This window comes from Burkholderia sp. NLJ2 (genome assembly GCF_049487195.1).
In the GTDB taxonomy this organism is placed as follows: Bacteria; Pseudomonadota; Gammaproteobacteria; order Burkholderiales; family Burkholderiaceae; genus Burkholderia; species Burkholderia pyrrocinia.
Genome location: NZ_CP137808.1, coordinates 2,501,102 through 2,727,405, shown reverse-complemented (window position 1 = coordinate 2,727,405; position 226,304 = coordinate 2,501,102). Strand labels below are relative to the sequence as shown.

At 66.2% G+C, this 226,304-nt stretch carries 202 protein-coding genes, 5 tRNA genes, 3 rRNA genes and 6 pseudogenes (2 of these 216 running past the window's edge); 122 read left to right on the top strand and 94 right to left on the bottom strand.

The annotated features are described in order from the left end of the window. A protein-coding gene (locus R9B84_RS12550; RefSeq protein WP_011352846.1) for a hypothetical protein crosses the window boundary here: on the bottom strand, positions 1 to 81 show its start. It extends 183 nt beyond the left edge of the window; the window shows 81 of its 264 coding nt (coding positions 1-81); it begins with the start codon at positions 79 to 81; its stop codon lies beyond the left edge, outside the window. 529 nt (positions 82 to 610) lie between these two features. Between R9B84_RS12550 and R9B84_RS12545 the strand changes: the two genes are divergently transcribed. From R9B84_RS12545 to R9B84_RS12510, 8 genes are all read left to right on the top strand, one after another. Continuing rightward, positions 611 to 2,368: an ABC transporter permease gene (locus tag R9B84_RS12545; RefSeq protein ID WP_423758182.1), complete on the top strand. Its 1,758-nt coding sequence runs from the start codon at positions 611 to 613 to the stop codon at positions 2,366 to 2,368. Between the two features lie 22 nt (positions 2,369 to 2,390). Beyond that, positions 2,391 to 3,728: an AAA-associated domain-containing protein gene (locus R9B84_RS12540; protein WP_047898729.1), complete on the top strand. Its 1,338-nt coding sequence runs from the start codon at positions 2,391 to 2,393 to the stop codon at positions 3,726 to 3,728. Between the two features lie 579 nt (positions 3,729 to 4,307). Next, on the top strand, positions 4,308 to 7,307 hold the full coding sequence (tssI, locus tag R9B84_RS12535) for a type VI secretion system tip protein TssI/VgrG (RefSeq protein ID WP_423758181.1): 3,000 nt from the start codon (positions 4,308 to 4,310) through the stop codon (positions 7,305 to 7,307). 50 nt (positions 7,308 to 7,357) lie between these two features. Further along, positions 7,358 to 8,089: an ankyrin repeat domain-containing protein gene (locus R9B84_RS12530; RefSeq protein WP_423758180.1), complete on the top strand. Its 732-nt coding sequence runs from the start codon at positions 7,358 to 7,360 to the stop codon at positions 8,087 to 8,089. Positions 8,090 to 8,186: 97 nt separating this feature from the next. Beyond that, the gene (locus R9B84_RS12525; protein ID WP_423758179.1) at positions 8,187 to 9,002 is read left to right on the top strand and encodes a DcrB-related protein; all 816 of its coding nucleotides are present in this window, start codon (positions 8,187 to 8,189) and stop codon (positions 9,000 to 9,002) included. Positions 9,003 to 9,012: 10 nt separating this feature from the next. Next, positions 9,013 to 10,296 carry a PAAR domain-containing protein gene (locus R9B84_RS12520; RefSeq protein ID WP_423758178.1) on the top strand — a complete coding sequence of 428 codons (1,284 nt, stop codon included), beginning with the start codon at positions 9,013 to 9,015 and terminating at the stop codon, positions 10,294 to 10,296. Next, the gene (locus R9B84_RS12515; RefSeq protein ID WP_423758177.1) at positions 10,293 to 10,724 is read left to right on the top strand and encodes a hypothetical protein; all 432 of its coding nucleotides are present in this window, start codon (positions 10,293 to 10,295) and stop codon (positions 10,722 to 10,724) included. The genes R9B84_RS12520 and R9B84_RS12515 overlap by 4 nt, the downstream gene beginning before the upstream one ends. Positions 10,725 to 10,824: 100 nt before the next feature. Next, complete coding sequence (locus R9B84_RS12510; protein WP_423759997.1) at positions 10,825 to 11,022, top strand: tetratricopeptide repeat protein; 198 nt, start codon at positions 10,825 to 10,827, stop codon at positions 11,020 to 11,022. Positions 11,023 to 11,088: 66 nt separating this feature from the next. Here R9B84_RS12510 and R9B84_RS12505 read toward each other — a convergent pair whose 3' ends face one another. Further along, positions 11,089 to 11,583 carry a hypothetical protein gene (locus tag R9B84_RS12505; RefSeq protein WP_423758176.1) on the bottom strand — a complete coding sequence of 165 codons (495 nt, stop codon included), beginning with the start codon at positions 11,581 to 11,583 and terminating at the stop codon, positions 11,089 to 11,091. Next, positions 11,580 to 12,131, bottom strand: coding sequence for a hypothetical protein (locus tag R9B84_RS12500; protein ID WP_423758175.1), 552 nt, complete (start codon positions 12,129 to 12,131; stop codon positions 11,580 to 11,582). The genes R9B84_RS12505 and R9B84_RS12500 overlap by 4 nt, the downstream gene beginning before the upstream one ends. A 285-nt stretch (positions 12,132 to 12,416) precedes the next feature. Here R9B84_RS12500 and R9B84_RS12495 point away from each other — a divergent pair, with 285 nt between their 5' ends. From R9B84_RS12495 to R9B84_RS12485, 3 genes are all read left to right on the top strand, one after another. Continuing rightward, positions 12,417 to 12,614, top strand: a complete 198-nt coding sequence (locus tag R9B84_RS12495; RefSeq protein WP_047898721.1) for a hypothetical protein — start codon at positions 12,417 to 12,419, stop codon at positions 12,612 to 12,614. Between the two features lie 139 nt (positions 12,615 to 12,753). After that, positions 12,754 to 14,175 (top strand): alpha,alpha-trehalose-phosphate synthase (UDP-forming), encoded by a 1,422-nt coding sequence (gene otsA, locus R9B84_RS12490; RefSeq protein WP_096471483.1) that lies wholly within the window; start codon positions 12,754 to 12,756, stop codon positions 14,173 to 14,175. After that, positions 14,168 to 14,758 carry an AAA family ATPase gene (locus R9B84_RS12485; protein ID WP_423758174.1) on the top strand — a complete coding sequence of 197 codons (591 nt, stop codon included), beginning with the start codon at positions 14,168 to 14,170 and terminating at the stop codon, positions 14,756 to 14,758. The genes otsA and R9B84_RS12485 overlap by 8 nt, the downstream gene beginning before the upstream one ends. A 37-nt stretch (positions 14,759 to 14,795) precedes the next feature. Here R9B84_RS12485 and R9B84_RS12480 read toward each other — a convergent pair whose 3' ends face one another. Beyond that, positions 14,796 to 16,163 carry an MFS transporter gene (locus R9B84_RS12480; RefSeq protein WP_423758173.1) on the bottom strand — a complete coding sequence of 456 codons (1,368 nt, stop codon included), beginning with the start codon at positions 16,161 to 16,163 and terminating at the stop codon, positions 14,796 to 14,798. A 166-nt stretch (positions 16,164 to 16,329) separates the two neighbouring features. Continuing rightward, positions 16,330 to 16,710, bottom strand: a complete 381-nt coding sequence (locus R9B84_RS12475) for a DUF5594 family protein (protein WP_047898717.1) — start codon at positions 16,708 to 16,710, stop codon at positions 16,330 to 16,332. 117 nt (positions 16,711 to 16,827) lie between these two features. On the opposite strand from R9B84_RS12475, the gene R9B84_RS12470 reads away from it, so the two are divergent. Further along, positions 16,828 to 17,229, top strand: coding sequence for a hypothetical protein (locus R9B84_RS12470; RefSeq protein WP_423758172.1), 402 nt, complete (start codon positions 16,828 to 16,830; stop codon positions 17,227 to 17,229). Positions 17,230 to 17,425: 196 nt separating this feature from the next. Here R9B84_RS12470 and R9B84_RS12465 read toward each other — a convergent pair whose 3' ends face one another. Further along, positions 17,426 to 17,773: a hypothetical protein gene (locus R9B84_RS12465; protein WP_423758171.1), complete on the bottom strand. Its 348-nt coding sequence runs from the start codon at positions 17,771 to 17,773 to the stop codon at positions 17,426 to 17,428. 143 nt (positions 17,774 to 17,916) lie between these two features. Between R9B84_RS12465 and eco the strand changes: the two genes are divergently transcribed. Further along, entirely contained in the window at positions 17,917 to 18,417 is a 501-nt protein-coding gene (gene eco, locus R9B84_RS12460) for a serine protease inhibitor ecotin (RefSeq protein WP_096471477.1), read from the top strand. A 39-nt stretch (positions 18,418 to 18,456) separates the two neighbouring features. On the opposite strand, the gene R9B84_RS12455 is transcribed toward eco, so the two are convergent. Continuing rightward, on the bottom strand, positions 18,457 to 19,071 hold the full coding sequence (locus tag R9B84_RS12455; RefSeq protein WP_423758170.1) for a TetR/AcrR family transcriptional regulator: 615 nt from the start codon (positions 19,069 to 19,071) through the stop codon (positions 18,457 to 18,459). A 115-nt stretch (positions 19,072 to 19,186) separates the two neighbouring features. Here R9B84_RS12455 and R9B84_RS12450 point away from each other — a divergent pair, with 115 nt between their 5' ends. Next, positions 19,187 to 19,927, top strand: a complete 741-nt coding sequence (locus R9B84_RS12450; RefSeq protein ID WP_423758169.1) for an SDR family NAD(P)-dependent oxidoreductase — start codon at positions 19,187 to 19,189, stop codon at positions 19,925 to 19,927. 43 nt (positions 19,928 to 19,970) lie between these two features. Here the strand turns inward: R9B84_RS12450 and R9B84_RS12445 are convergent, their stop codons facing one another. Then, entirely contained in the window at positions 19,971 to 20,333 is a 363-nt protein-coding gene (locus R9B84_RS12445; RefSeq protein ID WP_423758168.1) for a hypothetical protein, read from the bottom strand. Between the two features lie 213 nt (positions 20,334 to 20,546). Here R9B84_RS12445 and R9B84_RS12440 point away from each other — a divergent pair, with 213 nt between their 5' ends. Then, positions 20,547 to 21,932, top strand: coding sequence for a right-handed parallel beta-helix repeat-containing protein (locus R9B84_RS12440; RefSeq protein WP_423758167.1), 1,386 nt, complete (start codon positions 20,547 to 20,549; stop codon positions 21,930 to 21,932). A gap of 116 nt (positions 21,933 to 22,048) precedes the next feature. Here the strand turns inward: R9B84_RS12440 and R9B84_RS12435 are convergent. Continuing rightward, a tRNA-Arg gene (locus tag R9B84_RS12435) sits at positions 22,049 to 22,123 on the bottom strand. Between the two features lie 132 nt (positions 22,124 to 22,255). Next, the gene (locus tag R9B84_RS12430) at positions 22,256 to 22,438 is read right to left on the bottom strand and encodes a rubredoxin (protein ID WP_034190709.1); all 183 of its coding nucleotides are present in this window, start codon (positions 22,436 to 22,438) and stop codon (positions 22,256 to 22,258) included. A 199-nt stretch (positions 22,439 to 22,637) separates the two neighbouring features. Here R9B84_RS12430 and R9B84_RS12425 point away from each other — a divergent pair, with 199 nt between their 5' ends. The 5 genes and pseudogenes from R9B84_RS12425 to R9B84_RS12405 all read left to right on the top strand — a co-directional run bounded on the left by R9B84_RS12425 (position 22,638) and on the right by R9B84_RS12405 (position 30,863). Beyond that, positions 22,638 to 23,042 carry a DUF4399 domain-containing protein gene (locus R9B84_RS12425; RefSeq protein ID WP_423758166.1) on the top strand — a complete coding sequence of 135 codons (405 nt, stop codon included), beginning with the start codon at positions 22,638 to 22,640 and terminating at the stop codon, positions 23,040 to 23,042. A 372-nt stretch (positions 23,043 to 23,414) separates the two neighbouring features. Continuing rightward, positions 23,415 to 25,363: pseudogene (locus R9B84_RS12420) on the top strand (ATP-binding cassette domain-containing protein). A gap of 243 nt (positions 25,364 to 25,606) precedes the next feature. After that, a complete protein-coding gene (locus tag R9B84_RS12415; RefSeq protein WP_423758165.1) occupies positions 25,607 to 27,589 on the top strand; it encodes a DNA topoisomerase IV subunit B in 1,983 nt (660 codons plus the stop codon). Between the two features lie 227 nt (positions 27,590 to 27,816). Further along, positions 27,817 to 30,147, top strand: a pseudogene (gene parC, locus R9B84_RS12410) (DNA topoisomerase IV subunit A). Between the two features lie 254 nt (positions 30,148 to 30,401). Continuing rightward, positions 30,402 to 30,863 (top strand): annotated as a pseudogene (locus R9B84_RS12405) (CopD family protein). Positions 30,864 to 30,911: 48 nt separating this feature from the next. Here R9B84_RS12405 and R9B84_RS12400 read toward each other — a convergent pair. Beyond that, positions 30,912 to 31,799, bottom strand: a pseudogene (locus R9B84_RS12400) (LysR family transcriptional regulator). Between the two features lie 110 nt (positions 31,800 to 31,909). Between R9B84_RS12400 and R9B84_RS12395 the strand changes: the two are divergent. Next, positions 31,910 to 32,359: pseudogene (locus R9B84_RS12395) on the top strand (multidrug/biocide efflux PACE transporter). A 57-nt stretch (positions 32,360 to 32,416) separates the two neighbouring features. Here the strand turns inward: R9B84_RS12395 and R9B84_RS12390 are convergent. The 7 genes and pseudogenes from R9B84_RS12390 to R9B84_RS12360 all read right to left on the bottom strand — a co-directional run bounded on the left by R9B84_RS12390 (position 32,417) and on the right by R9B84_RS12360 (position 40,768). After that, positions 32,417 to 33,629 (bottom strand): annotated as a pseudogene (locus tag R9B84_RS12390) (chromate transporter). Between the two features lie 204 nt (positions 33,630 to 33,833). Then, the gene (locus R9B84_RS12385; protein WP_423758164.1) at positions 33,834 to 36,173 is read right to left on the bottom strand and encodes a bifunctional diguanylate cyclase/phosphodiesterase; all 2,340 of its coding nucleotides are present in this window, start codon (positions 36,171 to 36,173) and stop codon (positions 33,834 to 33,836) included. Positions 36,174 to 36,390: 217 nt separating this feature from the next. Then, positions 36,391 to 37,272 carry a PhzF family phenazine biosynthesis protein gene (locus R9B84_RS12380; protein WP_423758163.1) on the bottom strand — a complete coding sequence of 294 codons (882 nt, stop codon included), beginning with the start codon at positions 37,270 to 37,272 and terminating at the stop codon, positions 36,391 to 36,393. A 13-nt stretch (positions 37,273 to 37,285) separates the two neighbouring features. Next, positions 37,286 to 37,744: a RidA family protein gene (locus R9B84_RS12375; RefSeq protein ID WP_006478174.1), complete on the bottom strand. Its 459-nt coding sequence runs from the start codon at positions 37,742 to 37,744 to the stop codon at positions 37,286 to 37,288. 42 nt (positions 37,745 to 37,786) lie between these two features. After that, the gene (locus R9B84_RS12370; RefSeq protein WP_423758162.1) at positions 37,787 to 38,968 is read right to left on the bottom strand and encodes a PLP-dependent aminotransferase family protein; all 1,182 of its coding nucleotides are present in this window, start codon (positions 38,966 to 38,968) and stop codon (positions 37,787 to 37,789) included. Between the two features lie 152 nt (positions 38,969 to 39,120). Then, positions 39,121 to 40,029 carry a DMT family transporter gene (locus tag R9B84_RS12365; RefSeq protein WP_423758161.1) on the bottom strand — a complete coding sequence of 303 codons (909 nt, stop codon included), beginning with the start codon at positions 40,027 to 40,029 and terminating at the stop codon, positions 39,121 to 39,123. A 46-nt stretch (positions 40,030 to 40,075) separates the two neighbouring features. Then, positions 40,076 to 40,768, bottom strand: coding sequence for a VOC family protein (locus tag R9B84_RS12360; RefSeq protein WP_423758160.1), 693 nt, complete (start codon positions 40,766 to 40,768; stop codon positions 40,076 to 40,078). Positions 40,769 to 40,998: 230 nt separating this feature from the next. Here R9B84_RS12360 and R9B84_RS12355 point away from each other — a divergent pair, with 230 nt between their 5' ends. From R9B84_RS12355 to R9B84_RS12340, 4 genes are all read left to right on the top strand, one after another. Beyond that, positions 40,999 to 42,456 (top strand): PLP-dependent aminotransferase family protein, encoded by a 1,458-nt coding sequence (locus R9B84_RS12355; RefSeq protein WP_423758159.1) that lies wholly within the window; start codon positions 40,999 to 41,001, stop codon positions 42,454 to 42,456. Positions 42,457 to 42,612: 156 nt separating this feature from the next. Further along, positions 42,613 to 44,511, top strand: coding sequence for a molecular chaperone HtpG (gene htpG / locus R9B84_RS12350; RefSeq protein ID WP_423758158.1), 1,899 nt, complete (start codon positions 42,613 to 42,615; stop codon positions 44,509 to 44,511). A gap of 8 nt (positions 44,512 to 44,519) precedes the next feature. Continuing rightward, the gene (locus R9B84_RS12345) at positions 44,520 to 45,119 is read left to right on the top strand and encodes a chorismate--pyruvate lyase family protein (protein WP_423758157.1); all 600 of its coding nucleotides are present in this window, start codon (positions 44,520 to 44,522) and stop codon (positions 45,117 to 45,119) included. Continuing rightward, positions 45,119 to 45,595 carry a DNA-deoxyinosine glycosylase gene (locus tag R9B84_RS12340; RefSeq protein WP_423758156.1) on the top strand — a complete coding sequence of 159 codons (477 nt, stop codon included), beginning with the start codon at positions 45,119 to 45,121 and terminating at the stop codon, positions 45,593 to 45,595. The genes R9B84_RS12345 and R9B84_RS12340 overlap by 1 nt, the downstream gene beginning before the upstream one ends. Before the next feature lie 42 nt (positions 45,596 to 45,637). Here the strand turns inward: R9B84_RS12340 and R9B84_RS12335 are convergent, their stop codons facing one another. Continuing rightward, positions 45,638 to 45,889: a hypothetical protein gene (locus tag R9B84_RS12335; RefSeq protein WP_423758155.1), complete on the bottom strand. Its 252-nt coding sequence runs from the start codon at positions 45,887 to 45,889 to the stop codon at positions 45,638 to 45,640. Between the two features lie 167 nt (positions 45,890 to 46,056). Between R9B84_RS12335 and R9B84_RS12330 the strand changes: the two genes are divergently transcribed. From R9B84_RS12330 to mctP, 3 genes are all read left to right on the top strand, one after another. Then, positions 46,057 to 46,974 carry a spermidine synthase gene (locus R9B84_RS12330; protein ID WP_423758154.1) on the top strand — a complete coding sequence of 306 codons (918 nt, stop codon included), beginning with the start codon at positions 46,057 to 46,059 and terminating at the stop codon, positions 46,972 to 46,974. 199 nt (positions 46,975 to 47,173) lie between these two features. Then, entirely contained in the window at positions 47,174 to 47,416 is a 243-nt protein-coding gene (locus tag R9B84_RS12325) for a DUF3311 domain-containing protein (RefSeq protein WP_423758153.1), read from the top strand. Continuing rightward, positions 47,413 to 48,963: a monocarboxylate uptake permease MctP gene (gene mctP / locus R9B84_RS12320; RefSeq protein WP_423758152.1), complete on the top strand. Its 1,551-nt coding sequence runs from the start codon at positions 47,413 to 47,415 to the stop codon at positions 48,961 to 48,963. The genes R9B84_RS12325 and mctP overlap by 4 nt, the downstream gene beginning before the upstream one ends. A 61-nt stretch (positions 48,964 to 49,024) precedes the next feature. On the opposite strand, the gene R9B84_RS12315 is transcribed toward mctP, so the two are convergent. From R9B84_RS12315 to R9B84_RS12295, 5 genes are all read right to left on the bottom strand, one after another. Continuing rightward, positions 49,025 to 49,477: a VOC family protein gene (locus R9B84_RS12315; protein ID WP_423758151.1), complete on the bottom strand. Its 453-nt coding sequence runs from the start codon at positions 49,475 to 49,477 to the stop codon at positions 49,025 to 49,027. Positions 49,478 to 49,718: 241 nt separating this feature from the next. Beyond that, positions 49,719 to 50,672 carry a transaldolase gene (gene tal, locus R9B84_RS12310; protein WP_423758150.1) on the bottom strand — a complete coding sequence of 318 codons (954 nt, stop codon included), beginning with the start codon at positions 50,670 to 50,672 and terminating at the stop codon, positions 49,719 to 49,721. A gap of 180 nt (positions 50,673 to 50,852) precedes the next feature. Then, complete coding sequence (locus R9B84_RS12305) at positions 50,853 to 52,064, bottom strand: benzoate/H(+) symporter BenE family transporter (RefSeq protein ID WP_423758149.1); 1,212 nt, start codon at positions 52,062 to 52,064, stop codon at positions 50,853 to 50,855. A 57-nt stretch (positions 52,065 to 52,121) separates the two neighbouring features. Beyond that, on the bottom strand, positions 52,122 to 53,297 hold the full coding sequence (locus tag R9B84_RS12300) for a vWA domain-containing protein (protein ID WP_027786803.1): 1,176 nt from the start codon (positions 53,295 to 53,297) through the stop codon (positions 52,122 to 52,124). 24 nt (positions 53,298 to 53,321) lie between these two features. Continuing rightward, positions 53,322 to 54,164, bottom strand: coding sequence for an AAA family ATPase (locus tag R9B84_RS12295; protein WP_047901028.1), 843 nt, complete (start codon positions 54,162 to 54,164; stop codon positions 53,322 to 53,324). Between the two features lie 245 nt (positions 54,165 to 54,409). Between R9B84_RS12295 and R9B84_RS12290 the strand changes: the two genes are divergently transcribed. Further along, on the top strand, positions 54,410 to 54,769 hold the full coding sequence (locus R9B84_RS12290) for a c-type cytochrome (RefSeq protein ID WP_423758148.1): 360 nt from the start codon (positions 54,410 to 54,412) through the stop codon (positions 54,767 to 54,769). A 40-nt stretch (positions 54,770 to 54,809) separates the two neighbouring features. Further along, positions 54,810 to 55,169, top strand: a complete 360-nt coding sequence (locus tag R9B84_RS12285) for a c-type cytochrome (RefSeq protein ID WP_047898680.1) — start codon at positions 54,810 to 54,812, stop codon at positions 55,167 to 55,169. An 85-nt stretch (positions 55,170 to 55,254) separates the two neighbouring features. On the opposite strand, the gene R9B84_RS12280 is transcribed toward R9B84_RS12285, so the two are convergent. Further along, positions 55,255 to 55,722, bottom strand: a complete 468-nt coding sequence (locus R9B84_RS12280; RefSeq protein ID WP_400158225.1) for a DUF1841 family protein — start codon at positions 55,720 to 55,722, stop codon at positions 55,255 to 55,257. 252 nt (positions 55,723 to 55,974) lie between these two features. Here R9B84_RS12280 and R9B84_RS12275 point away from each other — a divergent pair, with 252 nt between their 5' ends. Continuing rightward, on the top strand, positions 55,975 to 56,904 hold the full coding sequence (locus R9B84_RS12275) for a DMT family transporter (protein ID WP_034184814.1): 930 nt from the start codon (positions 55,975 to 55,977) through the stop codon (positions 56,902 to 56,904). A gap of 86 nt (positions 56,905 to 56,990) precedes the next feature. On the opposite strand, the gene nth is transcribed toward R9B84_RS12275, so the two are convergent. Both nth and rsxB read right to left on the bottom strand, forming a co-directional pair. Further along, positions 56,991 to 57,635, bottom strand: coding sequence for an endonuclease III (nth, locus tag R9B84_RS12270; RefSeq protein WP_423758147.1), 645 nt, complete (start codon positions 57,633 to 57,635; stop codon positions 56,991 to 56,993). Then, positions 57,632 to 58,660, bottom strand: coding sequence for an electron transport complex subunit RsxB (gene rsxB, locus R9B84_RS12265; RefSeq protein ID WP_423758146.1), 1,029 nt, complete (start codon positions 58,658 to 58,660; stop codon positions 57,632 to 57,634). Before rsxB ends, nth begins: the two co-directional genes overlap by 4 nt. A 156-nt stretch (positions 58,661 to 58,816) precedes the next feature. Here rsxB and R9B84_RS12260 point away from each other — a divergent pair, with 156 nt between their 5' ends. After that, positions 58,817 to 59,449 (top strand): TetR family transcriptional regulator, encoded by a 633-nt coding sequence (locus tag R9B84_RS12260; RefSeq protein ID WP_047898676.1) that lies wholly within the window; start codon positions 58,817 to 58,819, stop codon positions 59,447 to 59,449. Positions 59,450 to 59,530: 81 nt separating this feature from the next. Here the strand turns inward: R9B84_RS12260 and R9B84_RS12255 are convergent, their stop codons facing one another. Next, positions 59,531 to 61,003, bottom strand: a complete 1,473-nt coding sequence (locus R9B84_RS12255) for a polyhydroxyalkanoate depolymerase (protein ID WP_423758145.1) — start codon at positions 61,001 to 61,003, stop codon at positions 59,531 to 59,533. Between the two features lie 291 nt (positions 61,004 to 61,294). Beyond that, the gene (locus R9B84_RS12250; protein WP_065499502.1) at positions 61,295 to 63,124 is read right to left on the bottom strand and encodes a glycoside hydrolase family 15 protein; all 1,830 of its coding nucleotides are present in this window, start codon (positions 63,122 to 63,124) and stop codon (positions 61,295 to 61,297) included. Positions 63,125 to 63,287: 163 nt separating this feature from the next. On the opposite strand from R9B84_RS12250, the gene R9B84_RS12245 reads away from it, so the two are divergent. Beyond that, entirely contained in the window at positions 63,288 to 64,532 is a 1,245-nt protein-coding gene (locus R9B84_RS12245) for a lactonase family protein (protein WP_423758144.1), read from the top strand. A 100-nt stretch (positions 64,533 to 64,632) separates the two neighbouring features. Here the strand turns inward: R9B84_RS12245 and R9B84_RS12240 are convergent, their stop codons facing one another. Then, positions 64,633 to 69,048 carry a DNA translocase FtsK gene (locus R9B84_RS12240; RefSeq protein WP_423759996.1) on the bottom strand — a complete coding sequence of 1,472 codons (4,416 nt, stop codon included), beginning with the start codon at positions 69,046 to 69,048 and terminating at the stop codon, positions 64,633 to 64,635. 648 nt (positions 69,049 to 69,696) lie between these two features. After that, positions 69,697 to 70,242, bottom strand: coding sequence for an META domain-containing protein (locus tag R9B84_RS12235; RefSeq protein ID WP_423758143.1), 546 nt, complete (start codon positions 70,240 to 70,242; stop codon positions 69,697 to 69,699). 213 nt (positions 70,243 to 70,455) lie between these two features. Here R9B84_RS12235 and purT point away from each other — a divergent pair, with 213 nt between their 5' ends. From purT to R9B84_RS12215, 4 genes are all read left to right on the top strand, one after another. After that, positions 70,456 to 71,670, top strand: a complete 1,215-nt coding sequence (gene purT / locus R9B84_RS12230) for a formate-dependent phosphoribosylglycinamide formyltransferase (protein WP_175944934.1) — start codon at positions 70,456 to 70,458, stop codon at positions 71,668 to 71,670. A gap of 18 nt (positions 71,671 to 71,688) precedes the next feature. Beyond that, positions 71,689 to 71,874 carry a DUF6726 family protein gene (locus tag R9B84_RS12225; RefSeq protein ID WP_423758142.1) on the top strand — a complete coding sequence of 62 codons (186 nt, stop codon included), beginning with the start codon at positions 71,689 to 71,691 and terminating at the stop codon, positions 71,872 to 71,874. Between the two features lie 80 nt (positions 71,875 to 71,954). Continuing rightward, on the top strand, positions 71,955 to 72,335 hold the full coding sequence (locus tag R9B84_RS12220) for an MliC family protein (protein ID WP_423758141.1): 381 nt from the start codon (positions 71,955 to 71,957) through the stop codon (positions 72,333 to 72,335). 388 nt (positions 72,336 to 72,723) lie between these two features. Further along, positions 72,724 to 74,295 (top strand): DEAD/DEAH box helicase, encoded by a 1,572-nt coding sequence (locus tag R9B84_RS12215; RefSeq protein ID WP_423758140.1) that lies wholly within the window; start codon positions 72,724 to 72,726, stop codon positions 74,293 to 74,295. Between the two features lie 184 nt (positions 74,296 to 74,479). Here the strand turns inward: R9B84_RS12215 and gluQRS are convergent, their stop codons facing one another. Then, positions 74,480 to 75,373 (bottom strand): tRNA glutamyl-Q(34) synthetase GluQRS, encoded by an 894-nt coding sequence (gluQRS, locus tag R9B84_RS12210; RefSeq protein ID WP_423758139.1) that lies wholly within the window; start codon positions 75,371 to 75,373, stop codon positions 74,480 to 74,482. Between the two features lie 19 nt (positions 75,374 to 75,392). Next, complete coding sequence (locus R9B84_RS12205) at positions 75,393 to 76,247, bottom strand: sulfurtransferase (protein WP_047898665.1); 855 nt, start codon at positions 76,245 to 76,247, stop codon at positions 75,393 to 75,395. Between the two features lie 216 nt (positions 76,248 to 76,463). Between R9B84_RS12205 and dnaE the strand changes: the two genes are divergently transcribed. From dnaE to R9B84_RS12190, 3 genes are all read left to right on the top strand, one after another. Continuing rightward, positions 76,464 to 79,997 (top strand): DNA polymerase III subunit alpha, encoded by a 3,534-nt coding sequence (gene dnaE, locus R9B84_RS12200; RefSeq protein WP_423758138.1) that lies wholly within the window; start codon positions 76,464 to 76,466, stop codon positions 79,995 to 79,997. Positions 79,998 to 80,264: 267 nt separating this feature from the next. Further along, complete coding sequence (locus R9B84_RS12195; RefSeq protein ID WP_423759995.1) at positions 80,265 to 81,353, top strand: glycosyltransferase family 9 protein; 1,089 nt, start codon at positions 80,265 to 80,267, stop codon at positions 81,351 to 81,353. A gap of 186 nt (positions 81,354 to 81,539) precedes the next feature. Next, on the top strand, positions 81,540 to 82,718 hold the full coding sequence (locus R9B84_RS12190; RefSeq protein ID WP_423758137.1) for a glycosyltransferase family 9 protein: 1,179 nt from the start codon (positions 81,540 to 81,542) through the stop codon (positions 82,716 to 82,718). Positions 82,719 to 82,873: 155 nt separating this feature from the next. On the opposite strand, the gene R9B84_RS12185 is transcribed toward R9B84_RS12190, so the two are convergent. From R9B84_RS12185 to R9B84_RS12175, 3 genes are all read right to left on the bottom strand, one after another. Beyond that, positions 82,874 to 84,154, bottom strand: coding sequence for an O-antigen ligase family protein (locus R9B84_RS12185; RefSeq protein WP_423758136.1), 1,281 nt, complete (start codon positions 84,152 to 84,154; stop codon positions 82,874 to 82,876). Between the two features lie 132 nt (positions 84,155 to 84,286). Continuing rightward, on the bottom strand, positions 84,287 to 85,129 hold the full coding sequence (locus tag R9B84_RS12180) for a glycosyltransferase family 2 protein (protein ID WP_423758135.1): 843 nt from the start codon (positions 85,127 to 85,129) through the stop codon (positions 84,287 to 84,289). 127 nt (positions 85,130 to 85,256) lie between these two features. After that, positions 85,257 to 86,009, bottom strand: coding sequence for a glycosyltransferase family 2 protein (locus R9B84_RS12175; protein ID WP_423758134.1), 753 nt, complete (start codon positions 86,007 to 86,009; stop codon positions 85,257 to 85,259). A 239-nt stretch (positions 86,010 to 86,248) separates the two neighbouring features. On the opposite strand from R9B84_RS12175, the gene msbA reads away from it, so the two are divergent. Together msbA and R9B84_RS12165 are read left to right on the top strand one after the other, a co-directional pair. Further along, a complete protein-coding gene (gene msbA, locus R9B84_RS12170; protein ID WP_423759994.1) occupies positions 86,249 to 88,000 on the top strand; it encodes a lipid A export permease/ATP-binding protein MsbA in 1,752 nt (583 codons plus the stop codon). A 92-nt stretch (positions 88,001 to 88,092) separates the two neighbouring features. After that, on the top strand, positions 88,093 to 88,485 hold the full coding sequence (locus R9B84_RS12165; RefSeq protein WP_423758133.1) for an RcnB family protein: 393 nt from the start codon (positions 88,093 to 88,095) through the stop codon (positions 88,483 to 88,485). Positions 88,486 to 88,533: 48 nt separating this feature from the next. Here the strand turns inward: R9B84_RS12165 and R9B84_RS12160 are convergent, their stop codons facing one another. From R9B84_RS12160 to upp, 13 genes are all read right to left on the bottom strand, one after another. After that, positions 88,534 to 89,100: an FUSC family protein gene (locus R9B84_RS12160; protein WP_096471423.1), complete on the bottom strand. Its 567-nt coding sequence runs from the start codon at positions 89,098 to 89,100 to the stop codon at positions 88,534 to 88,536. Between the two features lie 41 nt (positions 89,101 to 89,141). Then, positions 89,142 to 90,410 carry an MFS transporter gene (locus tag R9B84_RS12155; protein WP_423758132.1) on the bottom strand — a complete coding sequence of 423 codons (1,269 nt, stop codon included), beginning with the start codon at positions 90,408 to 90,410 and terminating at the stop codon, positions 89,142 to 89,144. Further along, positions 90,407 to 91,375 (bottom strand): PRC-barrel domain-containing protein, encoded by a 969-nt coding sequence (locus R9B84_RS12150; protein ID WP_423758131.1) that lies wholly within the window; start codon positions 91,373 to 91,375, stop codon positions 90,407 to 90,409. The genes R9B84_RS12155 and R9B84_RS12150 overlap by 4 nt, the downstream gene beginning before the upstream one ends. Before the next feature lie 391 nt (positions 91,376 to 91,766). After that, positions 91,767 to 92,102 carry a YggL family protein gene (locus R9B84_RS12145; RefSeq protein ID WP_423758130.1) on the bottom strand — a complete coding sequence of 112 codons (336 nt, stop codon included), beginning with the start codon at positions 92,100 to 92,102 and terminating at the stop codon, positions 91,767 to 91,769. A gap of 126 nt (positions 92,103 to 92,228) precedes the next feature. Further along, complete coding sequence (rng, locus tag R9B84_RS12140) at positions 92,229 to 93,698, bottom strand: ribonuclease G (RefSeq protein WP_423758129.1); 1,470 nt, start codon at positions 93,696 to 93,698, stop codon at positions 92,229 to 92,231. Between the two features lie 7 nt (positions 93,699 to 93,705). Beyond that, complete coding sequence (locus R9B84_RS12135) at positions 93,706 to 94,338, bottom strand: Maf family protein (RefSeq protein WP_047898650.1); 633 nt, start codon at positions 94,336 to 94,338, stop codon at positions 93,706 to 93,708. A 51-nt stretch (positions 94,339 to 94,389) separates the two neighbouring features. Continuing rightward, positions 94,390 to 94,860 (bottom strand): 23S rRNA (pseudouridine(1915)-N(3))-methyltransferase RlmH, encoded by a 471-nt coding sequence (gene rlmH, locus R9B84_RS12130; protein ID WP_006484265.1) that lies wholly within the window; start codon positions 94,858 to 94,860, stop codon positions 94,390 to 94,392. 19 nt (positions 94,861 to 94,879) lie between these two features. Continuing rightward, a complete protein-coding gene (gene rsfS / locus R9B84_RS12125; RefSeq protein WP_047898649.1) occupies positions 94,880 to 95,326 on the bottom strand; it encodes a ribosome silencing factor in 447 nt (148 codons plus the stop codon). A gap of 4 nt (positions 95,327 to 95,330) precedes the next feature. Then, positions 95,331 to 96,056 (bottom strand): nicotinate-nucleotide adenylyltransferase, encoded by a 726-nt coding sequence (locus R9B84_RS12120; RefSeq protein WP_423759993.1) that lies wholly within the window; start codon positions 96,054 to 96,056, stop codon positions 95,331 to 95,333. Between the two features lie 14 nt (positions 96,057 to 96,070). Then, the gene (gene hemF / locus R9B84_RS12115; protein WP_423758128.1) at positions 96,071 to 96,994 is read right to left on the bottom strand and encodes an oxygen-dependent coproporphyrinogen oxidase; all 924 of its coding nucleotides are present in this window, start codon (positions 96,992 to 96,994) and stop codon (positions 96,071 to 96,073) included. A gap of 406 nt (positions 96,995 to 97,400) precedes the next feature. Continuing rightward, the gene (gene purD / locus R9B84_RS12110) at positions 97,401 to 98,681 is read right to left on the bottom strand and encodes a phosphoribosylamine--glycine ligase (RefSeq protein ID WP_034184846.1); all 1,281 of its coding nucleotides are present in this window, start codon (positions 98,679 to 98,681) and stop codon (positions 97,401 to 97,403) included. A 104-nt stretch (positions 98,682 to 98,785) separates the two neighbouring features. Further along, complete coding sequence (locus R9B84_RS12105) at positions 98,786 to 99,514, bottom strand: YebC/PmpR family DNA-binding transcriptional regulator (protein ID WP_423758127.1); 729 nt, start codon at positions 99,512 to 99,514, stop codon at positions 98,786 to 98,788. A gap of 221 nt (positions 99,515 to 99,735) precedes the next feature. Continuing rightward, positions 99,736 to 100,386: a uracil phosphoribosyltransferase gene (upp, locus tag R9B84_RS12100; RefSeq protein WP_423758126.1), complete on the bottom strand. Its 651-nt coding sequence runs from the start codon at positions 100,384 to 100,386 to the stop codon at positions 99,736 to 99,738. A 221-nt stretch (positions 100,387 to 100,607) separates the two neighbouring features. Here upp and R9B84_RS12095 point away from each other — a divergent pair, with 221 nt between their 5' ends. After that, positions 100,608 to 101,387, top strand: a complete 780-nt coding sequence (locus R9B84_RS12095; protein ID WP_072440755.1) for an SDR family oxidoreductase — start codon at positions 100,608 to 100,610, stop codon at positions 101,385 to 101,387. A 52-nt stretch (positions 101,388 to 101,439) separates the two neighbouring features. Further along, a complete protein-coding gene (locus R9B84_RS12090) occupies positions 101,440 to 101,832 on the top strand; it encodes a methylglyoxal synthase (RefSeq protein ID WP_423758125.1) in 393 nt (130 codons plus the stop codon). A gap of 82 nt (positions 101,833 to 101,914) precedes the next feature. Here the strand turns inward: R9B84_RS12090 and R9B84_RS12085 are convergent, their stop codons facing one another. Next, positions 101,915 to 102,322 (bottom strand): hypothetical protein, encoded by a 408-nt coding sequence (locus tag R9B84_RS12085; protein WP_423758124.1) that lies wholly within the window; start codon positions 102,320 to 102,322, stop codon positions 101,915 to 101,917. 370 nt (positions 102,323 to 102,692) lie between these two features. Here R9B84_RS12085 and R9B84_RS12080 point away from each other — a divergent pair, with 370 nt between their 5' ends. From R9B84_RS12080 to R9B84_RS12015, 14 genes are all read left to right on the top strand, one after another. Next, the gene (locus tag R9B84_RS12080; protein ID WP_423758123.1) at positions 102,693 to 103,667 is read left to right on the top strand and encodes a quinone oxidoreductase family protein; all 975 of its coding nucleotides are present in this window, start codon (positions 102,693 to 102,695) and stop codon (positions 103,665 to 103,667) included. 299 nt (positions 103,668 to 103,966) lie between these two features. Further along, on the top strand, positions 103,967 to 104,059 hold the full coding sequence (gene kdpF, locus R9B84_RS12075) for a K(+)-transporting ATPase subunit F (RefSeq protein ID WP_006752209.1): 93 nt from the start codon (positions 103,967 to 103,969) through the stop codon (positions 104,057 to 104,059). Further along, entirely contained in the window at positions 104,056 to 105,861 is a 1,806-nt protein-coding gene (gene kdpA, locus R9B84_RS12070) for a potassium-transporting ATPase subunit KdpA (protein WP_423758122.1), read from the top strand. The genes kdpF and kdpA overlap by 4 nt, the downstream gene beginning before the upstream one ends. A gap of 54 nt (positions 105,862 to 105,915) precedes the next feature. Next, positions 105,916 to 108,000: a potassium-transporting ATPase subunit KdpB gene (gene kdpB / locus R9B84_RS12065; protein WP_423758121.1), complete on the top strand. Its 2,085-nt coding sequence runs from the start codon at positions 105,916 to 105,918 to the stop codon at positions 107,998 to 108,000. A gap of 18 nt (positions 108,001 to 108,018) precedes the next feature. Continuing rightward, the gene (gene kdpC / locus R9B84_RS12060; protein ID WP_423758120.1) at positions 108,019 to 108,600 is read left to right on the top strand and encodes a potassium-transporting ATPase subunit KdpC; all 582 of its coding nucleotides are present in this window, start codon (positions 108,019 to 108,021) and stop codon (positions 108,598 to 108,600) included. Positions 108,601 to 108,764: 164 nt separating this feature from the next. Continuing rightward, positions 108,765 to 111,620 (top strand): DUF4118 domain-containing protein, encoded by a 2,856-nt coding sequence (locus R9B84_RS12055; protein ID WP_423758119.1) that lies wholly within the window; start codon positions 108,765 to 108,767, stop codon positions 111,618 to 111,620. After that, complete coding sequence (kdpE, locus tag R9B84_RS12050) at positions 111,613 to 112,311, top strand: two-component system response regulator KdpE (RefSeq protein ID WP_423758118.1); 699 nt, start codon at positions 111,613 to 111,615, stop codon at positions 112,309 to 112,311. Before R9B84_RS12055 ends, kdpE begins: the two co-directional genes overlap by 8 nt. A 158-nt stretch (positions 112,312 to 112,469) precedes the next feature. Beyond that, positions 112,470 to 112,751 (top strand): DUF333 domain-containing protein, encoded by a 282-nt coding sequence (locus R9B84_RS12045; protein WP_096471407.1) that lies wholly within the window; start codon positions 112,470 to 112,472, stop codon positions 112,749 to 112,751. A 165-nt stretch (positions 112,752 to 112,916) separates the two neighbouring features. After that, positions 112,917 to 113,237, top strand: coding sequence for a quaternary ammonium compound efflux SMR transporter SugE (gene sugE, locus R9B84_RS12040; protein ID WP_031401940.1), 321 nt, complete (start codon positions 112,917 to 112,919; stop codon positions 113,235 to 113,237). A gap of 410 nt (positions 113,238 to 113,647) precedes the next feature. Beyond that, a complete protein-coding gene (locus R9B84_RS12035; protein ID WP_034190778.1) occupies positions 113,648 to 114,265 on the top strand; it encodes a DUF4126 domain-containing protein in 618 nt (205 codons plus the stop codon). A 50-nt stretch (positions 114,266 to 114,315) separates the two neighbouring features. Continuing rightward, entirely contained in the window at positions 114,316 to 116,877 is a 2,562-nt protein-coding gene (locus R9B84_RS12030) for an ABC transporter permease (RefSeq protein WP_423758117.1), read from the top strand. Positions 116,878 to 116,920: 43 nt separating this feature from the next. After that, the gene (locus R9B84_RS12025; RefSeq protein ID WP_017331548.1) at positions 116,921 to 117,331 is read left to right on the top strand and encodes a group II truncated hemoglobin; all 411 of its coding nucleotides are present in this window, start codon (positions 116,921 to 116,923) and stop codon (positions 117,329 to 117,331) included. A gap of 105 nt (positions 117,332 to 117,436) precedes the next feature. Next, a complete protein-coding gene (locus R9B84_RS12020) occupies positions 117,437 to 118,168 on the top strand; it encodes an alanyl-tRNA editing protein (RefSeq protein ID WP_423758116.1) in 732 nt (243 codons plus the stop codon). Then, complete coding sequence (locus R9B84_RS12015) at positions 118,165 to 118,782, top strand: DUF924 family protein (RefSeq protein ID WP_423758115.1); 618 nt, start codon at positions 118,165 to 118,167, stop codon at positions 118,780 to 118,782. Before R9B84_RS12020 ends, R9B84_RS12015 begins: the two co-directional genes overlap by 4 nt. 182 nt (positions 118,783 to 118,964) lie before the next feature. Here R9B84_RS12015 and R9B84_RS12010 read toward each other — a convergent pair whose 3' ends face one another. The 11 genes from R9B84_RS12010 to R9B84_RS11960 form a co-directional block, all read right to left on the bottom strand. Beyond that, complete coding sequence (locus R9B84_RS12010; protein ID WP_423758114.1) at positions 118,965 to 120,857, bottom strand: ArnT family glycosyltransferase; 1,893 nt, start codon at positions 120,855 to 120,857, stop codon at positions 118,965 to 118,967. 228 nt (positions 120,858 to 121,085) lie between these two features. Beyond that, entirely contained in the window at positions 121,086 to 121,847 is a 762-nt protein-coding gene (locus R9B84_RS12005; protein ID WP_423758113.1) for an SDR family oxidoreductase, read from the bottom strand. 22 nt (positions 121,848 to 121,869) lie between these two features. Next, the gene (locus R9B84_RS12000; RefSeq protein ID WP_423758112.1) at positions 121,870 to 122,451 is read right to left on the bottom strand and encodes a TIGR00730 family Rossman fold protein; all 582 of its coding nucleotides are present in this window, start codon (positions 122,449 to 122,451) and stop codon (positions 121,870 to 121,872) included. After that, complete coding sequence (locus R9B84_RS11995; RefSeq protein ID WP_096471400.1) at positions 122,448 to 123,206, bottom strand: TetR/AcrR family transcriptional regulator; 759 nt, start codon at positions 123,204 to 123,206, stop codon at positions 122,448 to 122,450. The genes R9B84_RS12000 and R9B84_RS11995 overlap by 4 nt, the downstream gene beginning before the upstream one ends. Positions 123,207 to 123,419: 213 nt before the next feature. Beyond that, positions 123,420 to 123,956 carry a diacylglycerol kinase gene (locus R9B84_RS11990; protein ID WP_262535167.1) on the bottom strand — a complete coding sequence of 179 codons (537 nt, stop codon included), beginning with the start codon at positions 123,954 to 123,956 and terminating at the stop codon, positions 123,420 to 123,422. Beyond that, on the bottom strand, positions 123,953 to 124,987 hold the full coding sequence (locus tag R9B84_RS11985) for a glycosyltransferase family 4 protein (protein ID WP_423758111.1): 1,035 nt from the start codon (positions 124,985 to 124,987) through the stop codon (positions 123,953 to 123,955). Before R9B84_RS11985 ends, R9B84_RS11990 begins: the two co-directional genes overlap by 4 nt. 29 nt (positions 124,988 to 125,016) lie before the next feature. Beyond that, complete coding sequence (locus R9B84_RS11980; RefSeq protein WP_423758110.1) at positions 125,017 to 125,955, bottom strand: UDP-2,3-diacylglucosamine diphosphatase; 939 nt, start codon at positions 125,953 to 125,955, stop codon at positions 125,017 to 125,019. A gap of 223 nt (positions 125,956 to 126,178) precedes the next feature. After that, on the bottom strand, positions 126,179 to 126,685 hold the full coding sequence (locus R9B84_RS11975; protein ID WP_423758109.1) for an RDD family protein: 507 nt from the start codon (positions 126,683 to 126,685) through the stop codon (positions 126,179 to 126,181). A 6-nt stretch (positions 126,686 to 126,691) separates the two neighbouring features. Continuing rightward, complete coding sequence (locus tag R9B84_RS11970) at positions 126,692 to 127,447, bottom strand: DUF3106 domain-containing protein (protein ID WP_423758108.1); 756 nt, start codon at positions 127,445 to 127,447, stop codon at positions 126,692 to 126,694. Positions 127,448 to 127,473: 26 nt separating this feature from the next. Beyond that, positions 127,474 to 127,914, bottom strand: coding sequence for a DUF3619 family protein (locus tag R9B84_RS11965; protein WP_423758107.1), 441 nt, complete (start codon positions 127,912 to 127,914; stop codon positions 127,474 to 127,476). After that, complete coding sequence (locus R9B84_RS11960) at positions 127,911 to 128,474, bottom strand: RNA polymerase sigma factor (RefSeq protein ID WP_047898622.1); 564 nt, start codon at positions 128,472 to 128,474, stop codon at positions 127,911 to 127,913. Before R9B84_RS11960 ends, R9B84_RS11965 begins: the two co-directional genes overlap by 4 nt. Before the next feature lie 356 nt (positions 128,475 to 128,830). On the opposite strand from R9B84_RS11960, the gene R9B84_RS11955 reads away from it, so the two are divergent. The 6 genes from R9B84_RS11955 to R9B84_RS11930 all read left to right on the top strand — a co-directional run bounded on the left by R9B84_RS11955 (position 128,831) and on the right by R9B84_RS11930 (position 135,841). Next, on the top strand, positions 128,831 to 130,594 hold the full coding sequence (locus R9B84_RS11955) for an acetolactate synthase 3 catalytic subunit (RefSeq protein WP_047898621.1): 1,764 nt from the start codon (positions 128,831 to 128,833) through the stop codon (positions 130,592 to 130,594). A 111-nt stretch (positions 130,595 to 130,705) separates the two neighbouring features. Continuing rightward, positions 130,706 to 131,197 (top strand): acetolactate synthase small subunit, encoded by a 492-nt coding sequence (gene ilvN / locus R9B84_RS11950; RefSeq protein WP_006750445.1) that lies wholly within the window; start codon positions 130,706 to 130,708, stop codon positions 131,195 to 131,197. 104 nt (positions 131,198 to 131,301) lie between these two features. After that, positions 131,302 to 132,318, top strand: coding sequence for a ketol-acid reductoisomerase (ilvC, locus tag R9B84_RS11945; protein WP_047898620.1), 1,017 nt, complete (start codon positions 131,302 to 131,304; stop codon positions 132,316 to 132,318). Between the two features lie 127 nt (positions 132,319 to 132,445). Further along, the gene (locus R9B84_RS11940; RefSeq protein ID WP_423758106.1) at positions 132,446 to 133,090 is read left to right on the top strand and encodes a phosphatidylserine decarboxylase; all 645 of its coding nucleotides are present in this window, start codon (positions 132,446 to 132,448) and stop codon (positions 133,088 to 133,090) included. A 15-nt stretch (positions 133,091 to 133,105) separates the two neighbouring features. Further along, positions 133,106 to 133,978: a CDP-diacylglycerol--serine O-phosphatidyltransferase gene (gene pssA, locus R9B84_RS11935; RefSeq protein ID WP_069747452.1), complete on the top strand. Its 873-nt coding sequence runs from the start codon at positions 133,106 to 133,108 to the stop codon at positions 133,976 to 133,978. 318 nt (positions 133,979 to 134,296) lie between these two features. Next, positions 134,297 to 135,841 carry a 2-isopropylmalate synthase gene (locus tag R9B84_RS11930; RefSeq protein ID WP_423758105.1) on the top strand — a complete coding sequence of 515 codons (1,545 nt, stop codon included), beginning with the start codon at positions 134,297 to 134,299 and terminating at the stop codon, positions 135,839 to 135,841. A 72-nt stretch (positions 135,842 to 135,913) separates the two neighbouring features. Here R9B84_RS11930 and R9B84_RS11925 read toward each other — a convergent pair whose 3' ends face one another. From R9B84_RS11925 to R9B84_RS11915, 3 genes are all read right to left on the bottom strand, one after another. Beyond that, a complete protein-coding gene (locus R9B84_RS11925) occupies positions 135,914 to 137,464 on the bottom strand; it encodes a SulP family inorganic anion transporter (RefSeq protein WP_423758104.1) in 1,551 nt (516 codons plus the stop codon). 33 nt (positions 137,465 to 137,497) lie between these two features. Continuing rightward, a complete protein-coding gene (locus R9B84_RS11920; RefSeq protein ID WP_338638325.1) occupies positions 137,498 to 138,139 on the bottom strand; it encodes a carbonic anhydrase in 642 nt (213 codons plus the stop codon). Positions 138,140 to 138,521: 382 nt separating this feature from the next. Then, positions 138,522 to 139,034, bottom strand: coding sequence for a hypothetical protein (locus tag R9B84_RS11915; protein WP_423758103.1), 513 nt, complete (start codon positions 139,032 to 139,034; stop codon positions 138,522 to 138,524). Between the two features lie 169 nt (positions 139,035 to 139,203). Between R9B84_RS11915 and R9B84_RS11910 the strand changes: the two genes are divergently transcribed. The 28 genes from R9B84_RS11910 to R9B84_RS11775 all read left to right on the top strand — a co-directional run bounded on the left by R9B84_RS11910 (position 139,204) and on the right by R9B84_RS11775 (position 166,001). Beyond that, complete coding sequence (locus R9B84_RS11910) at positions 139,204 to 140,463, top strand: branched-chain amino acid ABC transporter substrate-binding protein (protein ID WP_423758102.1); 1,260 nt, start codon at positions 139,204 to 139,206, stop codon at positions 140,461 to 140,463. Between the two features lie 106 nt (positions 140,464 to 140,569). After that, on the top strand, positions 140,570 to 140,839 hold the full coding sequence (gene rpsO, locus R9B84_RS11905; protein WP_006398792.1) for a 30S ribosomal protein S15: 270 nt from the start codon (positions 140,570 to 140,572) through the stop codon (positions 140,837 to 140,839). A gap of 291 nt (positions 140,840 to 141,130) precedes the next feature. Continuing rightward, a complete protein-coding gene (gene pnp, locus R9B84_RS11900) occupies positions 141,131 to 143,278 on the top strand; it encodes a polyribonucleotide nucleotidyltransferase (protein WP_047901025.1) in 2,148 nt (715 codons plus the stop codon). A 148-nt stretch (positions 143,279 to 143,426) separates the two neighbouring features. Continuing rightward, positions 143,427 to 144,446: an NAD(P)H-quinone oxidoreductase gene (locus R9B84_RS11895; protein ID WP_423758101.1), complete on the top strand. Its 1,020-nt coding sequence runs from the start codon at positions 143,427 to 143,429 to the stop codon at positions 144,444 to 144,446. A 141-nt stretch (positions 144,447 to 144,587) separates the two neighbouring features. Further along, positions 144,588 to 145,343, top strand: a complete 756-nt coding sequence (tpiA, locus tag R9B84_RS11890; protein WP_423758100.1) for a triose-phosphate isomerase — start codon at positions 144,588 to 144,590, stop codon at positions 145,341 to 145,343. A 72-nt stretch (positions 145,344 to 145,415) separates the two neighbouring features. Further along, the gene (secG, locus tag R9B84_RS11885; RefSeq protein WP_047898610.1) at positions 145,416 to 145,793 is read left to right on the top strand and encodes a preprotein translocase subunit SecG; all 378 of its coding nucleotides are present in this window, start codon (positions 145,416 to 145,418) and stop codon (positions 145,791 to 145,793) included. A gap of 111 nt (positions 145,794 to 145,904) precedes the next feature. Then, positions 145,905 to 145,989 (top strand) — tRNA-Leu (locus R9B84_RS11880). A gap of 153 nt (positions 145,990 to 146,142) precedes the next feature. After that, on the top strand, positions 146,143 to 146,502 hold the full coding sequence (locus R9B84_RS11875; RefSeq protein ID WP_006398798.1) for an NADH-quinone oxidoreductase subunit A: 360 nt from the start codon (positions 146,143 to 146,145) through the stop codon (positions 146,500 to 146,502). Between the two features lie 62 nt (positions 146,503 to 146,564). Next, complete coding sequence (locus tag R9B84_RS11870; RefSeq protein WP_006398799.1) at positions 146,565 to 147,044, top strand: NuoB/complex I 20 kDa subunit family protein; 480 nt, start codon at positions 146,565 to 146,567, stop codon at positions 147,042 to 147,044. A 21-nt stretch (positions 147,045 to 147,065) separates the two neighbouring features. After that, positions 147,066 to 147,668: an NADH-quinone oxidoreductase subunit C gene (locus tag R9B84_RS11865; RefSeq protein ID WP_006478264.1), complete on the top strand. Its 603-nt coding sequence runs from the start codon at positions 147,066 to 147,068 to the stop codon at positions 147,666 to 147,668. Between the two features lie 9 nt (positions 147,669 to 147,677). Further along, positions 147,678 to 148,931: an NADH-quinone oxidoreductase subunit D gene (locus R9B84_RS11860; RefSeq protein ID WP_096471388.1), complete on the top strand. Its 1,254-nt coding sequence runs from the start codon at positions 147,678 to 147,680 to the stop codon at positions 148,929 to 148,931. Between the two features lie 173 nt (positions 148,932 to 149,104). Then, positions 149,105 to 149,590 carry an NADH-quinone oxidoreductase subunit NuoE gene (gene nuoE, locus R9B84_RS11855; protein ID WP_423758099.1) on the top strand — a complete coding sequence of 162 codons (486 nt, stop codon included), beginning with the start codon at positions 149,105 to 149,107 and terminating at the stop codon, positions 149,588 to 149,590. Continuing rightward, on the top strand, positions 149,587 to 150,897 hold the full coding sequence (nuoF, locus tag R9B84_RS11850) for an NADH-quinone oxidoreductase subunit NuoF (RefSeq protein WP_034184889.1): 1,311 nt from the start codon (positions 149,587 to 149,589) through the stop codon (positions 150,895 to 150,897). Before nuoE ends, nuoF begins: the two co-directional genes overlap by 4 nt. Positions 150,898 to 150,979: 82 nt before the next feature. After that, positions 150,980 to 153,310, top strand: a complete 2,331-nt coding sequence (gene nuoG, locus R9B84_RS11845; RefSeq protein WP_423758098.1) for an NADH-quinone oxidoreductase subunit NuoG — start codon at positions 150,980 to 150,982, stop codon at positions 153,308 to 153,310. Then, positions 153,311 to 154,378: an NADH-quinone oxidoreductase subunit NuoH gene (gene nuoH, locus R9B84_RS11840; RefSeq protein ID WP_423758097.1), complete on the top strand. Its 1,068-nt coding sequence runs from the start codon at positions 153,311 to 153,313 to the stop codon at positions 154,376 to 154,378. A gap of 12 nt (positions 154,379 to 154,390) precedes the next feature. Next, positions 154,391 to 154,879, top strand: a complete 489-nt coding sequence (gene nuoI, locus R9B84_RS11835) for an NADH-quinone oxidoreductase subunit NuoI (protein WP_009691265.1) — start codon at positions 154,391 to 154,393, stop codon at positions 154,877 to 154,879. Between the two features lie 103 nt (positions 154,880 to 154,982). Further along, the gene (locus R9B84_RS11830; RefSeq protein ID WP_085042062.1) at positions 154,983 to 155,633 is read left to right on the top strand and encodes an NADH-quinone oxidoreductase subunit J; all 651 of its coding nucleotides are present in this window, start codon (positions 154,983 to 154,985) and stop codon (positions 155,631 to 155,633) included. Between the two features lie 17 nt (positions 155,634 to 155,650). Continuing rightward, entirely contained in the window at positions 155,651 to 155,956 is a 306-nt protein-coding gene (gene nuoK, locus R9B84_RS11825; RefSeq protein WP_004185739.1) for an NADH-quinone oxidoreductase subunit NuoK, read from the top strand. Positions 155,957 to 155,973: 17 nt separating this feature from the next. Beyond that, complete coding sequence (gene nuoL / locus R9B84_RS11820) at positions 155,974 to 158,037, top strand: NADH-quinone oxidoreductase subunit L (protein WP_047898605.1); 2,064 nt, start codon at positions 155,974 to 155,976, stop codon at positions 158,035 to 158,037. Positions 158,038 to 158,055: 18 nt separating this feature from the next. Next, positions 158,056 to 159,546, top strand: a complete 1,491-nt coding sequence (locus R9B84_RS11815; protein ID WP_423758096.1) for an NADH-quinone oxidoreductase subunit M — start codon at positions 158,056 to 158,058, stop codon at positions 159,544 to 159,546. A gap of 39 nt (positions 159,547 to 159,585) precedes the next feature. Then, positions 159,586 to 161,040 (top strand): NADH-quinone oxidoreductase subunit NuoN, encoded by a 1,455-nt coding sequence (gene nuoN, locus R9B84_RS11810; RefSeq protein ID WP_262542864.1) that lies wholly within the window; start codon positions 159,586 to 159,588, stop codon positions 161,038 to 161,040. Beyond that, positions 161,040 to 161,336 (top strand): DUF2818 family protein, encoded by a 297-nt coding sequence (locus R9B84_RS11805; protein WP_096471383.1) that lies wholly within the window; start codon positions 161,040 to 161,042, stop codon positions 161,334 to 161,336. The genes nuoN and R9B84_RS11805 overlap by 1 nt, the downstream gene beginning before the upstream one ends. A gap of 36 nt (positions 161,337 to 161,372) precedes the next feature. Further along, positions 161,373 to 161,963 carry an NUDIX domain-containing protein gene (locus R9B84_RS11800; RefSeq protein WP_423758095.1) on the top strand — a complete coding sequence of 197 codons (591 nt, stop codon included), beginning with the start codon at positions 161,373 to 161,375 and terminating at the stop codon, positions 161,961 to 161,963. A 136-nt stretch (positions 161,964 to 162,099) separates the two neighbouring features. Continuing rightward, positions 162,100 to 162,522 carry a DUF1178 family protein gene (locus tag R9B84_RS11795; RefSeq protein ID WP_006478278.1) on the top strand — a complete coding sequence of 141 codons (423 nt, stop codon included), beginning with the start codon at positions 162,100 to 162,102 and terminating at the stop codon, positions 162,520 to 162,522. A 152-nt stretch (positions 162,523 to 162,674) separates the two neighbouring features. After that, the gene (locus R9B84_RS11790; protein WP_423758094.1) at positions 162,675 to 163,871 is read left to right on the top strand and encodes an acyl-CoA dehydrogenase family protein; all 1,197 of its coding nucleotides are present in this window, start codon (positions 162,675 to 162,677) and stop codon (positions 163,869 to 163,871) included. A gap of 25 nt (positions 163,872 to 163,896) precedes the next feature. After that, the gene (locus tag R9B84_RS11785; protein ID WP_423758093.1) at positions 163,897 to 165,030 is read left to right on the top strand and encodes an acyl-CoA dehydrogenase family protein; all 1,134 of its coding nucleotides are present in this window, start codon (positions 163,897 to 163,899) and stop codon (positions 165,028 to 165,030) included. Positions 165,031 to 165,066: 36 nt separating this feature from the next. Beyond that, entirely contained in the window at positions 165,067 to 165,528 is a 462-nt protein-coding gene (locus tag R9B84_RS11780; protein ID WP_423758092.1) for a MaoC family dehydratase, read from the top strand. Continuing rightward, positions 165,525 to 166,001, top strand: a complete 477-nt coding sequence (locus R9B84_RS11775; RefSeq protein WP_423758091.1) for a MaoC family dehydratase — start codon at positions 165,525 to 165,527, stop codon at positions 165,999 to 166,001. The genes R9B84_RS11780 and R9B84_RS11775 overlap by 4 nt, the downstream gene beginning before the upstream one ends. 47 nt (positions 166,002 to 166,048) lie before the next feature. Here R9B84_RS11775 and R9B84_RS11770 read toward each other — a convergent pair whose 3' ends face one another. Together R9B84_RS11770 and R9B84_RS11765 are read right to left on the bottom strand one after the other, a co-directional pair. After that, positions 166,049 to 166,741, bottom strand: a complete 693-nt coding sequence (locus R9B84_RS11770) for a glutathione binding-like protein (RefSeq protein ID WP_423758090.1) — start codon at positions 166,739 to 166,741, stop codon at positions 166,049 to 166,051. A gap of 278 nt (positions 166,742 to 167,019) precedes the next feature. Continuing rightward, positions 167,020 to 167,811, bottom strand: coding sequence for an oxepin-CoA hydrolase, alternative type (locus tag R9B84_RS11765; protein WP_047898595.1), 792 nt, complete (start codon positions 167,809 to 167,811; stop codon positions 167,020 to 167,022). A gap of 202 nt (positions 167,812 to 168,013) precedes the next feature. On the opposite strand from R9B84_RS11765, the gene R9B84_RS11760 reads away from it, so the two are divergent. Further along, positions 168,014 to 168,670 (top strand): glutathione S-transferase, encoded by a 657-nt coding sequence (locus R9B84_RS11760; protein ID WP_047898594.1) that lies wholly within the window; start codon positions 168,014 to 168,016, stop codon positions 168,668 to 168,670. 44 nt (positions 168,671 to 168,714) lie between these two features. Here the strand turns inward: R9B84_RS11760 and R9B84_RS11755 are convergent, their stop codons facing one another. Further along, on the bottom strand, positions 168,715 to 169,887 hold the full coding sequence (locus tag R9B84_RS11755) for a pyridoxal phosphate-dependent aminotransferase (protein WP_423758089.1): 1,173 nt from the start codon (positions 169,885 to 169,887) through the stop codon (positions 168,715 to 168,717). 33 nt (positions 169,888 to 169,920) lie between these two features. Further along, positions 169,921 to 170,418, bottom strand: a complete 498-nt coding sequence (locus tag R9B84_RS11750; RefSeq protein WP_423758088.1) for a putative toxin-antitoxin system toxin component, PIN family — start codon at positions 170,416 to 170,418, stop codon at positions 169,921 to 169,923. 57 nt (positions 170,419 to 170,475) lie between these two features. Here R9B84_RS11750 and yaaA point away from each other — a divergent pair, with 57 nt between their 5' ends. Beyond that, entirely contained in the window at positions 170,476 to 171,258 is a 783-nt protein-coding gene (gene yaaA, locus R9B84_RS11745; RefSeq protein WP_152856360.1) for a peroxide stress protein YaaA, read from the top strand. A 137-nt stretch (positions 171,259 to 171,395) separates the two neighbouring features. Next, positions 171,396 to 172,550 (top strand): M14 family metallopeptidase, encoded by a 1,155-nt coding sequence (locus R9B84_RS11740; RefSeq protein WP_423758087.1) that lies wholly within the window; start codon positions 171,396 to 171,398, stop codon positions 172,548 to 172,550. 82 nt (positions 172,551 to 172,632) lie between these two features. Here the strand turns inward: R9B84_RS11740 and R9B84_RS11735 are convergent, their stop codons facing one another. The 4 genes from R9B84_RS11735 to R9B84_RS11720 form a co-directional block, all read right to left on the bottom strand. Next, positions 172,633 to 173,286 (bottom strand): BspC domain-containing protein, encoded by a 654-nt coding sequence (locus R9B84_RS11735; protein WP_423758086.1) that lies wholly within the window; start codon positions 173,284 to 173,286, stop codon positions 172,633 to 172,635. Between the two features lie 139 nt (positions 173,287 to 173,425). Continuing rightward, positions 173,426 to 174,100: an energy-coupling factor ABC transporter permease gene (locus R9B84_RS11730; protein WP_423758085.1), complete on the bottom strand. Its 675-nt coding sequence runs from the start codon at positions 174,098 to 174,100 to the stop codon at positions 173,426 to 173,428. Positions 174,101 to 174,174: 74 nt separating this feature from the next. Next, a complete protein-coding gene (locus tag R9B84_RS11725; protein WP_423758084.1) occupies positions 174,175 to 175,008 on the bottom strand; it encodes a LuxR C-terminal-related transcriptional regulator in 834 nt (277 codons plus the stop codon). Positions 175,009 to 175,220: 212 nt separating this feature from the next. Next, positions 175,221 to 176,438 (bottom strand): DUF2863 family protein, encoded by a 1,218-nt coding sequence (locus tag R9B84_RS11720; RefSeq protein WP_096471368.1) that lies wholly within the window; start codon positions 176,436 to 176,438, stop codon positions 175,221 to 175,223. Positions 176,439 to 177,007: 569 nt separating this feature from the next. Here R9B84_RS11720 and R9B84_RS11715 point away from each other — a divergent pair. The 8 genes from R9B84_RS11715 (at position 177,008) to R9B84_RS11680 (ending at position 183,810) form a co-directional block, all read left to right on the top strand. After that, positions 177,008 to 178,540 (top strand): 16S ribosomal RNA (locus tag R9B84_RS11715). 63 nt (positions 178,541 to 178,603) lie between these two features. Then, positions 178,604 to 178,680, top strand: a tRNA-Ile gene (locus R9B84_RS11710). Between the two features lie 87 nt (positions 178,681 to 178,767). Further along, positions 178,768 to 178,843, top strand: a tRNA-Ala gene (locus tag R9B84_RS11705). 290 nt (positions 178,844 to 179,133) lie between these two features. Then, a 23S ribosomal RNA gene (locus R9B84_RS11700) occupies positions 179,134 to 182,015 on the top strand. A gap of 182 nt (positions 182,016 to 182,197) precedes the next feature. Next, positions 182,198 to 182,310: ribosomal RNA gene (rrf, locus tag R9B84_RS11695) — 5S ribosomal RNA — on the top strand. Together the 16S, 23S and 5S rRNA genes with 2 tRNA genes alongside form the textbook arrangement of a ribosomal RNA operon. Before the next feature lie 250 nt (positions 182,311 to 182,560). After that, positions 182,561 to 182,965, top strand: coding sequence for a Cu(I)-responsive transcriptional regulator (cueR, locus tag R9B84_RS11690; RefSeq protein WP_114177558.1), 405 nt, complete (start codon positions 182,561 to 182,563; stop codon positions 182,963 to 182,965). A 216-nt stretch (positions 182,966 to 183,181) separates the two neighbouring features. Continuing rightward, positions 183,182 to 183,328, top strand: a complete 147-nt coding sequence (locus R9B84_RS11685) for a DUF3563 family protein (protein ID WP_080970925.1) — start codon at positions 183,182 to 183,184, stop codon at positions 183,326 to 183,328. 113 nt (positions 183,329 to 183,441) lie between these two features. Continuing rightward, positions 183,442 to 183,810 carry a hypothetical protein gene (locus R9B84_RS11680; RefSeq protein WP_096471366.1) on the top strand — a complete coding sequence of 123 codons (369 nt, stop codon included), beginning with the start codon at positions 183,442 to 183,444 and terminating at the stop codon, positions 183,808 to 183,810. A gap of 15 nt (positions 183,811 to 183,825) precedes the next feature. Here R9B84_RS11680 and R9B84_RS11675 read toward each other — a convergent pair whose 3' ends face one another. Then, on the bottom strand, positions 183,826 to 184,671 hold the full coding sequence (locus R9B84_RS11675) for a 23S rRNA (adenine(2030)-N(6))-methyltransferase RlmJ (RefSeq protein WP_047898583.1): 846 nt from the start codon (positions 184,669 to 184,671) through the stop codon (positions 183,826 to 183,828). 111 nt (positions 184,672 to 184,782) lie between these two features. Continuing rightward, the gene (locus R9B84_RS11670; protein WP_423758083.1) at positions 184,783 to 185,754 is read right to left on the bottom strand and encodes a potassium channel beta subunit family protein; all 972 of its coding nucleotides are present in this window, start codon (positions 185,752 to 185,754) and stop codon (positions 184,783 to 184,785) included. Positions 185,755 to 185,918: 164 nt separating this feature from the next. Between R9B84_RS11670 and R9B84_RS11665 the strand changes: the two genes are divergently transcribed. Beyond that, complete coding sequence (locus tag R9B84_RS11665) at positions 185,919 to 186,707, top strand: 3-hydroxybutyrate dehydrogenase (RefSeq protein WP_423758082.1); 789 nt, start codon at positions 185,919 to 185,921, stop codon at positions 186,705 to 186,707. A gap of 120 nt (positions 186,708 to 186,827) precedes the next feature. Here R9B84_RS11665 and R9B84_RS11660 read toward each other — a convergent pair whose 3' ends face one another. Then, positions 186,828 to 188,027, bottom strand: a complete 1,200-nt coding sequence (locus R9B84_RS11660) for an amino acid aminotransferase (RefSeq protein ID WP_423758081.1) — start codon at positions 188,025 to 188,027, stop codon at positions 186,828 to 186,830. A 251-nt stretch (positions 188,028 to 188,278) separates the two neighbouring features. Between R9B84_RS11660 and uvrB the strand changes: the two genes are divergently transcribed. The 5 genes from uvrB to R9B84_RS11635 all read left to right on the top strand — a co-directional run bounded on the left by uvrB (position 188,279) and on the right by R9B84_RS11635 (position 193,831). Continuing rightward, on the top strand, positions 188,279 to 190,369 hold the full coding sequence (gene uvrB / locus R9B84_RS11655) for an excinuclease ABC subunit UvrB (RefSeq protein WP_423758080.1): 2,091 nt from the start codon (positions 188,279 to 188,281) through the stop codon (positions 190,367 to 190,369). Between the two features lie 227 nt (positions 190,370 to 190,596). Then, positions 190,597 to 191,148, top strand: a complete 552-nt coding sequence (locus tag R9B84_RS11650) for an iron transporter (protein ID WP_072445376.1) — start codon at positions 190,597 to 190,599, stop codon at positions 191,146 to 191,148. A gap of 55 nt (positions 191,149 to 191,203) precedes the next feature. Next, positions 191,204 to 191,536 (top strand): cupredoxin domain-containing protein, encoded by a 333-nt coding sequence (locus R9B84_RS11645; RefSeq protein ID WP_423758079.1) that lies wholly within the window; start codon positions 191,204 to 191,206, stop codon positions 191,534 to 191,536. Positions 191,537 to 191,594: 58 nt separating this feature from the next. Then, positions 191,595 to 192,437 carry an FTR1 family iron permease gene (locus R9B84_RS11640; RefSeq protein ID WP_423758078.1) on the top strand — a complete coding sequence of 281 codons (843 nt, stop codon included), beginning with the start codon at positions 191,595 to 191,597 and terminating at the stop codon, positions 192,435 to 192,437. Next, a complete protein-coding gene (locus R9B84_RS11635) occupies positions 192,434 to 193,831 on the top strand; it encodes a 4Fe-4S binding protein (RefSeq protein WP_423758077.1) in 1,398 nt (465 codons plus the stop codon). The genes R9B84_RS11640 and R9B84_RS11635 overlap by 4 nt, the downstream gene beginning before the upstream one ends. Before the next feature lie 313 nt (positions 193,832 to 194,144). Here the strand turns inward: R9B84_RS11635 and hemP are convergent, their stop codons facing one another. The 3 genes from hemP to R9B84_RS11620 all read right to left on the bottom strand — a co-directional run bounded on the left by hemP (position 194,145) and on the right by R9B84_RS11620 (position 195,986). Then, positions 194,145 to 194,390 (bottom strand): hemin uptake protein HemP, encoded by a 246-nt coding sequence (hemP, locus tag R9B84_RS11630; protein WP_423758076.1) that lies wholly within the window; start codon positions 194,388 to 194,390, stop codon positions 194,145 to 194,147. 138 nt (positions 194,391 to 194,528) lie between these two features. Continuing rightward, positions 194,529 to 195,014: an SRPBCC family protein gene (locus tag R9B84_RS11625; protein WP_152865274.1), complete on the bottom strand. Its 486-nt coding sequence runs from the start codon at positions 195,012 to 195,014 to the stop codon at positions 194,529 to 194,531. Between the two features lie 99 nt (positions 195,015 to 195,113). After that, a complete protein-coding gene (locus R9B84_RS11620) occupies positions 195,114 to 195,986 on the bottom strand; it encodes a pirin family protein (RefSeq protein WP_423758075.1) in 873 nt (290 codons plus the stop codon). Positions 195,987 to 196,108: 122 nt separating this feature from the next. Here R9B84_RS11620 and R9B84_RS11615 point away from each other — a divergent pair, with 122 nt between their 5' ends. Next, the gene (locus tag R9B84_RS11615; protein ID WP_423758074.1) at positions 196,109 to 197,083 is read left to right on the top strand and encodes a LysR family transcriptional regulator; all 975 of its coding nucleotides are present in this window, start codon (positions 196,109 to 196,111) and stop codon (positions 197,081 to 197,083) included. Positions 197,084 to 197,551: 468 nt separating this feature from the next. On the opposite strand, the gene R9B84_RS11610 is transcribed toward R9B84_RS11615, so the two are convergent. The 9 genes from R9B84_RS11610 to R9B84_RS11570 form a co-directional block, all read right to left on the bottom strand. Beyond that, a complete protein-coding gene (locus tag R9B84_RS11610; protein WP_006478310.1) occupies positions 197,552 to 197,980 on the bottom strand; it encodes an ExbD/TolR family protein in 429 nt (142 codons plus the stop codon). A 13-nt stretch (positions 197,981 to 197,993) separates the two neighbouring features. Further along, on the bottom strand, positions 197,994 to 198,725 hold the full coding sequence (locus R9B84_RS11605) for a MotA/TolQ/ExbB proton channel family protein (protein ID WP_423758073.1): 732 nt from the start codon (positions 198,723 to 198,725) through the stop codon (positions 197,994 to 197,996). A gap of 36 nt (positions 198,726 to 198,761) precedes the next feature. Further along, complete coding sequence (locus R9B84_RS11600; protein ID WP_047898569.1) at positions 198,762 to 199,496, bottom strand: energy transducer TonB; 735 nt, start codon at positions 199,494 to 199,496, stop codon at positions 198,762 to 198,764. Positions 199,497 to 199,714: 218 nt separating this feature from the next. Continuing rightward, positions 199,715 to 199,951 carry a (2Fe-2S)-binding protein gene (locus tag R9B84_RS11595; protein WP_039370093.1) on the bottom strand — a complete coding sequence of 79 codons (237 nt, stop codon included), beginning with the start codon at positions 199,949 to 199,951 and terminating at the stop codon, positions 199,715 to 199,717. A 150-nt stretch (positions 199,952 to 200,101) separates the two neighbouring features. Then, positions 200,102 to 200,962, bottom strand: a complete 861-nt coding sequence (gene murI / locus R9B84_RS11590; protein WP_423758072.1) for a glutamate racemase — start codon at positions 200,960 to 200,962, stop codon at positions 200,102 to 200,104. Between the two features lie 40 nt (positions 200,963 to 201,002). Next, positions 201,003 to 201,479 (bottom strand): bacterioferritin, encoded by a 477-nt coding sequence (gene bfr / locus R9B84_RS11585; RefSeq protein ID WP_014896551.1) that lies wholly within the window; start codon positions 201,477 to 201,479, stop codon positions 201,003 to 201,005. 193 nt (positions 201,480 to 201,672) lie between these two features. Beyond that, positions 201,673 to 203,196, bottom strand: a complete 1,524-nt coding sequence (locus tag R9B84_RS11580) for a fumarate hydratase (protein ID WP_423758071.1) — start codon at positions 203,194 to 203,196, stop codon at positions 201,673 to 201,675. Positions 203,197 to 203,230: 34 nt separating this feature from the next. After that, the gene (locus R9B84_RS11575) at positions 203,231 to 203,839 is read right to left on the bottom strand and encodes a TIGR00645 family protein (protein WP_423758070.1); all 609 of its coding nucleotides are present in this window, start codon (positions 203,837 to 203,839) and stop codon (positions 203,231 to 203,233) included. A 113-nt stretch (positions 203,840 to 203,952) separates the two neighbouring features. Beyond that, a complete protein-coding gene (locus R9B84_RS11570; RefSeq protein ID WP_423758069.1) occupies positions 203,953 to 204,852 on the bottom strand; it encodes a DMT family transporter in 900 nt (299 codons plus the stop codon). A 303-nt stretch (positions 204,853 to 205,155) separates the two neighbouring features. On the opposite strand from R9B84_RS11570, the gene acs reads away from it, so the two are divergent. The 3 genes from acs (at position 205,156) to R9B84_RS11555 (ending at position 209,587) form a co-directional block, all read left to right on the top strand. After that, positions 205,156 to 207,138 (top strand): acetate--CoA ligase, encoded by a 1,983-nt coding sequence (gene acs, locus R9B84_RS11565; RefSeq protein WP_423758068.1) that lies wholly within the window; start codon positions 205,156 to 205,158, stop codon positions 207,136 to 207,138. 85 nt (positions 207,139 to 207,223) lie between these two features. Further along, entirely contained in the window at positions 207,224 to 207,568 is a 345-nt protein-coding gene (locus tag R9B84_RS11560) for a DUF4212 domain-containing protein (RefSeq protein ID WP_423758067.1), read from the top strand. A 3-nt stretch (positions 207,569 to 207,571) separates the two neighbouring features. Next, on the top strand, positions 207,572 to 209,587 hold the full coding sequence (locus tag R9B84_RS11555; protein ID WP_065499556.1) for a sodium:solute symporter family protein: 2,016 nt from the start codon (positions 207,572 to 207,574) through the stop codon (positions 209,585 to 209,587). 87 nt (positions 209,588 to 209,674) lie between these two features. On the opposite strand, the gene R9B84_RS11550 is transcribed toward R9B84_RS11555, so the two are convergent. Both R9B84_RS11550 and R9B84_RS11545 read right to left on the bottom strand, forming a co-directional pair. Further along, positions 209,675 to 209,765 (bottom strand) — tRNA-Ser (locus tag R9B84_RS11550). A gap of 57 nt (positions 209,766 to 209,822) precedes the next feature. Next, entirely contained in the window at positions 209,823 to 212,003 is a 2,181-nt protein-coding gene (locus tag R9B84_RS11545; protein WP_423758066.1) for a TonB-dependent receptor, read from the bottom strand. 486 nt (positions 212,004 to 212,489) lie between these two features. Here R9B84_RS11545 and R9B84_RS11540 point away from each other — a divergent pair, with 486 nt between their 5' ends. From R9B84_RS11540 to R9B84_RS11505, 8 genes are all read left to right on the top strand, one after another. After that, on the top strand, positions 212,490 to 213,119 hold the full coding sequence (locus R9B84_RS11540) for a LysE family translocator (RefSeq protein ID WP_423758065.1): 630 nt from the start codon (positions 212,490 to 212,492) through the stop codon (positions 213,117 to 213,119). Positions 213,120 to 213,242: 123 nt separating this feature from the next. Further along, on the top strand, positions 213,243 to 213,581 hold the full coding sequence (locus R9B84_RS11535; RefSeq protein ID WP_423758064.1) for a hypothetical protein: 339 nt from the start codon (positions 213,243 to 213,245) through the stop codon (positions 213,579 to 213,581). Between the two features lie 356 nt (positions 213,582 to 213,937). Further along, positions 213,938 to 215,035 carry a toxic anion resistance protein gene (locus R9B84_RS11530; protein ID WP_423758063.1) on the top strand — a complete coding sequence of 366 codons (1,098 nt, stop codon included), beginning with the start codon at positions 213,938 to 213,940 and terminating at the stop codon, positions 215,033 to 215,035. Positions 215,036 to 215,045: 10 nt separating this feature from the next. Further along, entirely contained in the window at positions 215,046 to 215,786 is a 741-nt protein-coding gene (locus R9B84_RS11525) for a VWA domain-containing protein (protein WP_423758062.1), read from the top strand. A 44-nt stretch (positions 215,787 to 215,830) separates the two neighbouring features. Continuing rightward, positions 215,831 to 216,847: a DUF475 domain-containing protein gene (locus R9B84_RS11520; RefSeq protein ID WP_423758061.1), complete on the top strand. Its 1,017-nt coding sequence runs from the start codon at positions 215,831 to 215,833 to the stop codon at positions 216,845 to 216,847. A gap of 92 nt (positions 216,848 to 216,939) precedes the next feature. Next, entirely contained in the window at positions 216,940 to 217,596 is a 657-nt protein-coding gene (locus tag R9B84_RS11515) for a TerD family protein (RefSeq protein WP_423758060.1), read from the top strand. Positions 217,597 to 217,647: 51 nt separating this feature from the next. Then, positions 217,648 to 218,514, top strand: coding sequence for a hypothetical protein (locus R9B84_RS11510; protein WP_423758059.1), 867 nt, complete (start codon positions 217,648 to 217,650; stop codon positions 218,512 to 218,514). A gap of 136 nt (positions 218,515 to 218,650) precedes the next feature. Next, a complete protein-coding gene (locus tag R9B84_RS11505; protein WP_423758058.1) occupies positions 218,651 to 219,271 on the top strand; it encodes an HAD family hydrolase in 621 nt (206 codons plus the stop codon). Between the two features lie 24 nt (positions 219,272 to 219,295). On the opposite strand, the gene R9B84_RS11500 is transcribed toward R9B84_RS11505, so the two are convergent. Then, a complete protein-coding gene (locus R9B84_RS11500; protein ID WP_423758057.1) occupies positions 219,296 to 220,405 on the bottom strand; it encodes a fatty acid desaturase in 1,110 nt (369 codons plus the stop codon). 226 nt (positions 220,406 to 220,631) lie between these two features. Between R9B84_RS11500 and R9B84_RS11495 the strand changes: the two genes are divergently transcribed. Then, positions 220,632 to 221,669, top strand: a complete 1,038-nt coding sequence (locus tag R9B84_RS11495) for an AraC family transcriptional regulator (RefSeq protein WP_423758056.1) — start codon at positions 220,632 to 220,634, stop codon at positions 221,667 to 221,669. A gap of 64 nt (positions 221,670 to 221,733) precedes the next feature. On the opposite strand, the gene R9B84_RS11490 is transcribed toward R9B84_RS11495, so the two are convergent. The 4 genes from R9B84_RS11490 to cysN all read right to left on the bottom strand — a co-directional run. Continuing rightward, entirely contained in the window at positions 221,734 to 222,783 is a 1,050-nt protein-coding gene (locus tag R9B84_RS11490; protein ID WP_423758055.1) for a lactonase family protein, read from the bottom strand. After that, positions 222,770 to 224,137, bottom strand: a complete 1,368-nt coding sequence (locus R9B84_RS11485; RefSeq protein WP_423758054.1) for an MFS transporter — start codon at positions 224,135 to 224,137, stop codon at positions 222,770 to 222,772. Before R9B84_RS11485 ends, R9B84_RS11490 begins: the two co-directional genes overlap by 14 nt. A gap of 292 nt (positions 224,138 to 224,429) precedes the next feature. After that, positions 224,430 to 225,617 (bottom strand): helix-turn-helix transcriptional regulator, encoded by a 1,188-nt coding sequence (locus R9B84_RS11480; protein WP_423758053.1) that lies wholly within the window; start codon positions 225,615 to 225,617, stop codon positions 224,430 to 224,432. Between the two features lie 130 nt (positions 225,618 to 225,747). Continuing rightward, a protein-coding gene (gene cysN / locus R9B84_RS11475) for a sulfate adenylyltransferase subunit CysN (protein ID WP_423758052.1) crosses the window boundary here: on the bottom strand, positions 225,748 to 226,304 show its 3' end. Its footprint extends 1,372 nt past the window's final position; the window shows 557 of its 1,929 coding nt (coding positions 1,373-1,929); its start codon lies beyond the right edge, outside the window; the stop codon is at positions 225,748 to 225,750.

Here is a 226,304-nt window from a genome sequence, read left to right as displayed (position 1 = left end):
GAACGACCCGTACTCCTGCATCAGTTCGTAGAACGCGTCGGCATCCTGATCGCGGCAGACGATCACCAAGTTTCCTGCCATTCCCTTCCTCCCGCTCGTCGATCGATCCCCAGGGTCTGTTTGCAGATGGGGCGTGCATGCGTAGCCACGAGAACGGCCGCAACAGACCCCGGGGGCTAGCCCCGATCATACCCGCTTCGCCGCATCCGGCTCCTGACGCCCGATATGGTTTCCACCTGCGTGCGGCTGGCGGGTTCACGGCCGGCCCGGATCACGGCATAATTCGGGCCTGCATGCCGGCCGAACGACTGCGGCCGGGCTGCCCCGTACCGTGCACCTGCCGTCCGCCCGCGCGCCGGGCACGATCCGTGCGCCGCCCGTGGCGGGCGCCGTCGCGCCGCCCCCGGACGGTTGTACCTGAAATACAGGTTGGTGTAGTGTCGTGCCGTCGCGAGCCGACTCGACCGGGCCGCACGGGGGCGCAGCTTGCACGCGCTGCGCATCGCGCCTGCGCGAGATCGTCAGTCAATCGAATTACCGCGCCCGTGCGCTTTGCCATGAATCAACATCGACTGCCGGCTTCGTTCGGCCTTACCGGGGAGGGCGCCTGATGGACGTCGGATTCTTCAATCCGAACCGGACCGCCAACGCGTCCGCGTGGCGCGTTCTGCCGAACCGGTGGGACTTCATCGCGTTTCCGCTGATCATCTGCCTGCTGGCGATGGCGATCGTCGGCTTCCACGAAACGATGGCACCGATCGGGACCCTGCAGACGCAGAAGATCTCGCTCGACCCGTCGAACCTGCCCGAATACGCGTTGCGCACCACGTTGCGGATGCTCGCGGCGATGGTTGCGTCGCTCGTGTTCACGCTCGTCTACGGCACGCTCGCGGCCAAGAGCCGTCGCGCGGGCATGGTGCTGATCCCGATCCTCGACATCCTGCAGTCGGTGCCGGTGCTCGGCTTTATCTCGTTTACGGTCACGTTCTTCCTCGCGCTGTTCCCGAGCCGCGTGCTCGGCGCCGAGCTCGCGGCGATCTTCGCGATCTTCACGAGCCAGGCGTGGAACATGACGTTCAGCTTCTACCAGTCGCTGCGCACGGTGCCGCGCGATCTCGACGAGGTGTCGCGGAGCTTCCACCTGACCTCCTGGCAGCGCTTCTGGAAGCTCGAGGTGCCGTTCTCGATGCCGGGGCTGATCTGGAACATGATGATGTCGATGTCGGGCGGCTGGTTCTTCGTCGTCGCGTCGGAGGCCATCACCGTCGGCAACCAGACCATCACGCTGCCGGGGATCGGTGCGTATCTCGCGCAGGCGATCTCGGACAAGAACCTCGGCGCGATCGGCTGGGTGATCGTCACGATGACGGTCGTGATCCTCGCGTACGACCAGTTCCTGTTCCGCCCGCTCGTCGCGTGGGCCGACAAGTTCCGGATGGAGAACACGAGCTCGGGCAACGCGCCGGAGTCGTGGCTGCTCGACCTCGTGCGCCGCACACGCCTGATCCATCAGCTGCTCGTGCCGGCCGGCTGGTTCTTCGCCAAGGCCGCGCGGATTCCGCTGCGCCTGCCGCTGTCGGGTGCGATGCGCTTCGCGCTGCCGCGCGTCGAGAAGAAGGCGTCGCGCACGGTCGACATCGCATGGGCGGCCCTCGTGCTGATCGGCACGGCGTATATCGTGTGGCGCGTCGTCAGTTTCGTGTCGACCGGCGTGACGATGGCCGAGGTCGGCCACGTGCTGGTGCTCGGGCTCATCACGCTGCTGCGCGTGGTCGTGCTGATCGCGATCGCATCGGTGATCTGGGTGCCGATCGGCGTGTGGGTCGGGCTGCGCCCGAGGCTGGCCGAGAAGCTGCAGCCGCTCGCGCAGTTCCTCGCCGCGTTCCCGGCGAACCTGCTGTTCCCGGTGTTCGTGATCGTGATCGCGCGCTTCCACCTGAACCCCGACATCTGGCTGTCGCCGCTGATCGTGCTCGGCACGCAGTGGTATATCCTGTTCAACGTGATCGCCGGCGCAACGTCCTACCCGAACGACTATCGCGAAGCGGCGACAAACTTCCGCATCCGTGGCTGGCAGTGGTGGCGGCAGGCGATCCTGCCCGGCATTTTCCCGTACTACGTGACCGGCGCAATCACCGCGTCGGGCGGCGCGTGGAACGCGAGCATCGTGTCGGAAGCCGTGCAGTGGGGCACCACCAAGATCGAGGCGCACGGCCTCGGCGCGTACATCGCGCAGACCACCGCCGCCGGCGACTTCCCGAAGATCATCATGGGCATCGCCGTGATGTCCCTGTTCGTCACCCTGTTCAACCGCCTGCTGTGGCGCCCGCTGTATGCCTATGCCGAAGCGAAGCTGCGGCTCGACTGAGACCGATTGAGAGCGAAACGCGATGCACAATCCGAATGCTGTAAACGCCCCCGTCCAGACGTCCCAGCCGCCGCGTCTCGGCGAGGAAATCCTGCGCGTCGACCACGTCTGCCGCGGCTTCAACAAGACACAGGGCGAGCTGCTCGTGCTCGACGACGCGAACCTGTCGCTGCGCGAAGGCGAGATCGTCGGGCTGCTCGGCCGCTCCGGCTCGGGCAAGTCCACGTTGCTGCGGATCATCGCCGGCCTGATCGAGCCGACCGGCGGTGAAGTGACCTACCTCGGCCAGCCGCTGCGCGGCCCGGCTGAAGGCGTCGCGATGGTGTTCCAGACCTTCGCGCTGTTCCCGTGGCTCACCGTGCTGCAGAACGTGGAGGCCGGCCTCGAAGCGCTCGGCGTCGGCGCGCGTGAGCGGCGCGAGCGTGCACTGGCCGCGATCGACCTGATCGGTCTCGACGGTTTCGAGAACGCGTATCCGCGCGAGCTGTCGGGCGGCATGCGCCAGCGCGTGGGCTTTGCGCGCGCGCTCGTCGTCGACCCGACGATCCTGCTGATGGACGAGCCGTTCTCGGCGCTCGACGTGCTGACGGCCGAGACGCTGCGTACCGACCTGCTCGACCTGTGGACGCAAGGGCGGATGCCGATCAAGTCGGTGCTGATCGTTACGCACAACATCGAGGAAGCCGTGTTCATGTGCGACCGGATCCTCGTGCTGTCGTCGAATCCGGGCCGCGTGATCGCCGAGATCAAGGTGCCGTTCAAGCATCCTCGCAACCGGCTCGACCCGGCGTTCCGCAAGCTCGTCGACGATATCTACGCGAAGATGACGGCCCGCCAGACCGGCGAGGCGACGAAGAAGGGGCTCGAGGTCGGCAGCTGGCTGCCCCAGGTGTCGACCAACCTGATGGCCGGCCTGATCGAAACGCTCGCGATGGCGCCGTACCATGGCCGTGCCGACATGCCGGAAATCGCGCGCACGCTGCATCTGGAAGTCGACGATCTGTTCCCGATCGCAGAAGTGCTGCAGTACCTCGGTTTCGCGGACGTGCGGGAAGGCGACGTGTTCCTGACGCCGCCGGGGCGTGTGTTCGCGGAATTCGGTACGCAGGAGCGCAAGCTGATGTTCGCGGATCACCTGCTAAAGCACGTGCCGCTGGCTGCGCGGATCAAGAAGGTGCTGAACGAGCGTCCGGGCCATCGTGCGCCGCGCGTGCGCTTCGAGCAGGAGCTCGAGGATTCCCTGTCGGACGGCGCGGCCGAGGAAACGCTCGACGCGGTGATCGACTGGGGTCGTTACGGCGAGATCTTCTCGTACAACGACCAGACCGAGATCTTCAGCCTCGAGGACGTCGAGTCCTGAAAATAGTGGGGCGATTCAGGCGCATCCGACGGACATAACCCGGATGCCAGTTTCGCGGTTTGATTCGACCGCTGCGAGTACAGGGCAGCGCGGCCTATCCCTGGCGTCCGCAACGGGCGCCGGGCAATCGCCATTTCAATGTTGGAACGTGCCCCTCCCGGGGCCCGGAGAATTGCGCTCCGCGCGGATGCCTCGTTCGGCTCGACCTTCGACGGCAATGCTTCGTTCACGTTCGGCTGCGGCATCAACTCTGCCATTCGTTGTATTTCTACCGTATCGGCTTGCTCATTTTCCCGTGTACGCCACGACCTGATCGTTCATCGTCGACTGATCGGGTGAGCGATGCACGTGTTGGTTCGAGCGTGCGATTGCAATTGGCGGGCGGTGAAAAATATCGGAAATCGATCCGGTGATCTGCCAGGCCCGGTGCCGTCCCCCAATATCAAATGCTGACAAGTGGTTATGAAGTTCCCTGCGTTTTGATATATTTGGCGCCTCCAAGGCGGCTGAGAGCGCCTTGCTGGTGCGATAGCGTCCAGATTGCGGCGGGTCCGCCCGACAAAAAGAACGAGGTTAATGATGAGTTTCGCAGCAAACGGAAACCCCGACGGGATGGGAGGGGGCGGCGCGGCCTTGGCAGGCGGTTTGGGCAACCTGGGTTCGCTTGCCGGCATGGCGGGACAACTGGGCGCGCTCACCGGTATGCCGGGCGCGGGGCTGCTTGGCGGTGCCGCGAGCGCGGTTCAACTGGCTCAAACCGGTTTGTCCTTGATCGGTAAGGCGCCGGAGTCGATTGCCGAAGCCATCAACAGTCTGACTGGCGCTGTTCCGCGCCTGACCCAGGACAATCGCTTCATCACGATCGAAACGCCGCTCGGTCCGGACGTGCTGCTGGTCAGTACGGCAGTCATAGACGAACACGTCAATCAGCTCACCGAAGCGCACCTCGATCTGCTTTCCCATCGCAACAATATCGAGCCTCAGGAAATTGTCGGACAGCGAGTCAAAATCACGCTGGAGCCGCAGAGCCGCAATTTCAGTCTGACGCGGGTCGTGACGTCGTCCGCGGATACCGAGACGCAGCGATATTTCGACGGCTACGTTGCGTCGTTCGGGCGCGTCGGAAACTCGGGTTCGGTGACCCGCTACGAAATGTCGGTCGTTCCGTGGTTCTGGTTTCTGACACGTTCGACAGATTGCCGGATCTTCCAGAATCAGACGCCGCAGGACATTCTCGGCGATATTTTCCGCGAGATGGGCTTTTCGGATTTCGAGTTCGCCATTCAGGGCGATCGCCCAAAGCTCGAATACATCGTGATGTACGACGAGTCGTACTACAGTTTCTGCTCGCGCCTGATGGAGCAGGAAGGGCTGATCTGGACATTCCGCTACGAAAAGGACAAGCACGTCCTCGTGATCGGCGACACCAACTCGGTGTTTCAGCCGATTCCGACGCTGAAGACCATTGCGTATGAAGCCAACAGTGCCGCCAGCGAGCAGAACGGCATCGATCGGTGGGATGAGGCGTTCAGTTTCCGCGTGGGCAAGATCACGTACCGGGATTTCAACTACAACCAGCCGTCGTCGCAGCTGATGCATGTCGAGGTGCCGACCGTCAACCTGAAGCACCCGAATATCCAGACGACGGAGCGTTACCAGTTCCATTCGCTGTATGACCACGGTAACGACGGGCAGCGTTACGCGTGTTATGCGATGGAGGCGGAAGAAGCGCTTGCGCATCGTTTCAACGGCGCGGGTTATGCGCACGGCATGACGACGAGCGGGCGATTCACGCTGGTCAATCACGGCACATCCGCCTACAACGACAAGGACTTCGTGATCCTCCACGTTCGTCATCAGGTGGCGAACGACTATACCCAGCAGACGTCGAAACTGCCGTACCACAACACGTTCACGTGCCTGCCGATCGACATTCCGTTCCGGCCGGAGCGGCGTACGCCCAAGCCGCACATGCAGGGCACGCAGTCCGCGATCGTGGTCGGGCCGAAGGGCGAGGAAATTCACACCGACGGCAGCCGGGTCAAGCTGCACTTCCTGTGGGACCGGCGCGGCAAGCTCGACGGTTCGGATTCGATGTGGGTGCGCGTGTCGCAACCATGGGCAGGCAAGGGATGGGGCGGCTCGGCGATCCCGCGGATCGGCCAGGAAGTGCTCGTCTCGTTCAATCAGGGCGATCCGGACAACCCGATCGTCGTCGGGCGCGTGTTCAACGGCGATTCGGGCAACCCGTATCACGGAAGCGGCGGCCAGACGATGGGGATGCGCAGCCAGACGCACAAGGGCGAGGGCTTCAACGAACTGCGGTTCTCGGACGTGAACGGCGCTCAGGAGGTCTTTCTGCATGCGCAGAAGGACATGAAAACGATCGTCAAGGACAGCGAGACGCACACGGTCGAAGCCGGCGCGCGGAGCGTGTCGGTGCTGAAAGGCGACGAGAGCAAGCATGTCGCGGAAGGCAGCCTGTCGGAAAAGATCGCGAAAGCGCGCTTCACCACCGCCAACAGCGTCGGCGTGCAGGCGCTGGCCGGCGATGCCGGGCCGGGGAAGCAGAGCTATCAGGCGACGGACGAGATCGAGCATCGTGTCGGCGCGAGCATCGTGACGCTGAAGCCGGACAGCATCAAGCTGTCCCATGGCGCATCGAGCATCCTGATCAATCAGAGCGGGATCTTTCTCGATGGCCCGGTGATCCACCTGAATCAAGGGCTCTTCGTGACGCCCGAGCAGGCGATGGCGATTGAGTGGGCCAATCAGCAAGCGATCATCGCGGCTGGCCTTGCGTCGGCCGATCCGAAAGTGCAGGCAGCGGCACGCAAGCTTCAGGCGACGGTCAAGGCGCAGCAATTGGCCAAGCTCGCCGAAGCGGTGTACACGCCGGGTACCGCGCCGCCGGGATGGAAAAACGTGTCGAACGATCCGGAAGCGCTCAAGAAGTTCGGCCTGAGGCCGAAGGACTTGCAGATTCCCGGCAGCAATTTCGGTACACAGGTCTATGCACCCGATCCCGCGGTGTTTGGCGACAGCATGAAGCCGACCCTGGCCTTCAAGGGAACGCAGCCCACGGTCAAGGAGGATTGGTCGAACAACCTCAGTCAGGGGTTGGGAGACAATTCCCCGTACTACGATCGCGCGGTGACCCTCGGCAAGAAAATCTATGGCTCCGGAAATGCCGGCGACCTCGATCTCACCGGTCATTCGCTCGGCGGCGGGTTGGCTTCGGCGGCATCGCAGGCCAGCGGCGCCGGTGCGACGACCTTCAACGCGGCGGGCCTCAACCCTGAAACGCTGCCGCTGTATGGCGCAACGCCCCGGACGTCGTCCGTCACGAACTATCGGGTCGATGGCGACATCCTGACGGGCGCGCAGGAAGGCGGGTTGGGCCCGATCAGCGATGTGACGTCGCAACTGATGCCCAAGGCCGTCGGAGAGCAGATCACCATTCCCGGCACCAGCGTGACGACTGTCCAGCGACACATGATGGGTCAGGTGACGAGCGGGCTGAACACGACCGTCGCCGAGCAGCAATCGTCGCTGCTGAGTCAACTTCAGGGACATTGATGAAATACAACAAGGTCATCGCCGCGGGCGCGGTTGTCGCGGTAATCGGTTTGTCGTCGCCGTTCTGGTGGCCGACTCATGCACAGGAAACAAAAATGGCTGACTTCAAACGTTACCCGCCCGAAGACTTTTTCTCGGGACAGCAACTCGAGCTGGCGCGCGCCATTCGCGACGGGAATCTCGAGCAGGTCAAGGCGCTCGCGACGCACACCGATCTCGCGGCGCTGGGCAACAAGAAGGCCAGCCTGTTGTCGTTCGCGGTGCAGGAGGCCGTTCCGGTGAAGACGGACGCCACGAACGTGCGCCTTCAGATCGTCAGCGAACTGGTGCGGGACGGTGCGAAACCCGAACAGTCGTTCGGGGAGAACGACGCGAACGTCGCGTATCTGGCCGCGCGGGCCGACACGCCCAACCTGTTGAGAGCATTGCTGACCGGCGGCATGAGCCCGGATCTCAAGTACGACGGCGATACGCCGCTGATCTTCGCGACCTGCAAGGACTCGCTGTTGCCGCAAATGCGTTTGCTGGTCGAGCACAAGGCGAACGTCAATCTGCGGGACTCGATGAAGGAGACCGCGCTCTATGAAGCGACGCGCCTGCGACAGTGGGACGTCGTCGACTATCTGCTCGCGCATGGGGCCGATCCGTCGGTGAAGAACGACAACGGCCTCGCGTATGCGAAAGTCCTCGGCGATGAACTGCAACAGACACCGAAAGGCTCGCCGCAGCTGGACCGCATCGAAGCCATTCGCAAGCGTCTGGCCACGGCTGGCGTGCAATGACGTTGCCACCTGACGGATGCGCCGACTGTGCCCGTACCGTCGGCGAACAGTTTCAATCCGGCGCGTGCCCCGACGGGCAGGCCGAACCGAGAAGAGCATGTCCGAATATCAGATGAACGATGCCGTCATTCAGTTGCCGGCACACTTCAAAGACAAGACGATTCACCTGTTCACGGTCGATGAGGCGGGTAGCAGCGGATTCACGTTTGTGGTTTCGCGTGCGCCGATGGAGCCGGACGACACGGTCGATACGTTCGTGACGCGGCTCGTATCGGAGATGCGCAAGTCGCTTCCGCGCTTCGAACTGAAGCAACTGGAAAACCGGGAAATCGATGGCGAAACCGCGCGCGAAATCGATTACCAGTGGGTGTCGGAAGGCACGACGCTGCATCAGCGCCAGACGGTGGTGATGTCGCCGAAGGCAGGGCGTGAGCGCATGGCGATCAGTTTCATCGGCACCTGTCCGAAGTCGTTCACGGAGGACAAGAGCAAGGAATACAAGAGTTTGCTCGCGAGTGTCGTGCTGGCCCGGCCCGATCGTGCGGCCTTCGTGTCGACCCCGCTCGGCCAGGACGAGACCGGCATCGTCTTCGTGCTGCACGAGCCGAGCGCGACGTTGTACGCGCTCACCGGCATGGCCGAACTGTTCCGGCACGATGTCACGGAAATGTTCGACGACACCGCATTCTTCGGCCCGGGCGGCGCACCGCTGGCGTTGCAACCCGCTCCGAATGGGCAACAGGCCTGGAGAGCATTGGATGGCCGTCAATTCGCACTCTGGACGGTGGATTTGCGCGAGCACGCGTCGCTGGGAGACCGGCTTGGCGATGTGACGTCGGTGAAAGGCATGACCGGCATGCAGAGCGTCGAGGCTGTGCGTGCTTATCTGAGCGCGGTTGCGAACGCGGGCTGACGGGGAGCACATGGATACATTGCTTGCTGCTGCGCGGTTCGGCGATCCGGTTGCGCATACGGCGTCCAAGGGATGGATGATCGCCGGGTTGATCGCGGGCGCGGTGATCGGGGCCGCGGTGGTGGTTGCGACGGGCGGCGCGGCCTTGACGGTGATTGCCGCTGTTGCTGCCGGCGCTGCGGCGGGCGGGGGGCTGGGCGAGGTGCTCGGCACGATGTCGTGGGCGCCTCGGCATGTCACGGGAAGCCTGATAAAGGGCTCGCCGAACGTCTTCATCAACAGTCGCGCGGCGATGCGGGCCATCCTGAGCCTGGGTCTGTGCAGCGACCACGCTGGTCCGCCGCAGGTGGTCGCGCAGGGTTCGTCGACGGTCTTCATCAACAGCCGGCCGGCGAGCCGCAAGGAAGACCGGATGATGTGCGGCGCGTTGATCGACGCCGGATCGCCGAACGTGTTCATTGGCGGCCCGGCGGTGGGGGAGTTCAATCCCGAGATTCCGGCGTGGGTCAACTGGACGATGTTAGCGGTCGGTGTTGCGGCTACTGCCGTGCTCGCCGGGCCGGCGATTGCGATTTTGGGCGCCGCCGGAGGTTTCGTTGGTGGCGAAGTGGGTTCGTGGATCGGCGGCAAGATTTTTGGTGAAGGATCGGACGGGCAGAAGTGGTCGATGCTTGGGGGAAGCCTGCTTGGTGGGGCGGGTGCGGCAAAGGGGGCTGGGCTCGTCGGCGGAGCGAGAGGCGCTACGTCCGTTGCAGGCGAGATGTCTGCCGGGGAGGCGGCCGCTGATGCGCTGGCGGGCAAGCTGCCAAAGGCGGGTGACACGAGTCCCTTCGATTATGTGGTCGATTCGATGCCTGCGGACCTCGTTGGCGATCCAAAGGGCGTCTACGGGTACGTGCCGGTAGAAGGATCCGAGTTCGCTGCACCCAAGTGGCCGGTAGACTGGACGAATCCGGAGCAAGTTGCCAATGCTCGGAACGTGCGACTGGAATACCATCAAGGTCTGGCTGACGAGAGTGCATGGGTGTCCGATTTGCGTGCCAGTGGCGCCAGCGAAGAAAGTATTGGGCGGCAGATTGTCGACATGCGAAATCAAACCCGAATGTCGAAATACTCCGAGGACAAGCTGCCGGTGTTGTATGAGCGCAATATGGCCAAATACGGAAACAAGTATGGGCCGACCTACGAAGCGCTGCTTCAGAAATATGGTAGCCCGGAGGGTGTAATCGCCGCGGGAACAAGAAGCAATCCTACAATGGATATTCTTACGGGTATCGCGAAGGTTGGGGAATGATGAAGAATGTGCAACTCGGGGTGATTAATCATCCGTCCAGGTTTGTGGAGCTGAATGTCGACGCAGGGGTGTTTTCTGCTTTGGCAGGAGATGCATATGTGGCGCGCGGAAATTACATGGCTGTCGAAGGCCAGGAGGTTGCTGTTTTTACGGCAGATCAGCAGCTTTATCTTCAGTGGAATAAAAGACGCTGGAATTTCGAGGATCTTGGTCGTAACGTCAAGTACGAACACGATTTTCAACGAGGGATGACGACTTTTTCCATTGATGGCCATGCCATTCAATATCCTGCATGGTGGGTTGGCGATGAAACATTTGATCCGAATTTGCCAGAGCTTGATGAAGACGAGGATCATTTTGCATATATCGCGAGCTTGACTAAAAACAAGGGATTGCAGCGATCCTTGATCGATGTCTGGAGCCGCTAGATGTGAGGCTGCCCGAATTAAATCCTGCTCTTGATTGGAAAATTCCGACTTTTCGGCGTAGTCTGAGTCGACTCCCGAAGGTGCATTTGCGAGCAAATCGCTGGATTATTTCGACAAGGCGCTGAAGCTCAATCCCGATCAGCCTTTCGTTTATTTCAACCGCGCAAGGGCCTACGAGACGCTGGGCGATCTCAAGGCGGCCATCGCCGATCTGGAGCGGTGCCTGTCCTACAACCCGGACGATGCGTTGTCCGCGAAGATCAAGGAAAGGGTGACGCAGCTTCGCGCGCGTTCGTAACGACTGCCGGTGACGTGTGCGCAGAACGGTGAGGGCGCCGCGCATCATGCGCAGCGCATCGCCCCGTCACTGCAAATTCCCCCACCGATCGACAGCCGGTTCGGCCGATGCCCATTTCCAGTGCGTGCCTTGCTGGCACGCATTCGCGAAATACCAGTCGGCCTTGTCGCCGTCCTTCACCGAGAACGCGAATTCCTTGCACAGCGCGAGCGCCGACGAGTACGCGCGCGTGACGCGCACTTCGCCTTCGCCGTTTTCCAGCGGCAGCGTGTTCTTCACCTTCCACGGTTTCACTTCGCCGACGGCCAGGCTGCCGGCCGCCTTCGCGATCGCGTCCTGCTGGTTCTGATGGAGCTGTTTCATCGTGCGGTTGACGGCCTCGTCGGTCGCGGCCTGCACGGCAATCCCGACGCCGACGCCGACCGCCGGGTTCGCCGTGACGAGGCCTGTCGCCGCGCCGGCGAGCGCGCCGCTCGCCGCGCCGACCGACCCGCAGCCCGACAGCGCGGCCGCCGCCGCGCAAAGCGCGCCGATCGCCGCGATACGGATCGCGACGCTCATTGCAGCGCGCCCCAGCGTTCGGTCGCCGGTTCTGCCGACGCCCATTTCCACACGGGGCCGTCGCGGCAGAGGGTGGCGACGTAGAACGCCGATTGCGCGGCCTTGTCGGGCTTCGCGGGCGTGTCGACTGCGAACACGATTTCCTTGCAGTCGAGCGGGCCGACGCTGATCATCCGGCTGACCGTTACGCGGCCCTGCTCGTCGTCCTCGATCGGGAACGAGTGGTGCGTCGACCACGGCGCGACGCCGCCCACGTCGAGCGGGCCGGCCGCCTTCGCGATCTGTTCCTGCGTGTAGCGGTGCGCGACGCGCTGCGAGTACTGGACGCCCGCACGCGCGCCGGCGACGGCGCCGAGGCCGATGCCCGTCGCGACGGCGGCGTTGTTGGTGACCTTGGAAGCGATCGCGGCGCCCGCGATACCGGCGCCGGCTGTTGCGCCTTCGCTGTACAGCGAGTTGCAGCCGGACAGCAGTGCGGCCGTGGCGAGTGCAGCCAGCACGACGCGCGCCGGCATGGCCCGGCGCGACGATTCGAAACGGATGTTCATCCCTGAGTGCAAGTCCTGTCTGGGTGAGCGGCGACGCTTGCGCGCCCCATGCCGCGTCATTGTTTCGCAATTGTCATAGGAAAAATGCAAAGCTTTGACAAATCGCAGGACGGCATGTCGCGCGTGCACGCGGCGCTATTCTCGGACAGATGGCTAACGCGGGGTCGAAACGTTACAAATTGAGGGTAATTGTTACCTTCGCGTGCGAGGAACCGACCTAGACTGTTTTGTTATGGAATGTTTCTACGACGGCTTCGAGCCGCGCCTCCTATGAGACACCCAGCCATGCGTCGTCCGAAACGGTTTTCGCATCGGCCACCCGACGCGGGGGCGGACCAACCGCGCCCGCAGACCGACGCACCCTCCGCACCGCCTGCCGGTGCGCCCGGCGAGACGCCGTCCGACGGCGATCACAACCAGGGTGGCGCCCGCCCGGAAGGGCTCGACTATCAACGCGACCTCGGCCAGGAGCAGGACGCTTGATTCCGTCGTCGTCGCATTCCGCTGCCGCATTTCATTGCATTTCTCGGAACTGAATCGCCACGCGGGCCGCCTTCGGGCCGCCGCGTCCGCCTTGGCGCGCGCCGCGCGCCAGCCAATCGAATCGAGGAGGGGAAGCTGCATGAGCAGATTGATCGTGGTATCGAACCGTGTCGCCGCCGGCGAGGACACGCGCCCGAGCGCGGGCGGTCTCGCCGTCGGCGTGATGGACGCGCTGAAGGAAACCGGCGGCGTCTGGTTCGGCTGGAACGGCGAGATCGTCGGTGCACCGGACGCCGAACCCGCGATCCAGCGGGACGGCAACGTCACGTATGCGACGGTCGGGTTGACCCGGCGCGACTACGACCAGTACTACCGCGGCTTCTCGAACGCGACGCTGTGGCCGGTGTTCCATTACCGCGGCGATCTCGCGCGCTTCGACCGGCAGGAGTACGCGGGCTATCTGCGCGTGAACGCGATGCTCGCGAAGCAGCTCGCCGCGCTGCTGCGGCCCGACGACCTGATCTGGGTACACGACTACCATCTGCTGCCGTTCGCTCATTTCCTGCGCGAGCTCGGCGTGAAGAACCCGATCGGCTTCTTCCTGCACATCCCGTTTCCGTCGCCCGACATGCTGCGCCTCGTGCCGCCGCACGAGGAACTCGTGAAGTTCATGTGCGCGTACGACGTCGCGGGCTTCCAGACCGATGCCGACAAGCAGGCGTTCACCGACTACATCGAGCGGCGCGGGATCGGCGCGGCGAGCGACGACGGGATGCTGCACGCGCACGGCCGCGTCGTGAAGGTCGCCGCCTATCCAATCGGCGTGCATCCGGACGCGATTGCGCAGGCGGCCGTCCAGTACGGCACGCGCAAGCCGGTGAAGATGCTGCGCGAGGCGCTCGACGGCCGCAAGCTGGTGATGAGCGTCGACCGCCTCGATTACTCGAAGGGGCTCGTCGAGCGTTTCCAGTCGTTCGAGCGGATGCTCACGAACGCACCGGGCTGGCAGGGGCGCGTGTCGCTCGTGCAGATCGCGCCGCCGACGCGCTCCGACGTGCAGACCTACCAGGACATCCGCGAAACGCTCGAAGGCGAGGCCGGCCGCATCAACGGCCGCTTTTCGCAGCTCGACTGGACGCCGATCCAGTACCTGAACCGCAAGTACGAGCGCAACCTGCTGATGGCGTTCTTCCGGATGTCGCAGGTCGGCTACGTGACGCCGCTGCGCGACGGGATGAACCTCGTCGCGAAGGAATATGTCGCGTCGCAGGACCCGGCCGATCCGGGCGTGCTCGTGTTGTCGGAGTTCGCGGGCGCGGCTGCCGAACTGACCGGTGCGCTCCTCGTGAATCCGTACGACCTGTCGCAGATGGCCGAGGCGCTCGAGCGCGCGCTGTCGATGCCGCTCGCGGAGCGGCAGGCGCGTCACGAGGAGAACCTCGCGCGGCTGCGCGAGAACGACCTGTCGGTCTGGCGCGATACGTTCGTCGCCGACTTGCGCAGTGTCGCGGCGGCCGCGTCGGTCACGCAGCGCGCGGGCCGGCGGGTTGCGCATGCGTGAATACGCGCACGGAGCCGGGGACGACGACGCGACCGACGACGCCACCGGCCGTTTCTTCGTCGTGACGGGCGGCCCGGGCTCGGGCAAAAGCACATTGCTCGACGCGCTCGAGCGCGCCGGTTTCGCGCGCTCGCAGGAGGCCGGGCGAGGCGTGATCCGCGATCAGGTGGCCGTCGACGGCCACGCGCTGCCGTGGCGCGACCCGGCTGCGTTCGCCGAACTGATGCTGAGCTGGGAGATGCGCTCGTACCATCTCGCGCGGCACGCGCGCGGCCCCGTGTTTTTCGACCGCGGCGTGCCGGACGTGGTCGGCTACCTGCGGCTGACGGGGCTGGCCGTGCCCGCGCATGCGGAAGCCGCGGCGCGCCGTTTCCGCTATCACCGGCGCGTATTCATCGCGCCGCCGTGGCCCGACATCTACACGAAGGACACCGAGCGCCGGCAGGATTTCGCGGAAGCCGTGCGCACCTACGATGCGATGGTCGATTGCTACACGTCGTACGGGTACCGGCTGATCGAGTTGCCGCGCGTGAGCGTGAAGGCGCGCGTGCGCTTCGTGATGGACGCGCTCGACGCCGCGTGACGCGCGTGTGCGTCTGCGTGTGCGGCGCGCCTCGGTGTCAGGCCACCGAGTCCGGCCGTGGCGACGCGATGCGCAGCATGCTCACGACCGCGGCCACCGCCGCGAAGGCCGTGGCGACATACAGCGCGATCGTCGGCCCGCGATCGGGCGCGAGCCCGAAAATCAGCGCAACGAGTGCGGCACCGAGCGTCTGGCCCGTCAGCCGCGCGGTGCTCAGCATGCCGCCGGCGCCGCCGCTGCGCTCGCGCGGCGCCGACGACAGCATCGCGCGGTTGTTCGGTGACTGGAACAGCCCGAAGCCCGCGCCGCACAGTGCCATCCGCCACACGATGTCGACGGTGCCCGGGTGCGTGCCGATCGTCGCGAGCGACAGCAGGCCGGCCGCGAACAGCGCGAGCCCGATCCCGCCGAGGATGCCGGCCGAGTAGCGGTCCGACAGCACGCCCGCGAGCGGCGCGGCGAACACGATCACGAGCGGCCAGGGTGTCATGTACAGGCCGGTCTCGACCTGCGAGAAGCCGAGCGAATTCTGCAGCCAGAACGGCAGCGCGACGAACGCGAGCATTTGCGACGTGAACGACGCCGTCGACGTATAGACCGACAGCGCGAACATCGGGATGCGCATCAGGTCGACGGGCAGGAGCGGCGCCGGCTGCGACAACTGGCGTTTCACGAAGAAGTAGCCGACGACGAACGCGACGGCCAGCTCGGCCGCGACGTACGCATGGCGTTCGCCGTGGCCGAGCCCGTCGACGGCCGTGATCAGCAGGCCGAACACGCACGCGTTCATCAGCGCGCTCGGGAAATCGTACGGCGCGTCGTGCAGCGGGTTGGCCGGCAGCGCGCGCACGCTGCCGAGTACCGCGGCGATGCCGATCGGCACGTTGACCGCGAACAACCACGGCCATGACGCGAACGACAGGATCGCGGACGCGATCGTCGGCCCGATCGCCGACGACAGCGCGACCACCATCGCGTTGATCGACAGCCCGCGCCCGAGCATCGACGACGGGTAGATCATCCGCACGAGCGCCGCGTTGACGCTCATGATGCCGGCCGCGCCGAAGCCCTGGATCACGCGCATCACGGCGAGCATCGGCAGCGAGCCGGCGAGCGCGCAGCCGAGCGACGCCGCGGTGAAGAGGGCGAGCCCGGCGATGTAGATACGGCGATAGCCGATGCGCTCGCCGAGCGATGCGAGGGGCAGCAGCGTGATCGTGACCGCGAGCTGGTAGGCGTTGACGATCCAGATCGACGCGGCGTCGGACGCGTGCAGGTCGCGCGCGATGGTCGGCAGTGCGACGTTCGCGATGGCACCGTCGAGCACGGCGAGCGTGATGCCCAATGCGACGCAGACGATCGCCCAGTAGCGTTGCGGAAGCGGCAGACCGGTATCGGCGTTCATGACGGGAGCGAAAGCGAGGTTGTCCGCGCGCCCGGTTGCCGGTTGCGTGCGCAACCATGCGAAAAGGGTGGAGGCGGCGATGAACGGCCCGGCCGGCGCGGCTGCGCCGGACCGGGGCCGGTCGAGTGTATCACCGGGCCGCATTGCGCGACGCCGGCGCGCGCGCTCAGCCTTCGAAGTCGAGGCCGCCGAGCCGCACGAGCGGGTCGGCCTGCGTGCGCGACGCGAGATCGATGTCGCGCGCGCCCTGCCACGCGCCCAGCTTTTTCGGCAGCGCGGCCAGGTAGTGCTCGAAGCGCTGCGGGCCGTCCGGTTCCATCAGCCGCTCGATTTCGTCGGTGTCCCAGGTCAGCTCGAGATTCAGCGGATGCACGAAGCCGCTCACGTGCTCGTGCGGCGCGCTGCGGATCTGCACGCGCGTCGGGTGCCCGTGCCCGCCGTACGGGACGACGTCGGTCAGCACGTGATCGGCGAAGAAGGCGGCGATTGCCTGCGCGATGCGCGGCGCGAATTCGGTATCGAAACGGCGGGCGGTTTCGGGCTGCATGAAGGCGTCTCCTGTGTGCCGAAAATCGTAGCACGGCGGCGCTGCGTTTCGGCGTGCGCGACACGCGTAATGGCGCGTTACCACTTGCTGCATCTATTACGGCCGCGCGCCGCCACAATGCATCGCATCCAGTACCACTTCGCGTGGGAGTCCATCATGAAAAAGATTGCCGCAGTGTGTGTCCTCGCCGGTTCGCTCGCCGTGGCGGGCCCGGCGTCCGCGCATGGCCGCGACGGCGGCGGCATCATCGGCGCGTTGATCGGCGGCGCGGTGCTGGGCGCAATCGTGACGTCCGCGATGAATCCGCCCGTCGTGTATCAGGCGCCCGCGTACCAGGCACCGGCCTATCAGCCGCCGACGTACTACCAGGCACCTGCGTACCAGCAACCTGACTATCCGACCTATCAGCAGGCGCAGTATCAGGACGACGGCCCGAACTATTGCTACGACCGCTACCAGCGCGCGTACGTGTGCGGTGCGCCGGTGTCGCGCGGCTACGCGCAACCTGCCGGCTGGTAAGCCGGCAGGTGCGCGACGCATGACCGGGTTCGGTGCCGGCTGGCCGGCGCCCGCCGACATTCGCTTCGCCGGACCGGACGACAAAAGGCCCTCGCTTCATGCGAGGGCCTTTGTTTTTCTGTGGCCGTCCGTTCGTCCACGTGACGCGCCGGCCATCGGCGGGCGGTGCGCGGATACAAACGGTTGCAAATGTGCGTCAGTGGCGATGGCCGCCGCCGTTGTCGCCGCGACCGCCGCCATCGTTCCAGTCGGCGCGGCGTCCGTCGCCGCGGCCCCAGCCGCCGTGATGGGCGCGCTCGCCGCGGTCGCGATCCCAGCCGCCGCGATCGCGATCCCAGCCGCGACGGTCGCGATCCCAGTCGCGCCCGCCGCCACCGCCCCAGATGTTGACCGTGCCGTACACGGGCGACGGCGCGTAGGCCGGGCCATACGCGTAGCCCGGATCGGAATAGTAGGTCGATCCGTAGCCGTATCCGGCGTCGGGAGCGACGACGCAGCCGGCCAGCAGGGTCGCGACGCCGGCGGCAGCAATGAGCTTCAGCATGATGTTCTCCGTTGGTTCCCCTATAAGTACCGCGCGCGAGGATTGCCGGCTGTTCGGAATTGTGTCGTGAAATTACAGCGCCGTAAGGTCTCGCGACGAAGGTGTTAGCATCCGGGGCTCATTTGTTTTTCAGGAGCACATCGATGAAATTCGCGATCCGGGCCGCCCTGGCCGCTTTCTGCGTCACGACTGCCGCCGCGTGCGTGGCGGGCCCCGCATCGGCGCCCGCCGTGCCGGCCGAGTCGATCAAGATGTTTCCGCAGGCAGCGGCCGGCCAGCAGCGCGCCGTGATCGCGCTGCCCGCGCTCGAGAACGAGGGCGATGCGCGCGTCGAGCTGATGATCGGCAAGACGCTGCAGACCGACTGCAACCAGCAGTGGTTCGGTGGCGAGCTGACCGCCGAGGACGTGAAGGGCTGGGGTTATACGTACTACCGGCTCACCGACGTGAAGGGGCCGGCGTCGACGCTGATGGCGTGTCCGGGCCAGGCGCCGCAGCAACGGTTCGTGCAGGTGCGCGGCGACGGTCAACTGCTGCGTTACAACAGCCGCCTGCCGCTCGTCGTTTATGTACCCGACGGCTTCGAGGTGCGCTATCGCGTGTGGCATGCGTCGAAGGACGTGCAGCACGCGGCGAAGCAGTAACGTGCCGGCGCGGCCGCGCGCGGCTGCGGCGTCCTGCCGCTACGCGCCGCTCGCACCGACGAGCGCCGGCCATGCGGCCAGCGCGGCTTGCGCGACCGCCTCCAGATCGCGACGGCTCGCGCCGTCGCGCGCCTGGATCGACATCCCCTGTTGAACCGTCACGTAGTACCGCGCGATCGCGTCGAGGTTCGCGTGCGCTGCGATCTCGCCGGTCGCGACACCTTGACTGAGGCGCTCGCGCAGCGCTTCGACCGTGCGTTCGCGCATCGCGATCAGCGTTTGCCGGACGGTGTCGGAACGCTCGGCCGGGTGCAGTGCCGACAGCACGATCAGGCAGCCGGCCGGCTTCGACCGCCGCGTGAACACACGCGCGGTATCCATCAGGTAGTTCCGCATGGCGTCGTACGCGCTGCCGGCCTGTTCGACGCCATCCCAGATTTCCCGTCCCTCCGTTGCGCGGTAGTGCTCGAGAGCCTGCCGGAACAACGCTTCCTTGCTGCCGAACGCCGCATACAGGCTCGGTGACGCAATGCCCATCGCGGCCGTCAGGTCCGCCATCGACGCACCCTCGTAGCCGAGGCGCCAGAACACCTCCATCGCGCGATCCAGCGCCGCTTCCTTGTCGAAGCTTCTCGGTCGGCCACGTTCAGCCATTGCTTTCCTTCCTTCGTCGATATCTGTATCGATCGATAAAATAATTCAATTGACAGTGCCGCGCAACTTGCCACATTCTGTGTCGACCGTTACATAAATAAGGAAAGGAACGAACATGGATCGACTTCAGGGCAAGCGTGCACTTGTCACGGGCGGCAGCCGCGGCATCGGCGCGGCCATCGCGAAACGGCTGGCGGCCGATGGCGCGGACGTTGCGATTACCTACGAAAAATCGGCCGGGCGGGCGCAGGCCGTCGTCGCCGGCATCGAGGCGCTGGGCCGTCGTGCCATCGCGATCCAGGCTGACAGCGCCGATCCGGTTGCCGTCCGCAACGCGGTCGATCGTGCCGCGGAAGCGTTCTGTGGTCTCGACATCCTCGTGAACAACGCGGGGATCTTCCGCGCAGGCACGCTGGACGACCTCACGCTCGACGATATCGACGCGACGCTGAACGTGAACGTGCGCGCGGTGATCGTCGCGTCGCAGGCGGCGGCGCGGCATCTCGGGGAGGGCGGGCGCATCGTGTCGACCGGCAGTTGCCTCGCGACGCGCGTGCCCGATGCGGGGATGAGCCTCTATGCGGCGAGCAAGGCCGCGCTGATCGGCTGGACGCAGGGGCTCGCGCGCGATCTCGGGCCGCGCGGCATCACCGTCAATATCGTGCATCCGGGGTCGACGGATACCGACATGAATCCGGCCGACGGCGAACATGCCGGTGCGCAGCGTTCGCGGATGGCGATTCCGCAGTACGGCAAGGCCGATGACGTGGCGGCGCTCGTTGCGTTCGTCGTCGGGCCGGAAGGGCGGTCGATCAACGGGACAGGATTGACGATCGATGGCGGTGCGAACGCGTAAATGGCGATGCCCGGCGTGATTTGACCGGGCGGCGTTGCGTTCGTTATCGGCAGCCGAGCCGTCGATGCTCGGTTTCCAGGTTGGCCCGCTTGTCGTAAGCCTGCAGTTCGTTGCGCGGCTTGCCGTCCGGGCCGATTCCGCGCACGACCTTGTGGCCGCGGTCGGGCGCATGCGTCACGGCGTCGATGCCCGCGGCCAGTTCCCTGCAGCGCGCGTCGGAGGACGCGTTTTCCGGGCGCGGTGCTGCCGCGCCTGTGACGTTGGCGAGGCCCGGGCTGACATAGCGCTGTTTCGCGTGCACCGTGCCGGATGCGGTGCCGGTATCGGTGGCGTACGCCGTGCAGGTCAGGGCCGAAAGTGCGGCCACTGCCGCAATCGTTCGAATCATGGTCGGGTTCGTGTACATGCGAAGGTTCGGGATTCTACGCAATCCCCGGTGCATGTCCGTGGCGATTGGATGGAGTGCGATCACGTGTCGCATGTCATGGAGATGAATCGGAGAGGATCGCCAACGGTTTGTGTGTCAGGTGCGCCGCACGGCCGGTCGGGCGAAGGAGTTCATTTACAAAAACGCCAGGCGTACTTACGATGAGGCCACCTCGGGCTCGCAAGAAATCGTATGCGTACAGTCGATCGGGCGATGCTTGCCGCGTTCTGCCTTGGCCTCGCCGCGTGTGGCGGCGGCGACAACCATGCTGCGCCGGCAACGCAGACCGTTGCGAACACACCTACATCCCCCGCCGAGCCTGCCAGCGCGGCATCCGGCACGACACCTTCGTCGGCGAATCCCGCCAGCCCGGTGCCGGCGCCGGCGGCCAGTCCGGCCGGTACGACGCCCGGCGCAGCGCTCCCGCCCACCCAGGACACCAATGCCGTTCTCGTTGCTGACGTGACGGTCTTTCCGGCCGCCGACGGCAGCGACCAGGCCGACGCATTGCAGAAGGCATTCGACAGCCTGAAGGCCGGCCAGCGCCTGGTCATCGCGCCGGGCCGCTACGTTGTCGGGCATTCGCTTGCGGTGACCGTGCCCCAGGTGGTGATCTCCGGATACGGCGCGACGCTGGCCGCCACGAATCCGGCCGACCAGACCATCGTGATGAGCGGCGCCGGTTCGACGCTCGTGGGCGTGACGCTGGCCGGCACCGGCACGACGCGGCTCACGACGCCGGCTTCGACCAAGGTCGAGGTGACGGGCGCGGGCGTCCAGGTGCTTCGCGTGACGATCGATGGCGGCGCCAGTGGCGGGATCTTCGTGTTCGGCGGCAGCGGCGTCGCGATCGTCGGCAATACCGTCCGGGCGACGCTGGCCGACGGCATCCATACGACCTACGGTTCGACCAATGTGCTCGTGCAGAACAACACGGTGACGGGCGCCGGTGACGACCTGATCGCCGTCGTCAGCTATGTCGGCGACGGCCGCGTCAACAGCAATGTGCTGATCGACCACAACGCGGTGTCCGGCAATGCGTGGGGGCGCGGCATTTCGGTGGTCGGCGGCCAGGGCGTGACGATCTCGAACAATACGGTCGACGGCGTGCAGAAGGCGGCGGGCATCCTGGTTGCGCAGGAGGACAGTTGGAAGACCTACGGCGTGTCGAACGTGGTGATCAATGGCAATGTCGTGACCAACATCCAGAATTCGAATGTGAACAACGGGTTGCAGCCGACGCAGCAGGCGGCGATCGAACTCGACACGTGGACGGGGACGGTCACGGACGTCGCGGTGACCGGCAACCGTGTGTCGGGTTCCGGTTATGCGGGTTTCCGGGCGTATGGAAACGTGTGCTCGTTCAGCGTGACGGGCAATACGTTCTCGTCGATCGCCGGCTCGCCGGTGTCGTTGTTGTCGAGCGGTTGCGCGGCGAGCCAGATCGTCGCCGATGCGAACCGGTTTGGGGATGGCAGCTTGTTGGCGCGGCCGTCAGGGGCGTCGGCGTCAGGTGCGTTTACCGTGACGGGTGCGGATGCGAGCCTGATGCCGCAGGTGCGGACGGGGGTGATGTGAGGAGCGGGGGACGGGGGGGCGGCGAGGGGCGGTCGCCTGACGGCGTTCTGCGTGCGCGGTTCCGGCAGGTCGAGTCCGACGGTGAGTCGTGAACAAGGGAGCGTGCGGGAAATTTCTGGTCCCCCCGACAGGAATCGAACCTGTATCTAGCGCTTAGGAGGCGCTTGTTCTATCCATTGAACTACGGGGAGAGCCATGTCCGGGCGATCGCGCGAAAAACGCGAACCGGACGGCGGTGTGGACAGCGCGCAGAGTATAGCAAACGCGCGGCGCATCAGCGGGCGGATTGCACGCCGACGCGCGTATCGCGCGATCGGCCGCGATCAGAAATCGACGACGACGAAATCTTCCTTGCCCACGTCGCACAGCGGGCACCGCCAGTCGGCGGGAATGTCGGCAAAACGGGTGCCGGCTGCGATGCCCTCGTCGGGCAGCCCTTCCGCTTCGTTGTAGACCCACCCGCAAATCAGGCAGACCCAGCTCTGGTATTCGGTTACTTCGCTCATATGGTGCTCGGGATAATGGAAACTCGGTGATGCCGTCCGCAGCCTCGCCGGCGGACGAAAGGCGCAATGTTACCGGAATTTCGCCGAACGACTGCGCAACGTCGTTTTAAACGTACGCATCGCGAACAACGCAACCGAAACACGCACGCCGTGTGTGCGGTGTATGCTTCCCGGGCTGTTTAATCATAAGGAGAAAGCGATGCTCAACAGAAAGTGGATCGCGGGTGCGGTTTGTGTCGCGGCGCTGGCCGTATCGACGCTCGCGCGCGCCGAAGCGCGCGTGTTCTTTGCCGAGCCGAAGGACGGTGCGACGGTGTCGAGCCCCGTGCACGTGAAGTTCGGTCTCGAAGGCATGGAGCTCAAGCCGGCCGGCGACATGACGCCGGATACGGGCCACCATCACCTGCTGATCGACGGCAAGCCGGTGTCGAAGGGCGACGTGATCCCGGCGACCGACCATTCGCTGCATTTCGGCAAGGGCCAGACCGAAACCGATCTGAAGCTGCCGCCCGGCCAGCACACGCTGACGCTGCAGCTCGGTGAAGGTGCACACCGTTCGTACGGTCCCGAAATGAGTTCGACGATCACGGTCAACGTGAAGTAACCGCGCATCCCGCGCCGGCGCCCGATGCGCCAGGCGCGGAATGGCAGATCGACCGGCCGCGGGCATCCGGTCGGCATTCGCCCATTCATCCGGTCGTGCGCAACCCGCAACCCGCAACCCGCAACCCGCAACCCGCAACCCGCAACCCGCAACCCGCAACCCGCAACCCGCAACCCGCAACCCGCAACCCGCAACCCGCGGCCGGCATCCGGCGCAGGAAACCGGCCGCAAGCCGTACATGACACCGCTCCATCGCACCGCGCCGATGCGGTTCGAGCGCCGCTCGCAGGCCTAGTCCATCCGGCCATACCGGTGGCGGCGTCCGCGACCGGTACAATGGGCGCTTCCGATTCCTCTCTCCGCCGTCTCCCCATGTCGCTTTATTCCATTACCGGCGCGCAGCTCGCGTTCGGTCACGTCGCGTTGCTCGATCACGCGGATTTCTCGCTGGAAGCCGGCGAGCGCGTCGGCCTGATCGGCCGCAACGGCGCGGGCAAGTCGTCGCTGCTGAAGATCGTCGCCGACCTCGCGAAGCCCGACGACGGGCTCGTCACGCGCCAGCAGGAACTCGTGACCGTCTACGTGCCGCAGGAGCCCGAATTCGAGCCGGGCGCGACGGTATTCGACGCGGTCGCGTCGGGGCTCACGCACACGCGCGTACTGCTCGAAGAATACGATTCGATCGTGCACCGCCTCGCGGATATACCGGAAGGCGCCGAGCACGATGCGCTGCTCGCGCGGATGAACGCGCTGCAGTCGTCGCTCGACGCGCACGACGCGTGGCGTGTGAACTGGCGCACGCGCGTGTCGATGACGCTCGCGCAGATCGGCCTGTCGGATGTCGACGCGAGGGTCGAAGCGCTGTCGGGCGGGATGCAGAAGCGCGTCGCGCTGGCGCGCGCACTGGTGCTGCAGCCCGACGTGCTGCTGCTCGACGAACCGACCAACCATCTCGACTTCGACGGCATCCGCTGGCTCGAAGATCTGCTCGTCGCGCAGCGCGCGGGCCTGCTGTTCATCACGCACGATCGCGCGTTCCTCGACCGCGTCGCAACGCGCATCGTCGAGCTCGATCGCGGCCGGCTGCTGTCGTACCGGGCAATTTCTCCGCGTACCAGACGCGCAAGGCGCAGCAGCTCGAAGTCGAGCGCGTGGAAAACGACAAGTTCGACAAGCTGCTCGCGCAGGAAGAAGTGTGGATCCGCAAGGGCGTCGAGGCGCGCCGCACGCGCAGCGTCGGCCGCATCGCGCGGCTCGAGCAGATGCGTCACGAGCGCGCGGAGCGCCGCAATTCGCAGGGCAACGTGAAGCTCGACGTCGCGCAGGGCGAGAAGTCCGGCAAGATCGTCGCGGAGCTGACCGACGTGACGAAGCGCTACGGCGGCCGCACGGTCGTCGACCGCATCACGACGACGGTCATGCGCGGCGACAAGATCGGCTTCGTCGGCCCGAACGGCGCAGGCAAGACCACGCTGCTCAAGCTGATCCTCGGCGAACTGAAGCCCGACGAAGGCACGGTGCGCACCGGCACGAACCTGCAGGTCGCGTACTTCGACCAGATGCGCGCGCAGCTCGACCAGGAGAAGAGCCTCGCGGATACCATCAGCCCCGGCAGCGAATGGGTCGAGATCGGCGGCGTGCGCAAGCACGTGATGAGCTATCTCGGCGACTTCCTGTTCGCGCCGGAGCGCGCGCGTTCGCCGGTGAAGTCGCTGTCGGGCGGCGAGCGCAACGGCTGCTGCTCGCGCGCCTGTTCGCGCGTCCGGCCAACGTGCTGGTGCTCGACGAACCGACCAACGACCTCGACATCCCGACGCTCGAACTGCTCGAAGAACTGCTGCCGACTACGACGGCACGGTGCTGCTCGTCAGCCACGATCGCGCGTTCCTCGACAACGTCGTGACGTCGGTGATCGCGGCGGAGGCGACGGCAAGTGGCGCGAATATGTCGGCGGCTTCACCGACTGGCAGATCCAGAGCGAGCGCTCGGAGCAGCTCGCGCAGGAAGCCGCGAAGCGCGCGGTGAAGGAAGCGGTGCCGGTCAAGGAAGAGCCGGCAAAGAGCGCCGCGGGCCGCAATGCGCAGCGCACGGTGAAGCTGTCGTTCAACGAGCAGCGCGAACTCGATTCGCTGCCGGAGAAGATTGCATCGCTCGAAGAGGAGCAGAAGACGATCAACGCGCAACTCGAGGACGGCTCGATTTTCGCGAAGGATCCGCAGGAAGGCACGCGCCTGACCGAGCGGTTCGCGGCCATCGACGACGAATTGCTCGCCGCGCTCGAGCGGTGGGAAACGCTCGAGGCGAAGCGCAAGCCGGCATAACGCGCGTCACGCGCCGCGCGGCCGGTGGCGGCCGCGCGCCAATCTCGCGATTGGCGTGACACGCGGAACCAGTAAAATACCGCGCGTCCCGGGCAGCGCAGCGCACGCCGCGCGCCCGCTTTCGGAGCAGTCCAAGCACACCGTTGTTTCGATTCGCTTTTTTACGGAACTCAACGTTTTGTCCACGACGTTATCCACACCAGGTGTGGACAACGTCCCGATGAATGACGAAATTCAGCGCCTATGTCAACGAAGAAACCCAGCGCGGCCTATAGCGAAGCATCGATCAAGGTGCTCAAGGGTCTCGAGCCGGTCAAGCAGCGGCCCGGCATGTACACCCGTACCGAGAATCCGCTGCACATCATCCAGGAAGTCATCGACAACGCGTCCGACGAAGCGCTCGGCGGCTACGGCAAGCAGATCACGGTCACGCTGCATGCCGACCAGTCGGTATCGGTCGAGGACGACGGCCGCGGCATCCCGTTCGGCATGCACCCCGAGGAAGGCGTGCCGGTCGTCGAGATCGTGTTCACGCGCCTGCATGCGGGCGGCAAGTTCGACAAGGCCGCGGGCGGCGCCTATACGTTCTCGGGCGGCCTGCACGGCGTCGGCGTGTCGGTGACGAACGCGCTCGCGACGCGCCTCGACGTAACGGTCTGGCGCGATGGCAAGATCGCCGAGCTCGGCTTCGCCGATGGCGATGTCGTGAGGCCGCTCACGACGCAAGGCGCGGGCCGCGGCGAGAAGAAATCCGGCACGCGCGTGCAGGTGTCGCCGAATCCGAAGTACTTCGATTCGCCGAACCTGCCGCTCGGCGAACTGCAGCGCCTGCTGCGCTCGAAGGCCGTGTTGCTGCCGGGCGTCGAGGTCGTGCTCGTCAACGAGAAAACCGGCGAGCGCCAGACGTGGAAATACGAGGACGGCCTGCGCGGCTACCTGCTCGACGAAATGAACGGCAGCGAGCTGCTGATCCCGCTGTTCGAAGGCGAGCGTTTCGCCGATTCGCGTTCGGGCGACGATACGTTCGCCGAAGGCGAGGGCGCATCGTGGGTCGTCGCCTGGAGCGAGGAAGGCTCGCTCGTGCGCGAATCGTACGTGAACCTGATCCCGACGCCGGCCGGCGGCACGCATGAATCGGGCTTGCGCGACGGCCTGTATCAGGCCGTGAAGAGTTTCGTCGAGCTGCACAACCTGCAGCCGAAGGGCGTGAAGCTGCTCGCGGAAGACGTGTTCGCGCGCGTGTCGTTCGTGCTGTCCGCGAAGGTGCTCGATCCGCAGTTCCAGGGGCAGATCAAGGAGCGCCTGAACAGCCGCGACGCGGTGAAGCTCGTGTCGTCGTTCTCGCGTCCGGCGCTCGAATTGTGGCTGAACCAGCACGTCGAGCACGGCAAGAAGCTGGCCGAACTCGTGATCAAGCAGGCGCAGGCGCGCACGCGCGCGGGCCAGAAGGTCGAGAAGCGCAAGAGCTCGGGCGTCGCGGTGCTGCCCGGCAAGCTGACCGACTGCGAGACCGAGGACATCGCGCGCAACGAGCTGTTCCTCGTCGAGGGTGACTCGGCGGGCGGCTCCGCGAAGATGGGCCGCGACAAGGAATACCAGGCGATCCTGCCGCTGCGCGGCAAGGTGCTGAACACGTGGGAAACCGAGCGCGACCGTCTGTTCGCGAACAACGAAGTGCACGACATCTCGGTCGCGATCGGCGTCGATCCGCACAGCCCGGACGACACCGTCGATCTGTCGAACCTGCGCTACGGCAAGATCTGCATCCTGTCGGACGCGGACGTCGACGGCTCGCACATCCAGGTGCTGCTGCTCACGCTGTTCTTCAAGCATTTCCCGCAACTGATCGAGCGCGGCCACGTGTGCGTCGCGCGGCCGCCGCTGTTCCGCGTCGATGCACCTGCACGCGGCAAGAAGGCCGCGCAGAAGCTTTATGCGCTCGACGACGGCGAGCTGGAAGCGATCCTCGACAAGCTGCGCAAGGACGGCGTGCGCGACACGCAATGGAGCATCAGCCGCTTCAAGGGCCTCGGCGAAATGAGCGCCGAGCAGCTGTGGGACACGACGATGAACCCCGACACGCGCCGCCTGATGCCGGTGAAGCTCGGCGAGCTCGACTACGAGGCGACCGTCGCGCGGATGACGATGCTGATGGGCAAGGGCGAGGCAGCCGCGCGACGCGGCTGGCTCGAGGAAAAGGGCAACGACGTCGAAGCGGATATTTAGTGCAGTGTTCGGCACCAATCGGCACTGATGTGCTGCGCCTTCGCACCCGTGGCGGCGTGGCAAATCCTCGCGATGCCATTGCGCATCGCTGCGGCTTGCGCGTTGCCACGAGCACGAATCCGCTGGCACATCGGCACCGCTTGGCACCGAACACGACACGAGCCTCTGTGCGCGGCCGGGCATGACACCCGGCCCGGCCTCACGCCACTTACGAATACGGAATTCTGATGGACGACAACACTTCCGATCTCTTTGCCAGCCCCGACGCGCCCGAGAGCGACGCGCTGACGCTCGGCAACTACGCGGAGCAGGCGTATCTCAGCTACGCGGTCAGCGTCGTGAAGAGCCGCGCGCTGCCCGACGTATGCGACGGCCAGAAGCCGGTGCAGCGCCGGATCCTGTTCGCGATGAACGAAATGGGCCTCGGCCCGGACGCGAAGCCGGTGAAGTCGGCGCGCGTGGTCGGCGACGTGCTCGGTAAATACCACCCGCACGGCGACCAGTCGGCGTACGACGCGCTCGTGCGTCTCGCGCAGGATTTCTCGCTGCGCTACCCGCTGATCGACGGGCAGGGCAACTTCGGCTCGCGCGACGGCGATGGCGCCGCGGCGATGCGATACACCGAAGCGCGGCTCACGCCGATCGCGAAGCTGCTGCTCGACGAGATCGACCAGGGCACGGTCGACTTCATGCCGAACTACGACGGCTCGTTCGACGAACCGAAGACGCTGCCGAGCCGCATGCCGTTCGTGCTGCTGAACGGCGCGTCGGGCATCGCGGTCGGCCTCGCGACGGAAATCCCGTCGCACAACCTGCGCGAAGTCGCGGCCGCGGCGGTTGCACTGATCCGCAATCCGAAGCTTTCGCACGCGGAGCTGATGAACCTGATCCCGGGCCCGGATTTCCCGGGCGGCGGCCAGATCATCTCGAGCGACACGGAAATCGCGGCGGCCTACGAAACGGGCCGCGGCAGCCTGAAGGTGCGCGCGCGCTGGAAGATCGAGGATCTCGCGCGCGGCCAGTGGCAACTCGTCGTTACCGAGCTGCCGCCGAGCACGTCGGGCCAGAAGGTGCTCGAGGAAATCGAGGAACTGACCAACCCGAAGCTCAAGCTCGGCAAGAAGACGCTGACGCCCGAGCAGCTCAACACGAAGAAGGCGATGCTCGACCTGCTCGACGCGGTGCGCGACGAGTCGGGCAAGGAAGCGGCGGTGCGGCTCGTGTTCGAGCCGAAGTCGCGCACGATCGACCAGACGGAATTCGTGAACACGCTGCTCGCGTACACGAGCCTCGAATCGAATGCGACGCTGAACCTCGTGATGATCGGCGCCGACGGCCGGCCGGGCCAGAAGGGCCTGCTGACGATCCTCGACGAATGGGTGAAGTTCCGCCAGCTGACGATGACGCGCCGTTGCCGCCATCGTCTCGCGAAGGTCGACGACCGCATCCATATCCTCGAAGGGCGGATGATCGTCTTCCTGAACATCGACGAGGTGATCCGTATCATCCGCGAGTCGGACGAGCCGAAGTCTGCGCTGATGAGCGTATTCGGTCTCAGCGACCGGCAAGCCGAGGACATTCTCGAAATCCGCCTGCGCCAGCTCGCGCGGCTCGAGAAGATCAAGATCGAGAAGGAACTCGAAGCGCTGCGCGACGAGAAGGCGAAGCTCGAAGAACTGCTCGCGAACGAAAGCGCGATGAAGCGGCTGATGATCAAGGAGATCGAGGCCGACGCGAAGCAGTACGGCGACGATCGCCGCACGCTGATCCAGCAGGAAAAGCGCGCGACGTTCGAGGCGAAGGTGGTCGACGAGCCGGTGACGGTCGTCGTGTCGCAGAAGGGCTGGGTGCGCGCGCTGAAGGGCCACGGGCTCGACCCGGCCGGCTTCACGTTCAAGGCCGGCGACCATCTGTATGCGGCGTTCCAGTGCCGCACGCCGGATCGCCTGATCGCGTGGGGCAGCAGCGGCCGCGTGTACTCGGTCGACGTGTCGGTGCTGCCGGGCGGGCGCGGTGACGGCGTGCCGGTCACGTCCTGATCGAGCTCGAATCGGGCTCGCACCTGATGCACTACTACGCGGCGCCGGCCGACCAGCACCTGCTGCTTCGCATCGAGCAAACGGTTTCGGCTCCTCGCGAAGGTCGGCGACATGGTGAGCCGCGTGAGGACGTCCGCAAGTCGTTCATGACGATCGATGCGGGCGCGGTGCCGCTCGCGCCGATGCCGGTGCTGCCGAACGCGACGCAGGTCGCGTGCCTGTCGTGCACTCGGCGGGGCCGCCTGCTCGTGTTCCGGGATGGACGAGATGAAGACGCTGTCCGGCGGCGGCCGCGGCGTGATCCTGATGGCGCTCGACGACAAGGAAACGCTCGTGCAGGCGCTCGCGATCGATCCGGCGGGCGTCGTGCTGATCGGCACCGGCCGTGGCGGCAAGGCGCAGGACGACCACGCTGTCGATGCGGGGCTCGCGCCGCACATCGGCAAGCGCGCACGCAAGGGTCGCGCGCCGGAGTCGAAGCTCAAGGTCGTCAACGAGTTGCGTCCACTGCTCGGCTGACGGCTGACACCGCGCGCGATCGTCCGGTTCGGCCGCGATCGAAGGCCGCACCTCCGCTTCGGCGGACGTGCGCCTTTTCTTTGGATCGGCGATTCGGGTAAGCAAGCGTGGCGCTGTCACGCGGAACTTGCAAAATATTGTGAAATCGAGCGCGGGGGCCTGAAACCGCGCAGCGACGGGCCGGTCGAACGACGTTCGATGCCGCGTGCGACGCGGCCGTTCGCCGTACCCAACCCATCACAGGATTGTCGCCAATGTCCCACGCTGTTGCCGTCGCGCTGTTTCTTCATCTGCTGGCCGTTGCCGTGTGGGTGGGCGGGATGGTCTTCGCGAACTTCTGCCTGGCGTCCGGCACAGTCCGACCTGTCGCCGCAGCTCCGGTTGCCTGCTGATCGAAGGCGTGTTCGGCCGCTTCTTCAACTGGGTCGCGGGTTTCCGTGATCGTGATCCTGCTGTCGCGGCGCTTCATGCTCGTGGAGTTCGGGCGGCGCGCACGCGACGTGGTCGCTGCACGCGATGGCCGGGCTCGGCGTCGTGATGATGCTGATCTCGGGCACATCCGCTTCGCGCTGTTCCCGCGCATCCGCCGCGCAGTGCAGGCGCAGAACTGGCCGGACGGCGCGCGTGCGGTGAAACGCGGTGCGCCTGCTCGTCGTCGTGAACCTCGTGCTCGGTGTCGTCACGGTCGTGCGGCCGTGCTGTCGCGCGGCTTCTGATCTTCGGGCGCCGGCCGGCGCCAACCGCAGGCTCGCCGGTGTGCGCCGCTACGCGGCCAGCATCGCGTCGAGCAGCCAGGAGCCGGCCGGACCGAGCGGCCGGTTGCGCGACCATACGGCATCCACCCGCACGCGGCGCGGCCAGCCGCGTGCACGCAGTTCGCACAGGCGATCGCGCGCGAAGTGGTCGACCATCCAGCGCGGCAGCTCGGCCCAGCCGAACCCCAGCACCGCCATCTCCAGCAGCATCAGGTAGCTCGGCGCCAGCCAGTGCTGCGTGCCGACGACGATCCGGTCGCCGGCGCTGCGGCCTTCCGTTTTCACGTAGGTGTTGAGGCGCAGTTCGCGCACGTCGCGCAGCGCCGCGTGCGGCACTTCCGCGTCGCCGTATTCGGCGAGCGCGTGCGTGCGTCCGACGAACAACCCGATCTCCGATTCCTCCGCCACCGTCGCCGCGCCGATATCGGCGGGTAGGTCGCGGCGCGCAGCCATCAGCCCGAGCTGCGCGCGGGCCCTGCTGGATCAGTCGAGCACGTCCTCGTGCTCGGCGATCTGGCATTCGAGCTCGAGCGCCGGAAAGCGCCGTTCGAGCGCCATCAAACGTTTCCTCGTAGCGCTTCGACTGGTACGTATCGGACACGACGAGCGTCAGCCGCGCTGCTTCGCCCTGCGCGAGCCGCGCGGCCGTGCGGTCGATCGCCGCGCCGGCCTCGAGTGCGCGCTGCACCTGCGGCAGCAGCGCGCGCCCCGGCGTCGGTCAGCGTCGGTGCGCGCGTCGAGCGGTCGAACAACTGCACGCCGAGATCGATCTCGAGGTTCGCGATCGCCTCCGACACGGTCGACTGGCGCTTGCCGAGCTTGCGCGCGGCAGCCGTGAACGAGCCGAGCAGCGCGGCTTCGGCGAAATGCGAGCAGGGCTTCGGGGGCGTGGCGCATGCGGCGCTCCGGATTTGTTGTATCGGTTAAAACCGATGATATCAAACTGGATTCATACGTTAGCCGATCAAAATGACCGGCATGAATGAAGTAACGAATCGGAGGGAACCATGAAACAGATGAACAAAACGGTGACGGAACGGCTGCTGCATGCGGCTGACGTTCGAGCTGGTCGCGATCGCGCTGTGCGCGCCGATCGGCGCGTGGCTGCTCGACATGCCGTATCGCACGTCGGCGTGCTGACGGTGATGGTGTCGCTGATCGGCGATGAGCGTGGAACATGACCTTCAACACGCTGTTCGACCGCTTCGAACGGCGCGCGGGGCTGACGCGCACGCTCGGCATGCGGATCGCGCACGCGGTCATCTTCGAGCTCGGCCTCGTCGCGATGGTGGTGCCGGTTGCCGCGTGGTGGCTGAACGTGAGCCTCGTCGAGGCGCTGCTGCTCGACCTCGGCATCGTGCTGTTCTTCCTGCCGTACACGTTTTGCTTCAAACCTCGCGTACGACGCGCTGCGCGCTCGCTGGATGGCACGCCGGGTCGCGGTGCAGGCGGGTTGAAGTCGCTTGGTGCGGGTGAGTGCCGGTTGAGCCAAGTGGGGCGGCCGCCGCCGCCCGTCAGCGCGCGGCGGCCCACAGCCACGCGCCGCAGGCAACCGCGACCGCGCCGTAGACGGCATAGACGGGCACCCTGAGGCGCGTGAAGCACAGCGTCGCGAACGCGCCGGTCAGCCAGTAAATCGGGTCGGCCGGCTCGCGATGCAGGATCTTCACGACGGCGACGACGAGAAAGCCCGTCGTCGCCGCGCGCAGCAGGCGCATCCCGTGCTCGAAGCGCGAATGGCGCTTGAGCCGGGACAGGTGGTTCTGCGCAAACACGACGAGACAACCCGACGGAATGAACAGTGCGGCCGTTGCGAGGCAGCGCGCCGACCCAGCCGTCGGTCAGGTAGCCGAGAAACGGCACGACGTTCAGCAGTGGCCCCCGGCGCCACGGGCGACAGCGCGAACGCCAGCGTGAAGTCGTGATCGGAGATGCCCGTTGCCGGCGAGACGAACAGCGTCTTGAGCACCGGCAGCGCGGAAAAGCCGCCGCCGAACAATGTCATGCCGGCGCCTGCGAGGCGCGGCCACAGCAGTTGCTCCTGGTAATCGCCGGGCAGCGGCACCGCGAACAACACGACGAGCACGCCAAGCAGCACGAGCAGATTGGCGGTCGCGTCTCGACAGCGTGAAATCGACTGCGTCGCGTTGCGGCGGCCCGGTCAGCCAGCCCGCTGCAAACGCAGCGAAAAGAATCCCGACGAAAGCGGCCGGACTATGCGCGAAAGCGAGCAGAATCGTCGACAGCGCGGCGATCACCTGTTCGAGCCGCGTGCACGCGAGCATGCGCAACTGCTTGACCCACGTGAGGCCGATCAGCGCGGCGAGCACCATCCCGAAGTGATTGATCAGTATCGGCGACGCAAGCGAGCGCACGAGCGGCGTGCGATAGAAGATCGCGAACAGCGTCATCAGGATGGAGAATGGCAGCACGCTTGCGATGCCGGCGACCCATGCGCCGGCGCGGCCGTGCAGCGTCTGGCCGGACCTGCACCGCAACGTTGCAGCCGACGGGGCCCGGCACGAGCCACGCGAGCGCGACGAGATCGCCGAATATGTGCGGTTCGATGCGTTGCAGCCGTTCAACGTAGTGGCGTTCGAGTTGCGCCATCATCGAAAGCCCGCCCCACGAGATCGCCGAAATGCCGGCGACGACCTTGAACAAGGCCCACAGGGATGCCTGTGCCTCTTCGACACGAGCGCTTGCTTCGACTTCGACGGTTGTCATGGTTGTGGTGTTGGCGCAGGGCCGGATCTTGCGTGTGTAGACGTTACCGGCGGCCCGCCGATACGTTGGCCCTCCCGATTGTCCGCCGCGCATCGCGACACTGCCATGCGCGAAAACGCTAATTAATAGACTGAAGAATAAGATCGGAAAACGAAACAATTGTGGCAGCGCGCGACGCGCGCCATGGCCGCAGCCGCGGTGCGCTCAGGCGCCGGTGCTGCCCGTCGCGCGGTGCGCGATGACGTTCGGATGGTCGCCGCGCACGCCGAAGCGCGCGATCAGCGCGGGAATCGCGTCGGCCGGCACCGGGCGCGAGAACAGGAAGCCCTGCGCCTCGATCTCGCCGAGCGCGGACAGCCACGTGATCTGTTCCTCGGTTTCCGTGCCTTCGACGACGACGGTCAGGCCGAGCGAGCGCGCGAGATGCACGATCGACGACACCATCACGCATACGCTGCGATCGTTCGGGATCGCCTGCACGAACGAACGGTCGACCTTCAGCGTGTCGACGGAGAAGCGGTGCAGGTACGACAGCGACGAATAGCCGGTGCCGAAATCGTCGAGTGCGATCCGGATGCCGAGCTTCTTCAGCGCGACGATCTTCTCGGACACGAGTTCCGGATACTCCATCATCGCGGTTTCGGTGATCTCGATCTCGAGCCGGTTCGCGTCGATGCCGGTTTCCTGCAGCGTGCGCGAGATCGTCTCGATCAGGTCGCCGCGCCAGAACTGCACGGGCGAGATGTTGACCGCGAGCGTCAGCGTGTGGTGACCCTCGTCGCGCCAGCGTGCAATCTGCTCGCACGCGGTGCGGATCACGAAGTCGCCGATCGGCACGATCAGTCCCGTCGATTCGGCGATCGAAATGAATTCGTTCGCGGAGATGATCCCGTGCTCGGGGTGATCCCAGCGCGCGAGCGCCTCGAAGCCGGTGATGGTGCGATGCGTGAGGTCGATCTTCGGCTGGTATGCGAGGAACAGTTGCCCCTCAGCGAGCGCGACGCGCAATTGCTGTTCCCAGCGCATCAGGTGGTCGGCGCGGTGCGACAGGTGCGGCGCATAGAACTGGTAGCAGTTCTTGCCGGCGTCCTTCGCGCTGTACATGGCGAGGTCGGCCTTCTTCAGCAGGTCGATCTCGCTTTCGTTCGCGACGGTGTGCAGCGCGATGCCGATGCTCGCATGCAGCACGAACGAACTGCCGCGTACGTCGAACGGTTCGCCGAACATCCGGATGATCGCTTCCGCGAGCCGCACCGCGCGCCGCTCGACGTCGTCGCCCTTCATCACGACGACGAACTCGTCGCCGCCGATGCGCGCGAGCGAGCCTTCGTCGCCGACCGCATCGGACAGGCGCGACGCGGTCATCTGCAGCACGATGTCGCCGGCGTTGTGGCCGAGCGTGTCGTTGACGGTCTTGAAGTTGTCGAGATCGATGAACAGCAGGCCGAGCCGCGACAGGCTCGTCGGCAGCGCCACGTCGTTGCGCAGCCCGCGTAGCGTCGCATAGCGGTTCGCGAGGCCGGTGAGCAGGTCGAATTCCGCGAGCTGCGTCATCTCGCGCTCGCGGCCGAGTAGCTTGCCGATCAGGCCCGTCGCGACGCCGAAGAACGCGAGCATCGCGAGCGTGATGAAGCTCGTCATCAGCAGGTAGACGTTGCGCGTGTGGTAGTAGTCCGCGAATTCCTCGGTTTGCGACAGGCCGACCATCACCGCGAGCGGATAGCCGTCGAGGTGGCGGTACGACACGATGCGCGTCACGCCGTCGAGCGGGTCGATGATCGTGCCCGTCACGCGCTCGGCGATCGGGTACACACCCGATGCCGAAAACGCGCCCGGTGCGTTGCTGAGCGAGCCCGTGCGTCGCGCGAGCACCGCGCCCGTGTCGGACACGACCGCGATCACGCCTTCCTTGCCGATCGCCGCGTTGTTGTAGAAGTCGTTCGTGAAGTAGCTCGGGTCTTCCGACACGACGACGATGCCCGCGAAGCTGCCGTCCGGGTTGTTCAGGCGCCGCGTCATCTGCAGCGTCCAGTGGCTCGACACGCGGCCGAGCACGGGCTTACTGATATAGAGGCGGTCGTCGTTGTGCGAGAGGTGGACCTTGAAGTGCTCGCGATCGGCCAGGTTGATCGGCTGCGGATGGAGCTCGGCCGTGTTCGCGAACAGGATGCCCTTCGCGTTGACGAGCGATACCTGGATCAGCGTATCGCTCGGCACGACGCCTTTCTCGACGGCGCTCGCGAGATTGAAGCGTCCGGGCGACTTCTCGAACTCGAACTTGACGAAGCGGGTGATCTGGTCGACCTGGTGGATCGCCTTGACCGTATGCTGCTCGAGCGCGGAGGACAGGATCGCGGCGGATGCCGCGGCTTCCTTGTATGCACTGTCCTTCTCGACCGACAGCCGCGCGATGATCACAGCCCACAGCAGCGCAAGCGCCAGCATCCCGAGCAGCGGGATCGCGAACAGCGCACGCCGGCGCGATTTGCGCGGCGCGCGTAGCGGCCGGGTCGGCGGCGTTGGGTTGGACCGGGCGGAGCTCATCGAAGAGGGTGGCGTCCTGCTCGCGTGCGCCATCCGTCGGGATGGCCGGCTATGGTTGGGGTCGCCCCGGCGTCTGTTCGTTCGCGGGATGCGCAACCATGGACAGACCTCCGAAACAACGGATTAGGCCCGATATTACTGGCTGGCGCGTTTTTGCGATAGTTGGGCGAACCGTAGGGGCGCCGCACGGGCCGGCGCCATCGCACATCGCGAAATGTCAGACAGGGGACCGGAACGTGCCGTCGACGACCGTGACGGCGTGGCCGCCGATCCAGGTCGCGCCGTCTTCGTCGTAGCGGACGAAGATGCGGCCGTCGCGGCCGATCGCCGTGCCCTGGCGGGCCGTGTAGGACGTGCCGGGACGGCGTTCCTGCCGCGTCAGCAGCCCGGCCAGCGCGGCGTTTGCGCTGCCCGTGACGGGATCCTCGCCGACGCCGAAGTTGCCGCCCGTCATCAGGCAGCGGATTTCGAACGTCGCGGGGCCGCCTTCGGCGTGCGGCGCGTAGACCGCGAGACCGTCCGCGCCGTAGCGGTGCGTGAGCGCTTCCAGCGCGGCCGGATCGGGCGTCAGGCCGATGCACGCGTCGGCCGACTTCAGCCGCACGACCAGCCACGGCGCGCCGTTGTCGACCGCGCACGGCTCGGCATCCAGGTCGATCGCGTCGCTGCGCAACGCGGCAGCCAGCGCCGCGTAGTCCGAACGGTCGAGCGGCGTGACGCGCGCCGGCGGCGCGGCGAACGCCCAGCCGTCGGCCTGCTCGCGCAGCGCGACCCGGCCGACCCCGCACTGCTGGATCAGCCGGCCCGGCGTGCGCGGCTGCGCGCCGCTTTCCAGGAACGCATGCGCGGTGCCCAGCGTCGGGTGGCCGGCGAACGGCAGTTCGCCGCACGGCGTGAAGATCCGCACGCGGTAGTCGGCTTCCGGATCGGTCGGCGTGCAGACGAACGTCGTTTCCGACAGGTTGGTCCAGCGGGCGATCTCGAGCATGGCGTCGTCGCCGAGCGAATCGGCGTCGAACACCACGGCGAGCGGGTTGCCCTTGAACGGCACCGACGTGAACACGTCGACCTGCTTGAAGCGGACGAGACGATCGGGCATCGCGCTGCGCCTGTTACGCGACTTCGGCGATCAGCTCGATCTCGACGCACGCGCCGAGCGGGATCTGCGCGACGCCGAATGCCGAGCGCGCGTGCTTGCCTGCGTCGCCGAACACTTCCGCGATCAGTTCCGACGCGCCGTTCGTCACGACGTGCTGTTCGGTGAAGTCGAGCGTCGAGTTGACGAGGCTCATCAGCTTGACGATGCGCGTGACCTTGTTCAGGTCGCCCGTGTGCGCGTGCAGCGTCGCGAGCAGGTCGATCGCGATCGAGCGGGCGGCCGCCTTGCCGTCTTCCGTCTGAAGATCGGCGCCGAGCTTGCCGGCCCAGACCTTGCCGTCCTTCTTCGCGATATGGCCCGACAGGTAGACCGTGTTGCCGCTTTGCGCGCTCATCACGTAGGCGGCGGCCGGTGCGCCGGCGGTCGGGAGCTCGATGCCGAGCGACTTCAGTTTGTCGTAGACGTTAGCCATGTGTTCGATTCCTCGTAGAGAGTCGTGACTGGAAAAGGGGGATCAGAGGCGTTCGCGCAGCAGCTTGCCGAGGCGAGCCACGCCTTCCTCGATCTTCTCGGGCGGCACCGTGACGAACGACAGGCGCAGCGTATTCTGCTGCGCGTTGTCCGCGAAGAACGGCGCGCCCGGCACGAAGGCGACGTGGTTGTCGACGGCCGCGGCGAGCAGCTTCATGCTGTCGATCTGCGCGGGCAGGTTCACCCAGATGAACATCCCGCCTTCCGGGCGGTTCCACGTGACGCCTTCCGGCATGTGGCGTTCGAGCGCGCCGAGCATCGCGTCGCATTGCGCGCTGTACAGCTCGCGGATCGTCGGGATGTGCTCGTCGAGGAAGCCGTCCTTGATCACTTCGTGCGCGATGCGCTGCGTGAGCGTCGGCGTGTGCAGGTCGGTGGCCTGCTTGGCCTGCACGAGCTTGAAGTGGAGTTCCTCGGGGGCAATGATGTAGCCGATCCGCAGGCCCGGTGCGAGCACCTTCGAGAACGTGCCGAGGTGCACGACGTGGTCGGGCGCCATCGACAGCATCGTCGGCAGCGGCTCGCCGCGGTAGTTCAGCGCGCCGTACGGATCGTCTTCCAGCACCGGGAACGGGCTCGACTGCGCGAACGCGGCGAGCGCGCGGCGGCGCTCGACGGGCAGGCGGCGGCCGGTCGGGTTCTGGAAGTTCGGCTGCGCGTACAGGAGGCGCGCGCCTTGCGTGAGTTCGGGCGTGAGGCCTTCCGGCAGCAGGCCCTGCTCGTCGGTCGGCACCTGCACGTAACGCGGCTCGTACAGCGAGAACGACTGCAGCGCGCCGAGGTAGGTCGGCGTTTCGACGAGTATCGGGCTGCCCGGATCGATCAGCGCCTTGCCGAGCAGGTCGAGCGCCTGCTGCGAGCCGGTCGTGATCAGCACCTGCGACACGCGCACGCTGTAGCGCTCGGCGATCCACTCGCGCAGCGGCAGGTAGCCTTCGGTCGCGCTGTACTGGAGCGCGGCGGCCGGTGCGTCGCGCAGCACGCGGTCGGCGGCGGCGCGCATGCGCTCGGCCGGGAACGTCGCGGGGGCGGGCAGGCCGCCGGCGAACGAGATGACCTCGGGGCGTTCCGTGACCTTCAGGATCTCGCGGATCGCAGAGCTCGTCAGCTTGCGGGCGCGTTCGGAAAGCTGCCAGTGCGGCGGATGCAGGTCGCTCGGATTCATAGTCTCCTCGTTCGGATATCGTGGTCAGTCAAGAAAGGTCGTTCGGGCGGATCGCTTCGACGCTGCCGGGTGGGCATGCGCGAGCGCGGTCGAGCCTTCGCGGCCGGGTGGGCAAAACCGATCAGGCAAAACAGCCATTATGGCGCACCTGTTCAGCCGGCGCGAGCCGGTTGCGCGGTGGTGGCGACCGCCGAGCGGCGCCCGAGCACCACGGTGGCGATCACGGCGGCGGCGAACAGCCACGTCGACGACGTGACCGTTTCACCGAACAGCAGGGCGGAAAATGCAATCGTGAAGAAAATCTGCAGCAGTTGCACCTGGCCGACGCGCGCGATGCCGCCCATCGCGAGCCCCGCGTACCATGCAAAAAAACCGATGAATTGCGAAAAGAGGGTCACGTAGCCGAACGCGAGCCACGTGCGCAGCGCGAGCGGGCCCGGATGCGCGGCATGCTGCATCCACGCGAGCCAGCCGACCGGCAGCACGAGGAACGGCGCGGACACGACGAGCGCCCAGCAGATCACCTGCCAGCCGCCGATCTGGCGCGCGAGGCGCGCGCCTTCCGCATAACCGAGCGCGCCGATGCCGACCGCGACGAGCATCAGCGCGTCGCCGGCCTGCACGGTGCCGCCGCCGTCGCGCAGCGCGAACGCGATCACGAGCGCGCTGCCGGCCACCGCACTGGCCCAGAATGCCTTCGACGGCCGCTCGTGCGACAGCCATGCCGCGTACAGCGCGACGAACAGCGGCTGCAGCCCGTTGACGACCGCGCCGTGGGACGCCGGCACGGATTTCATCGCCCATGCGGAGAACACCGGATACGCGATGATCACGCCGGCCGACGTGATCGCGAGGCTTTTCAGTTGCGCGCGGGTCGGCAGCGGCTCGCGGCGCCACCACAGCAGCAGGCCGGCCGGCACGGCGGCGGCGAGCGCGCGGCCGAGGCCGTTGAGCAGCGGATTGAGTTCGGACACGACGATACGCGTCATCGGCAGCGTCAGGCTGAAGATCATCACGCCGATCAGGCCGAGCAGCATGCCCCGGGTTTCGCGCGAATTCATGTCGAAGGTGTCTCCGTATTGCAGGGTGGTTGTAATGGTGGGGTGTTCAGCGCAGCGTGCGCGTGCCCTGCGGCGTGTCGAATTCGGCGACCAGCGCGGGCGGGCCGTCGCCGGTTTCGAGATCGAGCAGATGTGCGGCGCCGAGCCAGTCGAGCTGCTCGCGGATCGCGTCCGCACGCGGGTGGGTGCCCTTGAGCGCCTTCAGCGCGACGCCGTCGTGCGGCAGCGATTCGGCCGGGTGCTGCGGGCTGTCCCACTGGATCAGCGACGGCACGAGGCCGTCGCCCGAACCCTGCCAGGCAGGGAACGCGCCGTCATCGGGCACCGTGAGGCCCCAGGTCAGGTCGCCGCGCCGCATCGCGACGACGGGCGGGATGCGGGCCGGATACTGGCTTTGCCACAGCGCGAGCTGGCGCGGGCGGTCGACGCGCGCGACCCAGTGCGCGAGAAACGGGCCCTGCGCGAGCCGGGCGTGCATCGCCGGATCGTCGAGCGCGAACAGGCGCGCGCGCGGCGGCGCTGCGCCATCGTCCGGGGCAGGAGCGTCGGGGTCGATCGCGATCACTTCGAGGTAGAGCCCGCCCCATGCGCCGAACAGCGCATTGTGGGTTCGCATCAGCGGGTGGCGGCCACCGCCGGCCGGTTCGATGCCGAGCGTGTCGGCGACATGGCGCACGCCATCGTCGAGCGTGCGTGCGGCGATCACGAGATGGTCGAGGGTCAGGGAGCGGGCTGGCATGAACGTCGGTCGGGAAGCGAAAGTGTCATGGTAGGCGGGCGATGCGCCGGGCGGTTGCCGGACCGGCCGGCGCACGGGCCGTGGATGGGGCCGGCCGGCGCGGCTCCCGGTGCGGCGGGGCCGGAACGGCGGCCGCACGGTCGCCATTGCGGTCAACTGTAATCGTCGATACCGGCACAGTAACGGTACAATCGGCGCGATAGCCTTCGGTACAGTTGGAGTTGCCGCCCATGTCCACCGTTCCACTCGCCCAGATTCCCGCGCCGCACGATACGGCCACGCTCACGCTCGTCGACCAGCTTGTCCAGTGGGCCCGGCGGCGCATCGACGAACGCGTGTTCCGTCCCGGCATGCGGATGCCGTCGATCCGCAAGCTCGCGCTCGACAAGAGCGTGTCGCGCTTTACCGTCGTCGAGGCGTACGAGCGCCTCGTCGCGCAGGGTTACCTCGACTCGCGGCGCGGCTCCGGCTTCTACGTGCGCGAACGCACGGCCGGCCCGCAGGCGGTCGACAACGTGGCGCGCGTGTCCGAAGCCGCGCCCGTGCACAACACGATCGACGTCGTCTGGCTGCTGCGCAACATGCTGCACACCGTCAGCCCGGAAAAGGGGCCCGGTCTCGGCTACCTGCCGGGCCGCTGGCTCGACGGCGAGCTGATTACCGGCGCGCTGCGCGCGCTCGGGCGCCAGTCGGGCGCGCAGATGCTCGGCTTCGGCACCGCGCAGGGTTTCCTGCCGCTGCGCCAGCAACTGCAGACGCGGCTCGCCGAAGTCGAGATCGGCGCGACGCCCGACCAGCTCGTGCTCGTATCGGGGATCACGCAGGCGATCGACCTGATTTCGCGGATCTACGTGCGGCCCGGCGACGCGGTGATCGTCGGCGATCCCGCGTGGTTCCAGATGTTCGGCCGCTTCGCGTCGCAGGGCGCGCAGCTCGTCGGGATGCCGTACACGCCGGACGGCCCCGATCTCGACGCGCTCGAGACGCTCGTGCAGATGTGGCGGCCGAAGATGCTCGTGATCAATTCGGTGCTGCAGAACCCGACCGGCACGTCGCTGTCGGCCGCGCAGGCGTTCCGGATCCTGAAGCTCGCGGAGGCGTACGACTTCCTCGTCGTCGAGGACGACGTGTACGGCGACCTGTGCCCGCCGAGCTATCCGGCCACGCGCCTCGCGAGCCTCGACCAGTTGAAGCGCGTGATCTACCTCGGCAGCTATTCGAAGACGCTCGCGGCGAACCTGCGGGTCGGTTATGTCGCGTGCGCGCCGGAGATCGCGAAGGCGGTCACCGACCAGAAGATGCTGGTCGGGATGACGACGCCCGAGCTCAACGAGCGCGTGCTTTACAAGATCCTGACCGAAGGGCATTACCGGCGCCATGTCGAGCGGCTGCGCGCGCGGCTCGACGGCGTGCGCGACAAGACCGCGCGGATGCTCGAGCGCACGGGGCTCGGGCTCTTCACGATGCCGGCGGCCGGGATGTTCCTGTGGGCCGACACGGGCGTCGATTCGGACGCGCTCGCGGCGGTCGCGCACGAGGCCGGTTTTCTGTTGACGCCGGGCAGCCTGTTCTCGCCGCAGCAATCGCCGTCGACGTGGATGCGCTTCAACGTCGCGAACTGCGGCGATCCGGCGCTGCCGGGGTTGCTGGCAGGCTATATCGACTCGGCCGTGCGGCGCGCGTCGTGACGCGGCACGCCGACCCTTGAAATCACGCGCGCCGTCCCCAGATACGCGCGCAAACCGCTCGCGCCGGGCGGTCGTCCTTCACGGGCTTGCCGGCATCGCGCGCCGGGCGCCTGCGCCACACCATTTCACCCGTTCAAGTAAGAGGAAACAACATCCATGGCACATGAAACGATGAGCTTTCAGGCAGAGGTCAAGCAACTCCTCCACCTGATGATCCATTCGCTTTACAGCAACAAGGAAATCTTCCTGCGCGAACTGGTGTCGAACGCGTCCGACGCGGCCGACAAGCTGCGTTTCGAGGGGCTCGCCGACAACGCGCTGTACGAGAACGATCCGAACCTGCGCATCCGCATCGGCTACGACAAGGCCGCGCGCACGATCACGATCGACGACAACGGCATCGGCATGAGCCGCGACGAGGCGATCGCGAACCTCGGCACGATCGCGCGTTCGGGCACCAAGGAATTCTTCACGAAGCTGTCCGGCGACCAGCAGAAGGATGCGGCGCTGATCGGCCAGTTCGGCGTCGGCTTCTACTCGGGCTTCATCGTCGCGGACAAGATCACCGTCGAGACGCGCCGCGCGGGCCTGCCGGCGAACGAAGCCGTGCGCTGGGAAAGCGCGGGCGAAGGCGATTTCACGATCGACGCGATCGAGCACGCGCAGCGCGGCACGACGATCACGCTGCACCTGCGCGAGGGCGAGGACGAGCTGCTGTCGTCGCATCGCCTGAAGTCGATCATCCAGAAGTACTCCGACCACATCGCGCTGCCGATCCTGATGCAGAAGGAAGAATGGGATCAGGAAAAGGGCGAGATGGTCCTGAAGGACGAGGACGAGACCGTCAACCAGGCGAGCGCGCTGTGGACGCGTTCGAAGAGCGACATCACCGACGAGCAGTACACGCAGTTCTACCAGCACGTCGCGCACGACCACCAGGATCCGCTCACGTGGACGCATAACCGCGTCGAGGGCCGCAGCGAATATACGCAACTGCTGTTCGTGCCGTCGCATGCGCCGTTCGACCTGTGGAACCGCGACTATCGCGGTGGCCTGAAGCTGTACGTGAAGCGCGTGTTCATCATGGACGACGCCGAGCAGCTGCTGCCGCAATACCTGCGCTTCGTGAAGGGTGTCGTCGATTCGGCCGACCTGCCGCTGAACGTGTCGCGCGAGATCCTGCAGGAAAGCCGCGACGTGAAGGCGATCCGCGAAGGCGTGACGAAGCGCGCGCTGTCGATGCTCGAAGAGCTCGCGAACGCGGAAGAGGATGCCGGCAAGGAGAAGTACAAGACGTTCTGGGGCGCATTCGGCCAGGTGCTGAAGGAAGGCCTCGGCGAAGATCACGCGAACCGCGAGCGCATCGCGAAACTGCTGCGCTTCGCGTCGACGCATGGCGATACCGACGCGCAGGACGTGTCGCTTGCCGACTACGTGTCGCGCATGAAGCCCGAGCAGAGCAAGATCTACTACGTGACGGCCGACGCATGGCAGGCCGCGAAGAACAGCCCGCACCTCGAAGTGTTCCGCAAGAAGGGTGTCGAGGTGCTGCTGCTGACCGACCGCGTCGACGAATGGATGCTGTCGTTCCTCAATGAGTTCGACGGCAAGCCGCTCGCGAGCGTCGCACGCGGCGACCTCGATCTCGGCGAGCTGAACGACGAAGAGAAGAAGGCGCAGGAACAAGCGGGCGAGGCAATCAAGCCTGTCGTCGAGAAGATGAAGGAAGCACTCGGCGACAAGGTGAAGGAAGTGCGCGTCACGTTCCGCCTGACCGATTCGCCGTCGTGTCTCGTCGCGGACGACAACGACATGAGCGGCTACCTGCAGCGGATGCTGAAGGCGGCCGGCCAGAACGCGCCGGCGATGCAGCCGATCCTCGAGATCAACCCCGAGCATGCGCTCGTGAAGCTGTTGAACGCCGACAGCGCCGATTTCGGCGACTGGTGCCATCTGCTGTTCGACCAGGCACTGCTGGCCGAAGGCGGCATGCTCGACGATCCGGCGAGCTTCGTGAAGCGGACCAACGCGCTGCTGCTGTCGCGCGCCGCGTGAACGTGCGCATGCGATTCGACGGCGGTCAGGCCGGCTGGCGCGAGACGCCGCGGCCTGGCTGCACGCTCGACCAGCGCGACTGGCTGACGCGCGGCGGATCGCTGACCGCGCATCTCGCGCGGCTCGGCCGCGTGAACGTGCGCGTGACGCGCGAGGCCGTCGACTGCGCGTGGTTCGACGAGCCAGACGCGCTTGCCGCGTTGCCGCGCGCGCCGATGTGGGTGCGCGAGGTGATCCTGTCGGTCGACGATACGCCGTACGTCGCCGCGCACAGCATCGTGCCGCTCGCCGCCAGCAAGGGCGTGTGGCAGGCAATGCGGCGGCTGCGCACGCGGCCGCTCGCGGAGCTGCTGTACAGCGATCCGCAGGTCGAGCGCTCGGCGCTCGTGAGCCGGCGCGTGATTGCCGGTCATCCGCTGTATGCGCTCGCGAGCCATGCGCTTGGCGCAGGCGCGCGCGCGCCGCATGCGTTCGCCGCGCGGCGCTCGGTGTTCCAGCGTCACGGCAAACCGTTGATGGTCACCGAGTGCATGCTGCCGGCGCTGTGGCGCCATCTCGACGCGCACGGCGATGGGCCGCGTTCGGGTGGCACGGGCGGAGACGCGTGATGCTGCAGGGTTTCGGGCCGGTGGTCGGGCCGAATACGCATACGATGATCCTCGGCAGCTTTCCGGGCGAGGCATCGCTCGATGCCGCGCAGTATTACGCGCATCCGCGCAACCAGTTCTGGCGGCTGCTCGGCACGGTGCTCGGCGAGCACGGGCTGCACGAGCTTGCGTACGATGCGCGGCTCGAGCGCGTGCTGACGCACGGGATCGGTATCTGGGACGTGCTGGCCGCATGCCATCGCGAGGGCAGTCTCGATTCGGCGATCCGCAATGCCAAGCCGAATGACTTTGATGCTTTGCGCGAGCACGCGCCGTTGCTGACGAAAGTCTGCTTCAACGGCAAGACGGCGGGGCGGTTTGCCGATGTAATCGGCGCGGCGGGTTATGAAACGCTCGTGCTGCCTTCATCGAGTCCAGCGAATGCGATGCTGTCGTTCGAGCAGAAACTGGTGCAGTGGCGGGGGATTCGCGGCTGACGCCGGTATGAGCGCCAGGAAGGGCGGGCTCGCTCCCGACGCTCAATCGTCCTTGCTCCATCTCCACCCGGGCTTCTCGCCCTTGATCCAGCATACGGCGATCAGCAAAGCGGACAGCACCACGATGCAGGCGCCGTACGCGAACGGTGACTTGTGCGGCGGCAGCAGCCAAGCGCTCGCAACGATCCCGATCACGAACAGCAGCACGAGCCAGCCCTGCCACGCGACCGGCAACCCCCATCCCCATCCGTAGCGCTTGGCCGGAAACCAGATCTTCTTGTCGTTCGAGGCCATGTGGTCCCTCGTCGTCTGACGGTTTTGCGATGCATTATCGATCACGCCGACCGTGGTGGCGCGCTGACCGATCAACGGAGCGTAACGGTAGACCTGTCTCCGACAGCCCCCCGCACCAATGCTATCCTCTCGTCCGCTCATCCAGCATCACCCAGCGAGATTCAATCATGACCCGACTGATCAAGCGCGCGTCCGCCGAGGCACGTGCGTTCAAGAATGGCAAGGCGTCCGCCTACAACGGCTCCGAAAAACTCCATCCGCCGCGCGTGAAGCGCCGCCCGGAAATCGACGAACACGACGACGTGCCGGTGCTCGAAGCGCCGCGCAAGCCGCGCTTCGCGCCGGTTACGTTCTCCGAAGAGGGCGGCGTGCGCTTCCTGCACTTCGGTACCGAATGGGTACAGGGCGCGATGCGGATCTCGAAGCCGCTGCATATCGAGCTCGAATACGCGCAGCAGATGATGGCGTGGCTGCTGTTCCTCGAAACGCCCGAGCGGATCGTCCAGCTCGGGCTCGGCACCGGCGCGCTGACCAAGTTCTCGCACCGCTTCCTGCCGCATGCGAAGGTCGAGGCCGTCGAACTGAACCCGGCCGTGATCGTCGCCGCGCGCACGATGTTCGCGATGCCGCCCGACGACGCGCGCCTCGCCGTGCACGAAGCCGACGCATGGGATTTCGTCAACGATCCGGCCAACCGCGGCACGACGGGCGCGATCCAGATCGACCTGTACGACGCGACCGCGCGCGGCCCCGTGCTCGACAGCGTCGCGTTCTACCGCGCGGTGCGCGGCTGCCTCGCCGACGCGGGCATCGCGACGATCAACCTGTTCGGCGATCATCCGAGCTTCGTGCGCAACATGAAGCACCTGAACGCGGCGTTCGATCACCGCGTGATCGCGCTGCCCGAAGTGCACGACGGCAACCGGATCGCGATCGCGTTCTCGGGCCCCGCGCTCGACGTGCCGTTCGCGCAGCTCGACGCACGTGCGAAGCTGATCGAGGACACGTTGAAGCTGCCCGCGCGCAAGTGGGTGAAAGCTTTGAAAGAAACGGCCGGCGCACGCGATTCCTCGTTCGCGATCTGACGCTTCATGCACCGGCGGCATGCCGGTGCAACTGCGCGACAAGGGGCGGATCACCTCGGGTTCGCCCCCGCTTGACCGTGTGCTCGCGGCTCCTATACTGGCGCGATGCCAGCGGAGCCGCAGCCTACCCGTTTTGCCGCTCCTCTCGCCGCCGTACCCGCTCAACAAGATCGATAACCGGGAAAGATGAGGAGACGTCATGGCTCACGATGCCGACGCCAACCGGGCCGCCAAGCGCTGGCTCTGGCTGCTGGTACTGCCGCTGATCGCGATGGTCTGGGTGCCGTCGTACAACAAGGTCGATCCGCAATGGTTCGGTTTTCCGTTTTTCTACTGGTACCAGTTGCTTTGGGTCTTCATTAGCGCGGTGATCACCGCGTTCGTGTATTTCAAGACCAAGAACGCGTGGAAGGCGAGCGGCACGCAAGGAGGTGCGCGATGAATCTTGGCGCAACCTTCGTCTTCGTCCTGCTCTTCATCGGCGTCACGATCATCGGCTTCCTGGCCGCGAACTGGCGGCGCGGCGATCTCGCTCATCTCGACGAATGGGGCCTCGGCGGACGCCGCTTCGGCACGATCGTCACGTGGTTCCTGCTCGGCGGCGACCTCTACACCGCATATACGTTCGTCGCGGTGCCCGCGCTCGTGTTCGGCGCCGGCGCGATGGGCTTCTTCGCGCTGCCGTACACGATCCTGATCTATCCGTTTGCATTCGTCGTGTTTCCGAAGCTGTGGAGCATTGCGAAGCGGCACGGCTACGTGACGGCCGCCGACTTCGTCAACGCGCGCTACGGCAGCCGGATGCTCGCACTCGCGATCGCGGTGACGGGCATTCTCGCGACAATGCCGTACATCGCGCTGCAGCTCGTCGGCATCGAGGTGGTGATCGGCGCGCTCGGTTTCGACACGACCGGCTTCGTCGGCGACCTGCCGCTGATCATCGCGTTCGCGATCCTCGCCGCGTACACCTACACGTCGGGGCTGCGCGCGCCCGCGATGATCGCGATCGTGAAGGACATCCTGATCTACATCACGATCGCTGCCGCGGTCATCGTGATTCCCGCGAAGCTCGGCGGCTTCGGGCACATCTTCGCGAGCGTGCCGCCCGCGAAGCTGCTGCTGAAGGCGCCGGACGCGGCGAGCCTGAACGGCTACAGCGCGTACGTGACGCTCGCGATCGGCTCGGCGCTCGCGCTGTTCCTGTATCCGCACTCGGTCACGGCGATCCTGTCGTCGTCGTCGGGCAACTCGATCCGCCGCAACATGGCGATGCTGCCCGCTTACTCGTTCGTGCTCGGCCTGCTCGCGCTGCTCGGCTACATGGCGCTCGCGGCGGGCGTGAAGGACATGCCGCAGTACGCGCCGTACTTCAAGGCGTTCGGCCCGAACTTCGCGGTGCCCGCACTGTTCCTCGAGTATTTCCCGTCGTGGTTCGTCGGCGTCGCGTTCGCGGCGATCGGCATCGGCGCGCTGGTGCCGGCGGCGATCATGTCGATCGCGGCCGCGAACCTCTATACGCGCAACATCCACCGCGAGTTCGTGAACCGCAACATGACGCACGACCAGGAGACGCACGTCGCGAAGCTCACTTCGCTGATCGTGAAGGTCGGCGCGGTCGCGTTCATCCTCGGGCTGCCGCTGACCTACGCGATCCAGCTGCAGCTGCTCGGCGGGATCTGGATCATCCAGACGCTGCCCGCGATCGTGCTCGGCCTGTACACGCGGCTGCTCGACCATCGCGGCCTGCTGGTCGGCTGGGCGGCCGGCATCGTGTGCGGCACGTGGATGGCGGTGTCGCTGAAGCTCGCGAGCTCGATCTTCACGATCCACCTGTTCGGCCTCGCGATTCCCGGCTACGCGGCCGTGTGGTCGCTGATCGTGAACCTCGTGGTGTCGGTGGCGGTGAGCGTGCTGGTGCGCGTGATGGGCATGGCGCATGCGGAAGATCGCACGCGGCCGGAGGACTATCTCGACGTCGTCGAGAGCTGAAACGGGCGACGCGCGGTAACGAAAACGCCCGCCACCGCGAGGTGGCGGGCGTTTTTTTGCGTCAGCCCTCCGCGCGTTTCGCGAGATCCTCGCGCTGCGACAGGTCCTCGACGTTGACCATCCAGTGCACGCCGAAACGGTCCTTCGCCATCCCGAAGCCGAGCGCCCAGAACGTCTTGCCGAACGGCATCGTCACTTCGCCGCCGTCGGCGAGCGCATTGAACAGCTTCTGGCCTTCCTCGACCGTCGCCGGGTTCAGCGACAGCGAATAGCCGGCGTGCGTGCCGCCCGGCTGGCTGCAGTCACCGTCCGAGCACATGATCATCGAGTCGCCGATCGTGAAGCTCGCATGCATCACCTTGTCGGCCATCTCGGGCGTGATCGCGTGTTCGGGATTCGGCGGCGCATCCTTGAAGTGCATCTTGAACATCGTCTTCGCACCCAGTGCCTTTTCGTAGAACTGAAGGGCTTCGTCGGCGCGGCCGTAGAACGTCAGGTACGGTTGAACTTGCATCGTTGTCTCCTGTGATGGACCGGTCCCGCGCGTCGGCGCGGGTTCGGCGTCGTGCAAGATTGACTGGGATGGGGTACGTCGAGAGGCGGCCGGCGCACCCGTGACGTGGATTGTAGTGCGCGCGCTTGACGATGGAATGAAAAATAAAAACGGCCGCGAACATCATGTTCGCGGCCGTTTACGGTGCGCGTGCTGACGGCTGTTGTCAGTGTTGCTGACAGCCGCTGACGCGCGGCACGCGTCAGCGCAGCGCGTCGATCAGCTTCTCGAGCTTCACCGCATCGGCGGCGAACACACGGATGCCTTCGGCGAGCTTTTCGGTCGCCATCGCTTCGTCGTTCAACTGGAAGCGGAACGATGCCTCGTCGATCGCAACCCGCTCGGACGGCTTGTCCTGCAGCGCTTCCGGCGACAGCTTGCGCGCAACCGTCTCGTTGCTGTCCTGCAGCTTCTGCAGCAAATCGGGACTGATCGTCAGCAGGTCGCAGCCGGCGAGTTCGGTGATCTGGCTGGTCGTGCGGAAGCTCGCACCCATTACTTCGGTGTTGTAGCCGAACGTCTTGTAGTACGTGTAGATGCGGCGCACCGACTGCACGCCCGGATCGTTCGCGCCGCCGTCCTTCGCTTCATCCCATTCCGCGCCGGCCTGCTTCTTGTACCAGTCGTAGATGCGGCCGACGAACGGCGAGATCAGTTGCGCGCCGGCTTCCGCGCATGCGGCGGCCTGCACGAGCGAGAAAAGCAGGGTCATGTTGCACTTGATCCCTTCCTTCTGCAGCACCTCGGCCGCGCGGATGCCTTCCCATGTCGACGCGAGCTTGATCAGGATGCGCTCGCGGCCGATGTCGGCTGCTTCGTACAGCTTGATGAGCTCGCGGCCCTTGTCGATCGAGCGCTGCGTGTCGAACGACAGGCGCGCGTCGACTTCGGTCGACACGCGGCCCGGGATCAGCTTCAGGATTTCGGTGCCGAACGCGATCAACAGGCGGTCGATGATGAAGTCGGTGCTTTCGTTGCGATGATCGCGGACGGTTTTCTCGAGGATCGGCTTGTACGCATCCTTCTGGACGGCCTTCAGGATCAGCGACGGGTTCGTGGTCGCGTCCTGCGGCTTGTATTGCGCAAGCTGCTGGAAGTCGCCCGTGTCGGCGACGACGGTCGTGTACTGCTTCAGCTGGTCGAGTGCGGTAGTCATGGCGATTCGGAAGAAGGGCGCGGGGCGCCGGGTTCTCACGGGCCGCGCGAGCGCGGCGGCGAAGCGAAGCGGCGCCGGGCGCCGCTGTCGATCCATCATTTTAGGCCCGATTCGTGTCGGGCACGTTTTGGGACGTCCCGGGGTGTGCACGGCAACCGCCGCAGCGGGCGGCGAGCCGCGTCAGGCCGGGCGTCGCGCGTTCAGGATCACCTGCGTGACGATCCCCGCGACGAGCCCCCAGAACGCCGAGCCGATCGACAGCAGCGTGAGGCCCGACGCGGTGACCATGAACGTGACGAGCGCGGCTTCGCGCTGCTTCACGTCCTGCATCGCGTTCGCGAGCCCGCTCATGATCGAGCCGAACAGCGCGAGCGCGGCGACCGACACGACGAGCGCCTTCGGCAGCGCCGCAAACAGCGCGGCGATCGTCGCGCCGAAGATCCCGGCGACCAGGTAGAACGTGCCGCACCACACGGCGGCCGTGTAACGCTTCGCATGATCCTCGTGCGCTTCGGGGCCGGTGCAGATCGCGGCCGTGATCGCCGCGAGGTTCACGCCGTGCGAGCCGAACGGCGCGAGCAGCAGCGATGCGAGGCCGGTCGTCGCGATCAGCGGCGACGACGGCGTCCGATAGCCGTCCGCGCGCAGCACCGCGATGCCCGGCACGTTCTGCGACGCCATCGCGACGACGAACAGCGGAATGCCGATGCTGACGATCGACGCGATCGAAAACGCGGGCATCGTGAACACGGGGTGCGCGAGCGCGATGTGGAAGCGGCTGAAGTCGAGCAGGCCGAGGCCGCCGGCCACCGCCGTGCCGACGATCAGCGTCGTCACGATCGCATAACGTGGCGCGAGCCGCTTGACGATCAGGTAGGTGAAGAACATCGCGAGCACGAGCGCGGTCTGGAACTGCGCGGCGCGGAAGATCTCGATGCCGATCTCGAACAGGATGCCCGCGAGCAGCGCGGCGGCGATACCGGCCGGAATCCGGCGCATCAGCGTGTCGAACAGGCCGCTCACGCCGACGGCCGTCAGCAGCAGCGCGCACACGACGAATGCGCCGATCGCCTCGGCGTAGGGCACGCCGGGCAGCGATGCGATCAAGAGCGCGGCGCCGGGCGTCGACCACGCGACCACGACGGGCGCGCGAAAGCGCAGCGACAGGCCGATCGTCGTCAGCGCCATGCCGATCGACAGCGCCCAGATCCACGACGAGATCTGCGCATCGGTGAGGTGGGCGGCGCGGCCGGCCTGGAACATCAGCACGAGCGAGCTCGTGTAGCCCGTCATCATCGCGACGAAGCCGGCGACGAGCGCCGAGACGGATGTGTCGGCGAAAAAGCGGCGGCCGCCGGCGCGGCCAGCGCTCGCGGTGGGCGTGGGGTTCATGCTATCTCCGGGGGGAGGCCGCTCGCACGCGGCCTTTGTGTCTGCTGGTGGGTTTCGTTACTTGCTGAGTGCGCGCATCGCGGTTTCGAGGCCCGCGAGCGTGAGCGGATACATGCGATGGCCGAGCAGGTCGCGGATGACCGCGACCGACTGCCGGTATTCCCATAGCCGCTCGGGCTCGGGGTTCAGCCATGCATGATGGGGGAACTGGTCGGCGAGGCGGCGCAGCCACACGGCGCCGGCTTCCGGGTTGTTGTATTCGACCGAGCCGCCGGGCTGCAGCACTTCGTACGGGCTCATCGTCGCGTCGCCGACGAAGATCAGCTTGTAGTCGGGCGTGAACTTGTGCAGCACGTCCCACGTCGCGGTGCGCTCCGAGTGGCGGCGGCGGTTGTTCTTCCACAGGTGGTCGTACACGCAGTTGTGGAAGTAGAAGAATTCCAGGTGCTTGAATTCGGCCTTCGCGGCCGAGAACAGCTCTTCGGTGCGCTTGATGTGGTCGTCCATCGAGCCGCCGACGTCGAGCAGCATCAGTACCTTCACGTTGTTGTGGCGCTCGGGCACCATCCGCAGGTCGAGCCAGCCGGCGTTCGCGGCCGTGCTGCGGATCGTGCCGGGCAGGTCGAGTTCCTCGGCCGCGCCTTCGCGCGCGAAGCGGCGCAGCCGCCGCAGCGCGACCTTGATGTTGCGCGTGCCGATCTCGACGGAATCGTCGTAGTCGCGGTACGCGCGCGCTTCCCACACTTTCACCGCGGTGCGGTTGCCGTTCGACGGGCCGCCGATGCGCACGCCTTCCGGGTTGTAGCCGCCGTGCCCGAACGGCGACGTGCCGCCGGTGCCGATCCACTTGTTGCCGCCTTCGTGGCGTTCCTTCTGCTCGTCGAGCAGTGCCTTCAGACGCTCCATCAGCTTGTCGAGGCCGCCCATCGCTTCGATCTGCGCCTTTTCCTCCGGCGACAGCTCGCGCTCGAGACGCTTCTCGAGCCAGTCGAGCGGGATGTCGAACGCATCGGAAGGCAGCGCGGACACGCCGTGGAAATACGCGCCGAATGCCTGGTCGAACTTGTCGAAGTACTGCTCGTCCTTGACGAGCGTCATCCGCGCGAGGAAGTAGAACGCGTCGATCGACGGCGAGATCAGCCCGGCCTTCAGCGCTTCGAGCAGCGTCAGGTATTCCTTCACCGAGACGGGCAGCTTGGCTGCGCGCAGCGCGTAGAAGAAATTGAGCAGCATGGCCGGGCCTTCGCGGATGGGGGATTACCGGTTGTGCCGGTTCATGTAGACGAGCCGTTCGAGCAGGCTCAGGTCCTGCTCGTTCTTCAGCAGCGCGCCCGCGAGCGGCGGCACGATCTGCTTCGCATCCACGCCGCGCAGCGCGTCGGCCGGAATGTTCTCGGCGAGCAGCAGCTTCAGCCAGTCGAGCAGCTCGGACGTCGACGGTTTCTTCTTCAGGCCCGACACGCCGCGCAATTCGAAGAAACTCTCGAGCGCCGCGCGCAGCAGCGCCTCGCGGATGTCCGGGAAGTGGACCGCGACGATCTTCTGCATCGTCGACGGGTCGGGAAACTGGATGTAGTGGAAGAAGCAGCGGCGCAGGAACGCGTCGGGCAGCTCCTTCTCGTTGTTCGACGTGATGATGACGAGCGGGCGGTGCTTCGCGCGTACCGTCTCGCGCGTCTCGTACACGTGGAATTCCATCCGGTCGAGCTCGCGCAGCAGGTCGTTCGGGAATTCGATGTCGGCCTTGTCGATCTCGTCGATCAGCAGCACGCTCGGGTGCTCGGCGTCGAACGCCTGCCACAGCACGCCCTTGACGATGTAGTTCGAGATGTCCTTCACGCGCTCGTCGCCGAGCTGCGAGTCGCGCAGCCGCGACACGGCGTCGTATTCGTACAGGCCCTGCTGCGCTTTCGTCGTCGACTTGATGTGCCACTGCAACAGCGGCATGTCGAGCGCGGCCGCCACTTCCTCGGCGAGCATGGTCTTGCCGGTGCCGGGCTCGCCCTTGATCAGCAGCGGGCGTTGCAGCGTCAGCGCGGCATTGACCGCGAGCTTCAGATCGTCGGTGGCGACGTAGTGCGAGGACCCTTCGAAACGCATGGCGGCGCTCTTCTTCATCGGGAAAAAAACCCAGTATAAGTCAGAAGGGCTGTGCGGTTGGGCCGCGCCCGCGTATCGTAGCGGGGCTGTGGCGGGGCGGACCGGGGCGCTTGGTGGACGCGTTCCCCGCCGACGCGGTACAATCTGGCCGTTTTTTTTGGCCTGCGTGGCGATCCGATAAGCAAAACGGCGCGGGCCGTTGCCGCTTTGGCGCCAGTTTCCCCTCAAGCTAGGTTACAAGAGCTATGAACAAATTCGTCGGCAAACACGTCGTTGTCGCAGCGCTCGTGGCGCTCGCGGGCAGCGCGCAGGCGGCCGGTGTGGTCGGCAACCCGAAGGACGGGGCGAGCAAGGCCGCCACGTGCATCGGCTGCCACGGCATCCAGGACTACCGCGCGGCGTACCCGGAGGTCTACCGGGTGCCTGTCCTCGGCGGCCAGAACCAGCAATATCTCGAGAACGCGCTGAAGGCCTACCGCAAGAAGGATCGTCACTTCCCGTCGATGAACGCGGTCGCCGGTTCGCTGACGGACCAGGACATCGCGGATCTGGCGGCTTACTACGCCGTCCAGAAGGCCGACACGAAGGACAATCCCTACAAGTAAAGCGCGCGCCGCCGATCTCTCCGGCGGGACAGGAGCATTCATGAACAACGCATTCAAGACGGCGGCGGTGGCACTGGCGGCCGGCCTCGCGATCGGTACCGCGCACGCAGCGGACATCACGAAGGGCAAGGAACTGGTCGAATCGCACAACTGCGCGGCCTGCCACGGCGCGCAGATGAACAAGCCGATCAACGCCGAGTATCCGCGCCTCGCCGGCCAGCATGCCGACTACCTCGTGTGGGCGATGCGCCAGTACCAGATGGGGCTGACGAACCCGCTGCTCGGCCGCAACAACGCGATTATGCAGGCGCAGGTGCAGAGCCTGTCGGTCAGCGACATGAAGGACATCGCGTCCTACATCGAATCGCTGAAAGAGACCGATCTCGTGTTCAAGAAGTAAGCGCGACGGGCCAGACAGGCCCGCGCAGCAAGAATACCCCGCCTCGGCGGGGTATTTTTTTGTCCGCGGCCCGGCGCCGCCGCGCTCAGTCGCGCGATGCGCGGCGCAGGATGCGTTGCAGGTACGCGTCGGTATCGGGCGGCGTGTTCGTGCGCTGCGCTTCCCAGATCGTCTCGCCGAGGCATTCCATGATCGCGTGCTGCGCGTCGTGGGTCGAGTCGAGCTTCGCTGCCAGCTTGTCGTGCGCGGCGCGGATGCCCGGCGGCTGGTCGATCGACAGTTGCTCGCTGATCGCGAGGTGCATCGACAGGTGCAGGAACGGGTTCGTGCGACCTTCCTCGGGCGTGTAGTTGCGCGCGGCCGCACCATCGGCATCGTCGAGTTCGGCGTGGTATTCGGGATGCTCGACGATCCAGTCGGCTGCCATCGCTTCCAGCGGCGTCAGGATCTCGCCCGCGCGCTGCTTGCGCCAGGTCTCGGTGAAAAAGCGACGGACTTCGTCGCGGCTTGGATTGAACATGGTGGGGAAACGTCGTGATTCGGGCGGCGTCATGCCGCGTCGCGCATTGTACGCCGGGTCGGCGGACGGCGCTGGCGGCGGCCTGGAGCGGTGGGCGCGGCAGTGGTGGCGGGGCGGTCGGCCTGACGGTGCGGATGCGCGGGTGCGCGGCGATGGTCGGTTGCCGCCCGTTGCGGCCGCTCCGTCCCGGGGCCGCGGAACGGGTAAGCGCGGGCTAGGCTCGTGGCCGCCGCGCCGCTACACTCCGACGTTGCCAGTCACCGCACCGTTCTCATCCGTTCCGTCATGACCGCCACCGCCCGCTCATCGTCCGCGGCCCTTCAGGGTACGCTCTACGTCGCGTTGTCCGCCGCCGCGTTCGGCGCGATGGCGATTTTCGGCCGCTACGCATACGCAGCCGGCGTCGACGTGCTCGGGCTGCTGATCGTGCGCTTCGCGATCGGCGGCGCGGTACTCGCCGCGATCGCGCGCCACCGCCGCGTCGCGTGGCCGCGCGGGCGCGCGCTCGCGCCGCTCGTGGCGATGGGCGCGCTCGGTTACGTCGGCCAGTCGTTCTGCTATTTCAGCGCGCTGCAGCACGCGCAGGCGAGCCTCGTCGCGCTGCTGCTGTATCTGTATCCGGCGTTCGTCACGCTGCTGGCCGCATGGTGGCTCGGCGAGCGCCTCACGCGCGCGAAGGCCGTCGCGCTCGTGCTGTGCGTCGCGGGTTCGGCGCTGATGGTCGGCGGCGGGCACGGCGAGCCGCTCGGGATCGCGCTCGCGCTGGCGGCCGCGGTGATCTATTCGCTGTATATCGTCGGCGGCACGAAGGCGACGCGCGGCGTCGATCCGCTCGCGACCACCGCGATCATCTGCCTGTCGGCGACTGCGACGCTCGTGGCGATCGCCGTCGTGCGGACCGCGGCGTTCGGCGCGCCGCCGCGCTGGCCCGCGACGGCCGGCGGCTGGGCGTCGATGCTCGCGATCGCGCTCGTCTCGACGGTCGCGGCCATGCTCGCGTTCTTCGCCGGGCTCGAGCGGCTCGGGGCCGCGCGCACGTCGATGCTGTCGACGCTCGAACCGGTCGTGACGGTCGCGCTCGCGGCGCTGCTGTTCGGTGAAGCGCTGTCGCCGCTGCAGTGGGCGGGCGGCGTCGCGATCCTCGCGGCCGTGCTGGCGCTCGTGCGCGCGGGCGGCGCGGCGGCCGACGATGCCACTGCGACTTCCAACGCGTAGTCGGGGAGGGGAAGGGGGCGCCGCGACGGAGCCTGCGTTGCGGGCCGCGCCGGACCGGGATAGTGCGGCTCTGTCGCGCCTGACGCTTACTCGTTGGGCGGCGGCGTCTTCGGCCTGAATTCGCACAGCGGCTCGATCGCGCAGTGCCAGCATTCGGGCTTGCGGGCCTTGCACACATAGCGCCCGTGCAGGATCAGCCAGTGATGCGCGTCCTGCAGGAAGTCCTTCGGCGTGAACTTCTCGAGCGCGGCCTCGACGGCCCGCACGTCCTTGCCCGGCGCGAGTCCCGTGCGATTCGCAACACGGAAGATATGCGTGTCGACCGCGATCGTCGGCTGGCCGAACGCGGTGTTCAGTACGACATTCGCGGTCTTGCGGCCGACGCCCGGCAGGCTTTCGAGCGCTTCGCGATCGGCCGGTACGTCGCCGTCGTAGCGGTCGAGCAGGATCCGGCACGTCGCGACCACGTTCTTCGCCTTGGTCCGGTAAAGACCGATCGTCTTGATGTACTCGGTGACGCCTTCCTCGCCAAGCGCGACGATTTGTCGCGGGGTGTTCGCGACCGGAAACATCTTCCGCATCGCCTTGTTGACCGACACGTCGGTCGCCTGCGCGGACAGCATCACGGCGATCAGCAGCTCGAACGGCGTCGAGTATTCGAGTTCGGTGGTCGGATGCGGATTGAGGCTCTGCAGCGTTTCGTAGATCGCGCGTCGTTTGCTGGCGTTCATGGAGCGTTCTGGTCGGGCGGCGCGGACGGGCCGCCTTGGTCGTCGTTGCCTGCGTCGCTGTCGTTGCCGTTGCTGCCCGGCGCCGCGGCTTCGGCGTCGCGCTGCGCTTGCTGTTCGGCGAGCCGTTTGCGGCGGGCCTCGGCCGCGTCGATCTGCGCCTGGACGGCTGCGCTCACGCCTTCGGTGTTCTTCGGCCCGGCGCCCTGCCCGGAGAGTTCTTCCTTCTTCTTGCGCGCGCGTTCGAGCGCGGCGGCGATGATCGCGCGTTTCTTCGCATCGGCGTCGTCGGCGGCCGGTGTAGTGGCCGGCACGCCGGGCTGCGGATCGGGCTGCGTTCCGGGTGGCGTGTCGGGTTGTCCCGCTGCGGGCTTCGCAGCACTGGCCGCGCGGCGGGCGGCGGCGCGCGCTTCGGCGGCCTCGCGCTCGCGGCGCTGGCGGGCGAGCCGCAGGTCATGGCGTTCGCGCGCGGCATCGGCCTGCTCTTGCGACCACGCGTCCCAGCCGGTGCGATCGCCGGTCACGGGCAGCATCGCGATGCAGTCGACGGGGCACGGTGGCACGCACAGGTCGCAGCCGGTGCACAGCGACTCGATGATCGTGTGCATCTGCTTCGGTGCGCCGACGATCGCGTCGACCGGGCACGCCTGCATGCACAGCGTGCAGCCGATGCACAGGCTTTCGTCGATGAATGCGACCGCGCGCGGATGCTCGCTGCCGTTGACGGGGTTCAGCGGAATCACCGGCTTGCCGAGCAGGCCGGCGAGGCGCGCGATGCCTTCGGCGCCGCCGGGCGGACACTGGTTGTAGTTCGCGTTGCCGGCGGCGATGGCCTCGGCGTACGGACGGCAGCCGTTATAGCCGCACTTCGTGCATTGCGTCTGGGGAAGCAGATCTTCGATGCGATCCGCGAGTGTTTTGGAGTCGGTCACGGTGACAACGGGCGCAGCGGCGCCGAATGGCTCTCGGCCGCGCGCGGCGAGGCCGGAAAGGTTTGCCAAAGCTCGATTATCGCCGATTTCCCGCATTGCGCTGGACGCCGTCTGTGCGCATAATCGAACCGCTTTTTTGCAGGGGCTCAGCAGGAGGGCGGCCGCATGCGGCGCGCCCGTTCCAGGGCGGCCGGCGCCGAGGCGGTGGGGGTGCCGGTCCGGATCAAGCGGCTCACATAGCAAAACGCCACCATGAATCAGCCAAAAATCAAAAGAGATCCTGAAGGTACGCGCCGTCGCATCCTGATGGCGGCGGCCGAAGAGTTCGCGAGTGGAGGGCTGTTCGGCGCGCGCGTCGACCAGATCGCGCGCCGTGCCGAAACCAACGAGCGCATGCTCTATTACTACTTCGGCAGCAAGGAGCAGCTGTTTACGGCCGTGCTCGAACACGCGTTCTCCGCGCTGACCGAGGCCGAGCGCGTGCTTGATCTCGACGGCGTCGCGCCGGTCGAAGCCGTTACGCGGCTCGCGCATTTCGTTTGGGACTACTACCGCGACCATCCGGAGCTGCTCAGGCTCATCAACAACGAGAACCTGCACGAAGCGCGCTACCTGCACAAGTCGACGCGGATCCGCGAGATGATGTCGCCGATCGTCGCGAAGCTCGGCAACGTGCTGATGCGCGGCCAGAAGGCCGGGTTGTTTCGCAGCGACGTCGATCCGCTGCGCTTCTACGTGACGCTGTCGGGGCTCGGCTACTACATCGTGTCGAACCGCTTCACGCTCGCCGCGACGCTCGGCCGCGACTTCACCGACACCGACGAGCGCGCGGAGATGGTCCGGATGAACACCGAGGTGCTGCTCGCGTATCTGCTGCGGCGCTGACGCGGCGATCATTCGCCGCCCGATGTAAAAACGCCGCCGTGCGCAGGCAACGGCGGCGTTTTTTCGTCGGAACGCGGTGCGTCAGGCGGCCTTGCGCGTGCGCACGGCTTTTGCGCGCGGGCTGCTGCTTGCGCGCTTCGCGACCGGTGCGGCCTTGGCGGGCGCGGCAGTCGTGGCCGGTGCCTTCGCACGCGTACGCTTCGTCACGGTGGCGCGCGTCGTTTCAGCCGGCGTGTCGATGACCGGCACGGCCGTCAGCGTCGTGGCCGCCGGCGCCTCGGGGCGATCCTTCGTCGCGCCGTTCTTCGGCTCCGGCGCATGCTCGCGGATGAAGTCGCGCAACTGCGGGTAGATGATCGTGCGCCAGCGGCGGCCCGAGAAGATCCCGTAGTGACCGCACTTCTCGGCGGTCAGGCTGCGGCGATGATCCTGCGGGATGCCCGTGCACAGCTCGTGCGCGACGTGCGTCTGGCCGCTGCCCGAGATGTCGTCGAGTTCGCCCTCGATCGTCATCAGCGCGGTGTGCCGGATGTCCTGCGGACGCACGCGCTCGCCCTCGACATCCCACGTGCCTTCGGCCAGCTGGAATTCCTGAAACACGACGCGGATCGTCTCGAGGTAATACTCGGCGGCCATGTCGAGCACCGCGTTGTATTCGTCGTAGAAGCGGCGGTGCGCTTCGGCGTCGTCTTCGTCGCCGCGCAGCAGGCTCTGGTAGAAATCCCAGTGCGATTGCGCGTGCCGTTCCGGGTTCATCGCGACGAAGCCCGTGTGCTGCAGGAAGCCCGGATAGACCTGGCGGCCTTCGCCCGGATAGTTCGCGGGCACCGTGTGGATCACGTTGTTCTCGAACCACGCGGTCGAGTGCTGCGTCGCGAGCGAGTTCACCGACGTCGGGCTGCGGCGCGCGTCGATCGGGCCGCCCATCATCGTCATCGTGAGCGGCGTATCCTCGCCGCGGCTCGCCATCAGCGAGATCGCCGCGAGCACCGGCACCGTCGGCTGACACACCGAGATCACGTGCAGGTTGCGCGCGCCGATGTGACGGATGAATTCCTGGATGTACGCGATGTAGTCGTGCAGGTGAAACGGGCCGGTCTCGACCGGCACCATCCGCGCGTCGATCCAGTCGGTGATGTAGACCTTGTGATCCTGCAGCAGCGTGCGCACCGTGTCGCGCAGCAGCGTCGAGTGGTGGCCCGACAGCGGCGCACAGACCAGCACGACCGGCTCGTCCTTCAGTTGCGTGACGGCGTCGGCGTCGTCCGAATAGCGCTTGAAACGCAGCAGCCGGCAGAACGGCTTCTCGACGATCGTCTGCTCGACGATCGGGATGTTGTGACCGTCCTTGACGATCTGATGAAGGTTGAATTCGGGCTTCTCGTAATCCTTGCCGAGCCGGTACATCAGTTCGTAGGCGGCGGCCATCCGCGTCGCGCCCGGCATCAGCGAGAACGGGCTGGACGGATTGGCGAACGATTTGGAGGCAGCCTGGGCCCAGGCCGTGAGCGGGCTCAGCATGGCCCGCTGGAATTCGTGCAGTTGGTAAAGCATGCAGACTACTCCCGCGTGGGGGACGGTGCGCAAGGGCGGCGTGGGGCGTCGCGGCGTGCCGTGGGGGTCAGCGGCCGGCCATGTTGCACTGCGGCCGGACAATCGCGTCGATCATATCGGACAACGATGGGTGTTGCAATGCAACATTTCCCCGATTTTTCATCATATTTTTGCTATTTGACGTTCTCTCAAGAAAGCGCTGGGCCGCCCCGGGTTTTCTTGACCCCCTCGGGGGGCCTGGCGCGAAGCGACAGGTCCGGGGGCGCTCTGAACAAGCCGCCCGCGCCCCGTTCAGCGCCCCGTGGCCATCGCCGGCGCCGGCTGGCCGGCCGCGCGCGCCATCGCGTCCTCGTGGTGCATCAGGTTCATCGCGGTATGCACGAGCGCCACGTGCGAGAACGCCTGCGGGAAGTTGCCGACGAGCCGCCCGGCGACCGGGTCGTACTCCTCCGCGAGCAGCCCGAGATCGTTCGACAGCGACAGCAGCCGGCTGAACAGGCGGTGCGCGTCGTCGATCCGGCCGAGCAGCGCGTAGTTGTCGACCAGCCAGAAGCTGCATGCGAGAAACGTGCCTTCGCCGGGCGGCAGGCCGTCGTCGTAGTCGGTCGTGCGGTAGCGCATCACGAGGCCGTCGTGCAGCAATTCCCGTTCGATCGCGTCGACCGTGCCGACGATGCGCGGGTCTTCCGGCGGCAGGAAGCCGAGCAGCGGCATCAGCAGCACGCTCGCGTCGAGTTCGTCGCTGCCGTAGCTCTGCGCGAATGCCTGCTTGCCTTCGTGCCACGCGTTGTCGCACACGTCGGCATGGATCTGCTCGCGCAGCGCGCGCCAGCGGTCGAGCGAGCCGGGTAGCCGGAACATCTCCGCCGACTTGATCGCGCGGTCGAACGCGACCCACGCCATCACCTTCGAGAACGTGAAATGGCGACGGCCGCCGCGGGTTTCCCAGATCCCCTCGTCGGGTTCCCGCCAGATCTTCTCGAGATGGTCGAGCAGCGCGCACTGCACGGACCAGACCGTGTCGTCGGCCTGCAGGCCGCCCACGCGTGCGAGGTGCAGCGCGGCCATCACCTCGCCGAACACGTCGAGCTGGAGCTGGTTCGCGGCGCCGTTGCCGATGCGTACCGGCTTCGAGTCCTGATAGCCGGGCAGCCAGTCGAGCTCCATTTCGGGCAGCCGGCGTTCGCCGGCGATCCCGTACATGATCTGGATCTGCTCGGGCGAACCGGCCATCACGCGGCCGAGCCACGTGCGCCACGCGCGCGCCTCGTCGTAGTGGCCGCCGCGCATCAGCGCGAGCAGCGTGATCGTCGCGTCGCGCAGCCAGCAGTAGCGGTAGTCCCAGTTGCGGTTGCCGCCGATCTTCTCGGGCAGCGACGTGGTCGGCGCCGCGACGATGCCGCCGGTCGGCTCGTATGCGAGCGCCTTCAGCGTGATCAGCGAACGGCGCACGGCGGCCGCGTAGCGGCCCTGCACCTGGCAGCGGCCCGACCATTCGAGCCAGTAGTTCTCGGTGCGCGCGAGCATCGACAGCGGATCGCGCGCGGGCGGCAGCCGCAGGTGCGATGCCGCATAGCTGAGCGAGAACGGCACGCGTTCGTCGGCGCTCACCGTGAATTCCGCAAGCGTATGAAGATTCTTGCCGGTCAGCGGCACGGGCGTGCGCAGCACGACGGTGTCGGGGCCGGCGATCGCCTTCATCCCGTCCTCGCGGGTCAGTTGCGTGACCCACGGGATCGAGAAGCCGTAGTCGAAGCGCAACACGAGCTCCATGCGCATCTTCATCGTGCCGTGGCGGCCGACGACGATCCGCACGAGTTCGGACCAGCCGTTGCCGGGCGGCATGAAGTCGATCACAGTGACGGCGCCGTCGGCGCTTTCGTAATCGGTTTCGAGAATCAGCGTGTCGCCGCGATAGCGGCGGGTGGTGTGCGTGATCGCGGCGTCGGCGGCCGGCGCGAGCAGCCAGCGGCCGTGCTCGGGCGTGCCGACGAGCGCCGCGAAGCAGGCGCCCGAATCGAAGCGGGGCCAGCACAGCCAGTCGACGGAGCCGTCTTTTGCGATCAGCGCGGCGGTGTGGCCGTCGCCGACGAGGGCGTAGTCTTCGATCAGGGCGGGCATGGGCAGGCGATCCTTGGTTTCGAGTTCACAATGCGGACGGCGGCGCCCGGGCTTCACGTGCCGGTGTCGTGCCCCGTATACTCGGCCGGGCGGCGGAGCGCATGAACGGCCGGCGTTTCGTCCTATCTCAACACTTGAAGCGACTCGATGCAAGGAGGATTCAATGCCCAACCGTTTACGCGAGCATGACGCACGCGCTTCGACACGAGGGTTCCCGCTCAGGCTCGCTCACTGGATGAAAGGTTTCGCGATCGTGCTCTCCCTTTCCGCGACCCACGCATTGGCGCAGCAATCGCCCGTCCCGGCCGACGGCGTCTACAACCTGCTCGTCGGCACCTATACGGGCGGCGGCAGCGACGGGATCTATGTTTACCGCTTCGATACGAAAACCGGCAGCGTCGCGCCGGTATCGTCGGCGAAGACCGTGAATCCGTCCTATCTGTTGCCGAGCCGCGACGGTCGCACCGTCTACGCGGTCAACGAACTGCCCGGCGACGACGGGCCGGCGACGCAGCGCGGCGGCGTCAGCGCGTTCCGCTTCGACGCGAAGACGGGGGCGCTGACCTTCATCGACCGCGTGTCGTCTGAAGGGAACGATCCTTGCTATCTCGCGCTGTCGCCGGACGGCAAGTACCTCGTGACGGCCAACTATTCGGTCGCGGCGGATCCGGGCGGCAGCTTCGCGGTGTTTCCGCTGCGCGACGATGGCGCGGTCGGCCAGGCCGTGCTGAGCGTGCACCATGAAGGCACGGGGCCCGTGAAGGGCCGCCAGGACGGCGCGCACGTGCACTCGACGGTGTTTTCGCCGGACGGCCGTTACCTGTTCGTGCAGGATCTCGGCGCGGACAAGATCTATGGCTACCGCTATACGGTGGACGGCAGCCGCGGGCTGATCGGCCCGACCGACACGCGCTACACGCCGGCGAAGGCCGGTTCGGGCCCGCGTCACATGGTGTTCAGCGCCGACGGCCGGTTCGCGTACGTGACGAGCGAGCTCAACGCGTCGGTCGAGGTGCTCGGCTACCACGACGGCAAGCTGACGCCGGTCGAGACGCTGCCGATGACGGCGCCGGGCTTCAAGGGCAAGATCGGCGGCGGCGCGATCCACCTGTCGCCGGACGGCCGCTTCCTGTACGCGAGCAACCGCGGCGACGCGAACGACATCGTGATCTACGCGGTCAACAAGGCCGACGGCCGGCTGAAGCACGTCGGCCGCCAGTCGAGCCTCGGCAAGACGCCGCGCGAGTTCCTGATCGATCCGACCGGCAAGTGGCTGATCGTCGGCAACCAGGACAGCGATACGTTCTACGTATTCAGCCGCGATGTCGAAACGGGGCAGCTCGGCGCGAATCCGCAGAAGGTCGCGGTCGGCAAGCCGGTCGACTTCAAGCTGGTGCCGGTGCTGTAAATGACGAAGGGCGCTGCGGATGCAGCGCCCTTTGTGTTCCGGGGCGACCGGTTTTCCGGTGCGTCCGCCTCGGGTAATGGCGGCCGACCGGCCGCCTTGCTCAGTCGGCCGCGGCCGGCACGAGCACTTCGCGGCTGCCGTTGATGCCCATCGCCGACACGAGCCCGGCCGCCTCCATCTGCTCGACGAGGCGCGCCGCGCGGTTGTAGCCGATGCGCAACTGCCGCTGCACCGACGAGATCGACGCGCGCCGCGTGCGCACGACGAACGCGACCGCTTCGTCGTACAGCGGATCGGCTTCCGCGTCCGGCGCTTCGCCGAACAGGTCCTGCGTCGCGCCGTCGGCGGCCGGGCCGTCGAGAATCCCTTCCTCGTACTGCGGCTCGCCGAACTGCTTCAGGTACTCGACGATCCGGTGCACTTCCTCGTCGGCGACGAACGCGCCGTGCACGCGCTGCGGATAACCGGTGCCCGGCGGCAGGAACAGCATGTCGCCCATCCCGAGCAGCGATTCGGCGCCCATCTGGTCGAGGATCGTGCGCGAATCGATCTTCGACGACACCTGGAACGCGACGCGCGTCGGGATGTTGGCCTTGATCAGGCCCGTGATCACGTCGACGGACGGACGCTGCGTCGCGAGGATCAGGTGGATGCCGGCCGCTCGCGCCTTCTGCGCGAGGCGCGCGATCAGCTCTTCGATCTTCTTGCCGGCGACCATCATCAGGTCGGCCAACTCGTCGATCACGACGACGATCAGCGGCAGCGTCGACAGCGGCTCGGGATCCTCGGGCGTCAGCGAGAACGGGTTGCCGATCTTCTTTTCCTTCGCTTCCGCGTCGCGGATCTTCTGGTTGAAGCCCGCGAGGTTGCGCACGCCGACGGCCGACATCAGCCGGTAGCGCTTTTCCATTTCGCCGACGCACCAGTTCAGCGCGTTCGCCGCGAGCTTCATGTCGGTGACGACCGGCGCAAGCAGGTGCGGGATGCCTTCGTAGACCGACAGCTCCAGCATCTTCGGGTCGATCATGATGAGCCGCACGTCCTCGGGCGTCGCCTTGTACAGCAGCGACAGGATCATCGCGTTGATCGCGACCGATTTGCCCGAACCGGTCGTGCCCGCGACGAGCATGTGCGGCGCCTTCGCGAGATCGGTGACGACCGGGTGGCCCGTGATGTCCTTGCCCATCGCGATCGTCAGCTGCGACGGCGAATGCTGGTACTCGCGCGCGGCAAGGATTTCCGACAGGCGGATCATCTGGCGCTTCGCGTTCGGCAGTTCGAGGCCCATGCAGGTCTTGCCGGGAATCGTCTCGACGACGCGGACCGACGTGAGGCCGAGGCCGCGCGACAGGTCCTTCATCAGGCCGACGATCTGGCTGCCGCGCACGCCGAGCGCGGGCTCGATCTCGAAGCGCGTGATCACGGGGCCGGCCGACGCGCCGACGACCGTCACCGGCACCTTGAATTCCTGCAGCCGCTGTTCGATCACCTGGGCCGTCTGCGCGAGGTGTTCCTCGGTGATCATTTCGACGTCGTCGGACGCGGGCTCGAGCAGGTCGAGCGTCGGCAGTTCGACGTTGAACGACGCGGGCGCGTGGAATTCGAACGCGTTCGGGCGCGGCTGGCGCGCGGGGGTGTCGGGGGCGGCGGTTGTTTCGGCTGCGGCCGGCGCGGCCGGTTCGGTCGCCACGGTGGCGATTGTGTCGATGGGTGCCGCAACGGGGATCGTCGGCACGGCGGCAACAGGCGCCGGCGCGGGCAGGCCGGTGCCGGGAAGGGTTGCTGCCGGCTGCGGTGCGGCGATCGATGCGACCACCGGTGTTGCGGACACATTCGGCGCCGACCAGCTCGCCGACGATGCGGCAGGGGCGGGCGGTGTTGCGAACGTCGTGGTTGCGGTTGCCGCAGGCGCCGATGCGATCGGCAGCGGCTGCGTCGCGGTTGTTGCCGCGATGGGCGCCAGCGATCCGGCCGCGGCGACAGGCGAGCCCGCGACCGGTTGAGCCGGAGCCGCTGCGGCCGTGGTCATCGGGGTGACGGCGCCTGAGGGCGGGGTCGTCACGACGGAAGCGGCTGGCGGAACAGGCAGGCTGGCCGCCGGTTGCGGTGCGGGTGTGCCGGATCCGCCGAATGTCGTGCCGGTCGACGAGGTTGCCGTGTTGGCCGAAAGAGTCGATGCGGGTGCGAAAGGCTGCGCAGCGATCGAGCCGGATGCGATATTCACCGGCGTCGCGGGAGCGGTCACAGGTGTCGCCGCCGGTGCGGGCGTTTGCGTTGTCGAACCGGATGTCGAACCCGACACGCCGGTCGTTGGCGGTGTCGCGGCGTGCGTGACGGTCGATGCGCGGGGGAGTGAACCGTAAGTCGCGCCCGTAACGCCGACCGGCGCCGTCGATGCGGCCAGTTGCGAAGGCGAAGCGGGTGCAGCGCCGGTTACGCCGACTGGGGAAGTCGATGTGGTCGATGCAACGGTCGATGCCGATGCGGCCGGCTGCGAAAGCGAAGCGGATGCAGTGCCGGTTACGCCGACCGGGGAAGTCGATGCGGTCGATGCAACGGTCGGTGCCGCTGCGGCCGGCTGCGAAAGCGAAGCGGATGCAGCGCCGGTCACGCCTGCCGGGGAAGTCGATGCGGCCGGTTCAACGGTCGATGCCGATGCGGCCGGCTGCGAAAGCGATGCGGATGCAGTGCCGGTTACGCCAGCCGGGGAAGTCGATGCGGCCGGTTCAACGGTCGATGCCGACGCGACCGGTTGCGCAAGCGAAGCGGATGCAATGCCGGTTACGCCAGCCGGTGAAGCCGCAGCGGTGTCGGGCGCAATGCTCGATGCCGATGCAGATACCTGCGCGGTCGAACCGTAAGCGCCGCCGCCGAGCGGCGACGTAGCGGCGGCCGAAGCCGTCGGTGCTGCGGCAAACGGTTGAGCTGCCTGCGATTTCGGCAATTCCGCGGAGACGGCCGTATATGTCGTTGCAGGTTGCACCGTCGGCGGAATCGACGGCGTCCGCGTCCACTCTGTCGCGGGCGCGGCACCCGGTGCGATTGCCGACGGCGGCGCGGCACGCTCTGCCGCTTTCGGCTCGGCGGCTTCCGTTGCAATACGCGATGCAGTCAGTGCCGACGCTGCCGCAAGCGGCACGGCGTCGGAAATGGCGTGCGTCGATGTTTTGGCGATCGACGAAGAGGGGAGGGCCGCAAACGGAGCGATCCCCTCAGCGGATTCGACGTCGGCGTGAGCATCGGCGAGGCTCTGCGGCGCCCGGGCGGGTGCAAGGCGATCGATTGCAGGCGCCGGTTGCGCTTCGTACTTGTCGGCGGTATCGCCGGACGCAACCGGGCTGCTCGCAGCGATGTCGCGAACCGCCTCGTCGTGCGGTTGCGTAGAGGCCGCATTGGCCGGCTCCGATTCCGTCGCGTCCGTCAGCGATACGTCGAATGCGGAAACCGGCTGGCTGGCGAGTTCTTCCCACGGAGCGAGGTCGATCGGCGCGTCGAACGACGGCGCGGGTGCGATCCCGAATGCCGGCTCGGCGGGCGCATCGTCGGCGTGCCGGATCTCGAGGGCGCCGTGATGCGAAAACGCGGCGTTGTCGATGCCGCTATCCGGCAGCGTCTGCGGGATGAAGTCGTCGAACGTCGTGGCGCCCGTATCGGCAACCGAAGCATGCGTCATGCCGGACTCTGCCGGCATGAACGCATCCAGCGCGATCGGCGTGTCGTCGTCATAGGCGGCCGCATCGCGCTCGACCGGGGCACTGGCGTCATGGGCCGCGACACCGTGCGTCGCGGAGACGAACCCGTTCGACACGGCCGCCGACACCGGTGCGGCAACGCTGCCGGCTGCCGCGGCCACACCAGCCACGGTTGCGCCTGCCGCCGCCGCGTGCGCGGCATCGGCCGACCGCGCACTGCCGAGCGTGGCCCATTGCGCGGTGCTGGCCTCGATCGAGCGCAGCGTGTCGTGAACGCTCGGCGCCGGCGTGATCGGTGCGGCGGGCTTTTCCGTCCAGGCATAGAGCGGCGCGCGTGTCGGCGTTTGTGGCGCCGGGCGGCGTCGCGCGGTGTCCGGCGGCAGGCCGGCCGCGCCGGTTCCCGCGACCGGTCGCACCGGCGGGCGCGGCGGCGGCGCACTGGCCGGCCGCGGCGCGACCGTGGCGCGCGGAGCGGTCGGCTTCAACGCAGCGGTGGCCGATCGTGCGGCGGTCGGCCGCGGCCGGACCGGTTCGAATCCGACCGGCAGCGGGGCGGGATCGGGGCGCGGCACTTGCGAGTTCGCCGCCGCGCGCGCGAGGCTCGCGGTGCTGCCGGTGGTCGGCGGCGGCATCGCGCTGGTCGGGATCGGCGCGGGCGGCGCCGGCATGCTGCGACCGGTCGCGGTCGGCTTCAGCCAGCCCGACGGCGCGACGGGTTCCGCGTGCGGACGCGGCGGCGCCTTGCTGCGCGGCTTCGGCCGCGCCTGCGGGTCGGGTTTCCACAGCGTCGGGCGCGAATACCGGCCGTTCTGGCGTGGCGCCATCGAGTTGACGGTATGCGCCGTGGTCGGCTGCACGATGTCGTCGTCGCGATGCAGCGCGCTGCGCGGCAGATCGGCGATGCCGCGCGCGTCGTCGTCGCCGCCGTCGCGCGACAGCTTGACGCCGAACGACGTGTCGACCCAGGCGGAGAACTGTCGCCAGCCGATGCCGGTCAGCCAGGGCAGCCCGGCGAAGAACAGCACGACCATCGCGACCGGCGTGCCGATCGGGCCGAGCACATGGGCGAAGCCGGCGGAAAACGCATGGCCGAGCGCGTTCGTGTCGGGGCCCGACAGCGGGCTCGTCAGCGTGCAGCTCGCGACGAACACCGCGGCAAAGCCGAGCCACAGGCGGATCGAGCCGCGGCCTGCGAGCCCGCCGCCGCCGGGCAGCATCGCCTGCACGAGACGCCAGAAGAGAAGGAGGAACCAGACGGCGGAGATGCCGAACCAGCCGAAGACAACCGTGTGCATGCTTTGAAACAGGAGTGGGGAGGGGCGCGCGGGGCGCGACCCGCCGAGTTTAACCGGCCGGCGAACAAGATTCTAAGGCGGCGTGAATTCGTTTTACGCCGCGCGGCGCGTGTGTCCGGCACACGCGCGCGACGCGCAACGCGAAGGCGGTCGGCCGGCCTTCGCGCGCGCGGTGCATCAGGGGCTCCGGTGCGTGAAGGTCAGCGTTGCGCCGGCATCGGTCACGATCTGCAATTGCTTGGGCTCGCGCATCTGCACACCGGTCTTCTCGACGTGGGCGAGCGCGTCGAGGTACGCGTGTTCGAGCTGGCCGCCGAGCGTATTCGGGCAGGCCATCCGCGTGCCGGCGAGCGGCCCGAAGCTCAGCAGGCCGTTCTTGATTGCGTAGGTGCCCATGTAGCGGTTGCAGCCCGAGAACCCGCTGGCGCGCCGGATGCCCGATTCGGTCGACAGCGCGAGCTTGATCGGCTCGCCGTTGTCGCCATGCGGGATCGTGCGTTGCGTGCCGTCGGCGTTCAGCCAGCTGGTGAGTTCCCAGCTCGTGTCGTCGAGCAACTGGACGGCGGCCGCATTGTACGGGTCGGGCGCGGGGGCGGCGGAATCGGGGTGGGTCGGCATCGCGCAGGCGGCGAGAAGCGTGGCAAGCGTCAACGCGCAGAGCGGCGCGCGCAACGGGCGAAGCAGGCCGGTGCGTGCGCGTGCGGCCGCGGACAGGTGGGACATGAGCCTCGTTCCTCATCGGATTCTGATCAAGGCGTAAGAGTAACGCACCCGCCCCGCGACAGGCGAGCCGACACTTCGCGCGTGAAAACGTTCGCAGCCTGCCCGTGAGCGGCGCGCGACCGGGCAGCGGCGCGGCGAAACGCGCCAAACCGGCGTCGTGGCGCGTGTTAACATCGGAGCCGTTTTCGTCCTCCACCAGAAGCGGGAAATCACATGCAGATCGGTCAGCGGCTCGGTACGCCGCTTTCGCCCTCGGCCACGCGCGTCATGCTGCTCGGCGCCGGCGAACTCGGCAAGGAAGTCATCATCGCGTTGCAACGGCTCGGCGTAGAAGTCATCGCGGTCGACCGCTATCCGGACGCACCGGGCCACCAGGTCGCGCATCGCGCGCACGTGATCGACATGACGGACGCCGCCGCGCTGCGGGCGATCGTCGAGGCCGAGCGCCCGCACCTGATCGTGCCGGAGATCGAGGCAATCGCGACCGACGCGCTCGCGGCGATCGAGGCAGCCGGCCTCGCCGAGGTGATCCCGACCGCACGCGCGACGCAGCTTACGATGAACCGCGAAGGAATCCGCCGGCTCGCGGCCGAGGAGCTCGGCCTGCCGACGTCGCCGTATGCGTTCGCGGATTCGTTCGAAGCCTTCAGCGCGGCGGTCGCGAAGATCGGCATGCCGTGCGTCGTGAAGCCGGTGATGTCGTCGTCGGGCAAGGGGCAGTCGGTCGTGAAGACCGAAGCCGACGTGAAGCCCGCGTGGGACTACGCGATGGCGGGGGGCCGTGTGAACCACGGCCGCGTGATCGTCGAAGGCTTCATCGATTTCGAATACGAGATCACGCAACTGACCGTGCGCGCGATCGATCCGGCGACGCTCGGCACGCGCACCTACTTCTGCGAGCCGGTCGGCCACGTGCAGGTCGCGGGCGACTACGTCGAGTCGTGGCAGCCGCAGCCGATGAGCGCGGTGGCGCTCGAGAAGTCGCGCGAGATCGCGCACAAGGTCACCGAGGCGCTGGGCGGGCGCGGGATGTTCGGCGTCGAGCTGTTCGTGCGCGGCGACGACGTGTGGTTCTCCGAGGTGAGCCCGCGGCCGCACGACACGGGCCTCGTCACGCTCGCGTCGCAGCGCCAGTCGGAATTCGAGCTGCACGCGCGCGCGATTCTCGGGCTGCCGGTCGATCCGGCGCTCGGTACGCCGGCCGCGTCGGCCGTGATCTACGGCGGGCTCGACGAGCGCGGGATCGCGTTCGAAGGCGTGCGCGACGCGCTCGCGGTGCCGGGTGCCGACCTGCGCCTGTTCGGCAAGCCGGAAAGTTTTGCGAAGCGGCGCATGGGCGTCGCGCTGGCGACCGGCGCGACCGTCGACGAAGCCCGCGAACGCGCGAAGCGCGCCGCCGCGGCCGTGCGGCCCGTGTCGGCCCGCTGACGAAACGAGGAGAGGACGATGGCGCCGATCTGGCTGCGTATCGGAAAACTGGGTGTCGTGCTGGCGCTTGCTGCGAGTCTCGCGGGTTGCGGCGTCGCGGCCGCGCCGTGCCGGGTGGCATCGGCCGGGCTCAAGATCGTGCCGCTCGTCGGCCATCTCGCGGCCGCGCCGACCGACGCGTGTGCTGACGTCATCGATCCCTGACAGCGCGACCCGACGCGAAACCAACAATAACCGCGCGCCCCGCGAGGGCGCGCTTCCACCCGTCTCGTGAGAGGACCTGCATGATTCGCCAAACCGTCGCCGCACTCGCGCTCGCCGGCACCGCCGTTTCCGTTGCGCATGCCGCGCAACTGACCGTCGAAGAGATCGACGCCGATGCGCGCCAGCAGACCGTCTACCAGTGCGCGAACCAGAAGCAGCCCGTGCGCGTGTCGTACTGGCTCGCGGGCAACGGCCAGAGCTTCGCGCTCGTGCCGGTCAACGGACGGCAGCTGCTGTTCGTCGATACCGTGTCGGCTTCGGGCGCACGTTATCAGGCCGGCCGCTATACGTGGTGGACGAAGGGCAAGGAAGCGACGCTGCGCGACGAGATCGCCGACCAGAAGGCGCCGCCTCTGCTTGGCGACTGTGTCCAGGTCGAGAAGAAAAAGAAGAAGGGCTGAACGCCGGGCGCGATCGCGGATCGTGCCCGCCGGCGCCTGCCGGCTGTCGGACCTGAAGGTTCGGCGCTCGGGCGGGGCGCGGGCGCTTGGGCAACGCAATCCGGGATCGGGCCCCTGATATCGCTCGCTGGCCGGTCGGGATAGCCCGATCGGCCGGTTCGCCGACCGCGCGGGGCCGGACGGGCCCGCCGCGCGAACCGCCGTTGCGGCCGTTCGCGGCGTTGTCACGGACAGATGGCCGCGCAGTGCTACAATACGGCCCTTTCCGCCGGCATTCGCGCCGAACGGAGTCCGCACGGCCTGGTGTCCGGCGTTCGCATTGAACCGGTCCCAAGCGCCAGAGCGGCGCCGCGCGGCGCGCCGCGGCTCCGTCTATTTCCGAATTGTGATGAGCGCAGGCCCGGCTGGCCTGTCGCACGATGTCCCCGCCGCGCCTTTTGAGCGAAACGCCACCATGTCCGATTCTGTCGCCAAGCCCGTCGACGCAACCTTCGACCAATTCGGCCTTGCCGCCGATATCCTGAAAGCCATTGCGGAGCAGGGTTATACGACGCCGACGCCGATCCAGGCGCAGGCCATTCCGGTCGTGCTCGCCGGCCGCGACGTCATGGGCGCCGCGCAAACGGGCACCGGCAAGACCGCGAGCTTCTCGCTGCCGATCATCCAGCGCCTGCTGCCGCAGGCCAGCACGAGCGCGTCACCGGCGCGCCACCCCGTGCGTGCGCTGATCCTCACGCCGACCCGCGAACTCGCCGACCAGGTCGCCGCGAACGTGCACGCGTATGGGAAGCACACGCAGCTGCGCAGCGCGGTGGTGTTCGGCGGCGTCGACATGAACCCGCAGATGGCCGAACTGCGCCGCGGCGTCGAGATCCTGATCGCGACGCCGGGCCGGCTGCTCGACCACGTGCAGCAGAAGACGGCGAATCTCGGCCAGGTGCAGATCCTCGTGCTCGACGAAGCCGACCGGATGCTCGACATGGGCTTCCTGCCCGATCTGCAGCGCATCCTGAACCTGCTGCCGAAGGAACGCCAGACGCTGCTGTTCTCGGCCACCTTCTCGGCGGAAATCAAGAAGCTCGCGTCGACCTACCTGCGCAACCCGCAGACGATCGAGGTCGCGCGCAGCAACTCGACGAACGCGAACGTCACGCAGATCGTCTACGACGTCGCCGAAGGCGACAAGCAGGCGGCCGTCGTGCAGTTGCTGCGCGATCGCGGGCTCAAGCAGGTGATCGTGTTCTGCAACAGCAAGATCGGCGCGAGCCGGCTCGCGCGCAATCTCGAGCGCGACGGCGTGGTCGCGTCGGCGATCCACGGCGACAAGACGCAGATCGAGCGGATGCAGGCGCTCGACGCGTTCAAGCGCGGCGAAATCGAGGCGCTGGTCGCGACCGACGTGGCCGCGCGCGGCCTCGACATCGCCGAACTGCCGGCCGTGATCAACTTCGACCTGCCGTTCAGCGCGGAAGACTACGTGCACCGGATCGGCCGTACGGGCCGTGCGGGGGCGACCGGCGACGCGCTGTCGCTGTGCAGCCCGAACGAGCGCAAGCAGCTCGCCGATATCGAGAAGCTGATCAAGCGGCCGCTCGAAGTGCAGACGCTCGCGCTCGACAAGCCGGCGCGCCATCGTCTCGACGAGCGTGGCAGCGAGCGCGGCGGCGAGCGTAGCGGCGATCGCAACAGCGAGCGCGGTGGCGAACGCGGCGGCCGGCGCGAGCGCGACGAGCATCGCGGTGCGTCGGGGCGCCGCTCGGCCGGTTCCGAGCGCACGGGCCATCACCGTCGCCACGACGCGCCGGTCGACGATTTCTTCCTGAAGCCGTATGAACCGTCGGCGACGGCGAAGCAGTCGGATGACGCGCAGCCCGTGCAACAGCCCGAGAAGAAAGGGCCGAAGCGGCAGGTCGCCGCGCTGCTCGGCGGGTTCGGAATGCCGCGCAAGCCGTCGGTTTAAGCCGGACGGACGTGGCGGTGCGGCGCGCGAGCGCTGCCGGAAAAGCGGGTGCATGCGATGAGCATGTGCCCGTTTTTTATTAGGGCCGTGGTTAGGGGGCGGGTGTCGCGCGGAGGGGCCGGCGAGCCGTTCAATCGGCACTCGAGCGGCGCTCGATCGGCGCGAAGCCGACTAGCCGGGTGCTTTATCCGGCCAGCGGCCCGAAGCGCCGCGCCCACGCAGCCGTCGCGGCCGCGTAGAACGCATCCAGCGTCGTGCCCGCGAGCACGCCATCGGGCGCGAGGCCCAGATGCGCGGCTGCGGCCTGCAGCGCCGGCAGCGGATCGTCGCGCTCGAGCGCGGTCGCGCCCGTCTGCTTGCTGAGCTTCTCGCCGTTTGCGTCGACCACGACGGGCACGTGCAGATACCGCGGCGTCGGCACGCCGAGGCAGTGCTGCAGATGGATCTGGCGCGCGGTCGAATCGAGCAGGTCGGCGCCGCGCACGACGTGCGTGATGCGCGCATCGGCATCGTCGACGACGACCGCGAGCTGATAGGCCCATTGCCCGTCCGCGCGCTTCAACACGAAATCGCCGACTTCGGTCGCGAGGTTCTGCGATTGCGTGTGCTGCCAGCGGTCGTCGAACGTGACGATCGCGGCGTCGCCGTCCGGTACGCGCAGCCGCCATGCGCGGGCAGGCTTGCCGTGCAGACCGGTGCGGCAGGTGCCCGGATACGCGAGCGTCGTATGGCGCTCGTGTGCGGCGCGCAGCGAGTCGGCGATTTCCTTGCGCGTGCAGCCGCACGGATAGACGAGCCCCGCTGCGACGAGCTGGTCGAGCGCGGCCGTATATGCGGCATCGCGCGTGCTTTGCCAGACGGGCGGCTCGTCGGGCGTCATGCCGAAATGCGCGAGTGTCGCGAGGATGTCGTCGGCCGCGCCGGGTACCGTGCGCGGGCCGTCGAGGTCTTCGATGCGCACGAGCCATGCGCCGTCGTGCGCGCGTGCGTCGAGCCAGCTCGCGAGCGCGCCGACCAGTGAGCCGAAGTGCAGCGGCCCGGTGGGCGACGGTGCGAAGCGGCCGCGATAGCCGTTCATCGGGGCGCGAGTCGTGCGTTTACGCGGCGCTGGCTGCCTGCGCGCAGGCCGGGCACGACTTGCCGGCCACGTAGCTCGGCGACTGTTGCGCTTCCGGCGTGACGACGGCGCGGCACGCGAAGCACGTGACGTTCTCGGTGGGCTGGAGTTGCGGGTTCAGTGCGGTGCGGTAGTCGAACACGAAGCAGTCGCCGTGATAGTGCGCGCCGCCGACTTCCTCGAAGTACTTCAGGATCCCGCCTTCGAGCTGGTACACGTTCTCGATGCCGATTTCCTTCATGTGGATCGCGGCCTTCTCGCAGCGGATGCCGCCCGTGCAGAACGACACGACCGTCTTGCCGTCGAGATCGGCGCGGTTCGCATCGATTACTTCCGGGAACTCGCTGAACTTGTCGATCCGGTAGTCGAGCGCGTCGTCGAACGTGCCGACGTCGACCTCGAACGCATTGCGCGTGTCGAGCATCACGACCGGGCGGCCCGCGTCGTCGTGGCCGCGGTCGAGCCATGCCTTCAGCGTGCGCGCGTCGACGAACGGCGCGCGGCCGAGTTCGGGCTTGATCGCGGGCTTCTTCATCGTGATGATCTCGCGCTTCAGGCGCACGAGCATGCGGCGGAACGGCTGCGAGTCGGACAGGCTTTCCTTGAACTGCAGCGTCGCGAACTTGCCCTCGAACAGCGGATCGTGGCGGATGTACGCAATGAACGCGTCGGCCGCTTCGCGCGTGCCGGCGATGAACAGGTTGATGCCTTCCGGCGCGAGCAGGATCGTGCCGCGCAGGTCGAGTTCGTTGCAACGGGCGGTGACGAGCGGGCGCCATTGTTCGTTCGCGTCGAGCGACACGAAGTGGTAGGCGGCGAGGTTGACGATGGTCATGATGGTCCGACGGGAAAACGGCCGCACGGCGGCCCGCAAAAAAGGGTGCGAAGCCGTGGCGAAGATTCGAAAACCCGTATTATCCCGCAAACCGCGCGCGTACCGGCATCCGGCCGTTTGGCCAGCCGCGCGACGTGGTGTCGCGCGCATCGGCCGAACGGCCAGTGCGGGGATTTTTTGGGCAGCCTGCGCGACGGGGCGGCTACAATAGCGCCCATGTCAGATCCCCGCTTCGTCCATCTTCGCGTTCACTCCGAATTCTCGATTGCCGACGGCATCGTGCGTCTCGACGACATCGTCAAGGCGGCGGCCGCAGACGGCCAGGGCGCGCTCGCGCTCACCGATCTCGGCAACGCATTCGGCCTCGTCCGTTTCTACCAGGAAGCCCGCGGCAAGGGCATCAAGCCGATCGCCGGCTGCGACGTCTGGATCACCAATCCGGACGATCGCGACAAGCCGTCGCGGCTGTTGCTGCTCGTGAAGGACAAGGTCGGCTACCTGAATCTCTGCGAGCTGCTGTCGAAGGCATGGCTCACGAACCAGTATCGCGGCCGCGCGGAACTCGACGCGAGCTGGCTCGACGGCGAGCTCTCGCAGGGGCTGCTCGCGCTGTCGGGCGCGCAGCAGGGCGATATCGGGCTCGCGCTCGCGGCCGGCAACGAAGAAGCAGCGCGCCGTCACGCCGAGCGCTGGGCGAAGGTGTTTCCGGGCGGCTTCTACATCGAGCTGCAGCGATACGGCCAGCCGGGCGCCGAGGCGTACATCCAGCAGGCCGCGACGCTCGCGGCGTCGCTGAAGCTGCCGGTCGTCGCGACGCACCCGACGCAGTTCATGACCGACGACGATTTCACCGCGCACGAGGCGCGCGTGTGCATTTCGGAAGGCGACATCCTCGCGAACCCGCGTCGCCAGAAACGCTTCACGACCGACCAGTATTTCCGCACGCAGGACGACATGGCCGCGCTGTTCGCCGACCTGCCGTCCGCGGTCGCGAACACGGTCGAGATCGCAAAACGCTGCAACCTGAAGCTCGAGCTCGGCAAGCCGAAACTGCCGCTGTTCCCGACGCCGGACGGCATGTCGCTCGACGACTACCTGGTCCAGCTGTCGAAGGAAGGGCTCGAGACGCGGCTCGTGCAGTTGTACCCGGCCGAAGCCGAACGCGACGCGCAGCGCGACACGTACTACAAGCGCCTCGAATTCGAGTGCGGGACCATCACGAAGATGGGCTTTCCCGGCTACTTCCTGATCGTTGCGGACTTCATCAACTGGGCGAAGAACAACGGCGTGCCGGTCGGCCCGGGCCGCGGCTCGGGCGCCGGTTCGCTGGTCGCGTACGCGCTCGGCATTACCGACCTCGACCCGCTGCGCTACAACCTGCTGTTCGAGCGTTTCCTGAACCCGGAACGCGTGTCGATGCCCGACTTCGACATCGACTTCTGCCAGCACGGCCGCGACCGCGTGATCCAGTACGTGAAGGAGAAGTACGGCGCGGACGCCGTGTCGCAGATCGCCACCTTCGGCACGATGGCGGCGAAGGCGGCCGTGCGCGATATCGGCCGCGTGCTCGACCTCGGCTACATGTTCACCGATGGCATCGCGAAGCTGATCCCGTTCAAGCCGGGCAAGCACGTGACGATCGCCGACGCGATGAAGGAAGAGCCGCAGCTGCAGGAGCGCTACGACCACGAGGACGAAGTCCACCAGTTGCTCGATCTCGCGCAGCGCGTCGAAGGGCTCACGCGTAACGTCGGGATGCACGCGGGCGGCGTGCTGATCGCACCCGGCAAGCTGACCGATTTCTGTCCGCTGTACACGCAGGGCGACGACGGCGGCGTCGTCAGCCAGTACGACAAGGACGACGTCGAAGCCGTCGGCCTCGTGAAGTTCGACTTTCTGGGTCTCACGACGCTGACGATCCTCGACTGGGCCGAGCGCTACATTCGCCGCCTCGATCCGTCGAAGGCCGACTGGTCGCTCGCGCAGGTGCCGCTCGACGATCCGGCTTCGTTCCAGATCCTGAAGAAGGCCAACACGGTCGCGGTGTTCCAGCTGGAAAGCCGCGGGATGCAGGGCATGCTGAAGGATGCGCAGCCCGACCGCTTCGAGGACATCATCGCGCTCGTGTCGTTGTACCGTCCGGGCCCGATGGACCTGATTCCGAGCTTCTGCGCACGGAAGCACGGCCGCGAGAAGGTCGACTATCCGGATCCGCGCGTCGAACCCGTCCTGAAAGAGACCTACGGCATCATGGTCTATCAGGAGCAGGTGATGCAGATGGCGCAGATCATCGGCGGCTACTCGCTCGGCGGCGCCGACTTGCTGCGCCGCGCGATGGGCAAGAAGAAGCCCGAGGAGATGGCCCAGCACCGCGAGATCTTCGCCGAGGGTGCGGCGAAGAACGGCCTCACGCGCGAGAAGTCCGACGAGATCTTCGACCTGATGGAGAAGTTCGCGGGCTACGGCTTCAACAAGTCGCACGCGGCCGCCTATGCACTGCTCGCGTATTTCACCGCTTGGCTGAAGGCGCACCATCCGGCCGAATTCATGGCGGCCAACATGACGCTCGCGATGGACGACACCGACAAGGTGAAGATCCTGTTCGACGACTGCGTCGTGAACAACCTTGCCGTGTTGCCGCCCGATATCAACCAGTCGCATTACCGGTTCGAGCCCGTCGCCGAAGCCGACGGCAAGCGCTCGCGCACGATTCGCTACGGGCTCGGCGCAGTGAAGGGCAGCGGCCAGAACGCGATCGAGGAAATCCTGCGCGCGCGCGAGGAAAAGGCGTTCACCGACCTGTTCGACTTCTGCGAACGGATCGACCGGCGCGTCGTCAACCGCCGCACGGTCGAGGCGCTGATCCGCGCCGGCGCGTTCGATTCGCTGAACGCGAATCGCGCGCAGATGCTCGCGTCGGTGCCGCTCGCGATGGAAGCGGCCGACCAGGCCGAGGCGAACGCGATGCAGGCCGGCCTGTTCGACATGGGCGCCGAGTCTCCGCACGCGCATGCGCTCGTCGATGAACCGGCGTGGGACGACAAGCGTCGCCTGCAGGAAGAAAAGGGCGCGCTCGGCTTCTACCTGTCCGGCCACCTGTTCGACGCGTATCGCGACGAGGTGCGGCGTTTCGTGCGGCAAAAAGTCGGCGACCTGAAGGAAGGGCGCGACAAGCTGGTCGCGGGCATCATCGCGTCGCTGCGCACGCAGATGACCCAGCGCGGCAAGATGCTGATCGCGCTGCTCGACGACGGCTCGGGCCAGTGCGAGATCACGATCTTCAACGAGCAGTTCGAGGCGAACAAGGCGCTGTTCAAGGAAGACGAACTGCTGATCGTGCAGGGGCAGGCGCGCAACGACGCATTCACGGGCGGCATCCGCTTCACGACCGATACCGTGATGGATCTCGAACGCGCACGCAGCCGTTATGCGCAGGCCGTGCGGCTGACGATGAACGGCAATGCCGACGCAGCCGCGCTGCGCCGCGTGCTCGAGCCGCACGTGTCGAAGGACGATCCGGCTGCTGCGCCCGCGGTCGAAGCGCCCGCGCCGCGCGGCGGCGGGCGTGACGGCGGCCGTCGCCCGCAGGCGCCGCTGCCGAACGGGCTCGCGGTCCAGATCCACTACAGCAACGCGCGGGCGCAAGGCGAAATGCGTCTCGGCGATGCGTGGCGCGTGAAGCCGAGCGACATGCTGCTCGCGGAACTGCGTGCGGCGTTCGACGGCAGTGTTGTCGAAATTACTTACTGACCGCATCCCGACCGGACGGCTGTCGCGATACGCGGCCCGTCGCATCGCCATCGTGCGGTGCGGCGGGCCGTTTTTACATCGTCGGGCAGCCGGGTCTTGGGCTGGCCATCCGGACGCTATACAATCCGGCGCAAGCCGCGCGCACGCGCGCACACAATTGGGGGCGGATCCATGCGGCGAGCGGCAGCGCGCGACACGGCCGTCCCGGAACAGGATGCCGGGGCATCGGCTCGTCGCGACGAAGAAACTGACAGTCACCACATGACCATGGCCAACGAGAACCCGACCGGGCGGATCCTCGTGATCCGGATTGATTTTCTGGGCGACATGCTGTGCACGACGGCGTTCCTCGGTGCGCTGAAGGAGCGCTGGCCCGGCGCGGAGCTGCATGTGGTCGCGAACCGCTACAACGCGGCCGCGCTGGCCGGAAACCCGGACGTGCACACGATCCACACGTACGTGTACAGCCGTCAATGCGAACGCAACGACCGTCCCGGGCGGATGCGCGCGTTCTTCGACCGGCTGCGGCTCGTGCGCCGCCTGCGTCGCCTGCGGTTCGACCTCGTGGTCGTGCCGAACGGCGGCATGCATCGCAGCAGCATGCAGTTCGCGCGCCAGCTCCGCGCGAAGGATTGCCGCTGGCACGATGCCGAGACCGAATTCGACGATCGCAAGCCCGAACATGTCGCGCAGCGGCCGATGTGCCACGAGGCGCTGTCGGGGTTCCGGCTCGTGCCCGAACTCGGCCGCGCCGATCTCGACCGCCTCGAGCTGTCGGTTCATCCGGACCGCGCGCTGCAGGATGCGTGGTATCGCCTGCTCGGCGAGCGCACGAAGCCGCGCGTCGGACTGTTCGTGTCGAACAAGGCGGCCGAGCGCCGCTGGCCCGCGGACCGCTGGCGCGACCTCGGCGAGCGGCTCGCGCCATTCGCCGACGTGATCGTGTTCCGCGATCCGGCCATTCGCAATGCCGCCGAGGACGATGCGTGGCGCGACGTGAGCGCGCGTCATGTCGCGCCGTCGTCGGTTGCCGATCTGGTGGCCGCCGCGAGCCTGCTCGACGCAATCGTGTCGGCCGACAGCGCACCCGTGCATCTCGCGTCGGCGCTCGGCGTGCCCGTCGCCGCGCTGTTCGAGGATCGTCCCGAGAAATACCTGCGCTGGCATCCGCTCGGCGTGCCGCACGTGATCCTGCGCGCCGGTGCGACCGTCGATGCGATCGACGTCGACGCGGTCGAGCGCGCCGTGCGCCATCTGCTGCCGCAGGCCGGCCATTGCGACGCGCCGGTGGCCGATGCGGGACGCGCGTGGCCGGCGGCCGCTGCGACACCCACGATCCCGACCATCGCCTCGTAGCGCCGGACGCTCCGCGCACGGTGCAAGCGCCGGCGCGCGGGCGCCTGCCGCACTGCGTCCCGCAGGCAGGGCCCCATCAGGGCCCCATCGGCGTGCGATGCACCGCCGGTTCGCCATGCCGCGCCGGCTGCTGCAAAATCCTGTACATTGCCAGCCTTGTTCAGCCAGCTAGACAGATCGATCGCCGTGGCCCTGTTTTCCTCCGCCCGCCCGCCCAGAACCATCCTCGTTGCCGCGCCGCGCCGTATCGGCGACGTGCTGCTGACGACGCCGCTCGTGCGTTCGCTGAAGGCCCGCTGGCCCGATGCGCAGATCGACATGCTGGTGTTTCGCGGCACCGAGGGCGTGCTCGAGCACAATCCGGACGTGCGGCGCGTGATCGTCGTCGCGCAGCGCGCGGGATTCCGCGAGCGGCTGCGCGACGCGCTGTCGATGTGGCGCCGCTACGATCTCGCGTGCGCGGCGCTGAGTTCCGACCGGCCGCGCTTCTATAGCTGGTTCGCGGGCCGCAAACGGGTCGGCCTCGTCGATCCCGACCGCGTCACGTGGCTCACGCGGATGATGCTGAACGGGATCGCGATCAATCACCACGAATCCGCGCATACGGTCGTCAGCACGCTCGCGCTCGCCCCCGTGATCGGCATCGAGCCGGTGTCCGAGGTCGTCGCGCCCGGCATCGGCGACGATCCCGCGCGGCGCGCGCGCTTCGACGCATGGCTCGCGGAGTCGCCGGCGATCCGCGACGGCAAGCCGCTGGTCGTCCTGCATCCGTATCCGATGTTCCGTTACAAGCAATGGCAGCTCGAGGGCTGGGTCGAGATGATCGGCTGGCTGCGCGAGCACGGCTTCGCGGTCGCGTTGTCGGGCGGTCCGGCCGATCGCGAACGCGAGTATGCGGAGCAGGTCGCGGCCGAGGCGGGCGGCGACGTGCTGAACCTGGTCGGCCGCCTCACGTTCGGCGAAAGCGCGGAGCTCGTGCGGCGCGCGCGCCTCTTCATCGGGCCGGACACCGGCGCGACGCACGTCGCGGCCGCGACGGGCACCGACACGATCGCGCTGTTCGGCCCGTCCGACCCCGTGCGCTGGGGGCCGTGGCCGCAGCACTGGCCCGCGACCGAGAATCCGTGGGCGCTGCGCGGCTCGGGGCGGCACGGGAACGTGTGGCTGTTGCAGGGGGAGGGCGATTGCGTGCCGTGCCGGCACGAGGGCTGCGAGCGCAAGGTCGACAGCCGCAGCGATTGCCTCGCCAATCTCGGCGCGCAGCGCGTGAAAGCCGCGGCGGCCGAGATGCTCGGGCTGAATCCGCCGGGCCCGGCGGAAGCCATCGTCGACACGTCGCGACTGCATCGCGCCGGATCGGACTGACGACCGACGCGCGGAAGACGCGCGTTTTTTCTTCGCTTTTCGGGGGGCTTGTTTCTCGACGAGCCGCGCTGACGGCGCGCCGCCCGCTCGCTTTGACGGCGGGCCGCCGCGGCCGCCGAAGCTGGGGCCGGCAGCGGGGCGTATGCCGTCGTGCGTTACGCGCTGCGCCGGATCGCCGACGTCTCGCGCGGGAGCGCCTCGCCGCGCTCGCCGCAACCGAGCAGGATGCCGGCCAGCAGCACGATCAGGTGCCCTTCCGCGAAGTCGAGCAGCAGCGAATTCGCGAGACTGCCGATCGTGAAGATCGCGAGCCATGCGAGCAGCAAGTGCCGCGAGCGCGGATCGAGCGTGCGGCTGCCGCGCGCGATCTGCACGATCAGGTTGACGAACAGCAGCACGCCGAGCGAGCCGAGTTGCACGGCCATCAGCAGGTATTCATTGTGCGGGTTCGACGTGAGCTGGCCCTCGGCGGCCGTCTTGCCGGCCGTGAGCTTCTCGAATTCGAACTCGAGGCCACCCGCGCCGTAGCCGATCACGGGGCGCTGGCGATACAGCTCGAGCCCCTTCTTGTACCACTCGAGGCGCAGCCCGGTCGACGTGACCGCATCGCTCTGCCGGTATTGCTGCACTTCCGACACGACCTTCACGAGCCGGCCGTTGTGAACCGTGCACGCGGCGACGACGAGCGCGACACCGGCCAGCACGAGCATGCCGGCGGCGAGCCCCGCGCGCAGCGCCGATTGCCGGCGCAGCAGCAGCACGAAACGCACGGCGACGACGAGTATCAGGACCAGCGCGATGACCTGCCCCGTGCGCCCCTGCAGCATCACGAACACGTTGACGAGCGACCACGCGGCAACGCCCGCATAGGCGGCGCGCAACAGCGTCGTGCGGGCCGCCAGGGCCAGGTCGGCCGCCTGGTAGAACAGCAGCGCGCCGAACATGCCGGCGGCGATGTGGTTCTTGAACACCCACGCGCGCGACAGCGGCAGTTCGGTCGCGTGCGCGGGGCCGATCGCGGTCAGCCCGAGATAGTTGGTCGTCGACAGCAGCAGGATCACGCACAGCGTGCCGAACCAGCAGCGCCGCACGATCGGCGCCCAGTTCGAATGACGGAACGCGAGCACGGCGAAGGGCAGCAGCAGCAGCTTGTCGTACTTGGCGACCCAGCTCCACGCCTTGTTGTGCGGTGCGACCGTATATGTGACGCTGGCGGCCAGTGCGGCGAGGACCAGCAGCGCCGCGAGCGAAGCCGGGTCGGTAACGAACGAGCGAAGGTCGCGCCAGAATTCGGGCGAGATGACGAGCGCGACGGCGAACAGTCCGCAGAAGACGTTGGTCAGCGCGGTCGAGACCGGCACCATGCAGAGCGCGGCGACGGCGAATGCGCGGGCAGCGGTCAGGCGCCGCGTGGCGGGAGCGGAAAACGAAAGCATCGGTACCTGTCGAATGGACGAATGCGGCTTGCGGACATCATGCTCGCGCCGCGCGTCCCGGCGGGAGCTTCGGGACGAACGGCGCAGTATACGCGAAGCAGTAAAGGTTTCCGTGCCGTTTTAGGGGCTCGATCAGCTGAATGCGCGCTTGATCCGCGAACGCAGCAGCGCGCGCTTCAGGCGCCCAACGACTGCCGGCGTGTCGAGTGCGATGCGCGTGCCGGCCGGTTCGCCGCGATGCAGGTAGTAGCGGTCGAACGTGGCCTGGGTCATGCCCCATTTGTTGAGGAACTGGCGGCGGCCGTCGTTCTTGACGATCTTGCCCGTGCTTTTCTGCTGGAAGTGGTAGACGAGGCTGTCGCCGACGCCGAGGAAGATCCGGCAGCCGGCGTCCCAGAATTTCATCGAGAAGTCGTTGTCGCTGCTCATGCCGGGCGACAGCTCGCTGCTGTAGCCGCCGATGCGGTTCCACCAGTCGCGGTGCACGAGCGTCGGCGGCCAGGTCGACCCGAGCCAGTCCGCGCGCGCGAGTCGCGGGGTTGCGTCGACCAGGCCCGCGGCGTCGAAATGCTCGGCGTCGCGGCCGAAATTACTGACGACGACGCACGGGTTGCGCGTGTCGACCGGCTCGACCATCGTGCCCGACAGCATGAAGAGGTCGGTCGGCATCTGTTCGATGCGGCGCGCGAGCGCCGTGTCCCAGCCGGGGCAGCAGAACATGTCGTCGTTCATGTAGACGACGTAGTCGCGCGTCGCACGCGCGGCGGCCAGGTTCACCGCATGGCAGATGCCGATGTTGGTCGGCGACGCGGTGTGCTCGATCCCTTCGCTGCGCACCCAGTCGAGCGTGCCGTCCGAGCCGTCGTTCACGTGCACGATGATCTGGTGGTCGTACGCGGAGTGGCGGCGCAAGCTGTCGACGACGAGCTTGAGGTACGGCAGGTTGTTCCAGGTCGGGATGATGATGGAGAACATGGCGGTCGGATTCGGTGGTCGTCGTGGCGGGCGGTGCGCGGTGCAGCCGCTTGGGCGCGCGCGGCGCGGGCAGCCCGGCATTGTAACGCCGGGCCGGCCGCGTACAGGCGGCGCGCAGGGCGGCCGCTCAGCGCGCCGGTTCGTGGCCGAGCTTCAGGAAGCGGTAATACACGGTTTCCGCGTTGAACACGGCGATCATGAAGCCCGCGCGGCCGTCGAGGAACCCGCGCCGCAGCACGTAGGTGCGCACGAACGCCCAGGCGCCGCGCGCGAGCGCCTTGCCGAAGCCGCCGCGCTGGCCGGCCGCGCGGCGCTGGCGCGCGCCGGCCGTCGAATACGCGTCGAGCTTGCGCACGACGGTTTCGAAGTCTTCGTACGAGTAGTGCATCAGCTTGCCGGGCAGGCGCTGCGCGGCGGTATCGAACACGAGACGCTCGTGCACGAGATCGTCCGAGAAGCGCGCGGTGCCGCGCCGGAACAGGCGCGGCACCCAGTCCGGATACCAGCCGCTGTGATGGATCCACTGGCCGCAGAAGCTCGACAGCCGGTCGAGCGCATAGACCTGCGCGGCCGGCGCGCGGATCGCGTCGCGGATCGACTGCGCGAGTTCCGGGCTGACGACCTCGTCGGTATCGAGCGACAGGATCCAGTCGGTGCCGAGCGCGTCGAGCGCGCGGTTCTTCTGCGGGCCGAAGCCCGGCCAGTCGCGCTCGACGATCACGCGCGCGCCGTGCGCCTGCGCGATCGCGACCGTATCGTCGGTGCTGCCGCCGTCGATGACGACGATATCGTCGGCGAACGACAGCGCCTCGAGGCACTGGGCGAGCCGCGCGGACGCGTTGAGGGCGATGAGGGCGACGCCGAGGGAGGGTTCAGCCATGAAATCGTCGGAAAGGCGGAGAAAACGGTGAGCGGCAGTATACCCGCGGCCCGGCCGCGGACCGCCGGCCGCCCGTCGCATCGGCCGTGACCGTGCCGGCGGGGGCGGTGCAGCTATAATGTTGAGCCCTTTTCGGCACCCGCCCGACAAGGGCGAAATCCCGGGCGGCCTCGCGCCGGGTGCCGCATCGCGGCTCAAGAAGGATTGCCTTGGAAACCCAGAACACTCTTCGCAAACCGATGGACGGCACCGGCACCTCGCCGGTCACGGTCCTCAAGCGCCTGTGGCCGTACATCCGGCCGCTCATCGGCATCGTGGTGCTCGCCGTGATGACGATGGGCGTCGTCGCGGCCACCGAAGCCGGCATTCCGGCGCTGCTCAAGCCGCTGCTCGACCACGGTTTCGGCGTGCACGGCAGCGACAGCGCGAAATGGTACGTGCCGATCGCGGTGATCGGCCTCGCGCTCGTGCGCGGCGTATCGCAGTACGCATCGAATTACCTGCTCAACTACGTATCGAACCGCATCCTGCTGCAACTGCGGCTCGAGATGTTCCAGCGGATGCTCCACACGAGCGCGTCGTTCTTCCAGCGCGAAACCGCGAGCACGGTGATCAATGCGATCGTGTTCGAGGTCAACCAGATCCTGTCGGTGCTGACGGGCGTGATGGTGACGCTCGTGCGCGATTCGCTGACGGTGATCTTCCTGCTCGGCTACCTGTTCTACCTGAACTGGCGGCTCACGCTGATCGTCGCGGTGATCCTGCCCGGCATCGGCTGGCTCGTCAGCAAGATCAACCGGCGCCTGCGTCGGCTGAACCGCGAGCACCAGACGCTGACCAACGAGCTGTCGTACATCGTCGAGGAGACGGTCGGCGGCTACAAGGTCGTCAAGGTGCACAACGGCGAAGCGTACGAGATGGATCGCTTCGCCGCGATGAGCAAGCGCCTGCGCGGCTATGCGATGCGGATGACGATCTCGGGCGGTCTCGCCCAGCCGCTCACGCAGTTCCTTGCGTCGATCGCGCTCGCGGTCGTGATCACGATCGCGGTCGTGCAGTCGACCAACGACCAGACGACGGTCGGCGGCTTCGTCGCGTTCGTCACGTCGATGCTGCTGGTGATCTCGCCGCTCAAGCACCTGATCGACGTCAACCAGCCGCTGCAGCGCGGGATGACGGCCGCCGAACTGATCTTCGGGCTGATCGACGAGCCGGCCGAGCCGCAGGGCGGCGGGCGGCCGCTGACGCATGCGCGCGGCGAAATCGAGTTCCGCAACGTGTCGTTCGACTATGGCGCGGCCGAGCGGCCGACGCTCGACCGCATTTCGTTCAAGGTCGCGCCGGGCGAGATGATCGCGCTCGCGGGCCCGTCCGGCAGCGGCAAGACCACGCTCGTGAACCTGCTGCCGCGTTTCTTCGACCCGACGGACGGCGCGATCCTGGTCGACGGCGTGCCGGTTTCCGACTACGACCTCCACGCGCTGCGCAGCCAGATGGCGATGGTCAGCCAGGACGTCGTGCTGTTCAACGACACGATCGCCGCGAACGTCGCGTACGGGCAGACGCCCGATCGCGCACGCGTGCAGGCCGCGCTCGAGGCCGCGAACCTCGCCGATGCAGTTGCCGCGATGCCCGACGGGCTCGACACGCTCGTCGGCGGCAACGGGATGCGGCTGTCCGGCGGCCAGCGTCAGCGGCTCGCGATCGCGCGCGCGATCTACAAGGACGCGCCGATCCTGATCCTCGACGAAGCGACGTCGGCGCTCGATTCGGAATCGGAGCGCCACGTGCAGGCCGCGCTCGAACGGCTAATGGAAGGTCGTACGACGCTCGTGATCGCGCACCGGCTGTCGACCATCGAGCGCGCGGACCGCATCCTCGTGCTCGAGGCCGGCAAGATCGTCGAAGAGGGCAGCCATGACGAACTGCTGCGCCACGGCGGCCTCTACGCGCACCTGCACCGGATCCAGTACCAGCAGCAGGCGGCTTGACGCACGTTCCGTTCGCGTCAGACCGCTGTGCTAGTCTTCATCGGGCAGGCCCAGTCGTTTCGCACCACGTGACAACACGGAGGGAAGGCACGATGAAGAGGATGCACAGCATGATGCTGGCCGCGCTGATCGCGGCGGGTTGCGCCGCGCCGGCCGCGATGGCGCAGGATCACGACAACTACGACAAGCACGATAACCACGGTGGCCCCGGCATGCACCGCGGCCACGGCCCGAAACACATGCCGCCCGGCCAGGCGATGCACCGCGAGGACGACGTGCCGCCGCGCTGGGCTGACCAGCCGCGCCGCGACTGGCACAAGGGCGACCGGTTGCCCGACGAATTCCGCGACCGCCAGTACGTGATCGACGACTGGCGCGGCTACCACCTGAGCCCGCCGCCGCGCGGCTATCAGTGGGTCGGCGTGGGCGGCGATCACCTGCTCGTGCAGATCGGCTCGGGCATCGTGCTGCAGATCGGCCAGTAACGATTCCCGCCTTTTATCCGGTTGCCGGGCGCGCGCCCGGCAATCGCGTCACTTTGCCGCCGCGCGGCGAAACCAGCGCCGCTCGATTCTCGACATCCCCCAGCACACGCCCAGCGCACACACGGTACCGAGCGTCACCTCGCCGAGCCGCATCAGCGGAATGTCCCACAGCGGGCCGTTGCCCGGAAACAGCAGCACGATCGTCGCGGTCACGCCGCCGAGCCGTGCCGCGCTGCCGACGTTCAGGCACCAGCAGCAGACGATCGTGAGCGCGACCGCGAGCGCATAGGCGACGAGGCGATCGCCGCCGAGCGCGGCGCCCGCGAAGCCGAGCACGCCGCCGATCATCGCGCCGATGAACTGGTCGCGGGACAGCGACATCGTGTCCGAGTAGTTGTGCTGCGTGACGGCGATCGCGGTGACCGCCGCCCACACGGCCTGCTCGGTGTGCAGCGCACGCCCGATCGTGTACGCGAGGCACGCGCCGCAGACGGCCTGGATGGCCATCAGCACGCCTTGCACGAAACGCTCGCTGAAGGTCAGCCCCTTGAACAGATCGAAGATCGACTGCTGGATCTGCTGGCGGGCTTCGTTGAGTGTCCTGATCGTATCCATCGTGAGTCGGCCAAGAAGCGGGTAGCGGCGGCGCGCTGCGCTCAGTGCGCCTGTTTGGGCGATGCGGCGGCCGGCTCGTCGGCCGCTGCGTCGCCGTTCTCGACGCGCGTTTCGGGCATCACGAGCCAGACCAGCAGCACCGCGAGCGCACCCGCGCCCGCGAGCCCGAAGAAGCTGACCGCGTTGCCGAAGTGATCGGCGACGTAGCCGGCCGCGGCCGTGCTGAGCGTCGCGCCGATCCCGGCCGCGAGCCCGAACAGCCCGATACACAGGTTATAGCGGCCCTTGCCGCCCGCGACGTCGGCCGCGATCAGCGGCAGCATCACGCCGAACACGGCCGCGCTGATGCCGTCGAGCATCTGTACCGGCACGAGCAGGTACGGGCTGCTCACGCCGGCGAACAGCAGCGCGCGCACCGGCAGCGCGGAGAAGCCGAGCAGCAGGATCGGCCGGCGCCCCCAGCGTTGCGCGGAGCGGCCGACCCACGGCGACAGCATCGCGACGATCGCCTGCGGCACGATGATGCACGCGGCGATCACGAGCTGCACGTTCTCGCCCATCCCGGCCGTGACTTCGCCGGCCGCGAGGTTGAGCATTGCCGCGTTCGACAGGTGGAACAGCACGACGCACGCCGCGAAGATCAGCATCCGGCGGTCGCGCAGCAGTTCGAGCAGCGTTTCGCGTTCGCCGGCTCCGTCGTGATCGCCGTGATCGTCGGGCTTCGACGACTGCGGGATCACCTCGTGCGTCGGCTGGATCATCGCGAGCGCGAACAGCGCGGGCAGCGCCAGTACCGCGGTCAGCCAGAACACCGCTCGCGCGGAGAAGTATTCGCCGGTGAGCCCCATCAGGCCCGCTGCGACCGCACTGCCGATCGATGCCCAGCGTGCGTTGCGGCCGAGCCGGTCGCCGAGGTCCGCGCGGCCGACGAGCGAGAACGAGATCGCGGCCATCGCCGGCACGAGCATGCAGCTCGCGAAACCGTGGAACACCTCGGCGGCGATCACCGGCACGATCGTCGGGCTCGACGCGAGCAGCACCGCGGACAGGATGATGGCCGCGATCGCCCACGCGGCCGCGCCCTTCTTGTTCTTCAGCGCATCGACGGCCGCGCCGCCCGGCACCTGGCTGACCATCGCGCTGATCGTGCCGATCGACAGCACCATGCCGATCTCGCCCTGCGTCCACTTGTGCGACGCGAGGTAGGACGCGATGAACGGACCGAACCCTGTTTGAACGTTTGCAACGAAGAAGTTGAGCCAGTCGAGGGACCGGAGACTGCGTACGCTGACGGAATGCTTGATCGTCATCGGGTCGCACTCGCAGACGAAGCCGGCGCCGGTGCCGGGGCAACGGGCGGGTAGACCGCGACGATCGGCTTGTCGGCCGCGTAGGGCGGCGACGCCTTGATCTGTGCGTCGTTCAGGTCGAGCTGCGGATGCAGCGCCTTGTCGCGCGTGACGAAGCGCAGCGCACCCCAGCTCGCGGCGATCGAGCGGCGGTCGGTATTGACGAGCCCGCCGAGGTCGAGCACGACGGCCTGCGGTTGCGCGGCGCGGTCGATCAGCACGTCGACGATGCGGCCGATCTTCGTGCCGTTCGGGCGCTCGACATCGCTGTCGAGCATCGGCAGCCGCGTCGCGGGCGACGCCGCGGCCGAGCCCGACAGCGGCACGGCCTTCGGCCGCGCGGCGGGCGGCAGGTCGCCCGACGGCACGTCGAGCACGATCGGCTCCTGTTTGCCGCCCGGCGTGAAGCGGAACACGTTCCACGGGAAGATGACCTTGCGGTCGCCGACGCCCATGAAGCCCTGCAGGTTGACGATCATCTCGCGCGGCTTGCCGCTCGCGTCGGTGACCATGTCGACCGCGCGGCCGATCACCTTGCCGTTGCGGCGCGCGACTTCGCTGTCGAGCAGCGCATGGATCTGGGTGCGGTCGAGCACGCGCGTCGCGACGAGCGGCGCGGGCGGCGGGGGCGGCGGCGTAGGCGTTTCCGGGCGCAGCACGGGCTTCGGGCGCGTCACCTCGCGATGCGGCTTCTTCGGCGCTTCCGGTTCTTCCGGCTGCGTCGGCGCCGGCACGGGCGGCATCGTCAGCGGCTCGCCGGCGGTTTCCTCGACGGGCTCGACGAGCGCCTCGCTGATCGGCGCGGGCGGATTCTGGGTCGGCAGCAGCCCGCAGCCGGACAGCAGCACGGCGGCGGCGAGAATCGGGAAGACCGTCGACGACGGAAACGACTTGCGGGATGCGGGAAACGGAAGTCCGCCGCTCATTGACACTCACTCCATGGGTCGGGGGCGGCCCGAGGGCACGCGGCTGGCGATGGATGGCGGGTGCGGGCGGCGCACCACGCGAGGTGAGAGTTTAACGTGTCTTGCTTTCAGGACCGATTTCGATGGCCGATTGGAGGCGGACTGTCGGGAAAAGGAAGGGATCGGAGGTGGGGCGGGGGATGCCGAATGACGGTTGAGGATGCGGCGCCTGATCAGCGGTAATCACGGTCGACGCGGCACGAATCGCGTGAGTCAGTGCCGGTCGCGTGGGTGTCGGGCGACGGGGGAGGGAGGGGAGCGGAAGAGGAGGCCGTGAACGCAGGCGCTGGCCCGGCCCGCCGTCATGGCGGGCCGGCGCGAATGCTGCCCGATGCGGGAAGAAGCCGGAAAGTCAGGCGTCCGGATACCACGCATCGGTGAATTCGCTGACCTTGACGTCAGTCAGCTCCGACCGTGCGGCAAGCCAGCCGCGCACGATCTCGCGATCGGCGTCGGTCGTCGTGCCGCGCGGCGCGCCGGAGATCACGTAGGCGCCGATACCTTCGTCCGCGGACGCGACGGTCAGCAGCCCGTTCGCTTCGACGAAGTCGATGAACGCGTCGATCAGTTCGCCGCGTTCGAGGTCGGTCATCTCGTTGCGGTAATGCGCGGTCGCGTTGAACGCGAGTTCCTGGAATTCGCCGATGTGGAGTTTCTTGCGCTGGCGGCGGTTGTGGCCTTGGCTCATGGTGCGTGATGAATACGAAAAGGGTAAGTGAAAGGGCGGCGGCGGGCGCTGGCGCGGGATGCGCGAGCGGCCCGGGCGCCGCATCGAAGCGCCGCGCGGCGATGCCGGCGGCGGATGGGCGGAACCTTACATCAGCACGATATCGTACTGCTCCTGGCTCAGGTTCGATTCGACCTGCAGCGACACCGGCTTGCCGATGAAGTCGATCAGCATCGCGAGATGCTGCGACTCCTCGTCGAGGAACAGGTCGATCACCTGCTGCGCGGCGATCACGCGGAATTCGCGCGGGTTGAACTGCCGCGATTCGCGCAGGATCTCGCGCAGGACGTCGTAGCACACGGTGCGCGACGTCTTCACCTGGCCCTTGCCCTGGCAGGTCGGGCACGGCTCGCACAGCACGTGCGCGAGCGATTCGCGCGTGCGCTTGCGCGTCATCTCGACGAGCCCGAGCTGCGAGAAGGTATTGACCGTCACGCGCGTGCGGTCGCGCGACAGCGCCTTCTTCAGTTCGGACAGCACCGCGTCGCGATGCTCGGCGTTCTCCATGTCGATGAAGTCGATGATGATGATCCCGCCGAGGTTGCGCAGCCGCAGTTGCCGCGCGATCGTGTGCGCGGCCTCGAGGTTGGTCTTGAAGATCGTGTCGTCGAAGTTGCGTGCGCCGACGTAGCCGCCCGTGTTCACGTCGATCGTCGTCATCGCCTCGGTCTGGTCGATCATCAGGTAACCGCCCGACTTCAGGTCGACGCGGCGCGACAGCGCGCGCTGGATCTCCGTCTCGATGTTGTACAGGTCGAACAGCGGCCGCTCGCCCGTGTAGTGGTGCAGCTTCGGGCTCACGGCCGGCGTGAACTCGGACGCGAATTCGGAGAGGCGCTGGTACGTCTCGCGCGAATCGACCTGGATGCGCGTCGTGTCGTCGTTCGCGAAATCGCGCAGCACGCGCTGCGCGAGATCGAGATCCTGGTACAGCAGGCTCGTCGCCGGCAGCCGCTGCGCAAGCCCTACGATCGTCGCCCACGTCTTGCGCAGGTACGTGACGTCGCCGGCCAGTTCGTCGGAGGTCGCGTCCTCGGCGATCGTGCGCACGATGTAGCCGCCTTTCTCGTCCGGCGGGATCACGGCCGTCAGGCGCGCGCGCACGGCCTCGCGTTCGGCCTCGCTCTCGATCTTCTGCGAGATGCCGATATGCGGCTCCTGCGGCAGGTAGACGAGCGTGCGGCCCGCGATGCTGACCTGCGTCGACAGCCGCGCGCCCTTCGTGCCGATCGGATCCTTGATCACCTGGACCATCAGCGTCTGGCCTTCGAACACGGTCTTCTCGATCGGCTGGTGCGGCGTGTTCGATTGCGGCTCGCCGGCGAGGCGTGGATGCCAGATGTCGGCGACGTGCAGGAATGCCGCGCGCTCGAGGCCGATGTCGATGAACGCCGACTGCATGCCAGGCAGCACGCGCACGACCTTGCCGAGATAGATGTTGCCGACCCGCCCGCGCGACAGCGTGCGCTCGACGTGAAGCTCCTGCACCGCGCCTTGCTGGACGAGTGCGACCCGCGTTTCCTGCGGCGTGAGGTTGATCAGGATTTCTTCGTTCATGGCGGGCTCAGAAGGCGACACGCGCGGCGCGCAACAGCGCCGCGGTCTCAAAAAGGGGCAGACCCATGATACCTGAATGGGAACCGTCGATCCGCTCGATGAATTCGGCCGCGCGCCCCTGGATCGCGTACGCGCCGGCCTTGCCGAACGGCTCGCCCGTTTCGACGTAGCGCGCGTATGCGTCGCGCGATGCCGCCGCGAAGCGCACCGACGAGCGCGACAGCGCGGGCGGCAGCAGTTCGCCGCCGGCATCGATTACGGCGACGGCGGTCAGCACCGCGTGTTCGCGGCCCGCGAGGCGCGTCAGCATCGTGAGCGCGTCATCGGCGTCCGCTGGCTTGCCGAGGATCGCGCCGTCGATCGTGACGGTTGTATCGGCAACCAGCACCGGCGCGGCCGGCTTGCCGCTCGCGACGAGGCGCGCACGCGCGGCTTCGGCCTTCGCGACGGTCACGCGTCGCACGTAGGCATCGGCGGCTTCGCCGGGCAGTTCGGCTTCGAGCGCCTCGGCGTCTTCGTCGGGGCGCGGCAGCAGCAACTCGAAGCGGACGCCGATCTGCTGTAGCAGCTCCTGGCGGCGCGGACTTTGCGAAGCGAGGTAAAGGGTCGGGAACAGCGCGGGGGACGTGCTGGACGGCATGGTGTCGTTATCTCGGTGAGCGCGCGCGGCGCGCGTCTCGAGGACGACACGTCATGCGCGGTGGTAGGGGTGATTCTGCGTGATGCTCCACGCCCGGTAAAGCTGTTCGGCGAGCAGCACGCGCACCATCCCGTGCGGCAGCGTCATGCTCGAGATGCGCAGCAGCACGTCGGCGCGCGCTTTCAGTTCCGGATCGAGCCCGTCGGCGCCGCCGATCACGAATGCGACGTCGCGGCCGTCCTGCTGCCAGCCGGGCAGCGCCTGCGCGAGTTGCATCGTGGTCCAGTCGCGGCCGCGCTCGTCGAGCGCGACGAGGCGCGCGCCCTTCGGCAGCGCGGCCTCGATCTTCTGCCGCTCGGCCGCCATCACGCTTTCGGCGCTACGGCCGCCCGACCGCAGTTCGGGCTTGATCTCGCGCAGCTCGATGCGCAGTTCGGGCGGCATCCGCTTCGTGTATTCGTCGAAGCCGGATGCGATCCAGCCCGGCATCTTGTGGCCGACCGCGAGGATGAAAAGCTTCATCGGGACGATTCGTAACGACTTAGCGGCGGCGGGCGGCCGTCTTGCGCGCCGGGCGGGCCGGTGCTTCTTCCTCGTCGTCCTCGTCTTCGCTTGCGGTGGCGAACCCGTTCTGGCCCTTGCCGCCGCCGAGCTTCATCCGCACGGGCTTGTCGCCCCAGATTTCCTCGAGGTTGTAGTACTGGCGCAGGGCCGGCTGCAGGATGTGCACGATCGCGTCGCCGCAGTCGACGAGCACCCATTCGCCCGTTTCCTCGCCCTCGGAGCTGACGATGTCGCCGCCGGCTTCCTTGACCTTGTCGCGCACGCTCGATGCGAGGGCCTTGGTCTGGCGGTTGGAGGTGCCCGATGCGACGACCACGCGGTCGAACAGTTCGGTCAGGTGGCTGGTGTTGAACACCTTGATGTCTTGCGCCTTGACGTCTTCGAGGGCGTCGACGATCACGCGCTGCAGTTTGCGAATATCCATGGAATCAGGTGTGGTAGAGGCGATGTTGAAGAATATAGGCCCATACGGCGGCCGGCACATGCTCGGCCGACGCATCGGGCATTTGCGCATGGCGCGCGATGCATTCGCGCAGGTGCGCGCGGATGTCGGTCGCGGCGATGTCGAACGCGAGGGTCGTGTCGATCAGCAGGCGGCCGGCCGGCGTGTCCTTCAGCACGTCGGCGCCGGACTGCCGCGCGGTGATTTCCTGCGCGACGTCCGGCGACGCCGCGCCGAGCTCGAAGCCCGGACGCGTCGACGCGCAGATGTGCGCGTAGTCGAACAGCTTGCGCCAGTCGCGCCACGTATCGAGGCGCACGAGCTGGTCGGCGCCGATCAGCAGCGACAGCGACGCGTCGGGGCCGACCCGCTCGCGCCAGCGCGCGAGCGTGTCGACCGTGTAGGTCGGGCCGGCGTGCTCGATCTCGTCGGTGGCGACGGTCACGGTCACGCCCGGCAGCACGAGCGAATCCGCGGCCGCGCGCGTCATCGCGAGCCGATGCTCGGCGGCCGACACGTCGCGTTTCTGGTACGGCTGCCCGGCGGGCAGCAGCACGAGCTCGGTCAGGCCGAGCAGCTCGGCAAACCGGCGCGCGAGCGCCAGATGGCCGTCGTGGATCGGGTCGAAAGTGCCGCCCAGCAGGCCGATACGACGCGGCAGCGGGGCGGGGCGGGCGATGGTGTCCAGAAACGCGTCCTTTTCTTGGGGCAGCGGGGCGCGCGGGCTCAGACCCAGTCGCGCGGCACGAGGAAGTCGCTGTACAGGCGCGCTTCGGGCGTTCCCGGTTCGGGCTGCCAGTTGTAGCGCCAGTTCGCGACCGGCGGCATCGACATCAGGATCGACTCGGTCCGGCCGCCGCTTTGCAGGCCGAACAGGGTGCCACGGTCGAACACGAGGTTGAATTCGACGTAGCGGCCGCGGCGATACGCCTGGAAGTCGCGTTCGCGCTCGCCGTACGGCAGGTCGGCGCGGCGCTCGACGATCGGCAGGTAGGCCTGCAGGAACGCATCGCCGACGCTTTGCATCAGGTCAAACGAGCGTTCGAAACCGGGCTCGGAGAAATCGTCGAAGAAGATCCCGCCGATGCCGCGCATCTCGTTGCGGTGCTTCAGGAAGAAATACTCGTCGCACCATTTCTTGAAGCGCGGGTAGAGTTCGGCGCCGAACGGGTCGAGCGCATCCTTGCAGGTCTGGTGGAAATGCCGCGCGTCGTCCTCGAAACCGTAAACTGGTGTCAGATCCATGCCGCCGCCGAACCAGAACACGGGCTCCTCGCCCGGTTTCGTCGCGATCAGCATCCGCACGTTCATGTGCACGGTCGGGCAGTACGGATTGCGCGGGTGCAGCACGAGCGACACGCCGAGCGCCTCGAAGCCGCGGCCCGCGAGTTGCGGGCGGGCCGCGCTCGCCGACGGCGGCAGCGCGTCGCCCGAGACGTCCGAAAAGCCGATTCCCGCGCGTTCGAACACGCGGCCGCCTTCCAGAATCCGCGTGCAGCCGCCGCCGCGCAGGCGTTCAGCCGGCCCGCGCTGCCAGGCGTCGGTCGCGAGCGGCGTGCCGTCGAGCGCGCCGAGCGCGTCGGCGATGCGTGTCTGCAGGCCCTGGAGGTACGTGCGCACGCGCGCCACGTCGTAGGTCGAATCGGTCATGTCTGGACTGGGTGCCCCCGCCCGAAGCGGGAGCCGTAAAAAAGGCATCTGCCGGGCATTCTATCGAACCCCGGCAGAGGGGCCTGTTCCCGCTAATAACGGGCTTGCGAACGTGCCTTGCCGGTCGTAGTGCAAGGCGCGAGGAGCGCCGTTTGGCCGAGCCAAACAAGCGACGAGCAACGCCGCAATGCGGCCGGCAAGGCACGTTCCCGAAACTAACAAAAATTCCATCCTGGGGCTGGCCGCCAGAAGGGCCGATCGCCGCGTCATGCTCCTTGCGAATACGTTGAGTATTCGCTTCGTCGCATTCCTCGCGCTCGGCCCTTCTGGCGGCCAGCGCAAGCCCGTTATTAGCGGGAACAGGCCCCTCGCGGCGCGCCGCGTTGCGGCGCGCCCGAAGCGATCGTCACACGCTCTTGCGGTTGAGCGCGCGGAAACCGATGTCGCGGCGGTACTGCATGCCTTCGAAATTGATCTGGTTGATCGTGTCGTAAGCATGCTGCTGCGCTTCGCGCACCGAATCGGCGAGGCCGACCACGCACAGCACGCGGCCGCCGGACGTCACGAGCTTGTCGCCGTCGCCGAGCGTCGTGCCCGCATGGAACGTGACGGCCTGTTCGGTCTCGGCCGGGATCCCGTTGATGCGGTCGCCCTTGCGCGGCGCGTCCGGATAACCGTGCGCGGCCAGCACGACGCCAAGCGCGGTGCGGCGGTCCCAGTCGAGCTCGACCGTATCGAGCGTGCCCGCGATCGCCTGCTCGACGACCTTCGAGAAATCGCTTTTCAGGCGCGCCATGATCGGCTGCGTTTCCGGGTCGCCCATCCGGCAGTTGAACTCGAGCGTGCGCGGATTGCCTTCCTTGTCGATCATCAGGCCCGCATACAGGAAGCCCGTGAAGCGGATGCCGTCCTTCTCCATCCCGCGCACGGTCGGCATGATGATCTCGCGCATCACGCGTGCGTGCATCTGCGGCGTGACGATCGGCGCGGGCGAATACGCGCCCATGCCGCCGGTGTTCGGGCCGCGGTCCTCGTCGAGCAGGCGCTTGTGGTCCTGGCTGGAAGCCAGCGCCAGCGCGTGCTTGCCGTCGACCATCACGATGAAGCTCGCTTCCTCGCCGTCGAGGAATTCCTCGATCACGACGCGCGCGCCGGCGTCTCCAAGCTTGTTGCCCGACAGCATCATGTCGACGGCGGCATGCGCCTCTTCGAGCGTCATCGCGACGACGACACCCTTGCCGGCCGCGAGGCCGTCGGCCTTCACGACGATCGGCGCACCCTTCGCGTCGATGTACGCGTGGGCCGCGGCAGCATCGGAGAAGGTTTCGTAGTCGGCCGTCGGGATGCCGTGACGCTTCATGAACGCCTTCGCGAAATCCTTCGAGCTTTCGAGCTGCGCGGCTTCGCGGGTCGGGCCGAACACTTTCAGGCCGCGCGCGCGGAACAGGTTGACGATGCCGGCCGCGAGCGGTGCTTCCGGCCCGACGAGCGTGAACGCGACGCCTTCGCTTTCCGCGAAATCGGCGAGTTCGTCGAGCGACGTGATGTCGACGTTCTTCAGACGCTCGTCCTGCGCCGTGCCGCCATTGCCGGGTGCGACGTAGACCATCTGGACGCGCGGCGACTGCGCGAGCTTCCACGCCAGCGCATGTTCGCGGCCGCCGGAACCGACGACGAGTAGTTTCATGGGATTCCCCGCAGACTAGAAAACAGGGCGGCCGGCACGCTCAGGCGCGCCGGCCGCGGATTCGGTCGGGCCGCCGCCGCGACAGGAGCACGGCGGCCGGCATCTCATTCCTCGACGATGACGGCGTTCGTATACACGTCCTGCACGTCGTCGAGGTTCTCGAGCGCGTCCAGGAGCTTCTGCATCTTCGCCGCGTCGTCGCCGGTGAAGTCGACTTCGTTCTGCGGCTTCATCGTCACTTCGGCGAGTTCGGCCTTGAAGCCGGCGGCTTCGAGCGCGTCCTTCACCTTCGAGAATTCCTGCCAGTCGCACAGCACTTCAATCGAGCCGTCGTCGTTCGTGTTCACGTCGTTCGCGCCGGCTTCGAGCGCGGCGTCCATCAGCGCGTCTTCCGACGTGCCGGGCGCGAACAGGAACTGGCCGACGTGATCGAACATGAACGCGACCGAGCCGTCGGTGCCCATGTTGCCGCCGAACTTCGAGAACGCGTGGCGGACTTCCGCGACCGTGCGGGTGCGGTTGTCGGTCAGCGTGTCGACGATGATCGCCGCGCCGCTGATGCCGTAGCCTTCGTAACGGATTTCCTCGTAGTTCGCGCCGTCCGCGCCGCCGACGCCGCGATCGATCGCGCGCTTGACGTTGTCCTTCGGCATGTTCGCGTCGGCCGCCTTGTCGACCGCGAGACGCAGGCGCGGATTCGAGTTGACGTCGCCGCCGCCGAGGCGCGCCGCGACCTGGATTTCCTTGATCAGGCGAGTCCAGATCTTGCCGCGCTTCGCGTCGGCCGCTGCCTTCTTATGCTTGATGTTGGCCCATTTCGAATGACCAGCCATACCTTTCTCCGTGCCCGGGCGCGCTGCGCGGGCGAGTGTGCCAATGTGTCGTTGAATCGGCGGCCGTTTCGGCGGGCATGAAGCCGCGGGGCCGCGCGTGTCGAGTGGATCGAGATTTTATCACGCGGCGACCGTCGGATCGGGGCCGCCGCGCATGGCCGAACGGCCGGGCAGGCCGCCGGGGGACATCCGACGGCCCGCCGCGCGGCCGCGCAGGCGCGTCAGTTCTTGGTGCCGAACAGGCGGTCGCCCGCGTCGCCGAGGCCCGGCACGATATACGCGTGCTCGTTCAGGTGCGAGTCGAGCGAAGCCACATACAGCTTCACGTCCGGGTGCGCGTCCTGGAACACCTGCACGCCTTCGGGCGCGGCGACGAGCGCGACGAACATGATGTTCGCGGCCGGCACGTTGCGGCGCTTGAGCACGTCGACCGCATGCACGGCCGAATAGCCGGTCGCGACCATCGGGTCGCACAGGATGAAGACGCGGTCCTCGAGGTCGGGCAGGCGCACGAGGTATTCGACCGGGCGGTGGTCGTCGGCGCGGTACACGCCGATGTGGCCGACGCGCGCGGACGGGACCAGGTCGAGCAGGCCGTCCGACATCCCGATGCCCGCGCGCAGCACGGGCACGATCGCGAGCTTCTTGCCCGCGATCACGGGCGCGTCGACCTCGACGAGCGGGGTTTCGACCCGTCTGGTCGTGATCGGCAGGTTGCGGGTGATCTCATAGCCCATCAGCAGCGTGATCTCGCGCAGCAGCTCGCGGAACGTACGCGTCGACGTGTCCTTGTCGCGCATGTGGGTGAGCTTGTGCTGGATCAGCGGGTGATCGAGGATGAAGAGATTCGGGAAACGGCTGTCCTGTTTCATGACGGAGGCGCCTTGGCGGCAAAAGGGGAACGGGGCGACGGCGGGCGCAAGCCGGCCGTCACTTATGGCCGCAATTTTACCAAGGCGCGTCGCATGATCCGGATATTATCGACGTCTCACGACAATCCGCGCGCCGCGCCCGCCCGTTCGCCCGCCCACCGGCGCGAAACGGGGCCGCACCGGGGGCCGCATCGGCGCGCGTCGCCACCAGGGAATCGACGATGGATCTCGGCATCGCAGGAAAGACCGCGCTCGTGTGCGCGGCAAGCAAGGGCCTCGGGCGCGGCTGCGCGGAAGCGCTGGCCGCGGAAGGCGTGAACCTCGTGATCGTCGCGCGCACGCGCGACACGCTCGACGCCACCGCCGACGCGATCCGCGCGGCGTCCGGCGTGTCGGTCACGGCGGTCGCGTGCGACATCACGACGCCCGACGGGCGCGCGGCCGCGCTCGCCGCGTGCCCGCAGCCGGACATTCTCGTGAACAATGCGGGCGGCCCGCCGCCGGGCGACTTCCGCGACTTCTCGCACGACGACTGGATCCGCGCGCTCGAGTCGAACATGCTGACGCCGATCGAGCTGATCCGCGCGACCATCGACGGGATGATCGCGCGCGGCTTCGGCCGGATCGTCAACATCACGAGTTCGGCCGTGAAGGCGCCGATCGACGTGCTCGCGCTGTCGAACGGCGCGCGCTCGGGGCTGACCGGCTTCGTCGCGGGGTTGTCGCGCAAGGTCGCCGGCCAGGGCGTGACGATCAACAGCCTGCTGCCGGGGCTGTTCGACACCGACCGGATCGCGACGACGCTTGCCGCGTCGGCACAGGCGCAGGGCGTGACGGTCGACGAAATGCGCGCGCGGCGCACGAAGGACATCCCGGCCGGCCGCCTCGGCACGCGCGAGGAATTCGGCGCGGCGTGCGCGTTCCTGTGCAGCGTACATGCCGGCTATATCACCGGGCAGAACTGGCTGCTCGACGGCGGCGCGTATCCGGGCACGTTCTGACGCGCTCCCGATTCACGATCACGACAACAACCGAACGACGAAGGAACCGGAGATGAGCAAACCCCGCATCGCACTGATTGCGCACGACGCGAAGAAGGACGAGATCGTCGCGCTCGCGGGTCAATTCCGCGCGACGCTCGCGCAATGCCGGCTGGTCGCGACGGGCACGACGGGCGGCCGCATCGCGGCCGCGCACGGGCTGGAGGTCGAGCGCAAGCTGTCGGGGCCGCTCGGCGGCGACCTGCAGATCGGCGCCGAGCTGGCCGAAGGCCGCGTCGACATCGTCGTGTTCCTGCGCGACCCGATGACCGCTCAGCCGCACGATCCCGACATCACCGCGCTCGTGCGCGCGTGCGACGTGCACGACGTGCCGATCGCGACCAACGTCGCGACCGCGCGGATGCTGCTCGACGATCTGGCGCGGAGCATGCAGGACGTTTGCTGACGCTGGAGGAGACGAACGATCGTGACGATACGTTCGTCGTCGGTTGTTTGCCTGCTTTTCGGTTTTAACCGCCGCTCGCGGGTCAGTTGACCGTCTGGATCAACAGGGTGGCCTGCCCGCTGTTGTCGGCGCAGACGTCGTCGGTGATGAAGCTCCAGAGGGTGAGGGCGGTCGCGTTGCCGCCGACGTCGACCACGGTTGGCTGCTTCGTCACCGCCATGCCCCATCGCGCACTGCCCATGCCACCGACCAAATGCACGGTATCGATCAGGCAGCCGTTCCCGCCCGTGCAGCTCATGGTGTTCGTCGAAAGCGACATCACGTACCGGCCGGGCGCGAGTTGGACGGTAGCCGAATTGCCGTACGACGGACCTGGCGTGATCGCATTTTGAATGCAATTCTGCTTCGCATCGATCGTGATAGAGGTCGCCGCTTGCGCAGTGTAGGAGGCAAGGGCAAGCAGTATGGATGCAATGATGGGAATGCGCATGACTAGGATCCTCGGTTTGAATGTAATGTTTTTGATGGCGTATCTGCGCGTCGGTGCGAATTGACCGACCTCTGGCTTAACGGCATGCGTGAACCTGTCTTTAGGTTTTCGTGCGGTTTTTGTATTCCTGCGCGACCCGATGACCGCGCAGCCGCACGCCCCCGACATCACCGCGCGCGTGCACGCGTCATGCAGGACGTAGGGCCCGATTGCCCCTGCTGACGGCAGGGCCATGCACGGATCGCTGCCACGCGCGAGAATCGTCGCGTCGCGACGCGCACCTGCCGCCCGGTTCCTGCATGATTCGGCCGGCCCGCGCATCGACGACCCGGATTTTTTCCTGACAGATAGACAGACGAGGAGCGAAACGATGCCGAAAGCAATCCGATACGACCAGGCAGGCGGCCCGGATGTGATGAAGTGGGTCGACGTCGAGGTCAGCGAGCCGCAGGCGGGCCAGGTCCGCGTCAAGCAGCATGCGGTCGGGCTCAACTACATCGACGTGTATTTCCGCACCGGCCTCTATCCGCAGCCGCTGCCCGCCGGGCTCGGGATGGAGGCGGCCGGCGAGGTGACGGCTGTCGGCGACGACGTGACCGCGTTCAAGCCCGGCGACCGTGTCGCCTATGTGTGGTCGTCGCCCGGCGCGTACGCGCAGGAGCGCGTGCTGCCCGCCGATCGCCTCGTCAAGCTGCCGGACGGCATCGGCTATGACGACGCGGCGTCGGTGATGCTGCAGGGCCTGACCGCGCACTACCTGCTGCGCCGCACGTATCCGGTCAAGGCCGGCGACACGATCCTGATCCATGCGGCGGCGGGCGGCGTCGGCCTGCTGGTCTGCCAGTGGGCGAAGGCGCTCGGCGCGACCGTGATCGGTACGGTCGGCTCCGACGAGAAAGCCGAACTCGCGAAAGCGCACGGCTGCGACCACCCGATCGTCTACACGCGCGAGAATTTCACGCAGCGTGTGAGGGCGATCACGAACGATGCGCTCGTGCCGGTCGTCTACGATTCGATCGGCAAGGATACCTACGTCGGCTCGCTCGACAGCCTCGCGCCACTCGGGCTGTTCGTCAGCTTCGGCAACGCGTCGGGCCCGCTGCCGCCGATCGACTCGAAGGAGTTCTCGTCGCGCGGCTCGCTGTTCTTCACGCGGCCGACGCTGTTCTCGTACATCGCGAAGCGCGCCGATCTCGAAGCCGCGGCCGCCGAACTGTTCGACGTGATCCTGTCGGGCAAGGTGAAGACGAGCATCAACCAGCGCTATCCGCTCGCGGAAGTCGGCCGCGCGCATGAAGATCTCGAAGCGCGCAAGACCACCGGCTCGACGATCCTCGTTCCCTGACCGTCCCCCTCGTGCCGGCGCCATGCCGGCACGCGCCTTCGCGGGCGGCGCTGCGGCGCCGCCCGTCCTGCCTCCGTTTTTCTCCCGCTTCGCGTTTACGCGTTTTTTATATCCGCCCCGATACCTTTGACCCGTCCTTTACGTACGTTCACATAAGGTTCTAGTCGTCTGATTTCGACGACGGAGAACACAAAAATGGATGGGGTATTTATCGGCGCCCTGGTGCTTTTCACCGCGCTGATCCTCGGTTTGATTGCCGGTTGCGACAAGCTCGTGCAATACGGTCGCGGGGGGCGAGCATGACCTGGATGCTTTGGCTGGCAGGCGCGTCCACCGCGCTGCTGTTCGCGTATCTCGTCTTTGCGCTGCTGCGCGCGGAGGACATCGAATGAACGCGAACAACCTGTTGCAGACGCTGCTCTTTATCGTCGTCCTGCTGGCGGCGGCCGTGCCGGTCGCTCGCTACCTGACGGCGGTGATGGACGGCAGCTCGCGCGTCGTGCGCGTGTTCGCGCCGCTCGAGCGCGTGCTGTACCGCATCGCCGGCGTCGATGCCGGCAGCGAAATGAACTGGAAACAGTACGCGATCGCGACGATCGCGTTCAACGCGCTCGGCGCGCTGTTCCTCTACGGCCTGCTGCGCCTGCAGGGCTTCCTGCCCGGCAACCCGCAGCAGTTCGGCGCGATGACGGTCGACGGCGCATTCAACACGGCCGTCAGCTTCGTCACCAACACGAACTGGCAGGACTACACACCCGAGCAGACCGTCAGCTACCTGACGCAGATGCTCGGCCTGACCGTGCAGAACTTCCTGTCGGCGGCGACCGGCATCGTCGTCGTGATCGCGCTGATCCGCGGCTTCGCGCGTCATACCGCGCAGACGATCGGCAACTTCTGGGTCGACCTCACGCGCGTGACGATGTACGTGCTCGTGCCGATGTCGGTGATCATCGCCGCGCTGCTGATGAGCCAGGGCGTGATCCAGAACATGAAGGCGTACGAGGACGTGCCGGTGCTGCAGGCGAGCACCTATGCGGCGCCGAAGCTCGACGCGCAGGGCAACCCGGTGAAGGACGACAAGGGCAACCCGGTGACGGTGCCGACCCCGCTCACGAAGCAGACGCTCGCGATGGGCCCGGTCGCGTCGCAGGAAGCGATCAAGATGCTCGGTACCAACGGCGGCGGCTTCTTCAACGCGAACTCCGCGCATCCGTACGAGAACCCGACGCCGTTCGCGAACTTCATCCAGATCTTCGCGATCCTGATCATCCCCGCCGCGCTGTGTCTCGTGTTCGGCCGCGTGATCGGCGACCGCCGACAAGGCATCGCGGTGCTCGCGGCGATGACGGTCGCGTTCGTGATCGCGATCGGCGCCGAGGTGAGCGCCGAGCAGGGCGGCAACCCGACGCTCGCCGCGCTGCACGTCGACCAGTCGACGAGCGCGCTGCAGCCCGGCGGCAACATGGAAGGCAAGGAAACGCGCTTCGGGATCGCGCAGACCGGCATCTTCACCGTCGCGACGACGGCCGCGTCGTGCGGTGCGGTCGACACGATGCACGATTCGCTGACGCCGCTCGGCGGCCTCGTGCCGATGCTGCTGATGCAGCTCGGCGAGGTGGTCTACGGCGGGGTCGGCTCGGGCCTCTACGGGATGCTCGTGTTCGCGCTGCTCGCGGTGTTCGTCGCCGGCCTGATGATCGGTCGCACGCCGGAATACGTCGGCAAGAAGATCGAGTCGTACGAGATGAAGATGGTATCGATCGTCGTGCTGCTCACGCCGCTGCTCGTGCTGGTCGGCACGTCGATCGCGGTGCTCGCCGATGCCGGCAAGGCCGGCATCGCGAACCCGGGCCCGCACGGCTTCTCGGAAATCCTGTACGCGTTCAGCTCGGCCGCGAACAACAACGGCAGCGCGTTCGCGGGCCTGACGGTCGGCACGCCGTTCTACAACTGGATGACCGCGATCGCGATGTGGTTCGGCCGCTTCGGCACGATCGTGCCGGTGCTGGCGATCGCCGGCTCGCTCGCCGCGAAGAAGCGCATCGCGGCGACGAGCGGCACGCTGCCGACGCATGGTCCGCTGTTCGTCGTGCTGCTGCTCGGCACCGTGCTGCTGGTGGGCGCGCTGACCTACGTGCCGGCGCTTGCGCTCGGCCCTGGCGTCGAGCACCTGATGATGTGGCTGGGCGCGTAATGCGCGCCCGCATGGCGACACATTGAAAAGACTGAAGAGATTGAAGAGATCGCAATGACTCAACATTCCGCAACACGGTCCATGTTCGATCCGGCGCTGCTGCGCCCGGCGATCGTGGACTCGTTCAAGAAACTCACGCCGCGCACGCAGTTCCGCAACCCGGTGATGTTCTGCGTGTATGTCGGCAGCATCCTGACCACGATTCTGTGGATCGCGGCGCTCTCCGGCCAGGCCGAGGCGCCGTCGGGCTTCATCCTCGCGATCGCGCTGTGGCTGTGGTTCACGGTGCTGTTCGCGAACTTCGCCGAAGCGCTCGCCGAAGGGCGCTCGAAAGCGCAGGCCGCATCGCTGCGCAGCGCGAAGAAGGACGTGATGGCGAAGAAGCTCAACGAGCCGCATCCGAAGTCGCCGATCCGCATCACGACCGCGTCCGATCTGCGCAAGGGCGACATCGTGCTCGTCGAGACCGGCGACGTGATCCCGGCCGACGGCGAGGTCGTCGACGGCGTCGCGTCCGTCGACGAATCGGCGATTACCGGCGAATCCGCGCCGGTGATCCGCGAATCGGGCGGCGACTTCTCGTCGGTGACGGGCGGCACGCGCGTGCTGTCCGACTGGATCGTCGTGAAGGTCACCGCGAACCCCGGCGAGGCATTCCTCGACCGGATGATCGCGATGGTCGAAGGCGCGAAGCGCAAGAAGACGCCGAACGAGATCGCGCTGACGATCCTGCTCGTCGCGCTGACGATCGTGATGCTGCTCGCGACCGCGACGCTGCTGCCGTTCTCGATGTTCTCGGTCGAAGCGATGAAGGCCGGCCACGTGGTGACGATCACCGCGCTCGTCGCGCTGCTCGTGTGCCTGATCCCGACGACGATCGGCGGCTTGCTGTCCGCGATCGGCGTGGCGGGGATGAGCCGGATGATGCAGGCGAACGTGATCGCGACGTCGGGCCGCGCGGTGGAAGCGGCCGGCGACGTCGACGTGTTGCTGCTCGACAAGACCGGCACGATCACGCTCGGCAACCGCCAGGCATCGACGTTCGTGCCCGCACCGGGCGTGACCGAGGAAGCGCTGGCCGATGCCGCGCAACTGTCGTCGCTCGCCGACGAAACGCCGGAAGGCCGCAGCATCGTCGTGCTCGCGAAGGAACGTTTCAACATTCGCCAGCGCGACATGGCGCAACTGCATGCGACGTTCCTCGGCTTCTCCGCGCAGACGCGGATGAGCGGCGTCGACCTGCCCGGCCGTGAGATCCGCAAGGGCGCGGCCGATGCGATCCGCCGCTACGTCGAGACGCACGGCAGCCGCTTCCCGGAAGAAGTGCGCCGCGCGGTCGACGAGGTCGCGCGCCGCGGCAGCACGCCGCTCGTCGTGGCCGACCTGCATGAGGGTGCGGCACGCGTGCTCGGCGTGATCGAGCTGAAGGACATCGTGAAGGGCGGCATCAAGGAGCGCTTCGCGGAACTGCGCAAGATGGGCATCAAGACCGTGATGGTGACGGGCGACAACCGGCTGACGGCCGCGGCGATCGCGGCGGAAGCGGGCGTCGACGATTTCCTCGCGGAAGCGACGCCGGAAACCAAGCTCGCGACGATCCGCGAGCACCAGGCGGCGGGGCGCCTCGTCGCGATGACCGGCGACGGCACCAACGACGCGCCGGCGCTCGCGCAGGCCGACGTCGCGGTCGCGATGAACACGGGCACGCAGGCCGCGAAGGAAGCCGGCAACATGGTCGACCTCGACTCGAACCCGACGAAGCTGATCGAGATCGTCGAGATCGGCAAGCAGATGCTGATGACGCGCGGTTCGCTGACGACGTTCTCGATCGCGAACGACATCGCGAAGTACTTCGCGATCATCCCGGCCGCATTCGTGACGACGTACCCGCAACTTCGCGTGCTCGACATCATGCACCTGACGTCGCCGGCGTCCGCGATCCTGTCGGCGGTGATCTTCAACGCGCTGATCATCGTCGCGCTGATCCCGCTCGCGCTGAAGGGCGTCACGTACCGGCCGCTCGGCGCCGCGTCGCTGCTGCGCCGCAACCTGCTGGTCTACGGCCTCGGCGGCGTGCTGCTGCCGTTCCCGTTCATCAAGCTGATCGACATGACGCTCGCCGCACTCGGCTGGGCCTGAGGTCTTGAAGGAAACATCATGAAAACGTTGATTCGTCCGCTCGTCGTGATCTTTGTCGTACTGACCGCCGTGACGGGGCTCGCTTACCCGGCCGTGATGACCGTGTTCGGCCAGGCCGTGTTCCCGTCGCAGGCGAACGGCAGCCTGATCGAGAAGGACGGCAAGGCGGTCGGCTCCGCGCTGATCGGCCAGCAGTTCGATGCGCCGAAGTACTTCTGGGGCCGGCTGTCGGCCACGGCGCCGATGCCGTACAACGCGACCGGCTCCGGCGGCTCGAACCTCGGCCCGCTGAACCCGTCGCTCGCCGACCAGGTGAAGGGGCGCATCGCCGCGCTGCGCGACGCCGGCACCGACATGTCGAAGCCCGTGCCGGTCGACCTCGTGACGGCGTCGGCGAGCGGCCTCGATCCGGAGATCACGCCGGCTGCTGCCGCGTACCAGGTCGAGCGCGTCGCGAAGGCCCGCAACCTGGCGCCCGACGCGGTTGCGCAACTCGTCGCCGCGAACACGACGGGCCGTCAGTTCGGCGTGCTCGGCGAGCCGCGCGTGAACGTGCTGAAGCTGAACCTCGCGCTCGACGCGGCGCAGGCCGCGCACTGATCGCGCGTCCGGGCGCACGGCCCGGCAACCGGCATCCGGCGCGGCCCGAGCCGCGTCGAATGCGCTTTTTCCCGACGGCGCGTGCGCCGTCTTTGCCTTTTGCGGCGATTTGGAACAACAATGCTCGTACTCGCGCGCATCCGTGCGCTTCGCTTTCCTGACGCATGAACCGTCCCGATCCAGACCAACTCCTCGACAAGCTGCAGCGAGACGAAGAAAAGCAGCGTCGCGGCCAGCTCAAGATCTTCTTCGGCGCATCGGCTGGCGTCGGCAAGACCTACGCGATGCTGCAGGCCGCGCGCCAGCGCCTGCAGGAAGGCATCGACGTCGTCGTCGGCATCGTCGAGACCCACGGCCGCAGTGAAACCGCCGCGCTGCTCGACGGCCTCGACGTGCTGCCGCTCGCGCGCATCGACTATCGCGGCCGCACGCTCGCCGAATTCGATCTCGACGGCGCGCTCGCGCGCCAGCCGCAACTGATCCTCGTCGACGAACTCGCGCACTCGAACGTGCAGGGCGCACGGCACCTGAAGCGCTGGCAGGACGTCTACGAACTGCTCGACGCGGGCATCGACGTATATACGACCGTCAATGTCCAGCACCTCGAAAGCCTGAACGACGTGGTCGGTGCGATCACCGGCATCCGCGTGTGGGAGACCGTGCCCGACCGCGTGTTCGACGCGGCCGACGAGGTCACGCTCGTCGACCTGCCGGCCGAGGAGCTGCTCGAGCGGATGCGCGACGGCAAGGTCTATCTCGCGCAGCAGGCCGAGCGCGCGGTGCGCAACTTCTTCCGCAAGGGCAACCTGATCGCGTTGCGCGAACTGGCGCTGCGGCGCACGGCCGACCGAGTCGACGCGCAGATGCGCGAATACCGTGCCGACCGTTCGATCCAGCGTATCTGGCAGGCGCGCGAGCGGCTACTTGTGTGCGTCGGGCCCGGCGCCGAAGCGCCGACGCTCGTGCGCGCGGCCGCGCGGCTCGCCGCAAGCCTGAAAGCCGACTGGATCGCCGTGTATGTCGAGACGCCGCGCCTGCAGCGGCTGCCCGACGCGCAGCGGCAGCGCACGCTCGATGCGCTGAAACTCGCGGCCGAGCTCGGCGCTGAAACCGCCACGCTCGCCGGCGCCGACGCGGTCGCCGCGCTGATCGGCTATGCGAAGGTGCGCAACGTGTCGAAGATCGTCGCGGGCGGCTCGCCGAAGGTCGGGCTCGTGCGCCGCTTCGCGCGGCCGTTCGGCGAACAGCTTGCCGAACGCGCAGGCGACGTCGACCTGATGCTGATCCGCGCGTCCGCGAGCGACGAGGCACGCGCGGCGCCGCTCGACCCGCGCGCGCGCGACTGGCGCGATGCGTTCGCGCAGTTCGGCACGCACCGTTCGCCGCCGCGGCACTACATGTACGCGGCCGCGATTTGCGCGGCGATCACCGTCGTCGCAAACGTCGTGTCCGAGCGGCTCGACCTCACGAACCTCGTGATGCTGTACCTGCTCGGCGTCGTGTTCTCTGCGGTGCGGCTCGGGCGCGGCCCGGGCGTGCTGCAGTCGTTCCTGTCGGTGGCCGCATTCGATTTCTTCTTCGTGCCGCCGCGCATGTCGTTCTCGGTCAGCGACACGCAATACCTGCTGACCTTCTTCGGGATGCTGCTGACGTCGCTCGTGATCAGCCACCTGACGTCGACGCTGACGCGCCAGGCGAGCGTCGCGCAGCGCCGCGAGCGCCGCACCGGCGCGATCTACGCGATGGCGCGCGAGTTGGGCGCGGCGCTGACGACCGAGCAGATCGTCGAGATCGGCAGCCGCCACGTGGGCGAGGTGTTCCGCGCGCGCGTCGCGTTCCTGCTGCCCGACAGCGCGGACAAGGTGCGCCAGAAGATCGAGGAACCCGATGCGGCCGTCACGCTGACGGGCGCCGATCTCGACTGTGACGTCGGCCAGTGGGTGTACGACCAGCAGAAGCCGGCCGGCCGCGGCACCGACACGCTACCCGCGACGGTCGCGCTGTACCTGCCGCTGAAGGCGCCGATGCGCACGCGCGGCGTGCTCGCGGTCGCGTCGCGCGAGCCGCGCGAACTCGAGGTGCCCGAGCAGCAGCGGATGCTCGATGCATTCGCCGCGCAGATCGCGCTCGCGCTCGAACGCGTGCACTACGTCGAGATCGCGCGCGACGCGCTCGTCAACATGGAGTCCGAGCGGCTGCGCAACTCGCTGTTGTCGGCGATCTCGCACGACCTGCGCACGCCGCTCACGACGATCGTCGGCTTCTCGTCGATGCTCGCGAACGGACGCGCGGCCGCGCAGGGCGGTGATGCCGCGGCGGCCGAACGCTTCGCGCAGCGCGAGGGCGAACTCGTCGACGCGATCCACGACGAGGCGCTGCGGATGACGGGCATCGTCACGAACCTGCTCGACATGGCGCGGCTGCAGGCCGGCAGCCTGCAGCTCAAGCGCCAGTGGTCGCTGCTCGAGGAAACCGTCGGCGCGGCGCTTGCCGCGTGCAAGCGCGTGCTTGCGCGCCATCCCGCGCGCGTCGCGCTGCCAGCGGACCTGCCGCTGCTGCAGATGGACGCGGTGTTGATGGAGCGCCTGTTCACCAACCTGTTCGAGAACGCGGCGAAATACACGCCGCCCGATACGCCGATCGACATCGGCGCGGAGCGCGTCAGCGACGACGGCCTGCCCTACGGGAACCCGTTCGTGCGCGTGCACGTCGACGATCACGGCCCGGGCCTGCCGGCCGGCATGGAAACGCGGATCTTCGACAAGTTCACGCGCGGCGAGAAGGAGTCGGCGACGCCGGGTATCGGGCTCGGCCTCGCGATCTGCCGTGCGATCGTCGAGGCGCACGGCGGTAAAATCGGCGCGCTCAACCGCACTGCGCCCGACGGCCACGTGACGGGCGCGCGCTTCTGGTTCACGCTGCCGGTCGAGACGCCGCCGGCCGCGCCCGCCGTGCCCGACGACGAATCCGACGTGCCGGGCGCATCGTCCCCATCCGAGTCATTGCCAGACCATGAGTGAACCCAGCCTGACCGTCGTCCTGATCGAGGACGAAAAGCAGATCCGCCGCTTCGTGCGTGCCGCGCTCGAAGAGGAGGACATCGCCGTGTTCGAGGCCGAGACGGGCAAGCAGGGGCTGATCGACGCGGCGACGCGCAAGCCCGATCTCGTGATCGTCGACCTCGGCCTGCCCGATACCGACGGCCTCGACGTGATCCGCGAGTTGCGCGGCTGGTCCGAGGTGCCGGTGATCGTGCTGTCCGCGCGCACGCAGGAAGACGAGAAAGTCGCGGCGCTCGACGCGGGCGCCGACGACTACCTGACCAAGCCGTTCGGCGTGTCCGAGCTGCGCGCGCGGATCCGCGCGCAACTGCGCCGGCGCAACCAGGGCGGCGCGAACGAGTCGCCGAAGGTGGGCTTCGGCACCGTGTCCGTCGATCTCGCGCTGCGCCAGGTATGGCGCGACGGCGAGATCGTGCACCTGACGCCGCTCGAATACCGGCTGCTCGCGACGCTCGTGCGGCACGCTGGGCGCGTGCTCACGCACCGCCAGTTGCTGCGCGACGTATGGGGGCCGTCGCACGTCGAGAGCCATCACTACCTGCGCATCTATATGGCGCACCTGCGCCAGAAGCTCGAGCGCGACCCGGCGCAGCCCGAATACATCGTCACCGAGACGGGCGTCGGCTACCGGCTGGTCGGCGCCGCGTGACGGGCATCGCCCGGCGCCGGCAGTCCGGGCTGGCGTGACGCCGCGCGCCGGCACGGTTGCGTCGGCGCGACAGTCGCGCGGCCGGCGCCGGCCTTGCACACCGGCCGTGCATTCCCCGTTATGCTGACCGTTCCGCGAACAAAAACGAGGAGCGTGCAATGTCCGTCCGTCTGGCCGTCATTTGTGCGCTGGCGCTGACTGCGCCCGGCGCGTACGCCCAACCGCTGCCGCCGGGGCAACAGCCGCCCGCGCAGGCCGCGCTCGCCAATCCCGCGTCGGTCAACTGCGAGAAGCTCGGCGGTCGCCACGTGATCCGCAGCCTGCCGAGCGGGCAGGTCGGGATGTGCATGTTCAAGGATGGCCGCGTGTGCGAGGAGTGGGCGCTGTACCGCGACGACCGCTGCGTCGGCGGCGTCGCGCCGAAGCGCGTGTCGAATTGATGTCGAACTGATCGGGCCCGGCCGATCCTGCCCCGGATCGGCCGCCGGCCGTGCGCCGCGTCCCGCCTATCCGTAAGCCTCTTGTTATACTCGGCGCCGCCCGGGGACGACCCCGGGTCATTCGCTTCAACGGGGACGGCCCCATCCGATACGGAGTACGTCGAGATGGCGTGGGTATTGTTGTTGATTGCCGGTGTGCTGGAAGTGGCCTGGGCGGCCGGCATGAAATCGTCGGACGGCTTCACGAAGCTCGGTCCGTCGGTGTTTACGATCGTGACGGCGCTGGCCAGCTTCGGGCTGCTCGCGGTCGCGATGCGCCAGTTGCCGCTCGGCACCGCGTACGCGGTGTGGACGGGCATCGGCGCGGTCGGCGCGTTCGTGTTCGGCATCGTGATGATGGGCGAGGCGCTGACCGTCGCGCGCGTCGCGAGCGCTGCGCTGATCGTCGCGGGGCTGGTCGGCCTCAAGCTGTCGTCGGCCGCCTGACGCCGGAGTCCCGGACGACGGGATCCCGGGCGCGCTGCGCCCGTACCCCGCACTGCGGAATTGCGCCGGCACGGCACGTTCCCCTGTTTGGGAAAAAACATGTGTGGGACTGGCCACCGGAAGGGCCGGTCGCGGCGTCATGCGCGTCGCGAATACGTCGAGTATTCGCTTCGTCCCACCGGGACTTCCGTTGGTCGCCGCATCCCTTGCGCTCGGCCCGTCTGGTGGCCGGCGCAAGCCCGTTATTAGCGGGAACAGGTTCCAACCTGTCTATAATGGAACGCATTCGGGCCTGAATGCCGTTGTGCCGTTCGCGGCATGCGGCGCCGGTCGCCACGCGCCGCGCGGCCGGTCTGACCGACCCGATCCGATCGATCGGCAAAGCGCACGGAAAGTGCAAGGAGAGGGCCATGATCGAAGCCATTTCGCTCGGCGCGGGGCTCGCGTGGGCGAGCGGGCTGCGCCTGTACCTGACGGTGCTGATCGCCGGCGTGCTGGCGCGGGTCGGCTGGCTCCATCTGCCCGACACGCTGGCCGTCCTGATGTCGCCGTGGGTCATCGGCGCCGCGGCCGTGCTCACCCTCACCGAATTCCTCGCCGACAAGATCCCCGCGTTCGACTCGCTGTGGGATGCCGTGCACACCTTCATCCGAATCCCGGCCGGCGCCGTGCTCGCGGCCGGCGCCCTGGGCCATGCCGATCCGACCGTGCTGGCGGTCGCCGGGCTCGCCGGCGGTTCGCTTGCCGGCGCCGCGCACGTGGCGAAGGCCGGTACGCGCGCGCTGATCAACCTGTCTCCCGAACCGATTTCGAACTGGGTCGCGTCGTCGACCGAAGACGGCCTCGTGGTCGGCGGGCTCGTCCTCGCGTTCTTCGTCCCGCTCGCGTTCCTCGTGCTGCTCGCTGCCTTCATCGCCGCTTCGGCCTGGGCGCTGCCGCGCCTGTGGCGCGGCGTGTCGGGCGGCTTTCGCGGGATGGCGAACCACATGGTGTCGCGGCTCAACTCGATCGGGGGGAAGCGCGATTGAAGGGGCGGCAACACGCGGCGCAGCCGCCGGCCGGGCAACCCGGCCATGACATGCCCGCGCATGCCGGCCGTTTCGGCCTGCGCGACCTGATCCGCCAGGCCGCACGGATGACCGCGCGCGACTGGCGCGCGGGCGAGTTGACGCTGCTCGTACTCGCGCTGGTGCTCGCGGTCGCGGCACTGACGAGCGTCGGCTTTCTCGCCGACCGGCTGCGCCAGGGGCTCGAGCGCGACGCGCGCCAGATGCTCGGCGCCGATTTCGTCGTGCGCGCCGACCGTCCCGTCGATCCGTCGTTCGACCGCCAGGCCCGCGCGCTTGGCTTGCGTACCGCGACGACCGCGATTTTCCCGAGCATGATCGCGTCCGCCGCGGCCGGGCCGGCGACCGACGCTGCGCCTGCGCGCCTCGCGGCCGTGAAGGCCGTGTCGTCCGGGTATCCGCTGCGCGGCGCGGTCGAGATTCTGCCGGCCGGCGCCGCTGCCGCGCACAAGGCGGACGCGATTCCCGCGCCCGGCACCGTGTGGGCCGATCCCGCGCTGCTCGACGCGCTGCACCTGAAGGCGGGCGATACGGTGCGCGTCGGGCTGCGCACGTTCACGGTCGCCGCGTCGATCTCCCGCGAGCTCGATCGTGGTTTCTCGTTCGTCAATTTTTCGCCGCGGCTGATGATGCGCGCGGACGAGCTCGCCGCGACGGGGCTCACGGGCTACGGCAGCCGCGTCACGTACCGGCTGCTGGTTGCCGGCGACGCGCAGGCTGTCACGCGCTTCGAAACCTATGCGCACGAACGCGTCGACGGCGGGAAGCTGCGCGGCGTCGGTCTCGAGTCGCTGCAGGAAGGCCAGCCGCAGGTGCGGCAGACGCTGGATCGCGCGCGCCATTTCCTGACGCTCGTCGCACTGCTGACCGCGCTGCTCGCGGCGGTCGCGATCGCGATGGCCGCGCAGCGCTACATGCAGCGCCATCTCGACGGCTGCGCGACGATGCGTTGCCTCGGTGTGAGCCGCCGCACGCTCGGCGCGTTGTTCACGCTCGAATTCGTCGGCATCGGGATCGTGTCGGGCGCCGCGGGCGCGGTGCTCGGCTACGGCGGCCACTGGGCATTGCTGGCCGCGCTCGGCGGCCTGATCGACGTCGTGCTGCCGCCGCCCACGCCGTGGCCGGCGCTCATCGGGGTGGGCGCAGCGCTGGTGCTGCTGCTCGGCTTCGCGCTGCCGCCGCTCGTGCCGCTCACGCGCGTGCCGCCGGTACGCGTGCTGCGCCGCGAGTGGGGCGATGCGTCGCGCACCGCGTGGGCGGCGTATGCGATCGGCGTCGTGCTGTTCGCGGGGCTGTTGATCGCGGCCGCCGGCAACCTGAAGCTCGGCCTGATCGTCGCGGGCGGCTTCGCCGGCGCGCTGGTCGGTTTCGCGCTGATCGCGCGGCTCGTGCTGTTCGCCGCCGCGCGGGCGGTGCGCAACGCGCGCGTGGCCGCGGGCGTCGGCTGGCGCTATGCGCTCGCGTCGCTGCACCGGCGCGGTACGGCCAGCGCGCTGCAGATCACCGCGCTCGCGCTCGGCCTGATGTGCCTGCTGCTGATCGCGATCACGCGCAACGACCTCGTCGCGGGCTGGCGGCAGTCGACGCCGCCCGACGCGCCGAACCAGTTCCTGATCGACATCCAGCCCGACCAGCGCGACGACGTCGCGGCCTATCTGGTCGCGCACGGCGTGCGCGACGCGGTGCCCGCGCCGATGGTGCGCGGCCGCCTCGTCGCGATCAACGGCAAGCCGGTGAATCCGGACGCGTATCCGTCCGACGAGGCGCGCCGGCTCGTCGACCGCGAGTTCAACCTGTCCTATACGACCGAGCTGCCGTCCGACAACCGGATCGTCGAAGGCGACTGGTTCGGCACCGCGGCCACGCCGCAGATCTCGATCGAGGCCGGCCTCGCGAAGATGCTGAACGTGAAGCCGGGCGACACGCTGCGCTTCGACGTGACAGGGCTGACGGTCGACGCGCCGGTCACGAGCGTGCGCAAGCTCGACTGGGGCACGTTCCGCGTCAACTTCTTCGTGCTGATGCCGCCGCCGGTGCTGAAGGATTTCCCGGCCGTCTACCTCACGAGCTTCCATCTGCCCGCATCGAACGCCGCGCTGCTCGATCCGCTGATCGCGCGCTACCCGAACCTGACCGCGATCGATGTCGCGCCGATCCTCGCGCAGTTGCAGCGGATGATGCTGCAGGTGGTCGGTGCGGTGCAGTTCCTGTTTGCATTTACGCTCGCTGCCGGCGTGCTCGTGCTGTACACGGCGCTCGCCGGCTCGCGCGACGAACGGGTGCGCGAGGCCGCTCTGCTGCGCGCGCTCGGCGCGTCGCGCGCGCAGGTGGGCGCGGTGCAGCGCGCGGAATTCGTCGTGGTCGGGACACTGGCCGGCGCGCTGGCGTCGGCGGGCGCGATCGCGGTCGGCTGGGTGCTCGCGTCGCGCGTGTTCGAATTCCGGCTCGCCGTCGATCCGTGGCTCGTGCCGGCCGGCATCGCGGCCGGCATCGCGTGCGCCGGTGCGGCCGGCTGGCTGAGCCTGCATAATGTGTTGCGGCGCCCCGCGCTGCAGTCGCTGCGCGACGCATGAGCGTCGCCGGCGGCCCCGAAGATCCCGTTTTCCGACTATCCGTATGACCGATGTGAATGATGATGCGCCGTCGCAGCCGACGGCGTTCGAGCTCGTGGGCGGCGAAGCCCGCGTGCGCGAAATGGTGGACCGCTTCTACGACCTGATGGACCTCGAGCCCGAGTTCGCGCAGATTCGCGCGCTGCACCCGGCATCGCTCGACGGTTCGCGCGACAAGCTGTTCTGGTTCCTGTGCGGCTGGCTCGGCGGGCCCGACCACTACATCGACCGGTTCGGCCATCCGCGGCTGCGCGCGCGGCACCTGCCGTTCCCGATCGCGTCGGTCGAGCGCGACCAGTGGCTGCGCTGCATGGCGTGGGCGATGGAGGATGTCGGGCTGCCCGAGCCGTTGCGCGAGCGGCTCATGCATTCGTTCTACGACACGGCCGACTGGATGCGCAACCGGCCCGGTTGATCGACCGGTACGCCGCTGCCCGTGTGCGGGACGATTTGCGTCTGGGCGCGCACGCCGCACGGCGCGACACTGGCCGTTTCCCCCAATCGATACGAGGCTCGCCCGATGACGACACAAGCGCTGTTTCGCGAAGATGCGTACCTCACGCAATGCGATGCGGTCGTCGAGGCTGTCGGCGACGACGGCATCCGGCTCGACCGCACCGTGTTCTATCCGCTCGGCGGCGGCCAGGCCGGTGACACCGGCACGCTGACGCTGCCCGACGGCAGCACGATCGCGATCGCCGATACGCGCAAGGCAAAGTTCGACGGCGCGACGCCCGACGACGCCGTGCACGTGCCGGCACCGGGGCAGGAGGCGCGCGTCGCGGCGCTCGTGCCCGGCACGCGCGTGGTGGCGGAGATCGACTGGCCGCGCCGCTACCGGCACATGCGCCTGCATACGGCCGCGCACCTGATGTGCGCGGTGCTGCCGTACGCGGTCGACGGCTGCAGCGTGACGGCCGACTACGTGCGGCTCGATTTCGCGACGTCCGACGCGATCGACCGCGCCGACGTCGAGCGGCGCCTTGCCGGCCTGGTCGTCGGCGCGCATCCGGTCACGACCGAATGGATCACCGACGACGAGATGACCGAGCGACCCGAACTCGTGCGCACGATGAGCGTAAAGCCGCCGATGGGCCTCGGTCGCGTGCGGCTGCTGCGCATCGAGCAGGTCGACCTGCAGCCGTGCGGCGGCACGCATGTGCGCAACACGTCGGAAATCGGCGACCTGCGCGTCGCGAAACTTGAAAAGAAGAGCGCCCGCACGCGGCGCCTCGTACTGGAGTTTGCATGACGATCGACACCGGGGTGGTGGGCGCGGCGGCGCTGGATCCGCAAGCGCGGGAGATTCTGGATTTCTGGTTCGGCGAGCCGGGCTCGGCCGAATTCGGGCAGGAACGCAAGATCTGGTTCAACGGCGGCGCGGCGTTCGACGATGTGCTGCGCACGCGCTACGGCGCGCTGCTCGATGCCGCGTGCGACGGCGCCTGCGATCACTGGGCCGGTTCGCCGTCGGGTGCGCTTGCGTTGATCGTCGTGCTCGACCAGTTCTCGCGCAACATCCATCGCGGCACGCCGCGCGCGTTTGCCGCCGATCCGAAGGCGCTCGCGCTCTCACGCCGCATCGTCGCGGCCGGCTGGGATGCGCAGCTGCCGAGCGGCCATCACCGCGCGTTCGCGTATCTGCCGTTCGAACACGACGAATCGGCCGAGAGCCAGCAGGAAGCCGTGCGTCTGTGCGCGGGCATTCGCGACGAGGCAGGATGCGCGAGCTATCACCGCTTCGCACTGCGGCATGCGGCCGTGGTCGAGCGCTTCGGTCGTTTTCCGCACCGGAACGCGATTCTCGGCCGTGCGTCGACCGATGAGGAGTTGGCGTTTCTTCGCGAACCCGGTTCGTCGTTCTGACGATCCGGGTGGTTGCGTGACTGAAGAGGGGAGGAGCGGGCCCGCAGATTCGCGCGGGTGCGTTGGCGGCCGGGGAAACCGGCTGATGGCGCGCGTCGCCCGGCGGTTGCGCACTGCTCAGGCGGCCGGTTTCAATCTTTGCCGGAGATGAAGACAGGCAAGACGGCGCGCGCCGTCCTGCGTCACTGCAGGTGCTGTTCGGGCGTGCGCACGTAGACGCGCAGCAGTTCCTCGTTGTCGCCCGGGCGCGCGCCCGTCCAGAACAGTTTCCATTCGCTGCCGGGCGCCGGATCGACGGCCCGTACACCCTGGACGATCATCCACGTGCAGCGCGTCGTCTTCGCGTCGTCGATCGGCGTGTGCTGGATGCCGGAGAAGTAGTACAGCATCGGCGCTTCCGATTCGCCGAGCCCGTGCAGGCTCGCCATGCAGTCGCCGTCGTTCCATTCGAGCGCGAGATGCGCGTTCAGGTCGTCGAACACCGAGCGGTAGCTCTTCGCGACGTCGAGCCACGGCAGCAGCAGCGTGTAGACGAGCCCCCACGCGACGAGCGTACCGGCGCCCCACGACAGCGCGCCGCGCCAGAGGCCCGTCGTGCGCAGCTTCGGCAGCAGCGTCAGCCAGCCGACCGTCAGCGCGAGCGCACCGATCACGAGCGCGGGCTCGATCGGCATCGTCCAGTCGAGCGGCAGCCAGCGGCCGAGCGGCGCGAGATCCGCGCGCGACGCGGTCGGGTCGGCCATCACTGCCCAGATTGCCCAGGCGAGCGCGGCGGTGGTACCGAACAGCACGCGGCTGAAGTAATCCCACGCGAGATGCAGCGTGCGCGGAATGCGTTCGATCGCCTGCGCGGCGACCAGCGCGAGCGGTGCGAAGAACGGCAGGATGTAGAGCTGGCGCGACGTTGCGGACACTTGCAGCACCGCGAGCCCGATGCCGACGAACAGCACGGGCAGCGCGATGCGCGGCGTGCGCCAGTCGCGCCATGCACCGCGCGCGAGCGCGACGATCGCGAGCGGCGCGACCGGGAAGCCGACGAGCAGGAACGCACGCAGGATGAAGAACGGCTTGTCGTTTTCCGCACCGAGTTCGGGGACGGAGAAGCCGAAGAAACGGCCGACGTTGTTGTCCCAGAACCACGTCATGAACAGCGTCTCGGAGCGCAGGAACAGCGCGGTCGGCCAGATCAGCGCGAACGGCGCGAACACGAGCGCGGCGACACCGAGCGCGCGCGCGAACGAGCGGGTGCGGCAGGCCGGGTAGAGCACCAGCGCGCCGACCAGCGTGGCCGCGAATACGAGCGGCACGAACAGCCCCTTCGTCATCAGCGCGATGCCGACGCCCGCGCCGAGGATCGGCGCGGCCCAGCGGCCCGAGGGCCGGACCGGCAGCCCGTGCCGCATCTGCTGCGCGCGCGCGACGTGCTGCATCACGAGTTCGAGCAGCCCGCAGAAGCCCATTGCCGTACCGGCGAACAGTGCGACGTCCGTCATCATGTCGTGCATGTGCTTGATGACGACGAGCGTGCCCGCGCTCAGCACGACGGGACCGATCACGCGCAGGTCGAACCAACTGTCCGCGCGGCTGGCGACACGCGCCGCGCGTGCGACGAAGCCGAACGCGAGTGCCGCGAACAACGCGCTCGCGAGCCGTGCGGCGTCGTGCAGCGGCATCACGCGCTGAAGCAGCCACGCAAGGCTGGTCGCGACCCACGCGTAAAGCGGCGGCTTTTCCATGAACGGCAGGCCGGCATTGGTCGGCACGACGAAGTCGCCCGTCTCGAGCATGTGCTGGATGATGCCGAACGTGTAGGTTTCGTCCTGTTTCCACGGGTCGTGGCCGAGCACGCCGGGCAGCACATACGCGCAGACCAGGGCGACGACGAGCAGCCACGCGCGCCAGCCGAGCAGGAGCGAGCGGTCGCGCGCGGTGCTGGTTGCGGCGGTCGCGGCGACGACGGGCGTGCCGGCGGCGTCAAGCGTCGCGGTGAGGTTGGCGTCGGCGGTTGGGCGTGCGTCCGGGGCCGGAGCGGGCACGGACGTGCGTCGCCGGCTGGGCGCTGCGGTTCCAGGCATGGAAAAGATCTCGGGTCGAGTCGAGCCGGTTCGGCGACATGGGCCGGACCGATAAGGGCCACATCAGGGCGGCAAGGAACAGGCGTTTATGACACCTGTCTGAACGTACGCTAGTAGATCACGGAACTATTACGGATGTTTACTGAAACCGTCACGAAATTGTGAAGATTTGTGGCGCCGTGACGACAGATAGCTTGAGGCGGCGGTTTTGATGTGCCGCGCGTGCGGTTACCGGCCGCCGCCGACGTCGAGCAGGGCGCCCGTCGTGTAGGACGCCGCGTCGCCGAGCAGCCAGACGATCGCTTCGGCGATTTCCTGCGCTTCGCCCGCGCGGCCGAGCGGCGTTTGCGCGCCGAGGCGGGCCGCACGGCCCGGCTGGCCGCCGCTCGCGTGTATTTCGGTCTCGATCAGGCCGGGTCGCACCGCGTTGACGCGCACGCCGTGCGGGCCGAGTTCCTTCGCCAGGCCGATCGTCAGCGAGTCGACCGCGCCTTTCGAGCCCGCGTAGTCGACGTATTCGTTCGGCGAGCCGAGCCGGGATGCGATCGACGATACGTTGACGATCGCGCCGCCCTGGCCACCGCGGTCGGTGGACAGCCGGCGCGCGGCTTCGCGCGCGCACAGGTACGCGCCGAGCACGTTGGTGTCGAACATCCGCCGCAGCCGGTCGGCCGGCATGTCGGCGAGCGGCAGCGACGGCGCGACGATGCCCGCGTTGTTGACGAGCGCGTCGAGGCGTCCGAACGCGGCCGCAACGGTGTCGAACATCGCGACGACGTCGGCTTCGTTCGCGACGTCGCCTGCGACCACGCACGCCCGGCCGCCCGCGTCGCGGACGGCTTGTGCAGTGAGTTCGGCCGCCGCCGCGTCGCGCGCGTAGTTGACGCCGACGTCCCAGCCGCGTTCGGCCGCGAGCACGGCGGTCGCGCGGCCGATGCCGCGGCTCGCGCCGGTGATGAGAACGGCCTTGCGGTCGGACGGTGCGGTCATCGTGTGCGGTTCCCGGGGACGGTTACTTCGCTGCGTCGGGCGCCCACTTGTCGTTGGCGGGCGGTTGATAGCGGCGAAGCCGCTCGATCAGTTCGACCGGTTCCGAATCGACGCACAGCGCGTCGAAATAGGCCGGACGCATGAAACCCTCGTCGACCGTATGGCGCAGCAGCGCGATCAGCGGATCGTAGAACGAATCGATGTTGTAGAGCGCGACGGGCTTGCGGTGATAGCCGAGCTGCGCCCACGTGTAAACCTCGAAGAGTTCCTCAAGCGTGCCGGCGCCGCCGGGCATCGCGACGAACGCGTCGGCGAGGTCGGCCATCATTTTCTTGCGGTGGTGCATGTCGGGCACGACGTGCAGTTCCGACAGCCCCGTATGGCCGACTTCCTTGTCGACGAGCAGTTCGGGGATCACGCCGACCGCACGGCCGCCGGCCGCAATCACTTCATCGGCGATCACGCCCATCAGGCCGACACGGCCGCCGCCGTACACGAGCGTGATGCCCGCATCGACGAGCGCGCGGCCGAATGCGCGCGCGGCGTCGGCATAGACGGGCCGCACGCCGGGCGACGAGCCGCAGTAAACGCAGACCGCCTTCATTGCTTGGAATCCTTGGCGGGAGCCTGCCCAACGGTGACCGGGCTGTCGGCGGGGCGCGGCGAACCGTCGCGCGGCGGCAGGTAGTCGGTGAACTGGCGCTTCGGTAGCTTGCCGGAGACCAGGTCGTCGAACAGCTGGCGCGAACGGCCGCGCAGGTATGGTGCCATCACGGAGATCACGTGCATGCTGACCTGGTGCAGTTCCTCGCGGATCGCGTCCTGGTCGTTGTATTTGCGCGGATGCATCACGTACTGATACGACAGCCAGTACGTCGAAATAACGGCCATGTTGGTGGCGATGACCTCGATCTCGGCGGGCGTCGCGACCATCTCGGCGTCGGACACGAGCAGCTCGCACATGTCGTGCGCGAAGCGCACCTTGTGGCTGATGATCTGCTTGAAGTGCGTCTCGAGCGTGCGGTTGCGGGCGAGCAGGTCGTTGAGGTCACGATACAGGAACCGGTAGGTCCACATGAAATCGGCCATGTACTGCAAGTACGACCAGGTTTCGTCGATCGTCGGACGGTGATCTTCGGGAAAGCGCAGCCGCCGTTCGATCTGCTGCTCGAACTGCGCGAAGATGCTGTTGATGATGTCGTCTTTGTTGCGGAAATGGTAGTACAGGTTGCCTGGACTGATTTCCATTTCCTCGGCGATCGTCGTGGTCGTGACGTTCGGCTCGCCGATCTCGTTGAAGAGTTTCAACGACAACTCGAGAATCCGTTCGCGGGTGCGGCGGGGAGGTTTCGCTTCCATGTCGTCCGGCCCTGTGTGTGCCGGACTGGCGGGCGCTGCAATCGATGCTGCGTGATTCGTCCGGCGCGGGTTGCTGTTCTATGTCTAGCGGACGATTATAAACCGGGGTTTCGCCACATCGGGCGCATTTCGTGATCGCGGCCCCGCGCGACGGATGGTGCAGCGCCGCACGCGGGCGGTGGGCAATGCGCCCTCAGGCAGCCGTCCGGAAGCCTAGAAGCCGAGCCAGTGCGCGACGACCGGGCCGAGCACGAAGCCCCACGTCGTCACGCACGCGAACAGCGCGACCGTCACGGCCGCGCTGCCGAGGTCCTTCGCACGCTTGGAGAGTTCGTGGCGCTCGAGCGAGATGCGGTCGATCGCGGCCTCGACGCTCGAGTTCAGCAGTTCGACGATCAGCACCAGCAGCACCGAGCCGATCAGCAGCGCACGTGACGCAGCCGGCACCGGCGCGAACGCGCCGATCGGGAGCATCAGCGCGGCGAGCGTGAGCTCCTGGCGAAACGCGCTCTCCTCGCGGATCGCGACACGGAAGCCGTTCAACGAATGCTTGAGTGCGTACCATGCGCGGGTGATGCCGCGGTGGCGCTTGTACGGGTTCGGCGGCAGCGGCGTCAGTTGATCGTCGGGGCCGAGCGGCTCGGACGCGTGCGCGTCCGTGTCGCCATGCGGCTCTTCCTCGTCGAACGGGCGGTGCCGTTGCGGCGTCGCGGCGGGGGGCGGGGTCTTGTCGTTCAGGTCTCGTTTCAAACGGCGGCACCTTCGGCTGGCGAGTACGCGGTCTTCGGCAGCGGCTTCAGATGCGATGCGAACTGCTCGGACGCCGCGCGCCACGAGAAGCGTTCTGCCCACGCGCGCGCAGTCGTGCGTTCGATCTTCAGCGCTTCGAGGCAGGCTTCCTGCAGGTCCTCGTGCATCGTACCCGCGTCGCCGCCGCTGAGCACGTCGATCGGGCCCGTGACGGGATACGCGGCGACCGGCGTGCCGCAGGCGAGCGCCTCGAGCAGCACGAGGCCGAACGTGTCGGTGCGACTCGGGAACACGAACACGTCGGCCGCAGCATACACCTTCGCAAGCTCGGCCTGTGACAGCACGCCGAGATAGTTCGCTTCCGGGTAGCGCGACTTCAGTTCCGCGAGCGCGGGGCCTTCGCCCGCGACCCACTTGGAGCCGGGCAGGTCGAGGCGCAGGAACGCCTCGACGTTCTTCTCGATCGCGACGCGGCCCACGTACAGGAAGATCGGCCGCGCGGTGTTGAGCACCTTCGACTCCATCGGGCGGAAGATGTCGAGATCGACGCCGCGCGTCCATAGCACGACGTTCGTGAAGCCGAACTTCTCGAGGTCTTCCTTGACGACCGGCGTCGGCGCCATCACCGCGAGCGACGGGCCGTGGAACCAGTGCAGGAAGCGGTAAGTCGCGGTCAGCGGGATGCCGAAGCGCGCCTGCACGTATTCCGGAAAGCGCGTGTGGTATGCGGTCGTGAACGGCAGCTTGTGGGTGCGCGCATAGCGTCGCGCGGCGAGGCCGAGCGGGCCTTCGGTCGCGATGTGCAGCGCGTCGGGCGCGAACGCATCGATTCGCGCGCGCAGCTTGCGGTACGGCAGGATCGACAGGCGGATCTCGGGGTAGGTCGGGCAGGGCACCGTGCGGAATTCCAGCGGCGTCAGCAGTTCGACGCGGTGGCCGAGCGCCGTGAGTTCACGCGACGTGCTCTTCAGCGTGCGCACGACGCCGTTGACCTGCGGTTCCCACGCGTCGGTGACGATCATGATCTTCATCGCGGCATTGTCCTGTAAGTAGGGTTGTGTCAGGCAGTGGCCTTGGCCTTGCGCGACGTGGTCTCCGACGGCGCGGTGCGCATCACCGTCCAGTAGACGATCTTCAGTTCGCCTTCCATCGTTTCGACGAGCGCGGACAGGCTTTCTACCCAGTCGCCGTCGTTGCAGTACAGCACGCCATCGATATCGCGGATCTCGGCCTTGTGGATGTGGCCGCACACGACGCCGTCGCAGCCGCGGCGGCGCGCCTCGTCGGTCATCACGGTCTCGAACTGCGAGATGAAGTTGACTGCGTTCTTGACCTGGTGCTTCAGGTACTGCGACAGCGACCAGTACTGGAAGCCGAGCCGGCTGCGGATCCGGTTGAACCAGCGGTTCAGCACGAGGATCAGCGTGTAGAGCGTGTCGCCGAGGTACGCGAGCCATTTCGCGTGCTGGATCACGCCGTCGAACAGGTCGCCGTGCACGATCCACAAACGTTTGCCCGCGAGCGTCGTGTGGAACGCCTCGCCGCGCACCTGGATGTCGCCGAACGCGAGGTCGCAGAACTGTCGCGCGCCTTCGTCGTGGTTGCCGGGGATGTAGACGACCTGCGTGCCCTTGCGCGCCTTGCGCAGGATCTTCTGCACGACGTCGTTGTGCGCCTGCGGCCAGTACCAGCCTTTCTTCAACTGCCAGCCGTCGATGATGTCGCCGACGAGGTACAGGTATTCCGAATCGTTGTGACGCAGGAAGTCGAGCAGGTACGGCGCCTGGCATCCGCTCGAGCCGAGGTGGATGTCGGACAGCCAGATGGTGCGGTAGCGATGCGCGGACGGGTCGGGGTCGTCGTGCTGCGTGGTGTGCGCGGCAGGCGGCTCCTGCGCCGCCAGGCTATCGGTTGCGGCCGCGCCGGACAGGAACGCGGTGGCGGTGCGAGCGCCGAGCGGGTGACGGAAGAGGGAGGTCGCGGACGTTTTCTGGCCCATGCATGACTCGCGCCGGTTGACATTACCGGCATTCCGCCATGCGGGCGTGACTGTGCCGTGACAGTCACGAGACGTTCTTATTACGACCTATGCAGGGTGTTTAGCAGTGAATGAACGGGGTTGTGTAATCTGCCGCACCGAACGGTCTGCGGTTGCCTGGCGGGTCGTCAGGCGAGGTGGCGGAGGCTTGGGCGAGCTGATTTCGTCTGGCGAATGCGGCGCGTCAGCGCGGCATGGCGACGACGCGCGTGCGCGCGATCCGGTCGTGCGGAAACTGGCCGCCGGCATGCAGCCGCGCGGCGCCGGCCCATGCGACGATCCATGCGGCGGTGAGCGCCAGCGTGACCGGCACCGACAGGCCGACGAGCGGATGCAGTGCGAGCGGCGGCAGGAACCACAGCCAGCCGAGCGCATAGCGGACGAGCGCGTGGCCGGCGCGCAGCGGCCGGCCGCTCGACGATTCGAGCCGCAGCCGCCAGGTCTTCATCGGCAGCGTCTGGCCGCCATGGGTCCAGAACCAGACGAAGTACGCGCCGACGACGAGCGCGATCCACGCGGCGAGCAGGTTGTGATGGACGAGGCCGCTGCGCTGCTGCGTCGCGAGGCTGAACGCGAGCCCCGCGAAGAACACGACGCCGAACAGCAGCACGCCTTCGTAGAGCAGCGCGGCGAGACGCCGCCGCACGGACGGCGCGGTGGCCGGAGTCTCGGGTGCGCGGGCGTTCGCCACGGCCGCTCAGGAGCCTTTGAACAGCGAAGGCGCGTCGGCGGGCGACACCGGCGCCACTGGAGCGGGCGCGGACGCGGCGCCGGACGTCGACGACGCGGGCACCGGCGGCGCGGCGGCGCCGGCCGAGGCGAGCGCCGGTGCGGTGGCCGCACCGCTTGCCGGGTGATCGTGCGAATTGACGAGGCGGCGGACGTCACGGTCGGCGACGGTCGGCGGCGCGCTGACGACGCTCGGCCGGCGGCGCCGCTCGGCCGCGGCAAGACGCTCTTTCTGCTCCTCGGGGAGTTGCTGGTAGGCCTTCCACGCGCGCTCGCGCGCCTGCGCGGAAAGCTCCTTCGCACTCTGGTAGTTCTCGCGCGCGACGCGGCGCTGCTCGGGCGTCATCCGCGCCCATTCGGACATCCGGTCCTGCAGGCGCTTTTGGTCATCCGGCGTCAACTTCGCGAAACGCGATGCGATCTTCAGCCATTTGCGCTTGCGGGCGTCGCTGAAGCCGTCCCACTGGTCGGCGAACGGCGCGAGTGCCGCGTGCTGCGCCGGCGTGAGGCGCGCCCACGACAGCGGGCCGGTGGCGGCCGGCAGCGGCAGCGGCGGGAGGTCGGTGGTCAGTCCGGTCGCGGCCGATGCAGGCGCGGCAGGGCTGCTGGCCGTGACGGAAGTCGTCGCGGGGGACGGGTGGAATCGCGAATACGTGGCGACGTAGCAAACGGCGATCGCGATCACGCATCCGAAAAATACGGCCAGGCCGCGCTTCTGACTCACCCGTGCGATCCCCTCGTTATTGTCTGTTAGTGAGCGCGCGAAAGATACGCGTTGAACCCGTGATCGAGATACGCGTTGAGCGGCAGGTCGTCGCTGAGCATCGCCGCGTCGATGTCGGCGAGCTCGGCGGTGCGCTGCATGTCTTCCCAGTAGGCGATGCCGATGAGCCCCGCGAGCAGCAGCGCGAGCGGCCACGCACGCAGCAGGCGGCGCGCGAACGACGCGTACGGGCGGCCGGCCTGCGGGTGGCTCGTGGGCGCCGGGCCGTAGGCGCCGGCCGCGCCGGCGAAGGCCGGCACGAACACCGGCGCGGTCGCGGGCTCGGGCTTCTTGCGCGCGAGCGCAGCCCGGCGGGCGACGGCCAGCCGATCGGTGGTCGCGGCAGGCAGTTCGGCCGCGCGCTCATCCAGCGCGCGGCGCACCTTCAGCGCGAATTCGTGTTCTCGGTTTGCGGGAGTGGAGCTCATAGCGTGATTCCTTTGGCCTTGAGCGCTTGCGCCAGGGTGTGGGTGGCTCGTGAGCAGTGCGTCTTGACGCTGCCTTCGGAGCACCCCATTGCGGCGGCAGTCTCGGCGACATCCATATCTTCCCAATAACGCATCAGGAACGCTTCCCGTTGACGCGCCGGAAGTTTCTGGATTTCTTCGTCGATCAGGGCCAGAACCTGCTCTCTTTCGAGGCGGTGCTCGCTGCTCTCGACGCCCGCGTTGTCGTCCGCGGATTCGAGCGTTTCGAGGGGGTCGAAGTCTTCGTCGTCGGTGTTGTTCAGCGACGAGAAGAGCGTGACCCAGGTGTTGCGGACCTTCTGCCGGCGGAACCAGTCGTGGATCGTGTTCTGCAGGATCCGCTGAAAAAGCAGCGGCAGTTCGGCCGCCGGCCGGTCGCCGTATTTCTCGGCCAGCTTGATCATCGCGTCCTGCACGATGTCGAGCGACGCATCGTCGTCACGCACCGCGTACGCAGCCTGCTTGAACGCGCGCCTTTCGACGCCCGCCAGAAAGTCGGCGAGTTCCTTGTCTGATGCCATTCCGTGAAGGTATGCGCTGCGGACCGCTGCGTGGTGTAAAAGGTCGAAAAATTTCGTAAAACCCGCGGATGCTAACAAATTTTCACGCTGCTTGGCACCGGATTGGGCGCCGCGCGTTGCGCGCGAGCCGCGGCGGCGGGGTGCCGGGCGGCGCGCATGATGCGCTGCGGGATATTTTGCTTGACGACCCAATCACGACCCGCTATCGTCAACGATTCGCAACATGAAGTGATGGTCTCATTTGAGGCTGGCCCAAGAAGCCCGCCCTTCAAACTGGACGCGCCGCTTGAACCCGAGCCACAAGCCCGGCAGAGAGCACCCGATCAATTTTTTGCCGAAAATTCGAAAGGTCAAAGATGAACATGCCCAGCGCGGAATTCTCCACGTCGGAACCCCTTTCCCCTCCCGATAGCGACTCCATCGGCGCCACCGTGCTCATGAAGGCACTGGCCGACGAGAACGTCGAATTCATCTGGGGCTACCCCGGCGGCTCGGTTCTCTATATTTACGACGAGCTTTACAAGCAGGACAAGATTCAGCACGTGCTGGTGCGCCACGAACAGGCGGCCGTGCACGCAGCCGATGCGTATGCGCGTTCCACCGGCAATGTCGGCGTCTGCCTCGTGACGTCGGGCCCCGGCGTCACCAACGCGGTGACCGGCATCGCGACGGCGTACATGGATTCGATTCCGATGGTCGTGATCAGCGGCCAGGTGCCGACCGCCGCGATCGGCCAGGACGCATTCCAGGAATGCGACACGGTCGGCATCACGCGCCCGTGCGTGAAGCACAACTTCCTCGTGAAGGACGTGCGCGACCTCGCGGAAACCGTCAAGAAGGCGTTCTATATCGCCCGCACCGGCCGTCCGGGCCCGGTGCTGATCGACATCCCGAAGGACATCTCGAAGACGCCGTGCCAGTACGAGCCCGTCAAGAGCGTGTCGCTGCGTTCGTACAATCCCGTCACGAAAGGCCATTCGGGCCAGATCCGCAAGGCCGTGTCGCTGCTGCTGACGGCGAAGCGTCCCTACATCTATACGGGGGGCGGCATCATCCTCGCCGACGCGTCGCGTGAACTGAACCAGTTCGCGGACCTGCTCGGCTACCCGGTCACGAACACGCTGATGGGCCTCGGCGGCTATCGCGCGTCGGACAAGAAATTCCTCGGCATGCTCGGCATGCACGGCACCTACGAAGCGAACATGGCGATGCAGCACTGCGACGTGCTGATCGCGATCGGTGCCCGCTTCGACGACCGCGTGATCGGCGATCCGGCGCACTTCGCGTCGCGTCCGCGCAAGATCATCCACATCGACATCGACCCGTCGTCGATCTCGAAGCGCGTGAAGGTCGACATCCCGATCGTCGGCGACGTGAAGGAAGTGCTGAAGGAGCTGATCGAGCAGCTGCAAACGGCCGAGCACGGCCCCGACACCGACGCGCTCGCGCAATGGTGGAAGGACATCGAGGGCTGGCGCTCGAAGGACTGCCTGAAGTTCGACCGCGAAAGCGAGATCATCAAGCCGCAGTACGTGGTCGAGAAGGCGTGGGAGCTGACGGACGGCAATGCGTTCGTGTGCTCGGACGTCGGCCAGCACCAGATGTGGGCCGCGCAGTTCTACCGTTTCAACAAGCCGCGTCGCTGGATCAACTCCGGCGGCCTCGGCACGATGGGCTTCGGCCTGCCGGCGGCGATGGGCGTCAAGATGGCGCACCCGGACGACGACGTGCTGTGCATCACAGGCGAAGGCTCGATCCAGATGTGCATCCAGGAACTGTCGACCTGCCTGCAGTACGACACGCCCGTGAAGATCATTTCGCTGAACAACCGCTACCTCGGCATGGTTCGCCAGTGGCAGCAGATCGAATACAGCAAGCGCTATTCGCATTCGTACATGGATGCGCTGCCCGATTTCGTGAAGCTCGCCGAAGCGTACGGCCATGTCGGCATGCGGATCGAAAAGACCTCGGATGTGGAGCCGGCGCTGAAGGAAGCGCTGCGCCTGAAGGATCGCACCGTGTTTCTCGACTTCCAGACCGATCCGACCGAAAACGTCTGGCCGATGGTACAGGCCGGCAAGGGCATCACCGAGATGCTGCTCGGATCGGAAGATCTGTAACGGCGCGACGCGCGCGGGCCCGGATGCGGCCGCCTTCACGAAGGGCGGTGCGGCACGTGGCGGCGCGCGGCGCGAGTGAATCGACACGGACACATTCTGGAAGAAGCGAACATGAGACACATCATTTCCGTCCTGCTGGAGAACGAACCGGGCGCGCTGTCGCGCGTGGTCGGTCTGTTTTCCGCACGCGGCTACAACATCGAAACCTTGACGGTGGCGCCGACCGAAGACCAATCGCTGTCGCGGCTCACCATCGTTTCCATTGGCTCCGACGACGTGATCGAACAGATCACGAAGCATCTGAACCGCCTGATCGAGGTGGTGAAAGTGGTGGACCTGACCGACGGTGCACACATCGAACGCGAGCTGATGCTGATCAAGGTACGTGCAGTGGGCAAGGAGCGCGAAGAAATGAAGCGGATGTCGGACATTTTCCGCGGCCGCATCATCGACGTGACCGAAAAGACCTACACGATCGAATTGACGGGCGCGAGCGACAAGCTCGACGCATTCATCCAGGGGCTGGACGCGAGCGCGATCCTCGAGACCGTGCGTACCGGCAGCTCCGGCATCGGACGCGGCGAGCGCATCCTGAAGGTTTGATGCCGAAATGCCGAAGAGGCACGCCGGGTGCGCCGTCATGTCCCGGCCCGCAGTACTCCATCCGAACGAATTGTTGAATTTTTGAATTAGCGAAGGAACCCATCATGAACGTTTTCTACGACAAAGACGCTGACCTCTCCCTCATCAAGGGCAAGCAAGTCACGATCATCGGCTACGGCTCGCAAGGCCATGCACACGCGCTGAACCTGAAGGAAAGCGGCGTGAACGTGACGGTCGGCCTGCGCAAGGGCGGCGCGTCGTGGAGCAAGGCCGAAAACGCCGGCCTGTCGGTCAAGGAAGTCGCGGAAGCGGTGAAGGGCGCGGACGTCGTCATGATGCTGCTGCCGGACGAGCAGATCGCCGACGTGTACGCGAAGGAAGTGCACGCGAACATCAAGCAGGGCGCGGCGCTGGCATTCGCGCACGGCTTCAACGTCCACTACGGCCAGGTGATCCCGCGCGCCGACCTCGACGTGATCATGATCGCGCCGAAGGCACCGGGCCACACCGTGCGCGGCACGTACTCGCAAGGTGGCGGCGTGCCGCACCTGATCGCGGTTGCGCAGAACAAGTCGGGCGCGGCACGCGACATCGCGCTGTCGTACGCGGCAGCGAACGGCGGCGGCCGTGCAGGCATCATCGAGACGAACTTCCGTGAAGAGACCGAAACCGACCTGTTCGGCGAGCAGGCCGTGCTGTGCGGCGGTACCGTCGAGCTGATCAAGGCTGGCTTCGAGACGCTGGTCGAAGCAGGCTACGCGCCGGAAATGGCGTACTTCGAGTGCCTGCACGAACTGAAGCTGATCGTCGACCTGATCTACGAAGGCGGCATCGCGAACATGAACTACTCGATCTCGAACAACGCCGAGTACGGCGAGTACGTGACGGGCCCGCGCGTCGTGACGGAAGAGACGAAGAAGGCGATGAAGCAGTGCCTGACCGACATCCAGACGGGCGAGTACGCGAAGAGCTTCATTCTCGAGAACAAGGCAGGCGCTCCGACGCTGCAGTCGCGCCGCCGCCTGACGGCCGAGCACCAGATCGAGCAGGTCGGCGCGAAGCTGCGCGCGATGATGCCGTGGATCGCGAAGAACAAGCTCGTCGACCAGACGAAGAACTAAGCACCGCGTGCTGTTCCGGCCCTTCGAGTGGAGGGTCGGCATCAAAAAGCCGTCCGAAGGCAGCAGTGCCCCGGGCGGCTTTTGTTATGCTACGGGCTTTGCAATTCACCGAACACAGAACGAATCCATGAACTATCCTCATCCGATCATCGCGCGCGAAGGCTGGCCGTTCATCGCGATTGCTGCCGTCATCGCGCTGTTGATCCACGCCGTCGGGGGCTTCGGCTTCGCGTGGCCGTTCTGGCTGCTGCTCGCCTTCGTCGTCCAGTTCTTCCGCGATCCGCAGCGTCCGATCCCGGCGCAGCCGAACGCGGTGCTGTGCCCGGCGGACGGCCGCATCGTCGCGGTCGAGACCACCCAGGATCCGTACGCGAACCGCGAAGCGCTGAAGATCAGCGTGTTCATGAATGTCTTCAACGTCCATTCGCAGCGTTCGCCGGTCGATGGCGCGATCACCAAGGTCGAGTACTTTCCGGGCGCATTCCTGAACGCGGCGATCGACAAGGCGTCGACCGAAAACGAGCGCAATGCGGTCGTGATGCAGACGGCGAGCGGCAAGACCGTCACCGCCGTGCAGATCGCGGGCCTCGTCGCCCGCCGGATTCTCTGCTACGTACGCGCCGGCGAGCCGCTGTCGCGCGGCCAGCGCTACGGTTTCATCCGCTTCGGTTCGCGCGTCGACGTGTACCTGCCGATCGGCAGCCGCGCGAAGGTGTCGATCGGCGAGAAGGTCTACGCGTCGTCGACGATCCTCGCCGAGCTCGAACAGTAAGCGGCGGGGCGCACGATGGCCGCATTCAAACCACGTCGGCCGCGCAACGGCTCCGGCCAGACGCCACGCCCGTTCCGCCGCAACAAGGGGATGGCCGCCGATCCGGTACCCATCGAGAGCCGCCGTGCCGCGCGCCAGCGGTTCCTGAAGACGCGCGGCATCTACCTGCTGCCGAACGCATTCACCACCGCTGCGCTGTTCTGCGGCTTCTTCGCGGTCGTGCAGGCGATGAACGTGCGTTTCGAGATCGCCGCGATCGCGATTTTCGTCGCGATGGTGCTCGACGGGATGGACGGGCGCGTCGCGCGCATGACGCATACGCAGAGCGCGTTCGGCGAGCAGTTCGACAGCCTGTCGGACATGGTGTCGTTCGGCGTCGCGCCAGCGCTCGTGATGTACGAGTGGGTGCTGAAGGATCTCGGCCGCTGGGGCTGGCTCGCCGCATTCGTCTACTGCTCGGGTGCCGCGCTGCGCCTCGCGCGCTTCAATACGAACATCGGCGTCGTCGACAAACGCTTCTTCCAGGGCTTGCCGAGCCCGGCCGCCGCGGCGCTGATCGCAGGCTTCGTGTGGCTCGCGACCGACAACCGCGTGCCGATGAAGCTCGGCTGGCTGCCGTGGGTCGCATTCGTGCTGACGATCTACGCGGGCGTGACGATGGTGTCGAACGCGCCGTTCTACAGCGGCAAGGCGCTCGACGTGCGACACCGCGTGCCGTTCGCGGCGATCCTGCTCGTCGTCGTCGCGTTCGTGCTCGTGTCGTCCGACCCGCCGCTGATGCTGTTCTGCCTGTTCGTGCTGTACGGGCTGTCCGGTTATGTGTTCTGGGCCTACATGGCGATCCGCGGGCGCGCGAATCCGGCGCGCTCGTCGCAGCGCGATCACTGACCTGACGCGCGATCTGCCCGGAAACGGCGGCCTCGGGGCCGCCGTTTTCATTTGCCCCTTTTTCGAACGGGGGCAGCCGGAACCCGGGGTGCCGGCCGATTGCGCGCCCAACGGAATGCCGTTATAGTCTTCGGCATGACTGCATTTTCCCGCCTCTCCCTCCTTCTAGCCGGTGCGCCGCTACGCGCGCTAGCGTTGGCGCGCCTGCCGCGCTGACCGTTCTCGCCCTCCGTCAAGCTTCGTCTGTTGTTGAGCGTCGCCAGCGGTGGCGCGATCGCATTACGTTTGACTTCCGTATAAAGAGCCCTGGAGCCCCCCATGACAGACAAGCTGATCATTTTCGATACGACGTTGCGTGACGGCGAGCAATCGCCCGGCGCGTCGATGACGAAGGAAGAGAAAATCCGCATCGCGAAGCATCTCGAGCGGATGAAGGTCGACGTGATCGAGGCCGGTTTCGCGGCCAGCTCGAACGGCGATTTCGACGCGATCCACACGATCGCCGGTCTCGTGAAGGACAGCACGATCTGCTCGCTGGCCCGGGCCAACGACAAGGACATCCAGCGCGCGGCCGACGCACTGAAGCCGGCCAACAGCTTCCGGATCCACACGTTCATCGCGACGTCGCCGCTGCACATGGAAAAGAAGCTGCGGATGACGCCCGACCAGGTGTTCGAACAGGCGCGTCTCGCGGTGCGTTTCGCGCGCAAGTTCACCGACAACGTCGAGTTTTCGCCGGAAGACGGCAGCCGCTCCGATCTGGACTTCCTGTGCCGCGTGCTGGAAGCCGTGATCGCCGAGGGCGCGACGACGATCAACATCGCCGACACGGTCGGCTACGGCGTGCCGGAGCTCTACGGCAACCTCGTGAAGACGCTGCGCGAGCGCATTCCGAACTCGGACAAGGCGATCTTCTCCGTGCACTGCCACAACGATCTCGGGATGGCCGTCGCGAACTCGCTCGCAGGCGTGAAGATCGGCGGCGCGCGTCAGGTCGAGTGCACGATCAACGGTCTCGGCGAGCGTGCGGGCAACACGTCGCTCGAGGAAATCGTGATGGCCGTGAAGACCCGCAAGGACTACTTCGGCCTCGACGTCGGCATCGACACCACGCAGATCGTGCCGACGTCGAAGCTCGTGTCGCAGATCACCGGTTTCGTCGTGCAGCCGAACAAGGCCGTGGTCGGCGCGAACGCATTTGCGCACGCGTCGGGCATCCACCAGGACGGCGTGCTGAAGGCGCGCGATACCTACGAGATCATGCGCGCGGAAGATGTAGGCTGGACCGCGAACAAGATCGTGCTCGGCAAGCTGTCGGGCCGCAACGCGTTCAAGCAGCGCCTGCAGGAGCTCGGCGTGTCGCTCGACAGCGAAGCCGAACTGAATGCCGCGTTCATGCGCTTCAAGGATCTGGCCGACCGCAAGTCCGAGATCTTCGACGAGGACATCATCGCGATCGTGTCCGAGGAATCGGCGCTCGCGCACGAGCAGGAACACTTCAAGTTCGTGTCGCTGTCGCAGCGTTCGGAGACGGGCGAGCAGCCGCAGGCGAAAATCGTGTTCGCGGTCGAAGGCAAGGAAGTGACCGGCGAGGCGCGCGGCAACGGTCCGGTCGATGCGACGTTCAACGCGATCGAGGGCGAAGTCGGCAGCGGTTCCGAACTGCTGCTGTACTCGGTCAACGCGATCACGACCGGCACGCAGGCGCAGGGCGAAGTGACCGTCCGGCTGTCGAGGAGCGGGCGGATCGTCAACGGCGTCGGCACCGATCCGGACATCGTCGCCGCGTCCGCCAAGGCGTACATCTCCGCGCTGAACAAGCTGCATTCGAAGGACGACAAGGTCAACCCGCAGCGCTCGTAAGCGCCGCGCGCAGCGCATCATCGAAACGCCCCGTGCGGCCCTGCGCCGCCGGGGCGTTGTTTCATCTGCCGCTCATTCGGCGGCCGGCGCGCGGAACAGCCAGCGGCGCGTAGCCGCGCGGGGCGCCGGGCTGCGTCGGCGGAACTCGACCGCGATCCCGCGCCGCGGCGCATCGGCGACGAATGCGTCGAGCAGTTCGAGCACGTCGTGATCGATGTAGTCGGCGCGCGTCGCGTCGATGATCACCGCCGCCCGGTCCGGAATGTGCCGCAGGTGGTGCTTGACCTGCACCTTGCCGAGAAACGACACGTCCTTGCGGAACGACAGCAGGAAGTGGTCGTCGTGCTGCGCGAGCGTGACGGGGCTCTTCAGGTTCGCGACGGCGACCGCCAGCACGCTGCATGCGAGGCCGAGCGCGATGCCGAACAGCAGGTCGACCGCGAGCACGCCGGCGATCGTCGCGGCGAACGGCACGAACGCGGCCGGCCCTTGCTTCATCACGGAGCGGAACAGCGCCGGTTTCGCGAGCTTGAAGCCGGTGTGGATCAGGATCGCGGCGAGGCTCGCGAGCGGGATCAGGTTGATCAGGCCGGTGAGCGCGAACACGCTTGCGAGCAGCAGCATCCCGTGGACGATTGCCGACATCCGGCTCTGCGCGCCCGCATTGACGTTGACCGAGCTGCGCACGATCACCGACGTGATCGGCAGGCCGCCGAACGCGCCCGCGACGAGATTGCCGACGCCCTGTGCCTTCAGCTCGCGGTCGGGCTGGGTCGGCCGGCGCTTCGGATCGATCTGCTCGACCGCTTCGAGGCTCAGCAGCGTCTCGAGGCTCGCGACGACTGCGAGCGTGATCGCGACGCGCCACACGTCCGGATTGACGAGCTGCGCGAAGTTCGGTCCGAGCTCCGCGTGCTTGAGCGATGCCGCGAAGGCCGCGAACGATCCGAGCTCGGGCAGCGTCACGCGATGGGCGGCGCCCGGCGCGACCGACGGCGCGACGAAGCCCAGCACGAACGTCGCGCCGATGCCCAGCACGACGACCGCAAGCGGTGCGGGTACCGAGCGCACCAGCGTGAATCGGCGCAGCGCGGGCGTGTCCCAGGCGATCAGCAGCGCGAGCGAGGCGAGCGCGATGGCCGTGGCGGCCCACGCGACCGGCAGCCCAGGCCAATTGGCAAACGATTGCGCGGCCGAGCCGCCGATGCCGAACGCGAACGGAATCTGCTTCACGATCAGCAGCAGGCCGATCGCGGCGAGCATGCCCTTGATGACGGGCGACGGCACGTACGCGGCAAAGCGGCCGGCGCGCAGCATGCCGAACCCGAACTGCAGCACGCCGGACAGCAGCACCGCGAGCAGGAACGCGGAGAAGCTGCCGAGTTGCGCGATTCCTTCGACGACGATCACGACGAGGCCGGCGGCCGGCCCGCTGACGGACAGCGACGAGCCGCTCAGCAGCGCGACGACGATGCCGCCGACGATGCCGGACACGAGCCCGGCGAACGGCTCGACGCCGGACGCATTGGCGATGCCGAGACAGAGCGGCAGCGCGACGAGGAAAACGACGATGCCGGCGACGATGTCGCGCGGCAGGGTGGACAGGCGCTCGTTCAGTTTCATGGTTGGGGCGATTTCATTGGCGTAAGGGGGGAATCAGCCGAGCGCGGCGGCCGTTGCGGCCTGCACGGGTTCGACGTCGGCGGGCGGTGTCGTGTAGCCGGAATCGAGTTCCAGCAGGCGGCCGTCGGCGAGCGAAAAGATCCAGCCGTGCACGAGCGGCGGCCGTTCCCGGCCGCGCACGATCGGCGACGCGCGCAGCAGCCGTACCTGTTCGAGCACGTTCAGCTCGGCGAGGCGGTCGGCGGCGGCCGTGTCGTCGAGGCCGTCGAGCGTGTCGCGATGGCGCCGCGCGAGCGCGCAGAGCGGCGCGATGCGGCGCGCGACGTGCGGCAGGTCTGACGGTGGCGGCAGCAGCGACGCGCGCACGCCGCCGCACCCGTAGTGCCCGCACACGATCACGTGGTCGACCTGCAGCACGCGCACCGCGTACTCGAGCACGCTGGCGGAATTGTCATCGTCGGGATGGAACAGATTTGCGATGTTGCGATGAACGAACAGCTCGCCAGGTGCGCAGTGCGTGATGGTTTCGGCCGGCACGCGGCTGTCCGAGCAGCCGATCCACAGCACGCGCGGATTCTGGCCGCGCGCGAGCGCGTCGAAAAAGCCGGGCATGTGTTCGCGCGTCTCGCGGGCCCACGCGATGTTGGCAACCAGCATGCTCTTGGGGCGATTCATGAGGACTCCTTTATGACAAAGGCAAATAAATATCGGCTGAAATGACGCAACAGGAGTCTTTCTAAACTGAAAGGTTGAATTTGGACTGATATTAGGGGTATGCCCTAGCATTCCGGGTGTGTTGAAACAAATTGTTTCAAATTGGTTTGACGTAGTGCATTGCGTGCACCAACCCAATGCGTGACATGCATTGCGCCTGCCTGTTTCCACGCAAAGGCCCGCATGACGGGGATTTCAGCGTGCTGCCACCGGAATGTCATTGATCGGAAAAGATTTCCGTCATATTTTCTGAATTAATCGGGTGGCGGAAAAAAGGAAATGGCCATTCACGCAATGATTCGTGAATGGCCATTGTGAAAATTGCGCGTAAATGCGTAATCGGTCAGAACAGGTTGCGGCGATCGGGATCGTGCAGCGGATCCGGCGTTTTCTGCGTGATGCGCAGGATGCCCTGCGGATCGAAGTAGAAGCTGTACATCATGTACCAGACGTTGTCCTCGAGATACCGGTACGTCCACACCTCGCGCTTCATCAGCGGGAAGTAGGACGTCTCGACGGGGCGTCCGAAATTGACGAGGACATCGGTCTTCGTCCACTTGCCGATCTCCGCACGATAGAACTCGCTCGGCTGCAGCACCTGGCGCACGTTGACGATCTTGTGGGTCGCGTCGACGTCGGCCGCGACCGTGACCTCGCCCATCGGCTGGGTCGGCCACATCAGGCGTTTGCCGCCGCCGGGCAGGTCGTAGATCTCGCGCGGCGGGCCCATGCGCGCGACGATCGCCGACTCATCCTGACCGGCCTGGTATTGCTGCCACGGTTGTGCGCAACCGGCCAGCAGCGCGGCGGCACAGGCGAACAGCACCGGCAGGCGCGCGGGAATGCGAATGCGCATGGGGATTCTCCAGAATACGGAAGCAAGTCCCGTTGTATCACGGACGGCGCGCGACGGCACATCGTGCAGAAAAAATCGGTCCGGATCGCCGGCGCGGCCGCGCTTGCGGCCGGCAGGGGCGCCGGCCTATGATCCGCGCTTCTCGGGCAGATTGAAGGGCAGGTGGCCGATGCAGGGGTGGAAGCGGTGCGCGCTCGCGTTGAGCGCGGGGTGGATGCTGGTGTCGTCCGCGTTTGCCGGCGGCGAGCCGGTGCGGATCGCGCTGATCGAAGGGATGTCGGGCCCGTTCGCGAACGCGGGCGCGGCAGTCGAGCGCAATCTGCGCTTCGGCGTCGAGCAGGTCAATGCGGCAGGCGGCGTGAAGCTGCGCGACGGCGCGCATCCGCTCGAGCTCGTCGTGCTCGACAGCAAGGGCAGCCCGGAAGAGGCGCTCGTGCAGTTGCGCGCGGCCGCGGACCGGCATATCGGTTTCGTCGCGCAGGGCAACAGTTCGGCCGTCGCGGCCGCGCTCGTCGCGGCGCTCGACAAGCTGAACGCACGCGACCCGGACAACCGGATGGTGTTCCTCAACTATTCGGCCGACGATCCGGCGCTGACCGGCGCGCGCTGCAGTTTCTGGCATTTCCGCTTCGACGCGCACGCGGGGATGCGGATGGCCGCGCTCGCGGACGTGATGGCGCGCGACCGCGCGCTGCGCAAGGTCTATCTGCTGAACCAGGACTACAGCTTCGGCCATGACGTCAGCACGCTCGCGCGGCAGGCGCTGGCCGCGCGGCGCCCGGACGTGACGATCGCCGGCGACGAATTCCACCCGATCGGCCGGATCAAGGATTTCTCGCCGTATATCGCGAAGATCCGCGCGAGCGGCGCGGATGCCGTCGTGACCGGCAACTGGGGCAACGACCTCACGCTGCTCGTGAAGGCGGCGCGCGAGCAGGGGCTGAATGCGACGTTCTATACGTTCTACGGCAACAGCCTCGGCGCGCCGGCCGCGCTCGGCGATGCCGGGGTCCGGCGGGTCGTGGCCGTGGCGGACTGGCACCCGAACGCGGGCGGCGCGAAATCGGACGCGTTCTACCGCGCGTTCCGAACCCGTTTTCCGGCCGCGCAGGACGACTATCCGGTACGGCGGATGAGTCTGATGATCGAGATGCTGGCCGCCGCGATGAACCGCGCGGGGTCGGCCGACCCTGTCGCGGTCGCGCGTGCGCTCGAGGGCCTGTCGTTCGACGACGGCTTCCATGCGTCGCGGATGCGCGCACAGGATCATCAGTTGATCCAGCCCCTTTATGTAATGGAGATGGACAAGGCCGGCACGCCGGGCGTGCGCTTCGACAACGAGGGTTCGGGCTACGGTTTCCGGACGGTGCTCGCGGCGCCGGCGCAGCGCACGGAAATGCCGTCGACCTGTTCGATGACGCGCCCGTGACAGGGGCGGTAGGAACGGTGGGGAGTTGTGTTACAATGCCCGCCGGTTGTAAGTCACGGCACGGCCATTCTTCCGTGTCCGCCTGTTCAGTTAGAAAGGAAATCACATGTCTGTTGCAGATATCAAGAAGTCGGAAGTCGTTGCTCAGTTCGCCCGCGGTACCAACGACACGGGGTCGCCCGAAGTCCAGGTCGCACTGCTGACCGCACGTATCGTCGAACTGACGGGTCACTTCAAGACCCACGCGAAGGATCACCACAGCCGCCGCGGCCTGCTGCGCATGGTTAGCCGCCGCCGCAAGCTGCTCGACTACCTCAAGGGCAAGGATGCCGACCGTTACCGCGCACTGATCGAGAAGCTGGGTCTGCGTAAGTAATCGAGGCGATTGCCGCCAGCAAGATGCCTGTGTCAGTCCGCTGATGCAGGCATTTTGTTTTTGCGCGGTGCGTAGCGTCACACGCATCGCAGGCTGTCCGGCACGTTGGCGCCGGATTGCCGGAACGGCTGATGCCGGAGTCGGGATTTGTGTCATTCCAGCGCGTCGCTGCACGAGCGCCGCGCTGGAATGGCATAAAAAACACACCTTGCTCCGGGTGATTCGGTCGCGACGCCGCCGCGCGGGATGGCCGGCGCGGCGAATGAAATGCATGCATTCAAAGGAGCAACCATGTCCATGTTCAACAAGGTCGTGAAGGAATTCCAGTGGGGCCAGCACAAGGTGCGCCTCGAAACCGGTGAAGTCGCTCGCCAGGCAAGCGGCGCCGTGATCGTCGACGTCGAAGACACCGTCGTGCTGGCAACCGTCGTCGGCGCGAAGTCGGCGAAGCCGGGTCAGGACTTCTTCCCGCTGACCGTCGACTACCTCGAAAAGACCTACTCGGCCGGCAAGATCCCGGGCGGCTTCTTCCGCCGCGAAGGCCGTCCGTCGGAGCACGAGACGCTGACGTCGCGCCTGATCGACCGTCCGCTGCGCCCGCTGTTCCCGGAAGGCTTCTACAACGAAGTCCAGGTCGTGATCCACGTGCTGTCCGTGAACCCGGAAATCCCGGCGGACATCCCTGCGCTGATCGGCGCATCGGCTGCGCTCGCCGTGTCGGGCCTGCCGTTCAACGGCCCGGTCGGTGCCGCGCGCGTCGCGTACATCGACAACGCCTACGTGCTGAACCCGACGCGTGACCAGATCAAGGCGTCGAGCCTCGACCTCGTCGTCGCGGGTACGGAACGCGCTGTGCTGATGGTCGAATCGGAAGCCGACCAACTGTCGGAAGACGTGATGCTGGGCGCCGTGGTGTTTGGCCACGAGCAGATGCAAGTGGCGATCGACGCGATCCACGAACTGGTGCGCGAAGGCGGCAAGCCCGAGTGGGACTGGCAGCCGGCGCCGAAGAACGAGGCGCTGATCGCGCGCGTGACCGAGCTGGCGCAGAACGACCTGCTCGCCGCTTACCAGCTCCGCGACAAGCAGGCTCGCTCGACGAAGCTGAAGGAAGTCTACTCGGCGACTTCGGCGAAGCTCGAGGAAGACGCGCAGGCGGCCGGTACGGCCGCGGCCGACAAGGCCACCGTCGGCAACGTCCTGTTCGACATCGAGGCAAAGATCGTCCGTTCGCAGATCCTGAACGGCGAGCCGCGCATCGACGGCCGCGACACGCGCACCGTGCGCCCGATCGAGATCCGCACCGGCGTGCTGCCGCGCACCCACGGCTCGGCGCTGTTCACGCGTGGCGAGACGCAGGCGCTGGTCGTCGCGACGCTCGGCACGAAGGGTGACGAGCAGATCATCGACGCGCTCGAAGGCGAGTACCGCGAGCGCTTCATGCTCCACTACAACATGCCCCCGTTCGCGACCGGCGAAACGGGCCGCGTCGGCTCGCCGAAGCGCCGCGAAATCGGCCACGGCCGCCTCGCGAAGCGCGCGCTGGTCAAGTGCCTGCCGAGCGCCGACGAATTCGGCTACTCGATCCGCGTCGTGTCGGAAATCACCGAGTCGAACGGTTCGTCGTCGATGGCATCGGTGTGCGGCGGCTGCCTCGCGCTGATGGACGCCGGCGTGCCGATGAAGGCGCACGTCGCGGGTATCGCGATGGGCCTGATCCTCGAAGGCAACAAGTTCGCGGTGCTGACCGACATCCTTGGCGACGAAGATCACCTCGGCGACATGGACTTCAAGGTGGCCGGCACGGAGCAAGGCGTGACGGCGCTGCAGATGGACATCAAGATCCAGGGCATCACGAAGGAAATCATGCAGGTCGCGCTCGCGCAGGCGAAGGAAGGCCGCATGCACATCCTCGGCAAGATGACGTCGGCGGTCTCGGGTGCGAACACGCAACTGTCGGAATTCGCGCCGCGCATGATCACGATCAAGATCAACCCGGAAAAGATCCGCGACGTGATCGGCAAGGGTGGTTCGGTGATCCGCGCGCTGACGGAAGAAACGGGCACGACCATCGACATCTCCGACGACGGCGTCGTGACGATCGCGAGCACGAACAGCGACGGCATGGCCGAAGCGAAGAAGCGCATCGAGAACATCACGGCCGAGATCGAAGTCGGCCAGGTGTATGAAGGCACGGTGCTGAAGCTGCTCGATTTCGGTGCGATCGTGAACCTGCTGCCGGGCAAGGACGGCCTGCTGCACATCTCGGAAATCGTCAACGAGCGTGTGAAGGACATCAACGACTACCTGAAGGAAGGTCAGCAGGTCAAGGTCAAGGTGATCCAGACGGACGAGAAGGGTCGTGTGCGTCTGTCGGCAAAGGCGCTGCTGAATGAAGCAGCGGCGGCGTCGCAGTCGGACACGCCGCCGCAGCAGTAAGCGGGCAGGCGGACCAACGGCCGGCAGTGCGAAAGCGCGCCGGCCGTTTTTTCTGTAGCATCGTTGTGCGGCGCAGCAGCGCCGGCGAGGCGCCCGTGCCACGCGCACGGGTGCGCCATCCGATTCCGATCCTGGAGCCACCTTCACCATGAAAGCCATTGAAATCACCGAATTCGGCGCCCCCGACGTGCTGAAGCTTGCGGAGCGTCCGCGCCCCGAACCGAAGCGCGGCGAGGTGCTGATCAAGGTGGCGGCTTCCGGCGTGAACCGGCCCGACGTATTCCAGCGCAAGGGCGCCTATGCGCCGCCGCCGGGCGCGTCGGACCTGCCGGGCCTCGAGGTCGCGGGCGAGATCGTCGGTGGCGACCTGTCGGATGCCGCGCTGAACCCGTTCGGCCTGAAGCTTGGCGATCGCGTGTGCGCGCTGCTCGCGGGCGGCGGCTACGCCGAGTATGCGGTCGCGCCGCTGCCGCAATGCCTGCCGGTGCCCGACGGGCTCACCGATATCGAGGCCGCGTCGCTGCCCGAAACGTTCTTCACCGTGTGGAGCAACGTGTTCGACCGTGCGCAGCTCGGTGCGGGCGAGGGCGGCGAGCAGGAAACGCTGCTCGTGCAGGGCGGCTCGAGCGGCATCGGCGTGACGGCGATCCAGGTCGCGCACGCGCTCGGCTTTCGCGTGTTCGCGACGGCCGGCACTGCCGACAAGTGCCGTGCGTGCGAGGTGCTCGGCGCGGAGCGCGCAATCAACTACAAGACCGAAGACTTCGTCGAGGTCGTGAAGTCGCTGACGCACGATCGCGGCGTCGACGTGATCCTCGACATGGTGGCGGGCTCGTACGTGCCGCGCGAGCTGTCCGCGCTCGCGGACGGTGGTCGTCTCGTGCTGATCGCGCTGCTCGGCGGCGCGAAGGCCGACGTCAACCTGAGCGAGATCCTGCGGCGCCGGCTGACGGTGACGGGTTCGACGCTGCGGCCGCGCCCGGTCGAGTTCAAGGCGCGCATCGCCGCGCAGTTGAAGGCGCGCGTGTGGCCGCTGATCGCCGACGGTCGCATCAAGCCGGTGATCTATCGTGTGCTGCCGGCCGCGGACGCCGCGCAGGCGCATGCGCTGATGGAAAGCAGCGAGCACACCGGCAAGATCGTGCTTGACTGGGGTACGAACGCCTGACGGTCCGTGTGGCCGGGCTTGACATGCGCGGTTTGACCGGTTCAAGCCGTGCGCAGTAAAATCGCGGGTTTGCTTCGCCAGATCAAACCTGACGGCCGGTTTCCGGCGCGTTAATGACACAGCGGTGACGAGACAGACACGATGTCGAAACAGAGAACTAAGCGGGTGATCGGCAACTGGAAGATGCACGGCCGGCTGGCCGGCAACCAGACGTTGCTGAACGAAGTGGTGCAGGGCGCGGACGCGGTGGCGGCCGAAACGTCGGTCGGCGTGTGCGTGCCGTTCCCGTATCTCGCGCAGGTTCAGGCGCAGCTCGACGGCGGCCGTGTCGCCTGGGGCGCGCAGGACGTGTCCGCGCACGAGCAGGGCGCGTTCACCGGCGAAGTGGCGGCTGCGATGGTCGCGGAGTTCGGTGCGCGCTATGCGATCGTCGGTCACTCCGAGCGTCGCGCGTATCACGGCGAACGCAACGAGACGGTCGCGGCGAAGACGCAGCGCGCGCTCGCGGCCGGCCTCACGCCGGTCGTGTGCGTCGGCGAGACGCTCGACGAGCGCGAGTCGGGTTCGACCGAGCAGGTCGTCGGTGCGCAGCTCGACGCGGTGCTGGCCGTGCTGACGGCCGACGAAGCTGCGCGCATCGTCGTCGCGTACGAGCCGGTCTGGGCGATCGGAACGGGCAAGAGCGCGACGTCGGCGCAGGCGCAGGACGTGCATGCGTTCCTGCGTGCGCGTCTCGTGGCGAAGGGCGCGGCAGACGTGTCCGTGCTGTACGGCGGCAGCGTGAAGCCGGACAACGCGGAAGAGCTGTTCGCGCAGCCGGACATCGACGGGGGCCTGATCGGCGGCGCGTCGCTGAAGGCGGAAGATTTCCTGGCGATCTGCCGGGCCGCGCGTTGAGCGGTCCGCGATCGAATTGAACCATGACGGCGGCCGGTCGATCCGGTCGCCCGATCCAATCGGGTGAGTGTGATGCTGTTATTCAAGACGCTGATTATTGTGGTGCAGGTTCTGTCTGCACTCGGTGTGATTGGTCTCGTGCTGCTGCAGCACGGCAAGGGTGCCGACATGGGCGCTGCATTCGGCAGCGGCGCGTCCGGCAGCCTGTTCGGTGCGACGGGCTCGGCGAACTTCCTGTCGCGCACGACGGGCATTCTCGCGACGATCTTTTTTGTCGCGACGCTCGCGCTGACGTACCTCGGTTCGTACAAGTCGACGCCGTCGGCAGGCGTGCTCGGCGCGGCAGCGACCGCACCGGCATCGGCGCCTGCAGCGTCGGCGCCGGCTGTCGCGGCATCCGCTGCCGCGGGTTCGGCTGCAAGCGCGCCGGGCCAGGATGTCCCGAAATAAAAAGTTAAAATTTTTGCGTTTGTGCGTTGAACAATTCCGGAAGCCGGGTTAGAATTTAAGTCTTGAAGCGATTCGCGGGAAATAAGTAGCACAACCCGAGTTGCATGCAGTGCCGACGTGGTGAAATTGGTAGACACGCTATCTTGAGGGGGTAGTGGCGAAAGCTGTGCGAGTTCGAGTCTCGCCGTCGGCACCAAAGTTACTCAATGCCAGCCGCTTCTAGTGGCTGGCATTTTTCATTTCTGGGGAGTGCTTGCGATTGTCTTGCGATCGCCTGCACTCCGAAATGATTCCTTCCGCCGGAAGTGGTATTCTCCGGACGCTCAGAACCAACCGATAGAGGATTGCCTTGAACCTCGCAGCCTATTACCCCGTCTTGTTGTTCCTCCTCGTGGGCACTGGTTTAGGTATAGCGCTGGTCAGCATCGGCAAGCTCCTTGGTCCCAACAAGCCGGACGTCGAGAAGAACGCACCGTACGAGTGCGGCTTCGAAGCCTTTGAAGACGCCCGGATGAAATTCGACGTCCGGTATTACCTCGTCGCCATCCTGTTCATCATCTTCGATCTCGAAACCGCATTCCTGTTTCCGTGGGGCGTCGCGCTCCGGGACATCGGCTGGCCGGGTTTCATCGCAATGATGATTTTTCTGCTCGAATTCCTGCTGGGCTTTGCCTATATCTGGAAGAAAGGCGGGCTCGACTGGGAGTGATGGGTTAATCGCCGGTTTGCATGGGCGGCCACGCTCGGTCGCTCGTCTGGAGTGGAAAGCAAATGAGTATCGAAGGGGTCTTGAAGGAAGGGTTTGTCACCACGACGGCTGACAAGCTGATCAACTGGACGCGTACCGGCTCGCTGTGGCCGATGACGTTCGGGCTTGCGTGTTGCGCCGTCGAGATGATGCATGCGGGCGCGGCCCGTTACGATCTGGACCGGTTCGGCGTCGTGTTTCGTCCGAGCCCGCGTCAATCGGACGTGATGATCGTGGCCGGCACGCTCTGCAACAAGATGGCGCCCGCACTGCGCCGCGTGTACGACCAGATGGCCGAGCCGCGCTGGGTGATCTCGATGGGGTCATGCGCGAACGGCGGTGGTTATTACCACTACTCGTACTCGGTGGTCCGCGGCTGCGACCGGATCGTGCCGGTCGACGTCTACGTGCCGGGCTGTCCGCCCACGGCCGAGGCGCTGGTCTACGGCGTGATCCAGCTTCAGGCGAAGATCCGCCGCACCAATACCATCGCCCGTCAATAAAGCCCCGAGCGTCCCCTCAATATGGCAAGCAAAATCGAGACCCTCAAGGCAAACCTCGAAGCCGCGCTCGGCGCGCGCGTGGTGAGCCTCACCGAAGCGATCGGTGAACTGACGCTCGTCGTGAAGGCGAGCGATTACCTCGAAGTCGCAAAGACGCTGCGCGACGATCCGAAGCTCCGTTTCGAGCAGCTGATCGACCTCTGCGGCGTCGACTACCAGACCTTCGGCGACGGCGCCTACGACGGCCCGCGTTTCGCGGCCGTGTCGCATCTGCTGTCGGTCACGAACAACTGGCGCCTGCGCCTGCGTGCGTTCGCGCCGGACGACGACCTGCCGATCGTGGCATCGCTGGTCGACATCTGGACCTCCGCGAACTGGTACGAGCGCGAAGCGTTCGACCTGTACGGCATCGTGTTCGAAGGCCACCCCGACCTGCGCCGCATCCTCACCGACTACGGCTTCATCGGTCACCCGTTCCGCAAGGACTTCCCGGTGTCGGGTTATGTCGAAATGCGTTACGACCCGGAAGAGAAGCGGGTCGTGTACCAGCCGGTGACGATCGAGCCGCGCGAAATCACGCCGCGCGTGATCCGCGAGGATCGCTATGGCGGTCTGAAACATTAAGGGGGCGTCATGGCAGAAATCAAGAACTACACGCTCAACTTCGGCCCGCAGCACCCGGCAGCGCACGGCGTGCTGCGCCTCGTGCTCGAGCTCGACGGCGAAGTCATCCAGCGTGCCGATCCGCACATCGGCCTGCTGCACCGCGCGACCGAAAAGCTCGCGGAATCCAAGACCTTCATCCAGTCCGTGCCGTACATGGACCGTCTCGACTACGTGTCGATGATGGTCAACGAGCACGGCTATGTGCTCGCGATCGAAAAGCTGCTCGGCATCGACGTGCCGGAGCGCGCGCAGTACATCCGCGTGCTGTTCGACGAGGTCACGCGCGTGCTGAACCACCTGATGTGGATCGGCGCACACGCACTCGACGTCGGCGCAATGGCCGTGTTCCTGTACGCATTCCGCGAACGCGAAGACCTGATGGACGTGTACGAAGCGGTGTCCGGCGCCCGGATGCACGCGGCGTACTACCGTCCGGGCGGCGTCTACCGCGATCTGCCTGACGCAATGCCGCAATACAAGGCGTCGAAGATTCGCAACGAGAAGGCGCTCGCGAGGATGAACGAAGCGCGCAGCGGCTCGGTGCTCGACTTCATCGACGATTTCTTCACGCGCTTCCCGAAGTGCGTCGACGAATACGAAACGCTGCTCACCGACAACCGGATCTGGAAGCAGCGTCTGGTCGGGATCGGCGTGGTCAGCCCCGAACGTGCGCTGCAGATGGGCCTGACGGGCCCGATGCTGCGCGGTTCGGGCATCGCGTGGGACCTCCGCAAGAAGCAGCCGTACGAAGTGTACGATCGCATGGATTTCGACGTGCCGGTCGGCGTGAACGGCGATTGCTACGACCGCTATCTGGTGCGCGTCGAAGAAATGCGCCAGTCGATCCGCATCGCGAAACAGTGTATTGAGTGGCTCCGCAAGAATCCGGGCCCGGTGATGACGGACAATCACAAGGTTGCACCGCCGTCGCGCGTCGGCATGAAGACCAACATGGAAGACTTGATTCACCACTTCAAGCTCTTCACCGAAGGTTTCCATGTGCCGGAAGGCGAAGCGTACGCGGCGGTCGAGCATCCGAAGGGCGAGTTCGGCATCTACCTCGTGTCGGACGGCGCCAACAAGCCGTATCGCCTCAAGATTCGCGCACCGGGTTTCGCGCACCTGGCGTCGCTCGACGAAATGGCGCGCGGCCACATGATCGCCGACGCCGTCACGATCATCGGTACGCAGGACATCGTGTTCGGCGAGATCGATCGTTAATGGTTGCGCAGCCCGCGCGAGCGGGCGGCGAGCAGTAAGTCACATGCGATGCGCGCTGAACCGGCGCGGCTTCGCAAGCTGTCAACAGAGTGAGCGCCAGGTCTGCCGTACATGCACCCCCAGTGTGCGGCAGGTTGTTCGTTCGGTAGGAATTGAAAGAGTCGTGTCTGAAAATGATCTCAGCTGAAGGCCTGAAGGAAATCGATCGAGCGTTGACGAAGTATCCCGCCGATCAGAAACAGTCCGCCGTGATGGCGGCGTTGGCCGTTGCTCAGGAAGAGCACGGCTGGCTGTCGCCCGAACTGATGCAGTTCGTTGCGGACTATCTCGGCATGCCGGCCGTCGCCGTGCAGGAAGTCGCGACGTTCTACACGATGTACGAGCTCAACCCGGTCGGCAAGCACAAGATCACGCTCTGCACGAACCTGCCGTGCCAGCTTGGCCCGCATGGCGGCGCGGAAGCGACTGCCGACTACCTGAAACAGAAGCTGGGCATCGGCTTCGGCGAGACCACGCCCGACGGCAAGTTCACGCTGAAGGAAGGCGAATGCATGGGCTCGTGCGGCGATGCGCCGGTGCTGCTGGTGAACAATCACAGAATGTGCAGCTTCATGAGCCGCGAGAAGATCGACCAGCTGCTTGAGGAGCTCTCGAAATGACGTCCCTCCACGACCGTCACATCAAACCGCTGATCCTCGCTGGTCTGAACGGCGAGAACTGGCATCTCGAAGACTACGTTGCGCGCGGCGGCTACAAGCAGCTGCGCCGCATTCTCGAAGAAAAGATTCCGCCTGAGCAGGTGATCGCCGACGTGAAGGCGTCGGGCCTGCGTGGCCGTGGCGGTGCGGGCTTCCCGACCGGCCTGAAGTGGAGCTTCATGCCGCGCCAGTTCCCGGGGCAGAAGTACCTCGTCTGCAACTCGGACGAAGGCGAACCGGGCACGTTCAAGGATCGCGACATCCTGCGCTGGAACCCGCACGCACTGATCGAAGGCATGGCCATCGGCGCGTACGCGATGGGCATCACCGTCGGCTACAACTACATCCACGGCGAAATCTTCGAAGTGTATCGACGCTTCGAGGCCGCGCTCGATGAAGCGCGCGCCGCAGGCTTCCTCGGCGACCACATCATGGGCTCCGAATTCTCGTTCCAGCTGCACGCGCACCACGGTTACGGCGCGTACATCTGCGGCGAAGAAACGGCGCTGCTCGAGTCGCTCGAAGGCAAGAAGGGCCAGCCGCGCTTCAAGCCGCCGTTCCCGGCGAGCTTCGGCGTGTACGGCAAGCCGACCACGATCAACAACACCGAGACGTTCGCCGCGGTGCCGTTCCTGCTGTCCATCGGGCCGCAGAATTACCTCGAGATCGGCAAGCCGAACAACGGCGGCACGAAGATTTTCTCGGTGTCGGGCGACGTCGAGCGTCCGGGCAACTATGAAGTGCCGCTCGGCACGCCGTTCGCGACGCTGATGGAGCTCGCCGGCGGGATGCGCGGCGGCAAGAAGATCAAGGCCGTGATTCCGGGCGGTTCGTCGGCACCGGTGATCCCGGGCGACATCATGATGCAGACCGATCTCGACTACGATTCGATCGCGAAGGCGGGCTCGATGCTCGGTTCCGGCGCGGTGATCGTGATGGACGAGACGCGCTGCATGGTGCGCTCGCTGCTGCGCCTGTCGTACTTCTACTACGAGGAGTCGTGCGGCCAGTGCACGCCGTGCCGTGAAGGCACCGGCTGGCTGTATCGCGTCGTGAACCGTATCGAGCACGGCGAAGGCCGCCAGGAAGATCTGGACCTGCTGAACTCGGTTGCCGAGAACATCATGGGCCGCACGATCTGTGCGCTCGGCGATGCGGCGGCGATGCCGGTACGCGGGATGCTCAAGCACTACTGGGACGAATTCGCGTACCACGTCGAGCACAAGCACTGCATGGTCGGCGGCCACGCGCACGCGGCTGCGGCCTGAAGCGAACCCGGTTGCGGAATTTGAGCGCACGGTCGGGCGAAGGCGCGAACGGGCGGAAATAGGTTAAGGACCATTCACCATCATGGTTGAACTTGAAATAGACGGCAAGAAGGTCGAGGTGCCCGAAGGCAGCATGGTGATCCAGGCTGCGCATAAGGCGGATACGTACATTCCTCACTTCTGCTATCACAAGAAACTGTCGGTTGCGGCCAACTGCCGGATGTGTCTCGTCGAAGTCGAGAAGATGCCGAAGGCCGTGCCTGCCTGCGCGACTCCCGTGTCGGCCGGCATGATCGTCCGCACGCAGTCCGACAAGGCCGTGAAGGCGCAGCAGTCGGTGATGGAATTCCTCCTCATCAATCACCCGCTCGATTGCCCGATCTGCGATCAGGGCGGCGAATGCCAGCTGCAGGATCTGGCGGTCGGCTACGGCAAGTCGTCGTCGCGCTACTCGGAAGAAAAGCGCGTGGTGTTCCACAAGAACGTGGGCCCGCTGATCTCGATGGAAGAAATGTCGCGTTGCATCCACTGCACGCGCTGCGTCCGCTTCGGCCAGGAAATCGCCGGCGTGATGGAGTTCGGCATGCTGGGCCGCGGCGAGCACTCGGAAATCACGACGTTCGTCGGCAAGACGGTCGACTCCGAGATGTCGGGCAACATGATCGACCTGTGCCCGGTCGGCGCGCTGACCAGCAAGCCGTTCCGCTACAGCGCCCGTACGTGGGAACTGTCGCGCCGCAAGTCGGTGAGCCCGCACGATTCCGTCGGCGCGAACCTCGTCGTGCAGGTGAAGAACAACCGCGTGATGCGCGTGCTGCCGTTCGAGAACGAAGCGATCAACGAATGCTGGATCTCGGACAAGGACCGCTTCTCGTATGAAGGCCTCAACAGCGAAGAGCGCCTGACGAAGCCGATGCTGAAGCAGGGCGGCCAGTGGATCGAAACCGACTGGCAGACCGCGCTCGAATACGTCGCGAAGGGCCTGAAGGGTATCGCCGCAGATCACGGCGCGAACGCGCTGGCGATGCTCGCGAGCGCGCACAGCACCGCTGAAGAGTTGTTCCTCGTGAAGCAGCTCGCCAACGAACTGAAGACGCCGAACGTCGATTTCCGTCTGCGTCAGCAGGATTTCTCGGCGCCGGTCCAGGGCGCACCGTGGCTCGGCATGCCGATCGCCGACCTGTCGAACGTGGACGCCGCGTTCGTCGTCGGTTCGTTCCTGCGCCGCGACCACCCGCTGTTCGCCGCTCGCCTGCGCCAGGCCGCGAAGAACGGCGCGAAGCTGCACTTCCTGCACGCAACCGGTGACGACGCACTGATCCCGACCGCGCAGCGCATCGTCGCCGCGCCGTCGGCATGGCTCGACGAGCTGGCCGGCATCGCCGCGGCCGTCGCGCAACTGCGCGGCGTCGCGCTGCCCGACACGCTCGCGGGCGTCACCGCATCGCCGGCTGCACAGACGGTCGCTCAAGCGCTCGCGAACGGCGAACGCCGCGCGGTGCTGCTCGGCAACGTCGCGGTCCGTCATCCGGAATTCGCGAAGCTGCACGCGGTCGCCCAGTGGATCGCCGACAACACCGGCGCCACGTTCGGCTTCCTGACGGAAGCGGCGAACACGGTCGGTGCGCACGTCGTCGGCGCGCTGCCGGGCGAAGGCGGCCTGAATGCACGCGAAGCGTTCGCGCAACCGCGCAAGGGCTACGTGCTGCTGAACGTCGAACCGGAATTCGATACGGCCGATCCGGCGCAGGCGCTTGCCGCGCTGAACCAGGCGGAGATGGTCGTCGTGATGTCGCCGTTCAAGCACGGCCTCGACTACGCCGACGTGCTGCTGCCGGTTGCGCCGTTCACGGAAACGGCCGGCACGTTCGTCAACGCGGAAGGCACCGTGCAGAGCTTCAACGGCGTCGTGCGCCCGCTCGGCGACACGCGTCCGGCCTGGAAGGTGCTGCGCGTGCTCGGCAGCCTGCTCGGCCTGCCGAACTTCGAATACGAGACGGCGGAAGAAGTGCGTATCGCCGCGCTCGGCGACGCCGGTGTCGCGGGCCGTCTGTCGAACCAGACGTCGGTCGCGCCGGTGCGCATCGCGGCGAATGCCGCGAACGGCGGCTTCGAGCGCCTGGCCGATGTACCGATCTATCACGCCGACGCGCTCGTGCGCCGCGCAGGTGCGCTGCACCTGACGGCCGCCGCAAAGGCGGCGAATGCCGCAGCCCTGCCGGCCGCGCTGTTCGACAAGCTGGGCTTGAAGGAAGGCGACGCCGTGCGCGTGCGCCAGGGCGAGCGTGCGGTGCAGTTGCCGGCCGTGCGCGACGCGAATCTTGCGGAGACGGTCGTTCGCGTGTCGGCGGCAACGCCTGCCGGCGCAGCGCTCGGCAGCCTGTCCGGTGAACTGGTGGTGGAGAAGGCGTAAATGAGCTTGTTCGATACGATCAACGCGGGCGGAGCCCAGCTTCTCGGCTTTGCGTGGCCGACGGTGTGGGCAATCGTGCGCATCCTCGTCGTCTCCGTCGTCATCCTGCTGTGCGTCGCGTACCTGATTCTGTGGGAACGCAAGCTGATCGGCTGGATGCACGTGCGTCTCGGTCCGAACCGCGTCGGCCCCGGCGGCTTGCTGCAGCCGATCGCCGACGTGCTGAAGCTGCTGCTGAAGGAAGTCATTCAGCCGAGCGCCGCCAGCCGCTGGCTGTACCTGATCGCGCCGGTCATGACCGTCGTGCCGGCGTTCGCGGTGTGGGCCGTGATCCCGTTCCAGGCCCAGGCCGTGCTCGCGAACATCAACGCGGGCCTGCTGTACGCGATGGCGATCTCGTCGATCGGCGTGTACGCGGTGATTCTCGCGGGCTGGGCGTCGAACTCGAAGTACGCGTTCCTCGGTGCGATGCGCGCCGCGGCGCAGATGGTCTCGTACGAAATCTCGATGGGCTTCGCGCTGGTGCTCGTGCTGATGACGGCCGGCAGCCTGAACATGTCGGAAATCGTCAACTCGCAGCAGCATGGCTTCTTCGCGGGCCACGGCGTGAACTTCCTGTCGTGGAACTGGCTGCCGCTCCTGCCGGCGTTCGTCGTCTACTTCATCTCGGGCATCGCCGAAACGAACCGTCACCCGTTCGACGTGGTGGAAGGGGAGTCGGAGATCGTCGCGGGTCACATGATCGATTACTCGGGCATGGCGTTCGCGCTGTTCTTCCTCGCCGAGTACATCAACATGATCGTGATCTCGGCGCTGGCTGCGACGCTGTTCCTCGGCGGCTGGGATGCACCGTTCGAGTTCCTGTCGTTCATTCCGGGCATCTTCTGGCTGGTGCTGAAGGTCTTCGCACTGCTGTCGGTGTTCATCTGGGTTCGCGCGACGTTCCCGCGCTACCGTTACGACCAGATCATGCGCCTGGGCTGGAAGGTGTTCCTGCCCGTCACGGTGATCTGGGTGGTCGTGGTCGGCTTCTGGATGATGTCGCCGCTCAACATCTGGGTGAAGTAATCGGACGAAATCATGACGGCAATCCAACACTTCTTTAAGACCTTCTTCCTGACCGAGCTGCTGAAGGGGCTCGCGCTGACCGGTCGTTACACGTTCAAGCGCAAGTTCACCGTGCAGTTTCCGGAAGAGAAGACCCCGATTTCGCCGCGTTTTCGCGGGCTGCATGCGCTGCGCCGCTATGAGAACGGCGAAGAGCGCTGCATCGCGTGCAAGCTGTGCGAGGCCGTGTGCCCCGCGATGGCGATCACGATCGAATCGGAAACGCGTGCGGACAACACGCGCCGCACGACGCGCTACGACATCGACCTGACGAAGTGCATCTTCTGCGGTTTCTGCGAAGAGAGCTGCCCGGTCGATTCGATCGTCGAGACGCAGATTCTCGAGTACCACGGCGAAAAGCGCGGCGACCTGTATTTCACGAAGGAAATGCTGCTTGCAGTGGGCGATCGCTACGAGAAGGACATCGCCGCGGCGAAGGCTGCCGACGCGCCGTATCGTTGATTGTGTTTGCAGTGCCGGCCCGAAGCACGGGCCGAGCCGCCGCGACGGGTGCGGGCGTCCCGCAAGCCGCGCCTGACTATGGCCTAACGATGAACCGGTAATCATGGAATTCACGACCGTACTGTTCTACATCTTCGCGCTGCTCCTGGTGGTATCAGGGCTGAAGGTGATCACTTCGCGCAACCCCGTGGCGTCTGCGCTTTTCCTTGTGCTGGCGTTCTTCAACGCCGCCGCGATCTGGATGCTGCTGGAAGCGGAGTTCCTCGCGATCCTGCTGGTGCTGGTGTACGTGGGCGCCGTGATGGTGCTGTTCCTGTTCGTCGTGATGATGCTGGACATCAACATCGATTACCTGCGCCGCGACTTCAAGCGTTTCGTACCGATGGCGACCGTGGTCGGCGCGATCATCGTGATCGAGACCGCGCTGATCCTGTGGCGCGGCTACGGCGACACCCAAACGGTGCACGCGATGGCGACGGGCGAGATGGCCAACTGGTCGAACACGCGACTGATCGGCAAGGTGATCTACACCGACTACATCTTCGCGTTCGAAATCGCCGGCCTCGTGCTGCTGGTCGCGATCATTGCCGCGATCGGGCTGACCGAGCGCAAGGGCAAGGACAGCAAGCGCCAGCGCGTGTCGGATCAGGTCAAGGTGCGCCGCAACGATCGCGTGCGCCTCGTGAAGATGGAAGCGGAAAAGCCGCAGCCGGAAACGGCGCAGAGCGAAGCCGGTACGAGCACCAACGGCTAAGCGGAGGAAAGAAAACCATGTTGACTCTTGCTCACTACCTCGTGCTCGGCGCGATCCTCTTTGCGATCGCGATCGTCGGGATCTTCCTGAACCGCCGCAACATCATCATCATCCTGATGGCGATCGAACTGATGCTGCTGGCGGTGAATACCAACTTCGTCGCGTTCTCGCACTACCTCGGCGATGTGCACGGCCAGATCTTCGTGTTCTTCGTGCTGACGGTCGCCGCAGCGGAAGCCGCGATCGGCCTCGCGATTCTGGTGACCCTGTTCCGTAAGCTCGACACGATCAATGTCGAGGATCTCGATCAGCTCAAAGGTTAATTTCAGGCAACGCTGTTATGTCAACGACACTCAATGAAAACCTGCTGCTGGCGATTCCGCTCGCTCCGCTGGCCGGCTCGCTGATTGCGGGGCTGTTCGGGAACGCAGTCGGGCGCAAGGGCGCACACCGGATCACGATCCTCGGCGTAATGATCGCGTTCCTCCTGTCGGCGAAAGTCTTCGTCGACGTGATGGGTGGCGCGAGCTTCAACGCGACCATCTACGAATGGATGCGGGTCGGTTCGCTGAAGCTCGAAGTCGGCTTCCTCGTCGATTCGATGACCGCGATGATGATGGTCGTCGTGACCTTCGTGTCGCTGATGGTGCACATCTACACGATCGGCTACATGTCGGAAGAAGACGGCTACCAGCGCTTCTTCTCGTACATCTCGCTGTTCACGTTCTCGATGCTGATGCTCGTGATGAGCAACAACTTCCTGCAGCTGTTCTTCGGCTGGGAAGCGGTGGGTCTGGTGTCGTACCTGCTGATCGGCTTCTACTTCACGCGTGAGAGCGCGATCTACGCGAACATGAAGGCGTTCCTCGTGAACCGCGTGGGCGACTTCGGCTTCCTGCTTGGCATCGGCCTGCTGCTCGCATTCGCCGGCTCGATGAACTATGGCGAAGTGTTCGCGAAGCGCGCGGAGCTCGCGAGCCTGCACTTCCCGGGCACCGACTGGGGCCTGCTGACCGTCGCCTGTATCTGCCTGTTCATCGGCGCGATGGGTAAATCGGCCCAGTTCCCGCTGCACGTGTGGCTGCCGGACTCGATGGAAGGCCCGACCCCGATCTCGGCGCTGATTCACGCGGCGACGATGGTGACGGCCGGCATCTTCATGGTGTCGCGCATGTCGCCGCTGTTCGAGCTGTCGGACACCGCGCTGTCGTTCGTCACGGTGATCGGCGCGATCACGGCGCTGTTCATGGGTTTCCTCGGCATCATCCAGAACGACATCAAGCGCGTGGTCGCGTATTCGACGCTGTCGCAGCTCGGCTACATGACGGTCGCGCTCGGCGTGTCCGCATACCCGGTCGCGCTGTTCCACCTGATGACGCACGCGTTCTTCAAGGCGCTGCTGTTCCTCGCCGCGGGCTCGGTGATCATCGGCATGCACCACGACCAGGACATCCGCAACATGGGCGGCCTGCGCAAGTACATGCCGATCACGTGGATTACGTCGCTGATCGGCTCGCTCGCACTGATCGGCACGCCGTTCTTCTCGGGCTTCTACTCGAAGGATTCGATCATCGAGGCCGTGAAGGAATCGCATCTCGCGGGTTCGGGCTTCGCGTACTTCGCAGTGGTCGCGAGCGTGTTCGTCACGGCGCTGTACTCGTTCCGCATGTACTTCCTCGTGTTCCACGGCGAAGAGCGCTTCCGCAACCCGAAGCATCCTGAATCGCCGATGGGCATGGCGGCCGCGCATGGTCACGACGATCACGGTCACGACGATCACGGCCACGGCCACGACGACCACGCGCACGAACCGCACGAGACCCCGTGGGTCGTGTGGCTGCCGCTCGTGCTGCTCGCGATTCCGTCGGTCATCGTCGGTGCGATCGCGATCGGCCCGATGCTGTACGGCAGCTTCTTCGAACATGGCGTGGCATTCGACAAGGTGATCTTCATCGGCGAAAACCACCCGGGCCTCGAAGAGTTGGGCAAGGAATTCCACGGCTGGGCCGCGATGGGCCTGCACTCGCTGACGACGCTGCCGTTGTGGCTCGCGATCGCCGGCGTCGTGGTCGCGTGGTTCCTGTACCTGAAGCGTCCTGAGCTGCCTGCCGTGATCCGCCGCGCATTCGGCCCGATCTACACGCTGCTCGACAACAAGTACTACATGGACAAGATCAACGAGGTGGTGTTTGCCAAGGGCTCGGTCGCAATCGGCCGCGGCCTGTGGAAAGAGGGCGATGTCGTGGTGATCGACGGCCTCGTCAACGGCAGCGCCCGGTTCATCGGCTGGTTCGCCGGCGTGATCCGCTTCCTCCAATCCGGTTACATCTATCACTACGCGTTCGCCATGATCATCGGCATGCTGGGGCTCCTGACCCTGTTTGTAACGCTCGGCGGCAAATAAGGCGAGGGGACAAGAACAATGCACGCTTTTCCGATTCTCAGTACCGCGATCTGGCTGCCGATCGTTTTCGGCCTCCTCGTGCTCGCGGTGGGTAACGACAAAAATCCGGGGCCGGCGCGCTGGCTCGCGCTGATCGGCTCGCTGCTCGGCCTCGCCGTGACGATTCCGCTCATCACCGGCTTCGACGCGAGCACGGCCGCGCTGCAGTTCGTCGAGCAGTCGACGTGGATCGAGCGCTTCAACATCTCGTATCACCTCGGCGTCGACGGCATCTCGATGTGGTTCGTCGTGCTGACCGCGCTCATTACCGTGATCGTCGTGATCGCGGGCTGGGAAGTGATCACCGAGCACGTGTCGCAGTACCTCGCGGCGTTCCTGATCCTGTCCGGGATCATGATCGGCGTGTTCTCGGCGGCCGACGGCCTGCTGTTCTACGTGTTCTTCGAAGCGACCCTGATCCCGATGTACATCATCATCGGTGTGTGGGGCGGCCCGAACCGCGTGTATGCGGCGTTCAAGTTCTTCCTGTACACGCTGGCCGGCTCGCTGCTGATGCTGGTCGCGCTGATCTACCTGTACACGGAAACGCACTCGTTCGACCTCGCGACGTGGCAGAACGCGAAGATCGCGATGACGCCACAGATCCTGCTGTTCATCGCGTTCTTCCTTGCGTTCGCGGTGAAGGTGCCGATGTGGCCGGTGCACACCTGGCTGCCGGACGCGCACGTGGAAGCGCCGACGGGCGGTTCGGTCGTGCTGGCCGCGATCATGCTGAAGCTCGGCGCGTACGGTTTCCTGCGCTTCTCGCTGCCGATCACGCCTGACGCGAGCCACTTCCTGGCACCCGTCGTGATCACGCTGTCGCTGATCGCGGTGATCTACATCGGCCTCGTCGCGATGGTGCAGGCCGACATGAAGAAGCTGGTCGCATATTCGTCGATCGCGCACATGGGCTTCGTCACGCTCGGCTTCTTCATCTTCAACCAGCTCGGCGTCGAAGGCGCGATCATCCAGATGATCTCGCACGGCTTCGTGTCGGGCGCGATGTTCCTCTGCATCGGCGTGCTGTACGACCGCGTGCACTCGCGCGAGATCGCCGACTACGGCGGTGTCGTGAACGTGATGCCGAAGTTCGCGGCGTTCGCGATGCTGTTCTCGATGGCCAACTGCGGCCTGCCGGGTACGTCGGGTTTCGTCGGCGAGTTCATGGTGATTCTCGCGGCCGTCCAGTACAACTTCTGGATCGCATTCGGCGCGGCATTCACGCTGATCCTCGGCGCCGCATACACGCTGTGGATGTACAAGCGCGTGTACTTCGGCGCGGTTGCGAACGATCACGTCGCCAAGCTGAAGGACATCGGCCGTCGCGAATTCCTGATGCTGGCCGTGCTCGCCGCGTTCACGATGCTGATGGGCCTGTATCCGAAGCCTTTCACGGACGTGATGCACGTTTCCGTGGAAAACCTCCTCTCCCACGTCGCGCAGTCCAAGCTGCCGCTGGCCCAGTAATCGCGAGCGGAGGAAATCAAGATCATGCAAAACGCCCCTATGAATGTCCTGTTGCCTGACGCGCTGGTGATGGCCGCCATCGTCGTCGCATGGCTGAACGACACCTTTACCGGTGCTTCCGGCCGCCGCCTGACCTATCTGATCGCGGTCGTATCGTCGGTCGTCGCCGGCGTGTGGTTCGCGGTGCAGGCACTCGACCCGCAGCAGTACTACTTCTTCTCGAAGATGGTCGTCGTCGACTCGTTCGCGAGCATGATGAAGGCCGTCGTGTCGTTCGGTTTCGCGGTCTCGCTCGTTTATTCGCGCAAGTACCTCGAAGATCGCGACATGTTCCGCGGCGACGTGTTCCTGCTCGGCATGTTCTCGCTGCTCGGGCAGCTGGTCATGGTGTCGGGCAACAACTTCCTGACGCTGTACCTCGGCCTCGAACTGATGTCGCTGTCGCTGTATGCGGTCATCGCGCTGCGCCGCGACGCCCCGCAGTCGAGCGAAGCCGCGATGAAGTACTACGTGCTGGGCGCGCTTGCGTCGGGCTTCGTGCTGTACGGCATCTCGATGCTCTACGGTGCGACCGGCTCGCTCGAGCTGGGCGAGGTGTACAAGGCGGTCGGCGGCAACACCGACGCAGCCGTGCTGATGTTCGGCGTGATCTTCATCGTCGCCGGTATCGCGTTCAAGCTCGGCGCCGTGCCGTTCCACATGTGGGTGCCGGACGTCTACCAGGGCGCACCGACCGCGATGACGCTGTTCGTCGGCGGCGGCCCGAAGGTTGCCGCGTTCGCGTGGGGCCTGCGTTTCCTGGTGATGGGCCTGCTGCCGCTCGCGCAGAACTGGCAGACCGCGCTCGTGATCCTCGCCGCGCTGTCGCTGATCGTCGGCAACATCACGGGTATCGTCCAGCGCAACATCAAGCGGATGCTCGCGTACTCGGCGATCTCGAACATGGGCTTCGTGCTGCTCGGCCTGCTCGCGGGCATCGTGAAGGGCGACGCGGCGGCACCGGCGAACGCATACAGCTCGGCGATGTTCTATGCGATCGTCTACCTGATCACGACGCTCGGCTCGTTCGGCGTGGTGATGCTGCTCGCTCGCCGCGATTTCGAAGCGGAAACGATCGACGACTTCAAGGGCCTCAACAAGCGCAGCCCGGTGTTCGCGTTCGTGATGATGGTCATGATGTTCTCGCTGGCGGGCATCCCGCCGACCGTCGGCTTCTACGCGAAGCTCGCCGTGCTCGAGGCAACCGTCAACGCGGGCCTCACGTGGCTGGCCGTGCTGGCCGTGATCACGTCGCTGTTCGGCGCGTTCTATTACCTGCGCATCGTGAAGCTGATGTACTTCGATGCACCGCAGGATTCGACGCCGATCTCGGGCGATATCTGCAAGCGCACGATCCTCGTGCTGAACGGCCTCGCGGTCGTCGTGCTCGGCCTGATCCCGAGCCCGCTGCTGACGGCCTGCCTGCAGGCGATCCGTCACACGCTGCCGCTGTAATGTCGGCAGCCGGCTGGTTTATCGTGCTGTTGGCGCTCGTGTGCGCCAACCTGCCGTTCCTGAACCAACGCCTCTTCGCCGTCGTGCCGTTTGGCACGGCGAAGAAGAGTGCGTGGGTTCGGATCGGCGAGCTGATCGTGCTGTACTTCATCGTCGGCGCGCTCGGCTTCTGGCTCGAGTCGCGCGCCGGCAACCGCTTCGAACAGGGCTGGCAGTTTTACGCGATCACGTTCAGTCTTTTCATCGTGTTCGCGTTTCCCGGCTTCACGTTCCAGTATCTCGTCAAACGACGCTGACGGCTCCGGCCGTCGCGCTCAATCTTGGAGCCGCCGATGGCCGAACTACCCAATCACGACGCCGCACTGACCGAAACCTGCCTCGAAAGCGAGGCGATCTTCGACGGCGCGTTCCTCAAGCTCAAGCGCGATACCGTCCGGTTGCCGGACGGCAACAAGGCCACGCGCGAATACGTCCAGCACCCGGGCGCGGTGATGGTGATCCCACTGTTCGACGACGGCCGCGTGCTGATGGAAAGCCAGTACCGCTACCCGATCGGCAAGGTGATGGCCGAATTCCCGGCCGGCAAGCTCGATCCGAACGAAGGCGCGCTTGCGTGCGCGGTACGCGAACTGCGCGAAGAAACGGGTTACACGGCGCGCGAATACGTGTTCCTGGCCCGCATTCACCCGATCATTTCCTATTCGACCGAATTCATCGACCTCTACCTCGCGCGCGGGCTGACGGCCGGCGAGCGCAGGCTCGACGAAGGCGAATTCCTCGAAACCTTCATCGCCACGCAAGCCGACCTGCAGGAATGGGTGCGCACGGGCCAGATCTCCGACGTGAAGACGATCATCGGCACGATGTGGCTCGACAAGGTGCTGTCCGGCACCTGGCCGCTCGGGCCGATCCTGACGCCCTGAGCGTGGCGTCAGCGGCGGGTGGGGCGCCGCGTTACAATCGAATGACGCGGCGCCTTCGCGTCGCTCGATCGGGATTTAGCACGATCGTTCACAAAACCGCTTTTTGCGCTACACTCGCCACACGCCCTGATTCAGCATGAAGGTCCTCGATTTACAGTGCCCGCACGGTCATCGGTTCGAAGGCTGGTTCGCTTCCGCCGATGAATTCGAAGCGCAGTTGTCCCGCAAGCTGGTCGAATGTCCGGTGTGCGGGACGACCGAGGTCAACCGTCTGCCGTCGGCGCCGCGCCTGAACCTGTCGGGCGCGACGCAGGCGCAGCCGGCCGATCCGCGTGCGCTGCAAGCGCAGGTGATGCGCGCGCTGCGCGAGGTGCTGGAGAAGACCGAGAACGTGGGCGAGCGCTTCGCCGAGGAAGCGCGGCGCATCCATTACAACGAGGCGCCGGCACGCAGCATCCGTGGCGTCACCACGCCGGAAGATGCGCAATCCTTGGTCGAAGAAGGCATCGACGTGATGCCGCTGCCGATTCCTGCCGCGCTGAAAGAACCGCTGCAATGACATACGCAGTGGGTCCTTGCCGGGCCGGACGGCCGCGGCCAGCCTTGCATGGGACCTGAGCAAGTGCTAATGCGCTAACTCTGGTCGACCGCGAAGCATGGGACCAGAGTAAGCGCTAAAGCGCTAACTCTGGTCGACAGGAGACACTGCGCATGGATCTGGATTATTCCCCCGCCGACGACGCGTTCCGCGTCGACGTCCGCGCCTGGCTCGAGGCCAACCTGCCTCACGCACTGCGCGCCAAAGTACTCGATCACAAACGACTCGACCGCGAGGATTTCGCGAGCTGGCACCGGATTCTCGGCCAGCGCGGCTGGTCCGCGCCTGCGTGGCCGGCAGAATACGGCGGCCCGGGCTGGAACGCGACGCAGCGGCACATCTGGGACGAGGAGTGCGCGCGGATCGGTGCGCCGACCGTGCTGCCGTTCGGCGTGTCGATGGTCGCGCCGGTGCTGATGAAATACGGCAGCGAAGCGCAGAAACGCCACTATCTGCCGCGCATTCTCGACGGCTCCGACTGGTGGTGCCAGGGTTACTCGGAGCCGGGTTCCGGGTCCGACCTCGCGTCGTTGCGCACGCGCGCCGAGCGTCAGGGCGACCACTACGTCGTCAACGGCCAGAAGACCTGGACGACGCTCGGCCAGTACGCGGACATGATGTTCTGCCTCGTGCGCACCGATCCGGCCGCGAAGAAGCAGGAGGGCATCTCGTTCCTGCTGATCGACATGAAGACGCCCGGCATCACGGTGCGTCCGATCATCACGCTCGACGAAGACCACGAAGTCAACGAGGTGTTTTTCGAGGACGTGAAGGTGCCGGTCGAGAATCTCGTCGGCGACGAGAATCGCGGCTGGACCTACGCGAAATACCTGCTGGGCCATGAGCGCACCGGCATCGCACGTGTCGGCGCGTCGAAGCGCGAGCTCGCGTTCCTGAAGCGCGTGGCGTCGAACCAGCGCAAGAACGGCAAGCCGTTGCTCGCCGACCCCGTGTTCGCCGCGAAGGTCGCGGCGCTCGAAGTCGAACTGATGGCGCTGGAGGTGACGGTGCTGCGCGTCGTCAGCCGCGAGACGAGCGGCAAGGGACCGGGCCCCGAGGCGTCGATGCTGAAGATCAAGGGCACCGAAGTGCAGCAGGCGCTCACCGAGCTGATGTTCGACGCGATCGGCCCGCTCGCCGCGCCGTTCGACGTACCGTTCCTCAACGGCCAGCGCGAGCACAGCATCGCGGGCGACGACGATGCGGCGCCGCTTGCCGCGTACTACTTCAATTACCGGAAGACGTCGATCTACGGCGGTTCGAACGAGATCCAGAAGAACATCATCGCGCAGATGATTCTGGGTCTGTGATCAGGGAACGGGAGCGGAGACGACCATGGATTTCAGCTTTACCGATGAGCAGCGGCAGTTCGCCGACGCGCTGCGCCGTTATCTCGACGAGCAATACGGCTTCGATGCGCGTCAGGCCATCGTGCACAGCGATACGGGCGTGTCGGACACGCAATGGAGCGCGTTCGCCGAACTGGGGTTGACCGCGTTGCCCGTGCCGGACGCACAGGGCGGTTTCGGCGGTGGCCCGGTCGACATGCTGGTTGCGATGCAGGAGCTTGGCCGCGCGCTCGTGATCGAGCCGTACTGGGCAACGGCGGTCGGCGTCGAGGCATTGCGTATCGCCGGCTCCGGCGCGGGCGACGATGCCGCGCTGCTGGAGGCGGTTGCGCAGGGGCAGAAGCGGCTGGCGGTCGCGTTCCACGAACCGCATGCGCGCTACGACCTGTTCGAGCTCGACACGCTTGCACGCGAGCAGGGCGGCACCTACCGGCTGACCGGCACCAAGTCGGTCGTTCAGCACGGCGCACAGGCGCACGCGTGGATCGTGCCTGTGCGCGTCGACAGTGGTGGCATCGGCCTCTTTGTCGTCGAACACGATGCGGCGAACGTGAGGGTGACCGACTACCGGACGATCGACGGCCAGCGTGCGGCGACGATCGAGTTCAACGAAACACCGGCCCGGCTGTTGACGGGCGGCGCGCGCGACGCGGCGGCGCTCGAGCAGATTGCCGATTACGCAACGTTCCTGCTGTGCGCGGAAGCGGTCGGCGCGCTCGACGAACTGAATCGCGCGACGGTCGAATACACGAAGACGCGCGAACAGTTCGGCGTGCCGATTGCGCGTTTCCAGGCGCTGCAGCACCGGATGGTCGACATGCTGATCCATGCCGAGCAGGCGCGTTCGCTGACGTATCTGGCCGCGGTGCGCTACGCGAGCGGCGATGCCGATGCGCGACGCAAGGCCGTATCGGCCGCGAAAGCGCGCGTCGGCGCGGCAGCACGCTTCGTCGGCCAGCAGGCCGTCCAGCTGCACGGCGGCATGGGTGTGACCAACGAGGTCGCCGCCGCACACCTGTTCAAGCGGCTGTCGATCATCGAGACGACGCTCGGCGACACCGATCATCATCTTGCCCGCATCGCGGCGCTGCCCGATTTCGCGCAGGCCGACGCCGCATGACGGCGACGCGCGAGTGCGCCAACAAGGAGACACAGAGTGGGCATCAGTTACGAAGACCTGGTGGTCGGCAGTACCACCGAAGTGGGCCGCTACACGTTCCAACCCGATGACATCAAGGCGTTCGCGCAACGCTATGACCCTCAGCCGTTTCACCTCGACGAGGAAGCCGGGAAAGCATCGCATTTCGGTGGGCTCGTCGCGAGCGGCTGGCATACGTGTTCGGTGTTCATGAGCCTGCTCATCAAGAAGCTCGGGGCGGACTCGACCAGCATGGGCTCGCCTGGCATCGACTCGATCCGCTGGCTGAAGCCGGTGCGTTCCGGCGACACGATCACGATGTACCAGAAGGTCCACGACAAGCGCGTTTCCGAGAGCAAGCCCGATCGCGGCATCGTGTCGACGGAGTGGATCGGCGTCAACGGCGGCGGCGAGACGGTGATCACCGTGCACAGCAAGGTGATCTTCGGGCTGCGCCATCCGGGAGGCCCGAACGCATGACCGACGTGACATTGCCGCTGATCGCATCGGCACAGGCGCTGCAGGCGCGGGTCGGCGAGGAGCCGCTCGCGAGCGGCTGGATCGCGATCGACCAGCAACGCGTCGACGGTTTCGCCGACGCGACCGGCGATCATCAATGGATTCACATCGATCCCGAACGCGCGCGGCACGAGTCGCCGTTCGGCGGGCCGATCGCGCACGGGTTCCTGACGCTGTCGCTGATTCCTGCGTTGATGACCGACGCGATGCGCTTCGAACAGAAGATGGGCGTGAACTACGGACTGAATCGCGTGCGCTTCCTGAAGCCGGTGCCGGTCGGGGCGCGCGTGCGCGCGTTGTTTGCTGTGAAGGAAACCGCCGAGGCCGCGCAGGGCGGCGTGCAGGTAACGTGGTCGGTGTCGATGCAGGCTGAACGTCCCGACGCGCCGCTGCTGGTCTGTGCGGCGGAATTCATCACGCTGCATTACTTCTGAAGCGCGGTGCGGCATGCACGGATGCCGCACCGCCCGTCACGTGCGTGTCAGTGCTTCGCGTATTGCGTTGCGCCGAACAGCACCTCACGTGCCTTGTCGTCCTGCAGCGCCTTGCGCATCGACGCGAGTACTTCGACGCCGCGCTGCACGGCCGGTCGTGCAGCGATCGCCTCGTGCCAGCGCTTCACGTTCGGCAGTTCGTCGAGCACGATGCCCTGGTTTTGCCACGAGCGCGTCCACGGGAACGTCGCTATGTCTGCGATCGTGTACGCGTCGCCCGCGAGATATTCCGATTCGCCGAGGCGCTTTTCCATCACGTTGTACAGGCGCTTCGCTTCGTTCGTGTAGCGGTTGAACGCGTACTCGATCTTCTCCGGCGCGTACAACCGGAAATGGTGCGCCTGCCCGAGCATCGGGCCGACACCGCCCATCTGGAACATCAGCCACTCGAGCGTCGCATAGCGCGCGGCCGGATCGGTCGGCAGGAACTTGCCGGTCTTCTCCGCGAGGTAGATCAGGATCGCGCCCGATTCGAACAACGAGATCGGCTTGCCGCCGGGGCCTTCCGGATCGACGATCGCCGGGATCTTGTTGTTCGGGCTGATCTTCAGGAACTCGGGCTTGAACTGGTCGCCCGCGCCGATATCGACCGGAAGGGCACGATAGGCGAGGCCCGTTTCCTCGAGCATGATGTGCACCTTGTGGCCGTTCGGGGTCGCCCAGCTATAGACGTCGATCATCGTCAACTCCTTGGTTGCATGCGCGAAAACGGCGCAGGCAGCGCGCCGCGACAGGCGGCCATTAGAGCATGGATCGACGCGGGCTGCTGGCGACGGAAACGTGCGTGCGGAGGTGTACGCACGGCCGAGCGGGGGATCGTCGTCGACATTGCGCGCGCCTTACCCTGGCGCACTTTTTGTGCGTACTGCCAAGTCAGTTCCGCCATCGGGCGCGCGTGACGTCCGGCGTCCAGCGCCTGCGCGATCGTCGCCGCATAGTCCTCGTCGGCCGACGCGGATCAGCGCTTGTAGCGGGGCTGGCGTTTCTCGAGAAAGGCGGTGATGCCTTCGAGCGCGTCCGCATGATGCAGCGAGGCGACGAAATGATCGCGCTCGGTGCCGAGATGCGGCTCGAGCGGCTGCGTCGCCGCGTCGTCGAGCAGCGACTTGATGCGCGTGAGCGCGTTCGGCGAGATGCCGGCGAGCGCATCGGCCCATGCCAGCGCGTCGGTCAACGCCGCGCCGGGCACGGCGAGCCGGTTGACCACGCCGAGTGCATGCAGGCGTTCGGCCGCGACCGGCTTGCCTTCGAACAGGATCTCGGCCGCGATCGCACGCGGCAGCGCGCGCGCGAGGAACCACGAGCCGCCGCCGTCGGGCGTCAGGCCCACACGCGCGTACGACATCACGAACTTCGCATCGTGCGCGGCGACGATCAGGTCGCATGCGAGCGCGAGCGAGAAGCCCGCGCCGGCCGCGGCGCCTTCGACCGCCGCGATCACCGGCTTCGTCGATTCGCGAATCGCCGTCACCCATGCGCCGAGCTGATCGATGCTGTCGGCCTGGTAGGACGGATCCTTCGAGCGGTTGTCGAGCAGCCGGTTCAGGTTGCCGCCTGCACAGAAGAAGCGATCTGCGCCCGTCAGCACGACCGCGCGAATCCCGGGATCGCGCTCGGCAGTGGCGAGCGCTTCGACACCGGCCGCGTACATGTCGGGATGCAGCGCGTTGCGCGCGCCGGGATTGGATAGCGTGAGGACGAGCGTCGAATCGCTCTCGGGCGGACGCGAGGCCAGCAGTTCAGCACTCATGCGAGCGTGTCTCCATCGGATGGCGCCGCTGCGACGCCGTGCGTGTTGCGTGGACAGGCAGCACTGCTGCCGCAGCGGATGTAATGTTGTCGTGACGAACGCAAAACTTGTTTTAGACTAGCACGAACGTGCTTTTCAGCGCGACGAATCCCGATGCGGCCGGCGTCGTTGCGGCCGCGCACCCGCAAGGAAGGAGACTCCGATGCTACAGCTGTGCGGTATTCCGTTGTCCAACTATTACAACAAGGTGAAGTTCGTCCTGCTCGAGCACGACATCCCGTTCGAGGAGTCGGTGTGCGGTTTGCCGATCAGCGATCCGGCCCAGCTCGCCGATTCTCCGCTCGGCAAGATTCCGTTCCTGAGGACCGAAGAGGGCGCGCTGTTCGAGTCGCAGGTGATCATCGAGTACCTGGCGGCGCGCTATCCCGAGAAAGCCATTTTTCCGGCGGAGCCGTTCGCGGCGGCGAAGGTGCGCGAGCTGGTCGAAACGCTCGAGTTGTATCTCGAATGGATGGCGCGCGAGGTCTATACGGAAGCGTTTTTCGGCGGCAAGGTCAGCGACGGGATGAAGGCGCACGTCGAGAAGCGCCTGCCGCGTGCGATCGATGCGTTCAAGCAGATGACGCAGTTTTCGCCGTATGTGCTCGGCGCGTCGTTCAGCCTCGCGGACATCGCCGCATCGATCCATCTGCCGGTCATCGGGATGGCGACGAAGGCTGTGTTCGGACGCGACTTCCTGCTCGATGCGGGCATCGACTGGAAGGCTCACGCGAAGAAGGTCGGTGAGCGTGCTGCTGCGCAGCGCGTGGCAGCCGAACGCAAGGCGTATGTCGAGGCGACGAGCGGCGCGCGTTCGTAAGCGCGATTCTCCGGCCGGGCGGCGCGTGGCCGCCCGCGCTGGACCTACAGGCGAGCGAGCCGTTCGAGTGCGGATGCGAGCGTGCTTTCCTGCTTCGCGAAGCAGAAACGTACGACACCCGATTCGTGCGGCTCGTGATAGAACGCCGACACCGGAATCGCGGCCACGCCGATTTCCGACGTGAGCCACTTCGAGAATTCTGCTTCGGGCAGGTCGCTGATCGCCGAGTAATCGACGCACTGGAAGTACGTGCCCGTACACGGCAGCAGCTTGAAGCGCGTGCGCTCGAGGCCGGCCCGGAAGAAGTCGCGCTTCTTCTGGTAGAAGCCGGCGAGCGACAGGTACGGTGCCGGGTCGCGCAGGTAATCGGCGAGCCCGATCTGCATCGGTGTATTCACCGTGAAGACATTGAACTGGTGGACCTTGCGGAATTCCGCGGTCAGCGCGGCAGGCGCCGCGACATAGCCGACCTTCCAGCCCGTCACGTGATAGGTCTTGCCGAAGCTCGACACGATGAAGCTGCGTGCGGCGAGTTCCGGATAGCGCGCGACGCTCTCGTGGCGCGCGCCGTCGTAGACCATGTGCTCGTAGACCTCGTCCGACAGGATCAGCACGTTGGTGCCGCGCACGATCTCCTCGAGCTTGCGCAAGTCCGCCTCGCGCCACACGGTGCCCGTCGGGTTATGCGGCGTGTTGATCAGGATCATGCGCGTTTTCGGCGTGATCGCGGCTGCGAGACGGTCGAACGGGATCGCGTAATCGGGCGCCTCCAGCGTGACGAATACCGGCTTGCCTCCTGCGAGTTCGATCGACGGCAGGTAGCTGTCATAGGTCGGTTCGACGACGATCACTTCGTCGCCCGGATGCACCGCGCACAGGATTGCCGTCAGTAGCGCCTGCGTCGCGCCGGCCGTCACCGTGATCTCGGTGGCCGGATCGTAGCGCCGGCCGTAGACGTGCGCGATCTTGTCGGCGATCGCGTCGCGCAGCGGTGCGACACCGGCCATCGGCGGATACTGGTTGTGCCCGTTGCGCATCGCGGCCGCGACCGCGTCGACGATGCGCGGATCGCAATCGAAATCCGGGAAGCCCTGGCCGAGGTTCACGGCGCCTTTTTCGGCGGCAAGCGCGCTCATGACCGTGAAGATCGTCGTGCCGACGTTCGGCAGGCGCGAGGGGAAAACGGGAGTCGTTGGCATGTCTGAAGGAGCGTTCATCGATACGGTCGAAATCGGGTGATGGCGTGTGCGTCAGGCCGGCGTGGCAGTGGTGGGCGGCGCGGCGTCGAGCGCACAGGCCTCGGCAAACGGCGCGGGTTGCGCGATCCGGAAGCCGAAGTCGCGTGCGGTGCGCTTCGCGAGCTTCAGCAGCGCACGGTCTTTCGAGACGAGCCATTCGGCCTGCGCGGCGCGGGCGAGTTCGAGAAACTTCTGGTCGTCGCGGTCCTTGCACTTCGGCAGCGGCGGCGCGTCGGCATCGACGGGCGGCGGCTCGACGAGGCTCGCGAGGCGGGCGACGGTCGCGAGCGCGGCGGCCTTGTCGATCGCACGCGCCTGGAACTGCGGATAATCGAGCACGTATTCGAGTTCGGTCAGGCAGCGGCCGTCGATCACGGCGGCAAGCGCGCCGCGTTCCAGTGCGGCACGGATCGGGCGCGTAGCGGGGTCGTCGAATACGAGGATGTCGATCCAGACGTTCGAGTCGAGCACGACGCGATGCGCGGCGTGCGGGGCGAGAGAGCGGGTCATTCGTTACAATCGGTGGTTTTCGTCTGACCGCAAGGCACGGCGTGCCAGCGAGCCTCTATGATAATCGTTCTCTCTCCCGCCAAATCCCTCGACTACGATACGCCCGCGCACGTCCAGTCTTACACGAAGCCTGCATTCGTCGACGACGCGTCCGAGCTGATCGACGGCCTGCGCAAGTTGTCGCCGCAGGACATCGCGACGCTGATGGATATTTCCGATCCGCTCGCGCGCCTGAACTTCCAGCGCTACGCGGACTGGTCGCCGACCTTTACGCCGGCCAATGCGAAACAGGCCGTACTGGCGTTCAACGGCGACGTCTACGAAGGATTCGACGCGAAATCGCTGTCGTCCGCCGATCTCGACTATGCGCAGCAGCATGTGCGCGTGCTGTCGGGCCTGTACGGGCTGCTGCGCCCGCTCGACCTGCTGCAGCCATACCGGCTCGAGATGGGCACGCGCTTCGCGAACGCGCGCGGCAAGGATCTGTACGCGTTCTGGGGCGACCGCATCACGCGGGCGCTGAACGAGCAGCTCGAGGCGCGCAGCGGCGCGGCGCGGGTGCTGGTCAACTGCGCGTCGACCGAGTACTTCAAGTCGGTCAAGCCGAAACTGCTGGCCGCACCCGTCATCACGCCGGTGTTCGAGGACTGGAAGGGCGGCCGCTACAAGATCATCAGCTTCCATGCGAAGCGTGCGCGCGGCCTGATGGCGCGTTTTATCGTCGAGAACCGTATTACCGAGCCGAAGGCGCTGAAGGAATTCGCGACGGAAGGCTATGCGTTCGACGCGGCTGCGTCGAACGATTCGACTTACGTATATCGCCGGCGAGTCGGCGAGTGACCATGCCGGCCATTCACGAGATGGCCGGCGCATGCATGAGGCCGGACAAGCGGCACACCGCCCGTTCCGGCCGACAGCTTTACATGGGACCGGAGTAAGTGCTGAAGCACTCACTCCGGCAGACAGAGGAGAGACAGATGACCCTTTCGATCACCAGCAATTTCGACGCAGGCGCAATCGACGTCGTGTCGCGCGACAGCCCCGATGCGATTCGGCTGCGCGTGCGCGGCGACAGCCGCTCGGAATTCGCGCAGTGGTTTTACTACCGCTTGACGGGCGCGCGCGGCGAGCGGTGCGTGATGACGTTCGAGAACGCGGCCGAATGCGCATATCCGTCCGGCTGGCGCAATTACAGCGCGGTGGCGAGCTACGACCGGGTCGACTGGTTCCGCGTGCCGACGACGTTCGACGGCAAGACGATGACCATCGACCATACGCCGGAGTTCGACAGCATCTACTACGCGTATTTCGAACCGTACTCGGAGGAGCGCCACGCCGCATTTCTCGGCGCGGTCCAGCAGTTGCCGCAGGCGAGCGTCGTCGAGCTCGGGCGCACGGTCGAAGGCCGCCCGATGTCGCTGCTGACGCTCGGCACGCCGGAAACCGACGGCGCGCCGAAGAAGAAGGTGTGGATCATCGCGCGCCAGCATCCGGGCGAGACGATGGCAGAGTGGTTCGTCGAAGGCCTCGTCAAGCGGCTGGCCGGATGGGGCGACTGGGCCGGCGATCCGGTCGCGCGCAAGCTCTACGATCGCGCGACGTTCTACATCGTCCCGAACATGAACCCGGACGGCAGCGTGCACGGCAACCTGCGCACCAATGCGGCAGGGGCGAACCTGAACCGCGAATGGATGACGCCCGATGCCGAGCGTAGCCCCGAGGTGCTGGCCGTGCGCGATGCGATCCACGCGATCGGTTGCGACATGTTCTTCGACATTCACGGCGACGAGGATCTGCCGTACGTGTTCGTTGCCGGTTCGGAAATGCTGCCGAGCTTTACCGAGGAGCAGGGCAAGGAGCAGACCGCGTTCATCGACGCGTTCAAGGTCGCGAGCCCGGACTTCCAGACCGAGCATGGCTATGCGGCGAGCAAGTACAAGGAGGACGCGCTCAAGCTCGCGTCGAAGTACATCGGCCACCAGTTCGGCTGCCTGTCGCTGACGCTCGAGATGCCGTTCAAGGACAACGCGAACCTGCCCGACGAGCGTGTCGGCTGGAACGGCGAACGCAGTGCGGCGCTCGGTGCAGCGATGCTGGCCGCGATCCTGGTACACATCGATACGTTCGCGTAAGCGTATCGTCGTCGCATGAAAAAAGCCGGGGCATCTCAGGATGCTCCGGCTTTTTTGCTTCTGTCGTTGCCGCTGCGTCGTATCAGGACTTCTTCGCGGTTTTCTTCTTCACGGCTTTCGTCTGGCCGCCTGATTTCTTCGTTGCGACGGCCTTCTTGCCGGTGCGGCCCGATGCCTTCGCCTTTGCCTTGCCCCGGTGCGATTTGCCCTTGAACTTCTTCGTCGACGACGTGGAGCGCTCGACGCGCGGCTTCAGCGGCGGAACGGGGTCGTTCCAGCTGAACGCGAGCATTTGCTGGCCGACATAGCCGCAACGGAATTTCAGCGGTGTCGGGTCGGTGCCGTCGCTGTGGACGCCGAGTCCGTCGACCGTGACGATGTTGTCGACCTTCACGCGCTGCTTGCCCTGGTCGAACGAGTCGTTCCACGGCGTGATCGTCGCATTGCCGCTGTCGAATGTGTTCGGCGCGAAGTCGACGCGGTCGAAGGCCGACGATGTGCTGGCGATGAAGCTGCCGTGCGCCGCACAATCGGCCGCGAGCGGATCGGCATGCATTTCGTTGACGAATTTGTTGATCAGTTCGGAGCGCTGGTCGAGCAGGTCGGCGAATACCGGTGTCGGAAGCGCAAGCGACAGGCCCGCGACACAGGCTGCCAGCTTGCCGAGCGCCCGGAGAATCCGGAGCGAGGCAGGTGAGCTGTCCATCTGGTTATTGGTGAGGAGCGAAGGAGACATCGGGCACGTATAGATGCCCGATGAAGAACAGGAGTTCAATCTTAGCGTAAAAAAGTTGTGCGACAGTAGACGGCCTATTCTCCCGCGCTGCGGAAGATGCCGCCGGCACGTACTGACGATGTCCCGATCCGAATGAATTTCAGGCGCGCGGGCCGCCTAGGCGATAGCGCCGGACGTCGAAGGTCGTGACCCACGCAGGGCGATAGACGGCGATAAGTGCCGTCGCCATGCCGGTGAACCACGCTTCGCCGAGTGCGAGCAGCGCAGTGTTCAACAGATAGCCGGCAGGAACCACGACTGGCACGCCATCCGCGAGGGCGAGCTGGACGCCGGCGGCGGCAGCGGCGACCGCGATGATCGCAATGGCCGGCGACAGGAATCCCTGGCCGGTGATGAACGACGCGAGGTTGTGCGGCAGCCATGCGAGCGCGGCGCGCTGCAGCAACGCCGACACGGCGACAGGCAGCGCACCGTAGATCAGATAGGTCAGGCCGATGCCCTGCCACGGCGCGTCGAAGATGATCGCGGCAACCGCCGTGACGACGCCCATCGCAATCAGCGCGAGCGTCCAGTCGAACAGCGTGACGAGCAGCGTTGCGCCAAGCAGATGCATGACGATGCCATCATCGAGCCACGCATTCGACGCCCAGAGGACCGCGATTGCGGTGACGAGCGCGAGCCACACGTGCTGGAGTGTGGCGTCCTGGAGGCGCACGAAGGGACGATTCCAGAGCGCGAGCGCGAGCAGGGCCACGGCGGCGATCCAGCCACCGATGCCAACCCAGAGCGGAAGCGGTGTGAAAAGAAAACCCATGCGTTCATATTACTCGTTGAGCATCAAAGGTGGGAATCCGCACATGTCGACCGTCGCAATATCGAGACTGTCTGCTAGCGCTCGCGCCGGAACCGTGCACGCGGTTCGGCGGCGAGTGGCAAGTCCTGCGTGCCGGCCGCGGCCGGCAACGGGTACGGATGATCGTTCCGTTGCGTGCGCAGTGGAGCCGGGCCGCGTTCGCCGACGGCAGGCTTGCGCGTACGGTTGCGGTTCGCCAGCAGCACTTCGAGGTGCGGTGACAGCCAGCCGTTGTAGATCGCGACCGCGGCGGCGCGGTTGACGGCGCCCAGCTGCTGGAAGATGCTGGCGAGGTGAATTTTCACGGTGCCCTCGCTGATGCCGAGCGTACGGGCAATCATCTTGTTCGTGCTGCCCATGTGGACGAAGCGCATGATCTGCGCTTGCCTCGGCGATAACAGGCCGCTCGGCGGGCGGCGGGGCAGCGATCCGGCGAGCGTCTGGAAATGGGCCTCGTGGCGCGCCGCGGCCGCGGAGGGGAACAGGCGGAGGGCGATCGGCGGGATGTAGTGTCCGCCCAGCAGCACCATCTCGAGCGCACGCACGATCAAGTGCGGCCGCGTGGAATGCGGGATCACGCCTGCGACGCCGTAGTTGAAGAAGCGCTGGATGGATTCCGGCGAGGCTTCGTCGATCAGCACGGCCGCGGGCGTCGGCGAGCAGGCGCTGCAGAGTGCCTGCAGTTCGCTCAGCCGGCCAACGTCCAGCCAGTCGATCGCGACGAGGTCGAAACGCTGGGTGCGCAGCAGTCGGCGCGCCTGGAAGCCGTCGGGCGCATCGTTGATGCTGGCGTGGCGGTCGATCTGCCGCAACAGGGCCTTCAGTCCGTCACGCCGTTCGGCGTCTGAATTGAGCACCAGGAACCGCATATTCAACCTCCATAAGGGTGAGTCATTGATCTGCTGTCGGGCATGCGTTGGCCCCGATAATGACAAAGACCTTACACGATGTCTGCTTGGCTGAAAGGCTTAGGAAAAGTCCGAAATTTTCGGCGACGGAATATCGGGCAAGAAAAAAGCCGCTCCGGCGGGAACCGGGAGCGGCTTCGGGCGGGCAGGCCGTTCGGGCCTGCTGCGAGAGGTCAGTGGAAGTGCGGCTGGGCAGGCGATGCGTCTTCCGGCATTTCCGCATGGACGATTTCGCCGAGCGGATCTGCGTAGAGTGGCACGCCGCAGTCATCGCAGTATTCGGGTTCGAAGCGGCCCGCGTGCCGGCGGACGTCGGTTACGCCGCATTCCTTCAGCAGGCTCACGATTTCCTCGAGCGGCCCTTCGATCGGCGCCTCGCCTTCGAGCGTCGCGCTGTCGATCGACACGTCGCCGTTTTCACGGCCGTAAAGTGGCCACACGACGCCATAGATCACGTCGTTGCTCGCACGCCGCGTGAAGCCGACACGGTACTCGTCGATACGGCGTTCGCCGAAGCCGGCGACCACCGCGCGCAGCTCCTGCGGTGCCGTACCAAGTGTGTCGAAAAGATAACGAATGGCGGTTCGCACCGTGTGTGGACGCACGCGCTCGTCCGCATCGCGGCAGGCCGAGTAGTACGCGTCCGGAAGCAGGCACTCGAACTCGCATCCGGGCAGTGCGATCGACAGATTCGGGCCGCCCTGAGCCGTCCACTGTTCGAGGCACTGACCGCGCTCGATCCGGCTGCCGCTTTCTTCTTCCTGCCAGCGGAACAGCGGTGCGCCGGCGGGCGCGGCGACGACGGCGAGCAGGAAGCGCGGGTCGGCCAGGATCGGCGAGGTTTCGGGCAGATCGCCGAAGCTGAGCTTGGGCGTGTGCTGACCGATCGCCGCATGTGCGAGCTGCTGGGCAAGGCGGTAGGTCTCGACGTGATGCCGCGGCAACTGGTCGATGCTGTAGAGGAACGGTGCGAGCCCGACGAGCGTGCCGTTCGCAAGGACATGAGCCTGCAGGTGCGTTCGCAGTGCGTCGGCAACGTCGCCCTTGAGCGGGCCTGACGGAATCATGTAGCGCGTCCATGCGAGAACCGGGACGGCAACCAGCAGCGCATCGTATGGCTGGCCGTCGTGCTCGATCACCATCGACTCGCTGTGGGTCTCGGCCATGTCGGCGAGCGCGCCGTAGGCGTCGGGATGATTCTGTTGCAGATGGTCGAGCGCTGCGTCGAGCGTGGTCTGGTTGCCGTTGCGGACAATCTTGGCGAGCAGCGCGTCGAGCTTCGCTTCCCAGAAGCGATCCTCGATGCGGCTACCCGAGGCGAAGAGCGCAAGCGACAGACCAACCAGTTTGTCGGCATCGGGGGGGAGGCGTTTGGCGATTCGCTGGCGCATATTAAAGACGTATATAGAAAGAGGCGAAGAACCTCACATTCTAGTCCGTTCTTTGCACCATAAGCGGTCTTGTGCCCTGGCATGGCCGGACGTCTGAATTGCGGCTCTTGCAAAAAAGTTTCTTCGAACCCCTTGCGCGATTGCTGCGGGCTGCATAGAATCACGCCTCTTTCGCGCTAACGGAAACGCAGCGCGGGAGAGGGGAAGCGAAGTCGGTGGTGTGCAGCAGGTTGCCGCGCACGGCAGGCGAAGGAAGAAGAACCCCGCAGTCGCAACGAAGTGGTTAAAAAGTTGTTGACGATCTGCGAAACACGGTTCATAATCTCGCTTCTCTGCTGCTGAAAACGCAGCGCTGCTGAGAAACTTCAGGTTTCTCGCAGAAATGCTCTTTAAAAATTAACAGCCGATAAGTGTGGGCGCTTGATGGCAGCGAGCTGATCCTCGGATCAGATAGCGAAAGTATCAAGAGTCTCACACTAAAGTAAGTCAGGTTTATGAAGCAATTCATATTCCTGTCAGCTTTGAGTGAGCGACCGGTTCTTAACCGAACCGAAAACAGTAACAGGTTTAAACTGAAGAGTTTGATCCTGGCTCAGATTGAACGCTGGCGGCATGCCTTACACATGCAAGTCGAACGGCAGCACGGGTGCTTGCACCTGGTGGCGAGTGGCGAACGGGTGAGTAATACATCGGAACATGTCCTGTAGTGGGGGATAGCCCGGCGAAAGCCGGATTAATACCGCATACGATCTACGGATGAAAGCGGGGGACCTTCGGGCCTCGCGCTATAGGGTTGGCCGATGGCTGATTAGCTAGTTGGTGGGGTAAAGGCCTACCAAGGCGACGATCAGTAGCTGGTCTGAGAGGACGACCAGCCACACTGGGACTGAGACACGGCCCAGACTCCTACGGGAGGCAGCAGTGGGGAATTTTGGACAATGGGCGAAAGCCTGATCCAGCAATGCCGCGTGTGTGAAGAAGGCCTTCGGGTTGTAAAGCACTTTTGTCCGGAAAGAAATCCTTGGTTCTAATACAGCCGGGGGATGACGGTACCGGAAGAATAAGCACCGGCTAACTACGTGCCAGCAGCCGCGGTAATACGTAGGGTGCGAGCGTTAATCGGAATTACTGGGCGTAAAGCGTGCGCAGGCGGTTTGCTAAGACCGATGTGAAATCCCCGGGCTCAACCTGGGAACTGCATTGGTGACTGGCAGGCTAGAGTATGGCAGAGGGGGGTAGAATTCCACGTGTAGCAGTGAAATGCGTAGAGATGTGGAGGAATACCGATGGCGAAGGCAGCCCCCTGGGCCAATACTGACGCTCATGCACGAAAGCGTGGGGAGCAAACAGGATTAGATACCCTGGTAGTCCACGCCCTAAACGATGTCAACTAGTTGTTGGGGATTCATTTCCTTAGTAACGTAGCTAACGCGTGAAGTTGACCGCCTGGGGAGTACGGTCGCAAGATTAAAACTCAAAGGAATTGACGGGGACCCGCACAAGCGGTGGATGATGTGGATTAATTCGATGCAACGCGAAAAACCTTACCTACCCTTGACATGGTCGGAATCCTGCTGAGAGGTGGGAGTGCTCGAAAGAGAACCGATACACAGGTGCTGCATGGCTGTCGTCAGCTCGTGTCGTGAGATGTTGGGTTAAGTCCCGCAACGAGCGCAACCCTTGTCCTTAGTTGCTACGCAAGAGCACTCTAAGGAGACTGCCGGTGACAAACCGGAGGAAGGTGGGGATGACGTCAAGTCCTCATGGCCCTTATGGGTAGGGCTTCACACGTCATACAATGGTCGGAACAGAGGGTTGCCAACCCGCGAGGGGGAGCTAATCCCAGAAAACCGATCGTAGTCCGGATTGCACTCTGCAACTCGAGTGCATGAAGCTGGAATCGCTAGTAATCGCGGATCAGCATGCCGCGGTGAATACGTTCCCGGGTCTTGTACACACCGCCCGTCACACCATGGGAGTGGGTTTTACCAGAAGTGGCTAGTCTAACCGCAAGGAGGACGGTCACCACGGTAGGATTCATGACTGGGGTGAAGTCGTAACAAGGTAGCCGTATCGGAAGGTGCGGCTGGATCACCTCCTTTCCAGAGCTATCTCGCAAAGTTGAGCGCTCACGCTTATCGGCTGTAAATTAAAGACAGACTCAGGGGTCTGTAGCTCAGTCGGTTAGAGCACCGTCTTGATAAGGCGGGGGTCGTTGGTTCGAATCCAACCAGACCCACCATTGTCTGACGTGTCGGTGATCGTTAGCGCTTCAGCGCTGATGAGTACCTCAAGCCGACCGGCTAACACCTGAGGATATTCTGTACATGGGGGCATAGCTCAGCTGGGAGAGCACCTGCTTTGCAAGCAGGGGGTCGTCGGTTCGATCCCGTCTGCCTCCACCAATCACCAACGCTAAGGGCTTGGTTCAGACACTGAACCGAGAATTTTGCATTGGCGATTGAGCCAGTCAGAGTGATACGTAGGTTGTATCGGCTGTCGTTCTTTAACAATCTGGAAGAAGTAAGTAATTTGGATAGCGGAAGCGTCTCGAGATGGACGTGGAAGTTATCCGGGTTGTGATTGTATCGATGTATCTCAAGATGATTCGAACTCTAAGTTTGACTCAATTGGAATACGGCACAACGCGAAAACTCAACCTGTAACGGCTGTCGGAGAGACAGACTCGTTATAGGGTCAAGCGAACAAGTGCATGTGGTGGATGCCTTGGCGATCACAGGCGATGAAGGACGCGGTAGCCTGCGAAAAGCTACGGGGAGCTGGCAAACGAGCTTTGATCCGTAGATGTCCGAATGGGGAAACCCGGCCCTTTTGGGTCATCCTAGACTGAATACATAGGTCTAGTGAAGCGAACGCGGTGAACTGAAACATCTAAGTAACCGCAGGAAAAGAAATCAACCGAGATTCCCAAAGTAGTGGCGAGCGAAATGGGATGAGCCTTGCACTCTTTATTTGTATTGTTAGCCGAACGCTCTGGAAAGTGCGGCCATAGCAGGTGATAGCCCTGTAGGCGAAAACAGTATGAAAGAACTAGGTGTGCGACAAGTAGGGCGGGACACGTGAAATCCTGTCTGAAGATGGGGGGACCATCCTCCAAGGCTAAATACTCGTGATCGACCGATAGTGAACCAGTACCGTGAGGGAAAGGCGAAAAGAACCCCGGGAGGGGAGTGAAATAGATCCTGAAACCGCATGCATACAAACAGTCGGAGCCTCGTAAGGGGTGACGGCGTACCTTTTGTATAATGGGTCAGCGACTTACGTTCAGTAGCAAGCTTAACCGTATAGGGCAGGCGTAGCGAAAGCGAGTCCGAATAGGGCGTTCAGTTGCTGGGCGTAGACCCGAAACCAAGTGATCTATCCATGGCCAGGATGAAGGTGCGGTAACACGTACTGGAGGTCCGAACCCACTAACGTTGAAAAGTTAGGGGATGAGCTGTGGATAGGGGTGAAAGGCTAAACAAACTTGGAAATAGCTGGTTCTCTCCGAAAACTATTTAGGTAGTGCCTCGTGTCTCACCTTCGGGGGTAGAGCACTGTCATGGTTGGGGGGTCCATTGCGGATTACCCCGCCATAGCAAACTCCGAATACCGAAGAGTGCAATCACGGGAGACAGACATCGGGTGCTAACGTCCGGTGTCAAGAGGGAAACAACCCAGACCGCCAGCTAAGGTCCCCAAATATAGCTAAGTGGGAAACGAAGTGGGAAGGCTAAAACAGTCAGGAGGTTGGCTTAGAAGCAGCCACCCTTTAAAGAAAGCGTAATAGCTCACTGATCGAGTCGTCCTGCGCGGAAGATGTAACGGGGCTAAGCTATATACCGAAGCTGCGGATGCGTGCTTTGCACGCATGGTAGGAGAGCGTTCCGTAAGCCTGCGAAGGTGCGTTGAAAAGCGTGCTGGAGGTATCGGAAGTGCGAATGCTGACATGAGTAGCGATAAAGGGGGTGAAAGGCCCCCTCGCCGTAAGCCCAAGGTTTCCTACGCAACGTTCATCGGCGTAGGGTGAGTCGGCCCCTAAGGCGAGGCAGAAATGCGTAGCTGATGGGAAGCAGGTCAATATTCCTGCACCATTGTTAGATGCGATGGGGGGACGGATCGCGGAAGGTTGTCCGGGTGTTGGAAGTCCCGGTCGCTGCATTGGAGAAGGCGCTTAGGCAAATCCGGGCGCGGAATTCAAGGGTGTGGCGCGAGCTCCTTAGGGAGCGAAGCAATTGGAAGTGGTTCCAAGAAAAGCCTCTAAGCTTCAGTCTAACGATGACCGTACCGCAAACCGACACAGGTGGGCGAGATGAGTATTCTAAGGCGCTTGAGAGAACTCGGGAGAAGGAACTCGGCAAATTGGTACCGTAACTTCGGGATAAGGTACGCCCTTGTAGCTTGATGCCCCTGCGGGCAAAGGGTGAAGGGGTTGCAATAAACTGGTGGCTGCGACTGTTTAATAAAAACACAGCACTCTGCAAACACGAAAGTGGACGTATAGGGTGTGACGCCTGCCCGGTGCCGGAAGATTAAATGATGGGGTGCAAGCTCTTGATTGAAGTCCCGGTAAACGGCGGCCGTAACTATAACGGTCCTAAGGTAGCGAAATTCCTTGTCGGGTAAGTTCCGACCTGCACGAATGGCGTAACGATGGCCACACTGTCTCCTCCCGAGACTCAGCGAAGTTGAAGTGTTTGTGATGATGCAATCTACCCGCGGCTAGACGGAAAGACCCCATGAACCTTTACTGTAGCTTTGCATTGGACTTTGAACCGATCTGTGTAGGATAGGTGGGAGGCTATGAAACCGGAACGCTAGTTTCGGTGGAGCCGTCCTTGAAATACCACCCTGGTTTGTTTGAGGTTCTAACCTTGGCCCGTGATCCGGGTCGGGGACAGTGCATGGTAGGCAGTTTGACTGGGGCGGTCTCCTCCCAAAGCGTAACGGAGGAGTACGAAGGTACGCTAGGTACGGTCGGAAATCGTGCTGATAGTGCAATGGCATAAGCGTGCTTAACTGCGAGACCGACAAGTCGAGCAGGTGCGAAAGCAGGTCATAGTGATCCGGTGGTTCTGTATGGAAGGGCCATCGCTCAACGGATAAAAGGTACTCTGGGGATAACAGGCTGATACCGCCCAAGAGTTCATATCGACGGCGGTGTTTGGCACCTCGATGTCGGCTCATCTCATCCTGGGGCTGTAGCCGGTCCCAAGGGTATGGCTGTTCGCCATTTAAAGAGGTACGTGAGCTGGGTTTAAAACGTCGTGAGACAGTTTGGTCCCTATCTGCCGTGGGCGTTGGATATTTGAAGGGGGCTGCTCCTAGTACGAGAGGACCGGAGTGGACGAACCTCTGGTGTACCGGTTGTCACGCCAGTGGCATCGCCGGGTAGCTATGTTCGGAAGAGATAACCGCTGAAAGCATCTAAGCGGGAAACTCGCCTTAAGATGAGATATCCCTGGGGACTAGATCCCCTTGAAGGGTCGTTCGAGACCAGGACGTTGATAGGTCAGGTGTGTAAGCGCAGTAATGCGTTCAGCTAACTGATACTAATTGCCCGTAAGGCTTGATCCTATAACAAGTCTGTCTCGATAGCCGTTAGCGCTTCAGCGCTTTACGGATATCGAGCGTCGAGTGCGAGGCACTCGACGTACGACGGTTGAGCAACCGCGTACGTGTGAGATACAGCTCACAACCCAAAATTACTGCTTCTTCCCGATTGGTCGCGTTGCGAAGCAGCGCGACAACCCTCTTTGCCTGATGACCATAGCGAGTCGGTCCCACCCCTTCCCATCCCGAACAGGACCGTGAAACGACTCTACGCCGATGATAGTGCGGATTCCCGTGTGAAAGTAGGTAATCGTCAGGCTCCCTAAGCCAGGAACCCCCGCCCGAAAGGCGGGGGTTTTTGCATTGGTGCGGACAACATGCAGGTTGGCTGGGCAAGGGGCAGTGCGCTCCATTTCTCACCAACACACACCTGATCAGCCGTCTTCCATCCCTCTACCCGAGCCCGCCACGGAACGAAACCGCGTGATTTGATACGATCGAATTGTCGTCGGCGATTGCGTTTGTCGACGTTCATGTTCGAAACCGGGGCTTGATGGAGAGGGCGGGGAATGAATATCGGCGATGCGTCGCGCGAATCCGGAGTCAGCGCAAAAATGATCCGGTACTACGAGCAGGTCGGCCTTCTTGCGCCGAGCAAGCGAACCGACGCCGGCTACCGGATCTACGGCGCGGACGAAATCCACATCCTGCGCTTCATCCGTCAGGCGCGACGGCTCGGCTTTCTCGTCGAAGACATCCGCAAGCTGCTGATGCTCTGGCAAGACCGCTCCCGCGCCAGCGCCGAGGTGAAGTCGATTGCCCTCGAGCACGTGGCCGAACTCGACAAGCGCATCGCGGAGCTAAGCGACATGCGCGATACGCTGGCCGACCTGGCCGCGCACTGCCATGGTGATGGACGACCCGAATGCCCGATTTTGGCGCGCCTGGCCGACCCCGTCAGTGAACCAGATTAGTGCGTGCACTCAAGGCTCGAAATGAGCGCCTGATTCAACCTCTATAAAAATCAATGGGTTGCGTTCAGTTGGCGGGCATCCATTCCGAATTGGAATGGCTTCCATGCAAGTATTTCACTAGCATCTTGGTGCGGCGTCGTTATAATTCGGGAATACCCTATACGGGAAATCCCTGAATCTCGATTCGCCAGGGGTCCCCCTTCCTTGGAGAACATCATGATCGCCTACATCGTCGAAAAGCTGAGCAACTGGTTCGAATCCGCAGAACGTGAGCGCCGTGAGGCTTACCTCGCCACGTCGTCGGACATCGTCCAGCTCGAGCGCCGTATCCGCTCGCTCGAAACCAACGGCTACTCGCTGTAATCGAGTCACCGTCAGGTGCCGTGTGGCACCGAACGATAAGCAAGCCCCGTATTGACGGGGCTTTGTTTTTTTGTGCGCCGGATCTGGCGAAATCGTCGGTGCGGCGCTATGGTATGGGCCTGCTTTTCATCGTGAAGGACACGATCATGCGTTTGCGTCTCGATGTGCGTCGCAGTACCTGCGCGCGTCTCGCTCTGGGCGCGGCCGTGCTTGTCCATGGCCTCGCGGCCGGCGCCGCGACTTCGTCCAAACCGTTGATCCTCGATACGCAACGCGGTATCCAGGACGGCAAGGGCGGGTTGGTGCTGCAGACAGCACCTTTGTCTTCCGAGCCGATCGTCGAGCCGGCAGGCATGCGGGCTCCGGCCGGGCAAGCGCCGAACACGTCGGTTCCGCTGTTCGTCGCGCCCTATATCAATGTGCCCGGCTGGGGCGCGCCGCCGGCCAACCAGCCGAGACTCGCACCGAGGCCGCAGCCGTAACGGCCGGTCGGCCGATCAGTTTCCGCGCTGCTCGATCTGACAACGGGCGCCGCTGTCCTGTCCCAGCATCTCGACCAGATAGGGCAGTGCCTCGTTCATGCTCTGCGCAAGCGTATACGGCGGATTCAGGATGAACATCCCGCTGCCGTAGAGGCCCAGTCCATCGGCAGGCGGATTCGATACCGTCAGCGTCAGGTGGAGCCAGTTGTTCGGTTGCAGGCGCTTCAACTGCTCGGGAAAGCGCTGCGATTCCGTCCGCGTGACCTGCGGATACCAGATCGCGTAGCAGCCCGTCGCGAAACGCTTCAGGCATTCCGTCACGCAGCTTACCGTACGCGCGTAATCCTTCTTGTCCTCGTAGGACGGGTCGATCAGCACGAGTGCGCGTCGCGGTGGCGGCGGCAGCAGCGCCTTGATGCCTTCGAAGCCGTCGCCGGCGAAGATCATCGCGCGTCGCCCTGCGTCGCGGAAGTTGTGGCGCAGCACGTCGATTTCCGTCGTGTGCATTTCGAACAGGCGCATGCGGTCCTGCTCGCGCATCGATCGCCATGCGATATACGGGGAACCAGGATAGAAGCGCAGTTCGCCGTCGTCGTTCAGCGCGCGTACTTCGTCCACATAATCGCCCAGCGCTTCCGGCAGGTTCTTGTCGTTCCACAGCCGGCCGATGCCGGTGTCGAATTCCGCCGTCTTTGCCGCGTAGCCGTCGCGCAGCGAATACACGCCGGCACCGGCATGCGTGTCGATGTACCAGTACGACTTGTCTTTCTTGTTCAGGTAGCGCAGCAGTTGGACGACGACGGCGTGCTTGAGCACGTCCGCGTGGTTGCCTGCGTGAAAACCGTGACGATAACTGAGCATGGCGGGCTGCCTGAAACAGAAGGTGAATCGATGAAAGCGGTCGATCGGGCGCGGTTGTCAGGCCGGGCGCCGATGCGGCCGCGTATTGTACGCGAGTGGCCGTGAGTCGCCTTATTCGTATGCGTTGCCGACCACCTCCTCGATACGTTGCTTCACATCCGGCGTCAGTTTCGCGGCGACGTCGAGCGCGCGCATGTTGTCGCCGATCTGCTCGACCCGCGATGCGCCGGTGATAACCGAACTCACGCGCGGATTCGCGAGCACCCACGCGATTGCGAGCTGGCCGGTGCTGCAGCCGAGGTCGGCCGCGATCACGCCGAGCCGTTCGACGATTTCGTTGCTGACCTGATCGGTCAACCGGTCGCGCATCCAGTCGTAACCCTGCAATTGCGCGCGGCTGCCGGGCGGCACGCCGTTGCGGTACTTGCCGGTGAGCAGGCCGGAGGCCAGCGGGCTCCAGGTCGTGAGACCAAGGCCGTAGTCTTCGTAGAGCCGCGCATATTCCTGTTCGACCCGCGTGCGGTGGAACAGGTTGTACTGGGGTTGCTCGACGACCGGCTTGTGCAGGTGATGCCGTTCGGCGATCTCGCACGCGGCGCGGATCTCGTCGGCGCTCCATTCCGACGTGCCCCAGTACAGCGCCTTGCCGCGCACGATCATGTCGCTCATCGCCCAGACGGTTTCCTCGATCGGTGTGTTCGGATCGGGGCGATGGCAATAGACGAGGTCGACATAGTCGAGTTGCAGCCGGCGCAGCGAGCCGTCGATCGCGTTCAGCAGGTATTTCCGGTTCAGCGTGTGATACTGGTTCGGTGCTTCCGCGAGCCCCCAGAAGAACTTCGTGGAGACGATATAGCTGATGCGCGGCCAGTCGAGCGACTTGAGCGCCTGGCCCATGATTTCCTCGGATTTGCCGCCGGCATACACCTCGGCGTTGTCGAAGAAATTGACACCCGCGTCGCGTGCCGCGGCGAGGCATTCGCGCGCGACCCGCTGGTCGACCTGGTTGCCGTACGTGACCCACGAGCCGAGCGAGAGCGCGCTGATCTGCAGGCCGGAACGGCCTAGCCGTCGATAGTGCATGTGAATCTCCTGCGTGACAGAACCGACCTTAAGCTTAGACGTTTTGCGCGCGAACGGCGGGGCCGATCGTGCACAATGACGGCTGGCCCGCCGGTACGGTTGCGCGATGAAAGCGGATGCGGCGGGCGTGTGGTTTATCGATCCGATAACGGGAGGAGACGGACATGGCAGCAGATCTGAGCGGCAAGACCGCAGTCGTCACGGGCGCCGCGAGCGGCATCGGCAAGGAAATCGCACTCGAGCTCGCGAAAGCGGGCGCGGCCGTCGCGATCGCCGACCTGAACCAGGACGGCGCAAATGCGGTCGCCGACGAGATCAACAAGGCAGGCGGCAAGGCGATCGGCGTCGCGATGGACGTGACGAACGAGGAAGCCGTGAACAGCGGCATCGACAAGGTCGCCGAAACGTTCGGCTCGGTCGACATCCTCGTGTCGAACGCGGGCATCCAGATCGTCAACCCGATCGAGAACTACGCGTTCTCCGACTGGAAGAAGATGCAGGCGATCCACGTCGACGGCGCGTTCCTGACGACGAAGGCCGCGCTCAAGCACATGTACAAGGACGATCGCGGCGGCGTCGTGATCTACATGGGTTCGGTGCACTCGCACGAAGCGTCGCCGCTGAAGTCCGCGTACGTGACGGCCAAGCACGGGCTGCTCGGCCTCGCACGCGTGCTCGCGAAGGAAGGCGCGAAGCACAACGTGCGCTCGCACGTCGTGTGTCCGGGCTTCGTGCGCACGCCGCTGGTCGACAAGCAGATTCCGGAGCAGGCGAAGGAGCTCGGGATCAGCGAAGAGGAAGTGGTGAAGAAGGTGATGCTCGGCAACACGGTCGACGGCGTGTTCACGACGGTGCAGGACGTCGCGCAGACGGTGCTGTTCCTGTCGGCGTTCCCGAGCGCTGCGCTGACGGGCCAGTCGTTCGTCGTCAGCCACGGCTGGTTCATGCAGTAACGCGGGCGCGGGCGGCGTAGCCGCCCCCCGACGAACAGCACAAAAAAACGCGCTCCGGGGAGCGCGTTTTTCATTTCGGCAGGGCGGGGCCGGTGACGGCTGCCGCCCGCTGGCGCCGGGTTACTTCAGCACGGCTGCGACTGCATTGGCGACCACGTCGAGGTTGCGCGTGTTTAGCGCTGCGACGCAGATCCGGCCCGTGCCGACCGCATAGATGCCGAACTCGTCGCGCAGGCGATCGACTTGCGCCGAGGTCAGGCCCGAATACGAGAACATCCCGCGCTGCGCGTTGATGAAGCTGAAGTCGCGATCGACGCCGCTTGCCTTCAAACGCTCGACGAGACCGTTGCGCATCGCGCGGATGCGATCGCGCATTTCGCCGAGTTCCTGCACCCACGAAGCGTGCAGTTCCGGCGATGCGAGCACCGCTGCGACCACCGCGCCGCCATGGGTCGGCGGGTTCGAGTAGTTCGTGCGGATCACGCGCTTCAGTTGCGACAGCACGCGCGTGGCTTCTTCCTTGCTCGACGTGATGATCGACAGCGCGCCGACGCGCTCGCCGTACAGCGAGAACGACTTCGAGAACGACGACGACACGAACGCGTTCAGGTCGGCCGCGGCAAACAGACGCACGGCGGCCGCATCGGCCTCGATGTTCTCGCCGAAGCCCTGGTACGCCATGTCGAGGAACGGCACGAGGTTGCGCGCCTTCACGACGTCGACGACTTGTTGCCATTGCGCTTCGGTCAGGTCCACGCCGGTCGGGTTGTGGCAGCACGCGTGCAGCACGACGACCGTGCCCGCAGCGTAGCCGTTCAGCGCCGACAGCATGCCTTCGAAGTTCACGCCGTTGGTGGCGGCGTCGTAGTACGGGTACGCGACGACTTCGAAGCCGGCCGCTTCGAACAGCGCGCGGTGGTTTTCCCAGCTCGGATCGCTGATCGCGACCTTCACGTTCGGGTTCACGGTGCGCAGGAAATCGGCGCCGATCTTCAGTGCGCCCGTGCCACCCAGTGCCTGGGCCGTGACCACGCGGCCCGCTGCGATCAGCGGCGAATCGTTGCCGAGCAGCAGCTTCTGCACGGCCGCATCGTAGGCGGCGATCCCGTCGATCGGCAGGTAGCCGCGCGGCAGGCCAGCTTCGACACGCACCTTCTCCGCTTCGCGAACCGCGCGCAGCAGCGGAATCTTGCCTTCTTCGTTCGTGTACACGCCAACGCCGAGGTTGACCTTGTTCGGACGCGCATCGGCGTTGAAGGCTTCGTTCAGGCCCAGGATCGGGTCGCGGGGAGCAAGCTGGACAGCGGAGAAGAGCGACATGATGATTCGGCAGTAGTGAAAAGAGGGTCAGGCTTTCAGCCGGCGGGGCGAGCGCAGCAAACCGCGCGCCAACGGGCGCGACGCCGGAAAGCGCAGCAGCCTGATATTGTAGCGAATTCGCGCTGGCGGGGGCGGGCGATTCGGCGGCGAATCGCGATTTCGGGCGGCCGTCGCGCGTCAGGAGCCGACAGCAGTTCGCGCGGCCGCGAAGCGCTAGAATGCTTTCTTTGCCCTCGCTCCAGCCGCATTCCATGTCCGAACATCATGCCGAAGCCGGCGACGCGCTCGACGAATCCAAATTCGTCACCTTCGATGGGTCGCCGTTCCAGCTGTATCAACCGTATCCGCCCGCAGGCGACCAGCCGACCGCGATCGAGACGCTCGTCGAAGGCATCGGCGACGGCCTTGCTTTCCAGACGCTGCTCGGTGTGACGGGTTCGGGCAAGACCTTCACGATGGCGAACACGATCGCGCGGCTCGGCCGCCCGGCGATCGTGTTCGCGCCGAACAAGACGCTCGCGGCCCAGCTCTATGCCGAGTTCCGCGAGTTCTTCCCGCGCAACGCGGTCGAGTACTTCGTCTCGTACTACGACTACTACCAGCCTGAGGCCTACGTGCCGCAGCGCGACCTGTTCATCGAGAAGGACTCGTCGATCAACGAGCACATCGAGCAGATGCGGCTGTCGGCGACGAAGAGCCTGATGGAGCGCCGCGACGTGGTGATCGTCGCGACGGTGTCGGCGATCTACGGTATCGGCAACCCGTCCGAATACCATCAGATGATCCTGACGCTGCGCACCGGCGACAAGCTCGGCCAGCGCGACGTGATCGCGCGGCTGATCGCGATGCAATACACGCGCAACGAGCAGGATTTCCAGCGCGGCACGTTCCGCGTGCGCGGCGACACGATCGACATCTTCCCGGCCGAACACGCGGAAATGGCCGTGCGCGTCGAGCTGTTCGACGACGAGGTCGAGACGCTGCACCTGTTCGACCCGCTGACAGGTCGCGTGAGGCAGAAGATTCCGCGCTTCACCGTGTATCCGTCGTCGCACTACGTGACGCCACGCGACACCGTGATGCGCGCGGTCGAGACGATCAAGGACGAATTGCGCGAACGCCTGGAGTTCTTCCATCGCGACGGCAAACTCGTCGAGGCGCAGCGCCTCGAGCAGCGCACGCGCTTCGATCTCGAGATGCTGCAGGAGCTCGGCTTCTGCAAGGGCATCGAGAACTACTCGCGGCATTTCTCGGGTGCCGAGCCTGGAGATCCGCCGCCGACGCTCGTCGACTATCTGCCGCCCGATGCGCTGATGCTGCTCGACGAATCGCACGTGCTGATCGGCCAGTTGAACGGCATGTACAACGGCGACCGCGCGCGCAAGGAAAACCTCGTCAATTACGGGTTTCGCCTGCCGTCGGCGCTCGACAACCGGCCGCTCAAGTTCCCCGAGTTCGAACGCAAGATGCGCCAGGTGGTGTTCGTTTCGGCCACGCCGGCCGACTACGAGAAACGCGTGACGGGGCAGATCGCCGAACAGGTCGTGCGGCCGACGGGGCTCGTCGATCCGGAAATCGAAGTGCGGCCGGCGAGCTCGCAGGTCGACGACGTGCTGACCGAGATCAACGCCCGCGTGAAGGCCGGCGAGCGCGTGTTGATCACCGTACTGACGAAGCGCATGGCCGAGCAACTCACCGAGTTTCTGGCCGACCATGGCGTCAAGGTGCGTTACCTGCACAGCGACATCGACACGGTCGAGCGAGTCGAGATCATCCGCGACCTGCGGCTCGGCACGTTCGACGTGCTGGTCGGGATCAACCTGCTGCGCGAGGGCCTCGACATTCCCGAAGTGTCGCTCGTCGCGATCCTCGATGCGGACAAGGAAGGCTTCCTGCGTGCCGAACGCTCGCTGATCCAGACGATCGGCCGCGCCGCGCGGAACGTGAACGGCAAGGCGATTCTCTATGCCGACACGATGACCGAGTCGATGAAACGCGCGATCGGCGAGACCGAGCGCCGCCGCGCGAAGCAGATCGCACACAACGAGAAAATGGGCATTACGCCGCGCGGCGTCGTGAAACGCATCAAGGACATCATCGACGGCGTCTACAACGCGGACGAGGCGCGCGCGGAGCTGAAGGAAGCGCAACAGCGCGCGAAATTCGAGGACATGTCGGAAAAGCAGCTCGCGAAGGAAATCAAGCGCCTCGAGAAGCAGATGGCCGATTACGCGAAGAACCTCGAGTTCGAGAAGGCCGCCGCGACGCGCGACCAGCTTGCGCTGTTGCGCGAGCGCGTGTTCGGCGCGAACGTCGGCGACCACATCGCCGGCGGCCGGTAAATCTTTCCAAACGTCACCAAAACCTGTCAGTAACGGGTCTGTAAGCCTTGTCGGATCAGGGTTTTACACGGTATCCGGTTTGTTCCGAAACAGGTTCGGTGCTAAACTCCGCAATTATTGAGAATAGTTCGCATTAACGTTCTTCATTGCGTTAGTGTTTTCAGCGAGCCGCCCCGGCGGCGGCCCGCATGTCGTCAAGATAGTCAGACAAATAACAAGGAGTGTCCATGTTGGGTTCTTCGTTCATCCGCACGACGGTTGCGGTAGCGGCGGCACTTGCCGCGATGTCGGCCTCGGCTGCCGAATATCCGATCGGCAAGCAGCAGATCCAGGGCGGCATGGAAATCGGCGCGGTTTACCTGCAGCCGATCACGATGGACCCGGAAGGGATGATGCGCAAGGCGTCGGATTCCGACATCCACCTCGAAGCCGACATCCATGCGGTCAAGAACAACCCGACGGGTTTCGCGGAAGGCGACTGGATGCCGTACCTGCAGGTCACGTACAAGCTGACGAAGCAGGGCGACACGAAGTGGAAGTCCGAGGGCGACCTGATGGGCATGGTGGCGAGCGACGGTCCGCACTACGGCGACAACGTGAAGCTGAACGGCCCGGGCAAGTACCACCTGACGATGGTCGTCAAGCCGCCGATGCAGTCGGGCCACATGGCATTCGGCCGTCACGTCGACAAGGAAACGGGCGTGGGCGCATGGTTCAAGCCCGTTACGCTCGAGTACGACTTCCCGTTCGCCGGTATCGGCAAGAAGGGCGGTTACTGATCGGTGGCATCACGAACGGCGCGCCTCGGCGCGCCGTCGTCGTAGAGAACCCAGAATGAACATTCCCCAGAAAATCGTTGCCGCAGCCGCTGCATTGTGGCTTGCCGGCGCCGCGTACGCTGCCGATCTGCCGACGTTCAAGCTCGAGATGGCGGACGGCAAGCTGAATCCCGCACGCATCGAAGTGCCGGCCGGCCAGCGTTTCAAGATCGAGATCAAGAACACCGGCAAGGGCGCCGCCGAATTCGAGAGCGTGCAACTGCGCAAGGAGAAGGTGCTCGCGCCGGGCGCCGATTCGTTCGTGGTCGTCGCTCCGCTGTCGCCGGGCGAATACAAGTTTTTCGACGATTTCCACCAGCAGGCGCAGGGCGTGATCGTCGCGAAGTAACGCGTTTTATCTGCGCGCGGGCACACCTGTCCGTTGCTCCGCGCGTCAGGAGGTATCGATGGGTCAGATCTTGTTCATCGTCTGGCGGGAGAGCGTCGAAGCGCTGCTCGTCGTCGGCATTCTCTATGCATGGCTGAAAAACGGCGACGACGACGCGCGCCGCGGCCTGCCTTTTCTCTGGGCCGGCGTCGGTGTCGGCTTGCTGATGGCGGTCGGCCTCGGTGCCGCGCTGGTCGGTTTCACCGAAGTGCTGTCCGGCGACGCGCAGGACTACTTCCAGACCGCCATGGTACTGATCGCATGCGTGCTGATCGTGCAGATGGTGCTGTGGATGCGCCGGCACGGCCGCACGCTGAAGCGCGACATGGAGCAATCGCTGCAGCAGAGCACGCGCGATTCGAACTGGTGGGGCGTCGCCGTGCTGGTCGCGCTCGCGATCGCGCGCGAAGGCAGCGAGACGGTGATCTTCCTGTACGGTCTCGGTTTCGGCCAGTCGGGCCACGTCGACGGCAACCAGATGCTCGCGGTCGTGATCGGCCTCGGTCTCGCGTTCCTCACGTTCTATCTGCTGCAGCTCGGCGGCAAATACTTCTCGTGGCGGCATTTCTTCCGCGTCACCGAAGTGATGCTGCTGTTCCTCGGCGCGGGCCTGTTCCAGACCGGCGTCGACAAGCTGATCGACAAGGAAATCCTGCCGCTCGGCATTTCGCAGGTGTGGGACACGTCCGCGATCCTCGATGATTCGGGCACGTTCGGCTCGCTCGTCGCGACACTGACCGGCTATCGCGCGCACCCGGCACTGACCAACCTGGTCGCCTATGCGGTGTACTGGGCGGTCGTGTGGCTGCTGATGAAGCGCGCGAGCCGTCGTCCGGTCGTTGCCGCAGGCCGCGCGGCATGAGCGTTGTCGCCGCAGCCAAGCCGGGCTGGCTCGCGCAGGCCGGCCAGTGGATGCAGCGCCACGGTGCGCTGATCCGCGGCATCCAGTGGATCGTCGTCGCCGTCTACGCGTTCCTGATCATCGTGCCCGCGGTGTTGCCGCTGCCGGACGATTCCGCGCATCTGTGGAGCAACCTCACGCTGATCGCGCAATTCGCGTTCTGGGGCATCTGGTGGCCGTTCGTGCTGCTGTCGATGGTGATGCTCGGCCGCGTCTGGTGCGGCGTGTTGTGCCCGGAAGGCGCGCTCACCGAATATGCGAGCAAGTTCGGCCGCGGCGGCCCGATTCCGCGCTGGATCCGGTGGGGCGGCTGGCCGTTCGTCGCATTCGGGATCACGACGATCTACGGGCAGATGGTGAGCGTGTACCAGTACCCGCTCGCGGTGCTGTTCGTGCTCGGCGGCTCGACCGTCGGCGCGATCGTGATCGGCGTGCTGTACGGCCGCGAGAAGCGCGTGTGGTGCAAGTACCTGTGCCCGGTCAACGGCGTGTTCGGGCTGCTCGCGCGGCTCGCGCCGATGCGCTACAAGGTCGACGAGGATGCGTGGCGCCGTTCGTACAAGAACGGCGAGCACGGCCATCGCGTGATTCCGATCAACTGCGCGCCGCTTGTGCCGTTGCGCAGCATGAAGGGCGCAGCCTCGTGCCATATGTGCGGCCGCTGCAGCGGGCATCGCGACGCGATCTCGCTGTCGTTGCGCTCGCCGTCCGACGAAGTCGTGAACCTCGGCGCGCAGCAGGCGAGCCCGTGGGATACCGCGCTGATCCTGTACGGCCTGCTCGGCGTCGCGATCGGCGCGTTCCACTGGACCGTCAGCCCGTGGTTCGTGCAGATCAAGCAGTGGCTCGCGGGCTGGCTGATCGATCGCGACATTACGTGGCCGCTCGAGACCAATGCACCGTGGTTCCTGCTCACGCATTATCCGGATCGCAACGACGTGTTCTCCTGGCTCGACGGCGGGTTGATCGTCAGCTACATCGTCGGCACGGGGCTCGTGTACGGCACGGCGCTGCTGGTATTGCTGGCCGGCGCCACGCTGATGCTCGGCCGCTTCGATCGCGTGCGGCTGCATCATCTCGCGCAGGCGCTGATCCCGATCGCGGGGGCGGGCGTGTTCCTCGGCCTGTCGGCGACGACGCTGTCGTTGCTGCGCGCCGAGCATGTGCCGCTCGGCTGGGCGACCGACGTACGCATCGCGATCCTGGTTGGCGCCAACGCATGGAGTGCGTGGCTCGCGTGGAAAGTGACCGGGCGCTATGCGGCCTGGCCGCGCCGGCTCGTGGCATTCGCGTGGTTCGCCGTCGGCCTTGCGGTCGTCGACAGCGCGTGGTGGTTGATGTTCTGGGGCTTCTGACGCGGCTTGTGTGCGGCTTCGGCTGCGGGGCGAAGCCGGGAGGAAACAAGCAGGGTTCAGCTTCCGGCAAGCATTGCGCGACAACGAACACGGGCGGCATGCGTCGCGCATTGGCCGCCCAAACAAAAAAGCGACACGTCCTTCGACGTGTCGCTTTTTTTCTTCCTTGTGCGAGAACCAAAAAAGTGGCTTGGCTTGCTGCAACGGCTGCTTGAGTGTGTTTGCACGAAGGGGTCTAGATCTCGCGTGCAAGCCGTTACGCTGGCTAATGCCCAACACCTCTCAGGGAGGTGGTCCCCACAATACTCTGTCGTTACTTCGTCAGGATCAGTTTGCCGAGCCGTGTGGCGCGCAACTGATAGGTCTCTCCGTTATGCGCGATGCTGATGTGGCTCTGGCCTTGCAGCAGCGCATCGCTGTTGACGACCCGCGTGCCTGCATCGCGGTTGCCGGCGGGCTTCGCCGGCGTCGTGACCGCTGCCGTCTTCTGACGGCTGCTGCCTGTGGTGCCAGTTGCGTGGCGCAAGGTCAGCGTGGTCGGGCGCATGGTGTCGGTCATTCGGTTGATCGGTGACTGTCGATACGATGGAATGAATTCTAAATGATAACCATTCCCATTCGCAAAAACTCTTTATCGATCGAAGCGGCAGACTTGATAGCTTGAATCAAAGGGGCGGTCCGCAGGCCGCCGCCGGATTCAGTGCAACGGATCGGGATCCTTGCGGCCCTGCGCGTATTCGCGGATCAGGCGGACCGTGTCGATATCCGACGTGCGATACGCTTCCTTGACGATCCCGTGCGTCTGCCGGGCATCTTCGCTGTCGTCAGTGACGGTCAGCGTCGTGCGGTATTCGAAACGCAGGAACAACTGGTGGTCGTCGTCGCGTTCCTCGATCGTCATCGTCAGCGACCCGCCGATCTCGCCATCGGCCGCACGGATGTCGTAGCGGACCTGCTGGTTCGGCGTGAACGTGACGTGGTCGCGTACGGTCGCGTGGCCGTAGTGCAGCTCACGTTCGAGCGTCGTTTCTGTCCGTTCGTGGACGACGCAGCTATCGAGGCCGAGCACGAACAGTTGCGGCTGTTCGGCACGCAGCACGAGGCCTTCCCAGAGCTGGTCGCGGGTGAGGGCCGGTACGGCCGGATCGTCGGAGTTGATCTGGATCAGGTGTTCGAAGTTCAAGGGGACGGATTCCTTCTGGTGGTGGGCGGCCACATGGTTCAAGAAGTTATTGTGACGCAAAACCATCCGCTTCGCGGGTCCTGCCGCCCCCGATCGGGGTCAGGCTTCGATGCGGCCCATGCGGCCGGTCTGGTAGTCGACGACGGCCTGCCGGATCTCTTCCTCGGTATTCATCACGAACGGGCCGTAGCGGACGATGGGCTCGTTGAGGGGCACGCCGCCGATCAGCAGCAGGTCGAGCGGCGTGTCGCCGGCGGCGAACGTAACCGTGTCGCCGTCGTCCCCGTAGACGACCATGTGCCGTGCGTCGACAGCCTGCCTGTCGGGCCCGTAGAGGCCCGTTCCGTCGATCGGATAGGCAAACACGCGATAGCCGGCCGGAACGGGCTGCGTGACCGTCGCGCCGGGCCCCAGCGTGAAATGCTGGTAGAGGATCGGCGTGCGTGTCTCGATCGCGGCCCGGACGCCGAACGCTTCGCCGGCGATGACGCGCACGTGCGCGCGGCCGTCCGGCGACGTCGCGCTCGGAATACGGTCGGCCGGGATCTCCTGGTAGCGCGGCGCGATCAGCTTGTCGCGGCGCGGCAGGTTGACCCATAGCTGGAAGCCGTGGGAGCGGCCGCCCGCCTGCGCGAACGCCGGATCGGGCATCTCGCTGTGCACGACGCCGGCGCCGGCCGTCATCCACTGCACGTCGCCGGGGCCGAGCGTGCCGGCATGGCCGGACGAGTCGCGATGGCAGAAGCGCCCGTCGAGTGCGTAGGTCACGGTCTCGAAGCCGCGATGCGGATGGTCGGGCGCGCCGACAGCCTCGCCGGGGGCGTAGTCGACGGGCCCCATTTCGTCGAGCAGCAGGAACGGATCGAAATCCATCAGCAGCCGGGTCGGGAACGGGCGGTGAACCACGAAGCCGCCGCCTTCGGTCGTGCGAAGCGCGGGGTACGTGCGGTCAAGCGAGCGAGCGGTCGTCATGGGGAAGCCCTCGAAATCATCGGAATAGCGTTATTTTTGAAACATAGCGCTATTATATTGGGCGTTTAACCGTTCGATTTGCGGCGGTTCGCAATGGATTGTTCTGAAATTGGAACGATGACATGAGTATCGATGCACACAACCTGAACGACCTGATGTACTTTTCGCAGGTCGTCGAACATGGCGGTTTCTCGGCCGCGGAGCGCGTGCTGGGCATCTCGAAATCGCGCCTGTCGCGGCGTCTGACCGAGCTCGAGGCGGCGCTCGGCGTGCGCCTGCTGCAGCGTTCGACGCGCAAGCTTGCGCTGACCGAGGCGGGGGAGCTGTTTTACCAGCATTGCCAGGCGATGCTCGCCGAAGCGCAGGCCGCGATGAACGCGGTGCAGCAGTTGCGCGCGTCGCCGCGCGGCTCGGTGCGTGTCAGCGTGCCCGTTACGCTGTCGCAGACGATGCTGTCGCGCATCCTGCCCGAATTCCTGCGTCGTTATCCCGAGGTGAAGGTGCACGTCCGTGTGACGAACCGCGTGATCGACCTGTTCGAGGACTCGATCGACGTCGCGCTGCGCGTGCGCTCGGAGCCGCCGCAGAACGCCAACATCGTCGTGCGGCCGCTGTGGCGTACCGAACAGATGCTGGTCGGCGCGCCGAGCCTGCTGAGCCAGAATGCGCCGCCGCTGGTGCCGGACGACCTGACTTATTTCGAGACGCTCGATACGCCGAGCGTCGACGGGCGGCACGTGTTCAACCTGATTGCGCCGGACGGTACGCGTCATGTGCACGAGCACGACCCGCGGCTCGTGACGGCCGACCTGATGACGATCCGCGAGGCCGTGCTCGATGGCCTCGGCATCGCGGCGCTGCCGGAGATGATGTACGGCAACGCGCTGCGCGCGGGCCAGCTGTCGCCGGTGATGCCGGGCTGGACGCTGCCGGTGCCGCAACTGTATGCGGTGTTCGTATCGCGGCAGGGGATGCCGCCCGCGGTGCGTGCGTTCGTCGACTATCTGGTCGAGAAGCTCGATCACGGCGCGTACAAGGAGCAGGGGTGCCCCGAGCGCGCGAAGAAGGACGCGGCGGCCGATGCTTCGGCGACCTGAACACACCGTGCACGACGAGGCAAATTTGTTTTGTCATTGAAGCGTCGCCGGCAATCGCAAGTTTCAATCGCCGAAACCTTGAATGCGCGGGCGGGCGGGCCTATATTGAAATCCCATTTCGTGAAGGAAGTTCTGAGCGAAATCAGGTGGCCGCATATATTGCGAGCCAGATAGGGCAGAACGCGCAGTCCGTGCAGACCACGGCAGAGTCGCATTTGCGTTGCTCGAGGCGCAACCGATACCGCCAAAGAGCCCGCCGCCCGAAGGCGCCCGCGTGCGCATGAAAAAAGGCCTTCATCTGGCGATGAAGGCCTTTTACTTTGGGGGCGGCCGGCTAGGCACGCCCGGTTAGGGGCGGCCGGCTAGGCACGCCCGGTTAGGGGCGGCCGGCAAGGTACGCCCGGTTAGGGGCGGCCGATTAGGCACGCCCGGTTAGATGCACCCGGCGACGCGCGAAACGCGCGTGCGTTACTTCGCCTTCGCGCCCGGCTCCGTCACGAAGCCGAGCTTCGTCAGGCCGCCGGCCTGCGCATCCGACATCACTTCGGCCACATGCTCGTATGCAACCTTGCGGTCCGCACGCAGGTGCAACTCCGGCTGCGGCGTACGTTTCGCCGCTTCCGCGATGCGCGCCTGCAGTTGTTCGCGCGTGACGGTGTGGTCGTCCCACAGGATCGTGCCGTCGCCCTGGATCGCGACGTCGACCGTCTGCGGCTTTTCGTCGACGGGTTGGCTGCTGGCGTGCGGCAGGTCGATCTTCACCGCATGCTGCATCGCCGGGATCGTCACGAGGAAAATGATCAGGAGTACGAGCATAACGTCGACGAGCGGCGTCATGTTGATCTCGCTCATCACGGCATCGTCGTCATCGTCGCTGAAACCGGTGTTCATTGCCATGGTTCACCCCGTCTCAGCTGGCGCGCGTCGCGAGACGCAGGCCGTCGCGCGTCGACGACGATGCGAGGCTCGCGCCCGTCACGAAGTACGCGTGCAGGCCGTGCGCGAAGCGGCGCAGCTTGCTGACGATACCCTTGTTCGCGCGGGTCAGTGCGTTGTAGCCGAGCACGGCCGGGATCGCGACGAACAGGCCGAAGGCCGTCATGATCAGCGATTCGCCGACCGGGCCCGCGACCTGGTCGATCGACGTCTGGCCGGTTGCGCCGATCACGAGCAGCGCGTGGTAGATCCCCCAGACCGTGCCGAACAGGCCGACGAACGGTGCCGTGCTGCCGATCGACGCGAGGATCGCGAGACCGCTCTGCATGCGCGAGATGCCTTCGTCCATCGTGTCCTTCAGGCAGCGCGTGACCCAGTCCGACACGTCCATGCGGTCGTGCAGGTGCGGTTGCGTCTGGTGATGGTGATCGGCGGCTTCCTTGCCCGACAGCGCGAGCGCGAGGAACGGGTTGTCGTTGGGCGTCGATGCGGCGAGGCCGAGCTTCTTGATGCCGTCGTCGAAATTGTCCGAATGCCAGAACGCCTGTTCGGCGTTCTTCGTGAGGCGGTTCAGGCGAATCACGTTCCAGCCCTTGATGACGATCACGATCCACGACAGGATCGACATCACGAGCAGCGTGATCGCAATGGCGCGCGTGACGAAATCACCTTGCGCCCAGACGTGCGCGATACCGTAGCTTTGCATTTTTTTGTTTCCTTTGAATCTTCCGGATGAGGCAGGTTAGTCGGTGAGCCCGAAGCTGTAGGGCTGTGTGCGGGCGGCGCGGATCGCCTGGCCGTTCTCGATGTACGGACGGCAGGTGGTCGAACGCATCGCGTCGAGTGCGGCATCGTCGAGGCGCGGGTAGCCGCTGCTCTTCTGCAGATCGATACTTTCGATCTTGCCGGTTACGCCGACGACGAAGTGAACATAGGCCGTACCCGATTCGCCGCGGCGGCGCGACATCGACGGGTAGTCAGGCTTCACGAAGTTGCATTGGAGCGTCGGCACGTTCTTCGGCGCGCTGACTTGCATCGTCTCGCGAGCCGGGCCGGGCGTGGCGGCCGGTGCTGCTGGCGCGGGCGCGGCGGGAGCGGGCGTCGGATCGGCGGCTGCCGGCGCGGGTGTCGGCGACGGGGCCGGCGATTGTGCAACTGGCTGAGGTGTCGGCTTTGCCGCTTTCGGCACCGGTTTCGGCTCGACCTTCGGCTTCACGCGCGGCACCGGCTTCGGCGGCGCGGGCTGCGGGATCGATTCGGCGGCGACCTGCTGGGCGATCGGTGCGGGCGTGATGAGCTGCGCGGTGATCGACTGGACCTCGACCGATTTCGGCGGCAGCGCGTTGCGATGGAGCCAGGCGGCCGTCAGCATGATCGCGTGTGCGGCAAGCACACCGACCGCGACGACGATCACTCGGGGATTCATACGTGGTGCAGCCGGCAAGACGCCGGCAGGAGCGGAATGCGAAGCCTGCATGTTAGCTTGAAAGAACGATGCCGCACCCGGGGCGCGGCGGGTGAATCGGCATCACTTGCGGAAGATCAGCAGCGAGATGCAAACGGTGGTCACGAATCCGATCAGCAATTCCATCACAGGCTCCTTGGCAGGTAAGCCGCTGGCTCGCGCAGACGGTGGCTTGCTGACGGTCAAAACAAAAAATGCGGCCGGGGCCGCATGCGCACACTCGGCGCCGGTCAGGCGGCCTTGCGTTCGTAGAACGTGACCGGGATCGGGTGAGCGTGATGCTCGACACCGCACCGGCTCGCGCAGACGCCTTGCTCGGCCATGAGGTCGCGTACGGACTCCTCGCACTTGCCGCAGCACGTGGCCACGCCGAGCTCGAACTGGAGTTCATCGAAAGAATTGACGCCCTCTGCGAGGGACGCGCGAATCTTGCGATCGGAAACAGACTTGCACACGCAGACGATCATGATGAGTTGCGATAGCTAACGTTAATGCGAATTATTATCATTAATTTTGCGGGCGTTGACAAGCCTGGGTCGGGCTTTTTTTAAGGTCATCGGACCCTTGAAACGGCGTGGGCGGCGAAGCCGCGTCGGGAGAGGGCGTGCCGGCCCGCGTCAGGCGGTCGCGCAGGCGCGCGCGTTCGGCGAGGAAATGGTGACGGATTCGACCGGCGCATCGAGGCCGAGCAGCGTCGACGCGAGCACTTGCAGTTGCCGGCCGTCGCTGGTCGAGCAGAAGCGGGGCGTCGCCGCGTGCGTGTCGGCCGGCGCGCGCAGGTTGCGCTCGTCGAGAATCCGCATGAGCTGGCGCGCGATTGCGTCGCTGGTGTCGACGATCGTCAGGCGGTCGCCCACAAGGTCACGAATCGTTTCCATGAAGAACGGGTAATGCGTGCAGCCGAGTACGAGTGTATCGGCGCCGTCGTCGAGCATCGGCTGCAGGTAACTGTCGAGCAACGCGCGCAATGCGGGCGAATTCGTATCACCGCGCTCGATGGCCTCGACGAGCCCGTGGCCGGGCTGGCAGATGAAGCGGCGGCCGGCGCCGTAGCGGTCGAGCAGTGCCTGGAAGCGCGGGCTGTTCAGTGTCGACTGCGTGGCGAGGACACCCGCGACGCCGCTCGCGGACACGGCGGCGGCCGGCTTGATGCCCGGCTCGACGCCGACGAGCGGCATCGACAGGTGTTCGCGAATCGCGGCGATCGCGCGTGCGGTCGCGGTGTTGCAGGCGATGACGAGCGCTTTCGCCCCTTCACGGGCCAGCCACTCGCCGATTGCCAGCGTCCGTTCCGTAATGAATGCCTCATCGCGCGGACCATACGGTGCGTGGTGCGAATCGGCGACATAGATGAACGATTCGTCGGGCAACTGCGCGCGCACGGCGCGCAGCACCGACAGGCCACCCAGCCCTGAATCGAAGATGCCGATGGGGGCCACGGTGGTGGCCGTCGCAGCGATAACGGAAGGTGTCGACATGAACGGGCTGGAGGCGATGGCGGGAAGGGCGGGGCTGAGCTTACTCCGGCGAACCCATCATCGTTTGCTGGTAGTTCTGCAGGCCGACCTTGCCGATCAGGTCGATCTGCGTTTCCAGCCAGTCGATGTGCTCTTCGGTGTCGTCGAGGATCTTTTCGAAGATCTCGCGCGACACATAGTCGCGAACCGATTCGCAGTAGGCGATCGCTTCCTTGCACGTGGCCTGCGAGATCTGCTCGAGCTTCAGGTCGCACTTCAGGATTTCTTCGGTCTCTTCGCCGACGAGCAGCTTGTGCAGGTCCTGCAGGTTCGGCAGGCCGTCGAGCATGAACACGCGCTCGATCAGCCAGTCGGCGTGCTTCATTTCGCCGATCGACTCGTCGTACTCGTGCTTGCCGAGCTTGTCGAGGCCCCAGTGCTTGTACATGCGCGCATGCAGGAAGTACTGGTTGATCGCCGTGAGTTCATTCTTCAGTTGGGCGTTCAGATATTCGATGACTTTCTTGTCGCCTTGCATGGCTGTTCCTTGTTCAGTGGGGCTTCAGAAACCGAACGATAATCGCTCGAACGAGAAAAGCCAAGCCTCGAAGCCTTGCCGGGCCTGCCTTTTGCGTGTAATGAGAATCAGCCTTGAATAACCGGCCGCACACGATAACGAGAACGGGAAGCAAAAAGGCCGGACTCCTGTCCGGCCTTTCGTGCGATCGCGCTTAAGCTGTTGCGACCGGGATCTTGCCGATCTTCGCCTGCCACTCCTTCGGACCGGTCTGGTGCACCGACGTGCCCGACGAATCGACGGCGACCGTCACCGGCATGTCCTGCACGTCGAACTCGTAGATCGCTTCCATGCCGAGGTCTTCGAACGCGAGCACCTTCGCGCCGCGGATCGCCTTCGACACGAGGTAGGCCGCGCCGCCGACCGCCATCAGGTAGGCCGCCTTGTGCTTCTTGATCGCGTCGATCGCGACCGGGCCGCGCTCGGCCTTGCCGACCATCGAGATCAGGCCCGTTTGCGCGAGCATCGTCTCGGTGAACTTGTCCATGCGCGTGGCCGTCGTCGGGCCGGCCGGGCCGACCACCTCGTCGCGCACCGGATCGACCGGGCCGACGTAGTAGATCACGCGGTTCGTGAAGTCGACCGGCAGCTTCTCGCCCTTCGCGAGCATGTCGGCGATGCGCTTGTGCGCAGCGTCGCGGCCGGTGAGCATCTTGCCCGACAGCAGCAGCGTCTGACCCGGCGCCCAGCTCGCGACCTCTTCCGGCGTCAGCGTGTTCAGGTCGACGCGCTTGCTGGTTTCCGTGTTCGGTTCCCACTGGACCTTCGGCCAGGCGTCGAGCGACGGCGCTTCAAGCTTGGCCGGGCCCGAGCCGTCGAGCACGAAGTGCGCGTGGCGCGTGGCCGCGCAGTTCGGGATCAGCGCGACCGGCTTCGACGCGGCGTGCGTCGGTGCGGCCATGATCTTCACGTCGAGCACGGTCGCCAGGCCGCCGAGGCCCTGCGCGCCGATGCCGAGCGCGTTGACCTTTTCGTGCAGCTCGACGCGCAGTTCCTCGACCCAGTCCTTCGGACCGCGCGCGATGATTTCCTGGATGTCGATCGGCTCCATCAGCGATTCCTTCGCCATCAGCATCGCCTTCTCGGCGGTGCCGCCGATGCCGATCCCGAGCATGCCGGGCGGGCACCAGCCCGCGCCCATCGTCGGGACCGTCTTCAGCACCCAGTCGACGATCGAGTCGGACGGGTTCAGCATCACGAACTTCGACTTGTTCTCCGAGCCGCCGCCCTTCGCCGCGACCTGCACGTCGACCTTGTCGCCCGGCACGATCTCGTAGTGGATCACGGCGGGCGTGTTGTCCTTCGTGTTCTTGCGGCCGCCTTCGGGCGGGTTGACGATCGACGCGCGCAGCACGTTGTCCGGGTGCGTGTAACCGCGGCGCACGCCTTCGTTGATCATGTCGGTGAGGCCCATCGTCGCGCCGTCCCAGCGCACGTCCATGCCGACCTTCACGAAGATCGTGACGATGCCGGTGTCCTGGCAGATCGGGCGCTTGCCTTCCGCGCACATGCGGCTGTTCGTGAGGATCTGCGCGATCGCGTCCTTCGCGGCCGGGCTCTCTTCCAGCTCGTACGCGCGGCCGAGTGCCTGGATGTAGTCGAGCGGATGGTAGTAGCTGATGTACTGCAGCGAATCCGCGATGCTCTGGATCAGGTCTTCCTGTTTGATGACGGTCATGGCTGAGACTCTGTGAGGACTGTGGGGAATGCGTTTATGCGTTGACGGCTGCTTCGGCCGGCTTGCGGGACGCTGCCACGGCGGGCGCATGCGTCTCGTGGAAATGGGCGGGATGCGTGTGGGTCGTCAGGCGGTCGACCCACGCCATCACGAGTGCGGACACGAGGAACGACACGTGGATGATCACCTGCCACATGATCGCGTGCGTCGTGTGCTGGTCGGGGTTGATGAAGGTCTTCAGCAGGTGGATCGACGAAATGCTGATCAGCGCCATCGACAGCTTGACCTTCAGCACGCCCGCGTTCACGTGGTCGAGCCATTCGGGCTCGTCGGGGTGGCCCTCGATGCCGAGGCGCGACACGAACGTTTCGTAACCGCCGACGATCACCATGATCAGCAGGTTCGAGATCATCACCACGTCGATCAGGCCGAGTACCGCGAGCATCACGCTGACTTCGTCGAGGCCGGCCGCATGCGACAGCAGATGCCAGACTTCCTTCAGGAACAGGAACACGTAGACGGCCTGCGCGACGATCAAGCCCAGGTAAAGCGGAACCTGGAGCCAGCGGCTCATGAAAATCAGGGCGGGAAGCGGGCGAAGCGGGCGACGGGCAGGGTGGCCGGGCGAATGCGGGGCGGACATGGTGGCGGTGCGGGCGCGGTGCGCAGGTATCGGGGGTAATCTTGAAAAGGCGCGCTATTGTAACGCGTCGGCCGGCGCGACTGCAGCGACGCGCCGGCGCGGCTGGGGACCGATCAGGATGCGGCCGCCGGCAAGCGTTTCACGCGCAGGCTCGCGAGCACGATGCCGGTGACGACGCACGCGAGTGCGATGCCGTGCGCCAGCGTCGGGCGCTCGCCGAGGAACGCGATCCCGTACGCGGCGGCGGCGATCGGCAGCACCGCGCTGAACACGCCGGCGAGGCTGCCCGGCACGTGCCGGATGCCCTTCATCCACAGCCAGAACGAGAAGATGCTGGCCGACAGCCCGTACCAGACGACGAGCGCCCACGTGCCGGTGGGCACGCTCGCGTAATCGAAGTGCCACAGCGCCGTCGCGCCGAGCGGCAGCATCAGGAACAGGCCGAACAGGTGCGTGTACGCGCAGATGTCGATCGGCGCGAGCGTCTGCGTGAGCCGGCGCGACAGGATCACGTAGATCGATTCGCAGCACACCGCGCCGAGGATCAGCAGGTTGCCGGTCAGCGAGCCGGATGCGTCGCCGTGCGCGGCCGCGCTGCCGTTGGCGAGGTTGATCGTCACGACGCCGGCGATCGCGAGCGCGATCGACACGAGCGCACGGCCGTTCGGTTTTTCACGCAGGATCAGCCACGCGAACAGCGCGACGATCGCCGGGATCGTGCTCGTAATGACGCCGGCCGCCACCGCGCTCGTGCGCTGCACGCCGTTGAGCATCAGCAGCGTGAACATGAAGGTGCCGAAGAACGCCTGCAGGAACAGGTTCAACCATTCGCCGCGCTTGACCTTGCGCATCTTCACGGGGCTGAACAGCGGCCACAGCACGGCGATCGCGATCACGAAGCGCAGCGTGGCGAGGATGGCGACGGGAACGAATGCAACGATGGATTTACCGATACCGACGTTGCTGCCGACGAACAGCATCGACAGGATGAGAAAGAGGGCGTAGCGGTTCAAGCTGGAATCCGGGGGGCGAGTTCAGTTAGGATTGTAGGGTCGCGGTCGTTACAGCGTAAAGCGCCGCCCGGCGTGCGAAACGGCCATGCCGCGTAAGTGACGGGTAAGTTGGAGCGCTTATCGTGGAAACTGCCGCGCCGCACGTTCATCGTCGCGTGACGTGGTGCGGTGCAACATCGCGCGCAGCCTTCGCGGCCGCGTGCGGGTGGGTGGGAGACAGCGGCGCACAGGCGCCGGCCAAGACGCGCGGCGCGCACGATCGCGCCGCCATGCAGAGGATTCATGTTCACCAAGGGGTAGTCGATGTCTGCGATTGAATCGGTTCTTCACGAAACCCGCCAGTTTGCGCCGCCCGCGGCGCTCGAGCAGGCGGCGACCATTTCCGGCCTGCCGGCCTATCGCGCGCTCGCCGCCGAGGCCGAGCGCGATTTCGAAGGCTTCTGGGCGCGTCTCGCGCGCGAGGGCCTCGCGTGGCACAAGCCGTTCACGAACGTGCTCGACGAGAGCAACGCGCCGTTCTACAAGTGGTTCGACGACGGCGAGCTGAACGCGTCGTACAACTGCCTCGACCGTCACGTCGAAGCCGGCAACGGCGAGCGCGTCGCGGTGATCTTCGAGGCCGACGACGGCACCGTCACGCGCGTCACCTATGCGGATCTGCTGGCACGCGTGTCGCGCTTCGCGAACGCGCTGAAGAAACGCGGGATCGGCAAGGGCGATCGCGTCGTCATCTATATCCCGATGTCGATCGAAGGCATCGTCGCGATGCAGGCCTGCGCGCGCATCGGCGCGACGCACTCGGTCGTGTTCGGCGGCTTCTCCGCGAAATCGCTGAACGAGCGGCTCGTCGACGTCGGCGCGGTCGCGCTCATCACGGCCGACGAGCAGGCGCGCGGCGGCAAGACGCTGCCGCTCAAGAGCATCGCCGACGAGGCGATCGCGCTGGGCGGCTGCGAAGCGGTGAAGAGCGTGATCGTCTATCGCCGCACCGGCGGCAAGATCGACTGGCATGCAGGCCGCGACCTGTGGATGCATGAACTGGCGGACGGCGAGTCGGATCGCTGCGAGCCGGAATGGGTCGGCGCCGAGCATCCGCTGTTCATCCTGTATACGTCGGGCTCGACCGGCAAGCCGAAGGGCGTGCAGCACAGCACCGGCGGCTACCTGCTGTGGGCCGCGCAGACGATGAAGTGGACCTTCGACTGGAAGCCGACCGACGTGTTCTGGTGCACGGCCGACATCGGCTGGGTCACCGGTCACACGTACATCACGTACGGCCCGCTCGCGTGCGGCGGCACGCAGGTCGTGTTCGAAGGCGTGCCGACCTATCCGGACGCCGGCCGTTTCTGGAAGATGATCGGCGATCACAAGGTCAGCGTGTTCTACACCGCGCCGACCGCGATCCGTTCGCTGATCAAGGCCGCCGAAGCCGACGACAAGGTGCATCCGAAGAGCTACGACCTGTCGAGCCTGCGCATCATCGGCACGGTCGGCGAACCGATCAATCCGGAAGCATGGATGTGGTATCACAAGCACGTCGGCCAGGAGCGCTGCCCGATCGTCGATACGTGGTGGCAGACCGAGACGGGTGGCCACATGATCACGCCGCTGCCGGGCGCAACACCGACCGTGCCCGGTTCGTGCACGCTGCCGCTGCCGGGCATCATGGCCGCGGTGGTCGACGAAACCGGCCAGGACGTGCCGAACGGTCAAGGCGGCATCCTCGTCGTCAAGCGTCCGTGGCCGGCGATGATCCGCACGATCTGGGGCGACCCGGAGCGCTTCAAGAAGAGCTATTACCCGGAAGAGCTCGGCGGCACGCTCTATCTCGCCGGCGACGGCACCGTGCGCGACAAGGACACCGGCTACTTCACGATCATGGGCCGGATCGACGACGTGCTAAACGTGTCGGGCCACCGGCTCGGCACGATGGAGATCGAGTCGGCGCTGGTGTCGCACGAGCTCGTTGCCGAGGCGGCCGTGGTCGGCCGGCCGGACGACACGACGGGCGAGGCCGTGGTCGCGTTCGTCGTGCTGAAGCGTTCGCGTCCGGAAGGCGAAGAGGCGGCGGCACTTGCCAAGACGCTGCGCGACTGGGTCGGCAAGCAGATCGGGCCGATCGCGAAGCCGAAGGACATCCGCTTCGGCGACAACCTGCCGAAGACGCGCTCGGGCAAGATCATGCGCCGCCTGCTGCGCTCGCTCGCGAAGGGCGAGGCGATCACGCAGGACACGTCCACGCTCGAGAACCCGGCCATCCTCGATCAGCTCGCCGAAGTGCGCTGATCTCACCTGTCGTGCGCCACGCGCGCATGAGCCCCTGCGCGGCAATCCCGATTGTCCGCGCAGGGGCTTTTTGCTACATAACGGCATGACCGTTCCGACCCGTCCGGCGCCGGCCGCGCCGCCGCCCGTTCCCGAACCGCTCGCGCGTGCCCACGCGCGCTACTGGCGTTTCAATGTCGCGTTGATCGCGGTGCTGATGGCGATCGGCTTCTCGGTGTCGTTCATCGTGCCGTTCTTCGGGCCCGCGCTCGCCGGGGTCCGGTTCGCCGGCTTCAGCCTGCCGTTCTATGTCGGCGCGCAGGGCGCGATTCTCGTGTATCTCGTGCTGATCGTCGTCTACATCGGGCTGATGCAACGCGCGGACCGCACGCTGCGCCGCGCGTACGACGACCATGCGGCGCGCAGCGGCAATGCGCACGGCGGGTGCTGATTCATGCTGACGCATCGACTGATACGCGCATACGCGCTCTACACGCTGGGTTTTCTCGGGTTCGTGCTGCTGATGTGGCGGATCGAGCGCGCGACCGGCTCCGGTGTCTGGATCGGCTACGTGTTCCTGTTCGTGCCGATCGCCGTGTATGCGGTGATCGGGCTGCTGTCGCGCACGTCCGATCTCGTCGAGTACTACGTGGCCGGGCGGCGCGTGCCGTCGGCGTTCAACGGGATGGCGACGGCGGCCGACTGGCTGTCGGCCGCGTCGTTCATCGGCCTGGCCGGATCGCTCTACTCAACCGGCTACGACGCGCTGGCGTACGTGATGGGCTGGACGGGCGGATTCTGCCTCGTCGCGTTCCTGCTCGCACCTTATGTGCGCAAGCTCGCGCGCTACACGATTCCCGACTTTCTCGGCACGCGCTTCTCGAGCACGGCCGTGCGTGCGCTGGCGGCCGGCGCGGCGATCCTGTGTTCGTTCGTGTACCTGGTCGCGCAGATCCAGGGGATCGGCTTGATCGCGACGCGCTTCATCGGCGTCGATTTCGCGATCGGCATCTTCTGCGGGCTCGCGGGCATTCTCGTGTGTTCGTTTCTCGGCGGGATGCGCGCGGTCACGTGGACGCAGGTCGCGCAGTACATCATCCTGATCAGCGCGATCCTGATTCCGGTGTCGCTGATCGCGATGAAGAACGGGCTCGGCCCCGTGCCGCAGTTCAATTACGGCAAGCTGATGGAGCGCGTCGCGGCGCGCGAGGCGCAGGTGCGCGATGCGGCGGACGAGCAGCAGGTGCGCGATGCGTACCGACGGCAAGCCGCGGACATCCAGACGCGGCTCGACCGGTTGCCGGCGTCCTATGCGGACGCGCGCCGGCATCTCGTCGACCAGCTTGCCGACTTGCGGCGCCATAACGGGCCGCTGCGCGAGATCAGCCAGCGCGAGCGCGAACTGGCCGACTTCCCGCGCGATCCGGCGGCGGCGCGCGTCGCGTGGACGCAGGCGCGCGACGACATGCTGGCGCGTGCCGAGCCGCCTGTGCCGATGCACGAACCGTTTCCCGCCGCGAGCGACGACGAACGCAAGCCGCGCGAACGGAATTTCCTCGCGCTGCTGCTGTGCCTGTCGCTCGGCACCGCGAGCCTGCCGCACATCCTGACGCGCTACAACACGACCACGTCGGTCGCGTCGGCGCGGCGCTCGGTCGGCTGGACGCTGTTCTTCATCGCGCTGTTCTACCTGAGCGTGCCGGTGCTCGCGGTGCTGATCAAGTACGAGATCCTGGCGAACCTCGTCGGGCGGCCGTTCGCCGAATTGCCGGCGTGGGTCACGCAATGGCACCACTTCGAACCCGACCTGATCAGCGTCGTCGAGGTGATTCGCGACGGCATCGTGCACTGGTCGGAAATCCAGATGCAGCCGGACATGGTCGTGCTGGCCGCGCCGGAGATCGCGGGGCTCCCGTATGTCGTGTCGGGGCTGATCGCAGCCGGTGCGCTTGCCGCCGCGCTGTCGACTGCGGACGGGCTGCTGCTGACGATCGCGAACGCGCTGTCGCACGACGTTTATTACTGCATGGTCGCGCCGGATGCATCGAGCCAGCGGCGCGTGACGATCTCGAAGGTGCTGCTGCTCGGTGTCGCGCTGTTCGCGTCGTATGTCGCGTCGCTCAATACGGGGAAGATTTTGTTTCTCGTCGGCGCGGCGTTCTCGCTGGCGGCATCGAGCTTCTTTCCGGTGCTCGTGCTCGGCGTGTTCTGGAAGCGCACGACGACGCGCGGCGCGATCGCCGGGATGGTGACGGGGCTCGCGGTGTGCGTGTACTACATCGTGTCGACCTATCCGTACTTCACGCAGTTGACGGGGTTCGCGGGGCGCACGTGGTTCGGGATCGAGCCGATCAGTTCGGGCGTGTTCGGCGTGCCGGCGGGGTTTGCGGTGGCGATCGTGGTGAGTCTGTGCGATCGGCGGCCGGATGAGTACACGCGGGCGTTGGTGGATTACATTCGGCATCCGTGACGCGGGAGGCGGGCGGATGTGGGGCGTGTCGGCGCGCCAAAAGGAAAAGCCCCTTGATTTCGGGAAATCAAGGGGCTTCTTGCATTCTGGCGGAGAGAGGGGGATTCGAACCCCCGATAGGCGATTAACCTATACACGCTTTCCAGGCGTGCGACTTAAACCACTCATCCATCTCTCCGGAAGAGCGAGAGTATAGCAAACTCTGACGGCAGCCCGCCACTCCCTTGCACGCCGGTCAGAAATCCGTCGTCATCGACAGCCACACCGACCGCGGATCGCCCTGAGTCAGATACCCGCCGATCGTCGACGACCAGTACGACTGGTTCGCGACGTTACGCACGGTCGCACGGAACGTCGTTTTCTTGCCGAACACTTCCGTCGCGTAACGCGCGCCGAGATCGAAGCGGTCCCATGCCTGGATCGACATCGTGTTCGCGACATCCAGGTATTGCGGCCCCGTGTGGATCCAGCGCGCGGTCAGCGTGAGGCCGCGCAGCATCGGCACATCGTATTCGGCGCCCGCGTTGAACAGGAATGACGGCACGCCGATCGGCCGGTTGCCGTCGTTCGCGCCGGCCGCCGTGTTCCGCAGCGTCGCATTGAGATACGTCGCGCCGGCGATCAGCCGCACGCCTTTCCACGGTTCGCCGTACACGGCCGTCTCGATGCCGCGGTGCCGCTGCGTGCCGTTGGCGCCGAACAGGTTCGATGCCGGATCGGTGTACGCCATCGGCTTCTCGATCTGGAACAGCGCGAGCGACGCGCTGTACTTGTCGGTGTCGTAGCGGAGGCCGGCTTCGTATTGCTTCGAGCGGAATGGCGACAGCGCCTGGCCCGCGTTGCGCGCGGTGCTCGGCGCGGTCTCGCCCTGCGCGAGCGCCTCGCTGCGGTTCGCGAAGATCGACACGTTGCGCCACGGCTTCACGACGAGACCGAATACCGGTGTCGTGATCGCGTCGCTGTAGGTCGCGGTGGCCGCGCCCGTGTAGCTGAAGTCGTCGACCGAGATCGACTGGCGGCGCGCGCCGATCGTGAACAGCACGCGGTCGTCGAGAAAGCCGAGCGTGTCGGATACGGCGAAGCTGCGCAGCCACGTCTTCGTGACCGTGCCCGGATCGTCCATGTTGCCGCCCGCGTACGCGGGCGGCGGAAAGGCGACCGGCGCCGGATCGTAGAGCGTCGTCGGGAACGCGTTCGACATCGTGTACGCGGACTGGCTGTCGATGCGGATGAACGACGCGCCGGCCGTCACGAAGTGCGAGACGGGGCCGGTCGTGAAACGGCCGCGCACGCCGGCTTCGGTCGACCGTGCATCTTCCTTGTGCGGCACGCTGAGGCGCGAGCCGGTCGTGCCGGACGACGAGTAGGTCGGCGTGTAGTAGTCGCCGTGTTCGTTCGTGTGGCGCGCGCCGGCCGACACATAGGCCGTCCACGCGGGCAGGAAATCGTATTCGGCGCGCACGATCCCGACCGTGTCCTCGAGCTCGCTGAAGCTCCACGGCTGCGCATAGTTGTGCGTCGCGGACGGCACGGCCGGCAACGCGTTGCCGCTGATCAGCACGATGGGGCGGCCGTTGTCGATCCGCTGTCGCTGATACAGGAAGTCGCCGTACAGACGCAGCTTGTCGCCGCGCCAGTCGAGCGACACAGCCGTCACGTTGCTGCGGCGGCGCTCGTCGTCGACGGCCGTGTCGCCGCCGCGGATCGACTGGTTCACGCGCACGCCGAACTGGCCTTCGCTGCCGAAGCGGCGGCCGATGTCGACGTGCGTGCCGAACGAACCGGACGCGGCGCCATCGACGGTGACGCGCGTGAGCGGCTTGTCGTCCGCGCGCTTCAGTTGCAGGTTCACGCCGCCGCCGACCGCCGAGCCGTTCGGCGACGCGCCGTTCAAGAATGCATTCGCGCCCTTGAACACGTCGACGCGTTCGACCGCGTCGGTTTCGACGAGCTGCCGCGGCGTGACGCCGTACAGGCCGTTCAGCGATACGTCGTCGCCGGCGAGCTGGAAGCCGCGGATGACGAACACCTGCGAGAAGTTGCCGTACCCGGACGCGCTGCGCACGGCGGGATCGTTGTCGAGCACGTCGGCGAGCGTGCGCGCCTGCTGGTCTTCGATCAGTTTCGACGTGTAGGTGGTCATGCTGAACGGCACGTCGCTCGCCTTTTGCCGGCCGAGTACGCCGAAGTCCGCACCGCGCGCGACCTGGCCGCCAGCGTAGGTGGGCGCGAGATCGCCGGGCAGCGGCTCGGCGGCGCCGGTCACGTCGATCGACGGCAGCAGGGTGGCATCGGTCGCAACGTCGGGGGCGGACGCGGTCTGCTGGGCAAGCGCGGCGGCAGGGAGCGTGCAGGCCAGTGCAATGCCGAATGCAATCGGCGTGAGGCGCCGGACGGGTAACGAAAGTGTCGACATGGGACGCAAATCGGTGGTGGTCGGTGATCCATCCCAGGGCGGCAAATCGGAATCCGGGCGGTGTGACGCGTCCGTGCTGTCGCGGACGTGCTTTTATCGAGCGGCGGAGTCTAGCGTAAACGAGAATGATTGTCGTTTACATATGACGCGCGTCACTATTCGGGATGACGAATGGCGGACGCGGCTCATAGGCCGCAGTAAACGAGAAGGGCGCCCGGCACAATTGCGGTACTGCGCAGTGATGGACGGGGCCTATGGTGGATCCGGTCGCAGGGCCGGCCAGTCCGATGGAGTCGCTACCCGGTATCGACGAGGCGGTGCCTCGATCGTCAGCAATCTAGCCACCGGGCGGGCATCGGGATGAACGTGCGATCATTGGCCGTCCGTATTCGTCGTAACAAATCGCGCCTGCAGGTTGCGACTCACGTGGCCGACCACGACGATGCAACCCGTTCGCACCGCTCCCTTCAGAAGGAACGCCACATCATGTCGCTCTCCGCCTTGCTCGCATTTGCGCTGATCCTGTCCGTCGGCGTCGCGACGCCCGGCCCGACGGTGTTGCTCGCGATGAGCAACGGCTCGCGGTACGGCTTGCGTCACGCGATGGTCGGCATGCTCGGCGCCGTCACGGCCGACGTCGTGCTCGTCGCGCTGGTCGGGTTCGGTCTCGGCGTGCTGCTCGACGCGTCGGAAACGGCGTTCGTGACGTTGAAGCTGCTCGGCGCGGCATGGCTCGCGTATGTCGGCATCCGGATGCTGATGTCGAGCGGTCATTCCACCGCGGCGCAGGAGCCCGAGCACCTGACGCCCGATCGCCGGGCCGCGTTCCTCAAGAGTTTTTTCGTCGCGATGAGCAACCCGAAGTACTACCTGTTCATGTCCGCGCTACTGCCGCAGTTCGTCGACCGGTCGCACGCGATCGCGCCGCAATACGCGATTCTCGCGGCGACGATCGTCGCGATCGACGTCATCGGGATGACCGGCTACGCGCTGCTCGGCGTGCATTCGGTCCGCGTATGGAAAGCGGCCGGGGAGAAGTGGCTGAACCGCGTCAGCGGGTCGCTGCTGTTGATGCTCGCGGGGTACGTCGCGCTGTATCGCAAGACCGCGAACTGACGCTGCGATGCATCGGGAAAGAGGCACGCCGACACCGGCGCAACGATAAAGCCGGTCGATCGCTTTGCGCTCGAAACGCACGACGGTCCGTACGAATCGTGACCGTCACGCACGCATGTGCTGGTGGATGGCGTGCGTTGCGGTCTCGTCGTTTCCGGCTACGTGCTGCTTCGCCAGTTCGAGACGCCGGCCGCCTATCTGCTCGTCACCGATTACGACTGCCCGTTCGAGGAAGCCGTCACGTTCACGCTCGTGTCGAAGGATCCGCTGAAGGTGTGCGCGCAGCGCACGGTCGGCGCGATGTATGCGTCGTGCGATCTGGACGACATCACATGGGCCGACGACCGGCATTTCAGCGCGACGTTCGTGGATATCGACGGGCGATGGGATTTCACGATTCGTGACCGATCCGTGCCGTTCATCCTGCCTCGGCTCGGCATGCGTCGCGTATGGGATCGGTAATGCGCGATCGGCTGCCGCGAGCGTCTCATGCACGCGTGCGGACTGTCTGAAATCCGCCGAAACCGGCGGTTTCATTTTTCTTTCACATTGATCGGACATGTAAGTTTCGACGCGCCCTGAACTTGCGTGGCCCATGCGCATGGCGGCAGGAACGGCGACGGTCGGACATCGCGTCCGCGCGAAACATTACAAAATGAATGTAAATTGAAAGAATTACGTCGCTTGACGTAATGCAGTTGTGCCATTTATTGTCCGTCTGCCGCCCGTGAGAGAGCACGGCGGTTATCGCGGATGCGTGCCTCGCGCGCGCGACGACAACACGTAGCAAAAAGCAGAAAAGGAAACGTGGTAGCCACATGAAGCCGCTATTCGATGACAAGAAATCCGATGCGGTCAGCGATCGTCCTTCCACGCCGTCTTTGTCGCCCGTCGCCGTGCCAGCCGCCGTCGCCAACGTCGTCGTGCCGGCAACGCAGCCGACTGAGCACGCGCGCCTGATCACCGTCGACGAGATCGACCAGCTCGGCGCGACGCAGGGCACGCGGATCGCCGCCTTCTCCCAGCAGATTCTCGCGAGCGTCCGCGCGTCGGATGCCGACCGGTTCGGCGACAAGCTCAACGAACTGATCGCGACCGCGAAGGGGCTCGACCCGCGCGGCGCGGACAAGGGCGGGCTGCTCACGCAGGTCACGCGGCTGTTCCGCTCGACCAAGGAAAAGCTGCTGTCGCAATACGAGTCGGTGAGCAAGCGGATGGACACGCTCGTCGTCGAACTCGAGAACCATGCGCAGCGCCAGAAGGCCGGCATCGACGAGCTCGAGCGGATGTACAACGGCAACTACGCGCTGCACCAGGAGCTCGCGCAGTCGAAGGCGCACGGCGAAACGGCACTCGCGACGCTGCGCGCGCATCTCGCGGCCGGCCAGCAGCCGGCGGACGACGCATTCGCCGCGCAACGGCTGCTCGACGTGAAGCGCAAGGTCGACGCGCTCGAAAGCAAGCTCGACGACCTCGACCGCGCGATGCTGATGTCGAAGCAGCTCGCGCCGCAGATCCGGATGGAGCAGGACCAGAAACGCACGCTGACGTCGAAGTTCATGACGATCAAGACCGTGCTGATCCCCGCGTGGACCAACGCGTTCGCGCTCTACCTCGAGCAGCTCAGCACGAAGCGTGCGGCGGCGCTCGCGAACGCGACGTACGACGCGGCCGACGAGGCGATCCGCGCACAGGCCGACCTGAATCGCCAGAACGCGCAGGAAGTCGCGAAGCTCGGCCAGCGCCCGGTAATCTCGACCGACACCTTCGAATACGCGCAGCAGCAGCTGTTCGGCGCGTTCGACGACATCACGCAGATCATCGCCGACGGCAAGCGCCAGCGCGAGCAGGACGCGCCGCGCCTGCGCCAGCTCGAACAGGACCTGATCTCCCGATTCGCTCCGAAGCACAATTAAGGAACACCGCATGATTACGCTTGAGAAACGCGCGGCGAAGGTCGCGATCGTCCTTGAAAAACGCCAGATCCTGAAGCCGCCCGTCGTGCGCGTCGGCGCGGCGCTCGACATCTCGGGCTCCGCGAAGCCGCTCTACCAGTCGGGCGTGATCCAGGAGACGCACGACCGGATCCTCGGCATCGCACTGAAGTTCGACGACAACGGCGAAGTCGACACGTGGACCTTCACCGAAGGCTACGACCGCCTGCAGACCGCGACGCCGGACAACTACGGTTCGTACATCTCCGATCACGTGCTCGAAGCGCGGATCGACAAGTGGGGCGGCACGCAGTACGCGCCGGTGATGAACGACATCGTCGACTTCTTCTTCCGCGCGCCGGAGCCGAAGCGCGAAGAGAAACGCGGCTTCCTGAGCCGGCTGTTCGGTGGCGCGGACGAAACGTCCGCGCCGGCCGCATCCGCGCCGGTGAGCGGGCACCTGCCCGCATGGGTGCTGTTCGTCACGGACGGCCAGAACCCGAAGAACGACCGCAAGCGCGTGCGCCAGTTGCTGGCCGAGTCGCAGCACTTCCCGCTGTACTGGTCGCTCATCGGCGTCGGCGATCCGAACGAATTCGGCTTCCTCGCGGAAGTCGCGGACGAGATGCCGAACGTCGGTTTCCTGCATCTCGAATCGCTCGACCTCAGCGACGAACAGATCTACGAACAGTTGATCACGCAGGAATTCTGCGACTGGGTGCGCGCGAAGTAAGTGCGGCCCGCACGCCCCTTTTTCAAACCTCGATTACCCCCATCATGTTGAAAGACTTCAAGATCCCGCTGTCGCTCACGGTGCTCGCGCTGATCGCGGCCTATCTCCTCGGCGGCGTAAAGGACATGCTGATCGTCGCGGTCCTGTGTGTGCTCGAAATTTCGCTGTCGCTCGACAACGCGGTGGTCAACGCATCGGTGCTCAAGAACTGGTCGGAGAAGTGGCGCAACCGCTTCATGGTGTTCGGCCTGCCGGTTGCCGTGTTCGGCATGCGGCTCGTGTTCCCGCTGCTGATCGTCGCGGTGATCGGCCACATCGGCCTGTGGGATGCGCTGACGCTCGCGATCGAATCGCCCGAGAAGTACGCGGCGGTGCTGACGTCCGCGCATCACGAAGTGTCGGCGTTCGGCGGCGCGTTCCTGCTGATGGTGTTCTTCAAGTTCATGCTCGACACCGAGAAGGACGAGCACTGGATCGGTTTCCTCGAAGGCCCGATGCGCCATCTCGGCCGCATCACGGCGCTGGAAGTGGCGCTGACGCTCGCGATCGTGATCGTCGCGTCGTTCTACGTGCCGTCGGCCGAGCAGGTGAGCTTCCTGCTCGCGGGCGCGTTCGGCGTGATCGGCTTCGTGATTGCGCACGGCATCGGCGACCTGATCGGCGGCGAGGACACCGGCACGCGCGTGGTGCGCGAAGGCGTCGCGGGCTTCATGTATCTCGAAGTGCTCGATTCGTCGTTCAGCTTCGACGGCGTGATCGGCGCGTTCGCGCTGTCGAACAACATCTTCCTGATCGCGCTCGGTCTCGGCGTCGGCGCGGCCTACATCCGGGAGATGACGCTCGTGCTGCTGAAGAAGGGCACGCTCGCGCAGTATCGCTTTCTCGAACACGGTGCGTTCTGGGCGATCGGTGCGCTCGCAACGATCATGTTCCTCGGCGTGAAGTTCGAGGTGCCCGAGGTCGTCACGGGCCTGATCGGCGCGGCGATGATCGCCGCGGCCGTGTGGTCGTCGATCGTCGTGCAACGCAAGGAAGACCGGACCGCGGTGGCGGGCGAGTAACACACGCGGCACGGAAACCATCAACGAGGGGCCGCGCACGGCGGCCCGGCATTGCCGCCGGCGCAACGGCGGTTCCAGCAGAAGAGGTTCAGATGATCAATTTGTCGAAAGGCGGTCGCGTCAATCTGTCGAAGGAAGCGCCCGGCACGCAGAAATTCCGCATCGGTCTCGGTTGGGACGCGAACGCGACGGACACGGGCACGGATTTCGATCTCGACGTGTCGGTGTTCCTGTGCAAGTACGATGCGCAGACCAATCCGAAGCTGATCTCGGATCAGCACTTCGTGTTCTACAACAGCGAAGTGCGCACGATGGACCGCGAGGAAACCTTCATCCAGCCGGGTGACGATTTCCCGAAGCGCGGGATGCCGGCGTCGAAGTGCATGGGCGTCGTGCATAGCGGCGACAACCGCACGGGCAGCGGCGGCGGCGACGACGAAGTGATCTTCATCGACATGACGAAGCTTGCTGCCGATATCGAGGAAATCTCGGTGGTCGTGACGATCGACCAGGCCGAAGCGCGCCGTCAGAATTTCGGGCAGGTTCGCAACAGCTACATCCAGATCGCCGACGAGGTGTCAGGTGCAGTGATCGCGAAGTATGCGTTGGAAGAGGATTTCTCGATGGAGACGTCGGTGCAGGTCGGCAGCTTCTATCGCCGCGACGGCCACTTCATGTTCAAGGCGGTCGGCGCCGGCTACAACCGGGGCCTCGGCGACTTCGTGCGCGCGTACGGCGGCGCGGTCTGACTGGCGGCAGCCTGGCGTGCGGGAAACCGTCGCGCCGGGCAGGATGCAGCGATGACGAATCCGTCCGACGAGCCGAAGCGGCTCGAGTTCGATACGACGCCCGAGCGCACGCCCGGGCGTCTTGCGTTCGACGCACCGCCCACGGCCGGTGCGCCGGCCGCGCATGCGCCCGACCGGCCGGCGCCGCAGGCGGTCGACTTCGGGCCGGCGCCCGACAAGGTTGTGCGCACGGCGCCCGCCGATGCGGTCGGCCGCGCGCTGTTCGGCGAATCGAACCATCCGCTGCTCGAATCGTGCTTCCGCGCCGCGCAGGCCAGCTTCCCGAATCTCTATCCCGACTACGCGCCGCGCATCGAGCGGCACATCCGGCAACTGGTGCCGCTCAAGCTCGCGACGGTCGCGACGATCGGCGACGGCGCGCTTGAAACGGCGGGCAACCTCGTCGAAGCCGTCGCGGCGACGACGCGCGAATTCAACGAACTCGGCGCGGCCGACATGATGGCCGGCATGCTCGCGCAGGCGACGCGCAAGGCCGGCATGTTCGAACGCTGGTTCGGCGCGGCGTCGAACCATGTCGACTACCGTGCGGCGCTCGGCGCGCTCAAGCAGTCGCTCGGCTTCTTCCCGCGCCGCACCGAGGCGCTTGCCGCGAAGGTCCGCCATGCGGAAGAAAACCTCGTGGTCGTGCTCGCGGCGCTGAGTGCGGTGGCGGACGTCGTGCGCGTGCCGGACGACGCGGGTGTCGAGCGCACGCTGTTCGACCGCCGCAACATCGTCGGGCAGGCCGTCCAGCAGATCCGGATGCAGCCCGCGCAACTGCGCGGGCTCGACGAGCGCGTGACCGACCTGCTGTCGCGCGCCGATCACCTGATGAACGTCGTGCTGCCGGCAGCGCTGGCGGCGCGGCCGCAGCGCTGAGCGAACGACGCGACGACCACGTGCGCTGCGGCGCGCGTGGTCGCTGCCCGTGCCACGCTACGTCACGTCGTTTCGCGCTTACTGCCGCGAGTCTGCTATCTTCCCGGGCATCTCATCGCTTTCCCGCCGATTCTCCATGACTGACCGCATCGTTGCCGCGTTCGATTTCGACGGCACCATCACGACTACCGACAGCTTCCGCCACTTCGTCCGCTACGCGGTCGGTACGCCGCGCTTTGCGTGGGCCGGGCTGCGCGCGCTGCCGTGGATCGTCGCGATGAAGGTCGGGCTCCTGTCGCGCGGCGACGCGAAAGCGAAGTTCGCGTCGTTCGCGTTCGGGCCGGTGCGCGAGGACGCGCTCGATGCGCTGGCAACTACCTTCGTCGATACGTATCTGCCGCGCTTCGTGCGTCCGGAAATGCTCGAACGCATTCGCGAGCATCAGGCGCGCGGGCATGAAGTCGTGCTGGTCAGCGCGTCGCCGTCGCTGTATCTGGAAAAGTGGGCGAAGACGGCCGGTTTCCACGCCGTGCTCGCGACGCGGCTTGCGTTCGAACGCGGCGCGTTCGCCGGGCGGCTCGACGGCGAGAATTGCTGGGGGCCGCAGAAGGTCGTGCGGCTGCGCGGGTGGTGGGGCAACCGGCCGCCGAAGCAGTTGTTCGCATACGGCGACAGCCGCGGCGACAAGGAAATGGCCGAACTCGCGAACTGGTCGTGGATCCGCGGGCAAGGGGCGATGCCGCCGATCGGCGATTGATGCGGCGCGCTGCCGGCGCCGGTATTACGCGTCGGCTTGCGCGTTGCGCGTGCCGTGAGACGGGCGATAAGCCCCCCAGCGATTCGCACGCGCGAACGTGCCGACGTCGTTGAAGCGCACACCGACTTCGCGCAGTGCCGCATGCGCGGTTCGCGCGGTCAGTTGCCGGATGTAGAACGGATCGCGCACCACGAAGTGATGGATCGCGTGCGTGCTGCCGAAATTGAAGCAGAACAACTGGAACGGCACCATCCACCACGGGTTGAGCACCTGCGTCTGCTGGATCACGTTGCGCGAATCGATGTCGCCGAAGTAGTGCATGTTCGAGCTGACGAAGTTGATGCAGAAGCTGCGCAAGAAGTTCGGCCCGAGCCACACCACCGCGAGAAAATCGACGACGTTCATCGCACGTTCGACGAGGGCCGGCACCGTCACCGCATAGCCGAACGCATGCAGCGCGAACCGGCCGACGTGATAGACGATGAACGCATGCCACAGCGCGTAGTACACGTGACCGACCGGCATGTACGACGACACCTGCTCGACGCGCAGCTGCATGCGCTCGGCCGGATCCTGCACCGGCTGCGCGGCCACGTACTGCTTCACCTTGCGGCGCATCGCGGCCGGCCGCAGCACGACGGCGAGCATCCCGTCCGCGATCATCAGCAGCCGCTTCACGCCCCAGCGCTCGCCGTTGGTGATGCCGAATTCCTCGAGATCCGATTCGCCGCCCGACACCTTGTGGTGATGCAGGTGCATGCGCCGCCGCGTCCACGGGTTGATCGTGCCGGGCCGCGTGAGCCAGCACAGCGCCATCATCAGGTGATAGGCCCACGGCGTTTTCTTGAAGTACATCAGGTGGATCAGGTCGTGCTCGAGCTCGTGAATCAACGACGTGACGAACGCGGCGAGCGGCAGCGCGACGTACCACGCGATCGTGCCGCGTGCATACAGCCACGCGATCGCGAGCATCGCGGCTACCGACACGGCCATTACGGTCGCGCCGACGAGGTTCTGGTGGTCGAGCAGCGGAAAGCGCGCGCGAATCGCATCGCTCGCGGCGTTGACCTCGCGGCGGACGTACGCGACCTTGTCTGCGTCGTTGCGAAAGACGATTCGTGCAGGTTGGCTCATCGACCGGAATCCGTGCGGAAAGAGTGGGGCGTTATGCCGATGTGACAAGCATAGGCGCGCGCCGCACCGCACGCGAGGGCCGCCGGTGCCAATGGCGGTGTCATTTCGGGCCACGCTGGCCGGCGAGCGGGCGCCCGACGGCGCGCTGCGCGGCTAGAGTGCCGCCGCGGTGTCATTGCGGGCCAGCGACGCTACAATCCGCCGAAACCGCTCCGGAGTCCGCCGCATGGCCCTGTCCGTCCCGGATGCCGCGCGCCAGTTGAACAAGGCGACGGTGTCGTCTGCGTATGCGCTGTTCATGCTGATGCTGGCCGAGGAGCGCGGCATCGATGGCGGACGCATTCTCGCCGGCTCGGGCGTCGAGCGCGACCGGCTCGCGCAGCCCGATGCGCGCATCACGCCGCTGCAGCAGGCGGCGATCGTGTTCAACCTGCTCGATGCGACCGACGACCCGTCGATCGCGATCGAGATCGGCCTGCGCAGCAGCCTGACGAAAGCGGGGCTGATCGGCTTCGGGCTGATGAGCTGCGCGACGCTCGGCGAGGCGATTGGGCTCGGCATCCGTTACCTGCCGACGCGCGTGCCGTTCTTCTCGGTGCGGCTCTCGCAGCTCGACGGGATCGTCGACATCGACGTGCTCGAAGCGTTTCCGCTCGGCCGGCTGCGTCAGTTCGCAGTCGAGAATTTCCTGGTCGAGACGGCGATCCTGTTCAATTCGCTGCTGTATCCGGCGCCGGGGCGCACGCTGCAGTCGCGCGCCGAACTCCACTTCGCATGGCCCGAACCGCCGTGGTTCGAGCGTTATCGCGCGCGATTGCCGCGCTGCCATTTCGACGCGAGCGCGAACCGCATCCGCTGCGACGCCGCGCTGCTCGACGAGCCGATCGGCACCGCGAACGCGCAGACCGCGCAGATGATCGTCCAGCAATGCGAGGCCGAACTCGCGCGGCTCGGTTATGCGGAGAGCATCGTCGAGCGCGTGCGCAACCTGCTGATCTGCGGCGATGGCGGTTATCCGTCGGTCGACGACGTTGCGCGCGAACTGCATGTATCGGCGCGTACGCTCAAGCGCAAGCTCGCCGAGTACGGCGCGACCTATTCGACGCTGCTCGACGAGATCCGGCTGCGCGACGCGCTGCGGCTGCTCGAGGGCACGCGCCTGCCGGTCGACGAGATCGCGGCGCGCGTCGGTTATACGGACCGCGCCAATTTCACGCGCGCGTTCAAGCGCTGGACGGGTGTTGCGCCGAGCGAGCGGCGCTGAACGCAGGCACGGCGGACCTGCGTTCGCGGCGGACCTGCCGGATTCCGCGCCTGGCGTCGCTTCATCAGACGATCGCGACCCAGTTTGCGCCGCGCCCGCCCGGCACGCGCGCGTGCAGCGACAGCGCGCCGTCGTCCGGCGCGATCGCGTACACCGACACGTATTCCGACTGCTCGCCGCACGCGACGAGCCAGTGTCCCGATGGATCGATCGCGAACCCGCGCGGCTGGGTTTCGGTGGGTGTCGCGTGTGCGGGCTCGAACGCGCCGTCGTCGGTGCGGCGATAGCAGAGCAGTTGGCTCGACGTGCGTTCGCTGACATACGCGAAACGCTCGTCGGGCGTCAGATGCAGGTCGGCGGCCCACACCGAAGGTTCGGTAGGCGCGGGCGGCCGCGCATGGCCTGGCGCGAGTTCGGCGACAGCCGGGTGGCGCGCGCTCACGCGCGCGTCGCCGAGCCGGCCGCTGTCGGGATCGCGCGCGAGCGTCGCGAGCGTGCCCTGGAATTCGCTGACGACGATGAGCGCGCGGCCGTCGCGTGCGAATCGCAGGTGACGCGGGCCGAAGCCAGCCGGCACGCGCGACTCGCCGTGTTCGACCAAACGCAGACCGGCCGCGTCTTCGACGAGCGCGAAGCTGAACATGCGATCCGAGCCGAGCGAACTGACATACGCGAAACGATTGTCCGGCGATACGACCACCGCATGCGCGTTCGCGATGCCGCCGGCCACCTGCAGCGGCGTGCCGTCGCCGTCGCGCACGCGTGCGGCGTCGTAGAGGCTCAGCGAATTCCCGCCGTACGAAGCGCCGAGCAGCCAGCGGCCGCTGCGGTCGAGCGACAGGTACGCGTGGCTCGCGTCGATCGCGGTCGCGCCGATGCGCGCGAGCGCGCCGGTGGCCGGGGCGACGCGGAACGCGACGATCGTCGGCTGTTCGCCGCGCGTCGCGACGTAGAGCCGCGCACGGTCGGCCTGCACGGCGATCGGCATCGCCACGTCGGCGGCCGGGTAGCGGGCGAGCGGCGCGAGTGTGCCGTCGCCCGTGAGGGAGAACGTGGCGAGGTCGCCGTCGGTGGCATTCGAGACGACGACGGTCAGGCGGTCAGTGTTCGGCATGGCGGAGCATCGTAGCGTTCGTGAAGGACTCGTCGGCCGGCAGGCCGCGCGGCGGATCGCTGCACCGGTGCGTGCGCGCGAACAGCGCGGCGACCGCGGCGACGAGGGATGCGATCGCGAGCGCATACAGCCCGCCCGTGATCGAACCCGTATGTTGCTTCAGATAACCGAATGCCGTCGGCGCGACGAAGCCGCCGAGGTTGCCGACCGAGTTGATCAGCGCGATCACGGCCGCGGCCACGCGCGTGTCGAGATAGCCTTGCGGGATCGGCCAGAACAGCGACGACGCGGCCTTGAAGCCGAGCGCGGCGAAGCAGATCGACGCGAACGACCACACGGGATCGTGCGACGTCGACGCGAACAGCCCGCATGCGGCGAGCACGAGCGCGAACGCGAGCCAGCGCTGCGGATGCTTCCACTTCGACGACAGCACCGCGAAGCCGTACATCGCGCCGATCGCGATCATCCACGGAATCGTGTTGTACAGGCCGACCTGGAAATCGGTGAGGCCGCCCATCTTGCGGATGATCGTCGGCAGCCAGAACGTGGCCGCGTAGATCGTCAACTGGATCGAGAAATACAGGAAGCAGAACAGCATGATCTGCGGATCGCGCAGCAGCGCGGTGGCGCGCACGGGCACGTTCGAGCGCACGTCGCGCGTCGTGCGTTCCGCGTCGAGCGCCGTTTCGAGCGCCGCGCGTTCGTCGGTCGTGAGCCACGTCGCGTCGCGGATGTGCGATTTCAGCAGCAGCCAGCATGCGCCGCACAGCACGACCGAGAACAGCCCTTCGATCAGGAACATCCATTGCCAGCCTTCGAGCCCGAAGCCGTGGATCGACAGCAGCGCGCCGGTGACGGGCCCGGACAGCACCGACGCGAACGCGGAGCCGCCGAGGAAGATCGCCATCGCCTTGCCGCGCTCCTGCGGCGGCAGCCATTGCGACAGGTACAGCACGACACCGGGGAAGAAGCCGGCCTCGGCCGCGCCGAGCAGGAAGCGCAGCACGTAGAACGACGTGTCGTTCCACACGAACGCCATCGCGGCCGCGACGATGCCCCACGTCGCCATGATCCGCGCGAGCCACACGCGTGCGCCGTAGCGCTGCATCAGCAGGTTCGACGGCACTTCGAACAGCGCATAGCCGACGAAGAACAGCCCGGCGCCGAGCCCGTACGCGGCCGCGCCGATGCCGATCGACGCTTCGAGGTGGCGATCGACGAAACCGACGTTCACGCGGTCGATGTAGTTCGCGATGAACATGATCAGCACGAGCGGCAGCACGTGCCACTTCACTTTCGAGACGGCGGACGCGAGCGGGTCGCGGCCGGGCAGCGCGGGCGAGGGTGGGTTCAACGGTGTCTCCGGTCGGGCGGCGGCGGACGGGGCGGCAGCCCGCGTCGGCGTATGGGGGGGGCGATGTAGTATGTCGTCGTATGACATGGTACGCCTGAGCGCAGATGAAGGCGTCGCGGGTTTACCCGGGAATTTCTCAGATACTGGGGAATATCATGAGATCGGTTGGCTATTCGATCATGTCTGATGACGTATGACGTCAAGCGAGATTGCACCGATCGCGAGGTGCCCGGTCGCGACCCGCGTCGTGCGTCGGCCGCGCAGGCTGTCCGGCGGCAGCCGCCACGGCCCGCTACGCCATCGACACGACGCTGTTGAGCAGCGTTTTCACGAGCACGGCCTGCCGCGTCGCGCCTGTCTTCGCGAAGATGCCGCGCAGGTGCGCGCGCGCGGTGTTCTTCGTGATGCCCGTCGCGGCGGCCGCTTCGTCGAGCGTGAGCCCGTCGACGAGCAGCAGCGCGATTTCGGTTTCCATCGGCGTGAGCCGGAACAGCCGGTGCAGCATGTCGCGCGACGTCTGCGGCGACGACGCCGGATCGCGGACGAACACCGCGACGGCCGGCCGGTGCTGGCGGTCCTCGGCGCCGCGGTAGGGCGCGAGCGGGCGCAGCAGCACGCTCAACGGCATCGCGCCGCCGGGGCGCGACAGCGTGGTGGCTTCGATGCGTGCGAGCGCGCCCGTGCGGAAATGCTCGAGCGCGGCCTGCAGCGCCTTCTGCAGCCGGCGCTCGTCGAGCGGGCACGATGCGTGGAGCCGCTCCTGGCGCATGCACAGCCCGTCCTGTTGCTCGATCAGCCGCTCGGCGATGCGGTTGCGCTTGATCACGCGGCCGTCCTCGTCGACGATCGCGGTGCCGACATCGAGGCGGTCGACGGTGCCCGCATACAGCGCGCGTTCGGCATCGAGCACGTCGAGCGCCGCGTGCAGCTCGACCGCGCGCTGCAGGTGCGGCAGCAGCGTCGCGACCTGCGCGCGCTCGGCCGCATCGAAATCGCGGCCGCCGTGCGCGCGGCTCACGAAGAACGCGCACTCGACGCCGCGTTCGCCGCGCAGGTTCGCGCCGAGGATGTAGCGCAGGTCGAGCGGCTGCAGGTACTGCCGGTAGAAATCGTGCGCGCGCCACGCGGTTTCGCCGAGCAGCCGGTCGGCGGTGAACACCTGGCCGGGCGGGTGGTCGAGAAACGGGCACAGCGCATAGAACTGCTCGCTGTACGACGGCTCGCCGGGCAGCAGCGGGCCGTGTGTCGATGCATTGATGATGAGCCCGTGCCGCGAGCCGCCCGGATTGCGCAGCACGAGCGTCGTGAAGCTCGCGTCGAGCCGCACGCGGATCGCTTCGAGAAAGCCTGCCCACGGGGTCGCTTCCGACGGGCCCTGGTAGACGAGCCCGAGCCACGCGCTGAGTTCGCGCGCCGTCCACGCCGCGTCGTCGAAACCGTCGTGCGTGGCCGTGTCGCCGGGCGCCAGCGCGATCCGCATGCTCGTATTCTCCTGGGTCGGGATGAAGTATTCCCGAACCAGCATACCGGCCGGCCGGCGGCCCGCGTCACCCGAACGGAGTAGGCGACGCGAACAGGCGGGCAACCGCCGGGCCGCCCGCATGCGGCGCTTACGCCGCGCGCTCGCGCAGCAGGTACGCGACGATGCGGTCCGCCGCTTGTTCCGGCGACTCGGCCACCGTGTCGACGCGCAGTTCGGGCTGCGCGGGCGGCTCGTACGGCGAGTCGATGCCGGTGAAGTGCTTCAACTCGCCGCGCCGCGCCTTCTTGTACAGGCCCTTCGGATCGCGTTCCTCGGCGACCGCGAGCGGCGTGTCGACGAACACTTCAACGAACTCGTCGGGGCCGACCAGCGCGCGCGCCATGTCGCGCTCGGCACGAAACGGCGAGATGAACGACACGAGCGTGATGAGCCCCGCGTCGAGCATCAACCGCGCCACTTCGGCGACGCGCCGGATGTTCTCTACGCGATCGGCCTCGGTGAAGCCGAGATCGCGATTGAGCCCGTGCCGCACGTTGTCGCCGTCGAGCAGGTACGTGTGCCTGCCGAGCGCATGCAGCCGCTTCTCGACGAGGTTCGCGATCGTCGACTTGCCGGCGCCCGACAGCCCGGTCAGCCACACGATGCGCGGCGTCTGCGCCTTCTGCACCGCACGCGCGTCGCGAT

Bases quoted from the DNA above. Each gene is read 5' to 3' on its own strand.
- R9B84_RS12545 (WP_423758182.1), top strand. From the start codon at position 611: ATGGACGTCGGATTCTTCAATCCGAACCGGACCGCCAACGCGTCCGCG.
- R9B84_RS12540 (WP_047898729.1), top strand. From the start codon at position 2,391: ATGCACAATCCGAATGCTGTAAACGCCCCCGTCCAGACGTCCCAGCCG.
- tssI (WP_423758181.1), top strand. From the start codon at position 4,308: ATGAGTTTCGCAGCAAACGGAAACCCCGACGGGATGGGAGGGGGCGGC.
- R9B84_RS12525 (WP_423758179.1), top strand. From the start codon at position 8,187: ATGTCCGAATATCAGATGAACGATGCCGTCATTCAGTTGCCGGCACAC.
- R9B84_RS12520 (WP_423758178.1), top strand. From the start codon at position 9,013: ATGGATACATTGCTTGCTGCTGCGCGGTTCGGCGATCCGGTTGCGCAT.
- R9B84_RS12515 (WP_423758177.1), top strand. From the start codon at position 10,293: ATGATGAAGAATGTGCAACTCGGGGTGATTAATCATCCGTCCAGGTTT.
- R9B84_RS12505 (WP_423758176.1), bottom strand. From the start codon at position 11,583: ATGAGCGTCGCGATCCGTATCGCGGCGATCGGCGCGCTTTGCGCGGCG.
- R9B84_RS12500 (WP_423758175.1), bottom strand. From the start codon at position 12,131: ATGAACATCCGTTTCGAATCGTCGCGCCGGGCCATGCCGGCGCGCGTC.
- R9B84_RS12495 (WP_047898721.1), top strand. From the start codon at position 12,417: ATGCGTCGTCCGAAACGGTTTTCGCATCGGCCACCCGACGCGGGGGCG.
- otsA (WP_096471483.1), top strand. From the start codon at position 12,754: ATGAGCAGATTGATCGTGGTATCGAACCGTGTCGCCGCCGGCGAGGAC.
- R9B84_RS12485 (WP_423758174.1), top strand. From the start codon at position 14,168: ATGCGTGAATACGCGCACGGAGCCGGGGACGACGACGCGACCGACGAC.
- R9B84_RS12480 (WP_423758173.1), bottom strand. From the start codon at position 16,163: ATGAACGCCGATACCGGTCTGCCGCTTCCGCAACGCTACTGGGCGATC.
- R9B84_RS12475 (WP_047898717.1), bottom strand. From the start codon at position 16,710: ATGCAGCCCGAAACCGCCCGCCGTTTCGATACCGAATTCGCGCCGCGC.
- R9B84_RS12470 (WP_423758172.1), top strand. From the start codon at position 16,828: ATGCATCGCATCCAGTACCACTTCGCGTGGGAGTCCATCATGAAAAAG.
- R9B84_RS12465 (WP_423758171.1), bottom strand. From the start codon at position 17,773: ATGCTGAAGCTCATTGCTGCCGCCGGCGTCGCGACCCTGCTGGCCGGC.
- eco (WP_096471477.1), top strand. From the start codon at position 17,917: ATGAAATTCGCGATCCGGGCCGCCCTGGCCGCTTTCTGCGTCACGACT.
- R9B84_RS12455 (WP_423758170.1), bottom strand. From the start codon at position 19,071: ATGGCTGAACGTGGCCGACCGAGAAGCTTCGACAAGGAAGCGGCGCTG.
- R9B84_RS12450 (WP_423758169.1), top strand. From the start codon at position 19,187: ATGGATCGACTTCAGGGCAAGCGTGCACTTGTCACGGGCGGCAGCCGC.
- R9B84_RS12445 (WP_423758168.1), bottom strand. From the start codon at position 20,333: ATGTACACGAACCCGACCATGATTCGAACGATTGCGGCAGTGGCCGCA.
- R9B84_RS12440 (WP_423758167.1), top strand. From the start codon at position 20,547: ATGCGTACAGTCGATCGGGCGATGCTTGCCGCGTTCTGCCTTGGCCTC.
- R9B84_RS12430 (WP_034190709.1), bottom strand. From the start codon at position 22,438: ATGAGCGAAGTAACCGAATACCAGAGCTGGGTCTGCCTGATTTGCGGG.
- R9B84_RS12425 (WP_423758166.1), top strand. From the start codon at position 22,638: ATGCTCAACAGAAAGTGGATCGCGGGTGCGGTTTGTGTCGCGGCGCTG.
- R9B84_RS12415 (WP_423758165.1), top strand. From the start codon at position 25,607: ATGTCAACGAAGAAACCCAGCGCGGCCTATAGCGAAGCATCGATCAAG.
- R9B84_RS12385 (WP_423758164.1), bottom strand. From the start codon at position 36,173: ATGAGCTCCGCCCGGTCCAACCCAACGCCGCCGACCCGGCCGCTACGC.
- R9B84_RS12380 (WP_423758163.1), bottom strand. From the start codon at position 37,272: ATGCCCGATCGTCTCGTCCGCTTCAAGCAGGTCGACGTGTTCACGTCG.
- R9B84_RS12375 (WP_006478174.1), bottom strand. From the start codon at position 37,744: ATGGCTAACGTCTACGACAAACTGAAGTCGCTCGGCATCGAGCTCCCG.
- R9B84_RS12370 (WP_423758162.1), bottom strand. From the start codon at position 38,968: ATGAATCCGAGCGACCTGCATCCGCCGCACTGGCAGCTTTCCGAACGC.
- R9B84_RS12365 (WP_423758161.1), bottom strand. From the start codon at position 40,029: ATGAATTCGCGCGAAACCCGGGGCATGCTGCTCGGCCTGATCGGCGTG.
- R9B84_RS12360 (WP_423758160.1), bottom strand. From the start codon at position 40,768: ATGCCAGCCCGCTCCCTGACCCTCGACCATCTCGTGATCGCCGCACGC.
- R9B84_RS12355 (WP_423758159.1), top strand. From the start codon at position 40,999: ATGTCCACCGTTCCACTCGCCCAGATTCCCGCGCCGCACGATACGGCC.
- htpG (WP_423758158.1), top strand. From the start codon at position 42,613: ATGGCACATGAAACGATGAGCTTTCAGGCAGAGGTCAAGCAACTCCTC.
- R9B84_RS12345 (WP_423758157.1), top strand. From the start codon at position 44,520: ATGCGATTCGACGGCGGTCAGGCCGGCTGGCGCGAGACGCCGCGGCCT.
- R9B84_RS12340 (WP_423758156.1), top strand. From the start codon at position 45,119: ATGCTGCAGGGTTTCGGGCCGGTGGTCGGGCCGAATACGCATACGATG.
- R9B84_RS12335 (WP_423758155.1), bottom strand. From the start codon at position 45,889: ATGGCCTCGAACGACAAGAAGATCTGGTTTCCGGCCAAGCGCTACGGA.
- R9B84_RS12330 (WP_423758154.1), top strand. From the start codon at position 46,057: ATGACCCGACTGATCAAGCGCGCGTCCGCCGAGGCACGTGCGTTCAAG.
- R9B84_RS12325 (WP_423758153.1), top strand. From the start codon at position 47,174: ATGGCTCACGATGCCGACGCCAACCGGGCCGCCAAGCGCTGGCTCTGG.
- mctP (WP_423758152.1), top strand. From the start codon at position 47,413: ATGAATCTTGGCGCAACCTTCGTCTTCGTCCTGCTCTTCATCGGCGTC.
- R9B84_RS12315 (WP_423758151.1), bottom strand. From the start codon at position 49,477: ATGCAAGTTCAACCGTACCTGACGTTCTACGGCCGCGCCGACGAAGCC.
- tal (WP_423758150.1), bottom strand. From the start codon at position 50,672: ATGACTACCGCACTCGACCAGCTGAAGCAGTACACGACCGTCGTCGCC.
- R9B84_RS12305 (WP_423758149.1), bottom strand. From the start codon at position 52,064: ATGAACCCCACGCCCACCGCGAGCGCTGGCCGCGCCGGCGGCCGCCGC.
- R9B84_RS12300 (WP_027786803.1), bottom strand. From the start codon at position 53,297: ATGCTGCTCAATTTCTTCTACGCGCTGCGCGCAGCCAAGCTGCCCGTC.
- R9B84_RS12295 (WP_047901028.1), bottom strand. From the start codon at position 54,164: ATGCGTTTCGAAGGGTCCTCGCACTACGTCGCCACCGACGATCTGAAG.
- R9B84_RS12290 (WP_423758148.1), top strand. From the start codon at position 54,410: ATGAACAAATTCGTCGGCAAACACGTCGTTGTCGCAGCGCTCGTGGCG.
- R9B84_RS12285 (WP_047898680.1), top strand. From the start codon at position 54,810: ATGAACAACGCATTCAAGACGGCGGCGGTGGCACTGGCGGCCGGCCTC.
- R9B84_RS12280 (WP_400158225.1), bottom strand. From the start codon at position 55,722: ATGACGCCGCCCGAATCACGACGTTTCCCCACCATGTTCAATCCAAGC.
- R9B84_RS12275 (WP_034184814.1), top strand. From the start codon at position 55,975: ATGACCGCCACCGCCCGCTCATCGTCCGCGGCCCTTCAGGGTACGCTC.
- nth (WP_423758147.1), bottom strand. From the start codon at position 57,635: ATGAACGCCAGCAAACGACGCGCGATCTACGAAACGCTGCAGAGCCTC.
- rsxB (WP_423758146.1), bottom strand. From the start codon at position 58,660: ATGCGGGAAATCGGCGATAATCGAGCTTTGGCAAACCTTTCCGGCCTC.
- R9B84_RS12260 (WP_047898676.1), top strand. From the start codon at position 58,817: ATGAATCAGCCAAAAATCAAAAGAGATCCTGAAGGTACGCGCCGTCGC.
- R9B84_RS12255 (WP_423758145.1), bottom strand. From the start codon at position 61,003: ATGCTTTACCAACTGCACGAATTCCAGCGGGCCATGCTGAGCCCGCTC.
- R9B84_RS12250 (WP_065499502.1), bottom strand. From the start codon at position 63,124: ATGCCCGCCCTGATCGAAGACTACGCCCTCGTCGGCGACGGCCACACC.
- R9B84_RS12245 (WP_423758144.1), top strand. From the start codon at position 63,288: ATGCCCAACCGTTTACGCGAGCATGACGCACGCGCTTCGACACGAGGG.
- R9B84_RS12240 (WP_423759996.1), bottom strand. From the start codon at position 69,048: ATGGCGCCACGCCAGAACGGCCGGTATTCGCGCCCGACGCTGTGGAAA.
- R9B84_RS12235 (WP_423758143.1), bottom strand. From the start codon at position 70,242: ATGTCCCACCTGTCCGCGGCCGCACGCGCACGCACCGGCCTGCTTCGC.
- purT (WP_175944934.1), top strand. From the start codon at position 70,456: ATGCAGATCGGTCAGCGGCTCGGTACGCCGCTTTCGCCCTCGGCCACG.
- R9B84_RS12225 (WP_423758142.1), top strand. From the start codon at position 71,689: ATGGCGCCGATCTGGCTGCGTATCGGAAAACTGGGTGTCGTGCTGGCG.
- R9B84_RS12220 (WP_423758141.1), top strand. From the start codon at position 71,955: ATGATTCGCCAAACCGTCGCCGCACTCGCGCTCGCCGGCACCGCCGTT.
- R9B84_RS12215 (WP_423758140.1), top strand. From the start codon at position 72,724: ATGAGCGCAGGCCCGGCTGGCCTGTCGCACGATGTCCCCGCCGCGCCT.
- gluQRS (WP_423758139.1), bottom strand. From the start codon at position 75,373: ATGAACGGCTATCGCGGCCGCTTCGCACCGTCGCCCACCGGGCCGCTG.
- R9B84_RS12205 (WP_047898665.1), bottom strand. From the start codon at position 76,247: ATGACCATCGTCAACCTCGCCGCCTACCACTTCGTGTCGCTCGACGCG.
- dnaE (WP_423758138.1), top strand. From the start codon at position 76,464: ATGTCAGATCCCCGCTTCGTCCATCTTCGCGTTCACTCCGAATTCTCG.
- R9B84_RS12195 (WP_423759995.1), top strand. From the start codon at position 80,265: ATGGCCAACGAGAACCCGACCGGGCGGATCCTCGTGATCCGGATTGAT.
- R9B84_RS12185 (WP_423758136.1), bottom strand. From the start codon at position 84,154: ATGCTTTCGTTTTCCGCTCCCGCCACGCGGCGCCTGACCGCTGCCCGC.
- R9B84_RS12180 (WP_423758135.1), bottom strand. From the start codon at position 85,129: ATGTTCTCCATCATCATCCCGACCTGGAACAACCTGCCGTACCTCAAG.
- R9B84_RS12175 (WP_423758134.1), bottom strand. From the start codon at position 86,009: ATGGCTGAACCCTCCCTCGGCGTCGCCCTCATCGCCCTCAACGCGTCC.
- msbA (WP_423759994.1), top strand. From the start codon at position 86,249: ATGGACGGCACCGGCACCTCGCCGGTCACGGTCCTCAAGCGCCTGTGG.
- R9B84_RS12165 (WP_423758133.1), top strand. From the start codon at position 88,093: ATGAAGAGGATGCACAGCATGATGCTGGCCGCGCTGATCGCGGCGGGT.
- R9B84_RS12160 (WP_096471423.1), bottom strand. From the start codon at position 89,100: ATGGATACGATCAGGACACTCAACGAAGCCCGCCAGCAGATCCAGCAG.
- R9B84_RS12155 (WP_423758132.1), bottom strand. From the start codon at position 90,410: ATGACGATCAAGCATTCCGTCAGCGTACGCAGTCTCCGGTCCCTCGAC.
- R9B84_RS12150 (WP_423758131.1), bottom strand. From the start codon at position 91,375: ATGAGCGGCGGACTTCCGTTTCCCGCATCCCGCAAGTCGTTTCCGTCG.
- R9B84_RS12145 (WP_423758130.1), bottom strand. From the start codon at position 92,102: ATGAGCCAAGGCCACAACCGCCGCCAGCGCAAGAAACTCCACATCGGC.
- rng (WP_423758129.1), bottom strand. From the start codon at position 93,698: ATGAACGAAGAAATCCTGATCAACCTCACGCCGCAGGAAACGCGGGTC.
- R9B84_RS12135 (WP_047898650.1), bottom strand. From the start codon at position 94,338: ATGCCGTCCAGCACGTCCCCCGCGCTGTTCCCGACCCTTTACCTCGCT.
- rlmH (WP_006484265.1), bottom strand. From the start codon at position 94,860: ATGAAGCTTTTCATCCTCGCGGTCGGCCACAAGATGCCGGGCTGGATC.
- rsfS (WP_047898649.1), bottom strand. From the start codon at position 95,326: ATGGATATTCGCAAACTGCAGCGCGTGATCGTCGACGCCCTCGAAGAC.
- hemF (WP_423758128.1), bottom strand. From the start codon at position 96,994: ATGACCGATTCGACCTACGACGTGGCGCGCGTGCGCACGTACCTCCAG.
- purD (WP_034184846.1), bottom strand. From the start codon at position 98,681: ATGAAACTACTCGTCGTCGGTTCCGGCGGCCGCGAACATGCGCTGGCG.
- R9B84_RS12105 (WP_423758127.1), bottom strand. From the start codon at position 99,514: ATGGCTGGTCATTCGAAATGGGCCAACATCAAGCATAAGAAGGCAGCG.
- upp (WP_423758126.1), bottom strand. From the start codon at position 100,386: ATGAAACAGGACAGCCGTTTCCCGAATCTCTTCATCCTCGATCACCCG.
- R9B84_RS12095 (WP_072440755.1), top strand. From the start codon at position 100,608: ATGGATCTCGGCATCGCAGGAAAGACCGCGCTCGTGTGCGCGGCAAGC.
- R9B84_RS12090 (WP_423758125.1), top strand. From the start codon at position 101,440: ATGAGCAAACCCCGCATCGCACTGATTGCGCACGACGCGAAGAAGGAC.
- R9B84_RS12085 (WP_423758124.1), bottom strand. From the start codon at position 102,322: ATGCGCATTCCCATCATTGCATCCATACTGCTTGCCCTTGCCTCCTAC.
- R9B84_RS12080 (WP_423758123.1), top strand. From the start codon at position 102,693: ATGCCGAAAGCAATCCGATACGACCAGGCAGGCGGCCCGGATGTGATG.
- kdpF (WP_006752209.1), top strand. From the start codon at position 103,967: ATGACCTGGATGCTTTGGCTGGCAGGCGCGTCCACCGCGCTGCTGTTC.
- kdpA (WP_423758122.1), top strand. From the start codon at position 104,056: ATGAACGCGAACAACCTGTTGCAGACGCTGCTCTTTATCGTCGTCCTG.
- kdpB (WP_423758121.1), top strand. From the start codon at position 105,916: ATGACTCAACATTCCGCAACACGGTCCATGTTCGATCCGGCGCTGCTG.
- kdpC (WP_423758120.1), top strand. From the start codon at position 108,019: ATGAAAACGTTGATTCGTCCGCTCGTCGTGATCTTTGTCGTACTGACC.
- R9B84_RS12055 (WP_423758119.1), top strand. From the start codon at position 108,765: ATGAACCGTCCCGATCCAGACCAACTCCTCGACAAGCTGCAGCGAGAC.
- kdpE (WP_423758118.1), top strand. From the start codon at position 111,613: ATGAGTGAACCCAGCCTGACCGTCGTCCTGATCGAGGACGAAAAGCAG.
- R9B84_RS12045 (WP_096471407.1), top strand. From the start codon at position 112,470: ATGTCCGTCCGTCTGGCCGTCATTTGTGCGCTGGCGCTGACTGCGCCC.
- sugE (WP_031401940.1), top strand. From the start codon at position 112,917: ATGGCGTGGGTATTGTTGTTGATTGCCGGTGTGCTGGAAGTGGCCTGG.
- R9B84_RS12035 (WP_034190778.1), top strand. From the start codon at position 113,648: ATGATCGAAGCCATTTCGCTCGGCGCGGGGCTCGCGTGGGCGAGCGGG.
- R9B84_RS12030 (WP_423758117.1), top strand. From the start codon at position 114,316: ATGCCCGCGCATGCCGGCCGTTTCGGCCTGCGCGACCTGATCCGCCAG.
- R9B84_RS12025 (WP_017331548.1), top strand. From the start codon at position 116,921: ATGACCGATGTGAATGATGATGCGCCGTCGCAGCCGACGGCGTTCGAG.
- R9B84_RS12020 (WP_423758116.1), top strand. From the start codon at position 117,437: ATGACGACACAAGCGCTGTTTCGCGAAGATGCGTACCTCACGCAATGC.
- R9B84_RS12015 (WP_423758115.1), top strand. From the start codon at position 118,165: ATGACGATCGACACCGGGGTGGTGGGCGCGGCGGCGCTGGATCCGCAA.
- R9B84_RS12010 (WP_423758114.1), bottom strand. From the start codon at position 120,857: ATGCCTGGAACCGCAGCGCCCAGCCGGCGACGCACGTCCGTGCCCGCT.
- R9B84_RS12005 (WP_423758113.1), bottom strand. From the start codon at position 121,847: ATGACCGCACCGTCCGACCGCAAGGCCGTTCTCATCACCGGCGCGAGC.
- R9B84_RS12000 (WP_423758112.1), bottom strand. From the start codon at position 122,451: ATGAAGGCGGTCTGCGTTTACTGCGGCTCGTCGCCCGGCGTGCGGCCC.
- R9B84_RS11995 (WP_096471400.1), bottom strand. From the start codon at position 123,206: ATGGAAGCGAAACCTCCCCGCCGCACCCGCGAACGGATTCTCGAGTTG.
- R9B84_RS11985 (WP_423758111.1), bottom strand. From the start codon at position 124,987: ATGAAGATCATGATCGTCACCGACGCGTGGGAACCGCAGGTCAACGGC.
- R9B84_RS11980 (WP_423758110.1), bottom strand. From the start codon at position 125,955: ATGGGCCAGAAAACGTCCGCGACCTCCCTCTTCCGTCACCCGCTCGGC.
- R9B84_RS11965 (WP_423758107.1), bottom strand. From the start codon at position 127,914: ATGAGCTCCACTCCCGCAAACCGAGAACACGAATTCGCGCTGAAGGTG.
- R9B84_RS11960 (WP_047898622.1), bottom strand. From the start codon at position 128,474: ATGGCATCAGACAAGGAACTCGCCGACTTTCTGGCGGGCGTCGAAAGG.
- R9B84_RS11955 (WP_047898621.1), top strand. From the start codon at position 128,831: ATGAACATGCCCAGCGCGGAATTCTCCACGTCGGAACCCCTTTCCCCT.
- ilvN (WP_006750445.1), top strand. From the start codon at position 130,706: ATGAGACACATCATTTCCGTCCTGCTGGAGAACGAACCGGGCGCGCTG.
- ilvC (WP_047898620.1), top strand. From the start codon at position 131,302: ATGAACGTTTTCTACGACAAAGACGCTGACCTCTCCCTCATCAAGGGC.
- R9B84_RS11940 (WP_423758106.1), top strand. From the start codon at position 132,446: ATGAACTATCCTCATCCGATCATCGCGCGCGAAGGCTGGCCGTTCATC.
- pssA (WP_069747452.1), top strand. From the start codon at position 133,106: ATGGCCGCATTCAAACCACGTCGGCCGCGCAACGGCTCCGGCCAGACG.
- R9B84_RS11930 (WP_423758105.1), top strand. From the start codon at position 134,297: ATGACAGACAAGCTGATCATTTTCGATACGACGTTGCGTGACGGCGAG.
- R9B84_RS11925 (WP_423758104.1), bottom strand. From the start codon at position 137,464: ATGAAACTGAACGAGCGCCTGTCCACCCTGCCGCGCGACATCGTCGCC.
- R9B84_RS11920 (WP_338638325.1), bottom strand. From the start codon at position 138,139: ATGAATCGCCCCAAGAGCATGCTGGTTGCCAACATCGCGTGGGCCCGC.
- R9B84_RS11915 (WP_423758103.1), bottom strand. From the start codon at position 139,034: ATGCGCATTCGCATTCCCGCGCGCCTGCCGGTGCTGTTCGCCTGTGCC.
- R9B84_RS11910 (WP_423758102.1), top strand. From the start codon at position 139,204: ATGCAGGGGTGGAAGCGGTGCGCGCTCGCGTTGAGCGCGGGGTGGATG.
- rpsO (WP_006398792.1), top strand. From the start codon at position 140,570: ATGTCTGTTGCAGATATCAAGAAGTCGGAAGTCGTTGCTCAGTTCGCC.
- pnp (WP_047901025.1), top strand. From the start codon at position 141,131: ATGTCCATGTTCAACAAGGTCGTGAAGGAATTCCAGTGGGGCCAGCAC.
- R9B84_RS11895 (WP_423758101.1), top strand. From the start codon at position 143,427: ATGAAAGCCATTGAAATCACCGAATTCGGCGCCCCCGACGTGCTGAAG.
- tpiA (WP_423758100.1), top strand. From the start codon at position 144,588: ATGTCGAAACAGAGAACTAAGCGGGTGATCGGCAACTGGAAGATGCAC.
- secG (WP_047898610.1), top strand. From the start codon at position 145,416: ATGCTGTTATTCAAGACGCTGATTATTGTGGTGCAGGTTCTGTCTGCA.
- R9B84_RS11870 (WP_006398799.1), top strand. From the start codon at position 146,565: ATGAGTATCGAAGGGGTCTTGAAGGAAGGGTTTGTCACCACGACGGCT.
- R9B84_RS11865 (WP_006478264.1), top strand. From the start codon at position 147,066: ATGGCAAGCAAAATCGAGACCCTCAAGGCAAACCTCGAAGCCGCGCTC.
- R9B84_RS11860 (WP_096471388.1), top strand. From the start codon at position 147,678: ATGGCAGAAATCAAGAACTACACGCTCAACTTCGGCCCGCAGCACCCG.
- nuoE (WP_423758099.1), top strand. From the start codon at position 149,105: ATGATCTCAGCTGAAGGCCTGAAGGAAATCGATCGAGCGTTGACGAAG.
- nuoF (WP_034184889.1), top strand. From the start codon at position 149,587: ATGACGTCCCTCCACGACCGTCACATCAAACCGCTGATCCTCGCTGGT.
- nuoG (WP_423758098.1), top strand. From the start codon at position 150,980: ATGGTTGAACTTGAAATAGACGGCAAGAAGGTCGAGGTGCCCGAAGGC.
- nuoH (WP_423758097.1), top strand. From the start codon at position 153,311: ATGAGCTTGTTCGATACGATCAACGCGGGCGGAGCCCAGCTTCTCGGC.
- nuoI (WP_009691265.1), top strand. From the start codon at position 154,391: ATGACGGCAATCCAACACTTCTTTAAGACCTTCTTCCTGACCGAGCTG.
- R9B84_RS11830 (WP_085042062.1), top strand. From the start codon at position 154,983: ATGGAATTCACGACCGTACTGTTCTACATCTTCGCGCTGCTCCTGGTG.
- nuoK (WP_004185739.1), top strand. From the start codon at position 155,651: ATGTTGACTCTTGCTCACTACCTCGTGCTCGGCGCGATCCTCTTTGCG.
- nuoL (WP_047898605.1), top strand. From the start codon at position 155,974: ATGTCAACGACACTCAATGAAAACCTGCTGCTGGCGATTCCGCTCGCT.
- R9B84_RS11815 (WP_423758096.1), top strand. From the start codon at position 158,056: ATGCACGCTTTTCCGATTCTCAGTACCGCGATCTGGCTGCCGATCGTT.
- nuoN (WP_262542864.1), top strand. From the start codon at position 159,586: ATGAATGTCCTGTTGCCTGACGCGCTGGTGATGGCCGCCATCGTCGTC.
- R9B84_RS11805 (WP_096471383.1), top strand. From the start codon at position 161,040: ATGTCGGCAGCCGGCTGGTTTATCGTGCTGTTGGCGCTCGTGTGCGCC.
- R9B84_RS11800 (WP_423758095.1), top strand. From the start codon at position 161,373: ATGGCCGAACTACCCAATCACGACGCCGCACTGACCGAAACCTGCCTC.
- R9B84_RS11795 (WP_006478278.1), top strand. From the start codon at position 162,100: ATGAAGGTCCTCGATTTACAGTGCCCGCACGGTCATCGGTTCGAAGGC.
- R9B84_RS11790 (WP_423758094.1), top strand. From the start codon at position 162,675: ATGGATCTGGATTATTCCCCCGCCGACGACGCGTTCCGCGTCGACGTC.
- R9B84_RS11785 (WP_423758093.1), top strand. From the start codon at position 163,897: ATGGATTTCAGCTTTACCGATGAGCAGCGGCAGTTCGCCGACGCGCTG.
- R9B84_RS11775 (WP_423758091.1), top strand. From the start codon at position 165,525: ATGACCGACGTGACATTGCCGCTGATCGCATCGGCACAGGCGCTGCAG.
- R9B84_RS11770 (WP_423758090.1), bottom strand. From the start codon at position 166,741: ATGATCGACGTCTATAGCTGGGCGACCCCGAACGGCCACAAGGTGCAC.
- R9B84_RS11765 (WP_047898595.1), bottom strand. From the start codon at position 167,811: ATGAGTGCTGAACTGCTGGCCTCGCGTCCGCCCGAGAGCGATTCGACG.
- R9B84_RS11760 (WP_047898594.1), top strand. From the start codon at position 168,014: ATGCTACAGCTGTGCGGTATTCCGTTGTCCAACTATTACAACAAGGTG.
- R9B84_RS11755 (WP_423758089.1), bottom strand. From the start codon at position 169,887: ATGAACGCTCCTTCAGACATGCCAACGACTCCCGTTTTCCCCTCGCGC.
- R9B84_RS11750 (WP_423758088.1), bottom strand. From the start codon at position 170,418: ATGACCCGCTCTCTCGCCCCGCACGCCGCGCATCGCGTCGTGCTCGAC.
- yaaA (WP_152856360.1), top strand. From the start codon at position 170,476: ATGATAATCGTTCTCTCTCCCGCCAAATCCCTCGACTACGATACGCCC.
- R9B84_RS11740 (WP_423758087.1), top strand. From the start codon at position 171,396: ATGACCCTTTCGATCACCAGCAATTTCGACGCAGGCGCAATCGACGTC.
- R9B84_RS11735 (WP_423758086.1), bottom strand. From the start codon at position 173,286: ATGTCTCCTTCGCTCCTCACCAATAACCAGATGGACAGCTCACCTGCC.
- R9B84_RS11730 (WP_423758085.1), bottom strand. From the start codon at position 174,100: ATGGGTTTTCTTTTCACACCGCTTCCGCTCTGGGTTGGCATCGGTGGC.
- R9B84_RS11725 (WP_423758084.1), bottom strand. From the start codon at position 175,008: ATGCGGTTCCTGGTGCTCAATTCAGACGCCGAACGGCGTGACGGACTG.
- R9B84_RS11720 (WP_096471368.1), bottom strand. From the start codon at position 176,438: ATGCGCCAGCGAATCGCCAAACGCCTCCCCCCCGATGCCGACAAACTG.
- cueR (WP_114177558.1), top strand. From the start codon at position 182,561: ATGAATATCGGCGATGCGTCGCGCGAATCCGGAGTCAGCGCAAAAATG.
- R9B84_RS11685 (WP_080970925.1), top strand. From the start codon at position 183,182: ATGATCGCCTACATCGTCGAAAAGCTGAGCAACTGGTTCGAATCCGCA.
- R9B84_RS11680 (WP_096471366.1), top strand. From the start codon at position 183,442: ATGGGCCTGCTTTTCATCGTGAAGGACACGATCATGCGTTTGCGTCTC.
- R9B84_RS11675 (WP_047898583.1), bottom strand. From the start codon at position 184,671: ATGCTCAGTTATCGTCACGGTTTTCACGCAGGCAACCACGCGGACGTG.
- R9B84_RS11670 (WP_423758083.1), bottom strand. From the start codon at position 185,754: ATGCACTATCGACGGCTAGGCCGTTCCGGCCTGCAGATCAGCGCGCTC.
- R9B84_RS11665 (WP_423758082.1), top strand. From the start codon at position 185,919: ATGGCAGCAGATCTGAGCGGCAAGACCGCAGTCGTCACGGGCGCCGCG.
- R9B84_RS11660 (WP_423758081.1), bottom strand. From the start codon at position 188,027: ATGTCGCTCTTCTCCGCTGTCCAGCTTGCTCCCCGCGACCCGATCCTG.
- uvrB (WP_423758080.1), top strand. From the start codon at position 188,279: ATGTCCGAACATCATGCCGAAGCCGGCGACGCGCTCGACGAATCCAAA.
- R9B84_RS11650 (WP_072445376.1), top strand. From the start codon at position 190,597: ATGTTGGGTTCTTCGTTCATCCGCACGACGGTTGCGGTAGCGGCGGCA.
- R9B84_RS11645 (WP_423758079.1), top strand. From the start codon at position 191,204: ATGAACATTCCCCAGAAAATCGTTGCCGCAGCCGCTGCATTGTGGCTT.
- R9B84_RS11640 (WP_423758078.1), top strand. From the start codon at position 191,595: ATGGGTCAGATCTTGTTCATCGTCTGGCGGGAGAGCGTCGAAGCGCTG.
- R9B84_RS11635 (WP_423758077.1), top strand. From the start codon at position 192,434: ATGAGCGTTGTCGCCGCAGCCAAGCCGGGCTGGCTCGCGCAGGCCGGC.
- hemP (WP_423758076.1), bottom strand. From the start codon at position 194,390: ATGACCGACACCATGCGCCCGACCACGCTGACCTTGCGCCACGCAACT.
- R9B84_RS11620 (WP_423758075.1), bottom strand. From the start codon at position 195,986: ATGACGACCGCTCGCTCGCTTGACCGCACGTACCCCGCGCTTCGCACG.
- R9B84_RS11615 (WP_423758074.1), top strand. From the start codon at position 196,109: ATGAGTATCGATGCACACAACCTGAACGACCTGATGTACTTTTCGCAG.
- R9B84_RS11610 (WP_006478310.1), bottom strand. From the start codon at position 197,980: ATGGCAATGAACACCGGTTTCAGCGACGATGACGACGATGCCGTGATG.
- R9B84_RS11605 (WP_423758073.1), bottom strand. From the start codon at position 198,725: ATGCAAAGCTACGGTATCGCGCACGTCTGGGCGCAAGGTGATTTCGTC.
- R9B84_RS11600 (WP_047898569.1), bottom strand. From the start codon at position 199,496: ATGCAGGCTTCGCATTCCGCTCCTGCCGGCGTCTTGCCGGCTGCACCA.
- R9B84_RS11595 (WP_039370093.1), bottom strand. From the start codon at position 199,951: ATGATCGTCTGCGTGTGCAAGTCTGTTTCCGATCGCAAGATTCGCGCG.
- murI (WP_423758072.1), bottom strand. From the start codon at position 200,962: ATGTCGACACCTTCCGTTATCGCTGCGACGGCCACCACCGTGGCCCCC.
- bfr (WP_014896551.1), bottom strand. From the start codon at position 201,479: ATGCAAGGCGACAAGAAAGTCATCGAATATCTGAACGCCCAACTGAAG.
- R9B84_RS11580 (WP_423758071.1), bottom strand. From the start codon at position 203,196: ATGACCGTCATCAAACAGGAAGACCTGATCCAGAGCATCGCGGATTCG.
- R9B84_RS11575 (WP_423758070.1), bottom strand. From the start codon at position 203,839: ATGTCCGCCCCGCATTCGCCCGGCCACCCTGCCCGTCGCCCGCTTCGC.
- acs (WP_423758068.1), top strand. From the start codon at position 205,156: ATGTCTGCGATTGAATCGGTTCTTCACGAAACCCGCCAGTTTGCGCCG.
- R9B84_RS11560 (WP_423758067.1), top strand. From the start codon at position 207,224: ATGACCGTTCCGACCCGTCCGGCGCCGGCCGCGCCGCCGCCCGTTCCC.
- R9B84_RS11555 (WP_065499556.1), top strand. From the start codon at position 207,572: ATGCTGACGCATCGACTGATACGCGCATACGCGCTCTACACGCTGGGT.
- R9B84_RS11545 (WP_423758066.1), bottom strand. From the start codon at position 212,003: ATGTCGACACTTTCGTTACCCGTCCGGCGCCTCACGCCGATTGCATTC.
- R9B84_RS11540 (WP_423758065.1), top strand. From the start codon at position 212,490: ATGTCGCTCTCCGCCTTGCTCGCATTTGCGCTGATCCTGTCCGTCGGC.
- R9B84_RS11530 (WP_423758063.1), top strand. From the start codon at position 213,938: ATGAAGCCGCTATTCGATGACAAGAAATCCGATGCGGTCAGCGATCGT.
- R9B84_RS11525 (WP_423758062.1), top strand. From the start codon at position 215,046: ATGATTACGCTTGAGAAACGCGCGGCGAAGGTCGCGATCGTCCTTGAA.
- R9B84_RS11520 (WP_423758061.1), top strand. From the start codon at position 215,831: ATGTTGAAAGACTTCAAGATCCCGCTGTCGCTCACGGTGCTCGCGCTG.
- R9B84_RS11515 (WP_423758060.1), top strand. From the start codon at position 216,940: ATGATCAATTTGTCGAAAGGCGGTCGCGTCAATCTGTCGAAGGAAGCG.
- R9B84_RS11510 (WP_423758059.1), top strand. From the start codon at position 217,648: ATGACGAATCCGTCCGACGAGCCGAAGCGGCTCGAGTTCGATACGACG.
- R9B84_RS11505 (WP_423758058.1), top strand. From the start codon at position 218,651: ATGACTGACCGCATCGTTGCCGCGTTCGATTTCGACGGCACCATCACG.
- R9B84_RS11500 (WP_423758057.1), bottom strand. From the start codon at position 220,405: ATGAGCCAACCTGCACGAATCGTCTTTCGCAACGACGCAGACAAGGTC.
- R9B84_RS11495 (WP_423758056.1), top strand. From the start codon at position 220,632: ATGGCCCTGTCCGTCCCGGATGCCGCGCGCCAGTTGAACAAGGCGACG.
- R9B84_RS11490 (WP_423758055.1), bottom strand. From the start codon at position 222,783: ATGCCGAACACTGACCGCCTGACCGTCGTCGTCTCGAATGCCACCGAC.
- R9B84_RS11480 (WP_423758053.1), bottom strand. From the start codon at position 225,617: ATGCGGATCGCGCTGGCGCCCGGCGACACGGCCACGCACGACGGTTTC.